The sequence below is a fragment of the Streptomyces sp. NPDC001858 genome (assembly GCF_053594615.1).
Genome location: NZ_JBSFEV010000004.1, coordinates 169,642 through 388,643 on the forward strand (window position 1 = coordinate 169,642; position 219,002 = coordinate 388,643).

194 protein-coding genes and 3 tRNA genes (1 of these 197 running past the window's edge) are annotated in these 219,002 nt (G+C 71.8%); 107 read left to right on the forward strand and 90 right to left on the reverse strand.

The features are described from left to right. The 4 genes from ACWCPF_RS07455 to ACWCPF_RS07470 all read left to right on the forward strand — a co-directional run. Positions 1–378, forward strand: partial view of an MFS transporter gene (locus tag ACWCPF_RS07455; protein ID WP_451044010.1) — the final stretch only. The gene continues 939 nt to the left of window position 1, outside the view; only the last 378 of its 1,317 coding nucleotides appear in the window; the start codon falls outside the window, past its left edge; its stop codon occupies positions 376–378. Between the two features lie 95 nt (positions 379–473). Further along, positions 474–1,070 carry a carboxymuconolactone decarboxylase family protein gene (locus tag ACWCPF_RS07460; protein WP_451044011.1) on the forward strand — a complete coding sequence of 199 codons (597 nt, stop codon included), beginning with the start codon at positions 474–476 and terminating at the stop codon, positions 1,068–1,070. Between the two features lie 8 nt (positions 1,071–1,078). Beyond that, positions 1,079–1,930: an RNA polymerase sigma-70 factor gene (locus tag ACWCPF_RS07465; RefSeq protein ID WP_451044229.1), complete on the forward strand. Its 852-nt coding sequence runs from the start codon at positions 1,079–1,081 to the stop codon at positions 1,928–1,930. Positions 1,931–2,090: 160 nt separating this feature from the next. Continuing rightward, a complete protein-coding gene (locus ACWCPF_RS07470; protein ID WP_451044012.1) occupies positions 2,091–3,635 on the forward strand; it encodes a multicopper oxidase family protein in 1,545 nt (514 codons plus the stop codon). 18 nt (positions 3,636–3,653) lie between these two features. Here the strand turns inward: ACWCPF_RS07470 and ACWCPF_RS07475 are convergent, their stop codons facing one another. Continuing rightward, a complete protein-coding gene (locus ACWCPF_RS07475) occupies positions 3,654–4,268 on the reverse strand; it encodes a flavin reductase family protein (protein WP_451044230.1) in 615 nt (204 codons plus the stop codon). 93 nt (positions 4,269–4,361) lie between these two features. Here ACWCPF_RS07475 and ACWCPF_RS07480 point away from each other — a divergent pair, with 93 nt between their 5' ends. Then, the gene (locus tag ACWCPF_RS07480; protein ID WP_451044013.1) at positions 4,362–5,330 is read left to right on the forward strand and encodes a hypothetical protein; all 969 of its coding nucleotides are present in this window, start codon (positions 4,362–4,364) and stop codon (positions 5,328–5,330) included. Positions 5,331–5,480: 150 nt separating this feature from the next. On the opposite strand, the gene ACWCPF_RS07485 is transcribed toward ACWCPF_RS07480, so the two are convergent. The 5 genes from ACWCPF_RS07485 to ACWCPF_RS07505 all read right to left on the reverse strand — a co-directional run bounded on the left by ACWCPF_RS07485 (position 5,481) and on the right by ACWCPF_RS07505 (position 13,625). Continuing rightward, entirely contained in the window at positions 5,481–6,278 is a 798-nt protein-coding gene (locus ACWCPF_RS07485; RefSeq protein ID WP_451044014.1) for an enoyl-CoA hydratase/isomerase family protein, read from the reverse strand. A 28-nt stretch (positions 6,279–6,306) separates the two neighbouring features. Then, on the reverse strand, positions 6,307–8,532 hold the full coding sequence (locus ACWCPF_RS07490; RefSeq protein WP_451044015.1) for an acetate--CoA ligase family protein: 2,226 nt from the start codon (positions 8,530–8,532) through the stop codon (positions 6,307–6,309). Positions 8,533–8,670: 138 nt separating this feature from the next. Next, on the reverse strand, positions 8,671–10,164 hold the full coding sequence (locus ACWCPF_RS07495) for a flavin monoamine oxidase family protein (RefSeq protein WP_451044016.1): 1,494 nt from the start codon (positions 10,162–10,164) through the stop codon (positions 8,671–8,673). A gap of 169 nt (positions 10,165–10,333) precedes the next feature. Then, a complete protein-coding gene (locus ACWCPF_RS07500) occupies positions 10,334–11,545 on the reverse strand; it encodes a flavin-containing monooxygenase (protein WP_451044017.1) in 1,212 nt (403 codons plus the stop codon). Between the two features lie 298 nt (positions 11,546–11,843). Beyond that, positions 11,844–13,625: a subtype B tannase gene (locus ACWCPF_RS07505; RefSeq protein WP_451044018.1), complete on the reverse strand. Its 1,782-nt coding sequence runs from the start codon at positions 13,623–13,625 to the stop codon at positions 11,844–11,846. A gap of 270 nt (positions 13,626–13,895) precedes the next feature. On the opposite strand from ACWCPF_RS07505, the gene ACWCPF_RS07510 reads away from it, so the two are divergent. From ACWCPF_RS07510 to ACWCPF_RS07520, 3 genes are read left to right on the forward strand one after another with little or no spacing between them, the layout of a single operon-like run. Further along, complete coding sequence (locus tag ACWCPF_RS07510) at positions 13,896–14,300, forward strand: Zn-ribbon domain-containing OB-fold protein (RefSeq protein WP_451044019.1); 405 nt, start codon at positions 13,896–13,898, stop codon at positions 14,298–14,300. 24 nt (positions 14,301–14,324) lie between these two features. Next, positions 14,325–14,942 (forward strand): GNAT family N-acetyltransferase, encoded by a 618-nt coding sequence (locus ACWCPF_RS07515; RefSeq protein WP_451044231.1) that lies wholly within the window; start codon positions 14,325–14,327, stop codon positions 14,940–14,942. A 42-nt stretch (positions 14,943–14,984) separates the two neighbouring features. Next, positions 14,985–15,932 (forward strand): GNAT family N-acetyltransferase, encoded by a 948-nt coding sequence (locus tag ACWCPF_RS07520; protein ID WP_451044020.1) that lies wholly within the window; start codon positions 14,985–14,987, stop codon positions 15,930–15,932. A 24-nt stretch (positions 15,933–15,956) separates the two neighbouring features. Here ACWCPF_RS07520 and ACWCPF_RS07525 read toward each other — a convergent pair whose 3' ends face one another. The 3 genes from ACWCPF_RS07525 to ACWCPF_RS07535 all read right to left on the reverse strand — a co-directional run bounded on the left by ACWCPF_RS07525 (position 15,957) and on the right by ACWCPF_RS07535 (position 18,917). Continuing rightward, entirely contained in the window at positions 15,957–16,637 is a 681-nt protein-coding gene (locus ACWCPF_RS07525; RefSeq protein ID WP_451044021.1) for a pyridoxine/pyridoxamine 5'-phosphate oxidase, read from the reverse strand. A gap of 16 nt (positions 16,638–16,653) precedes the next feature. Then, a complete protein-coding gene (locus ACWCPF_RS07530) occupies positions 16,654–17,643 on the reverse strand; it encodes an expansin EXLX1 family cellulose-binding protein (RefSeq protein ID WP_451044022.1) in 990 nt (329 codons plus the stop codon). Between the two features lie 89 nt (positions 17,644–17,732). After that, the gene (locus tag ACWCPF_RS07535) at positions 17,733–18,917 is read right to left on the reverse strand and encodes a thiolase C-terminal domain-containing protein (protein ID WP_451044023.1); all 1,185 of its coding nucleotides are present in this window, start codon (positions 18,915–18,917) and stop codon (positions 17,733–17,735) included. A gap of 76 nt (positions 18,918–18,993) precedes the next feature. Between ACWCPF_RS07535 and ACWCPF_RS07540 the strand changes: the two genes are divergently transcribed. After that, positions 18,994–20,226 carry an acyl-CoA dehydrogenase family protein gene (locus ACWCPF_RS07540; RefSeq protein ID WP_451044024.1) on the forward strand — a complete coding sequence of 411 codons (1,233 nt, stop codon included), beginning with the start codon at positions 18,994–18,996 and terminating at the stop codon, positions 20,224–20,226. Then, on the forward strand, positions 20,223–20,717 hold the full coding sequence (locus ACWCPF_RS07545; RefSeq protein WP_451044025.1) for a nitroreductase/quinone reductase family protein: 495 nt from the start codon (positions 20,223–20,225) through the stop codon (positions 20,715–20,717). The genes ACWCPF_RS07540 and ACWCPF_RS07545 overlap by 4 nt, the downstream gene beginning before the upstream one ends. Before the next feature lie 116 nt (positions 20,718–20,833). On the opposite strand, the gene ACWCPF_RS07550 is transcribed toward ACWCPF_RS07545, so the two are convergent. Continuing rightward, positions 20,834–21,469, reverse strand: a complete 636-nt coding sequence (locus ACWCPF_RS07550; RefSeq protein WP_307167621.1) for a TetR family transcriptional regulator — start codon at positions 21,467–21,469, stop codon at positions 20,834–20,836. Between the two features lie 134 nt (positions 21,470–21,603). Between ACWCPF_RS07550 and ACWCPF_RS07555 the strand changes: the two genes are divergently transcribed. From ACWCPF_RS07555 to ACWCPF_RS07570, 4 genes are all read left to right on the forward strand, one after another. After that, positions 21,604–22,326: a VOC family protein gene (locus ACWCPF_RS07555; RefSeq protein ID WP_451044026.1), complete on the forward strand. Its 723-nt coding sequence runs from the start codon at positions 21,604–21,606 to the stop codon at positions 22,324–22,326. Positions 22,327–22,515: 189 nt separating this feature from the next. Then, positions 22,516–24,951 (forward strand): outer membrane protein assembly factor BamB family protein, encoded by a 2,436-nt coding sequence (locus ACWCPF_RS07560; protein ID WP_451044027.1) that lies wholly within the window; start codon positions 22,516–22,518, stop codon positions 24,949–24,951. A gap of 202 nt (positions 24,952–25,153) precedes the next feature. Beyond that, entirely contained in the window at positions 25,154–25,597 is a 444-nt protein-coding gene (locus tag ACWCPF_RS07565) for an NUDIX hydrolase (RefSeq protein ID WP_451044028.1), read from the forward strand. Positions 25,598–25,928: 331 nt separating this feature from the next. Further along, the gene (locus tag ACWCPF_RS07570; RefSeq protein ID WP_451044029.1) at positions 25,929–26,822 is read left to right on the forward strand and encodes a hypothetical protein; all 894 of its coding nucleotides are present in this window, start codon (positions 25,929–25,931) and stop codon (positions 26,820–26,822) included. A gap of 29 nt (positions 26,823–26,851) precedes the next feature. Here the strand turns inward: ACWCPF_RS07570 and ACWCPF_RS07575 are convergent, their stop codons facing one another. The 3 genes from ACWCPF_RS07575 to ACWCPF_RS07585 all read right to left on the reverse strand — a co-directional run bounded on the left by ACWCPF_RS07575 (position 26,852) and on the right by ACWCPF_RS07585 (position 29,290). Continuing rightward, the gene (locus ACWCPF_RS07575; protein WP_451044030.1) at positions 26,852–27,625 is read right to left on the reverse strand and encodes an enoyl-CoA hydratase/isomerase family protein; all 774 of its coding nucleotides are present in this window, start codon (positions 27,623–27,625) and stop codon (positions 26,852–26,854) included. Further along, entirely contained in the window at positions 27,622–28,038 is a 417-nt protein-coding gene (locus ACWCPF_RS07580; protein WP_451044031.1) for a Zn-ribbon domain-containing OB-fold protein, read from the reverse strand. The genes ACWCPF_RS07575 and ACWCPF_RS07580 overlap by 4 nt, the downstream gene beginning before the upstream one ends. Positions 28,039–28,144: 106 nt before the next feature. After that, the gene (locus ACWCPF_RS07585; RefSeq protein WP_451044032.1) at positions 28,145–29,290 is read right to left on the reverse strand and encodes a lipid-transfer protein; all 1,146 of its coding nucleotides are present in this window, start codon (positions 29,288–29,290) and stop codon (positions 28,145–28,147) included. A gap of 106 nt (positions 29,291–29,396) precedes the next feature. Between ACWCPF_RS07585 and ACWCPF_RS07590 the strand changes: the two genes are divergently transcribed. Then, positions 29,397–30,992 (forward strand): FadD3 family acyl-CoA ligase, encoded by a 1,596-nt coding sequence (locus ACWCPF_RS07590; protein WP_451044033.1) that lies wholly within the window; start codon positions 29,397–29,399, stop codon positions 30,990–30,992. 244 nt (positions 30,993–31,236) lie between these two features. Here ACWCPF_RS07590 and ACWCPF_RS07595 read toward each other — a convergent pair whose 3' ends face one another. Continuing rightward, positions 31,237–31,434, reverse strand: coding sequence for a hypothetical protein (locus ACWCPF_RS07595; protein ID WP_451044034.1), 198 nt, complete (start codon positions 31,432–31,434; stop codon positions 31,237–31,239). A 207-nt stretch (positions 31,435–31,641) separates the two neighbouring features. Next, positions 31,642–34,632, reverse strand: coding sequence for an AfsR/SARP family transcriptional regulator (locus ACWCPF_RS07600; protein ID WP_451044035.1), 2,991 nt, complete (start codon positions 34,630–34,632; stop codon positions 31,642–31,644). A gap of 300 nt (positions 34,633–34,932) precedes the next feature. Here ACWCPF_RS07600 and ACWCPF_RS07605 point away from each other — a divergent pair, with 300 nt between their 5' ends. From ACWCPF_RS07605 to ACWCPF_RS07615, 3 genes are all read left to right on the forward strand, one after another. After that, positions 34,933–36,210, forward strand: coding sequence for an amidohydrolase family protein (locus tag ACWCPF_RS07605; protein WP_451044036.1), 1,278 nt, complete (start codon positions 34,933–34,935; stop codon positions 36,208–36,210). Next, positions 36,207–37,208, forward strand: a complete 1,002-nt coding sequence (locus tag ACWCPF_RS07610; RefSeq protein ID WP_451044037.1) for an LLM class F420-dependent oxidoreductase — start codon at positions 36,207–36,209, stop codon at positions 37,206–37,208. Before ACWCPF_RS07605 ends, ACWCPF_RS07610 begins: the two co-directional genes overlap by 4 nt. Before the next feature lie 150 nt (positions 37,209–37,358). After that, the gene (locus ACWCPF_RS07615) at positions 37,359–37,664 is read left to right on the forward strand and encodes a Uma2 family endonuclease (protein WP_451044038.1); all 306 of its coding nucleotides are present in this window, start codon (positions 37,359–37,361) and stop codon (positions 37,662–37,664) included. Positions 37,665–37,798: 134 nt separating this feature from the next. On the opposite strand, the gene ACWCPF_RS07620 is transcribed toward ACWCPF_RS07615, so the two are convergent. Then, positions 37,799–38,281, reverse strand: a complete 483-nt coding sequence (locus tag ACWCPF_RS07620) for a hypothetical protein (RefSeq protein ID WP_451044039.1) — start codon at positions 38,279–38,281, stop codon at positions 37,799–37,801. Between the two features lie 320 nt (positions 38,282–38,601). Here ACWCPF_RS07620 and ACWCPF_RS07625 point away from each other — a divergent pair, with 320 nt between their 5' ends. The 5 genes from ACWCPF_RS07625 (at position 38,602) to ACWCPF_RS07645 (ending at position 44,731) form a co-directional block, all read left to right on the forward strand. Beyond that, positions 38,602–39,372: an SDR family NAD(P)-dependent oxidoreductase gene (locus ACWCPF_RS07625; RefSeq protein ID WP_451044040.1), complete on the forward strand. Its 771-nt coding sequence runs from the start codon at positions 38,602–38,604 to the stop codon at positions 39,370–39,372. Between the two features lie 172 nt (positions 39,373–39,544). Next, positions 39,545–40,663, forward strand: a complete 1,119-nt coding sequence (locus ACWCPF_RS07630; protein WP_451044041.1) for an LLM class flavin-dependent oxidoreductase — start codon at positions 39,545–39,547, stop codon at positions 40,661–40,663. A gap of 120 nt (positions 40,664–40,783) precedes the next feature. Beyond that, entirely contained in the window at positions 40,784–42,514 is a 1,731-nt protein-coding gene (locus tag ACWCPF_RS07635) for an N-acyl-D-amino-acid deacylase family protein (RefSeq protein WP_451044042.1), read from the forward strand. After that, positions 42,511–43,989 (forward strand): aldehyde dehydrogenase family protein, encoded by a 1,479-nt coding sequence (locus ACWCPF_RS07640; protein ID WP_451044043.1) that lies wholly within the window; start codon positions 42,511–42,513, stop codon positions 43,987–43,989. The genes ACWCPF_RS07635 and ACWCPF_RS07640 overlap by 4 nt, the downstream gene beginning before the upstream one ends. 193 nt (positions 43,990–44,182) lie before the next feature. Further along, positions 44,183–44,731 carry a DUF3455 domain-containing protein gene (locus ACWCPF_RS07645; RefSeq protein WP_451044044.1) on the forward strand — a complete coding sequence of 183 codons (549 nt, stop codon included), beginning with the start codon at positions 44,183–44,185 and terminating at the stop codon, positions 44,729–44,731. Positions 44,732–44,834: 103 nt separating this feature from the next. Here the strand turns inward: ACWCPF_RS07645 and ACWCPF_RS07650 are convergent, their stop codons facing one another. Continuing rightward, positions 44,835–45,596, reverse strand: a complete 762-nt coding sequence (locus tag ACWCPF_RS07650) for a helix-turn-helix domain-containing protein (protein ID WP_451044045.1) — start codon at positions 45,594–45,596, stop codon at positions 44,835–44,837. Between the two features lie 222 nt (positions 45,597–45,818). Between ACWCPF_RS07650 and ACWCPF_RS07655 the strand changes: the two genes are divergently transcribed. From ACWCPF_RS07655 to ACWCPF_RS07670, 4 genes are all read left to right on the forward strand, one after another. Beyond that, on the forward strand, positions 45,819–46,499 hold the full coding sequence (locus tag ACWCPF_RS07655; RefSeq protein WP_451044046.1) for a DUF4097 family beta strand repeat-containing protein: 681 nt from the start codon (positions 45,819–45,821) through the stop codon (positions 46,497–46,499). A gap of 105 nt (positions 46,500–46,604) precedes the next feature. Beyond that, positions 46,605–47,624 carry an ATP-binding cassette domain-containing protein gene (locus ACWCPF_RS07660; RefSeq protein ID WP_451044047.1) on the forward strand — a complete coding sequence of 340 codons (1,020 nt, stop codon included), beginning with the start codon at positions 46,605–46,607 and terminating at the stop codon, positions 47,622–47,624. After that, positions 47,621–48,406, forward strand: coding sequence for an ABC transporter permease (locus ACWCPF_RS07665; RefSeq protein ID WP_451044048.1), 786 nt, complete (start codon positions 47,621–47,623; stop codon positions 48,404–48,406). The genes ACWCPF_RS07660 and ACWCPF_RS07665 overlap by 4 nt, the downstream gene beginning before the upstream one ends. Before the next feature lie 180 nt (positions 48,407–48,586). Continuing rightward, positions 48,587–49,381: an alpha/beta fold hydrolase gene (locus tag ACWCPF_RS07670; protein ID WP_451044049.1), complete on the forward strand. Its 795-nt coding sequence runs from the start codon at positions 48,587–48,589 to the stop codon at positions 49,379–49,381. 26 nt (positions 49,382–49,407) lie between these two features. Here the strand turns inward: ACWCPF_RS07670 and ACWCPF_RS07675 are convergent, their stop codons facing one another. Then, on the reverse strand, positions 49,408–49,803 hold the full coding sequence (locus tag ACWCPF_RS07675) for a nitroreductase/quinone reductase family protein (protein WP_451044050.1): 396 nt from the start codon (positions 49,801–49,803) through the stop codon (positions 49,408–49,410). A gap of 108 nt (positions 49,804–49,911) precedes the next feature. Here ACWCPF_RS07675 and ACWCPF_RS07680 point away from each other — a divergent pair, with 108 nt between their 5' ends. Further along, positions 49,912–50,799 carry an endonuclease/exonuclease/phosphatase family protein gene (locus tag ACWCPF_RS07680; RefSeq protein ID WP_451044051.1) on the forward strand — a complete coding sequence of 296 codons (888 nt, stop codon included), beginning with the start codon at positions 49,912–49,914 and terminating at the stop codon, positions 50,797–50,799. Here the strand turns inward: ACWCPF_RS07680 and ACWCPF_RS07685 are convergent. The 3 genes from ACWCPF_RS07685 to ACWCPF_RS07695 all read right to left on the reverse strand — a co-directional run bounded on the left by ACWCPF_RS07685 (position 50,748) and on the right by ACWCPF_RS07695 (position 52,359). Continuing rightward, positions 50,748–51,212 (reverse strand): nuclear transport factor 2 family protein, encoded by a 465-nt coding sequence (locus ACWCPF_RS07685; protein ID WP_451044052.1) that lies wholly within the window; start codon positions 51,210–51,212, stop codon positions 50,748–50,750. The genes ACWCPF_RS07680 and ACWCPF_RS07685 overlap by 52 nt on opposite strands. 88 nt (positions 51,213–51,300) lie before the next feature. Next, positions 51,301–51,498 carry a DUF397 domain-containing protein gene (locus ACWCPF_RS07690; protein ID WP_451044053.1) on the reverse strand — a complete coding sequence of 66 codons (198 nt, stop codon included), beginning with the start codon at positions 51,496–51,498 and terminating at the stop codon, positions 51,301–51,303. Between the two features lie 9 nt (positions 51,499–51,507). Continuing rightward, the gene (locus ACWCPF_RS07695; protein WP_451044054.1) at positions 51,508–52,359 is read right to left on the reverse strand and encodes a helix-turn-helix domain-containing protein; all 852 of its coding nucleotides are present in this window, start codon (positions 52,357–52,359) and stop codon (positions 51,508–51,510) included. Between the two features lie 197 nt (positions 52,360–52,556). Between ACWCPF_RS07695 and ACWCPF_RS07700 the strand changes: the two genes are divergently transcribed. The 10 genes from ACWCPF_RS07700 to ACWCPF_RS07745 all read left to right on the forward strand — a co-directional run bounded on the left by ACWCPF_RS07700 (position 52,557) and on the right by ACWCPF_RS07745 (position 60,534). Next, positions 52,557–52,994, forward strand: a complete 438-nt coding sequence (locus tag ACWCPF_RS07700) for an ATP-binding protein (RefSeq protein WP_451044055.1) — start codon at positions 52,557–52,559, stop codon at positions 52,992–52,994. Positions 52,995–53,047: 53 nt separating this feature from the next. Continuing rightward, on the forward strand, positions 53,048–53,347 hold the full coding sequence (locus ACWCPF_RS07705; RefSeq protein WP_451044056.1) for a hypothetical protein: 300 nt from the start codon (positions 53,048–53,050) through the stop codon (positions 53,345–53,347). Beyond that, positions 53,331–53,471 (forward strand): hypothetical protein, encoded by a 141-nt coding sequence (locus ACWCPF_RS07710; protein ID WP_451044057.1) that lies wholly within the window; start codon positions 53,331–53,333, stop codon positions 53,469–53,471. The genes ACWCPF_RS07705 and ACWCPF_RS07710 overlap by 17 nt, the downstream gene beginning before the upstream one ends. 24 nt (positions 53,472–53,495) lie before the next feature. Then, positions 53,496–53,624, forward strand: coding sequence for a hypothetical protein (locus ACWCPF_RS07715; protein WP_451044058.1), 129 nt, complete (start codon positions 53,496–53,498; stop codon positions 53,622–53,624). Positions 53,625–53,672: 48 nt separating this feature from the next. After that, a complete protein-coding gene (locus ACWCPF_RS07720; RefSeq protein ID WP_451044059.1) occupies positions 53,673–54,143 on the forward strand; it encodes a hypothetical protein in 471 nt (156 codons plus the stop codon). A 7-nt stretch (positions 54,144–54,150) separates the two neighbouring features. Beyond that, the gene (locus tag ACWCPF_RS07725) at positions 54,151–54,756 is read left to right on the forward strand and encodes an ankyrin repeat domain-containing protein (RefSeq protein ID WP_451044060.1); all 606 of its coding nucleotides are present in this window, start codon (positions 54,151–54,153) and stop codon (positions 54,754–54,756) included. A 158-nt stretch (positions 54,757–54,914) separates the two neighbouring features. After that, entirely contained in the window at positions 54,915–55,760 is an 846-nt protein-coding gene (locus ACWCPF_RS07730; protein WP_451044061.1) for an LLM class F420-dependent oxidoreductase, read from the forward strand. Positions 55,761–55,837: 77 nt separating this feature from the next. Beyond that, complete coding sequence (locus ACWCPF_RS07735; RefSeq protein ID WP_451044062.1) at positions 55,838–58,459, forward strand: bifunctional FO biosynthesis protein CofGH; 2,622 nt, start codon at positions 55,838–55,840, stop codon at positions 58,457–58,459. A 106-nt stretch (positions 58,460–58,565) separates the two neighbouring features. Then, positions 58,566–59,153, forward strand: coding sequence for a hypothetical protein (locus tag ACWCPF_RS07740; RefSeq protein ID WP_451044063.1), 588 nt, complete (start codon positions 58,566–58,568; stop codon positions 59,151–59,153). A gap of 262 nt (positions 59,154–59,415) precedes the next feature. Then, positions 59,416–60,534, forward strand: coding sequence for an ADP-ribosylglycohydrolase family protein (locus ACWCPF_RS07745; protein ID WP_451044064.1), 1,119 nt, complete (start codon positions 59,416–59,418; stop codon positions 60,532–60,534). Between the two features lie 10 nt (positions 60,535–60,544). Here ACWCPF_RS07745 and ACWCPF_RS07750 read toward each other — a convergent pair whose 3' ends face one another. Then, positions 60,545–62,104, reverse strand: coding sequence for a sodium:solute symporter family protein (locus tag ACWCPF_RS07750; protein ID WP_451044065.1), 1,560 nt, complete (start codon positions 62,102–62,104; stop codon positions 60,545–60,547). A gap of 126 nt (positions 62,105–62,230) precedes the next feature. Further along, positions 62,231–63,019 (reverse strand): SDR family oxidoreductase, encoded by a 789-nt coding sequence (locus ACWCPF_RS07755; RefSeq protein WP_451044066.1) that lies wholly within the window; start codon positions 63,017–63,019, stop codon positions 62,231–62,233. Positions 63,020–63,110: 91 nt separating this feature from the next. Here ACWCPF_RS07755 and ACWCPF_RS07760 point away from each other — a divergent pair, with 91 nt between their 5' ends. After that, positions 63,111–63,989: a hypothetical protein gene (locus ACWCPF_RS07760; RefSeq protein WP_451044067.1), complete on the forward strand. Its 879-nt coding sequence runs from the start codon at positions 63,111–63,113 to the stop codon at positions 63,987–63,989. Positions 63,990–64,063: 74 nt separating this feature from the next. Here ACWCPF_RS07760 and ACWCPF_RS07765 read toward each other — a convergent pair whose 3' ends face one another. Both ACWCPF_RS07765 and ACWCPF_RS07770 read right to left on the reverse strand, forming a co-directional pair. After that, complete coding sequence (locus ACWCPF_RS07765; RefSeq protein ID WP_451044068.1) at positions 64,064–66,004, reverse strand: MFS transporter; 1,941 nt, start codon at positions 66,002–66,004, stop codon at positions 64,064–64,066. 170 nt (positions 66,005–66,174) lie between these two features. Then, complete coding sequence (locus ACWCPF_RS07770) at positions 66,175–68,562, reverse strand: D-alanyl-D-alanine carboxypeptidase (protein ID WP_451044069.1); 2,388 nt, start codon at positions 68,560–68,562, stop codon at positions 66,175–66,177. 239 nt (positions 68,563–68,801) lie between these two features. On the opposite strand from ACWCPF_RS07770, the gene ACWCPF_RS07775 reads away from it, so the two are divergent. From ACWCPF_RS07775 to ACWCPF_RS07785, 3 genes are all read left to right on the forward strand, one after another. Continuing rightward, complete coding sequence (locus tag ACWCPF_RS07775; RefSeq protein ID WP_451044070.1) at positions 68,802–69,563, forward strand: GOLPH3/VPS74 family protein; 762 nt, start codon at positions 68,802–68,804, stop codon at positions 69,561–69,563. Between the two features lie 288 nt (positions 69,564–69,851). Next, positions 69,852–70,709 (forward strand): helix-turn-helix domain-containing protein, encoded by an 858-nt coding sequence (locus ACWCPF_RS07780; RefSeq protein WP_451044071.1) that lies wholly within the window; start codon positions 69,852–69,854, stop codon positions 70,707–70,709. 178 nt (positions 70,710–70,887) lie between these two features. Next, complete coding sequence (locus tag ACWCPF_RS07785) at positions 70,888–71,076, forward strand: DUF397 domain-containing protein (protein WP_351904908.1); 189 nt, start codon at positions 70,888–70,890, stop codon at positions 71,074–71,076. A 130-nt stretch (positions 71,077–71,206) separates the two neighbouring features. On the opposite strand, the gene ACWCPF_RS07790 is transcribed toward ACWCPF_RS07785, so the two are convergent. Together ACWCPF_RS07790 and ACWCPF_RS07795 are read right to left on the reverse strand one after the other, a co-directional pair. Further along, positions 71,207–71,713 carry a glutathione peroxidase gene (locus tag ACWCPF_RS07790; protein WP_451044072.1) on the reverse strand — a complete coding sequence of 169 codons (507 nt, stop codon included), beginning with the start codon at positions 71,711–71,713 and terminating at the stop codon, positions 71,207–71,209. A 10-nt stretch (positions 71,714–71,723) separates the two neighbouring features. Beyond that, positions 71,724–72,773: an ArsR family transcriptional regulator gene (locus tag ACWCPF_RS07795; RefSeq protein WP_451044232.1), complete on the reverse strand. Its 1,050-nt coding sequence runs from the start codon at positions 72,771–72,773 to the stop codon at positions 71,724–71,726. Positions 72,774–72,868: 95 nt separating this feature from the next. On the opposite strand from ACWCPF_RS07795, the gene ACWCPF_RS07800 reads away from it, so the two are divergent. After that, positions 72,869–74,053 carry an MFS transporter gene (locus ACWCPF_RS07800; RefSeq protein ID WP_451044073.1) on the forward strand — a complete coding sequence of 395 codons (1,185 nt, stop codon included), beginning with the start codon at positions 72,869–72,871 and terminating at the stop codon, positions 74,051–74,053. A gap of 156 nt (positions 74,054–74,209) precedes the next feature. Here ACWCPF_RS07800 and ACWCPF_RS07805 read toward each other — a convergent pair whose 3' ends face one another. Beyond that, positions 74,210–74,668: a MarR family winged helix-turn-helix transcriptional regulator gene (locus ACWCPF_RS07805; RefSeq protein WP_451044074.1), complete on the reverse strand. Its 459-nt coding sequence runs from the start codon at positions 74,666–74,668 to the stop codon at positions 74,210–74,212. 196 nt (positions 74,669–74,864) lie between these two features. Here ACWCPF_RS07805 and ACWCPF_RS07810 point away from each other — a divergent pair, with 196 nt between their 5' ends. The 3 genes from ACWCPF_RS07810 to ACWCPF_RS07820 are packed head-to-tail and all read left to right on the forward strand — an operon-like array spanning position 74,865 to position 84,116. Further along, on the forward strand, positions 74,865–75,644 hold the full coding sequence (locus tag ACWCPF_RS07810) for a hypothetical protein (RefSeq protein WP_451044075.1): 780 nt from the start codon (positions 74,865–74,867) through the stop codon (positions 75,642–75,644). Beyond that, complete coding sequence (locus ACWCPF_RS07815) at positions 75,637–78,945, forward strand: hypothetical protein (protein ID WP_451044076.1); 3,309 nt, start codon at positions 75,637–75,639, stop codon at positions 78,943–78,945. Before ACWCPF_RS07810 ends, ACWCPF_RS07815 begins: the two co-directional genes overlap by 8 nt. A gap of 5 nt (positions 78,946–78,950) precedes the next feature. Next, on the forward strand, positions 78,951–84,116 hold the full coding sequence (locus ACWCPF_RS07820) for a hypothetical protein (protein WP_451044077.1): 5,166 nt from the start codon (positions 78,951–78,953) through the stop codon (positions 84,114–84,116). Between the two features lie 15 nt (positions 84,117–84,131). Here ACWCPF_RS07820 and ACWCPF_RS07825 read toward each other — a convergent pair whose 3' ends face one another. The 5 genes from ACWCPF_RS07825 to ACWCPF_RS07845 all read right to left on the reverse strand — a co-directional run bounded on the left by ACWCPF_RS07825 (position 84,132) and on the right by ACWCPF_RS07845 (position 89,442). Further along, positions 84,132–84,602, reverse strand: coding sequence for a DUF4396 domain-containing protein (locus ACWCPF_RS07825; protein WP_451044078.1), 471 nt, complete (start codon positions 84,600–84,602; stop codon positions 84,132–84,134). Between the two features lie 96 nt (positions 84,603–84,698). After that, a complete protein-coding gene (locus tag ACWCPF_RS07830; RefSeq protein ID WP_451044079.1) occupies positions 84,699–85,319 on the reverse strand; it encodes a DUF305 domain-containing protein in 621 nt (206 codons plus the stop codon). 72 nt (positions 85,320–85,391) lie between these two features. After that, positions 85,392–85,805, reverse strand: a complete 414-nt coding sequence (locus tag ACWCPF_RS07835) for a DUF6153 family protein (RefSeq protein ID WP_451044080.1) — start codon at positions 85,803–85,805, stop codon at positions 85,392–85,394. A 485-nt stretch (positions 85,806–86,290) separates the two neighbouring features. Next, positions 86,291–88,735: an FtsX-like permease family protein gene (locus ACWCPF_RS07840; RefSeq protein ID WP_451044081.1), complete on the reverse strand. Its 2,445-nt coding sequence runs from the start codon at positions 88,733–88,735 to the stop codon at positions 86,291–86,293. Beyond that, on the reverse strand, positions 88,732–89,442 hold the full coding sequence (locus tag ACWCPF_RS07845; RefSeq protein ID WP_451044082.1) for an ABC transporter ATP-binding protein: 711 nt from the start codon (positions 89,440–89,442) through the stop codon (positions 88,732–88,734). Before ACWCPF_RS07845 ends, ACWCPF_RS07840 begins: the two co-directional genes overlap by 4 nt. 224 nt (positions 89,443–89,666) lie before the next feature. On the opposite strand from ACWCPF_RS07845, the gene ACWCPF_RS07850 reads away from it, so the two are divergent. From ACWCPF_RS07850 to ACWCPF_RS07860, 3 genes are all read left to right on the forward strand, one after another. Continuing rightward, positions 89,667–91,082 (forward strand): sensor histidine kinase, encoded by a 1,416-nt coding sequence (locus ACWCPF_RS07850; protein ID WP_451044083.1) that lies wholly within the window; start codon positions 89,667–89,669, stop codon positions 91,080–91,082. After that, on the forward strand, positions 91,079–91,762 hold the full coding sequence (locus tag ACWCPF_RS07855) for a response regulator (RefSeq protein ID WP_451044084.1): 684 nt from the start codon (positions 91,079–91,081) through the stop codon (positions 91,760–91,762). The genes ACWCPF_RS07850 and ACWCPF_RS07855 overlap by 4 nt, the downstream gene beginning before the upstream one ends. 160 nt (positions 91,763–91,922) lie before the next feature. Beyond that, positions 91,923–93,263, forward strand: coding sequence for a ferredoxin reductase family protein (locus ACWCPF_RS07860; protein ID WP_451044085.1), 1,341 nt, complete (start codon positions 91,923–91,925; stop codon positions 93,261–93,263). Between the two features lie 47 nt (positions 93,264–93,310). On the opposite strand, the gene ACWCPF_RS07865 is transcribed toward ACWCPF_RS07860, so the two are convergent. The 3 genes from ACWCPF_RS07865 to ACWCPF_RS07875 form a co-directional block, all read right to left on the reverse strand. After that, entirely contained in the window at positions 93,311–93,433 is a 123-nt protein-coding gene (locus ACWCPF_RS07865) for a hypothetical protein (RefSeq protein ID WP_451044086.1), read from the reverse strand. Positions 93,434–93,500: 67 nt separating this feature from the next. Next, positions 93,501–93,815 (reverse strand): hypothetical protein, encoded by a 315-nt coding sequence (locus ACWCPF_RS07870; protein WP_451044087.1) that lies wholly within the window; start codon positions 93,813–93,815, stop codon positions 93,501–93,503. A gap of 20 nt (positions 93,816–93,835) precedes the next feature. After that, the gene (locus ACWCPF_RS07875; protein WP_451044088.1) at positions 93,836–94,402 is read right to left on the reverse strand and encodes a Uma2 family endonuclease; all 567 of its coding nucleotides are present in this window, start codon (positions 94,400–94,402) and stop codon (positions 93,836–93,838) included. A gap of 852 nt (positions 94,403–95,254) precedes the next feature. On the opposite strand from ACWCPF_RS07875, the gene ACWCPF_RS07880 reads away from it, so the two are divergent. Both ACWCPF_RS07880 and ACWCPF_RS07885 read left to right on the forward strand, forming a co-directional pair. Beyond that, positions 95,255–96,016, forward strand: coding sequence for a hypothetical protein (locus tag ACWCPF_RS07880; RefSeq protein WP_451044089.1), 762 nt, complete (start codon positions 95,255–95,257; stop codon positions 96,014–96,016). Continuing rightward, positions 96,013–96,417 (forward strand): hypothetical protein, encoded by a 405-nt coding sequence (locus tag ACWCPF_RS07885; RefSeq protein WP_451044090.1) that lies wholly within the window; start codon positions 96,013–96,015, stop codon positions 96,415–96,417. The genes ACWCPF_RS07880 and ACWCPF_RS07885 overlap by 4 nt, the downstream gene beginning before the upstream one ends. A 457-nt stretch (positions 96,418–96,874) precedes the next feature. Here the strand turns inward: ACWCPF_RS07885 and ACWCPF_RS07890 are convergent, their stop codons facing one another. The 6 genes from ACWCPF_RS07890 to ACWCPF_RS07915 form a co-directional block, all read right to left on the reverse strand. Then, positions 96,875–99,376, reverse strand: coding sequence for a hypothetical protein (locus ACWCPF_RS07890; RefSeq protein WP_451044091.1), 2,502 nt, complete (start codon positions 99,374–99,376; stop codon positions 96,875–96,877). A gap of 223 nt (positions 99,377–99,599) precedes the next feature. Next, positions 99,600–100,046: a hypothetical protein gene (locus tag ACWCPF_RS07895; protein WP_451044092.1), complete on the reverse strand. Its 447-nt coding sequence runs from the start codon at positions 100,044–100,046 to the stop codon at positions 99,600–99,602. After that, positions 100,043–100,309 carry a hypothetical protein gene (locus ACWCPF_RS07900; protein ID WP_451044093.1) on the reverse strand — a complete coding sequence of 89 codons (267 nt, stop codon included), beginning with the start codon at positions 100,307–100,309 and terminating at the stop codon, positions 100,043–100,045. The genes ACWCPF_RS07895 and ACWCPF_RS07900 overlap by 4 nt, the downstream gene beginning before the upstream one ends. Positions 100,310–100,489: 180 nt before the next feature. Then, positions 100,490–100,562 (reverse strand) — tRNA-Arg (locus tag ACWCPF_RS07905). 64 nt (positions 100,563–100,626) lie between these two features. Further along, entirely contained in the window at positions 100,627–102,237 is a 1,611-nt protein-coding gene (locus ACWCPF_RS07910) for an IclR family transcriptional regulator domain-containing protein (RefSeq protein ID WP_451044094.1), read from the reverse strand. 105 nt (positions 102,238–102,342) lie between these two features. Next, positions 102,343–103,668, reverse strand: coding sequence for a M6 family metalloprotease domain-containing protein (locus tag ACWCPF_RS07915; protein ID WP_451044095.1), 1,326 nt, complete (start codon positions 103,666–103,668; stop codon positions 102,343–102,345). Positions 103,669–104,040: 372 nt separating this feature from the next. Between ACWCPF_RS07915 and ACWCPF_RS07920 the strand changes: the two genes are divergently transcribed. Together ACWCPF_RS07920 and ACWCPF_RS07925 are read left to right on the forward strand one after the other, a co-directional pair. After that, positions 104,041–104,685: a TetR/AcrR family transcriptional regulator gene (locus ACWCPF_RS07920; RefSeq protein ID WP_451044096.1), complete on the forward strand. Its 645-nt coding sequence runs from the start codon at positions 104,041–104,043 to the stop codon at positions 104,683–104,685. A 256-nt stretch (positions 104,686–104,941) separates the two neighbouring features. Continuing rightward, entirely contained in the window at positions 104,942–106,471 is a 1,530-nt protein-coding gene (locus tag ACWCPF_RS07925) for an MFS transporter (protein WP_451044097.1), read from the forward strand. A 60-nt stretch (positions 106,472–106,531) separates the two neighbouring features. On the opposite strand, the gene ACWCPF_RS07930 is transcribed toward ACWCPF_RS07925, so the two are convergent. Next, positions 106,532–107,041: a MarR family winged helix-turn-helix transcriptional regulator gene (locus tag ACWCPF_RS07930; protein WP_451044098.1), complete on the reverse strand. Its 510-nt coding sequence runs from the start codon at positions 107,039–107,041 to the stop codon at positions 106,532–106,534. Positions 107,042–107,285: 244 nt separating this feature from the next. Between ACWCPF_RS07930 and ACWCPF_RS07935 the strand changes: the two genes are divergently transcribed. Next, the gene (locus ACWCPF_RS07935) at positions 107,286–108,053 is read left to right on the forward strand and encodes a dioxygenase family protein (protein WP_451044099.1); all 768 of its coding nucleotides are present in this window, start codon (positions 107,286–107,288) and stop codon (positions 108,051–108,053) included. Positions 108,054–108,168: 115 nt separating this feature from the next. Here ACWCPF_RS07935 and ACWCPF_RS07940 read toward each other — a convergent pair whose 3' ends face one another. Beyond that, a complete protein-coding gene (locus ACWCPF_RS07940; protein ID WP_451044100.1) occupies positions 108,169–108,708 on the reverse strand; it encodes an N-acetyltransferase family protein in 540 nt (179 codons plus the stop codon). Positions 108,709–108,914: 206 nt separating this feature from the next. Between ACWCPF_RS07940 and ACWCPF_RS07945 the strand changes: the two genes are divergently transcribed. After that, positions 108,915–109,913: a sigma-70 family RNA polymerase sigma factor gene (locus tag ACWCPF_RS07945; RefSeq protein ID WP_451044101.1), complete on the forward strand. Its 999-nt coding sequence runs from the start codon at positions 108,915–108,917 to the stop codon at positions 109,911–109,913. Positions 109,914–110,679: 766 nt separating this feature from the next. Then, positions 110,680–111,399: a TetR/AcrR family transcriptional regulator gene (locus tag ACWCPF_RS07950; protein ID WP_451044233.1), complete on the forward strand. Its 720-nt coding sequence runs from the start codon at positions 110,680–110,682 to the stop codon at positions 111,397–111,399. Here the strand turns inward: ACWCPF_RS07950 and ACWCPF_RS07955 are convergent. Further along, a complete protein-coding gene (locus tag ACWCPF_RS07955) occupies positions 111,396–112,427 on the reverse strand; it encodes a helix-turn-helix transcriptional regulator (protein WP_451044102.1) in 1,032 nt (343 codons plus the stop codon). The two genes, ACWCPF_RS07950 and ACWCPF_RS07955, sit on opposite strands and share 4 nt — an antisense overlap. Positions 112,428–112,609: 182 nt before the next feature. Here ACWCPF_RS07955 and ACWCPF_RS07960 point away from each other — a divergent pair, with 182 nt between their 5' ends. From ACWCPF_RS07960 to ACWCPF_RS07975, 4 genes are all read left to right on the forward strand, one after another. Beyond that, entirely contained in the window at positions 112,610–114,100 is a 1,491-nt protein-coding gene (locus ACWCPF_RS07960; RefSeq protein WP_451044234.1) for an MFS transporter, read from the forward strand. Positions 114,101–114,300: 200 nt separating this feature from the next. Next, the gene (locus tag ACWCPF_RS07965) at positions 114,301–115,062 is read left to right on the forward strand and encodes a DeoR/GlpR family DNA-binding transcription regulator (protein ID WP_451044103.1); all 762 of its coding nucleotides are present in this window, start codon (positions 114,301–114,303) and stop codon (positions 115,060–115,062) included. A gap of 209 nt (positions 115,063–115,271) precedes the next feature. Further along, positions 115,272–116,219, forward strand: coding sequence for a 1-phosphofructokinase (gene pfkB, locus ACWCPF_RS07970; RefSeq protein WP_451044235.1), 948 nt, complete (start codon positions 115,272–115,274; stop codon positions 116,217–116,219). 154 nt (positions 116,220–116,373) lie between these two features. Next, positions 116,374–118,455, forward strand: coding sequence for a PTS fructose transporter subunit IIABC (locus tag ACWCPF_RS07975; RefSeq protein WP_451044104.1), 2,082 nt, complete (start codon positions 116,374–116,376; stop codon positions 118,453–118,455). A 155-nt stretch (positions 118,456–118,610) separates the two neighbouring features. On the opposite strand, the gene ACWCPF_RS07980 is transcribed toward ACWCPF_RS07975, so the two are convergent. The 4 genes from ACWCPF_RS07980 to ACWCPF_RS07995 all read right to left on the reverse strand — a co-directional run bounded on the left by ACWCPF_RS07980 (position 118,611) and on the right by ACWCPF_RS07995 (position 123,550). Then, a complete protein-coding gene (locus ACWCPF_RS07980; protein ID WP_451044105.1) occupies positions 118,611–119,357 on the reverse strand; it encodes a DUF6227 family protein in 747 nt (248 codons plus the stop codon). Between the two features lie 231 nt (positions 119,358–119,588). Next, complete coding sequence (locus ACWCPF_RS07985) at positions 119,589–120,809, reverse strand: L,D-transpeptidase (RefSeq protein WP_451044106.1); 1,221 nt, start codon at positions 120,807–120,809, stop codon at positions 119,589–119,591. Between the two features lie 219 nt (positions 120,810–121,028). Then, positions 121,029–122,057, reverse strand: a complete 1,029-nt coding sequence (locus ACWCPF_RS07990) for a P1 family peptidase (protein WP_451044107.1) — start codon at positions 122,055–122,057, stop codon at positions 121,029–121,031. A gap of 50 nt (positions 122,058–122,107) precedes the next feature. Further along, positions 122,108–123,550 (reverse strand): low temperature requirement protein A, encoded by a 1,443-nt coding sequence (locus ACWCPF_RS07995; RefSeq protein WP_451044108.1) that lies wholly within the window; start codon positions 123,548–123,550, stop codon positions 122,108–122,110. Between the two features lie 122 nt (positions 123,551–123,672). Between ACWCPF_RS07995 and ACWCPF_RS08000 the strand changes: the two genes are divergently transcribed. Then, on the forward strand, positions 123,673–123,855 hold the full coding sequence (locus ACWCPF_RS08000) for a hypothetical protein (RefSeq protein WP_451044109.1): 183 nt from the start codon (positions 123,673–123,675) through the stop codon (positions 123,853–123,855). Between the two features lie 82 nt (positions 123,856–123,937). Here the strand turns inward: ACWCPF_RS08000 and mscL are convergent, their stop codons facing one another. From mscL to ACWCPF_RS08030, 6 genes are all read right to left on the reverse strand, one after another. Continuing rightward, positions 123,938–124,405 carry a large conductance mechanosensitive channel protein MscL gene (gene mscL / locus ACWCPF_RS08005; protein WP_450950049.1) on the reverse strand — a complete coding sequence of 156 codons (468 nt, stop codon included), beginning with the start codon at positions 124,403–124,405 and terminating at the stop codon, positions 123,938–123,940. A 108-nt stretch (positions 124,406–124,513) separates the two neighbouring features. Further along, complete coding sequence (locus ACWCPF_RS08010) at positions 124,514–125,047, reverse strand: RcpC/CpaB family pilus assembly protein (RefSeq protein ID WP_451044110.1); 534 nt, start codon at positions 125,045–125,047, stop codon at positions 124,514–124,516. Between the two features lie 329 nt (positions 125,048–125,376). Further along, positions 125,377–126,219, reverse strand: coding sequence for an S-methyl-5'-thioadenosine phosphorylase (locus tag ACWCPF_RS08015; protein ID WP_451044111.1), 843 nt, complete (start codon positions 126,217–126,219; stop codon positions 125,377–125,379). Between the two features lie 137 nt (positions 126,220–126,356). Next, on the reverse strand, positions 126,357–126,695 hold the full coding sequence (locus tag ACWCPF_RS08020; protein WP_451044112.1) for an FmdB family zinc ribbon protein: 339 nt from the start codon (positions 126,693–126,695) through the stop codon (positions 126,357–126,359). Between the two features lie 67 nt (positions 126,696–126,762). Then, positions 126,763–128,052, reverse strand: a complete 1,290-nt coding sequence (locus tag ACWCPF_RS08025; protein ID WP_451044113.1) for an MFS transporter — start codon at positions 128,050–128,052, stop codon at positions 126,763–126,765. A 333-nt stretch (positions 128,053–128,385) separates the two neighbouring features. Next, positions 128,386–129,885: a potassium/proton antiporter gene (locus tag ACWCPF_RS08030; protein ID WP_451044236.1), complete on the reverse strand. Its 1,500-nt coding sequence runs from the start codon at positions 129,883–129,885 to the stop codon at positions 128,386–128,388. 267 nt (positions 129,886–130,152) lie between these two features. On the opposite strand from ACWCPF_RS08030, the gene ACWCPF_RS08035 reads away from it, so the two are divergent. Then, the gene (locus ACWCPF_RS08035) at positions 130,153–132,963 is read left to right on the forward strand and encodes a penicillin acylase family protein (protein ID WP_451044114.1); all 2,811 of its coding nucleotides are present in this window, start codon (positions 130,153–130,155) and stop codon (positions 132,961–132,963) included. 68 nt (positions 132,964–133,031) lie between these two features. Here ACWCPF_RS08035 and ACWCPF_RS08040 read toward each other — a convergent pair whose 3' ends face one another. After that, positions 133,032–133,607, reverse strand: coding sequence for a 5-formyltetrahydrofolate cyclo-ligase (locus ACWCPF_RS08040; RefSeq protein WP_451044237.1), 576 nt, complete (start codon positions 133,605–133,607; stop codon positions 133,032–133,034). A gap of 154 nt (positions 133,608–133,761) precedes the next feature. Between ACWCPF_RS08040 and galU the strand changes: the two genes are divergently transcribed. The 7 genes from galU to ACWCPF_RS08075 all read left to right on the forward strand — a co-directional run bounded on the left by galU (position 133,762) and on the right by ACWCPF_RS08075 (position 139,566). Then, positions 133,762–134,664, forward strand: coding sequence for a UTP--glucose-1-phosphate uridylyltransferase GalU (gene galU / locus ACWCPF_RS08045; protein ID WP_451044115.1), 903 nt, complete (start codon positions 133,762–133,764; stop codon positions 134,662–134,664). A gap of 5 nt (positions 134,665–134,669) precedes the next feature. Then, on the forward strand, positions 134,670–135,995 hold the full coding sequence (glp, locus tag ACWCPF_RS08050) for a molybdotransferase-like divisome protein Glp (protein WP_451044116.1): 1,326 nt from the start codon (positions 134,670–134,672) through the stop codon (positions 135,993–135,995). 84 nt (positions 135,996–136,079) lie between these two features. Beyond that, on the forward strand, positions 136,080–136,559 hold the full coding sequence (moaC, locus tag ACWCPF_RS08055; RefSeq protein ID WP_351914347.1) for a cyclic pyranopterin monophosphate synthase MoaC: 480 nt from the start codon (positions 136,080–136,082) through the stop codon (positions 136,557–136,559). After that, positions 136,556–137,092 (forward strand): MogA/MoaB family molybdenum cofactor biosynthesis protein, encoded by a 537-nt coding sequence (locus ACWCPF_RS08060; RefSeq protein WP_451044117.1) that lies wholly within the window; start codon positions 136,556–136,558, stop codon positions 137,090–137,092. The genes moaC and ACWCPF_RS08060 overlap by 4 nt, the downstream gene beginning before the upstream one ends. Next, entirely contained in the window at positions 137,089–137,757 is a 669-nt protein-coding gene (locus ACWCPF_RS08065; RefSeq protein WP_451044238.1) for a GNAT family N-acetyltransferase, read from the forward strand. Before ACWCPF_RS08060 ends, ACWCPF_RS08065 begins: the two co-directional genes overlap by 4 nt. A 171-nt stretch (positions 137,758–137,928) precedes the next feature. Next, entirely contained in the window at positions 137,929–139,398 is a 1,470-nt protein-coding gene (gene sepX, locus ACWCPF_RS08070) for a divisome protein SepX/GlpR (protein WP_451044118.1), read from the forward strand. A gap of 94 nt (positions 139,399–139,492) precedes the next feature. Next, positions 139,493–139,566 (forward strand) — tRNA-Ala (locus ACWCPF_RS08075). A gap of 74 nt (positions 139,567–139,640) precedes the next feature. Here the strand turns inward: ACWCPF_RS08075 and ACWCPF_RS08080 are convergent. Both ACWCPF_RS08080 and ACWCPF_RS08085 read right to left on the reverse strand, forming a co-directional pair. Beyond that, positions 139,641–142,064: an FtsX-like permease family protein gene (locus ACWCPF_RS08080; protein WP_451044119.1), complete on the reverse strand. Its 2,424-nt coding sequence runs from the start codon at positions 142,062–142,064 to the stop codon at positions 139,641–139,643. Further along, positions 142,058–142,879: an ABC transporter ATP-binding protein gene (locus ACWCPF_RS08085; RefSeq protein WP_451044120.1), complete on the reverse strand. Its 822-nt coding sequence runs from the start codon at positions 142,877–142,879 to the stop codon at positions 142,058–142,060. The genes ACWCPF_RS08080 and ACWCPF_RS08085 overlap by 7 nt, the downstream gene beginning before the upstream one ends. 197 nt (positions 142,880–143,076) lie before the next feature. Between ACWCPF_RS08085 and ACWCPF_RS08090 the strand changes: the two genes are divergently transcribed. Together ACWCPF_RS08090 and ACWCPF_RS08095 are read left to right on the forward strand one after the other, a co-directional pair. After that, positions 143,077–144,447 (forward strand): sensor histidine kinase, encoded by a 1,371-nt coding sequence (locus tag ACWCPF_RS08090; protein WP_451044121.1) that lies wholly within the window; start codon positions 143,077–143,079, stop codon positions 144,445–144,447. Next, positions 144,444–145,040, forward strand: coding sequence for a LuxR C-terminal-related transcriptional regulator (locus tag ACWCPF_RS08095; RefSeq protein ID WP_451044239.1), 597 nt, complete (start codon positions 144,444–144,446; stop codon positions 145,038–145,040). Before ACWCPF_RS08090 ends, ACWCPF_RS08095 begins: the two co-directional genes overlap by 4 nt. Here ACWCPF_RS08095 and ACWCPF_RS08100 read toward each other — a convergent pair. After that, positions 145,030–145,512: a GNAT family N-acetyltransferase gene (locus tag ACWCPF_RS08100; RefSeq protein WP_451044240.1), complete on the reverse strand. Its 483-nt coding sequence runs from the start codon at positions 145,510–145,512 to the stop codon at positions 145,030–145,032. The two genes, ACWCPF_RS08095 and ACWCPF_RS08100, sit on opposite strands and share 11 nt — an antisense overlap. 78 nt (positions 145,513–145,590) lie before the next feature. Here ACWCPF_RS08100 and ACWCPF_RS08105 point away from each other — a divergent pair, with 78 nt between their 5' ends. Next, entirely contained in the window at positions 145,591–146,394 is an 804-nt protein-coding gene (locus ACWCPF_RS08105; protein WP_451044122.1) for an exodeoxyribonuclease III, read from the forward strand. Positions 146,395–146,570: 176 nt separating this feature from the next. Here ACWCPF_RS08105 and ACWCPF_RS08110 read toward each other — a convergent pair whose 3' ends face one another. The 4 genes from ACWCPF_RS08110 to ACWCPF_RS08125 form a co-directional block, all read right to left on the reverse strand. Then, positions 146,571–146,837 carry a hypothetical protein gene (locus tag ACWCPF_RS08110; RefSeq protein ID WP_451044123.1) on the reverse strand — a complete coding sequence of 89 codons (267 nt, stop codon included), beginning with the start codon at positions 146,835–146,837 and terminating at the stop codon, positions 146,571–146,573. A gap of 92 nt (positions 146,838–146,929) precedes the next feature. After that, positions 146,930–147,826, reverse strand: coding sequence for an SDR family oxidoreductase (locus ACWCPF_RS08115; RefSeq protein ID WP_451044124.1), 897 nt, complete (start codon positions 147,824–147,826; stop codon positions 146,930–146,932). Beyond that, positions 147,823–148,722 (reverse strand): alpha/beta fold hydrolase, encoded by a 900-nt coding sequence (locus tag ACWCPF_RS08120; protein ID WP_451044125.1) that lies wholly within the window; start codon positions 148,720–148,722, stop codon positions 147,823–147,825. Before ACWCPF_RS08120 ends, ACWCPF_RS08115 begins: the two co-directional genes overlap by 4 nt. Continuing rightward, a complete protein-coding gene (locus ACWCPF_RS08125; protein ID WP_451044126.1) occupies positions 148,719–150,248 on the reverse strand; it encodes a flavin-containing monooxygenase in 1,530 nt (509 codons plus the stop codon). Before ACWCPF_RS08125 ends, ACWCPF_RS08120 begins: the two co-directional genes overlap by 4 nt. 172 nt (positions 150,249–150,420) lie before the next feature. On the opposite strand from ACWCPF_RS08125, the gene ACWCPF_RS08130 reads away from it, so the two are divergent. Next, a complete protein-coding gene (locus ACWCPF_RS08130; RefSeq protein WP_451044127.1) occupies positions 150,421–151,068 on the forward strand; it encodes a MerR family transcriptional regulator in 648 nt (215 codons plus the stop codon). 1 nt (position 151,069) lies between these two features. Here the strand turns inward: ACWCPF_RS08130 and ACWCPF_RS08135 are convergent, their stop codons facing one another. After that, complete coding sequence (locus tag ACWCPF_RS08135; protein ID WP_451044128.1) at positions 151,070–154,363, reverse strand: S41 family peptidase; 3,294 nt, start codon at positions 154,361–154,363, stop codon at positions 151,070–151,072. Between the two features lie 213 nt (positions 154,364–154,576). Between ACWCPF_RS08135 and ACWCPF_RS08140 the strand changes: the two genes are divergently transcribed. From ACWCPF_RS08140 to ACWCPF_RS08170, 7 genes are all read left to right on the forward strand, one after another. Beyond that, on the forward strand, positions 154,577–155,182 hold the full coding sequence (locus ACWCPF_RS08140) for a TetR/AcrR family transcriptional regulator (RefSeq protein WP_451044129.1): 606 nt from the start codon (positions 154,577–154,579) through the stop codon (positions 155,180–155,182). A gap of 146 nt (positions 155,183–155,328) precedes the next feature. Then, positions 155,329–157,626: an MMPL family transporter gene (locus tag ACWCPF_RS08145; protein ID WP_451044130.1), complete on the forward strand. Its 2,298-nt coding sequence runs from the start codon at positions 155,329–155,331 to the stop codon at positions 157,624–157,626. Between the two features lie 346 nt (positions 157,627–157,972). Next, positions 157,973–158,473, forward strand: a complete 501-nt coding sequence (locus ACWCPF_RS08150) for a lamin tail domain-containing protein (RefSeq protein ID WP_451044131.1) — start codon at positions 157,973–157,975, stop codon at positions 158,471–158,473. Between the two features lie 140 nt (positions 158,474–158,613). Beyond that, entirely contained in the window at positions 158,614–159,297 is a 684-nt protein-coding gene (locus ACWCPF_RS08155; protein ID WP_451044132.1) for a hypothetical protein, read from the forward strand. Positions 159,298–159,371: 74 nt separating this feature from the next. Then, positions 159,372–159,857 carry a YbaK/EbsC family protein gene (locus ACWCPF_RS08160; RefSeq protein WP_451044133.1) on the forward strand — a complete coding sequence of 162 codons (486 nt, stop codon included), beginning with the start codon at positions 159,372–159,374 and terminating at the stop codon, positions 159,855–159,857. After that, entirely contained in the window at positions 159,854–160,699 is an 846-nt protein-coding gene (locus ACWCPF_RS08165; protein ID WP_451044134.1) for an EamA family transporter, read from the forward strand. Before ACWCPF_RS08160 ends, ACWCPF_RS08165 begins: the two co-directional genes overlap by 4 nt. A gap of 79 nt (positions 160,700–160,778) precedes the next feature. Further along, positions 160,779–161,063 carry a DUF1876 domain-containing protein gene (locus ACWCPF_RS08170; protein ID WP_451044241.1) on the forward strand — a complete coding sequence of 95 codons (285 nt, stop codon included), beginning with the start codon at positions 160,779–160,781 and terminating at the stop codon, positions 161,061–161,063. Positions 161,064–161,075: 12 nt separating this feature from the next. Here the strand turns inward: ACWCPF_RS08170 and ACWCPF_RS08175 are convergent, their stop codons facing one another. The 6 genes from ACWCPF_RS08175 to ACWCPF_RS08200 form a co-directional block, all read right to left on the reverse strand. Next, positions 161,076–162,251 carry a serine hydrolase domain-containing protein gene (locus ACWCPF_RS08175; RefSeq protein ID WP_451044135.1) on the reverse strand — a complete coding sequence of 392 codons (1,176 nt, stop codon included), beginning with the start codon at positions 162,249–162,251 and terminating at the stop codon, positions 161,076–161,078. 7 nt (positions 162,252–162,258) lie between these two features. Continuing rightward, on the reverse strand, positions 162,259–162,750 hold the full coding sequence (locus tag ACWCPF_RS08180; protein WP_451044136.1) for an organic hydroperoxide resistance protein: 492 nt from the start codon (positions 162,748–162,750) through the stop codon (positions 162,259–162,261). Between the two features lie 158 nt (positions 162,751–162,908). After that, entirely contained in the window at positions 162,909–163,406 is a 498-nt protein-coding gene (locus ACWCPF_RS08185; protein ID WP_451044137.1) for a MarR family winged helix-turn-helix transcriptional regulator, read from the reverse strand. After that, positions 163,403–164,176 carry an energy-coupling factor ABC transporter ATP-binding protein gene (locus ACWCPF_RS08190; RefSeq protein ID WP_451044138.1) on the reverse strand — a complete coding sequence of 258 codons (774 nt, stop codon included), beginning with the start codon at positions 164,174–164,176 and terminating at the stop codon, positions 163,403–163,405. Before ACWCPF_RS08190 ends, ACWCPF_RS08185 begins: the two co-directional genes overlap by 4 nt. After that, a complete protein-coding gene (gene cbiQ / locus ACWCPF_RS08195) occupies positions 164,164–164,925 on the reverse strand; it encodes a cobalt ECF transporter T component CbiQ (RefSeq protein WP_451044139.1) in 762 nt (253 codons plus the stop codon). Before cbiQ ends, ACWCPF_RS08190 begins: the two co-directional genes overlap by 13 nt. A 1-nt stretch (position 164,926) precedes the next feature. Further along, positions 164,927–165,991, reverse strand: a complete 1,065-nt coding sequence (locus tag ACWCPF_RS08200) for an energy-coupling factor ABC transporter permease (protein ID WP_451044140.1) — start codon at positions 165,989–165,991, stop codon at positions 164,927–164,929. Between the two features lie 199 nt (positions 165,992–166,190). Between ACWCPF_RS08200 and ACWCPF_RS08205 the strand changes: the two genes are divergently transcribed. After that, positions 166,191–166,547, forward strand: coding sequence for an SsgA family sporulation/cell division regulator (locus ACWCPF_RS08205; RefSeq protein ID WP_451044141.1), 357 nt, complete (start codon positions 166,191–166,193; stop codon positions 166,545–166,547). Between the two features lie 154 nt (positions 166,548–166,701). Here ACWCPF_RS08205 and ACWCPF_RS08210 read toward each other — a convergent pair whose 3' ends face one another. The 3 genes from ACWCPF_RS08210 to ACWCPF_RS08220 all read right to left on the reverse strand — a co-directional run bounded on the left by ACWCPF_RS08210 (position 166,702) and on the right by ACWCPF_RS08220 (position 172,069). Continuing rightward, positions 166,702–168,384 (reverse strand): penicillin-binding transpeptidase domain-containing protein, encoded by a 1,683-nt coding sequence (locus tag ACWCPF_RS08210; protein WP_451044142.1) that lies wholly within the window; start codon positions 168,382–168,384, stop codon positions 166,702–166,704. 165 nt (positions 168,385–168,549) lie between these two features. After that, the gene (locus ACWCPF_RS08215) at positions 168,550–170,190 is read right to left on the reverse strand and encodes a penicillin-binding transpeptidase domain-containing protein (protein ID WP_451044143.1); all 1,641 of its coding nucleotides are present in this window, start codon (positions 170,188–170,190) and stop codon (positions 168,550–168,552) included. A 133-nt stretch (positions 170,191–170,323) separates the two neighbouring features. Continuing rightward, complete coding sequence (locus tag ACWCPF_RS08220; protein ID WP_451044144.1) at positions 170,324–172,069, reverse strand: dolichyl-phosphate-mannose--protein mannosyltransferase; 1,746 nt, start codon at positions 172,067–172,069, stop codon at positions 170,324–170,326. A 64-nt stretch (positions 172,070–172,133) separates the two neighbouring features. On the opposite strand from ACWCPF_RS08220, the gene rsmI reads away from it, so the two are divergent. The 14 genes from rsmI (at position 172,134) to ACWCPF_RS08290 (ending at position 189,873) form a co-directional block, all read left to right on the forward strand. After that, positions 172,134–173,030, forward strand: coding sequence for a 16S rRNA (cytidine(1402)-2'-O)-methyltransferase (gene rsmI / locus ACWCPF_RS08225; RefSeq protein WP_451044145.1), 897 nt, complete (start codon positions 172,134–172,136; stop codon positions 173,028–173,030). Positions 173,031–173,302: 272 nt separating this feature from the next. Continuing rightward, entirely contained in the window at positions 173,303–173,725 is a 423-nt protein-coding gene (locus tag ACWCPF_RS08230) for a hypothetical protein (RefSeq protein ID WP_451044146.1), read from the forward strand. 135 nt (positions 173,726–173,860) lie between these two features. After that, positions 173,861–174,739, forward strand: a complete 879-nt coding sequence (locus ACWCPF_RS08235; protein WP_451044147.1) for a TatD family hydrolase — start codon at positions 173,861–173,863, stop codon at positions 174,737–174,739. A gap of 116 nt (positions 174,740–174,855) precedes the next feature. Then, a complete protein-coding gene (locus ACWCPF_RS08240) occupies positions 174,856–176,262 on the forward strand; it encodes a ubiquitin-like domain-containing protein (RefSeq protein WP_451044148.1) in 1,407 nt (468 codons plus the stop codon). A 58-nt stretch (positions 176,263–176,320) separates the two neighbouring features. Beyond that, complete coding sequence (gene rsmA, locus ACWCPF_RS08245) at positions 176,321–177,220, forward strand: 16S rRNA (adenine(1518)-N(6)/adenine(1519)-N(6))-dimethyltransferase RsmA (protein WP_451044149.1); 900 nt, start codon at positions 176,321–176,323, stop codon at positions 177,218–177,220. Next, positions 177,217–178,125, forward strand: coding sequence for a 4-(cytidine 5'-diphospho)-2-C-methyl-D-erythritol kinase (locus ACWCPF_RS08250; protein WP_451044150.1), 909 nt, complete (start codon positions 177,217–177,219; stop codon positions 178,123–178,125). Before rsmA ends, ACWCPF_RS08250 begins: the two co-directional genes overlap by 4 nt. A 113-nt stretch (positions 178,126–178,238) precedes the next feature. Further along, a complete protein-coding gene (locus tag ACWCPF_RS08255; protein WP_451044151.1) occupies positions 178,239–179,549 on the forward strand; it encodes a HEAT repeat domain-containing protein in 1,311 nt (436 codons plus the stop codon). Between the two features lie 127 nt (positions 179,550–179,676). Continuing rightward, complete coding sequence (locus ACWCPF_RS08260) at positions 179,677–180,456, forward strand: MHYT domain-containing protein (protein ID WP_451044152.1); 780 nt, start codon at positions 179,677–179,679, stop codon at positions 180,454–180,456. Between the two features lie 306 nt (positions 180,457–180,762). Continuing rightward, positions 180,763–182,724, forward strand: a complete 1,962-nt coding sequence (locus ACWCPF_RS08265; protein WP_451044153.1) for a sensor histidine kinase — start codon at positions 180,763–180,765, stop codon at positions 182,722–182,724. Between the two features lie 148 nt (positions 182,725–182,872). Further along, a complete protein-coding gene (locus ACWCPF_RS08270) occupies positions 182,873–184,681 on the forward strand; it encodes an ABC-F family ATP-binding cassette domain-containing protein (protein ID WP_451044154.1) in 1,809 nt (602 codons plus the stop codon). Positions 184,682–184,871: 190 nt separating this feature from the next. Continuing rightward, positions 184,872–186,695, forward strand: coding sequence for an outer membrane protein assembly factor BamB family protein (locus tag ACWCPF_RS08275; protein ID WP_451044155.1), 1,824 nt, complete (start codon positions 184,872–184,874; stop codon positions 186,693–186,695). 65 nt (positions 186,696–186,760) lie between these two features. Beyond that, complete coding sequence (locus tag ACWCPF_RS08280) at positions 186,761–188,653, forward strand: outer membrane protein assembly factor BamB family protein (protein ID WP_451044156.1); 1,893 nt, start codon at positions 186,761–186,763, stop codon at positions 188,651–188,653. A gap of 242 nt (positions 188,654–188,895) precedes the next feature. Then, complete coding sequence (locus ACWCPF_RS08285) at positions 188,896–189,609, forward strand: helix-turn-helix transcriptional regulator (RefSeq protein ID WP_451044157.1); 714 nt, start codon at positions 188,896–188,898, stop codon at positions 189,607–189,609. Between the two features lie 120 nt (positions 189,610–189,729). After that, positions 189,730–189,873, forward strand: a complete 144-nt coding sequence (locus ACWCPF_RS08290) for a hypothetical protein (protein ID WP_451044158.1) — start codon at positions 189,730–189,732, stop codon at positions 189,871–189,873. 10 nt (positions 189,874–189,883) lie between these two features. Here the strand turns inward: ACWCPF_RS08290 and ACWCPF_RS08295 are convergent, their stop codons facing one another. Both ACWCPF_RS08295 and ACWCPF_RS08300 read right to left on the reverse strand, forming a co-directional pair. Continuing rightward, positions 189,884–190,141: a DUF397 domain-containing protein gene (locus tag ACWCPF_RS08295; protein ID WP_451044159.1), complete on the reverse strand. Its 258-nt coding sequence runs from the start codon at positions 190,139–190,141 to the stop codon at positions 189,884–189,886. Positions 190,142–190,149: 8 nt separating this feature from the next. Continuing rightward, entirely contained in the window at positions 190,150–191,001 is an 852-nt protein-coding gene (locus ACWCPF_RS08300; protein WP_451044160.1) for a helix-turn-helix domain-containing protein, read from the reverse strand. A gap of 195 nt (positions 191,002–191,196) precedes the next feature. Here ACWCPF_RS08300 and ACWCPF_RS08305 point away from each other — a divergent pair, with 195 nt between their 5' ends. Together ACWCPF_RS08305 and ACWCPF_RS08310 are read left to right on the forward strand one after the other, a co-directional pair. Continuing rightward, a complete protein-coding gene (locus ACWCPF_RS08305; protein ID WP_451044161.1) occupies positions 191,197–191,613 on the forward strand; it encodes an ATP-binding protein in 417 nt (138 codons plus the stop codon). Between the two features lie 84 nt (positions 191,614–191,697). Beyond that, positions 191,698–191,967: a hypothetical protein gene (locus tag ACWCPF_RS08310; protein WP_451044162.1), complete on the forward strand. Its 270-nt coding sequence runs from the start codon at positions 191,698–191,700 to the stop codon at positions 191,965–191,967. Between the two features lie 86 nt (positions 191,968–192,053). Here the strand turns inward: ACWCPF_RS08310 and ACWCPF_RS08315 are convergent, their stop codons facing one another. Further along, positions 192,054–192,434 carry a hypothetical protein gene (locus tag ACWCPF_RS08315; protein ID WP_451044163.1) on the reverse strand — a complete coding sequence of 127 codons (381 nt, stop codon included), beginning with the start codon at positions 192,432–192,434 and terminating at the stop codon, positions 192,054–192,056. Between the two features lie 36 nt (positions 192,435–192,470). Further along, entirely contained in the window at positions 192,471–194,150 is a 1,680-nt protein-coding gene (locus ACWCPF_RS08320; RefSeq protein ID WP_451044164.1) for a sodium:solute symporter family protein, read from the reverse strand. A gap of 121 nt (positions 194,151–194,271) precedes the next feature. On the opposite strand from ACWCPF_RS08320, the gene galT reads away from it, so the two are divergent. The 3 genes from galT to galK are packed head-to-tail and all read left to right on the forward strand — an operon-like array spanning position 194,272 to position 197,471. Beyond that, positions 194,272–195,333, forward strand: coding sequence for a galactose-1-phosphate uridylyltransferase (gene galT / locus ACWCPF_RS08325; protein WP_451044165.1), 1,062 nt, complete (start codon positions 194,272–194,274; stop codon positions 195,331–195,333). Further along, a complete protein-coding gene (gene galE, locus ACWCPF_RS08330; protein ID WP_451044166.1) occupies positions 195,330–196,313 on the forward strand; it encodes a UDP-glucose 4-epimerase GalE in 984 nt (327 codons plus the stop codon). Before galT ends, galE begins: the two co-directional genes overlap by 4 nt. Further along, positions 196,314–197,471, forward strand: coding sequence for a galactokinase (gene galK, locus ACWCPF_RS08335; protein WP_451044167.1), 1,158 nt, complete (start codon positions 196,314–196,316; stop codon positions 197,469–197,471). Between the two features lie 33 nt (positions 197,472–197,504). Here the strand turns inward: galK and ACWCPF_RS08340 are convergent, their stop codons facing one another. Then, positions 197,505–197,960 carry a GNAT family N-acetyltransferase gene (locus ACWCPF_RS08340; protein WP_451044242.1) on the reverse strand — a complete coding sequence of 152 codons (456 nt, stop codon included), beginning with the start codon at positions 197,958–197,960 and terminating at the stop codon, positions 197,505–197,507. A 269-nt stretch (positions 197,961–198,229) separates the two neighbouring features. Here ACWCPF_RS08340 and ACWCPF_RS08345 point away from each other — a divergent pair, with 269 nt between their 5' ends. After that, on the forward strand, positions 198,230–198,997 hold the full coding sequence (locus ACWCPF_RS08345) for a LuxR C-terminal-related transcriptional regulator (protein ID WP_451044168.1): 768 nt from the start codon (positions 198,230–198,232) through the stop codon (positions 198,995–198,997). Here ACWCPF_RS08345 and ACWCPF_RS08350 read toward each other — a convergent pair. Then, complete coding sequence (locus ACWCPF_RS08350) at positions 198,956–199,453, reverse strand: MarR family winged helix-turn-helix transcriptional regulator (RefSeq protein ID WP_451044169.1); 498 nt, start codon at positions 199,451–199,453, stop codon at positions 198,956–198,958. The genes ACWCPF_RS08345 and ACWCPF_RS08350 overlap by 42 nt on opposite strands. A gap of 90 nt (positions 199,454–199,543) precedes the next feature. Here ACWCPF_RS08350 and ACWCPF_RS08355 point away from each other — a divergent pair, with 90 nt between their 5' ends. Further along, complete coding sequence (locus ACWCPF_RS08355) at positions 199,544–200,356, forward strand: trans-aconitate 2-methyltransferase (RefSeq protein WP_451044170.1); 813 nt, start codon at positions 199,544–199,546, stop codon at positions 200,354–200,356. Positions 200,357–200,374: 18 nt separating this feature from the next. On the opposite strand, the gene ACWCPF_RS08360 is transcribed toward ACWCPF_RS08355, so the two are convergent. Continuing rightward, positions 200,375–201,061, reverse strand: coding sequence for a TetR family transcriptional regulator (locus ACWCPF_RS08360; protein WP_451044171.1), 687 nt, complete (start codon positions 201,059–201,061; stop codon positions 200,375–200,377). Next, complete coding sequence (locus ACWCPF_RS08365) at positions 201,058–202,068, reverse strand: acyl-CoA desaturase (protein ID WP_451044172.1); 1,011 nt, start codon at positions 202,066–202,068, stop codon at positions 201,058–201,060. Before ACWCPF_RS08365 ends, ACWCPF_RS08360 begins: the two co-directional genes overlap by 4 nt. Before the next feature lie 278 nt (positions 202,069–202,346). Between ACWCPF_RS08365 and ppc the strand changes: the two genes are divergently transcribed. Next, a complete protein-coding gene (ppc, locus tag ACWCPF_RS08370; protein ID WP_451044173.1) occupies positions 202,347–205,100 on the forward strand; it encodes a phosphoenolpyruvate carboxylase in 2,754 nt (917 codons plus the stop codon). A 73-nt stretch (positions 205,101–205,173) separates the two neighbouring features. Here the strand turns inward: ppc and ACWCPF_RS08375 are convergent, their stop codons facing one another. The 7 genes from ACWCPF_RS08375 to ACWCPF_RS08405 all read right to left on the reverse strand — a co-directional run bounded on the left by ACWCPF_RS08375 (position 205,174) and on the right by ACWCPF_RS08405 (position 210,850). Beyond that, on the reverse strand, positions 205,174–205,704 hold the full coding sequence (locus tag ACWCPF_RS08375) for a hypothetical protein (protein ID WP_451044174.1): 531 nt from the start codon (positions 205,702–205,704) through the stop codon (positions 205,174–205,176). Between the two features lie 52 nt (positions 205,705–205,756). Next, a complete protein-coding gene (gene pth, locus ACWCPF_RS08380; protein WP_451044175.1) occupies positions 205,757–206,359 on the reverse strand; it encodes an aminoacyl-tRNA hydrolase in 603 nt (200 codons plus the stop codon). 73 nt (positions 206,360–206,432) lie between these two features. Continuing rightward, positions 206,433–207,017, reverse strand: a complete 585-nt coding sequence (locus ACWCPF_RS08385) for a 50S ribosomal protein L25/general stress protein Ctc (protein WP_451044176.1) — start codon at positions 207,015–207,017, stop codon at positions 206,433–206,435. A gap of 220 nt (positions 207,018–207,237) precedes the next feature. Beyond that, the gene (locus ACWCPF_RS08390; protein ID WP_451044177.1) at positions 207,238–208,212 is read right to left on the reverse strand and encodes a ribose-phosphate diphosphokinase; all 975 of its coding nucleotides are present in this window, start codon (positions 208,210–208,212) and stop codon (positions 207,238–207,240) included. Positions 208,213–208,349: 137 nt separating this feature from the next. Continuing rightward, complete coding sequence (gene glmU, locus ACWCPF_RS08395; RefSeq protein WP_451044178.1) at positions 208,350–209,798, reverse strand: bifunctional UDP-N-acetylglucosamine diphosphorylase/glucosamine-1-phosphate N-acetyltransferase GlmU; 1,449 nt, start codon at positions 209,796–209,798, stop codon at positions 208,350–208,352. 114 nt (positions 209,799–209,912) lie between these two features. Continuing rightward, a tRNA-Gln gene (locus tag ACWCPF_RS08400) sits at positions 209,913–209,983 on the reverse strand. 6 nt (positions 209,984–209,989) lie between these two features. Further along, complete coding sequence (locus tag ACWCPF_RS08405; RefSeq protein ID WP_451044179.1) at positions 209,990–210,850, reverse strand: hypothetical protein; 861 nt, start codon at positions 210,848–210,850, stop codon at positions 209,990–209,992. A gap of 133 nt (positions 210,851–210,983) precedes the next feature. Between ACWCPF_RS08405 and ACWCPF_RS08410 the strand changes: the two genes are divergently transcribed. Beyond that, a complete protein-coding gene (locus tag ACWCPF_RS08410) occupies positions 210,984–212,270 on the forward strand; it encodes a sensor histidine kinase (RefSeq protein ID WP_451044180.1) in 1,287 nt (428 codons plus the stop codon). A gap of 70 nt (positions 212,271–212,340) precedes the next feature. Here ACWCPF_RS08410 and ACWCPF_RS08415 read toward each other — a convergent pair whose 3' ends face one another. Together ACWCPF_RS08415 and ACWCPF_RS08420 are read right to left on the reverse strand one after the other, a co-directional pair. Then, positions 212,341–212,835 carry an SUKH-3 domain-containing protein gene (locus ACWCPF_RS08415; protein WP_451044181.1) on the reverse strand — a complete coding sequence of 165 codons (495 nt, stop codon included), beginning with the start codon at positions 212,833–212,835 and terminating at the stop codon, positions 212,341–212,343. A gap of 74 nt (positions 212,836–212,909) precedes the next feature. Further along, positions 212,910–213,542 carry a YwqJ-related putative deaminase gene (locus ACWCPF_RS08420; protein ID WP_451044182.1) on the reverse strand — a complete coding sequence of 211 codons (633 nt, stop codon included), beginning with the start codon at positions 213,540–213,542 and terminating at the stop codon, positions 212,910–212,912. A 306-nt stretch (positions 213,543–213,848) separates the two neighbouring features. Between ACWCPF_RS08420 and ACWCPF_RS08425 the strand changes: the two genes are divergently transcribed. From ACWCPF_RS08425 to ACWCPF_RS08435, 3 genes are all read left to right on the forward strand, one after another. Next, the gene (locus ACWCPF_RS08425) at positions 213,849–214,853 is read left to right on the forward strand and encodes an SMI1/KNR4 family protein (protein WP_451044243.1); all 1,005 of its coding nucleotides are present in this window, start codon (positions 213,849–213,851) and stop codon (positions 214,851–214,853) included. Positions 214,854–214,861: 8 nt separating this feature from the next. Beyond that, positions 214,862–217,675: an SUKH-4 family immunity protein gene (locus ACWCPF_RS08430; RefSeq protein WP_451044183.1), complete on the forward strand. Its 2,814-nt coding sequence runs from the start codon at positions 214,862–214,864 to the stop codon at positions 217,673–217,675. Positions 217,676–217,952: 277 nt separating this feature from the next. Next, on the forward strand, positions 217,953–218,843 hold the full coding sequence (locus tag ACWCPF_RS08435) for a cellulose-binding protein (protein ID WP_451044184.1): 891 nt from the start codon (positions 217,953–217,955) through the stop codon (positions 218,841–218,843). Positions 218,844–219,002 lie beyond the last annotated feature (159 nt).

A 219,002-nucleotide genomic window follows, 5' to 3' on the forward strand; every position in this document is an offset into this window, starting at 1 on the left:
CGCCGGCTGCTGGCGGTGTACTACGCGCTGCGCGGCATCTCGCTCCTCTTCCTCCCGATGCTGCTCGCCCCGACGGTCCACCCGCCGATGATCTTCTTCATCGTCTTCTACGGCCTCGACTGGGTCGCCACCGTCCCGCCCACGCTCGCCCTGTGCCGCGAGCACTACGGCGAGGACAGCGCCATCGTCTTCGGCTGGGTCCTGGCCTCCCACCAGGTCGGCGCGGCCCTGATCGCCTTCCTGGGCGGGTTCGCCCGCGACACCTTCGGCTCCTACGACATGGTCTGGTACGCCTCGGGCGCGCTGTGCGCGGCGGCGGCGCTGATGGCCCTGGTGATCCGCCGGGCACCGGCGACTCCGGGACTGGCGGCGGCCTGAGGGCAGTGCGCTGACGGACCCGGATGTCACATCCGACGGCTCGGCGGTGTCTTCATGCCCGACCTTCACTCAGGCATACGTACAAGGAGAACGCCGTGACGTTACGTCTCCCCAAAGCCGAGCTTCCCGCCGAGCTCAAGGAGAACATGATCAAGCAGCTCGGGGCCGTGCCGGAGAACGTCGAGGTGCTGTGGCACAGCCCTCAGGTCACCCGGGACAACTCGGAGTTCGGCGCCAAGGTGGCCGCGTGGGATGCGGCCGACACGAGTCTCAAGTCGTTCGCGCACATGGCCGTCGCGGCACAGGTCGGCTGCAGCTGGTGCCTCGACGTCGGCTACTTCCAGGCGCAGAACGAGAACCTGGACCTGGCCAAGGCGAGCCAGGTGCCGCGGTGGCGGGAGTCGGAGGTGTTCAGCCCGCTGGAGCGGGACGTGATGGAGTTCGCCGAGGCCATGACGAACACGCCCCCGACCGTCACCGACGAACAGCACGCGGGTCTCCTCGACCGGCTCGGCCCGCCGGCGATGGTCGAGCTCACCGCGTTCATCGCCTTCGTCAACCTGGCGACCAGGGCCAACGTGGCGAACGGGGTCACCTCGCAGGGCTTCTCCGATCGCTGCGAGATTCCGCTGGCCGAGCGTCCCGGAACATCCGGGACGTCCGGGGCGTCCGGCGCGGTGGCGACGGCGTGATCGAGGACCTGATCGAGGACCCGTACGTGGCCCACCGCAGTCTGCTCTTCACGGTCGCCTACGAGCTGCTCGGGTCGGCGGTCGACGCGGAGGACGTGCTCCAGGAATCCTGGCTGCGGTGGGCCGACGTCGACCGTGCGCAGGTGCACGACCCCCGGGCGTATCTGGTGCGGATCGTCACGCGGCAATCGCTCAACCGGCTGCGGACGTTGGCGCGCAGTCGCGAGGACTACATCGGCGAATGGCTGCCGGAACCCCTGCTGACCAGCCCTGATGTCGCCGAGGACGTCGAACTCGCGGAGAGCGTCTCGATCGCGCTGCTGACCGTGCTGGAAACGCTCGGCCCGACGGAGCGGGCGGTGTTCGTGCTCCGCGAGGTCTTCGACCTGCCGTACGGCGAGATCGCCGAGGCCGTCGGCAAGTCCGCCGCCACGGTGCGGCAGATCGCGCGACGAGCACGCGAGCATGTGGCGGCCCGGCAGCCCCGGATGCGGGTGAGCCGGTCGGAGCAGCAGACGGTGGTGGAGCGGTTCCTGGCCGCCTTGAGCACCGGGCAGGTGCAGGAACTGATGGAGGTTCTGGCGCCGGACGTGGTGCTGATCGCCGACGGTGGCGGGTTCGCGGCCGCGGCCCCGGTCCCCGTCCACGGGGCGCGGGTCGTGGCGGCCCTGCTGGCGCGCCCGGACCGCGTGGTCTCGGCCGTGTGGCTCAACGGGGCGCCCGCGGGCCGGATCGAGGCGGACGGCCGACTGGCCGCGGTGAGCGTCGTGGTGGAGCACGGACGGATCACGCGGATCCACGCGGTGGCGAACCCCGAGAAGTTGACGCGACTGGACGTGCCGGCCCAGCTCGCCAGATAGGAGGACGGCGTCCATGTGTGGCAGATCTCGGACGGAACGCGCTGGTATGTGCCTATGTGAGGCCCACTTCTGACTACCCCACGTATCGTATGGCTACATAACGTGATGGTTCGGTGGGGGTGCCCGGTGCTCTGCCGACCGCTGTCCGAAGAGGTGGTTCATGACGTCGTTGGGTCGCCGTGGTGTGTTGAAGTGTCTGCCCGTTGTCGCCGGGGCGGCCGTCGTCGGGGCTGGGGCGGGGGCGCGTGCCGGGGAGGCGGGTGAGGGCGGGTTTCCGCAGCCTGAGGTGCGCAGGGCGGCGGCGGAGACCGGGCGGCTGGTCACCCGGTTGAGCGTCCGGTTCAGCGAGCTGGTGCTGCCCGGGGTGGGCACTGTCGTCACGCGGGCCTACGAAGGGGCCGTGCCCGGGCCGACCTTGCGGGTCCGGGCCGGCGACTCCCTCGACATCACGCATGTCAACGCGTTGCCGCCGAACACCGCGGGGATGCACGGGGACGTCAACGTGCCGCATCACTTCAACACGTTCAACCTGCACGCGCACGGCATGCACGTCGATCCGAACGGGGACGCGGACAACGTCTACCGCGCCTTCGAGCCCGTTGCCGCGGGCGGCGTGGACGGGGCGGGTGCTGTCTATCGCAGCAGCATCGCCGTGCCCGCCGATCACCCGGCCGGGACCTTCTGGTACCACCCGCACCAGCACGGGTCCACCGCGACCCAACTCCTGAGCGGCATGGCCGGGCTGATCATCGTCGAGGGCGACGTCGACCAGGTGCCCGAGATCGCCGCCGCCAAGGACGTCGTCGTCTGCATCAACGAACTGAAGCTGTCCGCCGGGCGGGTGCCGGATCTGACGTCCGCGGGCACCTATGACCGCATCCCCTCGACGTTCCTGGTCAACGGCGCGAAGAACCCCGTGCTGACCATCGCCCCGGGGGAGGTCCAGCGCTGGCGGGTCGTCAACGCCGGGCCGATCAGCGCGCACTTCCTCAGCCTGGGCGGGCACGAGATGCATCAGATCGCCTGCGACGGCGTCACCTTCATGCGTCCTGTCCCGCTCACCGGACTGACCCTGCCGATGGGCGGGCGGGCCGACCTGCTGGTCCGCGGCGGCGCGCCCGGCACCTACCGGCTGGCCGCCGCGGACGCCGCCCATCCCCTGCTGACGCTGGTCGTCACCGGCCCCGCCCGGTCGAAGCCGATGCCGCTGCCGACCAGCCTGCCCGGTCGGCCCACCAGCCTGCCCAAGCCCACGCGCACCCGCGCGCTGACCTTCCGCAGCTACGAGAACGTGCTGTCAGGCGCCTTCCCGAACGCCTACCGCATCCTCGGCGACGGCGAGACCCCGCCCGCCGACTCCCGGGCCGGCCGAAGCGATCTCGCCTGGGGCCGCTTCGCACCCGACTTCGTCAACCAGCGCATCCGGCTGGGCGAGGTCGAGGAGTGGACGATCGTCAACGACTCCCGCAGTCACAGCCACAGCCATCACCCCTTTCACCTGCACACCAACCACTTCCTGCTCACCGCCGTCGACAACCGCCCGCTGGCCACGCCCGTCTGGCACGACACCGTCGGCATCCCGCCGCACGGCACGATCACCTTCCGGCTGCGCGCCGAGGACTTCACCGGCCGCTCGATGCTCCACTGCCACCAGCTCCAGCACGGCGACGAAGGCATGATGCAGATCGTCGAATATGTGAAGTGACGCGGTGGGCGGGGTCCGTCAGAGGAATCTTCCGTTGTGGAAGACGAGCGGGAGGGCGTCCTCCGCGTCCGGGCTCGTGCCCAGGGCGTCCACCCTGCCCACGACGATGAGGTGGTCGCCGCCCGTGTGGACCGCGTGGATCGTGCAGTCGATCCACGCGAGCGTGCCCGCGAGGCGGGGCGCGCCCGACACCGGGGCCGGGTCGTGGTCGACGCCCGCGAACTTGTCCGAGCCGCTCGCCGCGAAGGCCCGGCACAGCGGGCCCTGGGCCGCGCTCAGGACGTTCACGCAGAACGCCCCCGCGCGGGCGATGCGCGGCCAGGTACTGGACGTGCGGCCGACCATGAAGGCGACCAGGGGAGGGTCGAGGGAGAGGGAGGAGAAGGACTGGCAGGCGAAACCGGCGGGGCCGGCCTGCCCGGCGGGGCCGCGATCGTCGTCGGCCACTGCGGGAGCCGTCACGATCGTCACGCCCGACGCGAAGCTGCCCAGTACGCGCCGGAACTCGCCCTGGTCGACCGGGGCCCGTTCGTCCTCGCGGACGCAACGCAGTTCGGGGCGGGGCAGTGCCTCGACCGGGCGGCCCGTCCTGAGGTAACGCACGGCCGCGGCCGCCATCCCCGCGTGTCCCATCATGTCCTCATTGAAGCTGACGGTATGTCAGAAAGGAAGGGGTGCGAGGGGCTCCGACGGGCACGCGTACGCTGCCGTCGGGGGTGGGGTGGCATGCGCACGAACACGGGCCTGCGCCGGGCCGACACCGACGTGATCGCGGCCGTCGCGGTGGGAGCGGCACAGCTCCCGTCGGCCTGGTTGATCTGGTGGATGGGGAGCTTGTCCGACGACAGGTACGGCAGAGGCTACGAACCCCTGGGACTGCCCTTCGTGGTCCTCGTCGCGCCCGTGTGCCTGCCGGTTCTCGGGCTGCTGCAGGCCTGGGCGCAGACCCTGCCGGCGGCTGCCCTCGCCGAGCTCACGCACGGCCGGATCCCGTGGCCGCGCTGGGTCCGGCAGCTGGCCACCGCCGTGCTGATCGGGGTCGGGTGGGCCGCTGTGGCCGCTGCGGCGTGGGGCCTGCCGTTCGTCGCCACGGCCCTCGTCCTCGCGGCGCTCGGTGTCCTGCCGGTCCTCGCGATGGCGTACACGCGCGGCCGCGAGTGGGGCGCCGGGAGTGTCTGGCTGCGTGCGGGGGCGGGCTCCGTCGTCCTGTTCGTGCTCACTTTCCTCGGCGGGCAGCTGGCCTCGGTCACGGGCCTGCTCGACGAGTACGAGCCGCCCCGGCTGTCCGCCGCCCAGGTCGCCGGCGTCTGGCGCGGCGCGGACGGGGCGGGACTGCGGCTGTCGCCGGGCGGGCGCGCCGAGCTGACGAACATGCCCGCCGACGGCGATGCCGAGTTCGAGTACGGCGCGGGCGAGGCCGAGGCAGTGTGCGAGGGGACCGGGACCTGGGTCTTCGAGGCGAGCCAGGGCTCCGACAGGTGGGACAAGGTCCGGGTGCGGCTCGCCGACGGCAGCGGCACCAGCAGTCGCTGCGGGGACGAGGTGTCCTGGCGGATCGGTGGGACGGACCGTGCGCCCGAGCTGTTCGTGATCTTCGGGGACCCGGACGTCGGGGAGCTGTGGATTCTGACGCCCGGCGAACCCGGCGGCCAAGCGGGTCGGGCGAAGTCGGGTGCGGTTCGGCATTTGCCCTGAAGGGGCGCGGGGCGCTGACATTTGCGGCTCCGCCGCGATGGGGGTCCCCCTGCTCGAGCGCAGTCGAGAGTGGGGGAGCGACCAGCCACGATGGCGCCGCAGCGGAACGACGGCACATGGCGGCACTTCCAGCAGAGCGCTCAGTGAGGGTCAGCGGCCTCGGAAGCGGGCCTCGCGGCGTTCCACGAAGCTCGCGACGCCTTCCCGCGCGTCCGCCGTCGTCATGTTGATCTCCTGCGCGGCGGCCTCGGCGGCGAAGGCGGTGCTCCGGTCGCTGTCGAGGGAGGCGTTGACGAGCTGCTTGGTGAGGGCCAGGGCCCGGGTGGGGCCCGCGGCGAGGCGGGCCGCCCACTCGCGGGCCACCTTCGGCAACTCCCCGTCCGGAACCACCCGGTTGACCAGGCCCAGCCGTTCGGCGTCCGGCGCGGTGAGCGCGTCGCCGAAGAACATCAGCTCCTTGGCGCGGTGCGGGCCGATCAGCCGGGGGAGGAGATAGGCGCCGCCGCCGTCCGGGACCAGGCCGCGCCGGACGAACACCTCGATGAAGCGCGCCGATTCGGCGGCCAGGACGAGGTCGCAGGCGAGGGCGAGCTGCGCGCCGAGGCCGGCCGCCGTGCCGTTCACGGCGGCGATGACCGGCTTCTCGCAGTCGAGAACGGCGGCGATCAGGCGCTGGGCGCCGACGCGGAGGGTGCGGGACACGTCTCCGGCGATGCGTTCGCCCGCCGCGCCGCCGCCCGAGCCCCGCAGGTCCGCGCCCGCGCAGAAGCCGCGGCCGGTGCCGGTCAGGATCACCGCGCGTACGTCCGGGTCGGCGGAGGCCGCGGCGAGGAGGCCGATCAGGTGGTCGCGGGCCTCGGGCGTGAGGGCGTTGAGGGTCTCGGGACGGTTGAGGGCGAGGTGCGTGACGTGGTGGTCGGTCGTGATCTCCACAGACGTCGAGGTCATGGCGGCGGGCTTCCTTCCGAAGGGGTCGTCACCTGCACACCGCCAGCGCGTCCAACGCCACCGCGCCCTGTCCCCAGGGCAGGACCACCAGCGGGTTGATGTCGAGCTCGGCGAGGTCGTCGCCCAGTTCCAGGGCCATGCGCTGGACCCGCAGGACGACCTCGACGAGGGCGTCCACATCGGCCGGGGGCCGGCCGCGGACGCCGTCCAGCAGGGCGTGCCCGCGGAGTTCGGCGAGCATGTCGCGGGCCTGGTCCTCGCCGAACGGCGGCACCCGCACGGCCGCGTCCCGGAGGACCTCCACCAGGACGCCGCCGAGGCCCACCGTGACCGTCGGCCCGAACAGGTCGTCGTGCGTGACGCCGACGACCATCTCCACGCCCGGCTCCACCATCTGGCACACCAGGACGCCGTCCAGGGCGACGCCCTCGTAGCGGGCGATGTCGGTCAGTTCGCGGTAGGCGTCGCGGACCTGGCTGGCCGAGGTCAGGCCGATCTTCACCAGGCCGAGTTCGGTCTTGTGGGCGATCTGCGCGCCGGACGCCTTCATCACCACCGGATAGCCGACCAGCCCCGCCGCCCGGACGGCCGCCGCCGCACTGGTCACCAGCTGCTCGCGCGGCACCCGGATGCCGTACGCGCGCAGCAGCTGCTTCGCCGCGTGCTCGCTCAGCTGCTGTCCGGGCCGCATCAGCAGCTGCGCCTTGCGGAAGGACGGGGAGAGGGTGCGCGGGGCCTCGTCGAAGGGGGAGCGGTAGTCGCTGACGAAGCGGTGGTGGTCGAGGTGGGCGCGGACGGCCGTGAGGCAGTTGGCGAGGGTGCGGAAGGTCGCCACCCGCGAGGAGCCCAACAGCACGTCCCGGTAGGCCGGTTCGGTGCCGACGGGGGAGCCCCAGATCACGCACACCAGCTTGTCCGTGTGCTCTGCCGCGTCCACCAGGTCCTGGACCAGGCGGTCGCTCAACGGGGGGAACGGGCCGGTGATCGGGCAGATCAGGACGCCGACGGCCGGGTCGTCGAGGATCGCGTCGATGATTTTCCGGCCGCGCTCGTCGCCGACCGGGTGGCCGCCGTTGTCGACCGGGTTGGCCACGTTCAGGTACTCGGGGATCCACTGGTGCAGTTCGGCCTGTTTGGCCGTGGACAGCACCGGCAGCCGCAGGCCCGCCGTCGTCGCCAGGTCGGCCGCGTGGGCGCCGGTGCCGCCGGAGATGGAGTAGACGACGACGCCGTCCGCCTGCGGGGGCCGGGCCCGCGCCAACAGGGTTGCCGTGTCCTGGAGTTCGTCCAGACCGTCGACGCGGATCACGCCGTACTGGCGCATCGCGGCGTCGACGACCTCGTCCGCGCCGGTCAGCTTGCCGGTGTGGGAGGCGGCGGTGCGGGCGCCGGTCTCGGTGCGGCCCACCTTGACCGCGACGACCGGCACCCCGCGGCGGGCGGCCCGGTCGGCGGCGAGGAGGAAGGAGCGGCCGTCCTTGAGGCCCTCCACGTAAGCGGCGATCGCGCCGACCTCGGGGCGTTCGGCGAAGTAGGAGAGGAAGTCGGCGGTCTCCAGGTCGGCCTCGTTGCCGGTCGGGGCCCAGTGGGAGAGGCGGATGCCGAGCTCCTGGAGGGCGAAGACCGGACGGCCCTGGTGGCCGGACTGGGTGATCAGCGCGATCGCCGGACCGGTGAGGTCCTCGCGGAACCGCTCGAAGGCGTTGAGGTTGGTGTTGGGTCCGAGCAGCCGGATGCCGGAGCGGGCCACGGCGGCCGCGAGCCGGGCCTGCGCGGCCGCGCCCTCCTCGCCGGTCTCCGCGAACCCGGAGGCGAAGGCGACCGCGAACTTCACCTTCGTCTCGGCGAGTTGCTCGATCACCGGGAGCGGGTCGGCCACCAACAGGACGGCCAGATCGACCTGTTCGGGCAGCTCGCCGACGGACGGGAAGCAAGGAAGGCCGAAAACGGTCTCGCGGGTGGGGTGCACGGGGTGCAGCCGTGCCCCCACCCGCTCGGCCCAGCCCACCAGTTGCCGGGTGACGCCGGTGTTGGGTCGTCCGTCGGCGTCCGAGGCGCCGACGACCGCGACCGACTCGGGCCGGAAGAACCGGTCCAGGTCGGGGACGTCCGCGTAGAGCGGACGCCCGCTGACGTCGAGGTCGTCCGCCTCGGCCGGCCGGCCGTGGACGGCGGGCCCGGGCTGCTCGCCGCACGCGATGACGCGGGCCCGGCGGGAGTCGGTGGTGAGAGTGCCGTGGGTTGATCCAAGCATCGGTCCGCCCGCTCCTGTGTGACGGCCGTGTCCGACCGTCGGGTGTGACTGCCAAGTAACTGACGCTCTGTCAGATTACATAGCTGACGGGATGTCAGGAATGGGCGTGCAGCGAGAAATGCGTGGCTCGGTGAACGGCTACAGGACCGCGAGGACCTCCTTCGCCACCCGCTCGCCCGAGCGCACCGCTCCGTCCATGAAGCCCATCCAGTAGACGGACGTCTCCGTCCCGGCCCAGTGGATGCCGCCGACGGGCGTGCGCAGGGCCGGGCCGTACTGGGTCAGGACGCCCGGCGCGGCGATGGAGACCGGGCCGCCGCGCGTGTAGGCCTCGTTGTTCCAGCGTTGCAGGACGAAGGACGTGGGGGAGGCGGCTTTCTCGCCGAAATACGTCACGTAGTCCTTCAGGACCGCCGCCTTGACCTCGGCCTCGCTCGCCGCGTCGTGCGCGCGTGCCTCGTCGGCCTCGATGAAGCCCATCAGCGCGCCGTAGGAGGCGTCCGGCGGGGAGTTGTCGAACGTGGAGCTGACCACGCCGGTGTCGCTGACGACCTGCCCGTTGAGGCCGTCGGCCCGCCAGAACGGGGTGTCGTAGATCGCGATCGCCTTGCCGACCGAGGCCATCGGCAGCCGCTGGGTGAGCTGGTCGCGGGCGGCGGGCAGCAGCGGGTCGTACGTGATGCGGGCGGCGAGCGGCGGCGGGACGGCGACGACGACCCGCTTGGCGGTGACGGTGATGCCGTCGGCCGTGACGACGTACTTGCTGCCGGACTTGGCGATCGTGCGCACCGGCGCGTTGAGCACCACGCGGTCGCCGAGGGTGGCGGCGAGCTTGATCGGCACGAGCTGCGAGCCGCCGACGAAGCGCAGTTCCTGGGCGCCGTTCGCGGTCTCGGTGAGGCGTTCCAGGGTGCCGGGCGTCGTCGCGTTGCCGGCGGCGGCGATGTAGAACAGCACGAAGAGCAGCGAGAGTTCGCGCGGTTCGGCGGAGAAGATCGAGGTGCAGGCCACGTCGAGGAGGAACTTCGCCGACGGGACCACCGCGTTGGCGTTCAGCCAGGTCTCGAAGGTCTGCTTGTCCCATTCGGCCGCCTTGGGGGCGGTCCAGGGCGCGTCGACCGGCACGGTCTTGGCCATGTCGTCCAGCGAGGCCTGCACGATCGCGGCGTTGGCCAGCCCGGCCAGGTCGATGGGCGGGACGGAGCCGAGCAGGCCGTCGGTGGCGTACGGGGTCTTCTTGCCGTCCTTGTAGAGCAGGTTCTTGCCGGTGTTGTAGGTGGCGAAGGTGGCCACCCCGAGGGAGTCGGCGAGCGCCTTCATCCGGTCCTGGGTGGGGCCGATGAACTCGCCGCCGCCCTCCGTGACCCCGCCGTTGGCCAGGGACAGGTTCACCACCCGGCCGCCCACGCGGTCGCGGGCCTCCAGGACGGCGACCGTCCGGCCGGCGGCGACCAGGTCGCGGGCCGCGGTGAGACCGGCGAGTCCGGCGCCCACGATGGCGACGTCCACGTCCCGGGCGGCGGCCGCGGCGGCCGGGCCGGCGACGGTCGCGGTGAGGGCGGTCGCACCGGCGGCCACGGCCGCGCCGCGGCCGAGCAGGGAGCGGCGGGAGAGCTGACTTTCACTTGCCACGTACGTCCTCCGTAGAGAGGGGGCGGAGCGGGAAAGGTGAACAGGGCTCACATTCTGGCTCCGTGCGGGGGCGCACGACAACGCTCTCGCTACATCTCGCACCACATCTCTCGGACTTCTCTCGCGACGCCTGTCGTCACAGCCGTCACACGTGTAACAGGCAGCGGAATTACCGCAGTTGACGATCCGAGGCTTTGCGGACGGCCTTCGCGATCTTCTCCGCGTCGATCGCCAGCTCGCGGAGCGTGCCGCTGATGGGGGTGGTGAAGCCGGTGAAGTACAGGCCGGGGGCGCCCTTCGGAGTGCGCGCGCCGTGCGCGACGGGTCTGCCCCGGTCGTCGAGCACGCCGAGGTGGCCGACCAGGCCCTCCAGAGCGCGGACGTAGCCGGTGGCCGCGACGACGACGTCCGGCGTGATCCGGGAGCCGTCGGCGAGCACGACCTTCCCGCCGTCCTCGAAGCCCTCCACGGCGGCCACGATCTCCACCTTGCCCTTGCGCACGGCGTCGATGAGGCCGACGTCCTGCACCGGGATCGCGCCTTCCTTCACCCGGGAGTAGAGGCCGCTGTCGGGGCGCGGCAGGCCGTGCGCCGACAGATCGGGCACGCTCACCCTGGCCATCGGCCGCGCGAGCCGGTCGACCAGCCGCACCGGCAGCCGCCGTACGAGGACGGCCGTGTACTGCGCGGCCCACCCGGCCGTCGAACGGCGCACGATGTGCGGGGCCGTCCGCACGGACAGCCGCACCCGGGCCGCACCGCCCTCCACCAGGTCGACGGCGATCTCGGCGCCGGTGTTGCCGACGCCGACGACGAGGACGTCCCGGCCGGCGTGGTCCGTGCCGGTGCGGTAGTCGCGGGCGTGCGTGAGCGTCCCCGTGAACGCCTCGCGGCCGGGCCAGTCCGGCAGATACGGGGTGTGGTTGTAGCCGGTGGCGACGACCACCGCCGAGCCGGTCAGCTCACGGCCGCCGCTGGCGTGCAGCAGCCAGCCGACGCCGCCCTGGCCGCGCTCGATCCGGGAGACCTCGACGCCGGTGACGATCTCCAGCTCGTGCACCTCGGCGTACTTCTCCAGGTACCGCACCATGTCGTCGCGGGCCGCCCAACGCCCGAACCGGCGCGGCATCTTGAGCCCCGGGAGGGCGGAGAGCCGACGGGTGGTGTGCAGATGCAGCCGGTCGTAGTGGCCCCGCCAGGACGCGCCGACTCCGTCGGCCTTCTCCACGACGACCGCGCGGATGCCCTGGGCCCGCAGCGCGTACGCGGTGGCGAGTCCGCCGGGGCCGCCGCCGACGACGTAGACGGGGCGGTCGGCGGGGTTCGCGGTGGTGATCGCCTGCGAGGTCTGAGGGGTGGGGCGCGGTGCGGAGTCTTCCATGAGCGCGAGCGTAATCACGCGGGGGGTTGATGGGTCTCGGTCAAGAGGGGAATTGGTTGCGGATCGATCACGCGTGGGGGAGGAGTGGGTGGGACCGGTGACGTACCCCGCCCGGTTGTGCGGAAAGGGTGCGACGCCTGGCCCAGGTGCGCTCGGGCCAGGCGTCGCGTGCGAACGGCGTCGGTGACTATGACGGGAAACAGGCGCCGTCGCGGGCGGTGACGTCAGTGACTATGACGGGAAACGGACGCCGCCGCGTTCAGGATGCCTCCTGCCGGGCGGGGAGGCGGGCGGACTACTACTTCTTGACCTTGGTCTTGGCGTCGGTCTTGGACTCGGACTTGGACTTGGCCTGGTGGCCCGTGACCTCGGCGATCCAGGCGATGAAGTCACCCGGGTCGGTGTTGGCGCCGTGGCCCTCGTCCCAGTAGTAGAGGTGGTCGACGTCGTCGCCGAGGCCGTGCGCGGCGGCGGCGATGTTCGCGGAGACCGTGTGCGCGGTGTCGGAGTCCTTCGTGCCGAGGCGGATCCACCAGTGCTTGCTGCGGCCCGCGTTGGGCTTCTCGGCCAGGAAGTACATCGGGTTCATCAGCCGCAGCAGCTCGGGGATGTCGCTGTCGAGCCGGGTGGCGGTGAGCCCGGTGGTGTCGTTCTTCAGGCTGTACGCCGTGAAGTGACGGGCCGCGGTCGTGCCCGTGCCGAACTCGTTGTTCTCGCCCGTCGACAGGTCGAAGGCGTCGAAGGCCGGGGTGTCCTTCTTGCGGGCCCCGACGTGGGTGAGGAAGTCGGCCCAGGAGAAGGACGCTTTGCCGTTCTTCCAGGTGATGAAGGTGTTGGCGGCGAGGTAGGTCGCGCGGTCGGCGTCCGAGAGGGCCGCGAGGTAGGTGGTCGCGGACGGCTCCAGGTACTGCTCGACCAGGTACTCGTCGTAGTTGCGGGCGTTCAGCGTGCCGAAGCCGTTCAGGCCCTTCAGCTTCAGGCCGGCCTGGTACTCGGCGAACTGGGCCTGGAGCGCCTTCGACACCGTCTGGTCGACCTGGCTGCCGGTCTTGAGGGCGTTGGCGCCCCAGTTCCACTCGTAGGAGCCGTCGGCGTGCTCCAGGTCGGTGATCGGGCACCAGGCGCCGGTCGCGAAGATCGCGTCGGAGGCGTCGGCCGCGCCGAGCTCCTTGAGGTGCTTGGCGTAGAGCGGGCTGTCGCCGGACGCGCCGAGCAGCGCGGAGACGGCGCCGCCCGCGCTGGTGCCGGCGGAGACGATCCGGTCGGTGTCGCCGGGGATGCGGCCCTTGTTGGCCCGGATGTACCGCACGGCGGCCTTGAGGTCGACGATCACGGTGGGCGCCACGCCGTAGTACTCGCCGGCGGAGTTCACCAGCGTGCGGCCGCGCGCGCCGGGCTCGATGACGACATAGCCGGCGCCCAACGCCAGGTACTGGTTGGTGTTCAGGGCGCCGCCGTTGGCGTTGGTGTTGCCATTGGCACCGGGGGCCGCAGCGGAGGCGGAGGCGCTCGGCGCGGCGCTGGCGGAGGCGGAGGCGGAGGCGCTCGGCGCGGCGCTGGCGGAGGCGGAGGCGGAGGCGCTCGGCGCGGCGCTGGCGGAGGCGGAGGCGCTGGCGCTGGCGGAGGCGGTGCCGCCCGCACCGCCGCCCATGCCGCCGACCGGAGCGCCGGACGCGCCGACCCCGGTGGCCTCGGTGATCGTGGACGGCATGTAGCCGCCGACGGTGTTCGCGAGCAGGATCGGCGCGTCGCTCGCGTCGACCGCCACGCCGTCGATCTCGACCGGCACGCTGACGTTCAGGCTCTGGTATTTCTCGTCGACCGGCTCGGCGACATAGGTGATCGCCTTCCAGAAGTGGTACTTGACTTCGTGCTCGGTGCCGGCCGTGTCCGTGACGGTCGTGGTCAGCTCCGTGTAGCCGTCCGGGTCGAAGACCAGGGAGCCCGTGGCGGAGCCCGCGGCCGAGGACGTGTCGCTGGACGCCTGTGCGCCGAGGGCGATGCCGCCCACTGCCGCGACGCCGGCGGTGGCGCCGAGTCCCAGGACGACGGACCTGCGCTTGACTGCCCTGTGCTTCACGATGCTGCCTCTCGGACGTACGGCGTGGTGTCTGGCGTGCTGTCTGGCGTGGTGTCTGGCCTTACGGATGGCGAACGTAATTCGGGCCCGACAAAATCGTCAACAATATGCGGGACATTCACGGGCGACGCACAGCTTCATGGCGAACGCAAAGGAATCCCTCATGCGAAATACATGGGGTTCCCGGAAGGGTCCGTATGCACGGGGTTCCCGGAAGGGTTCGCATGCACGGGGTTCCCGGCAAGGTCCGTCTGACGTACCGTCAGATCTATGGACCTGCCCGAGGTGGACGCCTTCACCCGCACGTACTGGGACGCGGCCGCCGAGGGCCGCCTGCTGATCCGCCGCTGCAGCGCCTGCGCCCGGCCCCACCACTACCCCCGGGAGTTCTGCCCGCACTGCTGGAGCGAGGACGTCGCCTGGGAGGACGCGAGCGGCCGGGCCACCCTCTACACCTGGTCCGTCGTCCACCGCAACGACCTCCCGCCCTTCCGTGAGCGGACCCCGTACATCGCGGCGGTGGTGGACCTGGCGGAGGGCCCGCGGATGTCCACGGAGCTGATCGGCGTGCTCGGCGCGGCGGAGACCGACCTGCGGGCGGGAATGCGGCTGACGGTCGCCTTCCGGGAGGGCGTGCCGGTGTTCCGGGCGGCGGGGTACGGGTTGTCCGCGTGACGCGAGTGGTCCAATACTCGGATGATGGGCATCCACGAGTCCTCTCCCACACGGCCCGGCAAGGGCTTCGACGGCTTCGACGCTCTCGACGGGCACGGCCTTCGCCTTCGTTTCTGGGATCCGGAGTCCGCCGAGGACGTCGACGCATGGCTGCGGGCGCACGTCGAGCCGGAGTTCCAGCGCTGGAACACACCGCTGCGGACCATCACGGACACCGACAGCGCGCGGGAGTCGCTGCGGGCGAAGGCGACGGACGTGGCCGCGGGCGGCAGCGCGACCTTCTGTGTGACGGACGCGGCGGACGGCACGATCCTCGGCTCGGTCGCGGTGAACGCCATCGACCGGATCCAGAGCTCCGGCGTCGTCGGCTACTGGGTTCTGCCCGAGGCCCGCGGCGCGCGGGTGGCCACCCGGTCCCTGCTGCTCGCGGCGCGCTGGGCGTTCGACGAAGTCGGGCTGTACCGGCTGGAGTTGGGTCACGCCCTCGGGCACGAGGCCTCGTGCCGGGTCGCCGAGCGGTGCGGGTTCGCGTACGAGGGCACGCTGCGGGGCGCGATGTGGGAGGCGGGCCGCAGGGACGCCTACCGGGACGTCCACGGCCATGGCCGGCTGGCGGCGGACCCGGAGCCGCAGGCGCCGTAATTCGGCGGCGGCCGGGGCGGGCCCTGCGTGAGCATGAGGGGCATGAGCCCTGAAGACCCCCAAGCCCCCCACGACCCTCAAGCCCCCCACGACCCTGACGGCCCCCACGACCCCGATGACGCCGGCGGCTGGCAGCTCACTCGGGATCTCGACGGCTTCCTCGACCGGGCGGGCGGCTTCCTGGCCTCCCGCCCGGATCTGCACACGGTCGCGCTGACGGTGACGGCGGGCCTGCGGCGACGGGGGCTGCGGCTGTACGGGGACGAGGCCCCGTTCTTCGGCACGCTGACGGGGGCGGACGGCTCCGTGCGGGCCGCGTTCTTCCGGACGCCGCCCTACCCGATCAGCGTCACGCCCCTCGCCGGGGAGGACGCCGAGGCGCTTGCCGCGCGGCTGGCGTCCGCGGGCCACCGGCTGTCGGGAGTCGCGGCGGTGAGCGACACCGCGAGCGCCTTCGCGGCCGCCTGGCGGCGGCGGACGGGCGCCGAGACGGTCGACGACCCCGAGCACCAACGCCTCTACCGACTCGGCGAGTTGGTGTTCCCGGCCCCGCGTCCCCCGGGCGGCCCGCGCATCGCGACCACCGCCGACCGCGCCCTACTGGCGCGCTGGTACCGGGAGTTCTGCGTGAGCGTCGGCGAGGGCGGGCTCCAGGACGCCGACGCCTGGGCCGACGACCGTATCGCCTACGGCGGGATCACCCTCTGGGAGACCCCGGACGGCACCCCCGTCTCCATGGCCGGCGTCTCCCCGGAGGCGGCCGGTCAGGTGCGGGTGTTCCCCGTCTACACCCCGGCCGAGCTGCGCGGCCATGGCTATGCGGGCGCGGCGACGGCCGAGGTGAGCCGTGCCGCGCGGGCCGCCGGGGCGACGGAGGTCCTCCTCTTCACCGATCTGGCGAACCCGACGAGCAACGCCCTCTACCAGCGGATCGGCTACCGCCCGGTGGCGGACTTCGCGGTCCACGAGTTCGTCACGCGGGACGTGTGACTCACGCCCCGCGAGATCTGTGACTCACGGCCACAGCAGCTCCGTCGACCATCCGCCGTCGCCCTCCGCCGACGGCCTGCGGTAGGCCAGCCGTACGTGCCGACGCTGCGCGTCCCCCTGGAAGAACTCCACCTCCGTGGGGCGCAGGCGGTACAGGGTCCAGGTCGGGGACTCGGCCGCCGGGTCGCGCCGGGCTTCGTCCCAGGCCGCCTGCGACACCTGGGCCAGCTCCGCGAGTGAGCCGAGCGGCTCGCTCTGGCGGCCGGTCAGGGCCGCGGCCAGGGCGCCTGTCGAGCGGGCGTGCAGATCGGCCCGGGCGTACCTGGCAGGGGCGATCGTGACGGGGCCGCGGACGCGGACCTGGCGGGCCAGGACGGGCCAGTAGAAGGTGAGGGCCGCGTACGGGCGGGCGGCGAGCTGACGGCCCTTGCGGCTGGTGACATGGGTCGCGAAGGACCAGCCGTCGGCGATGTCCGCGCCGTGCAGCATGACGATCCGGGCGTCCGGGAGCCCGCTCTCGTCGGCGGTCGCGAGGGTCATCGTGTGGGGCTCCGGCTGGCCTGCCGCCACCGCCTGCGCGAACCACTGCGTGAACAGCCCCAGCGGCTCGGCGGGGGCCGTCGTCGGGTCGAAGGGCGGCAGCGTGGTCACCTCGGGGGCCCACACCCGCAGTGACGTCAGCAGCTCATGGAGGTCCGTTGCCATGCACCGAGTATCGCCGTCACCGCCGCGCGAACTGGACGCCCGTCGCCTGCACGGCCTCCGCGCGCACCGCGATCCCGTTCACCGTCAGCTGCTCCCCGTAGACGTCCGTCAGCCTGATCGGGCCGCCGCAGCCCGCGCCCGACTCGGACAGGAAGTAGTTGTACTCGGTGCGGGCGAGGCGGATCCATGCGCCGCCGCTGCGGACCTCCAGCCGGGCCAGCGGATTGCGGTGGCCGATGGCCTGGATGCCGCACCAGTACTGGGTGGAGCCGGTCTTGTAACGGATCGAGATCTTGTCGGACGTCGCCGGGCTCAGCAGGCTCCAGGTGATCGGGATCCGGCCGGCCGAGAGGGGCGCAAGCTTCGCGAAGGCCTGTCGGCTGAGGTCGATCTGGCCGGCCTCGCAGGGCGCCGGGCACTCGTTGGTGATCCGGACCGTGACCGACGCCCCGCCCGCCGCCCGGACCGACACATACGCGCCGCACGCCTTGGACGTCTCGTAGTCGGCGGTGTTCATCGCAGCGGTCATGACGTCGGAGGTCGGCCCGTACGAGCAGGCGCCGTCGCCGTCGCCGACGTCGTAGGAGGTGGCGACGCCCTGGTAGGCGGTCCCGGGCCGGATCCGCCCGGCCAGTGACGCCGTTCCGGACGCCGCCCGGGCGGCGGGCTCGCTAGAGGCAGCGGCCGGGTTCGAGGGCGAGGACGCGGCCGAGGGCCGCGCGGAGGTGGCCGCGGGAGCGGCCGTCGAGGTCCGGGACGCGGAGGGGGACGCGGACGCCGTGGCGGGCGTCGGCGACGCGGACGTCGGCGTCGCCGAGGTCGTCGGAGACCCGCTCGCCTGCCCGCCCGCGACGGACTCCGCCGAGTCCTCGCCCCCGCCTCCCGGCCGGAAGGCCACGACCAGGGACACGACGAGCGCGACGGCGGCCACGGCCGCGACGACCGCCGCGGGGACGGGAATCGCCCGGCGGTCGGGGCGGGAACGGCGGTGCGAGGAGGATGCCACGGTGAATCCTTACGCGGTTCGGCGGAGCCTGTCCGGGAAAGCTGCTGACTCCTGGTGGCCGCCGCGCCCGGAAAGGTTGCCGGGAGGCATCAAGCGCCCCGCCCCAGCACCACCGTCCCCGCGGAGCAGAACCAGCCGCCGGTTCCGGAGGCCACTCCCAGCCGGGGCAGTTCGCCGTCGCGTGCCCGCACCTGCCGGGCTCCCGCCTCCCCCCGCAGCTGCCGTACCGCTTCCACCAGGAGGAACAGGCCGCGCATGCCGGGGTGTTGGGCGGAGAGGCCGCCGCCGTCCGTGTTGACGGGGAGTTCGCCGCCCTCGACCCGCAGGCGGCCCTTCTCCACGAAGGCGCCGCCCTCGCCCTTCTCGCAGAAGCCGAGGTCTTCGAGGGTCACCAGAGTCATGTAGGTGAACGCGTCGTAGATCTCGGCGAAGTCCATCTCCTCGGGGCGCAGCCCCGCGCGCTCGAAGGCCAGGCGGCCGCTCACCGCCGCCGGGGAGACCGTGAAGTCCTCCCACTCCGTCAGGCTCGCGTGCGAGACGTGCTCGCCGGTGCCGAGGATCCACACGGGCGCGCTGCGGCAGTCCCGGACGTACTCCTCGGCCGCCAGGAGGATCGCCGCGCCGCCGTCGGAGCGCAGGCAGCAGTGCAGTTTCGTGAAGGGGTCGGCGATCATCGGGCCGGACAGGACGTCGTCCACGGTCACCGGGTCGCGGAACATCGCCTCGGGGTTCAGGGCGGCGTTCGCCCGCGCCTGGACCGCCACCTCCGCCAGCTGCGCGATCGTGGTGCCGTACTGGATCATGTGGCGGCGGGCGGCCATCGCGTACTTGGCGACCAGGGTGTGCCCGTAGGGGACCTCGAACTGGAGCGGACCGCGCCCGCCGAAGGCGAAGGTGCCGGTGCGGCGGCCGGCCCGGACGTCCGCGCGGGCCGTCGAGCCGTACGCCAGCAGGACGACGTCGGCGTGCCCGGCGGCGATCGCGTCGGCCGCGTGGGCCGCCATGACTTCCCAGGTCGCGCCGCCCACCGAGGTGGAGTCCACCCAGGTGGGGCGCAGGCCCAGGTACTCGGCGATCTCGGCGGGGGCGAGGGTGCCCGTGCCGGTGGAGGCGACGCCGTCCACGACGGACCGGTCCAGGCCCGCGTCCGCGAGGGCGCGGCGGGCCGCCTGGGCGTGCAGCGCGTACGGGGTCGCGTCGTCCAGCCGCCCGCAGTCGGAGAGCGCCACCCCGACCACGGCCACTTTTCTGCCCGCTGCGGTCCTGGCCGTCATGAAAGGCCACCTCCCTCTGTGCATCTCGTTCCCGGACTCCTAATATGACGGACCGTCAGATCCGGAGGGAAGTGCCATGAACCCCGACTTCACCGCCGAGCAGGACGGGATCCGCCGCGCCCTGCGCGAACTGCTCCACAAACGCTGCGGCCCCGAAGAGCTCCGCGCCGCCCTCGACACCGCCGGCGGCCACGACCCCGCCCTGTGGACCGCCCTCGCCGAGCAGCTGGGGCTGCCCGGACTCGCGCTCCCGGAGCAGTACGGCGGTGTCGGCTGCTCGCTCACCGAGCTCGCCCTGGCCGCCGAGGAGACCGGCCGGGCCCTCGCCCCCTCCCCGCTGCTCGCGACCGCCGTCCTCGCCGCGCCCCTGATCCTCGCGCTCGGCACCGACGCCCAGCGCGCCGACCTGCTGCCCCGGATCGCGGACGGCACGCTGACCGCCGCCCTCGCCGTGCCCGCCCCCGCCCTCGGCGCCGCCCTCGCCCTGACCGGCGAGAACGGCGGCGACTGGGCCGGCGGCGGCCGGGCGGGCGGTGTGCAGGCGCGGCGGGCGGGGGACGGCTGGCGGCTGTACGGGGAGGCCGTGCAGGTGCTCGACGGGCACAGCGCCGGGGCGCTGGTCGTCCCCGCGCACACCGGGGGGTTCGTACGGTCGCGCATCCTGCTGTACGTCGTCGCAGGGGACGCCGCCGGGGTCGTCCGCACAAGGCAGACCGCCCTGGATGCGACGCGGCCCCAGGGGCGGGTCCAACTGCGCGATGTGGAGGCCGGGTTGCTGGGCGGTCCGGCCGGTGAGGGAGTCGACGTCGGTGAAGTCCTGGCCCGGGTCGGGGACTTCGCCGCGGCCTTCCTCGCCGGTGAGACCGTCGGGGCCGCCGGCCGGATACTGGAGCGGACCGTCGAGTACCTCGGGCAGCGGCAGCAGTTCGGGCGGGTGATCGGGTCCTTCCAGGCGGTGCAGCACCGGCTGGCCGATGTGTATGTGCAGCTCCAGGCCGCCCGGTCCGCCGCCTACTACGCCGCCTGGGCGACCGGCGGGCAGGGCGGGCAGAGCGGGCAGAGCGGGCAGGATGCGCAGGGGGAGCGGGTCGGCGGGCTCGCCCTCGCGCAGGCGCTGGACGCCCTGCGGCGGGCCGCCGCCGAGGGCATCCAGCTGCACGGCGGCATCGGGTTCACCTGGGAGCACGAGGCCCAGCTCTACTTCAAGCGAGCCGCCGGAGACGAACTATTGTTCGGACCCGTGCATCGGCTGCGCGCCCACGCGGCCGACGCGGCCAGGCTCTTCGAACGGACGGAGGTGTCGGTGTGATCGGCGGCCGAGCGGCGCGCGCAGCCGTGCAGAAAGTGTCCTCGACGCGGGTCTTCGCGAAGGTCGCCCCGCATGTCATCCCCGCCCTCGACCGGGCCGTCCACCGTCTCACCCGGGGAAAGGTGCTGCTCAGCGCCCAGATGCTGCCCGGGGTCATTCTCACGGTCACCGGGGCGCGCAGCGGACAGCCGCGGCGGACGCCGCTGGCGTGCATGCCCGAGGAGGGCGGCGCGGAGGGTGGGACGAGCTGGATCCTCATCGGCTCCAACTTCGGCCGCACCGGGCACCCCGCCTGGACCGCCAACCTGCTCGCCCACCCCGACGCCGAGATCAGCTGGAAGGGCACGGACATCCCGGTGCGGGCCGTACTGCTGGCGGGGGAGGAGCGGGCCGCCGTCTGGAAGGCGCTGCTGGTGTTCTGGCCGCCGTACGCGACCTATCAGGCGCGGGTGGATCGGGAGATCCGGGTGTTCCGGATCAGTCCCGGCTGACGGTCGCCCCCACCGCGCGCGGCGGGCGGCGGTCCACCGGAGTGGACCGCCGCCCGGCAGACAGGACGTGGCCGTGGGACAACCGTGAAAGTGGGGCGCGTGCGGTGCGCGCGGGGCTACTTCGTCGGCTTCTTGCCGGTGATGCCCAGGTGCACCAACAGCGCCAGATTCGGCTTGAGTTCAGCCTGCTTGACGCCCCACGTCTGGAAACCCTTCTGGTGCGAGGCGACCGCCGCGAGCATCGCGACGAGCGCACCGGCCACCGCGGCCGGGTTCACGTCCTTGTCGACCTTGCCCTTGGACTGCAGCTCGGCGACCGCGTCCGAAAGGGAGTTGTTCACCGAATTGAGGATCTTCATGCGGAGTTTGTAGAAGCGTTTGTCGCCTTCCGCCGCGCCCAGGTCGACCACCCGCAGGATCGCGTCGTTCTTCCGCCAGAACTCCAGGAAGCCGTCCACGAGTTCCTGCGCCGTCTGCCAGCCCGCCTTGCCGACCCAGGACCGTCCGGCGACCAGACCGGTCAACTCCGCGCCCTCGGCGGCCATTTGCTCGGCGATCTCCAGGACGGCGCCTTCGACGTCCGGGAAGTACTGGTAGAAGGTCGCGGGTGAAGTGCCCGCCTTCCGGGCGACGTCGATGACCTTGACGTCCCGGTACGGAGAGGAGCTGAGCATCTCGCTGAGGCAGTCGAGCAGCTTCTGCCGCGTCGCCTGCCCGCGCCGACCGGCCACGCGGCCGTCGACGGTACGCACTTGTCCTGTCATGCCGTCAGCTTACCGAGGGGTGATCGGAGCGCGATTCGGCCGACTGCAAATGGGGTGCGAGGGGGTGCGGAGGCGGGTGTGCCTGGTCTGCGGCTTGCGTGCGGCACCGTTACTTTTGCAGCATGGCCGAAAACAGGGCATCGGTGTACGCAGAGGGCGTCCCCTGCTGGGTGGACGCGCAGCTCCCCGACGTGGACGCGGGCAAGCGGTTCTACGGGGAGCTCTTCGGGTGGGGTTTCGAGGAGGCGTACGGCTCCTCGGTGTGGGCCCGGCTCCAGGACGCTCCGGTGGCCGCGCTCGCCCACAAGACGGACGGCCGGATGCCCACCGTCTGGACGGTGTACTTCGCGACGCCGGACGCGCGCAAGACCGTCGGCCGCATCCGCAACGCCGGCGGGCAGGTCGTCATGGGGCCGCTGCCGGTCGGCGGGGCGGGCACCGCCGTGCTCGCCGCCGACCCCGAGGGCGCGGTCTTCGGCCTGTGGCAGCCGGCCGACCACCCCGGCTTCGGCGTGCGGCACCGCCCCGGCGCGTTCGCCTGGGCGCAGCTCTACGCCCGCGACACCGCGGCCGCCAACGCCTTCTACGGCCATCTCTTCCACGAGGCTCTGTTCGGGCCGGGCGCCGAACCCGACTTCGGGCGGGCGCCGGTGGGCGACGTCTTCCCGGACGTCATGCCGTCGCATTTCCTCGTGCACTTCGGCGTGGCGGACTGCGAGGCGGCCCTCGGCGCGGTGAGCCGGCTCGGCGGGCGGGTGCAGGCGGGTCCGTTCACCGCCTCGTACGGGACCGTGGCGGTCGTCACGGACAATCAGGGGGCGTCGTTCGCGCTTCTCCAGCGCTGACAGACGCCATATGCGTGCTGTATGCCCGCATATGAAGTGAGACACCCCGAATGCCCCCGGGTTCGCAACCAGCCGTCCGGCCAGGAAGAATCAGGGTGCGTGCCGTTATGGCGGTGCGGTGGGTGAGACGCTGCACGGGGCCGTGTACACAAGTGGGTGACGCGGCTCGTACGGGGAGGTGGCAGGCAAGTGGTGGATCAGCTGACGCAGCACGATCCTCGGCGGATCGGGCCGTTCGAGGTGCTGGGACGGCTGGGTGCCGGCGGCATGGGGCTGGTCTATCTCGCCCGCTCGGCCTCGGGCCGGCGCGTGGCGATCAAGACGGTCCGTACGGAGCTCGCCGAGGACCAGCTCTTCCGCGTGCGCTTCACGCGCGAGGTGGAGGCGGCGCGGGCGGTGTCCGGCTTCTACACGGCCGCCGTCGTCGACGCCGATCCGCGCGCCGCCGTGCCGTGGCTCGCCACCGCCTATGTCCCCGCGCCCTCCCTCGAGGAGATAGTGAACGACTGCGGGCCGCTCCCGGCCCAGGCGGTGCGCTGGCTGGCGGCGGGCGTGGCGGAGGCCCTCCAGTCCATCCACGGGGCGGGGCTGGTCCACCGTGACCTCAAACCGTCCAACGTGCTCGTCGTCGAGGACGGGCCGCGGGTGATCGACTTCGGTATCGCGTCCGGCGTTTCGAACACGCGTTTGACGATGACGAACGTCGCCGTCGGCACCCCCGCCTACATGTCCCCCGAGCAGGCGAAGGACTCGCGCAGTGTGACCGGCGCGAGCGACGTCTTCTCGCTGGGCTCGATGCTGGTCTTCGCCGCCACCGGCCACCCGCCCTTCCACGGCGCCAACCCGGTCGAGACGGTCTTCATGCTGCTGCGCGAGGGCCCGGACCTGGAAGGCCTCCCGGACGAACTCCGGCCGCTCATCGAGTCCTGTATGCAGATGGAGGCCACGGGCCGCCCCAACCCGGCCGACCTCCAGGCCCAGCTCGCGCCCCACCTCTTCGGCTCCGGCTCCGACGACAGCGGCACGGCGTCGGCGTGGCTGCCCGAGAAGGCCGTCACCCTCATCGAGACCCGCCGCGGCGGCCGCCCGGCGCTGCCGGCGCCGCCCAGCCCGCGCAGCCCAGGCGGCCACGCAGGCCATGGCGGCCACGGCGGCGGTGGTGCGGGCGGTGGCGGCGGTGTGGGCATGGCCCGGCCGGCCCTGCCGCCCGCCCTGCCGCCCGTGCCGCCCCCGCCGCCGCACGCCCCCGTGGTCCTCACCCGTCCGCCGTCGTCCGTCGCCGTCGGCGCGCCCGACGTCGGTCCCGTCCGGCTGGCGGGCGCGGCCGTCCCGATCGGTCCCGGTCCGCGCGTCGCCGACGTCCGCGCCACGGCCGCGGTGAAGGTGCCGGTGGCCGAGCCCGGCCTGGTCGCCAGCTGGGCCCGCCCGCAACCCGGCGTCAACGGCGCCGACACCGCCCTCCCGTCCCCGCAGACCGTGCCCTCGGAGACCCCGGCGGGCTGGCGGCCGTGGCGGTTCCGCATGTCGAACGATGTGTGGGGCACCCCCTCGGTCGCCGGGGACCTCGTCTACGTCACCTCCTTCGAGGTGCACGCCCTGGACGTGGCCACCGGTCGCCGTCGCTTCAAGACGCGTGACGTGGCCTGGTCGATGGCGGTCGCGGACGGCCGTGTGCACGCCTCCGACGGCCCCACCCTGTTCGCCCTGGACGCCCGCGAGGGCGGCGACCTGTGGCGGCTGTCCACGGACGCCTGGGTGTACTCGCTCAAGGCCGAGCGCGGCACGGTCGTCACCGGCACGCGCGGCGGCGGCGTCCAGGCCTGGGAGGCCTCGGGCGGCCAGAAGCTCTGGGAGATCACCGGCTGCCAGACCGACTTCGAGTCCCCGGAGGCCGGCCCGGTGCTCCACGAGGGCACGGTCTACGTCTGGCAGGACGCCCGGCTGAGAGCCCTGGACGCCCGCACCGGCGAGGAACGCTGGTCCTACCCGATCGGCGACATGGCCTCCTGCGGCGGCGTCCCGGTCCGCGTCACCCCCGCCCCCGACGGCTACGTCTACCTCTCGGCCGGCACCCGCGTCCTCGCCGTGGACATCGCGAGCGGCATGGTCCGCTGGCACTTCGAGGCCCCGGCCGTCTTCCTCTCCCCGCCGGCCTTCGTCCACGGCCCGGCCGTGACCGGCGGTGGCGTCTACCTCGCCGACTACCTCGGCACGGTGTACGCCATCGACGCCACCGACGGCCGCGACCGCTGGCGCATCGCCACGGAGGCGCGGTCCTCCGTCGACCCGGTGCTGGTGGCCGCCGGCCATGTCCACGTGGGCAGCGGCAAGGGCCTGTACACCCTGGACGCGGTCACCGGCACCCCGAAGTGGCGCTTCCAGGCGGGCGGCGACATCGTGGGCGCCCCGGCCGTCGCCGAGGGCCGCATCCACTTCGGCTCCACCGACCACCTGCTCTACACCCTGAAGGCCGACGACGGCCGCCTGCGCTGGAAACTGGCGACCGGCGGCGAGATCACCGGCTCCCCGGTGGTCCGCGACGGCGTCGTGTACGCCTGCAGCAAGGACCGCTGCGTATACGCACTGGACGCGGAAAAAGGCACAGGCACAGCAAGAACGACGTAACACTCACCCATTCGGCCCCGGGACGACCTCCGTTCCGGGGCCGCGGAAAAGCCGGGGCGAACGACTCTCTCAGCGGCCGGCGCGGATTATCAGGTCGGTCGGACGCCGATGTCCTTCAGGGCCACGGCTGCGCTGCAGTCCGGCGAATTGATCTGCCGATAGCGTCGGTTGCCTCACCCGCCCGTCCGACCCCCCAAGGAACATGAGCGGACAACCGGCACAGCCCGTCATCGACACTCACGTCATCCTCCGCGATGGCGACAGGATTCTTCTCTCGCAGCGGGGCGGCCCTTACGGTCACGGTCGATGGCACATGCCGTCGGGGAAGCTCGACCAGGGCGAGTCCCTTCCCGACGGCGCCGCTCGGGAGTTGTACGAGGAGACCGGAGTCACCGTCGCCCCGGCTCACCTGCGCCTGGTCCACACCGTGCACCATCGGCAGGACGCGAGGGTGGAGCGGATCGGGTTCTTCTTCGAGGCCACCGAATGGGAGGGGCAGCCGGTCAACAAGGAGCCCGAGAAATGCCTCGCCCTCGAGTGGTTCACCGTGCACGACCTGCCCGACGACATCATCGAGTATCCGGCGGTCGGCCTGCGCGGCTACCTCGGCGGCGACAGCCCTCTCACGGAACACGGCTGGCAGTAGACCGACGCCGCATTCTGGCCGGCCCCTGTTCCCTTTGCCCTACCGCACGAGAGATGGTCAAGGGAGCAGCACGTCTGGCCATCGCCTTGCCGGACTCTTGTCCGCGAGGGTCCGGCGGGTCGCTGACCTCCTGAAAGAACCGGGGGAAAGAACTCCCCGCCCACCCACCCTCCCCGGCCGCGAAGCCCGCGTCACCCGTACGAGTGACCGGCTTGCAGGCGCGGGATGCGGACGGTTACGTTCGCCGCGACAACCGCAAACAGATACGGCCCCCGGCCGGGACTGGCATCCCGAACGAGGGCCTGACCTATCAGGAAGCTAGACCTTCCCAATGGCTGAATCGCAGTCTAACGCGCCCCTGCGCGCCGCCGCCGGAACTCCGACCACCGGCGTGATCCACGTCCGCACTCGCCTGACGTCCGAGTTCACCGTGATCTCCAACGCCCTCGTCCAGCGGCGCGGCAGCGCGGTCACGGTCGGCGTCGCGGCGTACATCTCCTCCCTGCCCGACGGCACCCCCGTGACCATCACCGCCCTGTGCGAGCACTTCAGCGAGGGCGAGATCCTGATCTCGCGTGCGCTCAGGGAGTTGGAGGCGGCCGGGTACCTGGAGCGCCGCCGCGAGCGAACGCCCATCGGGCAGGTCCGTACCCGAACGTACTTTTACGACGTCCCCGGCGGCGGCTCGGATCCGGAGGGGCCGCCGAGCCCGCCGAGCCCGCCGAAGTCGCCCAAGCCGCCCAAGCCGCCCCGGCCCCGTGAGCAGCCTGCCGACGCAACGCCGGAAACGACGCGCACGCAGGTCGCCGAGCCCGCGACGCCGACCCCGCTTGCCGACGCCGATCCGCAGGCCGTCGCCGTACTCGCCGCCCTGCGCCGGGTCGATCCGCGTCTGCTGCTGTCCGAGCGGGAGGCTGCCCGGCTGGCTCCCGCCGTGGCACGGTGGCTCGCGGCGGGTGTGGGAGCACACCGGATCACCGAAGTGCTCACCGCGAACCTCCCCGACCGCCTCCTCGGCCGCCCGGCGGGCATTCTCGCCTTCAGGCTGCGGGAAACGCCCCTGCCCGCGCCGCCCCTGCCTCCAGCGCCGCAGATCAGCGAGCGAGCGGCCGGGCTGCCTTTCCAGAACTGCGACGGCTGTGAGCGCGCCATCCGCGCACCCCAGCCCGGACTCTGCCGGGAATGTCGGTCGAGGGCGTCCAGAGGTCTTCGCGCGGCCTGCTGAGCCGCGCGCCTGGCCGTGACGGGGCGGAGTCAGCGGGTTCGGGGCTTCGTTGGCGAGCGGGCCGTGAACAGGTCCGTCTGCTCCTCCGTGGGCAGGTTGCCCAGGGAGATCAGGTGGGGGGCCTGGGCCCAGCCTGCCGCCCGGGTTGCTTCCTTTGCCGTCCACAGGGCCCGGACCGTGCCCTGGACGCCGGTGGGCGGGTAGCCGGCGATGACGGTCGCGCAGGCTGTCGCGGCCGCCAACGCGCCGCCCGGCTCGGTGACTTCGCTGACCAGGCCGATCTCGTACGCGCGCCGGGCGGAGATCCGTTCCGCCGTGCCCATGAGCATCATGCGGGCGACCTCGCCGTACGGCATCCGCTGGGCCAGCAGCACCGACTCGTACGCGCTGACCATGCCGTACGTGGTGTGGGGGTCGAAGAACTCGGCGTCGGCCCCGGCGACGACGAACTCGGACTCCCCGAGCAGGTAGAAGGCCCCGCCGCAGGCCATCCCCTCCACGGCGGCGACGACCGGCTTCCACAGGTCGTTCGCCTTGGGGCCGACGGTGAGCAGCGGATCGTCCTGCATGTAGGGCGAGTCGGGCTGGGGGACCACGGCGTCGCGGTCCAGGCCGGTGGAGAACGCCCGGCCGCCGGCCCCGGTGAGGACCACCGCGCGGACGGTGTCGTCGAAGCGCAACTCCCGCCAGAGTGACGTGAGTTCGGCGACCGTCGGCAGGTCGATCGCGTTGAGTCGCGCCGGGCGGTCGAGGGTGACCACTGCGACCCCGGTGTCCTTGTCGGCGGCGAGGCGCACGGTCATGGGCGCTCCAGGATCCACTGGGGGAGACCGGCGTCGGTGAAGACCGCCTGCACCCGGGCGCCGATGCGGACGCGGTCGGGGGAGACCGAGTCGAGGGGGGCGCCGGGTTCCGTCACCAGGTTGCCCACCAGGCGGATCCGGGGCGTCTCGGCCAGCTCGACGAGGATCACGTTGTAGGGGGCCTGCGCCGCGTACTCCGGCAGGAGGGGCGGGTGCGGGACCACGTAGGACCAGATGCGGCCGCGGCCGGAGGTCGGACGCCACTCGCTCGCGAAGGACCGGCAGTGCGGGCAGCAGGGGCGGGGCGGGAAGCGGGGTTCGCCGCAGTCGGCGCAGGCCTGGACGCGGAGCTCGCCCTGGGCCGCGTACCGCCAGAAGGAGGCGCCGTCGGCGTCGGGCACGGGGGTCAGCATCGCGGATTCAACTCCCTCGGATTCTGCGTCGGTTCGGTACCTCGGTCGGTTCGTCGGTCGGTACCTCGGTCGATACCTCGGTCGGCTCTTCCGGTCGGTTCCTCGGTCAGTTGCGCAGCAGCAGGGCCGATGTCGGGACGCCCTCGCCCGCCGTGACCAGGCAGGTCGCGGCGTCCGGGACCTGGGCGGTGCTCGTCCCGCGCAGTTGCTTGACCCCCTCGTTGATCAGGTTGAACCCGTGGACGTAGGCCTCGCTGAGGCCGCCCCCGCCGGTGTTGAGGGGCAGCCGTCCGCCGGTCTCCAGGGCGCCGCCCTCGGTGAACGCGCCGCCCTCGCCCCGGCCGCAGAAGCCGTAGCCCTCCAGGGAGAGCGGGACAAGGGGGGTGAAGGCGTCGTAGATCTGGGCGACGTCGACGTCGTGCGGGGTGAAGTCGGCGTGTTTCCACAGGTGTCGGGCCGCCGCCCAGGCGGGGCCGGTGAGCGGGTCCTCGTTCCAGTAGTTGACCATGCCGTGGTGCTGGGCGGGCAGGCCCTGGGCGGCGGAGTGGACGTAGACGGGACGGCGGCGGCAGTCGCGCGCCCGCTCCGCCGACACGATCACGCAGGCCAGCGCCCCGTCCGTCTCCAGGCAGTTGTCGTAGAGGCAGAGCGGCTCGCTGATCCAGCGCGCGGTCATGTACATCTCGCGGGTCAGCGGACGGTCGTACATGATCGCCGCCGGGTTCTGGTTGGCCCGGTTGCGGCAGGCGAGGGCGACGTTGAAGAGGTGGTCGCGGGTCGTGCCGTACTCGTGCATGTGGCGGCGGGCGAGCATCGCTATCTCGTCGGCCGGCCGGAGGAGTCCGAAGGGGCGGGTCCACTGGGCCGGGGTGGGCAGCTGGACGGCCGTGTTGGTCCACGGGCGGGGCCCGCTGCCGCGCTTGCGGGACCGCCAGGCGACCCCGACCGTGGCCTGACCCGCGGCGATGGCGGCGGCCAGGTGTGCGACGGTGGCGCAGGACCCGCCGCCGCCGAAGCCGACCTTGCTGAAGAAGGTCAGGTCGCCGAAGCCGACGGCCTTGGCCAGCTCGACCTCGTCGGTCTCCTCCATGGTGTAGGAGGCGAGGGCGTCGACCTCGCCCGGGGCGATCCCGGCGTCGTCGAGAGCGGCCAGGACGGCCCGGCAGGCGAGGGTCTTCTCGTCGTCGGGGAGGTGCTTGGCGAACGGCGTCTGGCCGATGCCGACGACGGCCGTGGCGTCCTTCAGGGTCACGCTGCACGCACCTCCGTATGGGGAAATGGCGGCTGACAACAGGCGGCTGACAGTCCGTCAGGTTACAGCTAATCTGACGGGTAGTCAGCTAGTGGGGAGGCCGGTCGTGCGCGGTGACGTGGAGTGGGGAACGATCCCCGGCCTGGTGAGCCGGGCGGCCGAGCGGTACGCCGACACCGAGGCGGTGGTGGAGGGCCGCACGAGGATCTCGTACGCGGAACTCGGCGCCCGGGTGGAGCGGGCGGCGGCGGCCTGTCTGGCCAACGGGGTCGGGCCGGGGGACCGGGTCGGCATCTGGGCCCCGAACTCGCTCGACTGGATGGTCGCGGCGCTGGGCGCCGTCTCGGCGGGGGCGGTGCTGGTGCCGGTCAACACGCGCTTCAAGGGCGTCGAGGCGGCGGACGTGCTGCGCAGGAGCGGCGCACGGCTGCTGTTCGTGACGGGCACGTTCCTGGGGACGTCGTACGTGGCGTCGCTGCGGCGCGCGGCCGGCGTGGACGGGGGCGGGAACGGCGGCGGCGCGGGGCCGCTGCCGGGGCTGCCGGACCTGGCGGACGTGGTCGTCCTGTCGGACGACGCGCCCGCCGACTTCCGCACCTGGAAGGACTTCCTGGCGAGCGGGGAGGGCGTGGGGCGGGCGGAGGTCCGCGAGCGGGCGGACGCGGTGCGCGGCGAGTGGCCGTCGGACATCGTCTTCACCTCGGGCACCACGGGCCGCCCCAAGGGCGCGGTGATCACGCACGCGCAGACGCTGCGGGCCTACGAGGCGTGGTGCGATCTGGCCGGGCTGCGCCAGGGCGACCGCTACCTCATCGTCAACCCCTTCTTCCACACCTTCGGCTACAAGGCCGGCGTGATCGCCTCGCTGATGCGGGGCGCGACGATGATCCCGCAGCCGGTGTTCAACGTGGACACGGTCCTGGCGAACGTGGCGGCGGAGCGGGTGTCGGTGCTGCCCGGCCCGCCGACGCTCCACCAGTCCCTCCTGGACCACGCCTCCCGCGACAAGCACGACCTGTCGGCGCTGCGGCTGGTGGTCACGGGCGCGGCGGTCGTGCCGCTGCGGCTCGTCGAGCGCCTGCGGGGCGAACTGGGCGTGGAGACGGTCCTCACGGCGTACGGCCTCTCCGAGGCGAGCGGCGTCGTGACGATGTGCCGCCGCGGCGACGACCCGACGCTCATCGCCGCCACCTCGGGCCGCGCGATCCCCGGCACCGAGGTACGGGTGGACGCGGCTCCCGGCGAGCCCGGGGAGGTCCTCGTCCGGGGCTTCAACGTCATGGGCGGCTACTACGAGGACGCGGCGGCCACGGCGGAGGTGCTGACCGCCGACGGCTGGCTGCGCACCGGCGACGTGGGCGTCCTCGACGCGGCCGGCAACCTGCGCATCACCGACCGGCTGAAGGACATGTTCATCGTCGGCGGCTTCAACGCCTACCCGGCGGAGATAGAGCAACTCCTCGGCCTGCACCCGGACGTGGCCGACGTCGCCGTCATCGGCGTCCCGGACGCCCGCCTCGGCGAGGTCGGCAAGGCGTACGTGGTCCGGCGCCGGGGCGCCCACTCGACGGCCGACGACCTGATCGCCTGGGCCCGCCGGGAGATGGCGAACTACAAGGTGCCGCGCGCGGTCGAGTTCGTCCCGGAACTGCCCCGCAACGCGAGCGGGAAGGTCGTGAAAGGGGAGCTGCGGGCGCGCTGAGCCGCGGATCGCGGCCCCGGACGCACCTCGGCCGCGGCGGCTCCCCTCTGTGCCGCCGCGGCCGATCCCCGTCGAAGTGCTGCTCGGTTCCGCTCAGTTCCGCTCAAGCGCTCCGCTGGGGGTGCCGCGATCTGCCGTCGTTCCGCTGCGGCGCCGTCGTGGCTGGTCGCGCCCGCGCGGCGGAGCCGCATATGTCAGCGCCCCGCGCCCCTTCAGGGCGCTGCCGAACCGCAGCCGATTTTGCTCAGTTGCCGCCCAGGTCCAGGGCGGGCGGGGCCGGCATCGCGTTGTTCAGGGCGATGATCTGGTCGTCCTGGGTGGCGGGCTCGCTCGGCATCGCGTTGTTGAGCGCGATGATCTGGTCGTCCTGGGTGGCCGGCTCCTTGGGCATCGCGTTGTTCTTCGGAGAGACAGTCGCGTTCGTCGTCTGGTCGTCGCTCATGATCCTTCAGTTCCTCTGCTGTGGTGACGAGTCAGGAACGCCCGTCCGGAAGCTCCCCCGAGGGCTTCCGGACGAGCGTTCGGAGCCGCACATTAGCCGTAGGGCTCCTGGCCGGACCGTCTGCCCCCCGACGCGACGGTCTGACTCCGGAAACAGTGCCCGGCGGCGATAAACAAACGCTGAACGCCCGCCCCGCGCCTGGGGCGTTCAGCCCGCGGACGCCGGCGCCAGGAGCGAGCGTACGACGTGGGCCTCCGGGGCGGCGCTCTGTTCGAAGAGGTTGAGCGCCTCGCGCCAGCAGGCCTTGGCCCGGTCCGCCTGGCCCAGCCCGGCGAGGGTGCGGCCCAGCAGCGTCAGGACGTTGCCCCGCATGCGGTCGCCGCCGATGACCCCCAGGGTGAGCGCCACCTCGGCGTGCTGGGCCGCCTGCGCGGGCCGTCGCGCGGCCAGGTGCACCTGTGCGATGCGGAAGTTGGTCACGCCCTCCCACAGCCGCTGCCGGTGCTCCTTGAAGATGCGCAGGGCGTCGGCGAACTCGTCGAGCGCCTCGCCGTACCGGTCGGCCTGGGTCAGCGCGACCCCCAGCGCGAAGTGGCTGTTGGCGAGGCGCACCGACCCGCCGATCTCACTGTGCGCCGCGAGGCCGCGGCGGGCGATCTCGACGGCCTTGGCGGTGTCGCCCATCCCCAGGTACGCGCGGGACAGATTGCCCAGGGCGGTGGCCTCGAAGGGCCGGTTCTGCGCCGCCCGGAGGCCTTCGAGGGCCTGGTCGAAGAACACCTTGCCGTCGGCGAACCGCTCCTGGTGCAGGCAGATCAGTCCCCGGTTGTTGGCCACCCAGCTGACGGCGGTGGCGTCCCGCGCGTTCCCGGCGAGCTCCATGGCGACCCGGGCCTCGTCCTCCGCCTCCTCGATGCGGCCGGAGACCAGCAGGACGTCGCTGAGGACGGTCCGGGCCCTGCCCTCCGCCCGTTCGTCGACCATGGCCCGGGTGGCGTCACAGGTGGCCCGCGCGGTCATCTCGTACTGGTACGAGCTGGCTCCCGACTCGGTCAGGTCCTTGGCCGCCCAGAGCAGATCGACGGCCCTGCGCAGCCGCTCCGTGCCGGCGGCCTGCCGGACGCAGGCCAGCAGCGGCCCCGCCTCGGTGTACAGCCAGTCGAGGGCGGTCGCCCCCTCGGTGAGGCACAGCCCCGGGTACCGGGTGGGCTCCAGGTGGTCGACGAGCCGGTCCATGGGGTGCTCGATCTCGTACACCTGTGCGGTCGTCGCCAGGTAGAAGTCCAGCAGCCGCGACAGCGCCGCCTCCCGCTCGCCGGGCGGCGACTCGTCTCGCTCCGCGCACGCACGCGCGTAGAGGCGGACGAGATCGTGGAACCGGTAGCGGCCGGGGGCCGCCGACTCCAGCAGGGAGGTGTCCACGAGGGACTCCAGCAGGTCCTCGGTGTCCTCGGCCGACAGGTCCAGGACGGCCGCGGCCGCCGCCAGCGAGATGTCCGGGCCGTCCGCCAGGCCCAGCAGCCGGAACGCCCGCGCCTGGGCCCGCTCCAGCTGGCCGTAGCCCAGCTCGAAGGTGGCCTTCACGGCCAGGTCGCCGGCCTGGAGTTCGTCCAGGCGGCGGCGCTCGTCGGCGAGCTTCGTGGCCAGGACGGACACGGTCCAGGTGCGGCGGGCCGCGAGCCGGGACGCGGCGATGCGGATCGCCAGCGGCAGGAAGCCGCAGGCCGCCACCACGTCCAGGGCCGCCTCCCGCTCCGCGGCCACCCGCTCCTCGCCCACGATCCTGGTGAACAGGGCCAGCGCCTCGTCCGGGGACATGACGTCCAGGTCGACGAGGTGCGCGCCCGCCAGGTCCACCATCCGCCCCCGCGCGGTGACCAGCGCCGCGCAGCCCTCGGTGCCCGGCAGCAGCGGGCGCACCTGGGCCGCGTCCTTGGCGTTGTCCAGCAGTACGAGGACTCGGCGGCCGTCCAGGAGCGAGCGGTACAGCGCGGCGCGCTCCGCCAGGGAGTCGGGGATCGCCGAGTCGGCCGTGCCCAGGGCCCGCAGGAACGACCCGAGGACCGTCTCCGGCTCCGCGGCCCGCGGGCCCGCGCCCTGGAGGTCCACGTACAACTGCCCGTCGGGGAAAGCCGAACGGGCCTGGTGGGCCACGTGCACGGCGAGGGTCGTCTTGCCCACGCCGCCGATGCCGGCCACCGCCGACACCGCCATCACCCGCCCGCCCCGGCCGCTACGGCTTCCGTCGGCCCCGGTGCCCGCGAGCACCTCGCCGAGCTCGGTCACCAAGGATGCGCGGCCGGTGAAGTCGGGCACGGTCGCCGGGAGTTGCGCCGGACGGACCCGCACCACCGCGGGCCCCGCGACCGGCTCCGTCGGCTCCGCGAGCTCCGGGTCGGCCTGAAGAATGCGGCGCTGCAACTCGCGCAGCCCGGCGCGCGGATCCACCCCCAGCTCCTCCGCCAGCAGCCGCCGGGTGTCCGCGTACACCGCGAGCGCCTCCGCCTGCCGGCCGCCCCGGTACAGCGCCAGCATCAGCAGCTCGCGCAGCCGTTCGCGCAGCGGGTGCGCCGCGGTGAGCGCCGTGAGCTCGGAGACCGCCTCGGCGTGGCAGCCCTGCTCCAGGTCCAGGTCCAGGCGGGATTCGAGGAGGCCGAGCCGCCACTCCTCCAGGCGGACGCGCTGCGCCTCCGCGTACGGCCCGGGCACGCCGGCGAGCACCTCGCCGTCCCACAGGCCCAGGGCGCGGTTCAGCACCTCCCGGGCCCGGGCCGGATCCCCGGCCGCCTTGGCCTTCTCGGCCTCCGCCGCCCACTCCTGCGCCACCGTCAGGTCCAGCGCTTCCGGGCCCAGCCCGCGCACCGCGTACCCGCCGGACTCGCTCACCAGGACGCCCGGGTCCAGCACCTTGCGCAGCCGCGAGGCATAGGTGCGCACCGCCGCCAGCGCCTGCAGCGGCGGATCCTGGCCCCACAGCGCGTCGATCAGCTCGGCGGCCGTCGCCGTACGGCCCTCCCGCAGCAACAGGGCTGCGAGCAGGGCGCGTTGCTGGGGGGAGCCGACGGCCAACTGGTCGTCGCCGCGGTGTGCGCGCACCGGGCCGAGCACGGCGAAGCGCAGCGCCGCCGGCTCCGCGGGGGAGCCGGGACGCCTCTGCTCCGGCACTCGCGGTCCGCCGTGTCTTCCACGGTCGTCCATCAAGGCTCCCCCTAGGCATCCGAACTACTAGGTCAGTTTGCCCTGTCCATGCCGGAGTCGTCAGCCTCCCCGGGAGGTGCGCGGGAGTCCGCACGGCCCCGCACAGCCGGCGCGCAGCGCGTGCGCGGCGCGTGGGCGGCGGCCGGGCCTCGGCCGGGCGCACATCGTCACAGAGTTGATCAAGTGGTTCGAGTCGATCAACTGTCGTATGAAGTCGCCCCGTTCCCGGCGGTCGACGGACTGCTGACGAGCGGTCGACAGACAGCTGACGATCCGTCAGATCGGCGCTACCGTGCCCCCATGGAGACCACACCGACGAGTACGACGCCTGCCACGCCCGCCACGCCTGCCACGCCCGCCACACCCCTCCCGCTCATCATCTCCGTCGACGACCACACCGTAGAGCCCAGCACCGTCTGGCAGGACCGCCTCCCGAAGAAGTACCTCGACACCGGGCCCCGCGTGGTCCGCGCCCCGCTGAAGGAGATGACCTTCCTCGGCGGCCGCTTCAAGCCCGTCATGGGCGAGCCCGGCGACGACGGCCCCATCGGCGACTGGTGGATCTACGAGGACCTGCACCGCCCCCTCACCCGCCTGGACACCGCCGTCGGCTTCAGCCGGGACGAGATCAAGCTGGAGGTCATCACCTACGAGCAGATGCGGCCGGGCTCCTACGACGTCCCGTCCCGGCTCGCCGACATGGACGTCAACCACGTCCAGTCCGCCGTCTGCTTCCCCACCTTCCCGCGCTTCTGCGGCCAGACCTTCACCGAGGCCGCCGACCGTGAACTGGGCCTGCTCTGCGTGCGCGCCTACAACGACTGGATGGTGGAGGAGTGGTGCGGGCCGCAGGCCCAGGGCCGTCTCATCCCGCTCACCCTCATCCCCCTGTGGGACGCCGAGCTCGCCGCGGCGGAGGTCCGGCGCAACGCCGCCCGCGGGGTGCGGGCGGTCGCCTTCTCCGAGATCCCCCCGCACCTCGGCCTGCCCTCCGTCCACACCGACTACTGGGACCCCTTCCTCGCCGCCTGCGACGAGACCGGCACGGTCGTCGCGATGCACATCGGCTCCAGCAGCCGGATGCCGTCCACGTCCGAGGACGCCCCGCCGGCCGTCGGCTCCACGATCACCTTCGCCAACTGCTGCTTCTCGATGGTCGACTGGCTGATGAGCGGCAAGTTCGAACGCTTCCCCGACCTGAAGGTGATGTACGCCGAGGGACAGATCGGGTGGATCCCCTACATCCTGGAGCGCGCCGACGTGGTGTGGGAGGAGAACCGGGGCTGGGGCGGGGTCGCGGACAAGGTCCACCGTCCCCCGTCCGAGCTCTTCGCCGACCACGTCTACGGCTGCTTCTTCGACGACGCCTTCGGCCTGCGCAACCTCGACTCCATCGGCCTCGGCAACGTCCTGTACGAGACCGACTACCCGCACTCCGACTCCACCTGGCCGAAGTCGCGCGAGGTCGGCGAGGCGCAGATGGGGCACCTGGCCCCGGACGTGGTCGAGCGGATCGTCCGGGGCAACGCGATCGACCTGCTGGGGCTGACCCCAGCAGGCCTGTGGAGCCCGCGGTGAGCCCGGCGGACGGCGCGGCGAGCCCGGCGGACGGCCCGGTGAGCCCGGCGGGCCTCGCCTACGGCATCCAGCTCCCGGTCCAGTCCCAGTCCACGATCTACGCCGAGCCGTGGGAGGCGGACGCCGGACCCGCCGACCTGGTGGCGATCGCCCAGGCCGCCGACCGGGCCGGCTTCGCGTACATCGCCGGCTGCGACCACGTGGCGATCCCGCGCCGACTGGCGGAGGCGATGAGCACGGTCTGGTACGACCCCGTCGCCACCCTCGCCCACCTCGCCGCGGTGACCGAACGCGTCCGGCTCCTCGCGCACGTCGCCGTCGTCGGCCTGCGCCACCCCCTCCTCACCGCCAAGCAGTACACGACCCTCGACCACCTCAGCGGCGGCCGGCTGATCCTCGGGGTCGGGGCCGGTCACGTACGGGAGGAGTTCGAGGCGCTCGGGGTGGACTTCGAGCGGCGCGGGGCCGTGCTCGACGAGACGCTCGACGCGCTGCGGGCCGCCCTGGGGGAGGAGGAGTTCCCGGTCCACCACGGCAAGCTGTACGACTTCGAGGGGCTCGGCCAGCGGCCCCGGCCCGCCCAGCCCCGCGTCCCCCTCTGGGTCGGCGGCTCCTCCCCGGCGGCCGTCCGCCGGGCCGCCCTCAAGGGCGACGGCTGGCTGCCCCAGGGCGACCCCAGGGACCGGCTGCCCGACCAGATCGAGCGGATCAGACGCATCCGCGACGCGGGCACGACCTGCTTCGGCGTCCCCTTCCCCGACCCCTTCACCATCGGCGCCATCACCGAGCCCCTCTACGTCGGCGCCCCCTCCTGGGACGTGGGCCGCCGCACCCTGAGCGGCCCCCCGCAGGCGCTCGCCGAGTCCCTCACCGCCTACCGGTCGATGGGCGTGAACCAGATCCAGATCCGCTTCCGCTGCCGCAGCCGCACGGAACTCACCGACCAGATGGAGGCCTTCGGCACAGAGGTGGGACCACTCCTGACCGGCTCTTCCTGAACGATCCGGTTGCGAGGCGGCCTCGGCGCCCCGGATGCCGTCGAGGGCACGGCGTTGCCATAGACGCACTCGTGACGGGGGACGGTGAGGCAGAGGAACATACCGCCGGGTACGTACGCGGTCTGCACTCCCTCACCTGCGCCCTGGCAGGTGGGCCCGTCGAGGTGCCGTGCCTCCGCTGCCCGAACGATCTCATCGGCCCGCTTCTCCACCTCGACGACGAAGGCCGGTGGCGCCCCGGATCTGACCATCGGTCCTCGTGCGTTCAAGGATGACGACGGCTGGCTCCTGGATGCCGACGCGGTCGAACTGGCCGTGGAGGTCAGCTCTCCGTCCGAGCGGCTCAAAGGCATCAACGAGAAGACGGCGTGGTACGCGGCCGCAGGCGTCGCTCGTCTTCTGCAGGTCGACCCACGGACGGGCACGTGGTCGCTGTTCGGCCGGCATACGTCGTGATGACGTCCGCGACCGTGGAGGTGTCCAGGGTGCGAGCGAGGTCGGCCTCGAAGCTCTCGGCGTCGCCCGGGAAGCCCCGCCCGTTCCACAGCGCGGCACGGATGTCGGCCACCGTCCCGAGGTGCGGCAGCGGGTTACGGGGCGCCTGTTCCCTGGTCCTCGTAGGAGGCGACCCTGGTGGCTACCAGAGTGCTGTTGGCGCCCGGGTCCTGCGGTGCGGGAAGCACCTTTTCGCTGTTGCACATCAACTGAACCTTGCCCGCCGTCGCCAGGGTCACAACTCCGGTGCCGCTCAGTGACATCTCGTTGTAGCCGCTGCTTCGAGGCGTTGCCATCTGAGGGCCACCAGGCGTGAGGTAGCAGTTCGCCTTGTCCGCGTATATCAGGTGGGCGGTACCAGTCACGGTGTAGGTCCCTGCCGGAAGTGACAGAGCGACGACCTGCGTGTAGGTCGTGCCGAACAACTTGTTCGATCTGGCCTTGTAGACATCGCCCGGGGCTGCGGATGCGGCGACCGACTGGGAAGCGTTCGCGGTGGATCCCGCGTAGGCGACTCCCAGCGCAGCGATGGCGACGGCGGACATCCCAATGGCTCCGGACTTGGCGACCTTGCGCATGACTCATTGCCTCCGCGACAGGTTTTGGATCAAGAAACGCCAAAGTACAGGCAGCACAGTCCCGTTGGCGGACTCAGGGAACAAGAGCTCGAATCGTTACGCGGGCGTAGATCTTGTTGCGGCACTGTTCACGCCTTTGCGGTGGAGCGGCCCGATCGGCCGCCGCGGGAGCGTGTGCGCATCGCAACGGCCTTCGGTATCAGCACCCGCAGTCGGAGGGACCGGCCCGCCACCCGTGTGCTGACACAGTATCTGACGGTGTGTCAGCTCAAGCGCTACGATGCGGACTCCAGCGACGCGAAAACGCCAGGGAGGTCGGCATGGGCAAGCTCGACGGAAGGGTCGTTCTCGTCACCGGGGCCGCGCGGGGCCAGGGCGAGCAGGAGGCGCGGCTGTTCCGGGAGGAGGGTGCGCAGGTCGTCGTCGCCGATGTGCTCGACGAGCAGGGGCAGGAGCTCGCGGACGAGATAGACGCGCGGTACGTCCACCTCGACGTCGGGCGGGAGGACTCCTGGCAGGCCGCCGTGCGCACCGTGCAGGAGGCCTACGGCCGGCTCGACGGCCTCGTCAACAACGCCGGCATTCTGCGCTTCAACGCCCTCGTCGACACGCCCCTCGACGAGTTCATGCAGGTCGTGCAGGTCAACCAGGTCGGCTGCTTCCTCGGTGTGAAGACGGTCGCGCCGGTGCTGACGGACGGCGGCACGATCGTCAACACGGCCTCGTACACGGCCCTGACCGGGATGGCGGCGGTGGGCGCGTACGCGGCGACCAAGCACGCGATCCTCGGGCTCACCCGGGTCGCCGCCCTGGAGCTCGCGCCGCGCGGGATCCGGGTCAACGCGATGTGCCCCGGGGCCGTCGACACCGCGATGTCCAACCCGTCGCTGCTGGACCCGGACGCGGACCCCGAGGAGACCTCGAAGGCCCTGGACGGGCTCTACCGCAAGCTCGTGCCGCTCGGCCGGATCGGCCGGCCCGAGGAGGTGGCGAGGCTCGCCCTCTTCCTCACCTCGGACGACTCCTCGTACATCACCGGCCAGCCGTTCGTGATCGACGGGGGCTGGCTGGCCGGGGTGTCCTTGTTCTGAGTCAAGGGTTCCGAGTTCAGGGTTCAGGGTTCCGGTTTTCGAGACCGGCACTTCTGACTAGTCGTCAGGTATTGACGGTGCATGCCGCCGGTGCCACAGTCGGCGACAGCCGTTGGAGCTGACGGTTCGTCAGAAACGATGCTCATTGACTGACTGGGGACGGTGAACCTCCTTGGAATTCGGGCTCTTTGTACAGGGATACGTGGGCAAGCGTGCCGAGACCGATCCACTCGCCGAGCACAAGGCGCTGATGGAGGAGACCGAGTACGTCATCCAGGCGGACAAGTCCGGGTTCAAGTACGCCTGGGCCTCCGAGCACCACTTCCTGGAGGAGTACTCGCACCTCTCCGCCAACGACGTCTTCCTCGGCTACCTCGCCCACGCGACGGAGCGGATCCATCTGGGGTCGGGGATCTTCAACCCGCTCGCCCAGGTCAACCACCCGGTGAAGGTCGCCGAGAAGGTCGCCATGCTCGACCATCTCTCCGAGAACCGCTTCGAGTTCGGCAGCGGCCGCGGTGCCGGCTCGCACGAGATCCTCGGCTTCCTCCCCGGGATCACCGACATGAACTACACGAAGGAGATCTGGGAGGAGACCATCGCCGAGTTCCCGAAGATGTGGCTCCAGGACGAGTACGTCGGCTTCCAGGGCAAGCACTGGCAGCTGCCGCCGCGCAAGGTCCTGCCGAAGCCGTACGGGAAGTCCCACCCGGCGATGTGGTACGCGGCCGGGTCGCCGCCGTCGTACGCGATGGCCGCGCGCAAGGGGCTCGGCGTCCTCGGCTTCAGCATCCAGAAGGTCTCCGACATGGAGTGGGTGCTGGAGCAGTACAAGACGGCGGTCGTCAACGCCGAGCCGATCGGTGACTTCGTCAACGACAACGTGATGGTGACGACGACGGCGATCTGTGCGCCCACGCACGACGAGGCGATCCGGATCGCCGTGGACGGCGGGCTGCACTATCTGCCGTCGTTGGTGTTCCGCTACCACGACACGTTCCCCAAGCCCGAGGGCTTCCCCGTCTGGCCGGAGACGCTGCCCGAGTACAACGCCGAGTTCGTCGAACTCCTCATCGAGGAGGAGCTGTTGATCTGCGGCGATCCGGACGAGGTGACGCGGCAGTGCAAGCGGTGGGAGCAGGCCGGGGCCGATCAGCTGTCGTTCGGGCTGCCGGTGGGGGTGCCGAAGGCGGAGACGTTGCAGACGATCCGGTTGATCGGGGAGCACGTGATTCCGAAGATCGACACGGATCCCGTGCATCGGACTACGCGGTTCCGGCAAGGGGCTTGAGCGTTCGTCGGCGGGTGCGGGTCCGTCGTGGCTGGTCGCGCCCACGCGGCGGTAGCCGCACATCGAAACAGCCCCGCGCCCCTGGGTGGGCATCCCGCACGCATCTTGAGGAGGCATCCCATGCTCGATCACGTCATCAAAGGCGCGACCGTCGTCGACGGGACCGGTGTGCCCGCCTTTGTTGCTGATGTCGGGATCCGGGACGGGCGGATCGCCGTCGTCGGGTCGGTCACCGAGGAGTCGCGTACGGTCGAGGACGCCGCCGGGCTCGTCCTCGCGCCCGGGTTCGTCGATCCGCATACGCACTACGACGCCCAGTTGTTCTGGGATCCGTACGCGACCCCGTCCCTGAACCACGGGGTGACCACCGTCGCCGCCGGGAACTGCGGGTTCACGCTCGCGCCGCTGAATCCCGCCCGCCCCGAGGACGCCGACTACACGCGGCGGATGATGTCCAAGGTGGAGGGGATGTCCCTGGTCGCGTTGGAGGAGGGGGCGCCCTGGTCCTGGAGCGGCTTTGGGGAGTACCTGGACGCGCTGGAGGGGCGGATCGCCGTCAACGCGGGCTTCATGGTGGGGCATTGCGCGCTGCGGCGGCATGTGATGGGGCCGGAGGCGGTGGGCGGGCAGCCCACCGAAGAGCAACTGGCCGCCATCGTCCGGCTGTTGCACGAGGCCATGGAGGCGGGGGCCTGGGGCTTCTCCACCACCCAGTCCTCCACCCACTCCGACGGGGACGGGCAGCCCGTCGCGTCCCGCCACGCGCTCCCGGCGGAGCTGCTGGCGATGTCGCGGGCCGTCGGCGACCACGAGGGCACGCAGATCGAGGCGATCGTCGCGGGCTGTCTGGACCAGTTCAGCGACGCCGAGATCGAGCTGTTCGCGGAGATGAGCGCGGCGGCCGGACGTCCGCTGAACTGGAACGTTCTCACCATCGACGCGGCCGTCCCGGAGCGGGTGCCCCGGCAGCTGTTCGCGAGCGAGCGGGCGCGCAAGGCCGGCGGCCGGGTCGTGGCGCTGACCATGCCGATCCTCACGCCGATGAACATGTCCCTGGGCACGTTCTGCGCGCTGAACCTGATCCCGGGGTGGGGTCCGATCCTCGCCCTGCCGGTCCCGGAGCGCATCGAGCGGCTGCGCGACCCGGACGTCCGGGCGGAGATGGTGCGGCGGGGGGAGTCGAAGGAGGCGGGCGTCTTCCGGCGGCTGACGAACTTCGGGCGGTATGTCATCGGCGACACCTACAGCGCGGCGAACGAGGGGCTCACCGGCCGGGTGGTGCGCGACATCGCCGCCGAACGCGGGCTGGACGCCTTCGCCTGTCTGGTCGAGATCTGCGCGGCCGACGACCTGCGGACGGTCCTGTGGCCGATGCCCACGGACAACGACCCCGACTCCTGGGCGCTGCGGGCTCAGACCTGGCAGCACGAGGACGTCCTGCTCGGCGGCTCCGACGCCGGCGCGCATCTGGACCGGATGTGCGGGGCGCCGTACACCACGCGCTTCCTCGGCGACTGTCTGCGCGGGCGGAAGCTGGCCGGTCTGGAGCAGGCGGTGAAGATGCTCACGGACGATCCGGCGCAGCTGTTCGGACTGCGGGAGCGGGGGCGGATCCAGGAGGGCTTCCACGCGGATCTCGTCCTGTTCGACCCGGAGCGGATCGACGCGGGCAAGGCCACCCTGGTGCACGACCTGCCGGGTGACAGTCCGCGGCTCGACTCCAAGGCGATCGGGGTGCGGGCGGTCTGGGTCAACGGCGTGGCGGCCATCCGGGACGACGTCGTGACGGGCGCCGTGCCGGGACGGGTGCTGCGCTCGGGGCGGGACACCAGGACGGTGAGCACCAGGTGAGCGACGAGGCGGCGGAGGGGGAAGCCCTCGACGGGCAGCGGCTGTTCGTGGGCGGGGTCTGGGCCGAACCCGACGGCGGTCACTACGAGATCGTCGACCCGGCGACCGAGGGGACCGTCGGGTGGGCCCCGGAGGCCTCGCGGGATCAGGTGCGGGCGGCCTGCGCCGCTGCCCGCGAGGCCTTCGGCTCGTGGTCGCGCACCTCGCCCGAGGAGCGGGCGGCGGTGCTCGGCCGGGCCGCGGACATCATCCGCGGCCGGCTGGCGCCCTACGCCGAGCTCGCCCAGGCGGAGACGGGCGCCACGACCGGGACCGCGCGCGCGATGCAGGTCGGGGTCGGCGCGGCCCGCTTTCGCCGCTACGCGCGCGTGGAGCCCGCCGAGTGGCCGGTCCCGCCGCAGATCAACGAGGCCGGCCCGATGGGGAAGGCCGGGGTGATGGGCGCGGTGGCGGTCCGGCAGCCGGTCGGGGTCGTCACCTGCATCACCTCCTACAACAACCCCTGGGCGAACCCGGCCGGGAAGATCGCCCCCGCCCTCGCCATGGGCAACACGGTGGTGGTGAAGCCCGCCCCGCAGGATCCGCTGTCCGTCTACCGGATGGCGGAGGCGCTGGAGGCGGCGGGCGCGCCGCGCGGGGTGGTCAACGTCGTCTCCGGGCGCGCGGTCGAGATCGGTGAGACGGCCGTGTCGTCGCCGGACGTCGACATGGTCAGCTTCACCGGCTCGACGGCCGTCGGACAGCGCATCGCCGAGGTGTGCGGCCGGGACATGAAACGCCAGTTGATGGAGCTGGGCGGCAAGGGTGCGGCGGTCGTCCTGGACGACGCGGACGTCGGCTCGGCGGTGGCGGGCATCGGGACGACCTTCTCCTTCTACAGCGGCCAGATCTGCACGGCCCCCACGCGCGTGCTGGCCCAGCGCGGGGTGTACGACCGGCTGGTGGAGCAACTGGCGGCGTATGCGGGTCGGTTGACGGTGGGGGATCCGAGGGCGGCGGGCACGGTCGTCGGCCCGGTGATCTCGGCCGCGCACCGGGACCGGGTCGAGTCCTATGTCGAACTGGGCCGGAAGGAGGGCGCGGTGGTCGTCGCGGGCGGCGAACGTCCGCCGTTGGACCGGGGGTTCTACGTCGCCCCGACCCTCCTCGCCGACTGCACGAACGACATGCGGGTGGCCAGGGAGGAGATCTTCGGCCCGGTGGTGACGGTCATCCCGTTCGACGAGGAGGACGAGGGCATCGCCCTGGCCAACGACAGCGACTACGGCCTCATCGACTACGTCTGGTCGGCCGACGTGGCCCGCGCCTTCCGCGTGGCCCGGCGGCTACGGGCCGGGGGCGTCGGGATCAACACCGTGGGCCGCAACATGGAGGCCCCGTTCGGCGGGTTCAAGCGCAGCGGCGTCGGCCGGGACGTCGGCTCGTACGCGCTGCACGCGTACAGCGAGGTGCAGTCGATCGTCTGGCCGGGATGATGTGCCCTTTTGAGCCACGGCGGTGTCCCGGGCGTGCAGACAGCGTGGTGCCGGAGGCCCATAACCGGCCAGTAGCCTCCGAATCGTGCGGGCGGGCACGTAACGTCCCGACGCGGGAGACAGGGACAGCACATCTGTCCATTCGACATGTCTTCCCCTGAAGGACATTCAGAAAACGTTCTGGAGACCCCACTTGAAGCTCGCCAAGCGTCTCGCCCTCACCACCACGGCCGCTGCCGTCGCGCTCGCCGGTACCGTGCTCGCCACGACGGCCGATGCCGCGCCCGCGCAGTCGTCCGTCACCTCGGTCAAGGCTCCCGCCGCCCTCAAGGTGCCGGACGGCAACCGTCTCACCGGCGTCTTCGACGCCCGCGGCGTCCAGACCTACACCTGCACCGACGGCGTCTGGAAGCTCCTGGAGCCCGCCGCCACCCTGTCGGCCAAGAGAGACCGCGCCCACCGCCCGCTCGCGCTGCACTCCCGCGGCCCGGTCTGGGTGTCCACGGTGGACGGCAGCGCCGTCAACGCCGCGGCCGTCGCCACGTCCCCCAAGGCCGGCACCATCCCCGAGCTGCTCCTGAAGTCCACCGCCACGCGCGGCGCGGGCACCTTCGCGGACGTCAGCTACATCCAGCGCCTCGACACGTCCGGCGGGGTGGCCCCGACCACGGCCTGCACGGGCGCCGAGCAGGTCAGCGTGCCGTACGCGGCCACGTACACGTTCTACAAGCCGGCGAAGTGACCCGAGCCGAGCCGAGCCGCGCCGCGCGGTAGGCGCCGGCAACGACAGAGCCCCCTACGGATCCGAGGACAAGGATCCGTAGGGGGCTCTGTCGTGCCCGGTGCTATGGGTGATCCGGCTTCGGTTGCGACTCGGCAGTGCCGTCCGAGGCCGTCTCGGGCTTCGTGTGGAGGATGGCGCGGGCCTGTTCCGCGGCGCGGGCGGTGTTCTCCGAGACGAAGTCGAGGAAGCGGGCCATGTTCTCGAGGCGGACGGCGGCCGGGGTCCGCAGGCCGAGGACGCCGATGCCCTGCCGTGCGGTCTCGGCGACCTGGGCGGTGCCACGGGCGCTGGCCATCATCGAGTCGTACATGATGTCGTCGTCGACGACATAGCGCTCGCGCCGGCGCTCGTCGCGTTCCCGGCGGACCATGCCCTGGCCTTCCAGGAACGCGATCGCCTTGGAGACGGACGCCGGGCTGACCTGGAGGCGCTGGGCGAGTTCGGACGCGTTGAGGCTCCCCGAGTCCGTGAGCAGGAGGCTTGCCAGCACCCGGGCCATCATCGTGGGCATGCCCGACGAGATGAACACGGTGGTGAGCACCTCCTCGTACGCGCGCACCGCCTCCGCGTCGCGCCCGTGGGGCTGCGCGGGCGCCTTCGGGTCCCGGGTCGCGCTCTGCCTGCGCCGGTGGGCGCGCTGCTCGGTGGCGCGGTGGGCGAGTTCGGCGCGGTAGGCGGTGGGGCCGCCGTTGCGCAGCACCTCACGCGTGACCGTCGACGTCGGACGGTCGATGCCTCTGGCGATCTCCGCGTAGGCGTGGCCGTCGGCCAGCCCCACTGCGATCTGCTGGCGTTCCTGCTGGGTGAGCCTGCCTCCCGGCATCGCGGTCTCCTTCGTGCTCCGTGGTGCCTCCCAATATAGCGTTCACTCCCATTTCATTGCAACGTGCAGAGTGTGGTTATTGCATTAGCCTCCAGGTCGTTGCAACGATTTCTCTGCTCTTACCTGCGTGAATGTCATTTCTATGCAACGACGGCGTTGCCAAGTTCGTGAACGCAACGTAGCTTTTTCCTCATCGGAAACAACGACTCCAAGGAGAGAACGATGCAGAAGTTCGACACCCCCGCCGCCGTCTCCACCGTCCTCGACATCCCCGCGGGACGCATCCAGTTCATCGCCGCCGACCGCGCCGACACCACCGTCGAGGTCCGGCCGGCGAACGCCTCCAAGAGCCGCGACGTGAAGGCGGCGGAGCAGATCTCGGTCGGCTACGCGGACGGCGTCCTGCGGATCGAGGCCCCGGCCGCGAAGAACCGGATCCTCGGCTCCTCCGGATCCGTCGAGGTGACCGTCCAGCTGCCCACCGGCTCCCGCGTCGAGGCGAAGGCGGGCAGCGCCGAGTTCCGGGGCGTCGGCCGGCTCGGCGACGTCGTCTTCGAGGGCGCGTACGGCCCGCAGGACGCGGTCAAGCTCGACGAGGCCGCGAGCGTCCGCCTCATCGCCCTCGCCGGCGACATCTCGGTCGGCCGACTGAACGGCCCGGCGGAGATCAGCACCCAGAAGGGCGACCTCCGCGTCGCCGAGGCCCTGGGCGGCACGCTCACCCTGAGCACCCAGCACGGCGACATCTCGGTCGGCGCGGCCCACGGGGTCTCCGCCTCCCTGGACGCCGGCACCGGCTTCGGCCGGATCCAGAACACCCTCAAGAACGCCGACGGCGCCGACGCCGGCCTGACCGTCCACGCCACCACCGGCTACGGCGACATCACCGCCCACAGCCTCTGACCGTCGCCCGCAACCGCTGAAGCAAACCGCCGAGGCACCCGCCGAAGCAACGGCCGAAGCAACCGCTGAACAGCCTCTGAAGCAGCCTCTGAAGGAGCACCCATCATGACCAGCTTGGCCATCGCGGCGAACGGGCTGCGCAAGTCCTACGGGGACAAGGTCGTGCTCGACGGCATCGACCTGGCCGTCCCCGAAGGGACGATCTTCTCCCTGCTCGGCCCGAACGGCGCCGGCAAGACCACCGCCGTGAAGATCCTCTCCACGCTCATCTCGGCCGACGGCGGGCAGGTGCAGGTCGCGGGCCGCGACGTGGCCGCTCAACCGCAGGCGGTGCGTGCGGCGATCGGCGTCACCGGGCAGTTCTCCGCCGTCGACGGTCTGATCACCGGCGAGGAGAACATGCTGCTCATGGCGGACCTGCACCACCTCTCCCGCAGTGAGGGACGGCGGGCCGCCGCCGAACTGCTGGAGCGCTTCGACCTCACCGAGGCCGCGAAGAAGCCGGCCGCCGGCTACTCCGGCGGTATGAAGCGACGCCTGGACCTCGCGATGACGCTGGTCGGCGGCCCGCGGATCATCTTCCTCGACGAGCCGACCACCGGCCTCGACCCGCGCAGCCGCCACAACATGTGGCAGATCATCCGCGAGCTGGTCTCCGACGGCGTCACCGTCTTCCTCACCACCCAGTACCTGGAGGAGGCCGACCAGCTCGCCGACCGCATCGCCGTGCTCAACGACGGCCGGATCGCGGCCGAGGGCACCGCCGAGGAGCTGAAGCGGATCGTCCCGGGCGGACACGTCCGGCTCCGCTTCACCGACCCGGCCGCCTACCGCTCCGCCGCCTCCGCGGTGGGCGAGGCCGCCCGGGACGACGAGGCGCTGTCCCTGCAGATCCCCAGCGACGGCAGCCAGCGCGTCCTGCGCACCCTCCTCGACCGGCTGGACTCCGTCGGCGTCGAGGCGGACGAACTGACCGTGCACACCCCCGACCTCGACGACGTCTTCTTCGCCCTCACCGACGGCGCCGACGTCCCCAGCCAGTCCCGTCAGTCCGACGAGCCGAGCCAGTCCAACCAGCCGAGCCAGTCCGGTCAGTCCGGTCAGTCCAAGGAGAACGTCCGATGAGCTCCCTCTCCCTCGCCGTGCGCGACTCCTCCACCATGCTGCGCCGCAACCTCCTGCACGCCCGGCGCTACCCGTCCCTCACGCTGAACCTGCTGCTCACGCCGGTCATGCTGCTCCTGCTCTTCGTCTACATCTTCGGCGACGTGATGAGCGTGGGCATCGGCGGCACGGACCGCTCCGACTACATCGCCTACATCGTCCCGGGCATCCTGATGCTGACCATCGGCGGCACCGTCGTCGGGAGCGCGGTGTCCGTCTCCACGGACATGAACGAGGGCATCATCGCCCGCTTCCGCACGATGGCGATCCACCGCGGCTCCGTGCTCATCGGGCACGTCGTCGGCAGTGTGCTGCAGTGCGTCGCCAGCGTCGTCCTCGTCGGCGCCGTCGGGGTGGCCATCGGCTTCCGGTCCACCGACGCCACGGCCCTGGAATGGCTGGCCGCGTTCGGACTGCTCGTGCTCTTCTCCCTGGCGCTCACCTGGATCGCCGTCGGCATGGGCCTGGCCAGCCCGAACGCCGAGGCCGCCGCCAACAGCGCCCAGCCGCTGGTCCTGCTGCCGCTCATCTCCAGCGCCTTCATCCCGGCCGACACCATGCCGGGCTGGTTCCGGCCCATCGCCGAGTACCAGCCCTTCACCCCCGCCATCGAGACCCTGCGCGGACTGCTCCTCGGCACCGAGATCGGCCACAACGGCTGGCTCGCGGTCGCCTGGAGCCTGGGGCTCGCGGTGCTCGGCTACTTCTGGTCGGCCTCGACGTACAACCGCGACCCGAAGTAGCGGCCATGACGGCGCGGGCCACACCCCGCAACTCGCTTCGCAACTCGCTTCGCAACTCGCTTCGCAACTCGCTTCGCCCCAGGGCGGCGTACCCCGACATCACGTCGGAGCACGCCGCCCGTCGGCGTTCCGGCCGCCGCACCATGGCCACCGTCGCCATGGCAACGTACGGTGACCGGTATGGAACGTATGGTGACGGTCGAGAACGGCGAAATCTGGGCGGCGGAGACGGGGGCCGGGGGCCAGGGCCTACCGGTGGTCCTGCTCCATCCCGGAGTCGGGGACTCCCGGCTCTGGGATCCGGTCCTGCCCCACCTGACCCACCTCCCCCGTCTGATCCGCTACGACGCGCGCGGCTACGGCAACTCGCCCAAGCCCGCGACGGGTTACAGCCAGCGCGCGGACCTGCGCGCGATCCTCGACCACTTCGGCGTGGAGCGGGCCGTGCTCGTCGGCTCCAGCATGGGCGGCCGTACGGCGATCGGCATGGCGCTGGACGAGCCCGGCCGAGTCGCCGGACTCGGACTGCTGGTGCCGGGCGTCTCGGGCTACCCCGACGTGGAGGTGCGGGAGGTGACCGAACAGATCGAGACCCTGGCCAAGGCCGGCGACATGGACGGCCTCGTCGCGCTTGCGCTGCGGCTGTGGGGAGCGGCGGGCACGCCCCCCGACCCGGAGGCCACGGCGGCCCTGCGCGCGGCGATCCCCGCCTGGTTCACGACCTACGGCCACGAGGCCGAGGAACCCCCGCTCTTCGACCGCCTCGGCGAGCTGGACCTGCCCTGCGCGCTGCTGCTCGGCGAACGGGACCAGCCCGAAGTGGTCCGCTGCAACGAGGAGATGGCCGCCCGCATCCCCGGCTGCGAGCTGCTCCGCCACCCGGACAGCGACCACTTCCCGACGCTGCGCGCACCGCGGGCGGTGGCGGAACTGGTGACGAGCCTGTACGCGCGGGCGGCCAAAGCCCCGGCCTGAGCCGAGGCGCTTCGCCCGATCGGACGTCAGTCGGTGAGGTCGACCCGCACGGTGAGCAGCCCGGTCCCCAGCGCCCGGACGGCCGTGCTGTTGGCCTTGGGCAGGGTGCGCAGGCGGGCGACCGGGTCGTCGTCGGGCAGCAGGTGGGCGGTGCCGTGGTGCCACCGCCCGCCGATCCGCACCCGTACCCGCGGATCGGCCTGGATGTTGCGGACGTACTGCGACCGCTCCCCGAACTCCGAGACCAGCCAGAACGTGTCGCCCTCGCGCCGCCCGCCCAGCGGGGTGCGGCGGGGCAGGCCGGAGACCCGGCCGGTGGTCTCCAGGAGCGTGTGGAACGGCAGGCGGCGCATGAGCGGGTTGGCGAGGTACCGCTGCACGGCGGTGGTCGCGCGGAAGCGGAGGTCGGTGGGCCGGGCCATGATCCGTGGCACTCCTTCGCGGACAGTACTGCTGCTGTCGCTGCTGTCGCATCTGTTGCTTCAATGGTCCCCCGACCCCTTCTGCGTGACGAGAGCGGGTGGCTGCACATGCGCGTGGTGAGCTGGAACCTGTGGTGGCGGTTCGGCCCCTGGCGGGAACGGCAGAAGGCGATCCTGTCGGTGTTGCGGGAGCTGCGCCCCGACGTGATCGGCCTCCAGGAGGTGTGGGCGGCCGGCGACGAGAACCTCGCCGAGTGGCTGGCCGGCGAGCTGGGCCTGCACTGCGCGTGGGCGCCGTCGCCGTCCCCGGAACGCTGGCGCAAGCGCATAGGCGACGAGGGCGACGGGAGCGGGGCCGCCGGGATCGACATCGGCAACGCGGTGCTGAGCCGCTGGCCGGTGGTGGAGCAGGAGACGCTGCCGCTCCCCACGCCCCCCGACCTGGCCGACGGCCGCCTGGCCCTCTACGCGCGCGTGGCCGCACCCGCCTTCGACGTCCCCTTCTTCACCGCGCACCTCACGTCGGTCACGCACGCGTCGGCGGTGCGCTGCGCCCAGGTGACCGCGCTGGCGGAGTTCGTCGCCCGGCACCGCGCCGACACCCCGTTCCCGCCCGTCGTCACCGGCGACTTCAACGCCTGGCCGGACTCCGACGAGGTACGCCTCTTCGGCGGGACGAGGACCGCGCCGGCCGTCCCCGGCCAGGTCCTCTACGACGCCTGGGACTACGCCGACCCGACCGCCCCCGCGGCCACCTGGACCCCCGAGAACCCCTACGCGGCCCGCGTGCTGGAGCCTCCGGCCCGCATCGACTACATCCACGTCGGCCTGCCCGGCCCGGCGGGCGAGGGCCATGTGCGGAAGGTGTGGCGGGCGGGCCACGGCCCCGTCGACGGCGTCTGGCCCTCGGACCACGCGGCGGTGGCAGCGGACCTGGCGGAGGGTCAGCCCGCTTCCGGGTCGAACGCCCGTGCGACGGCAAGGCTGTCCTCATAGACGTGATGCCGCACGACGAGGCCGTCCTCGATCGTCAGATGCAGCGCGAACCGGGCGCGGTAGGCCCGCCCGGTCGAGCGGGCGGTCTGCCGGATCTCACCGAGCACGACGGCGTCGTCCCCGTCGACGAGGATCCGCTCGATCTCGGTCGCCGCCTGTCCCGGCACGTGGTGCTCGGCGAGCTCGCGGAAGTGGGCGGCGGCGTCGGCCCGGGTGGCCCGATGCCGGATCCAGGGCGTGGCGCTCCGAGGACGACCGTGCTCCCCCTCGGGCCAGTCCAACTTCCAGTCCCCGCGCTCGGCGTACAACTCCGCGATACGCCCGGGATCCCCCTCCCCGATCCGCCGCAGCAGTTCCTCGACAGCGGCGCGGGTGGTGGTGTGCGTGACCGAAGACTGCGTGTCCGACGACAAGGTCGTTCCCTCCCCAGCTGGATCCGCGCCCTCCGACGCGAACCGACCGCCAGTCTGACCGGCCCGGCCGGGGCGACGCGATTACCTCTCAGGTAATGCGGTCCTGAGACACCGCGCCCAGCAGCGCGGCAAAGGCGGCGGGCGTGGCGGTCAGGACGGAGCGGGAGGCGTCGCCGGATTCGATGAGGCGAATGGCAGCGGGGCCGGTGCCGAGATCGGCGGATATGTGGACGCACGATTCGCCTTGCCCGCAGTAGGACGACTTCTGCCAGGTGTGGGTGGGCATCGGATCTCCTTACAGGTCGTTGATGAGGCCGCGGAGGAAGTCGCGGGACTTCGACGGCTCCAGTGCCACGCGCTCCATGCGGTCCAGCAGCATGCGGTACATCTCCAACTGTGCCTCGGCGTCCAGGAGTACGGGACCATGGGACTGGTCGAGTGAGACCGTGTCGAGCTGGGGCAGGGGGCCGGACGCGTAGTGGATGTTCTGTCCGGACCCGGGGTACGCGCCGATGGCGAACGGGATCACCTGGACGGTGATGTGCTCGCGTTCGCTGTGCTCCAGGAGGTGCTCAAGCTGACGCTTGGCGGCAGCGGGGCCGCCGACGGGCACGCGCAGAGCGGCTTCGTGAATGACGGCGCTGAACGGGATCGGGTCGCTCCGCTCCAGGAGCGCCTGGCGCTGGAGCCGATGGCTCACGCGGAGTTCGACGTCCGATCGTGAGAACTCGGGTACGACCTGCCGGAAGATCTCGCGAGCGTGGTCGGCGGTCTGGAGCAGCCCCGGGATGTGCGCGGTGTTGGCGGACCGCAACGCGGTGGCGTGATGCTCCAGTTCCGCGATGTTCAGAAGCGCCGGCGGCAGCACCTCCCGGAACGTCTCCCACCATCCGCGGGTCTTGTCGGCTGCCATGGCGGCCAAGGCCTCGACGAACGCGGGGTCCGAGCATGTGTACGCGCGCGCCAGCGCGTTCACGCGCTCGGGACTCACGCCGAACCGGCCTGACTCCACATTGCTCAGCTGCCCCTGGCTGGTGCCGAGCGTGCGTGCGGCTTCGGTCGCCGTCATGCCCGCGCGCTCGCGCAACTTGCGCAACTCCACCGCGAGTCGGAGACGACGGGCCGTCAGCCGGGGCCTTGCAGGCACGTGAATCCTCCTGGACGCGCGTTCTGTCGGTCACTCACACGAGCGAGATATGAACTGAAGTATCTCGAAAGCCCGCAAATGACATTTGCCGAGCCCTATCTTCATGTCCAGGCGCCCCGCCGGGAAGCGCACCGTGGGACGCCACGGCATTGACACCAGGCACCCGTCCAACTCCCCTCAGTGACCGGAGACTTCCGATGGCCACCGTATCGCCGTCCTGGAACTACACCCTGCACCTTCCCCGCGATCCACGCGCACCGGGTATCGCGAGGGGCGTCCTCAGACTCGTCCTCGCCGCCCACGAGGTACCCGACCTCACCCCCACCGCGGAGCTCCTCGCGGCCGAGCTGCTGGCGAACTCGCACCTGCACACCGAGGGGGCGTACGCGCTGCGCCTCATGTCGACGCGGCCGGGCGGCGTCCGCGTCGCCGTCTGGGACACGGACCCGCGCGTCCCTCCCGGCTTCAAGGGCGACCCCCTCGGCACCGTACCCGAGGCGGACGCCGAAACCGGCCGAGGCCTGCACCTCGTACGGGCGTGCGCGGACGACGTCGGCGTCTCGGTACTCCGCTACCTGGGCGCATCCAAGGGCGGCAAACTGCTGTGGGCGGACTGCGGGGGCGGGACGAAGTGACGATCACGCGATGCCCGGCCCGGCAGGGCAGCGCCATACTGGGAAGCGGAGCCATGACCGTCCACCAGGAGCAGACCATGAGCGCACAGCCCGAGCACGGCTGGGGAGCGATGCCCCTTCCGGAGATCCGGACCGTGGACGACCTGCGCAGCGCCCTCAGTCGCTACGGCTTTCCGGGAGACCGGGAGCGGTTCGAGGAGGAGCTGGCGGCGGCCGTAGGAGCTTCGCTCACGAACGATTTCGAGGGTGCCGCGGCGGTGGTGCGGGCCTACCGGCACCGGATCCTCATCAGGAACTCGCCCGACGTCATGGCAGCCCTGGAGGACGCGCGCGCCGGTGGGGGCAAGGCGTGAGCGAAGTCGGCTGGAAGAGGCCGAGCCCGCGAGGAAGGCGTTCGGCGATCTGACGGAGGGGGAGCGGGACGTCGTCCGGGACGCGCTCGCGTCGATCGCCCGCGACCCGGCGGCCGGTCGCTAGATCCCAGGCTGGCGGCCCCCTTCGGTGGAGTACACGTACACGACGCCCCTCGCCCGTGACTCGGCCGAGGCGATCACGGTCGTGTACACGCACACCCCCGGCATAGGAGTGACGGTCGTCTACTACTTCCGTGATCCCCAAGTGGTGGACTGATCACCGCTCCGTCAGAACCACTCGTCCCCCGACGATGTCTCGTCAGGCGTGGCGACCTTACTCTTCCTCGTTCTGACGCTCGCGCCGTTCCTGACGCCGTTCGTCGTCGTCGGCGCCGCCCTCGCGCTTGCCGTGCGGGCGTGGCGGCGGGAGTCGGGGGAAGGGTGGCGGGTGCCGAGTGGGCGGTCCTGTGGGTTGGTGGCGGTCATGGCCGGGGCCGCCGCGCTCGGGGCGTACGCGTGGGGCGTGATGTCCGGCTTCTACATCCTGGACCCGGATCAGCTGTGCGCGGCCCGGGGCGTGGCCGGCGAGTACATCGTGACGCGGATGACGTTGCCGGTCAGCGTGCAGTGCGTGACGGAGGAGGGCGCGGGCACCGAGATCGTGCCGGGCTGGGTGAACCCGGTCGTCTTCGGGGGGCTGGCGGTCTGCGTGGTCGCCGTCGGGGCGGGGGTCTCGTCGGGGATTCGCCGGTACGCCGCCGCCGGTCGTTCCGGTCGGGCCACTATTTCGGGATGATCAACGCGTGGACCTTGCTGAACAGTTGACGCAGGCTGCCTGGGAAGGCGACGCCGGTCTCGTCGTCCGGCTGCTCGGTGCGGGCGCCGATCCGAACGCCACGAACCGGGAGCATCGGACCGCGGTGGACCTCGCCGTGCAGGCGGGGCATGCCGAAGTGGTCCGGGTGCTGGTCGCGGCCGGGGCCGCCTTGGACGGGCCGGCGGGGCCGTACCACGAGCTCAACCTGATGTGCCTGGCAGCGATGTTCGGGTGTACGGAGGTCGTCGACGTGCTGCTCGACGTCGGGGTCCCGGTCGGCGAACGCAACCGGAGCGGGCTCGTGCCGGTGGTCGTGGCCGCCGGCTGCGGGCATCGGGAGACCGTGGCGCTGCTCTTGGACCGGGGCGCGGACGTCGACGACCGGCGTATGCGGAACGGCACGACACCCCTGGGCGTCGCGGCCTGGTCCGGGCATCTGGAGGTCGTGCGGCTGCTGCTCGACCGCGGCGCTCAGCCCACGGCAAGCGCACTCGCTTCGGCGCGCAGGGCTCTCGGGCATCGCCCGGCGGACCGGGAGCGGTACGAGCTCGTCATCGACCTGCTCACTCTCACTCCAGGAACATCGGATTAGAGCAGGCTTGTACGCAGGCTCACGCCAGCAATGCCGACCAGTCGGTATGGACACTCGCCCCGTCTCCCGGTACAGATGACAACGTCACCCCTCCCGGACCTTCCGACCCGCCGACCCGCTCACCCGCCGCCCGCAGCGAAAGGCCCCCCATGCCCCCCATGCGCATCGCCGTCACGATCTTCCTCACCGACGAGACGATCACCCCCATCCGCCTCGCCCGTGAGCTGGAGCAGCGCGGGTTCGCCGGGCTCTACCTGCCCGAGCACACGCACATCCCCGTCGAGCGCACCACCCCCTACCCCGCCGGCGGCGACCTGCCCCGCGAGTACGGCCGCACCCTCGACCCCTTCGTCGCGCTCGGCCAGGCCGCGGCGGTGACGGAGACACTGGGCCTCGGCACCGGCATCACGCTCGTCGCCCAGCACGACCCGATCGACCTGGCCAAACAGATCGCGACCGTGGACCACCTCTCCGGCGGCCGGCTCACCCTCGGCGTCGGCTACGGGTGGAACGTGGAGGAAGCCGCCGACCACGGCGTCAAGTGGCGTACCCGCCGGGAGTTGGTCCGGGACCGGATGCGGCTGATGCAGGCCCTGTGGGCGGAGGAGCCGACGGCGTACGACGGCGCGTACGGGAGCGTGCGGGCCAGCAGCGCCCACCCCAAGCCCGCGCAGAAGCCGCGGGGCCCGGTCACCGGCCCCCGCACCCTCGTCGGCGGCGCCGCGGGCCCGAAGCTGTTCGCGCACATCTGCGAGTACGCCGACGGCTGGCTGCCGATCGGCGGCCGTGGGCTGTCCGAGTCGCTGCCGGTGCTGCGCGCCGCATGGGCCGACGCCGGGCGGGAGCCGGATGCGCTCCAGGTCGTGCCGTACGCCGTCCAGCCGTCCCCCGGCAAGCTCGCCCACTACGCCGAACTGGGCATCGAGGAGACGGTCGTGCAGCTGCCGCCGGCCGGGGAGGCCGAGGTGCTGCGGGTACTCGACGACCTCGCCCGATTCCAGTGACACCGTGTAACGCCGACGGGGAGGGACGAATCGGACGTCCCCATCGGCCCTGATCAGCCCGAACGTATGCTCAAAGGATGACGACCTCCGCGACCTCCGGAACCGGCCCCACCGGCCCCACCGAGCGCCCGGGCGCCACCGCTCCGACCGAGAACTCCATGCGTCGCGCCCTCAAACGCGCCCGGGACGGCGTCGCCCTCGACGTCGGCGAGGCGGCCGTCCTGCTGCAGGCGCGCGGCGAGGACCTGCGGGACCTCGCCGCGTCCGCCGCCCGGGTGCGGGACGCCGGACTGGCGGCGGCCGGCCGGCCCGGGGTCATCACCTACTCGAAGAGCGTCTTCATCCCCCTCACCCGGCTGTGCCGGGACAAGTGCCACTACTGCACGTTCGTCACCGTCCCCGGCAAGCTGCGCCGCGCGGGCCACGGGATGTTCATGTCGCCCGACGAGGTGCTCGACATCGCCCGGCGCGGCGCCGCCCTCGGCTGCAAGGAAGCCCTCATCACCCTCGGCGACAAGCCCGAGGGCCGCTGGCCGGAGGCCCGCGAGTGGCTCGACGCGCACGGGTACGACGACACCATCGCCTACGTCCGCGCCATCTCCATCCGCATCCTGGAGGAGACGGGACTGCTCCCGCACCTCAACCCGGGGGTGATGAGCTGGACCGACTTCCAGCGGCTGAAGCCCGTCGCGCCCAGCATGGGCATGATGCTGGAGACCACCGCCACCCGCCTGTGGTCGGAGCCCGGCGGCCCCCACCACGGCTCCCCGGACAAGGAGCCCGCCGTCCGGCTGCGCGTCCTGGAGGACGCCGGCCGCTCCTCCGTCCCCTTCACCTCCGGCATCCTCATCGGCATCGGCGAGACGTTCGAGGAGCGGGCGGACTCCCTCTTCGCGCTGCGCAAGATCTCCCGCGCCTACCACGGCGTCCAGGAGCTGATCATCCAGAACTTCCGCGCCAAGCCGGACACCGCGATGCGCGGCATGCCGGACGCGGAACTCGACGAGCTCGTCGCCACGGTGGCCGTCGCCCGCCACATCATGGGCCCGTCCGCCAACCTCCAGGCCCCGCCCAACCTGGTGGACAGCGAGTACGAGCGCCTGATCGGCGCCGGCATCGACGACTGGGGCGGGGTCTCCCCGCTCACCATCGACCACGTCAACCCCGAGCGTCCCTGGCCGCAGATCGAGGAACTCGCCGAACGCTCCCGGGCCGTCGGCTTCGAACTGCGCGAACGGCTCTGCGCCTACCCGGAGTTCGTCCGGCGCGGCGAGCCCTGGCTGGACCCGCGGCTGCTGCCGCACGTCCGCGCGCTGGCCGACCCGGAGACCGGCCTCGCCCTGCCGGACGCCGTCGTCGAGGGCCGTCCCTGGCAGGAGCCGGAGGAGGTCTTCGTCGCGTCCGGCCGCACCGAGCTGCACCGCACCATCGACACCGACGGCCGCACCTCCGACCGCCGCGACGACTTCGACGAGGTCTACGGCGACTGGGGCGCGCTGCGCGAGGCCGCCGCCCCCGGCATGGCGCCCGAGCGCATCGACACCGACGTCCGCCAGGCACTGGCGACCGCCGCCGACGATCCGACGAAGCTCACCGACGCCGAGGCCCTCGCCCTCCTGCACGCCGACGGCCCGGCCCTCGACGCCCTCACCCGCATCGCCGACGACGTCCGCCGCGCCGCGGTCGGCGACGACGTCACCTACATCGTCACGCGGAACATCAACTTCACCAACGTCTGCTACACGGGCTGCCGGTTCTGCGCCTTCGCGCAGCGCCGCACCGACGCCGACGCCTACACGCTCTCCCTCGACCAGGTCGCCGACCGCGCCCAGCAGGCCTGGGAACTGGGCGCGGTGGAGGTCTGCATGCAGGGCGGCATCCACCCCGACCTGCCCGGCACGGCCTACTTCGACATCGCCCGCGCCGTGAAGGCCCGCGTCCCCGGCATGCATGTGCACGCCTTCTCGCCGATGGAGGTCGTCAACGGCGCGACCCGCACCGGCCTGTCGATCCGCGAGTGGCTGACGGCGGCGAAGGAGGCCGGGCTCGACTCCATCCCCGGCACCGCGGCCGAGATCCTCGACGACGAGGTCCGCTGGATCCTGACCAAGGGCAAGCTGCCGACGGCGACCTGGATCGAGGTCGTCACGACGGCCCACGAGGTCGGCATCCGGTCCTCGTCGACGATGATGTACGGCCATGTCGACCAGCCGAGACACTGGCTGGGCCACCTGCGCACCCTGGCCCGCATCCAGCAGCGGACCGGCGGCTTCACCGAGTTCGTCACGCTCCCCTTCATCCACACGAACGCGCCGGTGTACCTGGCGGGCATCTCCCGGCCCGGCCCGACGATGCGCGACAACCGCGCCGTCACGGCGATGGCCCGTCTCCTGCTCCACCCGCACATCCCCAACATCCAGACAAGCTGGGTGAAACTGGGCGCGGAGGGTGCGGCGGAGATGCTCCGCTCGGGGGCGAACGACGTCGGCGGCACGCTGATGGAGGAGACGATCTCGCGGATGGCGGGCTCCTCCTACGGCTCCTACAAGTCCGTCAAGGACCTGATCGCCGTCGCGGAGGCGGCCGGCCGTCCGGCGAAGCCCCGGACCACGCTGTACGGCGAAGTGCCGGAGGAACGGCAGCGCGCGGCGACGGCCTCGGACGGCCACCTGCCGGACCTGCTCCCGGTACTGGACTGAGGAACCGGGAGAGCCCGCGAGAGCCCGGGGGAACCGGGGGACAGCGGCCTCACAGTACGATGATCGGACCCCTCCCGGCCGAGGGGTCCCGTAGCTGAGGAGATGCGTGCCCGTGCCTGCCCGACGGCTTCCCTCCTGGGCCTGGGTCACCGGCCTGACGGCCGGCGCGATCGCCGTGGTCGTCGCGCTGACGGCACAGGCCGAGCAGGGCCCGCACCCCACGGCGTCCGCGGCCGGCCGCCCGAAAGCCTCGGCGTCGGCCGACGCGAAGCCCTCGGCCACGCCGAAGGCGTCGGCGACCCCCGAGGCGGCCCGGGTGCCCGACAGCTCGGGCGCCGGCCGCCGGATCGTCTACTCCCTGGGACAGCACCGGCTCTGGCTGGTCGACGCCGACGACACGGCCCGCCGCACCTTCACGGTCTGGCCCGGCACGGTCGACCCGGTCGTCGGCAGCTACACGGTGTCGCTCCGCAAGGACGCCATCACGGGCTCCGACGGCGTGGCCATCGAGCACGTCGTCTACTTCTCCGCCGTGTCCGGCGTCAACATCGCGTTCTCCAACGCCGTCGACGGCTCCTCCCCGCCCCCGGCCGCCGCCGGCGCGCAGACCGGCGGCATCCGCATGGCCAAGGCGGACGGCACCGCCCTGTGGGCCTTCGGCGAGACGGGCACGAAGGTCAGGGTCGTCGAGTAGGCGCTCCGCGAGGCGCTCCGCGAGGCGCTCCGCTGGAAGTGCAGAGATGCGCCGTCGTTCGCTGCGGCGCCGTCGTGGCTGGTCGCGCCCGCGCGGCGGAGCCGCATATGTCAGCGCCCCGCGCCCCTTAGGCGCAGCCGGCTTTGCGTCACGAGGTCTCCTCCACCCCTCCACACCACGGCCCAGGTACCGGGCGGTGCCAGAGTGGTGTTCGATTACAGTGACGAACGTCGTACGTACGGACGGTGCCCGGGAGGACTTGGTGGGTGCGACTGCCGGGCCCGTCTGGGGCCGTACCGAACAGCAGGACTTCCGCAGCCGGGTGCGCGGCACGCTGCTGGGCGCGGCCGTCGGGGACGCGCTCGGAGCGCCCGTCGACGGGCTCGGCATCGAGGAGATCCGGCAGGCGCACGGCCCCGAGGGCGTCGTGGACCTGGCCCCCGCCTACGGCCGGCGCGGCGCGATCAGCCACCTCACCCAGCTCACCCTCTTCACCGTGGACGGCCTGATCCGCGCCCAGGTCCGCCGGGACACCGGCGCCTGGCATCCGCCGACGGATCTGCACCGGGCGTATCTGCGCTGGGCGTCGACCCAGCGCGACTGGGGACCCGACCTGCGCCGCAAGGACGACGGCTGGCTCGCTCACGAGGAGTGGCTGTACGCCCGCCGCGATCCCACCCGGACCCTGCTCCTGGGCCTGGGCGACGACCGCATGGGCACCCTGGACGCCCCCAAGAGCCCCGGTGCGGCCGGGCCGGAGGTCGTCCCGCGCTCGGTGCCGTTCGGGCTGCTCGTCGGCTGGGAGCCGCAGCTCGTCGCGCAGTTGGCGGTGGAGTGCGCGGCGCAGACCCACGGCCACCCCACGGCGTACTTCTCCGCGGGCGCGTACGCGGTCGTCGTGCACGCGCTGGCCTGCGGCGAGAGCCTGGACGGCGCGGTGCAACGGGCCCTCGCCCATCTGGCCGCCCGGCCGGGCCACGAGCCGGTGTCGGAGGCCCTCCAGCGCGCGCTGGGCGCGGTGCGCCAGGGGCTGCCGGGCCCCGCGAGAGTGGAGGAGCTGGCGGGCCCCGGCACCGCGGAGACGGTCCTGTCCGCCGCCGTCTACTGCGCCCTGGTGGCGGAGGACGTCCGGCACGGCCTGCGCCTCGCCGTGAACCACGGCGCCCCCTCCGCCCCGACGGCCGCCCTGGCCGGCGGCCTCCTCGGCGCCCTCCACGGCGAAACGGCCCTCCCGCCGGCCTGGCTGGCCGAACTGGAGGGCCGTCCCACGATCCTGGAGCTGGCGGACGACTTCGCCATGGAGATGACCCAGGGCCCGGCCCTGCACAACCCGGCGTCCGCCTCCCCGGGCTGGCTGGCCAGGTATCCCCGGGGAAGCTAGTGCCGGACGCTCAGTCCTTGACCGGTACGGCGTCCCGCTGTTCGGGGATCCGTGCCGCCGCGCCCGACGAGTCGTCGTCCGTGTTGATCGTCTCGATGATCGCGAGGCGCTCCGGGGTGTCCTCCGGCTTCAGGAAGCCGACGAGGATGTAGAGGACCAGGGAGACGGCCAGCGGGATCGAGACCTGGTACTGGAGCGGGACCCCGCCGTCGATGTTCCAGTTGATCGGGTAGTTGACCAGCCAGAAGGCGAACAGGCCCATCGACCAGCTGACCAGCGCGGCCGTCGGCCCCGAGCGGCGGAACGGGCGCAGCAGACCGAGCATCATCGGGATCGCCATCGGGCCCATCAGGCCGGCCACCCACTTGATGACGACCGTGATGATGTCCTTGAAGGCGGGGGAGTTGACCTGCGTGGCCGCCGCCATGGACAGGCCGAGGAAGACGACGGTCGTGATCCGGGCCGCGATCAGTCCCGAACGCGCGTCCCACGCTCGCGCCTTGGCCGAGAGCACGGGTGCGCAGTCCCGGGTGAAGACGGCCGCGATGGCGTTGGCGTCGGAGGAGCACATGGCCATGGTGTGCGAGAAGAACCCGACGATGACCAGGCCCAACAGTCCGTGCGGCAGCAGCTGTTCGGTCATCAGGCCGTACGAGTCGGAGCCGTCCGGCTTCTGCGCGGTGACCAGCAGCGGGGACATCCACATGGGGAAGAAGAGGACGACCGGCCAGATCAGCCACAGCGCCGCGGACAGCCGGGCCGACCGCTCGGCCTCCTTCGGGGTGGCGGTGGCCATGTACCGCTGGGCCTGGTTGAGCATGCCGCCGTTGTACTCGAAGAGCTTGATGAAGAGGAACGCGAGCAGGAACACCGTGCCGTACGGGCCGACCAGCGGCTCGCCGTGGCCCTGCAGCGCCGGTTCGTCCCAGGCGCCGAAGAACCCGATGCCCTTGTCGTTGAGCTTCATGACGACGGCGACGAACATCGCGACACCGGCCAGCAACTGGATGACGAACTGGCCGAGTTCGGTCAGCGCGTCCGCCCACAGGCCGCCGATCGTGCAGTAGACGGCCGTGATCGCGCCGGTGATGAGGATGCCCTGGTTGAGGGAGATGCCGGTGAAGACGGACAACAGGGTGGCGATCGCCGCCCACTTGGCGCCGACGTCCACGATCTTCAGCAGCATCCCGGACCAGGCGAGCGCCTGCTGGGTCTTGAGGTCGTAGCGGTTCTTCAGGTACTCCAGCGGGGAAGCCACATGGAGTCGGGACCGCAGGCGGTTGATGCGTGGCGCGAACAGCCTCGAGCCGATGGCGATGCCGAGGGCGATGGGGAAGGACCAGGTGACGAACGAGGTGACGCCATAGGTGTAGGCGATGCCCGCGTAGCCGGTGAACATGACCGCGCTGTAGCCCGACATGTGGTGTGAGATGCCGGACAGCCACCAGGGCATCTTGCCGCCGGCGGTGAAGAAGTCGCTGACGTTGTCGACACGTTTGTGCGACCAGACGCCGATGGCGACCATGACGCCGAAATAGCCGATGAGCACGGCCCAGTCGAGACCGTTCATGTGCGCCCTCCCAGGGTTCAGCCCGGCGCTCATCGTGGGCGCTACCGCGTGGACACGACAAGTAACCGTCGGGTCAAAGGGAGGTAAAGGAATTCGATATGGTGGTTCGTGTTCAGGTACGTGAACTCATCGCATCAGCTCCCCGGCGTTGACCAGCAACGACTGTCCGGTGATCGCCCGCGCCCGGTCCGACGCCAGGAACACCGCCGCGTCCGCCACATCCCCGTCCGTGGCCAGCTCGGGCAGTGCCATCCGCCCGGTGAGCCGCCCCAGCACCTCCTCCTCCGGCACCCCCTCCGTGTGCGCGGTGAACTGGACGAACGCCTGCACCGGCGGCCCCCACATCCACCCCGGCAGCACCGTGTTGACCCGGATCCGGTCCGGCCCCAGCTCCCGCGCCAGCGAGTACATCGCGCTGGTCAGCGCCCCCTTCGACGCCGCGTACGCCGCCTGCCGCACCTGCGAGGGCGCGGCCACCGCCGACTGCGTCCCGATGAACACGACCGCCCCGCCCCCGCCCGCCCGCAGCCCCGCCAGACATGCCCGGGTCATCCGCAGACTGCCCAGCAGGTTGACGTCGATCACCGACTGCCAGGTCGTGAAGTCGGCGTCCGCGAGCCCGCCGAAGTAGGAGTCCCAGGCGGCGACCTGGACCAGCGCGTCGATCCCCCCGAACCGCTCCAGCGCCAGCGCGGCCAGCGCCTCGCACTGCCCCTCGTCGGTGATGTCGGTGGCCCGGTACGCCGTGCGCGCCCCCGCCGGGTCGATCTCGGCCGCGCTCTTGGCGAGATGCGCCTCGGTGCGCGCCCCCAGCACGGCGTTCCCGCCGTCCCGCACGACCGCGGCCGCGATTCTGTGGCCGAGCCCGGCCCCGACCCCCGACACGACGACCGTCTTGCCCGCGAGCAGTGACATCGATGACCTCCCGGCTCTGGCGTCTTATCTGACGGGGCGTCAGAGTAGGGGCCGGTGCAGGAGGACGGAAGAGGACGGAAGGGGACGACCCGTGAGCGACGAGACCCGCAGCGAGACATACGCCGAACTGGCCGCCGTAGGCCCCTACGGGGTCAGCCCAGGACACGCCCTGATCACCATGGTCGAACCGCATCCCGGCCACGAGTACGCCTACAACCGCTGGTACGAGGACGACCACTACTACGCCGGCGCGATGGCGATGCCCTGGATGTTCGCGGGCCGGCGGTGGGTGGCGACCCGCGATCTCCAGCTGCTGCGCCAGCCGGAGAAGTCGGCGATCGCCCAGCCCGTCACCGCGGGCTGCTACGTCTCCACCTACTGGATCACCGACGGCCGCTACGACGACCACATGCGCTGGACCGTCGGCATCAACAAGCGCCTCAACCGGGATGCGCGGGTCTACCAGGACCGCACCCACGTCTTCACGGCCTTCCAGGATCACGAGGCGACCGTCTACCGGGACGGCGCGGCCGGACCGCGGGACTTCCACGCCCTGGACCACCCCTACGCCGGCCTGGTCGTCGAGGTGATCGACGCCGAGAGCCCCGAGCAGCGCGCCGAACTCCTGGAGTGGCTGCGCGCCCGCCACCTCCCCAAGCGGCTGGCCGGCTCCCCGACGGCCATGGTCACCGTCTTCCGCCCCACCCCGCTCCCCGGCGACCGGATGACCTACGTCAAGCAGGTCGAGGGCGTCGACACCCGCCTGACCCTGCTCTGGTTCCTGGAATCCGACCCGAGGGACTGCTGGGACCCGCACTTCACCGGGCTGGCGGAGACGGTCACGGAGTCGGGCCTGGGCAGGGTGGAACTGCTCGCACCGTTCATTCCGACGGTGCCGGGCACGGACGCCTATGTGGCGAACCTGCGCACTACCAGCCTGTCTGGGGGTACCCCCTCTGGGGGAGATTGAGGACGAGGCCCGTTCAGGGCCGAAGCGGGGGCCCGGGGGCGGCAGCCCCCAGAGACGCCGACGTCAAGCCACGCTCACTTCAGCTCGTCCGGGCACGGAGTGCCCCGCGGCAGCTGATAGGGCGCGGCCAGCCGGTAGACCCCCGCCTGCGGAGCGACCAGCATCGTCCACTGGTCGCCCTCCGCGTCCTCCTCCGTCTCGAACAGGCAGCCGTTGACGTTGTCGTACGTCTTCGGCTCCCCCTCCGCCCGGTCCTTGGACGCGTCCGTCTCCTGCGGCGGCTTCAGGCTCTTGCCCTGTGCGTCGACGACGCTCAGCCACGGCGAGTACGGGATCCGGATCAGGATCCGCCCCGCCTTGCGCACGGTGATCGTCATCTCGCCCTGCTCGGCCCGCTGCACGACCGCGTTCGGCTCCGCGAGCGGGGCCGGGTCGGTGACCCGGAACAGCTGCCAGTTGGCGTCGCCCCAGATCTGCTCCAGATACGGCAGCCCCCGCTGCACCAGCTGCCGCTCCCGCTCGCCGCCGTCCCCGTCCAGCGCCTCCTTCGGGACGACGACGAAGTGCACGGCCCACCGCTGCAGCCAGTCGTGGTAGTTCGCGGAGTTGAGGGTGTCGTCGTAGAAGAGCGGGTTGCGCTCCATGTCGGCCTGGCGGTTCCAGCCGCGGGCGAGGTTGACGTACGGCGCGAGCGCGGACGCCTCCCGGTGCGAGCGGGCCGGCACGACCTCCACCCGCCCCTTCTCCGCGCCGACCCCCTGCAGCTCGTTGACCAGCGGCGCCAGCTCACGCGCCCAGGAGGCCGCCGGGGTCGTCCGCACGACGTCGTCGACCGACTTGAAGCCGATCCAGCCCACGAACCCGGCGAACGCGAGGACGATCGTGTACCACTTGCGGCTGCGCGGCACGGCGAACGGCAGCGCGGCCATCAGCACCACACCCGTGTACAGCATCGCCAGCCGGGTGATGTTGGAGCCGATCTGCGAGCTGATCAGCCACACCAGCAGCACCCCGAGCCCGTACACGGCCGCGGTGATCCGCACGGTCTTCCAGTCGCGCGGGGCCACGTAGTAGACGACCACCGCCGACATCAGCGGCAGCGACGCCGAGCCGAAGGCCATCGGCTGGGTGCCGGAGAACGGGAACAGCCAGGCCGAGACGGCGACGACGGCCGTCGGGGCCAGCCCCAGCGCCCACGCGCCGGGCCGCCGCTTCTGCAGGAACAGCGCGACGGCGACTATGCCCACGAAGAGCCCGGCCACCGGCGAGCCCATCGTGGCGAGCGCGGCGAGCGGCGCGGCGCAGGCGGCCTTCCAGTACCGGTGATAGCGCCAGCTGTGCGGCCAGCAGAAGACGATGGCGACCGCGCCCAGCGCGAACAGATTGCCGAGCCCGTACGTGACCCGCCCGGACGCGGCGTTGCACAGCAGCGCGAACACCCCGGCCAGCGCCGGCCACACCGGGTCCTTCACCGGCCGGCAGCGCAGCAGGACGAGGGTGAGGAGCCCCGCCGAGAGCGTCCCGGCGATCATCATCGTCGTCCGGACGCCGAGCACCGACATCAGATACGGCGACACCATGCTGTACGACACCGGGTGCATGCCGCCGTACCAGGCGAGGTTGTACGCGGAGTCGGGGTGCCGGCCGACGAACTCGGCCCACGCGTCCTGCGCGGCGAGGTCGCCGCCACTGTTCGCGAAAGTGAAGAACCAGACGAGGTGCAGGACTCCGGACAGTGCCGTCATGGACAGCACCAGGTGCCGGCGGAGCCGCTCGCGGAGAGGGTCGAGGGCGGCGCGCAGCCGCGACGGCTCACGCGCGGCGTCGGCGGCCTCGGCGGCCTCCGGGACGTGGCCCTGCTCGACGTCTACCACCGGGTCACGACTGTCTCGGTCGTCGCGGTCGGGGTCGTCGCGGTCGTGCTCGCCGGACTGGGGTGCGGGCACCCTCGCCCGCCGGCCGGCGTCCGGGCCCGGACCGGTGTCGTCGGCGCGTGTCGGCTCCGCAGTGGCCACCTGAAGGCACTCCCCGTGTCCCGTCTTCTGCTCTCGGTCGCTACCCGTTCGCGTCCGCTTCACGGCTGCGCCCTTGCGACCGGCGACCTGTCCCGTTTCGCGACGCTAGCACGCACCCCGCCGGGCGGCTGCCCGACGGGGTGACGGAGGCTGCGGGCGAGGGCCGAGGGTCAGCCGATGCGTGTCAGCTTGTCCGTGAAGCCCGGCTCGACCAGGTCCGCCTGGAGGGCGACCGGCACCTTGACCGCACTGCTGGAGCCGTCCCCGACGGTGAGCGTGCCCACCTGCGTGCCGGCCTTCGCGGTGTGCGGAACCTCACCGGCGGTGAAGGACAGCTTCACCGTCAGCCCGGCCCAGCCGACCACCGGGACGTCCTTGGTGACGACGACCGGCGTGTGGTGGCCCATCTTGTCGTCCACATACCCGACGACGTCGCCCTTCTTCACGATCTTCGCCGAGGTGAGCGCTTCCTGGGCGGCGAGCAGCGCGGTCTTGCTGACCGTGTTGACCGTCTCCAGGATCTTCTGCTTGTGCTGGCCCAGGATCGCGCCGACGATCGTCACCGACCGCCCGTCGACCTCCTTGCGGGAGGCGAAGAGCAGGTTGCCGCCGGCCGCGGTGGTGCTGCCGGTCTTGATGCCGATCGCGCCGATCCGGTACGGCAGCTCGTTGTAGTTGTTCCAGTACTTGCCGGACGGGTCGGTCCAGCTGGCCGCGCTGGAGATCGAGACCAGGGCCGGGACCTGCACGAACGCCCGGCCCAGCTTCACCTGGTCCTCGGCCGTGGAGACGGTGGTCTCCTTCAGGCCCGAGGGGTCGGTGTACGTGGTGTTCGTCATCCCCAGTTCCTTGGCGGTGGCGTTCATCTTCTTCACGAACGCCGCCTCCGAGCCCGCGTCCCAGCGCGCGAGCAGCCGCGCGATGTTGTTGGCGGAGGGGATCAGGACGGCCGACAGGGCCTGCTTCTCGGTGAGCTTGTCGCCGGCCTTGACGGTGTTGAGCGTCGACTCGTCGCCGGTGACGTCGTAGCCGCCCTCCTTCTCCGCCGTCGCGTCGACCTCGATCTCCGGACCTTCCTCCCCGGCCTTCATCGGGTGGTCCTTGAGGATGATGTACGCGGTCATCGTCTTGGCGACCGAACCGATGGCCACGGGCGTCTGCTCGCCGAAGCTGCCCATCGTGCCGACGCCGTCGATGTCCATCCAGCCCTGCCCCTCACCGGGCCAGGGCAGCTGCGTCTTGCCGCCGTCGAAGGTGTACGCGTCCTTCGCGGTGAGCGTCAGCGCGGTCGCCGGCAGCGGTCGGACGGCCTGCGCGATCGCAAACACGACCAGCAGCAGGATGAGCAGCGGGGTCCAGATCTTGATCCGCCGGCCGAGCGTGCGCATCGGGGTCGGCGGGGGCGGCGGGGTGTTCGTCAGCTCGGCCAGCAGGTCCAGCGGCGGCTTCGGCGGCAGCGGCTGCTGCGTGGTCCGCTCGGGGCCGATCTGCGGGACGAGCGCGGTGACGTCCTGCTTCAGCGGGCGGGGCTCGTCGAGCGGCTTGAGCGCGACGAACCGACTGGCCCGCTCGGCGGGAGCCGCCTCGGCCTTGGGTTCGGCCTTGGGGACGGCCTTGGGCTCGGTTTTGGGCGCAGCTTCGGCTTCGGCCTTGGCCTTGGCTTCGGCCTTGGGTTCGGCCTTGGGTTCGTCCTTGGTCGGCTCGGGCTTGGGCTTGGCCGCGTCGCCCAGCTTCAGCATGGTGGTCGGCTGGTCGACGGCGGGCTTGGGCCGGGGGGCCTTGAAGACGGCGGTGGGCTGGTCGACGGGGGAGTCGTCCGGGGCCTCGGTCTCGGCCTCGGTCTCGTCGGCGTCGGAGGCCCACTTCGGCGCGGGCTTGGAGACCGGCTTGGCCTCGGCCTCGGGAGCCGTGTCGTCGGCCGAGTCGTCGGCCGGATCGTCCTCGTCGGCTTCCTCGGCGACGCTCTCGGAACGTTCCTCCACGTCGGTCTCGGCCTCGGCGTCGACATCGGTGTCGGCATCGCCGTCCGTGTCCTCGGCCTCGTCGTCGGCGGAGTCGTCCTCGTCGGCGGAGCTCTTCTCGTCCGCCGAGACGACCCACTGGGCCACGACCGCCCGCAGACGCTCGTCACCGTCCCCGGCGTCCCCGGAGGCGCCCTCGGCGCTCTCAGGGCCGTCCTCGGGCTCCGCAGCGGCCTCTGTGGGCTCCTCGGCGCCCTCCCCGTCCTTGTCGTCCTCGTCGGCCTCGGCTGCCGGAGCGCTCGCCTCGGTCTCGGCGTCCTCGGCTTCCGCTTCCGCCCCCGTGGGCTCCTCGGCGCGCTCGCCGTCCTCGTCGTCCTCCGTCTTCAGGTCCCGTACCGAGAACACTCGCGTCGCCGTGTCCACGCCGCCGCGCGACGCGGACGACTCGGCCTCCCGCGCCACCGCGATCCGCGGGTCGCGGACCGCGCCGCCGGAATCGCGAGACCCGCGTGCTTCGGGAACCGTGCCCGCGCTCCCCGACGTCGGTTCTGTCGACGACTCGCGCTGCTTCGACCTGTCGGGGGACTCGCCCGCCACCGATGCCTCCTCCTTGTGCCGCGCGCCCACCGCGCGCGCCTGCCGAACCGTGAACCCGCCCCGCTCCGGACCGCCTTGCAGGTGTCCGAACCATGTACCAGTGTCCTGTGTAGTGAGCTTGGCTCCTGCGGTAGACGAGAACGACATACCTACTGGTTCCACTACAAACAGGTCACGCACCCTCGACAGACCAATGTGAGAGGGGTCACCCTGTCATTCATCCACGCGGGGAGGCATGGATGGGCAGGAGCCGCAGAACACTTCCGGAAGAGCTTTTGCTGCTGGCGTTGGACCCGACCACGGGTACCACCGCACAGCCGCAATCGCTCGACCTCGGTCTGGCCGGAGCGCAGCTAGTGGAGCTCGCGCTGGCCGGACGGATAGCCCCTGACGGGGATCGTATCGCCGTGGTGGCACCACGGCCGACTGGAGATCCGACACTGGACTGCGCGTTGGAGTTGCTGCGAAGGCGTGGCGCTCCGGTACGGGCCGTCCACTGGATCGGCGGGCCGCGCCTTGGGCTGCGCCAGACCTACCTCTCGCATCTGGAGCGGTGCGGCATGGTGCATGCCGTGGCGGGCCAGATGTGCGGAGTCTTGCCGACGACGCGCTATCAGGCGACGGACAACGAGATCAGCCGGGAGATCAGGGCCCGGCTGGACTCCGCGATCCGCACCGGCGTACCGCCGGACCCGCGGACCGCCGCGCTCGCCGCACTGGCGCACGCGGTCGGCCTCGGCAAGCACCTGTATCCGGGGAACGAGGGACGCTCGTCCCGCTCCCGGCTGCGGGACCTGATCAGGCACGACCCGATGGGCGGCCTCGTGGCGCACGCCGTGATGGACGTCCAGAACGGTGCGGCCGCACAGCCGCGCCGCAACCAGGCGGCACCCCCCGGCCGGCAGGCCGGACCGGGAGTCGCCAGGCCCGCACCGGAGCCGGCCCGTGGCGTTCCGGCGCAGCCGCGCCGCGGTCCCATGGCGCGTGTCGTGGCTCACTGAGCCGCAGTCCCACGACACCGCGCACACAGGACCGCGACAACCAGAGGGACAACGCACCACCGTACGACCGCAAGACCCGTTCGGGAGCCGCCGCGGCCCGCGCGGGGTGAGGGGACGTCACCGACCCCTCACCCCGCGCGGACGCATGTCGGGGGAGCGACCCGAACTGGCGTGTACCAGCCGCATATCCACCGTTTTCCAGCGGTAGAAAGCACCTTGGTGGCAGTCTGCTGAACAGCAGATACGCAAAGTGTCAGTTACAGGCACGCAGCCGGAGGTGCACGTCCCGTGGCGTCCAATGTCAATCCCACTGTCAGGCGACGCCGGCTGGGCCAGGAGCTGCGTCGGCTCCGCGAGCTCAAGGGCATGACGGCCGAAGAGGTCGCCGAGCGCCTGCTGGTGTCGCAGTCGAAGATCAGCCGGCTGGAGAACGGCCGGCGCAGCATCAGTCAGCGGGACGTCCGCGACCTGTGCGGGGTGTACGAGGTCGAGGACCAGCGGATGGTCGACTCGCTGATGGAGATGGCCAAGGACTCCCGCCAGCAGGGCTGGTGGCATGCCTTCGGCGATGTCCCGTACAGCGTCTACATCGGTCTGGAGACGGACGCGGCGAGCCTGCGCGTGTACGACCCGCAGGTCGTGCCCGGGCTGCTGCAGACCCGGCAGTACGCGGAGGCGCTGATCTCGGGCGCGCTGCCGGAGACCGCGCACACGGAGATCGAGAAGCGCGTGCAGGTGCGCATGCGTCGGCAGGAACGTGTCTCCTCCGGTGAGAACCCGCTCAGGTTGTGGAGCGTCATGGACGAATCCGCGCTCCGGAGAGTGGTCGGCAGCCCTGAGTTGATGCGGGAGCAGCTGGAACACCTCGTCGAACAGTCCCAGTTGCCGCATGTCACCGTGCAGGTGATCCCGTTCCACATGGGCGCGCATCCCGGTCTGAACGGCCAGTACGCGATCCTCGAGTTCCCGGACACGGCCGACTCCAGCGTCGTCTACATCGAGGGCGTCACCAGCGACCTCTACCTGGAGAAACCGAACGACGTGCAGAAGTACAGCGTGATGTACGAGCATCTGCGCGCGCAGGCGCTGAACGTGGATCAGTCGCGCCAGTTCATCGCCGACATCGCCAAGGGGTATGTCCCATGAGCGGGAAGTGCCGCATGATAACGCTCACGCCGCCAGGATGGAAGTTTCCAATGGAATATGTCATCCGGTCGAGTGAATAGTCGCTTCGTCAGTCGATGTTGGCGAGTAGCGTCGATCACGCCATCGAGCAACAAGGTTGGCGCGAACCGCAACTCAACAACTGCACTCCGGAGCAAAAATGGCAATTCGTCAGGGCAGCGCGCACACGTGGACCAAGTCCTCGTACTCCACGGGCAACGGTGCGTGCGTCGAGGTCAAGTCGCCGGTACAGGCGCTGGTCGTCCGGGACTCCAAGGTTCTGGACGGTCCGACGCTCGTCTTCCCCGCCGACGCGTGGAGCGACTTCGTGGCATCGGTCAAGTCGTAAGGGTCGGTCACCGCGACAACTGCATAAGAACCAACCACGGGCCCTCTCGTCCAGATCGCCGTCCTAGCCGAGAGGGCCCGGTGCTGTCTCCGCCGCCTCGAAAGGCGGCGATGGTCCAAGGCGGCGCTGATCAGCCCGCGAGCTGCGCCTCGATCGCGGCGACGAGCTCGGCGGCCTCGGGCTCGGTCTGCGGGGAGAAGCGGGCGACGACGGAGCCGTCCCGGCCGATCAGGAACTTCTCGAAGTTCCAGCGGATGTCGCCCTCGTGGCCCTCGCTGTCCGCGAACCCGACGAGCCGCTCGTACAGCGGGTGCCGCTCGTCGCCGTTGACCTCGATCTTCTCGGTCAGCGGGAAGGACACCCCGTAGGTGGCCGAGCAGAACTCGGCGATCTCCTCGGCGGTGCCGGGCTCCTGCCCGAGGAACTGGTTGCAGGGCACGCCGAGCACGGTGAAGCCCTGGGCGGCGTACTGCGCCTGGAGCTTCTCCAGGCCGGTGTACTGCGGGGTCAGGCCGCACTTGGAGGCCACGTTCACCACCAGCACGGCCCGGCCCGCGTACTGCGAGAGCTGCGCGGAGCCGCCCGTGAGAGCGCCGATCTGAACATCGAGGGGAGAGGAACCGGCATCAGTAGTCATAGCTCGGATGCTAGCCCCGCAAGGTGACCACGGCCCTTTCGGGGGCATTCTCCGGTTCCGGCTCCGGCGGTGCGGCGGCCGCTGTCAGGACCTCGCCCGCGGGTGTGCGGGAGTACAGCACCGAGCGGCCCGCGCGGTGGCGCTGTACGAGGCCCGCGTCGCGCAGGACCCGCAGGTGGCGGCCGATCGAACCGAGCGGCTGGTGGGTCAGTGCCACCAGCTGGGTGGTGCTCAGCGGGGTGGCCAGGAGCACCAGGACGGTCGCCCGGGACCGGCCCAGCAGGGCGGCCAGGGCCGCCAGCGCGGTCGCCGGTGCGGCGTGCGCGCGGTCGGGCTCGGCCAGCGCTCCCGTGCAGGGGTAGACGACCGCGTAGCGGCCCGGTCCCTCGCCCGGCTTCGGGTCCTCCCAGGACACCCAGCCCGTACTCGGGGTCACCGGGACGAACACCAGCTCCGCGCCGGAGATCTCGCGGGGCGGATACTCGTGCAGATTGACCTGGAAGCGGCTCTCGCCGAGCCAGCGCGTCCCCGGCCGCAGCGAGTCCAGGACGGCGGCCCAGCCGCCCTGGCTGACCTGCGCGGTCCGCGCGACGACATCGGCCTCCAGGACGCGCCGCCGCCGCTCCCAGTACGGCCGTACGCCCGCCTCCCACACGAACTCCAGCAGCTCGGCCGCCCGCTCGGGCAGGTCGTCGCGGTCCAGGGCGGCGGGGAGCGGGCCGGCCAGCGACATCCGCAGATGCGCGCGGGCGTCCGCCGGACGGGCCGCCCGCACCCGGGCCACGCCCTCCTCGATGCTCTCGCCGTCCCGTGGCGTCGGCGTGAGGAAGTCGGCGAGCCAGCTCCGCCCCAGCCCCGCCCGCACCAGCAGCGCGGTCACCGGGTCGGCGGCGAGCCGGGCGCGGTAGGCGGGCAGGTGGGCGTGCAGCCACTCCTGCTCGCCGGGGTGCGCGCCCACGCGCGCGTGCAGCAGCTTCAGGCTCGCGAAGGTCTCGGCGAGCGGCGACAGCACGAACCGGCTGCGGGCCAGCGTGTCCGCGTTCAGCTGCCACCAGCCCACGACGACGCCCCCTCCCCGCACCTGCGACACCCACGACGTTTCGCGTGACCGCGAAACAATAACCACCGCTCCCCGGCCCGTCCCAGACTCCCCGCATGACCGGCCACACCTACCGTCAGCTCTTCCGCGTCCCGGAATTCACGCCCCTCTTCCTCTCCGCCGCCGCCCACACCGCCGCCCAGACGGTCAGCGGACTCGCCCTCGGCACGCTCGTCTTCCGGGCCACCGACTCCCCGCTGCTGTCGGCGGTGAGCATGTTCGGCCCGTCGCTCGCGCAGGTGCTGGGCGCGACCGTCTTCCTCTCGGGCGCGGACCGGCTGCCGCCGAGGTCGGCGCTGACCGGCCTCTCCCTCGCCTTCGCCGCCGCGACGGCCGTCATGGCGCTGCCCGGACTGCCGGTGTGGGGCGTCTTCGCCGTCGTGCTCGTCCAGGGGCTCGTCGCCTCGCTCGGCGGCGGCGTCCGCTGGGGCCTGCTGAACGAGATCCTCACCAAGGACGGCTATCTTCCGGGGCGTTCGCTCTTCAACATGATGAGCGGGCTCATGCAGATCACCGGATACGCCGTCGGCGGGGCCCTGGTGACCGTCCTGTCCCCGCGGCCCGTCCTCCTGCTCGCCGCGCTGCTCTACGCCATCGCCGCCGTCGTCGCCCGCCTCGGACTGACCGTCCGCCCGCCGCGCGTCCTCGGCCGGCCCTCGGCCGCGCTGACCCGGCGCACCAACGCCGTCCTGTGGGCCTCCCGGCCCCGCCGCCTCACCTACCTGGGCCTGTGGCTCCCCAACGGCCTCGTCGTCGGCTGCGAGGCGCTCTTCGTGTCGTACGAGCCCGAGGCGGCGGGCACGCTGTTCGCGTGCGCGGCGCTCGGCATGCTGGCCGGGGACGTGCTCGTGGGCCGCCTCCTGCCGCCCGGCCTGCGCGCCCGCCTGGCCACCCCGCTCCTGCTGCTCCTGGCCGCCCCCTACACCCTGTTCGCCCTGCACCCCGCACTGCCGCTCGCCGCGGTCTGCGCCGCCCTCGCCTCCGTCGGCTTCGGCGCGAGCCTGGTCCAGCAGGAGCGGCTGATGGCCCTCACGCCCGCCGAACTCAGCGGCCACGCCCTGGGGTTGCACTCGGCCGGGATGCTGACCCTGCAGGGCGTGAGCGCGGCCGTCGCGGGCGCGGTGGCCCAACTCACCTCACCCGCCACGGCGATGACGGCCATGGCACTGACGTCGATCGCGGTCACCCTGGCATTGAAACTTGCCGCACGAACCACGGTGGTCAGCGCTGCCAACACCTGAACCGCCCTAAACGGGGCGGGCGAAGTCGGCTGCGGTGCGGCAGCGCCCTGAAGGGGCGCGGGGCGCTGACATTTGCGGCTCCGCCGCGCGGGCGCGACCAGCCACGATGGCGCCGCAGCGGAACGGCGACACAGCGCGGCACCTCCAGCGGAGCGCCTAGTCCTCGGGGTCGGTGAAGACCTCCGGCACCTTGTTGTCGACGACCACGCGCGCGAGGAGCGCGGCCAGGCGGTCGCGCTCGTTCGTGTGCAGCGCCGACGGCAGCTTCTCCAGGCGACGGCACGTCTCGTCGCAGAACCGGTGCGCGAGCCGGTCGCCGTCCTCGGTGAGCCCGACGCGCACGGCCCGTCCGTCCCGCGGATCGGGCTCGCGGCGGACCAGCCCGCGCTGGACCGTGCGGTCCACGAGCCCGGTCAGGCTGGACTTGGCGAGTCCGAGCATCTCGCCGAGCTCGCTCATGCCGTACGGCTGCGGCATCAGCGCGCACAGCAGCTGCCCCTGCTGCGGAGTGATGCCGTAGGCGCGGCTCGACTCGGCGTAGACGGCGTTCACAAGGAACGTCGACCGCACCAACGCGGTGGCGACGCCCATCTGTTCACCTGCGGATTTCCCCATGAGGGTGAAGGGTATCGGGGCCGTTCGAACGGCTTCAGGAGACCCCTTCCCATGAATTGGCCGACCGTGCGCGAGGGCAGCGCCGACGCGGCCTTTCTTGCCATAATCGAGGCCGGGACGAACCGGGGGTGGTGGTTTCATGGCGGACGTTGTCGTCGTACATGGCATTTTCGCCGAGAGGTCGAGTCGTGAGGAGATGCACGACACCTGGCTGGCGGCACTGCGCGAGGGATTGCGGAATGTGCGATTCCGCGACGTCGACGGTCTCACGGTCGAATGCGTTTTCTACGGGTACCTCTACAACGACGGAAAAGCGGGACCCGCCTGGCAGTACGAGATCGGCGACCTCGCGCCGGGACTCGAACAGGAGCTGTTGATCTCCTTCGCCGAAAGCGTGGAAAGCGCCGAGGACCCGGCGCAGGACGAGGCGGGCAAGGCCGCTTACGCCCCGCGCAGTGTCCAGTGGGCCATCGACAAGCTGCAGAAACGCAAGATTCTCGGCGGCGCGAACGCGACGATTCTCGGGTTCGTCAAGCAGGTGGCCCGTTATCTGCGCGACCCGGATTTCAAGAAGAAGGTGCACGCCGAGTTCAGCGCCGCGATGGAGACCGGGCCGCGGCTCGTCATCGCCCACTCGCTGGGCAGCGTCGTGGCCTACGACTGGCTGCGCGCCAACTCGCCGACCTCCGCGACGACCCTCATCACCCTCGGCTCACCGCTGGGGCTGCGGCCGGTCCTGCGTGAGCTGCACCCGTATCTCGACTCCTGCCAGGCCCCCTGGCCGGTCGGCATCGACACCTGGGTGAACGTCGCCGCGAAGGAGGACGCTGTCGCCACCGTGAAGCAGCTGGACGGACTGTTCGCCGGGAAGATCCACGACCTTTCCGCCGCCAACTCCCGCCGCACCGCGCACGACGCCCTCGTGTACCTGAAGAACGTCCGGACGTCCGAGTCGGTGAAGGTGGCTCTTGGCTGAGGGCTCCGGGCGGACGGGCCGGACCGGGCGGACGGGCCGGACGGGGTACTTCTGCATATCGGGCCGGCCCGAGTACGGCGGGGCCTTCCTGGATCTGAAGCTGTTGCCGAAGGAGGTACAGGCCGTCCGCAAGAGGCTCGCCGCCCTCGGGCTGACCGAGCTGTTCGCCGACGAGAGCGACAGGGGCGGCGGGGGCGGCGAAGGCGGCGCGCTCTCCCACGCGGGGCTCTGCGACGCCCTGTTCGACTGGAGCAAGCCCACGGCCGAGGACCTCGACGAGGACCCGGGCGAGCGCGAGCGGACGGCGACGCTCGTCGTCTACGCCACCGGCCACGGCGACCAGCGGGAGAACGAGTGGGTGCTCGTGCCGCCCGCGCCCGACGACCCCCTGAACCCGCGCGCCGCCGTCCGGCCCGCCGACCTGATCGCCGCCTTGAAGGAGCGGACCGACCTCGCCCAGGTCCTGCTGATCCTGGACGCCTGCGGGGCCGGACCCGGCGGCGAGCAGGCCCTGCTGGACACCCTGGAGAAGGCCCGGTACCGGCCCCTCGACGGCCAGTTCGACCTGTGGGTCGTGGCCGCCGCCCGACGGGCCGAGACGGCCGGCCAGACCGTGTTCTCCGACGCGTTCACCGCCGCGCTGCGCGACACCGCCGTCCCGTCCTTCGACCAGCCGCACCTGGATCTGGCGAAGGTCATGGAATCCGTCCAGAAAGCCCTGAAACCCACCTCGCAGAAGGCGCGGACCGTCGCCGGCCACGAGGACCCGCACTGCCGGGCCCTGCCCAACCCGCTGTTCATGCCCGCCGAACCGCCGGACGGGCTCCCGGCCAGGTGGAGCGGGAGCTCCCGTGGGGTGCACAACCAGGAGGCCCCCGGCTGGTACTTCACCGGCCGTGAGGCCGCGCTGCGCACCGTCCTCGACCATCTGTCCGGCGCCGGAACCGCTCCGCCGCTGTGGCTGACCGGCTCGCACGGCAGCGGCAAGACCGCGGTCCTCGGCCGGATCGCCACCACCGCGACCGCGGACCTGCGGGCCGGGCTCCCGGTGGTGGCCCGGCAGGGCGTCCTGCCGGTCGGCGACCTCGCCCTGGCGCCGGTCGACGCGCACGGCCGCACCGCCGACCGGCTGGCCGCCGAGATCGCCCGCCACCTGAAGCTCACCGCCGCCGAGAACGTCGCCGACCTGCTGGCCGAACTCGGCAGGGGAAGCGAGGGGAGCGGTGGAAGCAGGGGGAACGGCGGTACCGTCCGGGGCGTCATCGTCGATCACGTCGACGAGGCGGACGCGCCCGACGCCGTACTGGCCGAGCTGGTCGGGCCGTTGGCCGCGCTGCCGGACGTCCGGGTGGTGCTCGGCGCGGCGCGTCCGCTGCCCGGGCACCCCGTCGGGCTCACCGTCGACCTCGACGAACCGGCGCATCACGGCCCCGCCGCCGTCGGCGCGTACCTGCGGACCCGGCTCGCCTACGGCGCTCCGGGCGCTCCCGGCGGCCCCGGCGGACCCGGCTCGCCGGAGGCCGTCACGGCCCTGGAGCGGAGCTGCGGCGGCTGCTTCGCGGCGGCGGTCGCGGCGGCGGACGTCCTGGCCGTGGACCGCGTGGACCCCCTCGACCGGGCCTGCGAGGCCGCCGCCGAGCGGCTGGACCGCCTGCTGCGCCGGACGCTGGGCGAGTTCCTCCCCCAGCAGGTCGCGGACGCGGCGGTCGACGTCCTCACCGCGCTCTGCTCCTTCCACGACGACCTCTTCCTCGACCTGCCGACCTGGGCCGCCGTCACCGCGCGCCGCGCCCGGACCCCGGTGGCCGTCGTGGAGCTGGAGGCCTGCCTCGTCGCCTGCCGGACCTTCCTGGAGCGGCAAGGCGCCACCGTCCGCGCACCCGGGAAGCCCCCGCGGGCCGTGCGGGCCGTGCTGCGGCAACTGCTCGACGAGATCGGCCCCGACGCCGTCGGCTTCGCCGGCTGGGAGCGCGTCGCGCCCCACCTGCTCGACATCCTCGCGGCGGCCGCGGCCGCGGCCGATTCCGTGGGCGAGGTCGGCCGCCTCCTGGACGACCCCGGCTTCCTGCTCGCGTTGCCGCGGCCCACCATGACCCGGACGGTCAAGGCCCTGCGCGGCCCGGACCAGGCCGCGCGGGCCGCCGTGTGGAACGCCCAGCCGCGGCAGGCCGAGCCGCACCAGCGCCGCTTCGCCCTCGCGCTCGCCGCCACCCGGCGCGGACTCACCGACCTCGCCCAGGCCGTGGGGCCCATCGCCGCGCCCTGCGGCTCGCTGGAGGTGCGCTGGGCGCGGCCGGGCGTGCGCGAACGGCACACCGCCACGCGCGTGTGCGTCGCCGGGAGCCCCGGACCCGGCTCCGTCGTGACCGCGCACGACGACGGCACGCTGGTGTGGTGGGACGGCGGCAGCGGCGAGCCGGGGCCCTCACGGCAGGTCGCCGACAGCCGCATTGTCGGACTGCACGCCCTGGAGACCGCTGCCGGGGCCGACGCCCTCGTGGTCCTCGCCGACGGCTCGGTACTGCGCTGCGCCCCGGACGCCGACCGGGTGCCGGACCAGGTCCTGCGCACCGGGAAGGGCGAGCTGCCCGGCCCCTCCGCGGGCCATCCGGCAGGTCTCCTCGCCCTCGGCGACGGCCCGATCGTCGAGGTCCTGGCCGTCAGCGCCGTGAGCGCCGTAAGTGCCGTGGGCGGCGGCTTGGAGCAGGCGGGCCGGGCGGCGTTCCGGCAGAGGGTCGTCGCGATGGCCCTGGCGGGCCCGCCGGACGATCCGGTGCTGTGGGCGGCGACCCTCGACGGCGTGGTCCACCGCTGGTCCCCGGCCGCACCCGGCGCACCGCGCAGGGTCGCGCTGTGCCCGAACCCCGTGCGCCTCGCCGCCGCCGCGGACGGCGAGACGGCCGTGATCGTCGACGCGGACGGCAACTGCACGTTCGTCGGCGGCGCGGCCGCCCTCGCGGGCGCGGTCCCGGCCCTGCGCCGCAACCTGCGGGCCGTCGAGCTGACCGCCGACCGGTTCGTCGTCGCGGGCGGCGACGGGGCCGGGTACGGGTACGGCCAGGGGCGGGGGCCCGGCGGCGGCGGGAACTGGCTGGACACATACAGCGTCACCGACGGCAGCAGCGCCCGCTGGCCGCTCGACGGACTGCCCACGGCGATCCGCTCCCACGGCCCGGACGGCCTGGTCGTGGTGACGTCCCGCGCGCCCGCCCTGCTGCGCGCCCGCACCGACCCGAAGCCCCGCGTCCCGCACCACCGCGTCCCGCAACACCGCAGCTCGCCGTACGGCAGCAGGAGGTAACCCGGATGACAGCAACGCCGTTCTCTCCAGCCGCCGCTGTCCCCGACACCGCGTTCGTGCGCGACCGGCTGGTCGGTCTGCTGCTGTTGCTGCACCAGGCGGCCGCGCGGGACGTCCCCGAGGAGGAACTCGCCGCCGCCGTCGCCGGGTCGGACCTCGCGGACGGCTGGCTCGGCGAGTTGGTCGCCCGGCCGGACCGCGACGCCGTCCTGGCCACCCTCCCCGCCTGGCTGACGCAGTCCGACGCGGGCGGCCTCACCGCCCTGGCCGAGGTGTGCTCCGGCGCGGGGACCGAGCCCACGGACTCCGCGGCCCGCCTGCGGATGCGGCGGCTGCTGCCCGCGCTCGGCACGGAAGTCCCGGACCAGCTGGCGGAGTTGTGGGCCGAGTGCCCCGTCGGGACCGAGGCCTCGGGGCACCGTCCGGCCGGGCCGGCGCACGCGGCCGTGATCGACACGACGGGCGGGCGGGTCGCGATCACCCTGGCCGACACGTCGGCGGCGGTCGGCGGACCCGGCTGGATCCGGCCGGTGGAGTGGGCCGACCGGTATCTAGGCGATGCGCGGGACGCCGTCGCCGCTCTGCTGTCAGGGTTCGGCGGAGGCGGACGCGGAGGCGGAGGCGGAGGCGGGGCGGCCGGTGTCGGTCGGCCGGCGCTCCCGGTCGCCGTCGCCGTCGCCGTCGCCTGCTCGTGGCCCGAGGACCCGGCCATCGGGCTCGGCTACGCCCTCGACCTCCTCGCCGAGGCCGCCGGACTGCCCCGGCCGGACCTCTTCGCCGTCGGCGTCCGCGCGGACGGGCAGACCTTCGCGCCGATGACGGACGCCGAGCTGACCGGACGCGTCGAGGCGCTCGCGCTGATCGGCGTCACCGAGGTCCTCGCCCCCACCGCGCGGGGCTGGGTCAAGGCCGGACCCGGCGGCAGCCGCCTACCGGTGCCCGGCGCGCTCGCCCTGGACGACGCCGCCGCCGCGGTCTGGGGCGAGCGGTGGACCGACTGGAAGCACGCCCGGCACCGCGAGGAACTGCTCCGCCTCGGCTGGGCGCCCCTGCCGCTGGAGCCCGCCCGCCCCGGCGAGGCCGTGCTGAAGCAGGTCGCCGGCCTCCGGGAGATCTTCCACGGCAAGGACAAGGAGAAGGAAAAGGAGAGGGACAAGGCGCAGGCGGGCGAGAAAGAGGGCGGGACGGGCGGGCGCAAGCAGACCGGGAGAGCGAGACGCGTGGCCGTCGTCGGCGGCACCCTGCGCAGCGGGAAGACCACGATCGCCCGCCTCCTCGCCGACGAACTGCGCCGACGCGGCTGGCAGGTGCAGGCGATCACCTCCACCCGGGGCGAACTGCCCGACCGCGACCCGCTGATCGAGGCCGCCCGCCGCGCGACCGACCTGATGGAACGCGACGAGAGCAAACCCTGTCTGCTGATCCTGGACGGGCTGCTCCCCCTCCAGGGCGGCAACAAGGCGGTGGACGAACTGCTGCCGCTGGTTTCGGAGGCCGTCCGCAGCAGCGTCCTCGCACTGCTGGAGTACAACGTCTCCGCGAACTTCGAGTGGAGCACGGAGAGCGTGGACGTCGTCCCGGCCGTCGTCGGCGGGCCGCACCTGGAGGACTTCGTCAAGGCCGTCGCCCTCGCGCGGCCGGGACGGCTCGACGCCGAGGCCGGGCTGGCGGAGGTCCGGCGCGGCGACGGCAGCCGCGACCTCGCACGCATCATCAGGGTCATGGGCGCCGACGGCGACGAGGACCCCGTGCTCGCCTGCTTCGGCGGTCTCGGACTCGCCCAGCAGGACGCGGTGGCCGACCTGGCGGCGGCCTCGCTGATCCACTCGGGCGTCCCCGAGGAGACCCTCGTCGACCTCACCGCGGAGCAGCGCGCGGCCCTCGGCGTGGCGGCCGCGGACGACCGGGGTCCGGCGCGGATCCCGAGCGCCGAGGACTGCACACGGATCCTGCAACGGGTCCTGCAGATCCGCGAGGAGATCGACGAGGGAGACGACCGCGACGAGCCCGCACGGGTGCCCCGCCCCGGCGAGGACCGGCTGCGCGACGAGGTCGTCGCCCGGCTGCGGCCCCGGTTCGAGGAGCTGATGCGGCACGACTCCCGCGAGGTCCTGCCGCGGCTGCTCGGAGCCCGGCTCTACCGCCCCCAGGTGGCCGCCGAACTCCTGCGCCGCACCCGCGACGGCGCGTTCGCCGACTGGATCGCCGGGGCGCGCGCCGCCGAACTGGCGCGCTGCCTCACCGCGCTCAGCAACTCGCTCAGCGAGGAGATCGCCGACGACGTCGTCCTGGAGTTCGTCAAGCGCCTGCGGGACGACCCGTCGGCCCTGCCGCTGCACGACCTGGTGACCGTGATCCGCGGCATCCGGCACGCCATGTCCACCGGCGGCCGCGCCCTGGACGGCGACAAGGGCGCGCGCGCCCTGGAGGACGTCAAGACCTGGCTGCGGGCCCAGGTGAACGCCGTCCTGACGGCCCGCGAGGGCACCGCGCAGCAGCGGCTGCACCTGCTGGAGCAGATCGAGTGGTTCCAGAACGCCGACCTCGACGAGATCGCCGTCAAGCGGGTCGCGGAGGTCGTCACCGGTCTGGACCCCACCCGCCCCGCCGACTACTTCCTCGTCCTGCGCGCCCTGCGTCTGCAACGGCGGCTGTGGCGGCGGGTGGCCGAGGACGCGGCCGTCCACTACGAGGACGCTCCCGGCTACCACCCCGTGGACCAGGAGCCCGGCCCGGAACAGCTGATCGCCTACACGCCGCGCGCCGAGGACGGCTTCGCGGTGATCCTCGCCGGGATGATGCTGCGCCGGCACGTCGACCGGACCGACCAGACCCAGTGGGTCACGATGATCGACGAGTACCAGGACCTCCTCCAGCCCGCCCTGGACCACAGCAGCCCCCGGGACGTCATCACCGCGCTGCACGAACTGCGCCGGACCTCCGGCATGCACCGCAACGAGATCTTCAAGAAGGCCGTCAACACCCACCGCGACAGGGGCCGTTACCTCGGCGCGCTGCGCGCTCTGCTGCGCCGCGCCACCCCGATGGAGACCGTCGAGTTCCTGCGGGTTGTCCAGGGCCTGCACGCCTGGTGCGCCTGTCTGCTGCTGGCGGCCCCGACCCCCGGCCTGGTGTGGACCGAGGACAACGACCCCGACGACGAGCTCGCCGCCCGCCTCGCCGACGCGACGAAGAACGACCCCAAGGCGGCGGGCATGCTGCTGTCCGTGACGCACGCGGTGGAGAACCCCTACCACCAGAGCGGCGAGAGCTTCGCCCAGCGCTTCGGCCGACGGCTCGGCGAGGCCGCCGTCGCCGACTGGCTGGCCAAGGACCCCCGACCGTCGGTGAAGTACTACCTGGTCAAGGGGTTGTGGGAGGCGCAGGTCCCGTACCGGGAGCAGTGCCTCGGCCTGATGGTCGAGATCGTCGCGCAGTCGCTCACCACCTCGCGCCGCGTCTGGGGCCCCCGGCTCGCCCTGTGGCTCGGCGCCGACCCGGAGTTCGGCCCCGCCTTCCTCGCGGACCTGCGCGGGCGGGTCGGCGTCGACGATCTGCTGGTCGGCATGAGCGTGTGGTCGCCGCCGGACGCCCAGGCCGAGTTCCACCGGCTGGCCCGCGCCCTCTACCCGGACGCCGCGCGCCGCTACGCCGAGACGTTCGACGTCGCCCGGCTGGCGCACAAGCTGGCCAGGAACCCGTCCGCCGTCGCCGTCGCCGAGACCTGCCGCGAGGTCGCCCGCACGATGCGCCAGGGCACCCGGGACGAGAACGCGCTCTCCGGGGCGGGCCTGCTGCAGAAGACCGGCAAGTTCATCGGGCGCCGGGACGTATGGACGGACCGGCTCGACTCCGTCCGCACGGGCGAGGAGTTCGCCCAGTTCCTGAGCATCCTCAGCGACATCGACCGCGGGTTCGTGCGCCGGCTCCTCGTCGAGTACGGCGAGCGCACGATGCGCACCGCCGTCCACGCGACGGAGGAACTGCGGCTGGTGTGGAAGGCCCGCTCCGCGATGTACCAGAACCCGCTCGCGGCCACCGGGATGCTCTCCCAGCTGGAGCAGGTCGCCGAGCTCGGTCGGGCCGTCCACACGGGCCTCTCGCACGACACCCACCTGATGAAGATCTTCACCGACGAGCTGCAGCTGCTGCAGAACCCGACCGAGCAGTACACCGCCGCCCTGCACCTCAGCCGGATCGGGATCGGACCCACCCACCCCCGCAACGCGGAGTGGATGCAGATGACCTACGAGCTGAAGCAGAGCATCGTGTCCACGCTCTCCAGCCCGCGCGCCATCCGGGACATCCTGCGCACCATGGCGCTCTGGAAACGCCATTGGGCGATCGAACTCGTCCCGAAGATAGAGCTCGACAAGCCCGCGCGCCGGCTGCGGCTGGGCCTGATCACCGACCTGGAACCGACCGTCGGCCTCGCCGCCCTCCTGACCAGCCTCGACTACCCGAACGAGGCGTCGCGCACCCTCGACATGCTGGCGGAGGTCGGCTGGGAGCGGGTGGTCGATCACGTGGACCTGCCGTCCGCGGTGCTGCTGCTGCGCCTGGTGGGCCGACTGCAGCCGCACCACGGGGGTGCGGTCGCCGCGGCCGTCAACGCCCGGATCGTCGCACTGCTGGCCCGCGCCATCGTCCTCGACGACCGGGCCATGTGGCGTGAGGTCGGCCATGCCTGCCAGGCCCTCGACGCGGCCGGCCACCCGCTGCGGGGCGCCGGTGAGCGGCCGGCCCGCGAACCCCTCGTCGCCGACTCCCCGGCCGTCGCCCGCGCCCTGCACTGGTTCCCGGCCACGCACTGGCGCGCTGCCTTCCAGAACACGGCCGTCGACCGCCTGGTCTCGCACCCGCCGCGCTCCTCGCCCGGCGACCTGGCCCTCGCCCTCGCGGGCGCCACCGCCGCCGGCCGTCTCGCCGACCTGCTCTCCGGCCTCGCCGGCCTCGACCCTCTCGCCGCCGCCGGCACCAGGGACCTCGCCGACCTGACCGAGTTCGCCGTCGGCCACCGCGACCTCGCCGCCGCCCTGCGCCCTTACCAGGCCGACTTCGAAGCCCACCTCCAGTCCCCGACGTCCGTGGGCTCCCTGGACGCCCGCCGCCTGCGCCGCAGCATCACCAGGCTCGCGGCGGGCACGTCGACGTTCGACGACGCGGGCTGACGGGCCGGCCGGGCTTCAGTGGTGGGCGTGGACGACGGCGTGGCCCTTGCCGCGGCCGATCATCCACTTGTTGACGGGCGTGGTGATCAGGAAGGCGATCGCGAAGCCGCCCAGGAGGGCCGACCAGAACAGACCGTCCGTCAATTCGGCCTCCATCGCGCCCGGGGTGAGGGCGATGATCGAGTTGTCGACCAGTTCCATCACGGCGATCGAGACGGTGTCGGCGGCCAGTGCCACCTTGACCGCGGCCCTGAGGTCCAGCCCGGCCCGGCGCACCGCGAACAGGGTGAAGGAGTAGCCGAACAAGAACGCGAGCGCGATCGCGACGACCATGGTCGGCACATTGCCCCAGCCGAGGGCGGTGCCGATGACCATGCCGAGGATCTCGCCGACGGCACACCCGGTCAGGCAGTGCAGTGTCGCCTTCACGGCCGTGGCCCACGAGGCGCCGACGCGCTGATGATCTTGATGATGGGCGTTGTCCATGGGTTCTGTATACCCCTAGGGGGTATCTAGGGCAAGTGTCGGGGCGGACGCGGAGTGCCCGGGCGGGCGGCTGCCTGGCCGCCCGCCCGGGAAGGGTCAGCTCGTGCCGCTCTCGCCGCTCTTGCCGAGCAGCTTGTTCATCTCGGCGATCTCGGCGGACTGGGCGGTGACGATGTCGTCGGCCAGGGAAGTGGCGGGACCGTACTCGCCCTTGTCCTTCTCGGCCTCGGCCATGTCCACGGCGCCTTCGTGGTGCTCGACCATCAGGGTCAGGAACAGGGAGTCGAAGTCCGTGCCGGACGCCTTCGCCAACTCGGCCATGTCCGAGCCGTCCATCATGCCGGGCATCCCATGAGCTCCGGACGAGCCCGAGTCGCCCGAGTGGTTCATGCCGGACGTCGCCGGGACGTCCTCGCCCCACGACGTGAGCCAGCCGCTCATGGTCGTGATCTCCGGGTCCTGCGCCTTCTCGACGCGCGCGGCGAGGTCCTCGACCTCGGCCGACGAGGCCCGGCCCGCGGCGAGCCTCGCCATCCCCAGGGCCTGCCGGTGGTGCGGGATCATGCCCTGCGCGAAGGACACGTCCTGCTCGTTGTGCCCGCCGGCGGCCTTACTGTCGCTGCCGTCGTCGTTGCCGCAGGCGGCGAGGGTGAACGCGGCGGTGACGGCCGCGGCCGCGAGAACGGCGCGACGGGTCAGGGTACGGGTGGTGCGCATGCTGAAACTCCTGCTGTGCTCTGAGCGTGCTGCGAAGAGGAATCCGGACGTGGACGCGGTGACGCGCGGTGTCTAGATCCGCAGGAGTTGGAGTTCCGCCAGGGAGGGCGGCGCGCGTGCGCCGTCCGGTGCCTCGGCGCAGTACGAGCGCAGAGCGTCGGCCCGCCCGGGGACGGCGACCGGGTCGGGCACGGGGGCGGGCAGGGCGGGAGCCGCGCCGACCTTGGCCGCCACGCAGGTCGGATCGGCGTGATGGAGGCGCCCGCCGCCGCAGTCCCCGCCCTCCCCGGCGCAGTCGTCGGAGGCGCTGACCGAGGCGGCTTCCGTGTGCTGCGCCGACGGCGTGTGCGACCCGGCGTGCTCGTGCACGGTGCCGACGGGAGACAGCGCGTGCATCGCCAACAGCCCGGCCAGCACCCCGAGCACGAGCAGCACCCGCCACCGCCGCACGGGCGTCGACGCGAGGTGCCGCTCGAAGGCCTTCATCGGCCCCATCGTAGGCGGCGCCGGAGGACGCAGGGCGAGGTTGGTGGTTTGTCCGCGCCGAGGCCGGTCAGCGGCGCCCGGAAAGCTCGCACAGCTCTCATCAGCTCTCATCAGCTCTCGCAGAAGGAGGTGTTCCGGTCTGTCCGGGTCGCGTCAGACAGTCGTCGAGCCGAGACGGTCGACACAGGGGACAGCGGCGGTCGAGGTCGCGGGGGCCGCTGACCTCGCCGGACCTCCCCTGACCTCGCCGGGCCCCGCTACGGCTCACTCCGTGCGCAGGGCCGTGGCCGTGCCCCTGTTGTGCACGGTGCCCGTCCGACGGGTCTTCCGGTGTGTGGTGGAGCCGCGGGCGGACTGGGCGTTCCGGGGCAACGGCCGGGGGAGTGCTGCCGATGCGGCGGTTCGCGGCCGGACGGACCGGGAACGCCCGCGCGAGAGCCGGCCCGCGCCGGACCTCCCCTGACCTCGCCGGGTCCCGCTACGGCTCACTCCGTGCGCAGGGCCGTGGTCGTGGCCGTCCGGGCCGCCCAACCCGCTGGGAGGGCTGCGCCTGCCACCGCGAGGACCAGTCCGCCCAGGGCGAGCAGGGCGAGCAACGGCGGATCGTAGACGGCGATGATCGACTCGGGCAGGTTCATGCCGACGGCCTCGCCCATGAACGGCGTGACGTACCGGTGCAGGGCGACCCCGGCCGGGACCGCCGCCACGCCCGCGAGCAGGCCGATCCCGGCGACCGAGGTGACGACCATGGCCACGGTCTGGCGGGGAGCCATGCCCAGCGCCTTCAGGACGCCGAGGTCGTGGACGCGGTCGCGCGTGTCGAGGACGACCGTGTTGAGCACGCCCAGCCCCGCGACCACGACCAGCATCAGCGTGAGCATCCCGATCAGCGCGTCCATGGCCGCGATCACACTGGACGAGTCGCCGGAATCGGCCATGGCGACGGCGTCGATCGGGTCCAGCGCGCGGTTGAGCGCGGCCAGGTAGCCGGTCAGGTCCGTGCCGGGTTTCGTCCGCACGTCGTAGCGGCCCGGAGTCGCGTCGAGTCCGAGCGCGGTGAGGGTCGAGGTCCCGGTCAGGAGCTCCATGCCCTCGCCCTCCGTGAAGAACGCCTCGCCGACGACCCGTACCGAGGTCTGCCGCCCCCGCTCCGTCAGGGTCACCGTGTCCCCGACCCGGATTCCGGCCGCCTTCAGGAAGCGGGCGGTGACCACGGCCCGGCCCGGCGTGCCGTCGAGCCACTCGCCGGAGACCATCGGGGGGCCGGCCCACGAGGCGTCGCCCTCGTACGCCACCACGGCGGTGGCGCCGGTGATCCCGGACGCGCTCACCTCCGCCTGGGCCGTGCCGTAGAAGCGGCTCGTCCCCGGCTGCGCACGGAGTGCGGCGGCGACCGCGGCCGGGTCGGCCTTTCGCGCCTCGGGCCCGCCGTCCGCGCGGACCGCCTGTGCGCCGGGCGGCGCGTGCATCCCGCCGGTCCCCACCACGACCGACCCGGCCGAGTTGAGCATGCGGCCCGACTGCACGGCCCCGAGCGTGAGCGCGAGCCCGACCCCGAAGGTGACGGCGGCGGCCCCGAAGACGACCGCGGCGGCCGTCGTCGCCGAACGCGCCGGACGGGCGAAGGGGTTGGCCAGCCCGAGACTCACCGCGCGCGGCAACGGCAGCCGTCCCGTCAGCCGCCGCACCAGCCGCACCAGCCGTGCGAGCCGCCCCTGACCCGCGTCGGACGTACGCCCGACGGCGATCGCCGCCACCGTGCGCAGCCGCCCGGCGCGCAGCGCGGGCGCCAGCGCGGCGACGGCGACCAGGGCGAGGGCGGCGGCGGGCACGGCCACGTCGAGCCATACGGGAATCGACGCCGTCGGCCCCGCGAAGGCGTCGCCGACCTCGTCGAGCACGGGCACGGCCGCCAGGTTGCCCAGCCCCACCCCCAGGACGCAGCCCACCGACGCCGGCGCCAGCGCCTGCGCGACGTAGGCCCGCACGACTTGCGCCGGCGTGAAGCCGAGCGCCTTGAGAATGCCGATGCGCCGGGTCGCGGCGCCCACCGCCCCGCTGACGACGATGCCGATGACCAGCACCGACAGCAGCAGTCCGAGGACCCCGAACGCGGCCAGGAACGGCACGAACGCCATCGCGTTGGCCGTCGCCTCCTCTTTGACCACCAGATAGGACTGCGATCCGGTCAGCGCGCCCTTCGGCACACCCGCGGCGACCGCGGCGCGACCGGCGGCCACCTGGGCGTCCGTGCCCGCCTGCCGGAAGCGGTAGAGCATCTCGTACGCGGGCGCGGAGCCCGCCGGGGCCAGCGCCTCGGCCTGCGCGGGAGTCACCCAGGCGTCCGCGGTGCCGGTCACCGACCGGGCGACGCCGACCACGGTCAGCGTGTCGCCGCCCGGCGCGCCGGGGATCGTCAGCCGCACGCCCAGCGGCGCGGGCACCTCGCCGACGGCGACGACGATCTGCCCGGGGCCGGTCGCCCACACGCCCTCGACGAGATCGACGTCGTCGACACCGCCGCCGGTCGCGCCGGTCACGCCGGTCGCGTCGGCGCGGCCGACGACCGTCATCGGCGGCAGATCGACCCCGGCCGGGACGATGTCCGAGCCGGAGGCCGTGCGGGGGCGCACGGAGAGGGTCCGGAAGGGTCCGGCGACCGCGCTCACCTCCGACGCCCGGCCGGTCGCCGTCGTCGCCGTCGTCGCCGCGAGCTGCGCGGCCGTGACCTTCGTCCCGTCGAAGTGCGCGGTCAGGTGGGCGCCGTGCTGCCGGGCGAACGCGTGGTCGAAGGGCGCCCGGGAGGCGAGGAGCAGCCCGGCGGCGAGGACCGACGCGGTGACGGCCACCAGCGTGGTGAGAATCATGACGGTGGTCTGCACGCGCCGCCGCCCGACCCCGGCGCGCACCACCCGCCCCAGAGCGCTCATCGGGTCACCGCCGCCACATGCCTGCTGTCCCGGACGATCCGGCCGTCGACCAGCTCGACGGTCCGCGTCGCGCAGGACTCGGCCAGCCCGAGATCATGGGTGACCAGGACGATCGTCTGCCCTTCGGCGTTGAGCTCGGTCAGCAGCTCCCGGACGTCCTCGCCGGCGGCGGAGTCCAGCGCGCCGGTCGGCTCGTCGGCCAGCAGCAGCGCCGGACGGTTCATCAGGGCCCGGGCGACCGCGACCCGCTGCCGCTCCCCGCCGGACAGCCGGCCCGGGTAGGCGGCGGCGTGCCGGTCGATGCCGAGCCGCTCCAGCAGACCGGCGGCCCGACCGCGCGCCTCGGCCCGGGGCGTTCCGGCCAACTGGGCGGGCAGCAGCACATTGTCGGTGACGGTCAGGTCGTCCAGCAGATGGAAGAACTGGAAGACCATGCCGACCTTCGACCGCCGGTACTGCGCCGACGCGGCCTCGCTCAGCCCGTCCACGCGCAGCCCGTCGACGGTGACGCTGCCCGTGCTCGGCCGGTCGAGTCCGGCGATCAGGTTGAGCAGCGTCGACTTCCCGCTCCCCGACGGCCCGAGCACGGCGACCGCCTCTCCGGCCCGCACGTCGAGCGTCACGTCGGCGAGAGCGGGCGGCCCTTCCCCGTAACGCCGGCTCACCTCGCGGATGTCGATGACGGGCGGGGTCGCGGTCGCGGCCACGGTGCCTCCAAGAGCGGCTGGTGGGGTGGACGGTTCGTTCGCCCCGAAGCTAGGGGCGCGGCCGTGCCGGGGGCGTCGCCCGTGACGGCGAGAACGGCTACCGTCCCGGGATGACCGGCCGGGCGCGTCATCCCTGCGATGTACGCGGACGATGTAGACGCCCCGTCGGGCCCGTCCGCACGAGGTCGGATGTGACGGGGTGCGGGAGTTGCGAGACTGAGCCCATGGGCGCAACCCTCGGAGCGGAGTTCGTCGGGCGATGGCGCGGCGCCGTCGCGTCGCTGCGGCAGCGCAGCCCGCTGCCGCGCCCGTCGCGCTGGATGTGGACGGCCGACGTGATCGTCGCCGTCGTCCTGGCCGCCTGCACGGTGGCCGCGGCCCACCGCCGCAGCGGCGACGTCCCGCTGCCGCCGACGGTGGTGCCGCTGCCGCTGCCGCTGCCGCTGCCGCCGCCGGTGCCGGGCGCCGAGGCGACCGCGCCCTTCGTCCGGGCGGACGTGGTGCGGCACCTCGCGGCGGTCCAGCCCTGGCAGTTGACGCTCGCGGCCCTCACCGCGTTGCCCCTGATGGCCCGCCGGAGGTATCCGCTGTCGGCGTTCTGGGCGGTGATCTGCGCGAGCCTGCTGTTCAACCAGCGCCTGGGCGGCGGCGACGCGACCGTGTACACGTTCCTGTCGTGCGTGATCGCCGCCTACAGCGCGGCGGTGTACAGCCCGTACCGGGCCAGAGCGCTGGTCAGCCTCCCGGCGGGAGCGGCCGCCCTGGCGCTGCTCCACGACGAGAACTTCCCGTCCCTCAGCCCCGGCCTCGCGCCGTTCCTCGCCCTGCTCGGGGTGGGGCTCGCGGCCAACGCCGTCCACACATGGAAACAGCGCGTCCGGGTGCTCCAGGAGGAGCACCGGGCCGCGACCCGGCTCGCGGTCCACCGCGAACGCGCGCGGATCGCCCGTGAGTTGCACGACGTCGTCACCCACAATGTGAGCGTGATGGTGATCCAGGCGGGAGCGGCCCGCAAGGTGATGGACGCAAGCCCCGACCGGGCCCGCGACGCCCTGCTGGCCGTCGAGGCCGGCGGACGCACCGCGATGGCCGAACTGCGCCATGCGATGGGCCTGTTGACCATGACACCCGAGGACGAGCCGCCGACCCTGACGCACGAGCCTGCCCTGACGCACGAACAGGCTCTGGCGGGTCAGTCGGCTCTCGCCGATGAGCCGCCTCTGGCGCCGCAACCGGGCCTGGGCCGGCTGACGGCCCTCGTCGACCGCGTCCGCGAGACCGGCGTCCCCGTCGAACTGACCGTCACCGGCGCCCCGGCGCCGCTGTCGGCGGGCGCCGACCTGGCGGCCTACCGCGTGGTGCAGGAGGCCCTGACCAACACGGTCAGACACGCGGCCGGCGCGCGGGTCCGGATCGCCGTCGACCACCTCCCCGACGCCGTCCGCATCGAGGTGTCCGACACCGGCGGCACTCCCGCGGCCCGGGTCGCCCCCGCCCCCGTCCCCGGCGGCGGCCGCGGCCTGACCGGCCTGCGCGAACGCCTCGCCGTCTACGGCGGCACCCTGCGCACGACGGCACGGGCCGACGGCGGCTTCCAGGTCAGCGCCGTCATACCGGTCGGCGTCGAGGAGCCGGCATGACCGACGGACCCCGTGTGGTCATCGCCGACGACCAGGCACTCGTCCGCACCGGCTTCGGCATGATCCTGGCGGCGGACGGAATCGAGGTCGTCGCCGAGGCGCGAGACGGCGAAGAGGCGGTGGAGGCGGTCGCCCGCACCGCTCCCGACCTGGTCCTCATGGACATCCGCATGCCCGGGACCGACGGCCTGGAGGCGACGCGACGCATTCTCTCCGCCGCCGCGCCGCCGGCCCCACCCCGAGTGATCATGCTGACCACGTTCGACCTGGACGGCTACGTCTACGCCGCGCTCACCGCGGGCGCGAGCGGTTTCCTCCTCAAGGACGTCACCCCGGAACACCTCGTGGCCGCCGTCCGCACGGCCCGCACCGGCGACGCGCTGCTGGCCCCGGCCATCACCCGCCGTCTGATCGAACGCTTCGTCTCCCACCAGACGCCGACCGCCACGGCACTGCACCGCGACCTGACGGTCCTCACCCCCCGCGAACTGGAAGTCCTCCGCTCCCTGGCCACCGGCCTGAGCAACGCCGAACTGGCGACCCGCTTCACCCTGAGCGAGGCCACGATAAAAACCCACGTGGCCAGAATCCTCGCCAAACTCCGCCTACGGGACCGAGCCCAGGCAGTGGTGGTGGCCTACGAAACAGGCCTGATCACCCCGGGCCCGCACGGTGTGTGAGGGTGGCGACCGGATTCGACGGTTCTGGGCGTGAACGGGTCGGGCACAGGCTCCGTATGGGCTCCATATGCATATCCGAATGCATATCCGATCGAGACGTATATCCGGATGAACCGCTCGCTCTTCATGGGGTCGGCGGCACGGGGGAATGTGAGGAGACATGGCGGCGGCGAGTAACGCGGTGCGCAGAGGCACCGTGCTTCCGGTGGACGCGGCGCGGTGGGCGATGGGGGCTTTCGTCATCGTCAACGCGGTGATCGTGGAGGCGCTGTTCCTCAGCGCCGGTTCGGGCAAGAACGGGGTGCTCACGGTCGCCAAGTTCTTCGGACTCCACGCGGCCCTGGTGATGTTCTTCCAACTGCTGCTGGTGGCCCGGCTGCCCTGGCTGGACCGCCGCATCGGCATGGACCGGCTCACGGTGTGGCACCGCTGGGTCGGCTTCCTGCTGCTGTGGACCGTCCTCACCCACGCCACGCTGGTCGTGCTCGGCTACGCGACCCTCGAAGACGTGTCCATGGGCGATACGTTCGTCGCCCTGAGCGGGGTGCCGGCCTCCCTGCTGGGCATGCTCGCCGCGGCCGTCATCGTCGTGATCGCGGCGATCTCCACCCGGCCTCTGCGGCGACGGCTGCCGTACGAGGTCTGGCACGGTCTGCACCTGCTGCTGTACGTGGCCCTGGGCCTGTCGTTCGTCCACCAGCTGCAGGAGACGACGACGTTCACGTCCTCCGCGTTCGCCGAGGCCTACTGGTGGATCCTCTGGCTGTTCGCGTTCGGCGCCCTGCTGACCGGGCGCGTCGCGCTGCCGCTGTGGCGCAACGCCTACCACCGGTTCCGCGTCGCGGCCGTGGTACCGGAGTCGGACGACGTGGTCTCCGTGCACGTCACCGGCCGACACCTCGACAAACTGCCCGCCCGCGCGGGCCAGTTCTGCATCTGGCGGTTCCCCGGTCACCACCACTGGTGGCTGGCCAACCCCTTCTCCCTGTCGGCGGCGCCCGACGGACGCGGACTGCGCCTCACCGCGAAGGCGGTCGGCACCACCAGCGCCGGCCTGCGCGACATCCCGGTCGGCAGCCGCGCCTTCGTCGAGGGCCCGTACGGCGCGTTCACCTCACTGCACCGCACGAAGCCCGGCGCCCTGCTGATCGCCGGCGGGGTGGGAATCACGCCCGTGCGGGCCGTGCTGGAGGAGGAGACGACCGGCGACGTCGTCGTCCTCTACCGGGCACGCAGCGAGGCCGACGCCGTACTGCTGACCGAGGTACGCGACCTGGTGGCTCTACGAGGCGGACGACTGCACCTCCTCACCGGCAGAACCACCGACAACGACACCCCGCCCTTCAGCCCGGACAACCTGCACCGACTGGTCCCCGACCTCACCGAACGCGACGTCTACGTCTGCGGCCCACCCGCCATGACCAGCACGGTACTGACCGCCCTACGAGCCCTCGGGCTCCCGCCCCGCCAAACCCACACCGAAAAATTCGGCCTGGCCTGAACAACAAAGCCCCCTGCCACCCAGCCCGGCTCCGCCGGGCCTGGTGCTCAACCGCCGTACTCCGTGATCTCCCCTTCACCCAGCAGGGCCCGCGCCTGCGGCACTTTTCGCTCCCAGGCTTCAAGAAGACGCGTGGGAACCGGCTTGCTCTCCTCGGCCGCTTCCTCCATCGCCTCCAGGACCTCGTCCCGGTGCGCTGGTGATGCGTTCGCTGACGCCCGGAGTTGCTCGGTAGGCCTACAGATCCACACGTGTTTCCACGTCGTCCCGCCTGAGAAGGACGTGCGCCGGCCGGAACGGCAGACTGCGCAGAGTCGGCTCCAGGACTTTGAAGAGAGCATCGGCATCGGGTCCATAGGCGTACACGACGGCTTCGCCCCCTCCGAACTCGTTACCGTCGACCTCCCCCACGCCGGTTTCCTCGGTCGCTGCCTCCATCACCTGCTGAGCCTTGTAGATCCGCTCGCGCTGGTCGGTATGGCCGAAGCCGTCCTCGGCAAGCCGAAAGTGTGCGATGACGGCGTGCTCCTCATCCCCGCTGTCAGGGGCCATGGGTGTTTCCATTCCCCTGGTCAGACCTGCCCGAGATCGATCTCGACCGGGAACGGGGCCACTGCCTTGAGGACGCCGGGGAACACGTCTCCGTCCCGGTAGGTCTTCGTCGCGGGGTCCAGAACGTAGGTGTACACGAGGGGAACGCCTGTCGCGGCCTGCTCGATCCGCCAGTAGAAGCCGATGCCGGCCTTGGCGTACTGGTCGACCTTCACGATCCGGTCGGTGGTCTCCGAACCTGGGGACACCACCTCCGCGACCAGCAGCACATGCTCGGGGCGGGTGGGGGTGATGTCGATGGTGTCTGCCCGGTACACGACGACGTCGGGGCGGCGATTGGTGAGCGGGACGTCCTGGAGCCGGACGTCGAAGTCGGTGTCGGCGTTCCACTCCGGGCCCGCGGCGGCATCCAGGGCGTTCGCCAGAATCCGGGCCAGACGGTTGTGCCGCTTGGACGCACTCGGACTCACGACGACCATCCCGTCCACGATCTCGATACCGGCGCACTGCTCCTCGGACCACGACTCGTACTCCTCCGCCGTGATCTGCTCATGCATCCACGCCGGGGCCATCATCTCGGCCGTCATGAAGCACCTCCCGGACACTGTGCCGCGGGCCCGATCCCGCTGGATCGAGCGTACTGTCTGCCGTCCGCCCGGCACGCTCATCCGGCTCATGCACTCTCCCAGTCGGCCGCCATCCGACCAGCGCGCCCACGGCAAGAGTGAGGAACAGGCACGGTGGCCTCGTCACCAGGGGACCGGAACAGGCCAGCGGCACCACTGACCCAGTGCGGCAGCCGCCGCGGTACCGCCGGCGAGGATACGGCGCGGCGTGGCGGGGACCTTGTCCCGTGCGGTACGCGTCTGCTGCCCGAAGCGGATCGGGCGATCGCAGAGGCCGCCGCCCGGCTTGTACCGCACGCCGACGCCGCCTCTGCGAACGCCGCGGCCCAGTCGGAGCCGAAGCACGACGGTGACGAGGTGCCTGCCCGGCCCGGAGTCCGTGCCGGATGGCGCTGATCCGTTGGGCGCCATTGGGGAGATCAACTCCCCGCCCGCGCACGCAAACGGCCCCGGAGGAGGGGGCGAAGGCCGAATAGAGCGCGGCCCCTGGGGGAGAAGCCCCAGGTCAGCGGCGCAACACGTTGTGCCCCCGGCAGGATTCGAACCTGCGACACCCGCTTTAGGAGTTTTCCCCAGGCAGGGCTGTGACCTGCGGAGACGTCGGGTGTGGTGCGCCTGGCCCGGGGAAATACCCGTCCGTAGTTCTCACGTGTTCACGGGGCTTCTCGTCCCCATGTGTGCTGGATCCGTTCCGCGTGGGCACCGATCTGACGGCACGGGGTCAGCCTGCATCGGGTCGGGCATGGTGGGGCCGCTCGGGAGGCGGATGCGGTAGACCTCGGCGCGCGCTCGACGTCTGCGATGGGCACCGCCTTGAGAGACCTCGGACGTGGAGCGCGTGAGATCACCGAGCCGCTGCCCGGCCTGACCGCAACGAAGGTGCAGGGACTTCCGGCCACTCTATGGCTGCGGCGCACCCGCGCGTCGAAGTTGGCGCTGCCGGATCTGCGCGGCCGGGGCCGTCGATCACCGTCGGGCATTCCTGATCGGTTGTACCTGCGTGCTCAGTGCGTCAGTTGGGACGGGCAGGTCGTGGTGAGCGTCTTCGTGCATGCCGCGCTGGAAGCGGGAGAAGTGCGCCTGACAGTACGACCGCACGTGATGACGCCCCTGTACGACGAATTGCACGTGACCGCCGCTCCTGTCGCCAAGCGCGGAGTCCGTCTGCTCGGTTGGATCGCTGTACAGGCACTGCTGGATGCTCTGTCGGGGCCGCTCGCGCTCTGGAGGACCGTGTCCCGGCTCGCCCTCGGAGAGCCGGGCGAGGACGGTCGGGCGGAGGAGAAGGACCCGGTCAGCCTGCGCGACCGGTACTCCACCGAGGAGGTCACCGACATGCACCAGAGCGACGACGCCAAACGGCACGTCGTGCTGATGCAGACCTGCATCTTTCGCATCGTGTCCGAGTACCTCGACGAACTGGGCGTCGACACGGCGCCGTACGAGCGTCAGGTGGCCGCGGTCATCACCAACATCCAGGTGTACGGCGACAACAACGCTCCCATCCAGAACATCGCGGGCAGCGACATCCACGGCGTGGGCCAGAGCAACGGAACTCCAGGAGGCAAACGATGATCGTGGGACGTGGCCGTCGTGGGGAGGAACTGCCGGGACACGGCTCGGGCGTTCATGTGGGCGGCAACAACAATGCCCCCATTCAGAACGTCGAGGGTCAGAACATCTCCCACGTGTACCAGCACGCGTCCGTCCAGGGCGCCGTCGACATCGAGACCGTACGCGGGCTCCTCACGTCCTTCCGGGCCGACATCGACCGTAACGAAGGAACCCTGAACCACGCGGCAGCGCTGCGGGCGATGACCGACACTGTCGATGCGTCCCTGTCGGCTCCCGATCCCCAGGCCCGGGCCGGGGCGCTCCGGGGAGTCGTCCAGGCCCTGCCCGCTCTGGTGGCGGGAACGGTGGTTGAGCAAGGGGGTGACGCACTCGTCCACGCCATTGCCGGCTGGTTGACTTGAGGCGCAGCGGCCCGTGCCGTCCTGATGGCCGCGAATCGCCCTGCCGGCGCAGGTTGCTGGCGCGGCAGGGCAAACGGAATGCCTCTCCTGACCTGGTGCGACGTGGTTTCGACGCCGTCGCACCGGACGTGCCGTGGTGGGGCGACACGACCGAGATCGACACCGGCGAGGGCAGATTCTGCCTCACTTCCGGCCACGACGGGTTTTGCCCGCCGGGCACTCGGTTACGCCATGGGCGCCCGGTATGACACCGCCCTGGTCAGCCCTGCACTGCAGATGGCGATCGCCAGCCGGGGCGGCGAGGTGGACGGGGCGTGATCTTCCACTCTGACCGCGGATCGGAATGCAGCAGGTGCCACAGCGCCGTCGGCGGGCAGCCGCCCGGCATGTTCGAGATCACCATCCGAGGGACACGCGACCACCCCACCACCAGGGGCAGGTTGCATGGCCAAGGTCTCTACGAAGTCGAGGGGTTGACAGTCAGTGTCCGTAGGGCCGTCCGGGCCTCGGTGCGGAAGTGTTCGTCGTCGAGGATGATTTGGTCTTGGAGGCCGGCGCCCACGATGCGCCGGTCGCCGTTTGCAAGGGTGCGGATCAGGTCGAGCTGAGCGTCGGTGAAGGCTGTCGGGCCGAGCGCGACGCAGGCTTGCAGCACGGCTGAGGCGGAGCGCGCATACGAGCCCGGTCGGGCTGCTGCCAGGACGCGGTCGGCCAGGGTGGTCCGGGGATGCCCGGCGAGTGTGTCGGCCTCGGGACAAACGCTGGTCAGGACGAGTACGAGGGCAGGGGAGAGTTCCGGGTCGTCCAGCAGCGGCAGGAGGTCGGGGACGAGCGGTTCGGCTGAGGTACCGAGCAGGCGAGCGACTTCCGCGGCGCGTTTCACCGTCTCCTGGCCCCATGCCTGGGAGGCCCAGGCGAGGCCCTCCCGGATCATCGGGAGCACCGCCTGCTCGTCCCCGGTCAGTTCCCAGATCAGCGCTGCGGCCCCGAGCGCTGCCCTGATCGCCGGCACGGTCTCGCGCACCTGCGGCGGTTCCGCCAGAAGCGTGTGCAGCAGCGGCAGCAAGGGACGAGCTGCCTCCCTGAGCGAGGCGGCCGCAGTGACGGTGTGGTCCAGGCTGTTGCCTCGCTTGGCCAGCAGCTCGGAGAGTACGGAGATCAGGGGGCCGGCGTCACCGGTCAGGGAGTGGAGTGCGCTTGCCGCCGCCTGACGCGTGGCCGGTGGTCCCTGTCGGGCTTGGGCTCGCAGCGCCTCGATCACGTGGGCGTCGGCCTGGGGATCGGTCACCGTGGCCAGGGCGCGGCTGACCGGGAGCGGATGACGCGGCAGCGCGGTGAGCAGCTCCGGCAGGGCGGCTCTGGCCGACCTGCCCCAGGCGGCCAGCAGCCCGCTCAGGTAAACCGGCTCGTTGACCGAGGCCGGCCCGCCGTCCAAGACCGATCTGCGCTCGCGCGGCGGTTCGGCGGCGAGCCGGACGCGTATCGCGTCGAGCAGTTCAGGATCGTAGGGCAGGGGCGTTCGGTCCTCGCCGGGCGTGTGGGTCTGGCTCGGCGTCCGGGTCTCACCGGTCGCGAGGCGGTACGCGGCCTTCAGCGCCCGGGGCCGCTCGGGCAGGTGGCGGGCGAGCAGCCCGGTCGCCTCTGATGCTCCCAGGCACACCAGCGCGGCGAGGGCCTCGTCGGCCGATGCGTCATTACCCTGCGCGAGGGCAAGCAAGGCCGGGACCGCCTCCGGGGCCGGCTGACACCAGGTTCGCAGCAGCGGGATCACGTCGGCCGCGGTGGCCGGATCGTCGAGCAGCGGGAGCAATGCGGGCAGCAGCCGTGCCGGGGCGGTCCGTGAGCGGCGGGCGAGGCACTCGGCGGCCCATCGCGCCTCGGCGGTGGCGGCCTGCGCGTGCTCGCTCTTCTGAAGCCGCAGTGCCACGGCCCGCCCGAGCGCGGAGCCGACCACGTCGATGGCGGTGTCGGTCTCGCCGCGGGTGTGCAGAGCTTCGGCGAGCGCCTGCAGCGGCTCCCGCTCCCACAGGGCGCCGAAACCGTGCCGCTCCAATGGGATCAATGCCGTGACGCGCGCGGTCGCCTCAGTGTTCCACGGCAGGCCGCAGTCGGCAGTGACCAGTAGCGCCGCAACCTGAACCGGCGCCGGCTCGTTTCCGGCGAGCAGTACGGAGCACAGCTCGTCGGCCGCATCGGGATCCAGAAGCGCACAGGCCGACAGCACGTCCGCGCGCACCGCCGGATCGCTCTCAGTCGCCCAGCGGGCCCGCAGCGCCGCACGCGCGTCGGGGCCGGCCGCCGACCGGCACTGGGCCACCGTCCACGCCGTGGTCCGCCGCACCTCGCGATCGTTGTCCGCGAGCAGCGGCAGGAGCAGCCCCAGCTGTGCCGCAACGGCGCCGCGGGCCGCGCCGGGCGCTGGCAGATCGTGCTCGTCGACGCTCTCGGCGATCACACCGAGCATGCCCACCAAGGCGCTTTGGCGCACGCCTTCGGCAACGAGTCGCGCCAGGAACGGCACCGCGGCCGCTGTCGCCGTGTAGACCGTGCCCTGGTGGACGATGCTGCTCCACAACTCCTGCTCCGCCTCCGCGGCAGTCTCCTCCACCGGGGACGTGAGATCCCGCAGCAGCGCCGGGATGACCTCCGCGGAGCCGTAGGCATGGCGAAGCCGTGACCAGTCCATCTGGTCGAGGTCGGCGAAGACGAGGCGGAGATCCATGTCGCGGATCATGCCACCTGGCACTGACAACGATCGGCTGTGCCCACCTCGGGCAGCGAGACCGCGGCCGGGCTCTGGGTGGTAGGCGCTCACCCAGAGCCACTGGGCCAGAGGCCGGATGGTCCGAAGGAAGAGGCGCCGCCAATGATCCAGGACAACGGCAGCTCGGTTGGGACCGCGCACCAAGCCCACCACACCTTCCGCGCCACCTTCGACGAGGTCGAGCGTCGCCGTCACCTCACCGAGAACCCGGGCGACTGTCGCCAAGCCTCCGACTGCAAGAGGAGAAGGGCGTGCCGTACACGGTCGAGGAGGTACACCGTCTCCTCGAAGCGGCCACCCGGTAGCGGAACTCGGCAGCCGGCATGACCACCCGTAACGGAGCGCGCCCGTCGGTGTACGGCCGACGGGCGGTCGGGGAGCCGACGAGTGGCCGGAGTCAGGCGCGGGCGGTGTTTCGTCAGACCTTCTCGACTCGCACGGAGTGTCCCGCGAGGAGTTGATTCATGTCGTCGGTGTCGGAGGTGAAGACGGTTGCCTGAGCTCCCTGCGCGGCTTCCCGCCCGGCCACAGCCGCCAGAACCGCGTCGATGGCGTACTCGTGCCCATGCAGGCCCGCTGTCTTCAGCATGTCGCGTGCCAGGGCGATCACCTGGTCGTCCGTGTGCACGACGCGGATCCGGGACAACGTCCAGTTCCACAGCGCCTGCCTCGACGTTTCGCGAGGGTCCCATGCCTCCAAGGTTGTGAGCGCTGAGGTGACGATCGGGATGTCGAGCCGCGGAGTTGTCTTGATCAGCGCAGTCACCTCCCGATCGCCCTGAACTGCCTTGGAGAGAGCCTCGGAGTCGAACACGAAGACGCGCTGTCGCGGGCGGTGCAGCTTCGCCTGGGTGGTGCGGCTCACGCGGCCTCGTCCGAATGTGAACGCTGCTCGTCATGCCAGCCGTCAATGGCGGCCATGCGGTCCAGCGCTGCCTGCTGCTCGTCGTCCGTCACGGCGCCGTACTCTTCCTCGAGTCGCCCGGCCAGCTCGCGCAGTCGGTCCATGGCGTCCTGATGAGCGGCAGCGGCCGCGATGTAGCCGGACACCCCGCGTGCGTCGACACGCTCCTTGATCGATTCCACTAGCTCTTCCGGCACGGTGATGGTGATCTTCCGGGTTGCCATACTTCAAGTATGCCATGCTGGACCGGCTCGGAGCCCGTGCCGGACAATGCAGATCCTTTGGGCGATATTCGGGAGATCAACTCTCCGCCCGCTCACGCAAAACGGCCTCGGACGGAGAGTCCGAGGCCGAATAGAGCGCCTCCCTGGGGGAGAAGCCCCAGTCAGAGGCGTAACGCGTTGTGCCCCCGGCAGGATTCGAACCTGCGACACCCGCTTTAGGAGAGCGGTGCTCTATCCCCTGAGCTACGAAGGCGGGGTCGTGGCCCATTGGGTCACAGGCGTCAGCGTACCGGATCTGGGGTGTGGGGGTGCGGGGGTCAGGTCAGGGGGACGTGGGTGAAGCGGGCCGCTGTGTGGAGGTCTGTCTCGATGTGCGAGGCCGTTGTTCTCAGGGCGGGGAGGATTTCGTCGACGCACTGTTCGGGCGTGCGGCGGGCTGCGTGGGTCGCCGCGTTCAGGGCGGCGATCACGCGGCCGGCGCGGTCGTGGATCGGGACCGCGATGGTGCGTACCCCTTGCTCCAACTCCTCGTCCATCAGGGTGTAGGGCGATCGTGAAAGCAACGTCCTGCCCATTGATGTCGAAGCCGCCGGGTGTCGTGTGCCCAGTGTCATGGTCACGCTCATCACGTGGCTCGCCGTGGCCTGGGCCGTGTACTGGATCTCGTCGCCCGAGTCGGTGAGGGTCGCCAGGGACGTCGTCTCCCCGATTTCGGCGGTCAGGGTTTTCATGTGCGGGGTGGCGATGCGGGGGAGGGTCGTGCGGGAGAGGGGTGGGAAGCCGAGGGAGAGGACCTGGGGGGTGAGGGCGAAGGTGCGGTGAGGGGCGGGTGTCACCAGGCCCAGGTGTTCGTAGGTGATCAGGGCTCGGCGGGTGGTTGCCCGCGACAGGCCCGTTGCCTTTGCCGCGTCCGTCAGGGTCAGTTCCGCCCTGCCTTGGCCGAAGGCCGTCAGGACGGTCAGGCCTCGGGCCAGCGACTCGATGAACTCGCGGCCCAGTTCCTGCTTCGACGCGCCCGTCCAGGTCGCCAGGCCCGCAGGCGGCGGGCCGGGGTGCGGGGGCGGTGCCTGGCGCAGGGTCTCCTCCATCGCCGCCACGGCCGTTCGTAGGCGGGGGAGCAGCGTCGTGCGCAGGTGTGCCGCCGTGTGGCGGCTGGTGTGGCTGACGACGTTCGCCACGCAGACGATCCGGGCGGTTCGCGGATCCCGTACGGGGACGGAGACCGCCACCAGGCCCGGTTCGATCAGTTGGTCGTCCAGGGCGCAGTTCTCGTTCGCCGCGCGCTCGGTGCTTCGTATGAAGTTCTCGTCCGATGCGTGTGGCGGGTTTGGGGGTGGTGGGATTGTTGGGTACGTCGTGTTTCGGGGGTCCCTGGCGCGGCGGTTGCGCCAGGTCTGCCACTGCTCTTCCGTCCACTCCGTCGCGAACAGCGGGCCCGGCGCGGTGCGTTCGGCCGGGAGCAGGTCGCCGATGCGGAAGCTCAGGGACATCGCCCGGCGGCGGGTCGCCTGGTGGATGAAGCGGATGCCGTCGCCGTCGGCCACCGCGAGGGAGACGGATTCGTCGAGTTCGTCGGCCAGGCGGTCCGCGTGGGCGGAGAGCAGGTCGGGCAGGCGCAGGGCGGCCAGGTAGGCGTTGCCCAGCTCCATGACGCGGGGGGTCAGGATCGCGTCCCGGCCGTCGAGGTGGACGTATCCCATGCGGGCGAGGGTGGCGACGATCCGGTCCACGGTCGAGCGGGCCAGGCCCGTGGCGCGTTCGAGTCCGCTCAGGCTCAGCACGCCGTTCGCCTCGGTGAGCCGGCGCAGGACGGTCACGCCGCGCATCAGCGGGGCCACCGCCTCGGCGGGGGGTGCGGCGGCGGGTGCGGTCGTGGCAGACGTGGTGGCCGTGGTGGCTGGTGCGTCGGCGGGCCTATGGTGCGGCATGTGTGGTGTGTGCTCCCGTGGAGGATCTCCGGGACACCGTAGTAGGCGGACGGCGCACCCCACCCACTTCTGCGTCGCCCAACGCGTCAGCTACCTCCGCGTCGCCTACTTCCGCGTCACCCGTACCCGGTAGTCCCCCTTCAGGTCCGCGGCCGTCACCGCGATGCGGATGTCCCGCTTCGGGTCCTTGAAGGTCTCGCCCGGGGCGAAGGGGGCGTCGGAGAGTTCCGCGTGGACGTTGGGGCTGCGGGTGCAGCCGCCGCTGTCGGAGCGGGAGTCGTAGACGGTCACCGGTCCCATGCCGGTGTCGACGTCGGCGTCGACCTTGTAGATGAGGACGCCCGGGCGGCACACCGTCTCGTCGTTGCCGCCGCGGGCGCGCAGTTCGACGGCGTATCCGGTGCGGTTGCTGATCGGGACGAAGACCAGTTTCGGGCCGCCCGGGCGGGAGAGGGGGGTCAGGGGGTACTCCGTCGTGCCCGGGGTCGCGGCGCAGGAGATCTGGGAGGCGTCCAGCCAGCCCAGCTTCCATTTGTGCCAGCCGAGCAGGTCGTTGTTGGCGCCCCAGTCCTCGCTCATGATGTCCCAGTGGCCGACGGCGCCCCCGCCCTCCTGGGTGTAGAGGTCGGGCAGGCCGAAGACATGGCCGTTCTCGTGCGGGAGGACCCGGTAGCCGGTGCGGTCGTAGGAGCCGGAGCCGTCGTCCTGGCGGGAGTAGACGAAGGACGCGTTCGACACCGTCACCCCGTCGGCGACCGGCGCCTCCGTGTTGCCGGCGAACGTCACGGACAGGACCGTGTCCAGCGCGGAGGGGCCCGCGTTCGGGGTGACCAGCACGTTCAGCAGGTCGTACGCGCGGAAGTCCACCGTCGGGTCGGCGGCGGCGACGATGTCCTGGACGAGTTCCCGGTAGCCGGGGTCGAAGGGCGCGCCGCGCTCTATGCCGTACTCGCGGAACGGCTTCGGCATGCGCAGCCAGCGTCGGATCGGGGTCTCGCCGCGGTAGTCGAGGCGGCCGTAGGACGCCGTGCGGAACCATTCCTCGGTCTGCGGGAAGAACTCGCGGTAGCGGCTCAGCGCGCTGCCCCGGCCGACCGCGTCCGAGAAGTCGATCATCAGGGTGAGGGCGCGGACGGCGCCCGTGGAGCGGGAGTAGCCGCCGGGTGTGGGCAGGCCCTCGGACATCTGGACGGACGTCCCTCCGCTGATCATGCAGGGCGCCAGGGCGGAGGAGCGGGCCAGGGTGAGGGGGCCGGCGCCGGCCGTCGTGGAGCCGGGGGCCGGTGCGAGCCGGGTCGTGCCGGCCGAGGTGCTGACCGCGAGGGTCAGCGCGGTGACGGAGGCGAGGGCGGCGATGCGGCGCGGGCGTATGCGACGGCTGAGCGGCTCGCCTGCGCGGGCCGGGGCGGTGCGCACGGGCTGCGGCTGCATGCGGTGCCTTTCGCTCCAGGCAGCCACCGGTCACCGGCTGCACCCTTTCGATCACCCTCTGTCGGGGTGCACGCGGGCGCGCGTTGGAGGAGACCGATCGTGGATTACCGGCCGGTACCGGCCAGTACGGGTCGCTACCGGCCGCTACCGGTCGATGTCGGACCGGGCGGCACGGGTGATCGTGGCCGTGACCCAGGTCACATCAAGAAACTTCCGGGATCGGGAAATAACCGGGGACGCCCTCCCCGTTTAGTCAGGTGTCCGAGCGAAACGGGGAGACGATCCCCGGATCGCCCGGGAGGGAAGACCGCAGAGAAGATCGCCAAGAAGACTGCAGAGAAGACCGCAGAGAAGACTCAGACAGGAGTAGCCGTGCAGACCGCTGTCCCCACCGCGCGCAAGGCGACCCGGCCCCGCGCCGACGCCCTGCGCAACCGGGAGCGGATCGTCGCCGCCGCCCGCGAGATGTTCACCGAGTTCGGCCCCGGTGTGCCGCTCGATGAGATCGCCCGCCGGGCCGGTGTCGGCAATGCCACGGTCTACCGCAACTTCCCCGACCGGGACGCGCTGATCCGTGAGGTCGTCTGCTCGGTGCTGGACCGTACGGTCCAGGCCGCGCAGGCCGCCCTCGCCGAGGCCGGCGACGCGTTCGGGGCGCTGGAGCGCTTCGTGCACGCCTCCGCCGACGAGCGGATCAGTGCGCTCTGCCCGATGATCTCCAGCACGTTCGACGAGCACCACCGCGACCTCGAGGCCGCCCGCGAGCGCGCCGAGCGGATCATCGAGGAAGTCATGGACCGTGCCAAGGAGGCCGGACAGCTCCGGACCGACGTCGGCTTCGGAGACGTGATGATCGTGGTGGCCCAGCTCTGCCGGCCCCCCGCCGGCACCGACTGCCTGAGTGCCGACCGCTACGTCCATCGCCACCTACAGCTGTTCCTGGACGGACTGCGCGCCCCGGCGCCGTCCGTACTGCCGGGGACGCCCGTGACCATGGAGGACCTGCGCCGGTCCTGAGGGACCGGCCCCTGAGCGATCAGTCCGCTGCGGCGCAGCAGCAATCACACACATCACTCATCACATACGTCACCCATCACCCATTAGGCACACCGCCACGCATTAGGCACACCACCACACACCACACGTGTTGAGGGTCGGCCTCGTGTGCTGCTTTGTCGCGCCTCGCGTTGCGCTTTGCGTCGTGCCTCGCGTCGCGCCTCACGTTTTCCGTCACTGATTTTTTCCGTCACGAAGTCCCGAAGCGGGTATCCCCATGTCTGAAACAGCCCAGAAGGCCCTCGGCAAGCCGAGCGCCCCGGACTCCAACCGCTGGAAGGCGCTCACTTTCATCGCGCTCGCCCAGCTGATGGTCGTGCTCGACGCGACCATCGTGAACATCGCGCTGCCCTCCGCCCAGCAGGATCTGGGGATCTCGGACGGCAACCGGCAGTGGGTCATCACGGCCTACGCCCTGGCCTTCGGCGGACTGCTGCTCTTCGGCGGCCGGATCGCCGACATCTGGGGCCGCAAGAACACCTTCGTCACCGGTCTGATCGGCTTCGCCGGGGCCTCCGCCCTGGGCGGCGCCGCGACGAACGAGGCGATGCTGCTCGGCTCCCGCGCGCTGCAGGGCGCCTTCGGCGCGCTGCTCGCGCCCGCCGCGCTCTCCCTGCTCGCGGTGATGTTCACCGACGCCAAGGAGCGCGCCAAGGCGTTCGGCATCTACGGTGCGATCGCCGGTGGCGGTGGCGCCGTCGGCCTGATCCTCGGCGGCTTCCTCACCGAGTACCTGAACTGGCGCTGGACGTTCTTCGTGAACATCCCGTTCGCGGTCGTCGCCGCCGCCGGTGCGTACTTCGTCATCCGTGAGCCGGCCGAGGGCCGCAACCGCTCGCCGCTCGACATCCCGGGCGTCGTCCTGTCCACCCTGGGTCTGGTCTCCCTCGTCTACGGGTTCACCCGCGCCGAGTCCGAGGGCTGGGGCGACTCCATGACGATCGGCCTGTTCGTGGTGTCGGTGGTGCTGCTCGCCGCCTTCGTGCTCGTCGAGTCGAAGGTCAAGGCCCCGCTGCTGCCGCTGCGCGTGATCACCGACCGCAACCGCGGTGGCGTGTATCTCTCGCTCGGACTCGCGATCATCTCGATGTTCGGTCTGTTCCTGTTCCTCACCTACTACCTGCAGATCGTGAAGGGCTACACGCCGGTCAAGACCGGCTTCGCCTTCCTGCCGATGATCGTGGGCATGATCACGGGCTCGACGCAGATCGGCGCCCGGCTGATGACCCGCGTCCCGGCGCGGCTGCTGATGGGCCCGGGCTTCCTGGTCGCCGCGCTGGGCATGCTGCTGCTGACCCAGCTGGAGATCGGCTCCTCCTACGCGGCCCTGCTGCTGCCGGCGATGCTCCTGCTCGGCCTCGGCATGGGTACGGCGTTCATGCCGGCCATGTCCCTGGCCACGCTGGGCGTCGAGCCGCGTGACTCCGGTGTCGCCTCCGCGATGGTCAACACCTCGCAGCAGGTGGGCGGCGCCATCGGCACCGCCCTGCTGAACACGATCGCCGCGTCCGCGACGACGTCGTACATCAAGGACCACATGGCGGGCGCCGCCTCCAAGCCCCAGCAGCAGCTCGTGCAGCTGGAGGCCATGGTGAACGGCTACACCAGCGCCATCTGGTTCGCGGTCGGCATCCTGGTCGCCGCCGCCGCGATCGCCTTCACCTTCATCAACGCCGGCAAGCCGGACCTGGACGCGATCGCGGGGTCGAGCGACGCCGAGGACGTGGTGCCGGTGATGGCCCACTGAGGACGGTGGCCCTCGCCCCCTAGGGGTTGCCTCCAGGGACGAGTCCCTCCGGGCAGACCCCTAGCGGAGCCAGGGCAGATCGGCACCCGCTTCGTTCGGCTGAAGTCCCTCGGCGATGATCTGCATGATCTCGCCGAGGGACTTCTGCTGTTCCGCGCTGAGCCGGTCGAACACCGCGTTGCGGACGACGGTGACATGGCCCGGCGCGGCGCGCTTGAGCACGTCCAGGCCGTCGTCGGTGAGCACCGCGAACTGGCCGCGCTTGTCGGAGGCGCAGTCCTCGCGGCGCACCCAGCCGTTCTTCTCCAGCCGGGCGACGGCGTGCGAGAGACGGGAGCGGGTGATCTTGGCGTGCATGGCCAGTTCGGTCATCCGCAGCCTCCGCTGGGCGGACTCCGCGAGCTTGACCAGCAGGCCGTAGTAGATGTGCGGCATGCCCGCATCGCGCTGGAGCTGGCGGTCCATGTGGTCCTCCAGCAGGGTCGTCGCGTGTACGTAGGAGCGCCAGGTGAGCTGCTCCTCGGCGGTGAGCCAGCGGGGCTCTTCACCGGATGTGGATGCCGTCGTCATGTGCTCCACTGTAAACGTCTGCTCCTTGAAATTTAAACCACTTGGGAATATGCTCATGGATGTTGACGTTTTACATTTCAAGCAACCGCAGGGGAATACCCAGGAGTGCACAGGGGCCGAGGTCCCGGAAGGAGTCGCCGCCATGTCCGCCACAGCTCAGGAGCGCGCCCTTTCTCAGGGAGTTCCCCGGGAGCTTCCTGAGGAACTCCCTCAGGAACTTCCTCAGGAACTTCCTCAGGGACGCATGCCCGCGCTCTACCTCAGTCATGGCGCTCCGCCGCTCGCGGACGACGCCGTCTGGCCGGGCGAACTCGCCGCCTGGTCCGCGGACCTGCCCCGCCCCAAGGCCATCCTCATGGTCTCCGCACACTGGGAGGAGGCCCCCCTCGCGCTCGGCGCCGTCGACCCGGTCCCCCTGGTCTACGACTTCTGGGGCTTCCCCGAGCACTACTACCAGGTGAAGTACGGCGCTCCGGGCGCACCGCAGCTCGCCGAGAGCGTGCGCAAGCTGCTGCGCGCCCCGGGCATTCCCGTACAGGACATCCCCGACCGCGGACTCGACCACGGGGCCTACGTACCGCTCGTCGAGATGTTCCCGGCCGCCGACATCCCCGTCCTGCAGATCTCCATGCCGACCCTCGACCCCGTGAAGCTGATGGAGATCGGCCGCAAGCTCGCGCCGCTGCGCGACGAGGGCGTCCTGATCGTCGGCTCCGGCTTCTTCACCCACAACCTGGCCGCGCTGCGCCACACCGGCCCGGGGGTGCCGACCTGGTCCTCGGAGTTCGACGACTGGGGCCGCCGCGCGCTGGAGGCCCGCGACTGGGACGGCCTGCTGGACTTCCTCCACAAGGCCCCGGCCGGCCGGTACGCCCACCCGCGCACCGAGCACTTCGCCCCGCTCTTCGTGACCATGGGCGCGGCGGAGGTGTCCGGCGAGCTGGACTCGCAGAAGTCCGTCATCGACGGGTTCTGGATGGGGATGGCCAAGCGGTCGGTGCAGTTCGGCTGATCCGTGCGGTTCGAGTGATGAGTGCGGTGCGGTGCGGTGCGGCTGGCCGGGTGACGGTGGGGCCGGCCGGTGAAGGTGGGGCCGGCCGGTGACAGCGGGGGCCGACGGGGGCCTGCTACAGCTCCTTTTCGTACCAGGCCACGTCCCAGTAGCGGTCGAACTTGCGGCCCACCTCGCGGTACGTGCCGACGTGCCGGAAACCGAAGCGTTCGTGCAGCCGCGCGGACGCTTCGTTCGGTTGCGCGATGCCCGCGTACGCGCGGTGCACGTCCTCGTCCGCCAGCGCTGCGAAGAGCGCCCGGTAGAGGAGCGTGCCGATGCCGCGCCGGCCGGCGTTCGGGGCGACGTAGACCGTCACCTCCACGGAGGTGGAGTACGCGGCCTTGGGCCGGAACGGGCTGGATGTGGCGTAACCCAGGATTTCCTGTGAGGTCCCCAGGATGTCCTGTGAGTCCGGTTCTGTGGCAACCATCAGGCGGTACGGGCCGTCTTCAGGGTGGGAGAGCAACCAAGGACGTCGCTCTTCCGGACTGAACGCCACGGTGTCGAATGTGATGGGCGTCTCACGTACGTAGTGGTTGTAGAGGCTCGTGAGGGCTTCGAGGTCACCCTCGATTCCCGGCCTGACCTGCACCTCTGTACGTTCCGACAACATCACGCCTCCTCACGGGGTCGGACAGGGTACTGCATGATCACAAAAATCGGGGTGCGGGTTGGGAATTCTGTCCTGATTCCAGTCGTTGTTTCCATCGGATGCAGGGCACACGAGAAGAGTTCAGAAGTTCCGAGAGGTTCGAGAACTCCACGAGTGCCGGGCGTCCGAAGGGCCACCCGCTGAACCTCCATCGCAAGGGAGCACGCATGGCAACCCGTGCCGTCGCCCGTCGCAAGTCCGCCACCGGCGAGACGAGCGGCGCGGCCCGCAGTGTTCGCGCCCATGGCGGCGAGATCGCCGACCGCGACCTGGTCGGCATGTACCTCGACGAGATCGCGCGTACACCGCTGCTCGACGCCGCCAAGGAAGTCGAGTTGTCCCAGATCATCGAGGCGGGTGTGTTCGCACAGCAGGTCCTCGACGGCGAGGAGGAGTCCAGGGCGGACGCCTCCCGTGCGGAGCTCGAGGCCCTGGTCGCCGACAGCGAGCGGGCCAAGGACGTCTTCATCCGGTCCAACCTCCGCCTGGTCGTCGCGGTCGCCCGCCGCTACCCCCGCAGTGGACTCCCCCTCCTCGACCTCATCCAGGAGGGCAACGCCGGCCTGGTGCGCGCGGTCGAGAAGTTCGACTACCGCAAGGGCTTCAAGTTCTCCACGTACGCGACCTGGTGGATCCGTCAGGCCATCACGCGCTCGATAGCGGACCAGTCGCGCACGATCCGCCTGCCCGTCCACCTCGTGGAGGAGCTCGGCCGGATCCGGCGCGTGCAGCGCGAGTTCAACCGGGAGAACGGCCGCGACCCGGAGCCCGCCGAGATCGCGACCGAACTCGGCTCCACGCCGGAGCGCGTCACGGACGTCCTGGACTGGGCCCGTGACCCGGTCTCGCTGAACATGGCGGTGGACGACCAGGGTGAGACCCAGTTCGGCGACCTGCTGGAGGACACCTCCGCGGTCTCGCCGGAACAGTCGGTCATGACCCTGCTGCGCAGCGAGGAGCTGGACGGTCTGATCGACCGCCTCGACCCGCGCACGGCCTCCATCATCAAGATGCGGTACGGCATCGACGACGGCCGTGAGCGCACCCTCACCGAGGTCGGCAAGGAGCACGGTCTGACGCGGGAGCGCATCCGCCAGATCGAGAAGCACGCGCTGCTGGAACTGAAGAAGCTGGCCCGCGACACGGGCTTCGAGGCGGCGGCGTAGCCCCACAGGGCCGGTCGGCCCGGGTGGCTGCGCCGGTCAGGTCGGCCCGGCTGGACCGGCAAGTGTTGGCCACCCGGGCCGCGCGCCGCGTGAGCGGGGGCGGGCGGACGAGCTTCGTGGTTGCGCCTCGTGGTTGCGCTTCGCGGCTCGGCTTCGTGGCCTGGCTCGCGGGTGGGCTCCGGCTGCGGGTGGTGCGGGTTTCCGCCCGCGTGCGCGGGGTGGTGGTGGGCCGCGCAAACATGGCGCGGGAACGCCGCTTCAATCGGGAGAAGCACGGGAACAAGACTTCTGGGTACGGGAGTTCGGGGGGCCGGGCGCCGGAGTTCGGGGGGCGAGCGGACCCTGCAGCCCTCCCCGGGATCTCTGCCCCGCACGAGCCAGGTCGCCCCACGTGAGCCAGCGTCCGACGGTACCGACACAACATGAGCCACGTCCCGACGCACATCCCCCCGGCGCCGGGACTCTCCCGAGCCGGGCTTCGGCGCCTCTCCCCCCAGGTGCCGGGGCCCGGCTCTCTCCGCACCCGCTGGTCCGCCGGTCGCCCCGCGTGGCGATTGCGGGCGCACACGACCCGTCCGGCGCACGGCAGGGCGCGCGGGCGCGCTCGGTGGGCGGGCCACCCCGTACCTGAACCACGGGGTGGCCCGCCCGAATGGCAGATTGTGCCACATGGGCATAGCCTGCCGACGTGATCAGCTCCACCCCCACCCCCGTCCCCACCCCCGCCTCGGCTTCGCTCACCGAGCGGCGCAAAGCGGCGACCCGTATGGAGATCGCCAGGGCGGCGGCCGGCCTCTTCGTCAGCCGGGGCCTGCGGGCCACCCGCGCCGAGGACATCGCCCAGGCCGCGGGCATCGCCCCGCGCACGTTCTACCGGTACTTCGCGACCAAGGAGGAGGCCGTCGCGCCTCTTTACGCGGCGGGCGCCGAGCGCTGGGCGGAAGCGGTACGCGAGGCACCGGCCGAACTGCCCGTGCCGCAGGCCCTGGAACACGCCGTGCGGCACACGCTCGTCCCCGGCCGCGGGGTGTCGGCGGCGTCCTGGGAATGGGTCCGCACCCTGATCCGACTGGCCGGAACCAGCCCGGCCCTCGGCAAGGTCTGGGCGGAGGTCTGCCACGCCTCGGAAGCGACCCTCGCGGAGATCCTGACGCAACGGGCCGCCGCCAACGGGACGGAGGTGGCGCCGAGCGCGGAGGTGGCGCCGAGCACGGACGCGGTGCGGAACGCGGACGCGGCGCCGGGCGCGGATACGGTGCCGGGCGCGGACGCGGTGCCGAGCGGCGAGGTCGTCTCCCCGCACCAGCGCTTCACCGCAGCGGTGGCCGGCGCCGCCGTCCGGGTCGCGGTCGAGAGCTGGGCGGCGACGGACACCGCCCCCACCGGTCCGCAGGGCCCGGCAGAGCTGGCGATGCAGAACCTGCGGACCCTGCGGGGGTTCGCGTGGGACGCGAGGCCGGCAGAGGCGGCGGGGGAGGAGTCTTAAGGGGTCCCCTCTCCGCTGCCCGCCCGTCCCAGCCTCCCGCCCAACTCCCTTGCGTACTCGGCCAGTTCCCTCGACCCTCGGATCGAGAACTCGCACCCGAGCATCGCGAACCGCACCGCCACCCACTCCACCGGATCGCTGGTCGACCCCCGCAGCCGGCACCGGCTCCCGCCACTTCCGCCGCTCCCACCGTTCTCGCCACGGCCACCCGGGAGCTCCGGATCCGCGACCGGCGTCCCCAGCCACGCCGGCAGCCGCGCCGCCACGAACTCGGCCGGCGCCTCGAACGTCACGTCGTACTCGTACTCGCGTGCGTCCGGGCGTCGTTGGATGGACCGCCGGAGGTATTCCGCCGCGCTCCCCGTCGGCAGCTCGCGCGGAGTGAAGCGCGCCCCGGTGGCGAAGGGGTCGCGGACCCGGTCGACCCGGAACGTCCGCCAGTCCTCGCGATCGAGGTCGTACGCGACGAGATACCACCGTCGGCCCGTCGAGACGAGCCGGTACGGCTCGGTCAGACGGCGCGACTCCGTGCCGTCCTTCGCGCGGTAGGCGAACCGCAGCCGCTCCTGCCCGGCGACCGTCGACGCCATGACGGTCAGCGTCTCGGGGGCGATGCTCGCGCCGTCCCCGCTGGTCAGCGGGGTGGTCGCGGCCTGGAGGGTGGAGACGCGGTGGCGCAGCCGGGCCGGCAGCACCTGCTCCAGCTTGGCGAGGGCCCGTACGGACGCCTCGTCGACGCCCTCCAGCGCGTGCCCGGCCCCCGCCCGCAGGCCGACGGCGATCGCCACCGCCTCCTCGTCGTCGAGCACGAGCGGCGGCATCGCCTTGCCGGCGACCAGCCGGTAACCGCCGTCCGAGCCCATGGTCGCCTGCACGGGATAGCCGAGTTCGCGCAGCCGGTCGATGTCCCGTCGGACCGTGCGGCGCGAGACGCCCAGCCGGTCGGCGAGCTCGCCGCCGGGCCATTCGCGGGGCGTCTGGAGGAGGGAGAGAAGGTGCAGCAGCCGAGCCGGAGTGTCCGTCGTCATGCATCCGAGGATGCCGCACGACTAGGACATGAACTGACCTACTACGGTCCTACTGTCAGACCATGACCTCCACGGAGACCCTCCCCGAGCCCTCGCCCGCGCCCGAGCCCTCGCCAGAGACTTCGCGCGAGTCCCCGCCGAAGACTTCGCCCGAGCCCTCGCCCGACTCTCGAACAACGCCGATGACGCTGCCGGGCGATCGCCGTCGCTGGTTCGCGCTCGCCATCGTGATGACGGCGGCCTTCATGGACCTCGTCGACGTCACGATCGTCAACATCGCCATCCCCTCCATACAGGAGGACGCGGGCGCCTCCTGGAGCCAGATCCAGTGGATCACCGCCGGTTACGCGCTCGCGTTCGCCGCCGGGCTGATCACCGGCGGGCGGCTCGGCGACATCCACGGCCGTAAGCGGCTGTTCCTCGTCGGCATCGGCGGGTTCACCGTCGCCTCCGCGCTGTGCGGCTTCGCCGCGAACCCGGAGATGCTGGTCGCCTCGCGGATCCTCCAGGGCGGCATGGCGGCGCTGATGGTCCCGCAGGTGCTGTCGATCGTGCACGCCACCTTCCCGGCGCACGAGCGGGGCAAGGTGTTCGGGCTCTTCGGCGCGATCGTGGGACTGGGGGCCGTCTCCGGTCCGCTGCTCGGCGCGCTGCTGACGGAGTGGAACCTGTTCGGGCTGGAGTGGCGGCCGATCTTCCTCATCAACCTGCCGGTCGGCATCGCGGGCTTGATCCTCGGCAGCCGCTTCATCACCGAGTCCAGGGCCCCGAAGGCCCTGAAGCTGGACCTCGTCGGCGTCGTCCTGGTCACGCTCGGGCTGCTCATGCTGCTCTACCCGCTCACCCGCGGCCGCGAGCTGGGCTGGCCGCTGTGGGGGTACGCGTCGATGGTCGGCGCGCTCGGCGTGTTCGGGGCGCTGGTCGCCTACGAGCGGCGCAAGGGCGCGCGGGACGGCTCGCCGCTGATCGAGCTCTCCCTCTTCCGGGTGCGCAGCTTCGCTGCGGGCGTCGCCGTGCAGACCGTCTTCGGGGTCGGCCTCGGGGTGTTCTTCCTGGTCTGGACGCTGTACATGCAGACCGGTCTGGGCTGGAGCCCGCTGAAGGCCGGCCTGACCGGGGTCCCGTTCTCGATCGCGGTCTCGGTGGCCGCGGGGCTGTCCGTGCAGCAGCTGGTTCCGCGTTTCGGCCGCAAGGTGCTGCAGGCGGGCGCCCTGACCATGACCGTCGGCGTGCTGCTCTACATCTGGGAGTCCGAGCGCTACGGCCTCGGCATCGCGCCCTGGCAGATGGCGCTCCCGCTGGTCGTGATGGGCGTCGGCATGGGTCTGATCGTCGCTCCGCTGACGGACGCGGTGCTGTCGGAGGTGCCGCGTGAGCACGCCGGCTCGGCGTCCGGGCTCATCAACACCGTCCAGCAGATGGGCAACGCGCTCGGCCTCGGCCTGGTCGCGGTGGTCTTCTTCGGGCAGATCGGCGACCGGCTGACGCGGACGGAGGTGGGCCCCGCCTTCGTGGACGCCTTCCAGCACGCCCTGGGCTGGGTGGCCCTGGTGATGTTCGCCATCTTCCTGCTGATGTTCGCGCTGCCGAGGCGGCCGGCCCAGCACGTGGAGGGCGGCGCCATGGACACCTCGGAGGCGGCCGATGGGCGGGAGCGCGAGCTCGTCGGCTGAGTCGTGCTTCCCGGTCGAGGGCCGTCACCGCATCGGTGACGGCCCTCGAACATGTCCGGCGATCTTCACATGACCGCCTGAAGTCCGTTCATGCCCGAATCACGTCCGAACCTGTTTACTTTCCGGAAATCCAGGCGTAGCCTCCCTGTCGAAACCACAAGTTCGGGCATGAAACTCGGACAGGCCGGAGGAGAACGGACATGTACGCACCGGAGCGGCAGCAGGAGATCCTGCGGCTCGCCCGTGAGGGCGGCCGGGTGGACGTCCTGTCGCTGGCCGAGGAGTTCCAGGTCACCGCGGAGACCATCCGCCGCGACCTGAAGGCCCTCGACCGTGCCGGCCTGGTGCGCAGAGTCCACGGCGGGGCCATACCGGCCGGACGCCTCGACTTCGAACCGGACCTCGCCGAACGCGAGGAGACCTCCACCGACGAGAAGGACCGCATCGCCAAGGCGGCCCTCACGGAACTGCCGTCCGAGGGCACGATGATCCTCGACGCCGGTACGACGGTCGCCCGACTGGCCGCCGCCCTCCCGCTGGAGGCCGAGCTCGTCGTCGTCACCCACAGCCTGCCCATCGCGGCCCGCCTCGCGGACCACCCGGGGATGCAGCTCCACCTCGTCGGGGGGCGCGTGCGGCACCGTACGCGCGCCGCCGTGGACGCCTGGGCGCTCCGCGCCTACGGCGAGATCCGCGCCGACGTCCTGTTCGTCGCGGCCAACGGCTTCTCGGCCGAGCACGGGCTGACCACCCCCGACCTCGCCGAGGCCGCGGTGAAGCGGGCGGCCATCGGCGCGGCGCGCCGCGTGGTGCTGCTCGCCGACTCCGCCAAGCACGGCCAGGAGCACTTCGCCCGCTTCGGTGACCTGAGCGATGTGGACCTGCTGATCACCGACAGCGGACTGAGCCCCGACGACGCGGCCGCCATCGAGCGCGGCGGCACGGAAGTAGTACGAGCATGAGCGGCACGGACATGAGCGGTACGGACATGAGCGGGACGAGCATGAGCGACATCGACATGAGCGACATCGACATGAACGGCACGAGCGTCAACAGCGCGGACACGAGCACGAACAGCGCCGATATGAGCGTGAACAGTGTGGACACGAGCGCGAACAGCGCAGATACGAGCATGAGTGGCGCGGATGCGAGCACGAACGGCGCGGGCGGTGTGATTCTCACCGTCACCCCCAACCCGTCCCTGGACCGCACCTACGAGGTCCCGTCCCTCGACCGCGGCGACGTCATCCGGGCCACCGGCGAGCGGATGGACCCGGGCGGCAAGGGCGTCAACGTCTCGCGCGCCGTCGCCGCCGCCGGACGGCGCACGGTCGCCGTCCTGCCCCTGGGCGGTGCGCCCGGCGCGCTCGTCGCCGATCTGCTCGACGCCCAGGGCATCGAGGTCGCGCCGGTCCCGGTCGCCGGAGCCACCCGCTCGAACATCGCGCTGGCCGAATCGGACGGCGTCCTGACGAAGATCAACGCGCCCGGACCCGAACTCTCCCCGGAAGAGCAGGAACTGCTCCTGGAGACGGTGCGCGAGCAGTCGCGCGACGCCGACTGGATCGCCTGCTGCGGAAGCCTGCCCCGCGGGCTCGCGCCCTCCTGGTACGCCGAGGTCGTCGCGCGGGCGCACGCCGGAGGCGCGCGCATCGCGCTCGACACCTCGGGGCCCGCGCTCCTCGAGGCGCTGCGCGAGCGGCCCGACGTGGTGAAGCCGAACGCCGAGGAGCTCGCGGAGGCCGTCGGACGCCCCCTGGCGACCGTGGGCGACGCGGTGAAGGCGGCCGAGGAACTGCGCGAGATGGGCGCCTGCGCCGTCCTCGCGAGCCTGGGCGCCGACGGGCAACTGCTCGTCTCGGACACGGGCACCTGGTTCGCGAGCGCGCGCGTCGACGTCGTACGCAGCAATGTGGGAGCGGGCGACTCCTCGCTCGCCGGCTTCCTCATCGCCGGCGGCAGCGGCCCGCAGGCGCTCGCCTCGGCGGTCGCCCATGGCGCGGCCGCCGTCCAGCTGCCCGGCAGCGTGATGCCGACCCCGGACGATCTGGAGCCGGCGGCGGTGACGGTCACGGCGGAGGTGCCGGTGGACCGCGAACTCAAGGAGCCCGTGTCATGACGTCCCTCTCGTTACTCGGCGCCCCCGCGTCCCCCCGCTGCGCCTCCGTCTCCACCCCCCTCCCTGTCCCCACCTTCATCTCCACCCCCGTCCCCGTCACCACCCTCGCCCACCACCCCACGCCCCGGGCGATACGCGTGCGAAGGAGCCCGCGATGAGCGACATGATCACCGCGGACCTGGTCGATCTCGACCTGTCCGCCGAAACCAAGGAAGCGGCGGCGCGATCCCTCGCCGAGCGCATGGTGGCCCTGGGTCGGGTGACCGACCTGGACGGCTTCCTCGCCGACGTGGCCGCCCGCGAGGCCCAGATGCCCACCGGCCTCGACGGCGGCATCGGCATCCCGCACTGCCGTAGCGAGCACGTCACCGAGCCGACGCTCGCCTTCGGACGCAGCTCCGCCGGCATCGACTTCGGCGCCGCGGACGGCCCCGCCGACCTGGTCTTCCTGATCGCCGCCCCGGCCGGCGCGGACGACGCCCACCTGACGATCCTGTCGTCGCTGGCCCGGCAGCTGATGAACGCCGAGTTCACCGACGCGCTGCGCTCGGTCGGCGACGCGGCGTCGGCGGCGGCCCTGATCCGCGGCGACGAGGCCCCGGCCGCCGAGGCCGCCGCCGCGGACTCCGCCTCCCAGAACTCCGTGTCGGCGCCGGCGGCGGCCTCCGCCGGCGCCGACACGGCCACCACGACCCCGGACACTCCCGGCGGCAGTGCCGGCAACGGCGACCGCCCGTTCCGGATCGTCGCCGTCACCTCCTGCCCCACCGGCATCGCCCACACCTACATGGCGGCCGAGTCCCTGGAGAACGCGGGCCGTGACGCGGGCGTCGAACTGGTCGTCGAGACGCAGGGCTCGGCCGGCTTCACCCGGCTCGACCCGGCCGTCATCGCCGCCGCCGACGGCGTGATCTTCGCCCACGACGTCCCCGTACGCGACAAGGACCGCTTCGCCGGCAAGCCCACCGTGGACGTCGGCGTCAAGGCGGGCATCAACCGGCCCGCCGAGCTGATCACCGACGTGCGCGCCAAGGCCGAGCGCGGCGAGACGAGCGCGGCGGCCAAGGGCGGGACGCCCGTCGAGCAGGCCGGCGAGTCCGGCGACAGCTACGGCACCAAGCTGCGCAAGTGGCTGATGACCGGCGTCAGCTACATGGTCCCGTTCGTCGCCGCGGGCGGTCTGCTGATCGCCCTCGGGTTCGCGATCGGCGGCTGGGAGATCAACAAGGCGCCCTCGGTCATGGAGCACTTCTCCTGGACCCAGGTCGACAGCTGGGGCGCGCTGATGTTCCAGATCGGCGGGGTCGCCTTCGGCTTCCTCATCCCGGTCCTCGCCGGCTACATCGCCTACGGCATGGCGGACCGGCCGGGTCTCGTGCCCGGATTCGTCGGCGGCATGATCGCCTCCAACATCGCCGCCGGCTTCCTCGGCGGTCTGGCCGCCGGTCTGCTGGCAGGTGGCGTCGTCCTGGCGATCCAGCGGATCAAGATCCCACCGGTGCTGCGCGGCATCATGCCGGTGGTGGTGATCCCGCTGATCTCCTCGCTGATCGTCGGCTTCCTGATGTTCGTCGTGATCGGCAAGCCCATCGCCGAGGCCCAGAAGGGCATGACCGACTGGCTGGCCGGCCTCTCCGGCGCCAACGCCGTCCTGCTCGGCGTGCTGCTCGGCCTGATGATGTGCTTCGACCTCGGCGGCCCGGTCAACAAGGTCGCGTACGCCTTCGCCACGGCCGGCATCGCCGTTGCGGACCCCAGCGACTCCGCGATGAAGGTCATGGCCGCGGTGATGGCCGCGGGCATGGTCCCGCCGCTGGGCATGGCGCTCGCGACCACCGTCCGCAAGAAGCTCTTCACCGCGACCGAGCGCGAGAACGGCAAGGCCGCCTGGGTGCTGGGCGCCTCCTTCATCTCGGAGGGCGCGATCCCGTTCGCCGCGGCCGACCCGCTGCGCGTCATCCCGGCCTCGATGGCGGGCGGCGCGGTCACCGGCGCCCTGTCGATGGCCTTCGGCGCGACGCTCCGCGCTCCGCACGGCGGCATCTTCGTGGTCCCGCTGATCGGCAACCCGTTCCTGTACCTGCTCGCCATCGCGGCGGGCGTGTGCGTGACGACTGCTGTGGTCGTCGTCCTCAAGGGCATGCGCAAGCCGGTCCCCGGCGCCGCGGAACCCGGCACCGCGGATGCGGCCGAGACCACCGCGGCGACGGAGAAGAAGCAGCCGGTGGCCGCGTAAGGCCGGTGGCCTGCGGGTCACTGGAACAGCCACACGCAGCAGCACGGTCCGGGACTTTCGTCCCGGACCGTGCTGCGTGTCGGTGCCTCAGGCGTTCCTCGTGGTCTCAGGCGACTCGGGCGACCAGGGGGCTCCGCAGACGGGGCTCCGCAGACTCAGGAGACCTGTGCCGCCCGGCGTTCCATCGCGTCGCGGGCCGCGCTCTCGGAGAGGTACACCTCGCACATGTGCCGCCCGTCGGGCGTCGCCGTGTGCTCGACCTCCCACAGGGAGATCTCCCGGCCGTCGAGCAGCAGGAACGCGTGCTCGTAGAGCGAGTAGCCGAGGCCGATCCGGCCCGCCCGGCAGGGGCGGCCGAAGGCCTGGGTGATCTGGTGCGCGAACGCCGACTTCAACAGCGTCGCCGTGTCCGCGTCGGGTGGGTCGGGGTTCTCCGCGCGGCGCAGCAGCCGGCGCGCGTGATCCGCCGAGTCGTCCGGAACGTACACATGGCGGGGTGCGAGGACCGGCGACAACTGCACCAGCACCGGCAGCTCGAAGTCCGGCGCGTCCGACGGCAGCGGCAGCCGGGCGGTCGCGGCGCGCAGCTCCTCCTCGTCGACGTACACCTCGTGCTGCGGCTCGCTGCCCGGCGCGGTGTTGTGCACGAGCTCCCACAGCGTGAGCGCGCAGCCGTCGGCGAGCAGCCAGGTGTGCCGGTACGTCTCCCGGTGCAGGCCCGCGCTGTGGTGCGCGGAGTGCAGGGAGCTGTCGTGGGCCAGTGCGCAGTCGAGCCGCCGCAGTGCTTCGTCGGGCAGCTCGAACGAGTTCAGGGCGCGACCGAGCAGTCGCGCGAGGTGCTCCTCCGGAGACTCGGGCGACTCGGCTGGTTCGTACGCTGTTGTCTCGTACGGAACGCTCAAGGTTTCTCCCGGCGTTGCTGCATGTCACCTTGTGGGTGCATACCGTAGCCCCTCGGTCGGACATCATGTCCGGGAACCGAGAAAACGTACGTCGGAGAAAACGCAGGAACCGCGCGAAAAGTTCCCGCGCGGCCCCCACGTGCCGGGACGAACTGTCGGTCAGAGCCGGTCGAAGCCGGTCAGGGCGGGTTCGAGCCGGCCGGGGGAGGTTCCCTGCCGGCCCGGGCTAAATCAGACGGCGCTCCCGGCGGTCCATTCCGCCCACGCCATGTTCCAGCCGTTCAGCCCGTTGTCCGGAGCCACCGCCTTGTCCGGGGAGTTCTTGACGATCACCACGTCGCCGATCAGCGAGTTGTCGTAGAACCACTTGGCGGGCGTGTCGCCCTGCGCGCCCCGCACGTCCGCGAGTCCGACGCAGCCATGGCTGGTGCCCTCCCGGCCGAACGGCGGATTGCCCTTGTTGTACCAGTAGTTGCCGTGGATGAAGGTCCCGGACGTCGTCAGACGCATCGCATGCGGCACATCCGGGATGTCGTACTCCCCGCCCAGGTCGACCGTCCGGCTGTTCATCCGCGTCTGCGTGAACTTCTCGGAGATCACCATCTGCCCGTTGTACGTCGTGTGCTCCGCGCTGCCCGACGAGATCGGTTCCGTCTTCAGCGTCTGCCCGTCCCGCACCACGGTCATGGTCTGCGTGTTCACGTCCACCGTGGACACCTGTGAGCGCCCGACGGTGAAGCTGACCGTCTTCTTCTGCACCCCGACGACGCCGTTCGCGCCCTCGACGCCGTCCAGGTCGATCTTCATCGTGACCTTGGAACCGGCCTTCCAGTACTCCTCGGGCCGGAAGTCGAGCCGCTGCTCCCCGAACCAGTGCCCCACCACCTGCTGGCCGCTGCTGGAGGTGACCGTGATGTGCGACTGCACGGCCTTCTTGTCGCCGATGGCCTTGTCGAAGGTGAACGACACCGGCATCCCCACGCCGACCGTCGTGCCGTTGTCCGGCGTGTACGTCCCTATGAAGCTGTTGGCCGGAGTGACCGTCGTGAAGATCGAGTCGGCCGCGGCGGTCTTGCCGCTCGAATCCTTTGCGGTCGCCGATATCTGGTACTTCGTCCCGCGCTCCAGCTGCTCCTTCGGCTTCCAGGTGCTGCCGTCGGCCGACAGGGAGCCCTCGACGATCTGCCCCGACCCGGCCACCGTCATCTTCACCTCGGTGAGCCGGCCGTCGCTCACCTTCACACCGGTCGTGTTGATCGACGCGCCCGTCGAGCCGTCCTTCGCCGAGATGACGATCTTCGCGGTGGACGTCTTGGCCGTGGCCTTACCGCCCTTGGCGTCGTCGTCCTTGGCGTTGGCGCTGCCCCCGCAGGCGGTCAGGGTCAGGGCGCCGACCACCAGGACGGCACAGGCTCCCACGGCTCGTCGCACTGCTTTGTCCGCCGTTGTCACGGGCTGCTCCAGATTCGTGTGAGGTGAGTGATCCGCTCCAGTACGTGGAGAAAGAGGGATCCGGCGGTCGGTCGGGTTCCCCCCGGCCGCCCTTGGCACCATCACGTGACAGAACCGCGACAAACCCTCGGCCGAGGGCTCCCACCCCACCGAGCCCGCCTCACGGAGCCCACGCCAACGGGCCCGTCTCGCGGGACCCGGCCTCACTCGGGTCCCGCCTCACGGAGTCCCGTACAACTCCTCGTAGGACGGCCACTCCCCGCCCGGCGCCTTCACCGACTCGGCGGCGCGCACGGCCCGTACGATCGCGCGGGTCACCATGTCCGCGCCCGCGGCGAGGATGTCGTTCAGGGCGAGCGGGCGGTCGGGATCGAGCGGGCGCGCGCCCGTCGCCAGCGCGAAGACCGTGTCGCCGTCGTGCAGCAGATGCACCGGCCGCACGGCGCGTGCGATCCCGTCGTGCGCCGTGCCCGCCAGCTTCTGCGCCTGCGCCTTCGACAGATCCGCGTCGGTGGCCACCACGGCGAGCGTCGTGTTGAGCGGGGCGGGCGCGCTCCTCGCCGCGCTCTCGGCGAGCCGCCGGCGCGCGGCCTCGTGCACCCGCGCCTCCGGGTACGTCACGCGCCCCTGGAACAGCTCCCCGTACAGCACCCCCGTCTCCGGCTCCAGCACCGAACCCACGGCGTTCGCCACCACCAGCGCGGCCACCGTGATCCCCGAGTCGAGGACGACGCTCGCGGTGCCCACTCCGCCCTTCATCAGCCCGACCGCCGCGCCCGTCCCGGCGCCTACGCACCCCTCCCGCACGCGCGTGCCGGGCTCGCTCGCCGCGGCCGCCTCCACGGCGGCGCGGCCGGTGGCGGCGTCCGGGCGGGCCCGGAAGTCGCCACCGCGCCCCAGGTCGAAGACGCAGGCGGCCGGCACCACCGGCACCACGTGCGTCGGGTCCGGGCCGACGGGGACGCCCCGCCCCTGCTCCTCCAGCCAGGCCATCACGCCAGAGGCCGCGTCGAGCCCGTAGGCGCTGCCGCCCGTCAGCACGATCGCCTCGACCCGCTGCACCAGGTTGCGCGGATCCAGCGCGTCGGTCTCCTTGGTGCCGGGACCGCCGCCGCGTACGTCCACCGCGGCCACCGCGCCGCCCTCGGGCGCGAGGACGACCGTGGTGCCGGTGAGCCAACCGTCGCCGGTGCGCGTGGCGTGTCCGACCCGCACGCCGGGGACGTCCGTCAGAGCGTCAACTGTCATGGGAGCCAGTCTCGCCCGGCTCGCGCGAGGTGCGCTGCCGTCCCGCCGTGTCACACGGCCGTGCTCGAAGCCCCCGCCTCGTTGTCCGGAGAGTCCGGGGAGCCCGGAGCATCCGGGGAGTCCTGGGGCTCGCGGGGCTCCTGGGACTCGGGCGGTTCGGGTGACTTCGGCGACTCCTGCGCCGTGGGCGACTCCTGCGTCGTGGGCGACTCCCGCGCCTCGAGCGCGGCCATGCGCGCCGTCAGGGTCGTCCCGGTGGCCACCGCCAGCGCCGACACCAGGCCCGCCGCGAGGACGGCCCAGTCGCCCAGGAAGGTGCAGCAGATCACCAGCAGCGCGGTGACGGGCAGCACCAGCTGCTGGGCCAGGCCGACCTTGAAGTGGCGGGCGTGCAGCACCCACACCGTCAGCAGGAACAGCGCCGTGGGCAGCGTCACGGCCGCCGACGCGGCCAGCGTGGAGATGTGGGCCCTGCCGATCACCTGCTCGACCGCCACCTCCAGCCCCGCCCCGATCGCGGCAGCCGACGCGAAGGCGACGTAGTGCCCGTAGCCCCACACGAACGCCTGCTTGTTGGCGCGCAGATGCCCATGGATGGGCACCACGAAGTAGATCCACCAGGCGGCGAAGACGATCAGCAGCCCGCCCACCGCGATCGGCAGCAGATCGCCCAGCGCGTCGCTCTCGTCCAGGGCGGACTTCACGGCGATCGTTGCCGCCGCGATCGTCTCGCCCAGCACGATGATCGTGAACAGTCCGTAGCGCTCCGCGATGTGGTGCGGATGCCAGGACGTCGGGTGGTCCTTCTCCGCGTAGGGCGGCACGCACATCTCCAGCACCGCCATCACCAGGAACAGCCAGGCCTTGGCGCCCTCGGGCGCGATCAGCAGACCCAGCCAGCCGAGCTGGCAGAGCAGCACGCCGCCCGCGTACCGCAGCGCCATCGTCCGCTCGGGGCCTTCGGTCGACAGCGCGACGCGTAGCCATTGTGAGGACAGCGCCACTCGCATGATGACGTAGCCCAGTACTACGGCGACGTACTGCTGTTCCTCGAACGCCCGGGACACCCCGGCCGCGAGCACCAGGACCCCGCCGATCTGTATCAGCGTGACGACCCGGTAGAGGCTGTCGTCGTTGTCGTACGCCGAGGCGAACCAGGTGAAGTTCATCCAGGCCCACCAGATCGCGAAGAAGACCATCGCGTAGTTGAGGAGTCCCTCGCCCGCGTGGGACTCCGCCACCGCGTGCACCAGTTGGATGCCCGCCTGGGCGATGGCCACCACGAAGCACAGGTCGAAGAAGAGCTCCAGCGGCGTCGAGACCCGGTGCACCTCGTCGCGCCCGCGCGCGGTGAGCCTGCGCAGCGGTCGTCTCTGCGAGAGATCGGGGGCTGGGTCCGAGCCGGGCGTGGGGGTGCTGGGCGTGGGGGTGCCGGGCGGAGGGGACGGCAGAGGGGACGGCGGAGGGGACGGCGGAGGCGTGCGGGACGTCATGAGTCCCAGCACAGCAGATATCCGCCGGAAAAGCTTGCGCGGGGTGCGCGGGCGGCCCGACGGCCGGGCGTCGCGGCCCGCGCCCCTGATCCGGGCGGCTCCCGGGACCGTACCCTGGAGGCATGAGCACCCCCTCCGCCCCCGAGCCGCGCGACCCGAAGGCCGCGTTGATCTTCGACGACCCGCTGGACCGGCCGTCCTCGGACGACACCGACCGCGGGTGGGGCGAGCGGCCGGCCGCCGGCGGTGACAGCGCCGCCGACCTCAAGCGCTTCCTCGACGAGAAGCCGCCCCACCACATCTGAACCCGGGCGGCGGCCCTCCGGCAGGTCCGGCCGGCCTCGCGGGCCCCGCGGAACACCGTCCGCAAGGCCCCGAACAGCCTCGCTACCGCTCGCTGTGGCCCGAGCCCCGCTGTGCGACCAGCGCGTCGCGGATCTCCTTGAGCACCTCCAGCTCGGTCACCTCCAGGACCTCCTGAGCGCCCTCCTTGGCCTTCCTGCGGGCCTCCACCTTCGCCAGGTACTTCGACATGGGCAGCACCATCAGGAAGTAGACGACCGCCGCGGTGATCACGAAGGTGAGCGTCGCGCCCAGCACCGAGCCCCACAGGATCCGGACGCCCGTCGCACTGTCGCCCGTCCCCGTGCAGGGGCCCTTGAGGCAGGAGCTGTAGCTGTCCAGGTTCTTCGTGCCGACCGCTCCGATGAGCGGGTTGATGATCCCCTTCACGACCGCGTTGACGATGTTCGTGAAGGCCGCGCCGATCACGACCGCGACTGCCAGATCGACGACGTTCCCGCGCATCAGGAAGGCCTTGAAGCCCTGCCATACGCTCGCCTTCTTTTCGCTCACCTGGGGGACACTCCTCGCATGTACAGGTTGTGGAACAAACAGTTCCGCAACCTACGTCACCCCGAGGCGGGCGTGTCCAATTCGGTAGCTCCAACGAGGGACTTGACTTCACCACAGGGTCACCGCCAGCCGAGCCGTCGCGCTCGCTCCCGCCAGGCGTGCGGCGGTGGGGCGGGGCACCGACAGGACGACCAACGCGCCGCCGTCCGCCGTGTCGAGGGAGACGCCCGAGTCGTCCAGCGGCTCCGGCACCTCGGTCACGAGCGCCCCACGTGCGACGACGCGGGCCGCACCGCCGACGCCGCCCGACGGACTCTCCTCGACGGCGATGACGTCGACCCGGTCGCCGGGGCGCAGCAGCCGCACGGTGGCCGCGTCGGCGATCCGTACCGGCGCCGTCACCTTCTGTACGGCGGTGGGACCCGGCGCAGGGGCGCGAACCGGCCCGTGCGCGTGGGCGTGCGAGCCCGCACCGGGCTGCTCGCGCGCCGGATCGGTGTCCTGGGGTCCGGCCGCGACGAGTGCCGCGGCGGTGACGGCGAGACCGAGCGCGAGGGCCCGCCGCCGGCTCCGCACCAGCCGGCCCAGCGGCCCCGTGCGGTACCACCCGCGGCGGACGCGCACGGGGTCGAAAGGTGGCACCTCGCAGGTGGCAGGCGCCTCCGCCCCCGGCGGACGCGACCCGGACGGGAAGGCGAACGGAGGGGAGGGAGGGCGAGGCGAGGGGGGACGCGGCGACGGTGGCCGGGGAGAGGGAGGGTGGGGAGCGGAAGCGGGGGACGGAGGGAGAGTGGGAGGAAGAGACACGGGATCACCACCTGTGACGAGGGACGGACTTGCGAAGCCACGATGAGGCTTCGCGCCGACGCTCGCCGGAGCCCGTGGACTACCCACGGGTTGTGGACAACTCCCTCACCCGAACGATGAGTTCCGCCCCGTTCTCCCTCTCCCCGGAGAAACGTCAACTCCCGTTACGGCAGCTCGAACCCCGGGTCCATCCCGCCCAGCGCGCTCGTGCACAGGCAGTCCCGCACCCCGTTCGCGGGCAGCGCGGCGACCGCGTCGAACAGCACGCCCCGCAGCCGCTCCACGTTGTCCGCGAACACCCGCAGGACCTCCTCGTGCGACACGCCCTCACCGCTCTCGGCGCCCGCATCCAGATCGGTGACCAGCGTCAACGACGTGTAACAGAGCTCGAGTTCCCGGGCGAGCGCGGCCTCCGGATGGCCCGTCATGCCCACCACCGACCAGCCCTGAGCCTGGTGCCACAACGATTCTGCCCGGGTGGAGAACCTCGGCCCCTCGATCACGACCAGCGTCCCGCCGTCCACCGGCTCCCACTCCCGGCCGCGCGCCGCCTTCAGGGCCGCCGAGCGTCCGGTGGGGCAGTAGGGGTCGGCCAGCGACACGTGCACCACGTTGGGCACCGTGCCGTCGGGCAGGGGCAGCCCGTCGAAGTACGTCCCGGTCCGCGACTTCGTGCGGTCGACCAGCTGATCGGGCACGAGCAGCGTGCCGGGCCCGTACTCGGGCCGCAGACCGCCCACGGCACACGGACCGAGCACCTGACGCACCCCCAGCGAGCGCAGCGCCCACAGGTTGGCCCGGTAGTTGATCCGGTGGGGCGGCAGATGATGGCCGCGGCCGTGCCGGGGCAGGAAGGCGACCCGCCGGCCGGCGATCTCGCCCAGGAAGAGGGAGTCGCTGGGCGGCCCGTAGGGGGTGTCGACCTGGAGCTCGGTCACGTTGTCGAGGAACGAGTAGAAACCGGAGCCGCCGATCACACCGATCTCTGCGTTCGCCATGTTCGCCATGCGTCGCACCCTAGCCGCACGCATGTCATACCCGAGGCGTACCCCGGACGCTCTCGGGGAACGCCGAAGGACCCCGTCGCCGGATGACGACAGGGTCCCGTGAGGCCGTACGAGAGAGGCCCCTTGAGCAGGGGGTTCTACGCGGCGGAGCTGTTGCCGGCCGATGTGCCGGTGCTCGACGACTTCGACTTCGAGTCCGAGGACGACGACGTCGACGAGGTCGAACTCGACGACTTCGCGTCGGAGCCGGACGTCGACGACTTCGCGGGCGACGACGAAGGCGAGCTGCTCGAGGACGAGCCGCGGCTGTCGTTGCGGTAGAAGCCGGAGCCCTTGAAGACGATGCCGACCGCGGAGAACACCTTCTTGAGGCGTCCGGAGCAGTTGGGGCACTCGGTCAGAGCGTCGTCGGTGAACTTCTGCACCGCCTCGAGGCCCTCGCCGCACTCGGTGCACTGGTACTGGTAGGTCGGCACTGTCTTCCTCCTGGCACTCTCACTCAGTGAGTGCTAACGACGGTCTATCTTGACGCATTCCCGAGGATCAGTCCACTGTGACCGGCGCGCGGTGACCGACGCCACGTGCGACGGTGCGGCCACGCGGGCGTGGAGCGAGCCGGGAACGCAGGGCCAGCAGCACTGCCAGGGCCAGCACGGTGCCGCCCATCGGCACCAGGAAACCGGCCCCGCCCCAGAAGCGGTCCTCCAGCTGTCCGGCGACCGTGACGGCCGCCGCCTGCCCGAGCGCCACGGCGCCGGTCAGCCAGGTGAACGCCTCGGTACGCGCCCCGGCCGGGACCAGGCCCTCGACCAGCGTGTAGCCGGTGATCAGTGCGGGTGCGATGCACATGCCGACCAGCAGGCCGAGGCCCGCGAGGACGAGCACCGAGTGCGCGGCCCAGAGCCCGGAGGCGACGAGCGCCAGCGCGGCGTAGGCGACGACCAGGCGCCGCTGCGGGGCCGTCTTCCAGGCGATGGCGCCGCAGACCAGGCCGGAGAGCATGTTGCCGGCGGCGAACGTCCCGTACAGGACGCCGTTCAGGCCGGGCTCGCCGATCGCCTCGGTGAAGGCGGCCAGCGAGACCTGCATGCCGCCGAAGACGGCGCCGATGCCGAGGAACGCTGCGATCAGCACGCGCACACCGGGGATGCGCAGCGCCGAGGTGTGCGCCACGCGCGCGTGGCCGGCGGCGATCTGCGGCTGGGTGCCCTTCTGCGCGGCGAACAGCAGGCCGCCGAGGAGGGTCAGCGAGGCTTCGGTGATGAGTCCGGCGGCCGGGTTCACGGCGGTGCACAGGGCTGTCGCCAGCAGCGGGCCGAAGACGAATGTCAGCTCGTCGGTGACGGACTCGAAGGCCGCCGCGGTCGTCATGAGGGGCGAGCCCTTCAGCGTGACGCCCCAGCGGGCCCGCACCATGGGCCCTATCTGCGGCACCGAGGCGCCCGTGGGCACGGCGGCCGCGAACAGCGCCCACAGGGGCGCGTGGGACAGGGCGAGCACGGTCAGGGCGAGGCCCGACAGCGTGTGCACGAGAACGCCGGGGACCAGCACCGCGCGCTGCCCGTAGCGGTCGGCGAGGCGTCCGCTGCAGGGCGCGCACAGCGCCATGGAGACGCCGGTGACGGCCGCGGCGGCGCCGGCCGCACCGTACGAACCGGTGGTGTGCTGGACGAGCAGCACGATGGAGATGGTGAGCATTGCGAACGGCTGGCGTGCCGCGAAGCCGGGCAACAGGAACGTCCATGCGCCGCGGGTGCGCAGCAGCTGTCCGTATCCCGGGCGGGCGGAGGCCGACGAGTCCTTCGACGGCTCGGTGGTGACCGTGGATGCCACGGCCCGTGCCTTTCTGCCGCCTGGTGGCGCGCCCGTGCGGGGGCGCCGAGAGCTGTCCTCTTGCGCGTGCTGCGGTAGATGCCGGATTCCGCGTGAGGAGGTGTCCCGGCCGCCATACGGTCGCGCCAGCTCTGCATCAGGCAGAGTTGGTTCGATCAAGGTCTGCCTTAATCGTACAGGGGTCGAGGTCGGCGACGCCTGTGAAGATGAGCACCGCAGCGCCGGGGAACCCCTGAAACCATGGGGTGTGAACAGTGCGAAACACGCACTTAACGGGTCTCGCACGCGCCGGGTCTCGCGCGCACCGGGTCCCGCATGCGACGGGTCTCGCCCTCAGCGGGTCTCGCCGCCCGTGCCCAGCCATCCGGCGAGCTTGCCGCCGCGTCCCACCGCGTGCAGGCGCTGTTCGGCCGCGTCGCGGACCGGGTCGGTGGCGACGACGAGGAGTTCGTCGCCCTGCCGCAGGACGGTCGTCGGCAGCGGCACGAACGACGTCTCGTCGCGCACGACGAGGGTCACGGCGGCCCCGGCCGGCAGTCGCAGTTCGTTGACCTCGACGCCGTGCATCTTGGAGCCCGGGGGGATCGCGACGGACAGCAGATGGCCGCGCAGTCGCTCCAGGGGCGCCGATTCCACGCCGAGGTCGGCGGCCTCGGCGTCCTTCCCCAGGCGGAGCTTGCGGGCCACCCAGGGCAGGGTCGGCCCCTGGACCAGGGTGTAGACGACGACCAGGACGAAGACGATGTTGAAGATGCGGCGGCTGGACTCGACGCCCTGCACCATCGGGATGGTCGCCAGGATGATGGGCACCGCGCCGCGCAGCCCGGCCCAGGACATCAGCGTCTGCTCCTGCCAGGGCACCCGGAACGGCGTCAGGCACAGCACGACGCTCAGCGGGCGGGCCACCATGGTGAGCACCAGGCCGATGACGAGCGCGGGCAGCACGTCGTCGCCCAGCTCGTGCGGGGTGACCAGGAGGCCGAGCAGCACGAACATGCCGATCTGGGCGATCCAGCCGAGGCCGTCGGCGAACCCGCGCGTGGCGGGCCAGTGCGGCAGCTTCGCGTTGCCCATGACCATCGAGGCGAGGTAGACGCCCAGGAAGCCGCTGCCGTGCGCCAGGGAGCCCGCCGCGTACGCGGTGACCGCGATCGCCATGACGGCGATCGGGTAGAGGCCGGAGGCGGGCAGGGCGACGTGTCGGAGGCCCCAGGAGCCCAGCCAGCCGACCGCGAGGCCGATGGCGGCGCCGATGGCCAGCTCCAGCGCTATCTCGCCCACCAGCACGTACCAGTGCTCCACGGGGCCCGCGGTGGAGAAGGCGACCACCAGGATGACGACCGGGGCGTCATTGAAGCCGGACTCGGCCTCCAGCGTGCCCGTCACGCGCGCGGGCAGGGGGATCTTGCGCAGGACGGAGAAGACCGCCGCCGCGTCCGTCGAGGACACCACCGCACCGATGATCAGCGCCTGCCGCCATTCCAGCCCCGTCACGAAGTGCGCGGCCGTGGCCGTGACGCCCACGCTCACCGCGACTCCGACCAGCGCCAGCGCGGAGGCGGAGGCCAGGGCCGGTTCGATCTCCTTCCACTTCGTGCCGAGACCGCCCTCGGCGAGGATCACGACCAGGGCGGCGTACCCGATGACCTGCGTCATCTCGGCGTTGTCGAAGTGGATGTTGCCGATGCCGTCCTGGCCCATGAGGACGCCGATGCCCAGGTACACGAGCAGGCTGGGGAGCCCGCTGCGCGAGGAGATCCGGACCGCGGCGACGGCGACGAGCAGGACGAGCGAGCAGACGAGCAGGAGCTGGTTGAGGTGGTGGACAGTCAGCGGCGCTTCCCTTCACCGGCGCGCGCACCTGGCGCGCGGACGCACATGTGCATGGGATACATCGGACACGAAGGTGCGCGCCCCGTGCCCAACTACTTCGTTACCTTACCTAACTCTTGACGATTTCTTGACGTTGGACGAGGCAAGATCGAACATCCTTCCGTGCTGGTACCCGACTCCGCGTCAAGTGGCGCGAGGCCCTGCGCCTATGGTTGCTCCAGCACTCCAGGACCGCCTGCCGCTCGCGTTAGGACAGCAAGGACAGCGATGCCCCCCAACACCACCGCCACATCGGGTGACAAGCCCGGCAAGTCCGGCAGGAAGAAGGGGCGCAAAGCCCGTTTGATCGTGCTTGTGCTGGTGCTGGCCATCATCGGAGGCATCGCCTACGGCGCCTACTGGTCCATCAGCACGGTCCGCGCGTCCTTCCCGCAGACCAAGGGATCGATCACACTCGAGGGCCTGTCCGGGCCCGTCGACGTGAAGCGGGACGGCTACGGCATCCCGCAGATCTACGCGGACTCCGACGAAGATCTCTTCATGGCGCAGGGCTACGTCCAGGCGCAGGACCGGTTCTACGAGATGGACGTACGCCGGCACATGACCTCCGGGCGGCTCTCGGAGATGTTCGGCAAGAGCCAGGTCGACAACGACGAGTTCCTGCGCACCCTGGGCTGGGACCGCGTCGCCAAGGAGGAGTACGACAGCAAGCTGTCGGACGACACCAAGAAGTACCTCCTGGCGTACGCCAAGGGAGTCAACGCCTACCTCAAGGGCAAGGACGGCGCGGACATCTCCCTGGAGTACGCGGCCCTCGGGTTCACCAACGACTACAAGCCCGCCGAGTGGACCCCGGTCGACTCGATCTCCTGGCTGAAGGCGATGGCCTGGGACCTGCGCGGCAACATGCAGGACGAGATCGACCGCGCCCTGATGACCAGCCGCCTCGGCCCGCAGCAGATCGCCGACCTGTACCCGCAGTACCCGTACGACCTCAACCGCGCGATCGTCCGGGAGGGCCAGTACGACGAGCTGACCAAGACGTTCGAACAGAGCGACGGTGACGGGGACAACGACAGCGACTCCGGCGACGCGTCCACGAACGGCGGGACGGGCGACGAGACGGGCGACGGCACCGATACCTCGAACGACACGGGATCGGCCCTCACGAGCCAGCTCTCGGGCCTGTACGACGTCCTGGACGACCTGCCCACGGCCGTCGGCGTGAACGGCAACGGCATCGGCTCGAACTCCTGGGCCGTCGCCGGGAAGTACACGATCACCGGCAAGCCGCTGCTGGCCAACGACCCGCACCTGTCGGCCTCGCTGCCGTCCGTCTGGTACCAGATGGGCCTGCACTGCCGAGCCGTCTCCGCCAAGTGCGCGTACGACGTCTCCGGCTACACGTTCGCCGGCATGCCCGGCGTCATAATCGGCCACAACGCGACGATCTCCTGGGGCATGACCAACTCCGGCGTCGACGTGACCGACCTCTACCTGGAGAAGCTCTCCGGCGACGACGGTTACCAGTACGACAACAAGGTCGAGCCGTTCGTCACGCGCGAGGAGACCATCAAGGTCGCCGGCGGCACGTCCAAGAAGATCGTCGTCCGGCAGACCCAGGACGGCATGCCCTTGCTCTCCGACCGTGACGACGAACTCGTCGACGTCGGCAAGAAGGCCACCGTCGACACCGTCGACAAGGCCGCGCCCGACCGCGGCGACGGTTACGCCGTCGCCCTGAAGTGGACCGCGCTCGAGCCGGGCACCTCCATGGACGCCGTCTTCGCCATCAACAAGGCGGCCGACTGGGACGCCTTCCGGGCCGCGGCCGAGCTCTTCGACGTGCCCTCGCAGAACCTCGTCTACGCCGACACCTCGAACCACATCGGCTACCAGCTGCCCGGAAACATTCCCAAGCGCGCCAAGGGCGTGGACGGCTCGATCCCGGCGCCCGGCTGGAACTCCAAGTACGAGTGGAACGGCTACATCGACTTCGACGAGCTGCCCTACGAGTACGACCCCCCGCGCGGGTACATCGTCACCGCCAACCAGGCCGTGATCGACAAGGACAAGTACCCCTACACGCTCACAACGGACTGGGGCTACGGCACGCGCAGCCAGCGGATCACCAACCTGATCAAGAACAAGATCGAGGGCGGCGGCAAGATCTCCACCGACGACATGCGGCAGATGCAGCTGGACAACGACAGCCAGATCGCCCGTGTGCTCGTGCCCATCCTGCTGAAGATCAACCTGGACGACCCCGACGTCCGCGAGGCGCAGAAGCTGCTGCAGGGCTGGGACTACACCCAGGACGCCGACTCGGCGGCCGCCGCCTACTTCAACGCGGTGTGGCGCAACATCCTCAAGCTGGCCTTCGGCAACAAGCTGCCCAAGGAACTGCGGGTCGAGGACCAGTGCCTGTGGGTCGACCCGGTCGACAGCACGGGTCCCGTCGACGACACCGACAAGGTCGTCGAGTGCGGCGAGCGCGAGGCCGACCAGGCGCAGCCGGACGGCGGCGACCGCTGGTTCGAGGTCGTGCGCAACCTCCTGGAGAAGACCGACAGCGCGTGGTGGACGACTCCCGAGTCGGGCACCCGCCCCGGCGCGGAGAAGAACCGCGACAAGCTCTTCGAGCGCGCCATGATCGACGCCCGCTGGGAGCTGACCGCCAAGCTCGGCAAGGACATCGACACCTGGAGCTGGGGCCGGCTGCACCGCCTGTTCCTGAAGAACCAGACCCTGGGCACCAGCGGCCCCGGCTTCCTGCAGTACATCCTGAACCGCGGCCCGTGGAAGCTCGGCGGCGGCGAGGGGACGGTCAACGCGACCGGCTGGAACGCGGCAGGCGGCTACGGCGTGGTCTGGGTGCCGTCGATGCGCATGGTGGTCAACCTCGACGACCTCGACAAGTCGAAGTGGATCAACCTCACCGGCGCCTCGGGACACGCCTTCAGCGCCCACTACACCGACCAGACGGGCAAGTGGGCCAACGGTGAGCTCCTCGACTGGTCCTTCACCAAGAAGGCGGTCGACGACAGCACCAGCGACACCCTGGTCCTCAAGCCCTGAGCGACCCAGCGACGAGAAGGGGCCCTCCACGCGCGCGTGGAGGGCCCCTTCTCGCGCACACGCGTGTGTCAGGTGAAGCGGTGCACCCCCGACGGCGTCACCACGGCGTGCACCGGCCGGTCGTGCGCCTCCTCGGGAACGCGCTCGACGACCTCGGCGTCGTACAGCAGCACCACCAGGGAGGGACTGGCCGCGGACTCCGCCAGCCGGGCCAGCACCCGGTCGTACGATCCGCCGCCGCGGCCCAGCCGCATACCGCGCGCGTCGACCGCGAGCCCCGGCAGCAGCACGACGTCGGCCGAGGTCACGGCGTCGGGGCCGAGGCGCTCCCCGGCCGGCTCCAAGAGGGCCATCTTCCCGCCGTGTTGGACCCGCGCGAGCGAGCCCTCGCCCGCGTAGGCGCCCCAGTCCAGGTCGTTGTCGGGCAGCAGCGCGGGGAGCAGGACCCGCACCCCCCGCGCGCGCAGCGCGTCCAGCAGCGCCAGGGTGCCGGGCTCGCAGCCCACGGAGACGTACGCGGCGACCGTGCGCGCGTGCGCCAACTCGGGCAGCTCCAGCGCGTGCTCGGCCAGCGCCGCGGCCGCCGTTCGCACGTCATCCGTCGTCAACGTGTTTCTCACGGTGAGGAACCCTCGCCGCAACATTCGTTTGTCAGGCTTTGGTCCGCCTTCGAGGTGGTTCATGTGTCGCTCCCGCGCGGGTCTCACAGTGCTCGCACACAGCTTTACTGCGCTCATATGATCATGAATTAACCGAACGCACAGATTCGTCTCAAAGTCACCGGATAAGGTTGCGGACATGACTCAGCCCCACCCCAGGATCAGCAAGGCTGTCATCCCCGCAGCCGGCCTCGGCACCCGGTTCCTGCCGGCCACCAAGGCCACTCCCAAGGAGATGCTGCCGGTCGTGGACAAGCCGGCCATCCAGTACGTGGTCGAGGAGGCCGTCTCCGCCGGTCTCGACGACGTCCTCATGATCACGGGCCGCAACAAGCGCCCCCTGGAGGACCACTTCGACCGCAACTACGAACTCGAGTCGGCCCTGCAGAAGAAGGGCGACGCCGCCCGGCTCGCCAAGGTTCAGCAGTCCAGCGACCTCGCCACCATGCACTACGTGCGACAGGGCGACCCCAGGGGCCTCGGACACGCCGTCCTGTGCGCGGCGCCGCACGTCGGGCAGGAGCCGTTCGCCGTCCTCCTGGGCGACGACCTGATCGACCCCCGCGACCCGCTGCTCCAGCGGATGATCGAGGTGCAGGAGCGGCACGGCGGCAGCGTCGTGGCGCTCATGGAGGTCGCCCCCGAGCAGATCCACCTCTACGGCTGCGCGGCCGTGGAGGCCACCGAGGACGGCGACGTGGTCAAGGTGACCGGCCTCGTGGAGAAGCCGGACCCGGCGGACGCCCCGTCGAACTACGCGATCATCGGACGCTACGTCCTCGACCCGAGCGTGTTCGGCGTGCTGCGCCAGACCGAGCCCGGCCGCGGCGGCGAGATCCAGCTGACCGACGCCCTGCAGCAGCTCGCGCAGGACGAGAAGGCCGGCGGTCCCGTCCACGGCGTCGTCTTCAAGGGCCGCCGCTATGACACCGGCGATCGCGGCGACTATCTGCGTGCCATTGTCAGACTCGCGTGCGAACGTGAAGATCTGGGTCCGGACTTCCGGTCCTGGCTTCGCAGTTACGTCACCGAGGAGATGTAGCCACTTTGAGCACCGCCGCGCCCCGCCCCACCGCCCAGGACCGCCTCTGGTCGGTGGACGAACACCTGGAGGACATCCTCGCCACCGTCCGCCCCCTGGAACCCATCGAGCTGCAACTCGCCGACGCCCAGGGCTGCGTCCTGGTCGACGACGTCACGGTGCCGGTCTCGCTGCCGCCCTTCGACAACAGCTCCATGGACGGGTACGCGGTGCGGGTCGCGGATGTCGCGGGCGCGAGCGAGGAGTTCCCGGCGGCGCTGGACGTCGTCGGGGACGTCGCTGCGGGACAGGCGGCCGACCTGCTGCACGTCGGGCCGGGCCAGGCCGCCCGGATCATGACCGGCGCCCCGCTGCCGCCCGGCGCCGAGGCCGTCGTCCCCGTGGAGTGGACCGACGGCGGGCTGGGCGAGGGCCCGGTCAGCGCGATGCAGGCCCGCAGCCTCGCCCCCGAGCAGGCCTCGGGGCACGTACGCGTGTACCGGCCCGCCGAGGCACGCGCGCACGTACGCGCGCAGGGCAGCGACGTGAAGGCGGGCGACCGCGCCCTCGAAGCCGGAACCGTGCTCGGACCGCCCCAGATCGCCCTGCTCGCCGCGATCGGCCGCGCCTCTGCGCGCGTGCACCCGCGCCCGCGCGTGGTCGTGATGTCCACCGGCAGCGAACTCGTCCAGCCCGGCGAGGAACTGGGCAGCGGCCAGATCTACGACTCCAACAGCTTCGCCCTCACCGCCGCCGCCCGCGACGCCGGCGCCATCGCCTACCGGGTCGGCGCGGTCGCCGACGACGCGGAGACCCTGCGCTCCACCATCGAGGACCAGCTGGTGCGCGCCGACCTCGTCGTCACCACCGGAGGGGTGAGCGTCGGCGCGTACGACGTCGTCAAGGAGGCGCTGGAGCACGTCGGCGACGAGGACGAGGAGGGCGGCGGCATCGAGTTCCGCAAGCTCGCCATGCAGCCCGGCAAGCCCCAGGGCTTCGGCACCATCGGCCCCGACCACATCCCCCTGCTGGCGCTGCCCGGCAATCCGGTGTCGTCCTACGTCTCCTTCGAACTGTTCGTCCGCCCCGCCATCCGCACCCTCATGGGGCTGGCAGACGTCCACCGGCCCACCACGCGCGCGAAGCTCACCGCTGACAAGGCGCTGACCTCGCCGAAGGGCCGCAGACAGTTCCTGCGCGCCACCTATGCCGACGGCGCCGTCCGCCCGGTCGGCGGCGCCGGCTCCCACCTGGTCGCGGCCCTCGCGCACGCCGACGCGCTGGTCGTCGTCCCCGAGGACGTGGAGTCCCTCGAGCCCGGCGCGGACGTCGAGGTCGTCCTGCTCGGCTGAGTCCTCCTGGTTGGGGGTACCGTGTCGCGCACAGCAGGCCCGTGCGCGGCACCGCGCCGGACCCGGACCGGGAGCGCCACGAGCATGACTACGCAGGACCGACTGACGCACATCGACGACGCGGGCGCGGCCCGCATGGTCGACGTCTCCGGCAAGGACGTCACCGCCCGCACCGCGCGTGCCAGCGGGCGCGTCCTCGTCTCGCCCCGCGTGATCGAGCTGCTGCGCGGCGAGGGCGTCCCCAAGGGCGACGCACTGGCCACCGCGCGGATCGCGGGCATCATGGGCGCCAAACGCACCCCGGACCTGATCCCGCTGTGCCACCCGCTGGCCGTCTCCGGTGTGAAACTGGACCTGTCGGTCGCGGACGACGCCGTGGAGATCACCGCCACGGTGAAGACGACGGACCGCACAGGCGTCGAGATGGAGGCCCTCACCGCGGTCTCCGTCGCCGCGCTCACCGTGATCGACATGGTCAAGGCGGTCGACAAGGGAGCGGTGATCACGGACGTGCGCGTGGAGGAGAAGACGGGCGGCAAGTCGGGCGACTGGAGCCGGACATGACACTCGACGACTCGGTCGGCGGTGCCCTGTTCGCTCCGTACCGCGCCTTCGTCGTGACCGCCTCCAACCGGGCGGCCGCCGGCGTCTACGAGGACAAGGGCGGACCGCTGATCGCCGAGGGGCTGCGCGGCTTCGGCTTCGCGGTCGACGGGCCGCAGGTCGTGCCCGACGGCGACCCCGTGGAGAGCGTCCTGCGCGCCGCCGTCCAGGCCGGGTACGACGTCGTCGTCACCACCGGCGGCACCGGGATCTCGCCCACCGACCGCACCCCCGAGGCCACCCGCGCGGTGATCGATCACGAGGTGCCGGGCATCGCCGAGGCCATCAGGGCGTACGGCCGGGAGAAGGTGCCCACCTCGGCGCTCTCGCGCGGGCTGGCCGGCGTGGCGGGCGGCACGTTGATCGTCAACCTGCCGGGTTCCACCGGCGGCGTGAAGGACGGCCTGGCCGTCCTGGAGCCGCTGCTGAAGCACGCCGTGGACCAGCTCCGCGGCGGCGACCACCGCAGACCCGGTCATGGGGGTGCGAGCTGAACAGCGCATCCTGGCCCGTCGAACTGACGGAGGGCGACGTCGTCCTGCGGCCCATAAAGCTGCGCGACCAGCGGGCCTGGCGCGAGGTCAACCGGCGCAACCGGGACTGGCTGCGCCCCTGGGAGGCGACGATCCCGCCGCCCGCGCCCAGCGGGCCGATCGCGCACCGGCCGACCTACCGCCAGATGGTCCGGCATCTGCGGGCCGAGGCGAACGCCGGGCGGATGCTGCCGTTCGTCATCGAGTACCAGGGGCGGCTCGTCGGGCAGTTGACGGTCGCCGGGATCACCTGGGGGTCGATGTGCTCCGGGCACGTCGGCTACTGGGTGGACGAATCGGTGGCCGGCCGGGGAGTGATGCCGACGGCCGTGGCGCTCGTCGTGGACCACTGTTTCCGCAGTGTCGGACTGCATCGCATCGAGGTCTGCATTCGGCCGGAGAACGGCCCCAGCCGCCGGGTCGTGGAGAAACTCGGATTCCGTGAGGAAGGGCTGCGGCCGCGCTATCTCCACATCGACGGCGCCTGGCGCGACCACCTCGTGTTCGCGCTCACGGCGGAGGAGGTCCCGGAGGGCCTGCTGAGCCGCTGGCGGCGCACCCGCTCCCGGAGCGCGCGGAATGCCGGGGGGAATCTCGGCGGGAATCTCGGCAGCTCCGGAAATTGAATAAGTGTTCGATAATGATCAGGTGGTGACCGTCTGGGGCGTGGAATTCGCGCCCCCGGCGGCCTGCTGATCGCATCGGTCACAAAAAAAGTTCGAAATATCAGCCAGATCGTGCGACACACCGGCCCAATTGGCGGATGGCCTCACGCAAACCCCTCTACCGTGTGAGGCGTGAGCAGCAGCGGCCTCATCTACGCAGTCATTGTCGGGGCCTGGGCCGCCTACTTGGTGCCCATGTGGCTCCGTAGGCAGGACGAGCTGAACGAAGCCCGTCCGACGGAACGCTTCAGCACCGCCATCCGGCTGCTGTCCGGACGGGCGGGCATGGAGCGCCGTTACGCCAAGGACCTGCGGGCGCGCTCCACCGAGGAGGGGGAGTCCGACGCCGACGTTCCGGACGTCGTCACCGCATCGGTGGACGTCCGGGCCTTCGCCATGCCCCCGGCCCGCCAGCAGGTGAAGGCCCCGGTGCAGGAACGGAGCCCGGAGCGCAGCCAGGAACGGGGCCAGGAGCGAGGTCCGGAGCGAGGTTCGGAACGCGCTCAGGAGCGTGGCCAGGAGCGAGCGCAGGGGCGTCCGGAGACGGCGCGTGAACCGGAGCGCAATCCGGCGCGCGAGTCGGTGCGGGAGTCCGGGCGGGAGCCTGCTCGGGACTCGGTGGCCAAGCCCGCGCGGGAACAGCGTGACCGTGACGGAAGCGCCGCCCCCGCAGGCCGGCGTGCGCCGGGCGCGCGACGCGCACCCAGCATCCAGGCATCCGCCGCGCAGGCCGCTGCACAAGCCGCAGCTCAGGCGTCCGCCGCGCGCGCCCAGCGCTCGAAGGCGCTCGCACGCCGTCGGCGCACCACCGTGATGCTCTTCCTCGCCTTCACGCTCGGCGCGATCGTCGCCGCGGTCGGCGGGCTCGCGTTCCTCTGGGCGCCCGGCGTGCCCGCCGTCCTGCTCAGCGCGTACATCGCCTACCTGCGCTCGCAGGAGCGCCGCCGCTTCGCGTTCCAGATGGACCGCAGACGCGCGGAGGTCGCCGCGCAGCGGCTGCGGGAACGCCAGCCGCGCCGGCGTGCGCCCGCTTCGGCAGCCGCGTCGTCAGTCGACCCCGGCCTCGACGCCGGCGCAGAGGAGCCGCACATGGGCCCCGAACCGGAGACCGACCCGGGCCTGCTGGCCCTCGCTGCGGACCGCAGGGCGCTCGTCGAGCAGACCGACCACGCGGAGTGGGTCGACCAGCAGCGCGAGCGCCAGCGCCGGCCCGGACACGGCGACAGCTGGGACCCGGTACCGGTGCCCCTGCCGACGTACGTGACCGCACCGGTCGCACCGCGGGCCACCTCCGACGTGGACCTCGGCGCCCCGGACGCCTGGAGCTCGGCCCGGTCGAGCTCCGTCGCGCCGGACCAGGACGCGGCCGAGCACCACGAGGCCGGGGCGCGCCCCGACGACGGCGACTCCGACTCCGCCCCCTATTCCGACTCCGACTCCGACTGCGACGAGGGGGACCCGGCGGACGGCCGGACGGAGGGCGGCGACGAGCGCAGCGACGCGCGCCGCGCAGCCTCCGCCCGACGCTCCCGCGAGCGCGGCCGCACGCCCCTCTTCGACCAGTACGAGGAAAGCGGCCGCCCCCGGGCGGCCAACGAGTGACCTGCGTCGCAGCACGGAATCTCCGCTCCGATCGCCCTCCGGGAACGGATTTCCAAGCACCCCGATGGGGGTGCTAGAGTTTCACTCGTTGCAAGGGCCTGTGGCGCAGTCCGGTAGCGCACCTCGTTCGCATCGAGGGGGTCTGGGGTTCAAATCCCCACAGGTCCACGCAGCATAGAGCCCCCGTCGGGTTACCGACGGGGGCTCTATCGTGTTTGGGGGCCCGGTTCCCGGGCCGGGGGTCATGTTCTTTTGGGGCGCAGGGACAGTGTTGTTGATGTGAGTGTCGTGGCCGTCGCGAGCAGGGTGCAGGCTGTCGTTGTCCAGGCGAGGGTCGGCCAGGGCAGGACCGGTGGGGTCGGGGCCGCGAGCAGGTGCAGTGCGGTGGTCAGGCCGGCGAGGTTGACGGCTGTGACCAGGAGGCCGAGCAGGGCGCCCAGGGTGACGACCGTCAGGGTCTCCGCGGTGGCCTGGCGCAGGATCTGGGCGGTGGTGGCGCCGGCCAGGCGCAGGGCCGTCAGGTCGGGGCGGCGGTCGGCGGTCGCCATCATCAGGGTGTTGGCGAGCGAGATGCCGGTGTAGAGGAGCGCGACGCCCAGGACGAGGAGCACGCCCAGGCGGGTGGTCCGGTTGGTCTCGGGGTAAGTGGCGCGAACCCACTGGGCCTTGTCCATCACCCTCACCCCGTCCACGGCCCGGAGCCGCGCCGACACCGTGGCCTTGTCGGCGCCCGCACGCACGCGTACGTCGACCCGGCTCACGTCCGCTCCGCCCGCGTTGGCCGGGGTGACGTACGCGCCGTTGTCCCCGGTGCCGGTGGCCAGTACGGCGGCGATGCGGAGGGTCTTCGGGGTGCCGTCGCCGAGCCATACCCGCACCCGCTCTCCCACGCGGTGGTGTGCCCACTCCTCCGTCACGACGATCGAGTCGTCGTCGAGGTCCGTGAGACGGCCGGCCGTCACGGGCAGGTCCGTGGTGGCGATGAGCCGTGCAGGATCCGCCGCCCTTGCCTCCGACTTCACCAGGGCCACGCCGTCCTCGACGGTGTAGACCGTGGCGGAGGACACCGTGCAGACGATCGCGTCGGGAAGCTGCCGTAGGCGGTCGACTTCCGCCGTCCCCAGCGCCGTTGCGGTCTCGGTGTTCGGAGTCAGTACGAAGTCGGCGGTCGTCTGGCGGGCCACCTCCGCCGCCCTCGCCTCGTTCAGGGTGGCCGTCGCGCCCAGCAGCGATCCTGCGAGTGCGACCGTGATCAGGACCGGTGCGGCCACGGCGGCGGTGCGGCGGACCCCGGTGACGGCGTTCGCACGGACCAACAGGCCCGTCGTGCCCGGCAGTCGCGGCACCAGGGGGCGCACCAGCGCGGGGGAGAGCAGTGCCACCGCCGTGATGAGCAGCATGGGGCGGCTGATGTACGTCTTGCGGTGCAGCAGTTCGCCCGGGTCGGTCAGCAGCGCGTACGCCAGGGTCGCCACCGCCGTCAGCAGCAGCGCCGTACCGCACAGAAACCGGCCGCGGGTCAGGGCGCGGCCGTCGGCCGAGGCCTCGCGCAGCGCCTGGGCCGGGGCGGTCCGGCCGGCTCGCCGGGACGCGGCGACCGCGCCGCCGAGGGCGACCAGCAGGCCTGTCCAGAAGGCCAGGTGGTACGGCCAGGTCCCGGCGTCGCCGCCGCCGATCGCGTACCAGTCCGGGGCCAGTCCGCCGTCGACGACCAGTTCGGCCAGGAGCGGGGCGGCGTACGCGCCGAGCGCGCAGCCCGTCGCCGCCGCGAGGGCGCCGATGAGCAGGGCCTCCGTCAGGACCGTCCGCCGGATCTGGCCCGGGGTGGCGCCGGCGGTGCGCAGCAGTCCGAACTCGCGGCGTCGGCGGTCCACCGCGAAGGCGAAGGTGGAGGCCACGACGAACACGGAGACGAAGGCGGTCACGCCGCCGGCCGTGCCGAACAGGGCGTTCAGCGCGGTCAGGGCCTCGGCGTCCCGGCCGGGGTCGGCGTCGGCCAGCCGACGGTCGTCCCCGGTGAGGACGCGGACGTCGTCGCCCACGGCCGCCCGGACGGCCGCCTCGTCGGTCGTCTCCACCACCGACTGGTGGGAGACGGGGGCCAGTCGGGCGGCCTGTGCGTCCGTGTAGAACAGGGCGTTCTCGAAGCGGGCGGGGGCGGCTGCCGTTCCCACCACCGTCAACTCCCCTGTGGTGGTGCGGAGTCGGGTGCCGATGGTCGTCGTCCAGTCTCCGGATGCCACCACCTCGTCCGCCGCCTCGGGCGGTCGGCCCGTGGTCAGGCGGTACGGGGCGAAGCGGGCCGTCGACCAGGGGTGGCCGACCAGGTCGTCGGGGGCGCCCTCCGCCGTGACGGGGAAGGAGCGGTCCTCGGTGACCGGACCCAGGGCGCGCAGGGCGGCGACGGTCGTGGCGGGCACCGGGCGGGGGCGCGGCAGCGGGGCCGTCCGCTCGCCGGTCCGCGTCGCTACCCGCAGCGTGTCCTGACCCTTGACCACCACCGGCGCCGCCGCGAAACGCTCCGGGGCGCGCGTGGGCGCGTTCTGCGACGCGGCCAGCGCCTGCCCCATGACGGTGAGCAGCGCGACGCCGAGCGCGAGGGCGACGAAACTGCCGACGAAGGCGGCCCACCGGGCCCGCAGGGAGCGCAGCGTGACGCTCAGCATGCGGCACTCTCCAGTCCCGCCATGCGCGCTGCGATCGTCTCGGCGAAGGCGTTCCCGCCTACACGCGCGCGTGCGCCCGCGTCGGTGAGTTCGGCGTGGACGCGGCCGTCCACCAGGAAGACCACCCGGTCCGCGTAGGAGGCGGCGAGCGGGTCGTGGGTGACCATGACGACCGTCTGGCCGGTCTCGTCGACCATGGAGCGCAGCAGGGTGAGCACCTCGCGGCCGGTCGTGGAGTCCAGCGCGCCGGTCGGCTCGTCGCCGAACAGGACCTCCGGGCGGGTGATCAGGGCGCGGGCCAGGGCGACGCGCTGTTGCTGGCCGCCGGAGAGCTGGGCGGGGCGGTGGCCGGCCCGGTCGGCGAGTCCGACCTGGCGCAGGGCCTCGCGGACCCGCGCCTTCGACGGGCGGCGGCCCGCCAGCCGCAGCGGGAGGGCGACGTTCTGCTCGGCGGTGAGGGCGGGCAGCAGGTTGAACGCCTGGAAGACGAAGCCGATCCGCTCGCGGCGCAGCAGCGTCAGCCGTCGCTCGCTCAGCCCGGTCAGCTCGGTCCCACCGATCCGCACCGAGCCCGAGGTCGGCCGGTCGAGTCCGGCGGCGCACTGGAGCAGCGTCGACTTGCCCGAGCCGGACGGCCCCATGACAGCGGTGAAGGAGCCGCGGGGGAGGGCGAGGGTGACGTCGTCCAGTGCGGTCACGCCGGTGCCGGTGCCGGTGCCGGTGCCGGTGCCGGTGCCGGTGGCGTTGCCGGCGGTGCCGTATCGCCTGCTGACGGACGTTAGTTGGACGGTGGGTGCGGTCGTGGCTGCGGTCATGGCTCAACGAAACCGTGTGCCGCCCCGTCCGGTCTGTCGGGCAGGGACGAGACCTGGGGTAGGGCTGGGCATACCCCTAAGGCTCGGGCCAGAGGGATGGCCGGGCCGTCGGCCGCGCTCGTACGGTGATCCGTATGCATCCTTTGCATTGCCTGCCTTCCTCGCCTCCTCCGCCTCCCCGGAACGTGTGGCAGGCGTTGTCCCGGCCGGGTTATCTGCTGTCGCCGTGGCCCTGGCGGGCCGTCGCGTATCTGTTGACGGGGGCCGTCGGCGGGGCGGTCGTGCTGGTGGGGCTCGTGCTGTGGGTGGCCGTCGGCGGGATCCTCGCGATCGTGCTCGTGGGACTGCCGCTGCTTGCGGTCACCGTGCTCGCCGGGCTGCCCGTGGGCGCGCTGGAGCGGCGCAGGCTCCGGTGGATCGACGGGGAGCCCGCGCCCGGCGCACATGTCGAGCTCCGTACGCCCGGCGTGCGCGCCTGGCTCACCACCCGGCTGCGCGACCGCGCGACCTGGCGCGAGCTGGGCCACACACTCCTCGCCGCCTGCCTCCTCTGGCCGGCCGAGGCGGTCCTGCTCACCGTCGCCCTGGTCCTGCCGCTGGCGATGGCCGCGACCCCGCTGTTGCTGGCGACGGTCGGCGGCGGGCGGGAGGTGCGGGTGGTGAAGCTGTGGACGGTCACCGGTCAGCCCGCCGCGTTCGGCTCCGCCGTGCTGGGCGTGCTGCTGCTGGCGGGCGGCGCCTACGTCCTCGGCGCCGCCGCCGGGGCGCGGGCCGCGCTGACCCGTCGGCTGGTCGCCCCGCGCGACGGCGGCCAGGAGGCCAGGGTCGTCGAACTGACGCGGTCCCGGGCGCGGTTGGTCGACGCCTTCGAGGCGGAGCGGCGCCGCATCGAACGCGATCTGCACGACGGCGCCCAGCAGCGTCTCGTCGCCCTCAGCATGGCCCTGGGCCTGGCCCGGCTCGACGCCCCGCCCGGCGGACCGCTCGCCGAGCAGCTCGCGCGCGCCCAGGACGAGGCGGGCGCGGTCCTCGCCGAGCTGCGCGAGCTGATCCACGGCATCCACCCCAAGGTGCTCGCCGACCACGGCCTGGCGGCGGCCGTCGCCGACGCGGCCGACCGGTCGCCGGTCCCGGTGGACGTGGCGTGCGAATTGCCCGGGGCGGCCCGGTTGCCGCAGGCGGTGGAGGCCGCCGCCCACTTCGTGGTCCGCGAGGCGCTGGCCAACGTGGCCCGGCACAGCGGGGCGGCACGCGCACGCGTGCGCGTAGAGCACCGCGACGGCCGGCTGCTCGTGCTGGAGGTGTCCGACGACGGCGAGGGCGGCGCCGACCAGGCGCGCGGGACCGGGCTCACCGGTCTCGCGGACCGAGTGTCAGTGCTGGATGGAACACTGTCCGTGACCAGCCCGCCCGGCGGACCGACCTTGCTGCGTGTGGAGATCCCTTGCGAGCCGACCCCGACGCCCTCACCGACGTCTCGACCGACGCCCCCACCGACGTCCCCACCGACGAACGAGGACTTCGCGTCGTCCTCGCCGAGGACAGCGTCCTCCTCCGCGACGGCCTGACGGCCCTGCTCACCCGCTTCGGCCATGAGGTCGTCGCGGCGGTCGGCGACGCGTCGGCGCTGCTCACGGCGGTCGCGGCGCATGCGCCCGACGTCGTCGTCACCGACGTCCGGATGCCGCCCGGCTTTCAGGACGAGGGGCTGCACGCGGCGGTGCGGCTGCGCGCCGAGCGGCCCGGGCTGCCGGTGCTCGTCCTCAGCCAGTACGTCCAGCGCGCGTACGCCGCCGAACTGCTCGACTCCGGGGACGGCAGCGGCGTCGGCTATCTGCTCAAGGACCGCGTCGGCCAGGTCGAGGAGTTCGTGGACGCCCTGCGCGCGGTCGCGGCCGGCGGCACGGTCGTCGACCCCGAGGTCGTACGACAACTGCTGCGTCGGCGCCGCGATCCGCTGGCCCGGCTGACCCCGCGTGAGCGGGAGGTGCTGGCGCTGGTCGCGGAGGGGAAGTCCAACGGGGCGATAGCCAGGGCGCTGGTGGTGTCGGAGGCGGCCGTCGGCAAGCACATCGGCGGCATCCTCACGAAGCTGGATCTGCCCCCGGCCGACGACACCCACCGCCGGGTGCTCGCCGTACTGGCCTACCTCAGAAGCTGAGGGGCTTCGCGAAGCAGCGGCTGGAGTCGTACTCGCGGTAGTAGCCGAACTTCGTGCACGGCTCGTACCCGGTGGCCGTGTACAGGCTGATGGCCTCGGGCTGCTCCGAGCCGGTCTCCAGCACCATCCGGATCCGGCCGGCCGCCCGCGCGTCCGCCTCCAACTCGGTCAGCATCCGCCGCGCCAGACCCCGGCCGCGCATGTCCCGCACGACGAACATCCGCTTCAGCTCGGCGTCGCCGTCCTGGTTGCCCTCGCCGTTCTCGTCCTGGCTGCGCCAGCCGCCGGTGGCCACGGGGCGGTCGGTCGCGTCGTAGGCGATGAGGTACACCCCGCGCGGCGGGAGGAAGTCGGACGGTTCCAGGACGGTGGCGTCGCCGCCGTCGCCGTAGCGCTCGTGATACTCGGCCTGGACCTCGTCGTTGAGCTTGACCGCGTCGGGGTGGTCGAAGGGAACCCGGCGTATATTCATGTCACTCACGGTATATTTGTACACCCATTCTGAACGTCGGCAACCGGACCTCGTCCAGTGTGCCGGTATCGTGCCCGGGTGCTGACCGTGACCTCCGTGAACGTGAATGGACTGCGTGCCGCCGCGAAGAAGGGCTTCGCCGAGTGGCTCGCGGACACCTCCGCCGATGTGCTGTGCCTCCAGGAGGTGCGTGCCGAGCCCGAGCAGCTGCCGGAGGCGGTCCGGGCGCCCGAGGGCTGGCATGTCACCCACGCCCCGGCCGCCGCGAAGGGCCGGGCCGGCGTCTCCCTCTACACCCGCCGCGAACCGGACGCCGTCCGGATCGGCTTCGGCTCGGCCGAGTTCGACGGCAGCGGCCGCTATGTCGAGGCCGACCTGCCCGGTGTGACGGTCGCCTCCCTCTACCTGCCCTCGGGCGAGGTCGGCACGGACCGGCAGGACGAGAAGGTCCGCTTCATGACCGAGTTCCTGGCCTACCTCAAGGAGTTGCGCGTCCGCGCCGCCGCCGACGGCCGCGAGGTCCTGGTCTGCGGCGACTGGAACATCGCCCACCAGCAGGCCGATCTGAAGAACTGGCGCGCCAACCAGAAGAACTCCGGCTTCCTGCCGGAGGAGCGGGACTGGCTGGGCCGGGTCCTGGCGGCGACGGACGGCGGTTACGTCGACGTCGTGCGCGCGCTGCATCCGGACGTGGAGGGGCCGTACACCTGGTGGTCGTACCGGGGGCGGGCATTTGACAACGACTCAGGTTGGCGGATCGACCTGGCCGTCGCGTCGCCCGGACTGGCGGCGCGCGCCCTCAAGGCGGTCGTGGAGCGGGCGGCCACGCATGCTGAGCGCTGGTCCGACCACGCCCCGGTCACCGTGACCTTCGGCAACTGACGGAAACCCGAAGCCGCACGAACCCGAAGCCGCACGAACCCGCAGCCGCACGAACCCGAGCCACGCGCACCCGAAGCCGCACGAACCGGAACGAACTCAGGGCGCCCTCCAAGAAGAAGGGCGCCCTGAATCATGGCGTCATCGGCAGAAGCCGACGAGTGGGGCTGTGACGACGACTACATGTCGTAGTCGTGGTTCAGCCGGTCCTCCTGCTCGCGCCGCATCCGCTCCGCGTCGCCCTCGCCGGGTCGCGCACCGGGTCGTGCCGCGCCCGGTCGCACACCCTGACGCTCGCCGGGGCGCGCTCCCGGACGCTCTCCCGGACGCTCGCCGGGGCGCTGCTTGCCGTGCTGCTGAGCGTGCTCCTTGGCCTGCTCGGCCTTCTGCTTGGCCTGCTGCTTCCACTGCTCGGACTGGTCCTGGAACTTGTCCTTCATACCCATGTGGGTTCACTCCTGTGGGAGATGAGGGGGGTTGGGGCCCCGTGGTGGGGCCTCGACCAGATTCACATGGGCGGTCACGCCGCGCATGTCGATCAACTACGCTGCGTAGTCCCCGTGCTCCGGGCCTGTTCGTCGGCGGAGCCGCCCGCGCCCATCAGCCCCGTCCGAATGCCCTGCAGCCTGGGCGCGAACCGTTTCATCTCCCGCGCGCCGACCGTCCCGACGATCCCGGGCAGGTAGCCGCGCACGCCCTGCATGCCCCGCAGCCACCACTGTCCGTACACATGCGAGGAGCGCCGTTCGATGCCGGCCACGATGCGGTCGACGGCCGGGCCGAGCGGGTACGTCTTGTTCGACGGCCAGGGCAGCCGCTGCCTCAACTCCCGCATCACCGCGTCCTGATCGGCCCCGCGCACCATGTCCGTGTCGGTCCAGGACAGGTAGCCGACGCCGACCCGGACGCCCTGGTACGCGACTTCGGCGCGCAGACTGTGCGCGTACGCCTCCACGCCCGACTTGGACGCGCAGTACGCGGTCATCATCGGCGCCGGGGTGATCGCGGCGAGCGAGGCGATCTGGAGCAGGTAGCCGCGGCTCTCCTTCAGCAGCGGCAGGAACGCGCGGGCGGTGACCGCCGAGCCGATCAGGTTGACCTCGATGACCCGCCGCCACGACTCGGGGTCGGAGTCGGCGAAGGGCCCGCCGGACGCGACACCCGCGTTGGCGACCACGATGTCCACCTTGCCGAAGCGCTCCTTCACCTCCGCCGCGACCCGCGCCATCGCCTCGTGGTCGGTGACGTCGGCGTACCAGTGGGCGCTGTCGCCGTGCAGGCGCTCGGAGACCTGCTTGAGCGCGTCCGGCTCCAGGCCGACCAGGGCGACCTTCGCCCCGCGCGCGGAGAGCTTGCGGGCGAGCAGTTCGCCCACGCCCCGCGCGGCCCCGGTGACGACGGCCACCTGCCCTTCCAGACCGGCCCTGCCGCTCATGCGCCCTCCTTCAACTGTGCGTACTGGGTGACGAGTTCCCGGATCCTGCGGTTGACCAGGTCGGGCGCCTCGACCGGCGTCATATGGCCGAGACCGGGCAGTTCGGTGACCCCGAGCGAGAGGGGCAGGGCCGCGGCGATGCGGTGGGCGTGGACCGGCGGGGTCAGCCGGTCGCCGGTGCCGACCAGCACCGCCGTCGGCACCCGCAACTCCCGTACCGAGTGGTCGAGATCGAGCAGGCTCAGCACCTGCGACCAGGCGTGGCGCACCTTGCGCGGACAGGCGTGCACGATCCGGGCGCAGGCGTCCACCAGGTGCGGGGCCGAACCGGCGCCCATGGTCGCGTACTTCAGGATCCGCCTGGCGAGCGGCGTGACCGGCCCGAGCGGCGCCCGCGACCCGAGGACGCGCCGGGTCAGCCAGGTCCGCAGCCGACCCGGCCGCAGCGGGACGACGGTGGACTCGGCGACCAGCCGCGAGGCGCCGGTGCTGCACAGCAGGACGGCCACCGCGTGCTCCCGGAACCCGCCCCTGGCGGCCGCCGCCAGCACCGTCATGCCGCCCATGGAGTGACCGGCGATCACGGCCTTCTCCCCGGGCGCGAGCGTCGCGTCGAGGACGGCTTCCAGGTCGTCGGCGAGCGCGTCCGTGCTGCACACCGGGCTCGCCGGGGTGCGGCCGTGGCCGCGCTGGTCGTAGGCGATGACGCGGTGGTCGACGGCGAGATCGCGGATCTGCGCCGCCCAGAAGGCCGTCGAGCAGGTCCAGCCGTGCGCGAGGACGACGGCCGGCGCGGCCTCGGGAGCGTGTTCGGGGCCGCGTTCGGGGCCGTGGATCTCGACGTGCAGCGGGGTGCCGTCGGCGGAGACGGCGGTGAGCTCGCGGTAGCCCGTCACGACGCCGTCACCTCGTCCCGATCGCCGTCCGTCCCGGCATCCGTCACGGCCGGGACCGCGGGGGCCCGCAGGACCTCGTACTCCGCGAGGTTCACGCGTCGCGTGGCCCTGCGGAACTCGGCGGTGGTGCCCGGCCAGACGGTGGTGTTGCGGCCGCTCGCGTCCAGGTACCAGCTGGTGCAGCCGCCCGTGTTCCACACCGTGCGCTTCATCCGCTCCTGCACCCGGCGGTTCCAGGCGTGCACGGCGCTCGGCCGGGCGTCCAGCGCCGCGCGCCCGCCCAGGACGTCCAACTGCCGCAGGAAGTCGGCCATGTAGTTCAGCTGGGACTCGATCATCAGGATCATGGAGGAGTTCCCGAGGCCGGTGTTGGGGCCGATGATCGTCATCCAGTTGGGGAAGCCGGCGGCGGAGGCGCCGCGCAGGGCCTCCATGCCGTCCTTCCAGCTCTCGGCGAGGGTCCGCCCGTCGGCGTCCACCACCCGGTCGGTGATCGGCATGTCGGTGACATGGAACCCGGTGCCGAAGACGATCGTGTCGACCTCGGCCTCGCTGCCGTCCGCCGCGACCAGCGTGGACCCCCGGATCTCGCTCAGCCCGCTCGCCACGAGGTCGACGTTGGGCTGCGCGAGGGCCGGATAGTAGGCGCTGGAGAGCAGGATCCGCTTGCAGCCGATGCGGTAGTCGGGGGTGAGCTTGGCGCGCAGCGCCGGATCCTTGATGGCGCGGGCCATGTTCTGCTTCGCGATCTGCTCGACCAGGCCGAGTTCGTTCGGATGCTTGGTGAACGCCTGGACCTGGAGTTCCCGCAGCCCCCACAGGAGCCCGCGGCGCAGCTGGGCGGTGACGGGCAGGGCGCGGTGCAGGGCGCGTTCGGCGCCGCTGATGGCCCGGTCGACGCGGGGCATCACCCAGGGCGGGGTGCGCTGGAAGAGCGTCAGCCGGGAGACGTCGGGCTGGATGGCCGGCACGATCTGGATCGCGGACGCGCCCGTGCCGACCATGGCGACCCGCTCGCCGCGCAGATCGTGATCGTGGTCCCACCGGGCGGAGTGGAAGACCTTGCCGGGGAACGAGTCGAGCCCGGGGATCTCCGGGACCTTGGGATCGGACAGCGGCCCCGTGGCCGACACGACCACATCGGCGAGGTACCGGCGCCCGCCGCTCGTCTCGATGTCCCAGCGCAGCTCCCGCGGGTCCCAGGTCATCCGCAGCACCTCGGAGTCGAGACGCAGATGCGGCCGGAGCCGGAAGACGTCCGCGACGTGCTCCAGATAGGCGCGGATGTGCTCCTGCCCGGAGAACGTGCGCGGCCAGTCCGGGTTGGGCGCGAAGGAGAAGGAGTACAGGTGGGAGGGCACGTCGCAGGCGCACCCCGGGTAGCTGTTGTCGCGCCAGGCCCCGCCGACGCTGCTCGCCCGTTCCAGGACGACGAAGTCGGTGATCCCCTCGCGGCGCAGCCGCACGGCGGCTCCCAGCCCACCGAAGCCGGATCCGATCACCGCCACCCGTACGTGTTCGGTCATCCCGACGCCTCCTAGCCGTGCATGCGACTCTACGGACCTTGCGACCTTGCGACCTTGCTGCCTTGCGACTGCGCCAGTGAACACTGGCGCAATGGGAGCGTAGAGCAGCTCCGTACCGATGGGTAGGGCCGGGAGAGGGAGAGTTACCGGCGGTAGAACATAGGCTTCGCCCGTGACGGAGAAGCGGGAGTACCGGACGGAGGAGCTGGCCGGGGAGGCCGGCATCACGGTGCGCACCCTGCGCTTCTACCGCGAACGCAAACTGCTCGCGCCGCCCCGCCGCGAGGGCCGCATCGCCTGGTACGACGACCATCATCTGGCCCGGCTGCGCACGATCGCGGCGCTGCTGGAGCGCGGTCACACCCTCAACGGCATCGCGGAGCTGGCCGACGCCCTCGACCACGGCCGGGACGTCGCCGACCTCCTCGGCGTCGGCGGACCCACCGAGGAGGAACCGGTCCGGCTCACCCCCGAGGAGCTCGCCGCCCGCTTCGAGGGCCAGGTCACCCCGGAGAACCTCGCCGCCGCCCTCGACCTCGGCTATCTGGGCACGGACGGCGACGAGATCGTCCACATCAGCCGACGGCTGCTGGACGTCTCCGCCGCCCTGGTCCGCGAGGGCATCCCGCTCGCCGAGGTTCTGGCGGCCGGCGTGCGCGTGCGCGAACACGCCGACGCCCTCGCCGACCTCTTCACCGCCCTGATCCTGCGCCATGCGAGCGAGGACGACCTGCCTCGCCTGCGCCCTCTGGCCACCAGCGTGATGGACGCGGAACTGTCGCTGGCGCTGGACCGACGCTTGCGCGAGCAACGCCAGTAGCTCAAGGAGCAGTCCGCGGCGGCAGCTTCGGGCGGCTGCGGTCCGGGACGTCGGTGTGGTCGGGCGGGGTCGCCGGGGGACTGGTGGCAAGGAGGTCCAGGGCCAGTTGGATCGCGTCGTCGAGCTGGACGTGCCGGCCCTCGGCCCAGTCGAGGGGGGTGCGCAGGACCTCCAGGTCGGGCGTGACGCCCCGGTTCTCCACCGACCAGCCGTACGCGTCGAACCAGGCCGCGTTCATCGGGACGGTGATGACCGTGCCGTCGCCGAGCCGGTGGCGGCCGGTCATGCCGACCACGCCGCCCCAGGTGCGCTGGCCGACCACCGGGCCCAGCTTGAGGAGCTTGAACGCGGCGGTGATCATGTCGCCGTCGGAGGAGGTCGCCTCGTCGGCCAGGGCCACGACCGGGCCGCGCGGCGCGTTCGACGCGTACGACACCGGCTGGGCGTTCCTCGTCAGGTCCCAGCCCAGGATCGTGCGGGTCAGTTTCTCCACCACCAGTTCGCTGATGTGGCCGCCCGCGTTGCCGCGCACGTCCACGATCAGCGCGGGCCGGGACACCTCCATGCGCAGATCGCGGTTGAACTGGGCCCAGCCCGAGCCGCCCATGTCGGGGATGTGCAGATAGCCGCACCGGCCGCCGCTCAACTCCCGTACCACGGCCCGCCGTTTGGCCACCCAGTCCTGGTAGCGCAGGGGCCGTTCGTCGGTCAGGGGGACCACGGCGACGCGGCGGGAGCGGCCCGCCTCGCCCTCCGCGGAAAGAGAGGGGCCCGCAGGGCCTTCCTTGGAAGGGTGGTGGTGGGCGACGGGTCGGGCGAAGGTCAGCTCGACCGTCGTGCCGCCCGATCCGGCGAGGAGGGGGTACGGGCCGGTCACCGGGTCGACCTCGCGGCCGTCGACGTGGGTGAGCACCGCGCCCTCCCGGATCCCGGTCCCGGCCAGCGGCGAACGCGCCTTGGAGTCCGAGGAGTCGCCGGGCAGGATCCGCCGGACGGTCCAACCGCCGTCCCGGTGCACGAAGTTGGCGCCCAGCAGACCCTGGAGGCGCTGATAGTGCGGCGGCCCCTCGCCGCGCCGGGCGGCGGTCACGTACGCGTGGGAGGTGCCCAGCTCGCCCAGCACCTCGCGCAGCAGGTCCGCGAACTCGTCCGGCGAGGCTACCTGTTCGACCAGCGGCCGGTACTGCTCGAGCACCGCGTCCCAGTCGATCCCGCACATCCCCGGGTCCCAGAAGTAGGCGCGGATCAGCCGTCCGGCCTCCTCGTAGGACTGCCGCCACTCGGCGCCCGGGTCCACCTCGTGCAGGATGCGCCGCAGGTCGATCCAGACCGTGGAGTCGAGGTCCCCGGACTCGCCGGCCGGCACCGCGCGCAGCTCGCCCTCGTCGACCAGGACCAGCCGGCTGCCGTCCCCGCTGAGCGCGAAGAAGTCGAGATGGTCGACGAGTTCGGACTTCTTCGCCTTGCTGATGTTGAAGTGTTCGAGGGTGGGCCGCCCACTGGTGTCGTCCGGGTTGGCGAACGTCTCGCCCAGCGCGCCGGAGATCGGCCAGCGCAGCCAGACCAGTCCGCCGCCCGCGACCGGGTACATCGCCGAGTACTTGGACGCCGTCACCGGGAAGGGCGTGACCCGGCTCTCCAGGCCCTCGATCTCGACGGTCACGGTCCCGTCGCCGCCGCCCTCGTCGTCCTCCACCGGGTCCAGGCCCCCGGCCGCCGGCCGGCCCTCCGGGGTGAGGGCGAAGGGGGAGGGGGTCGCCGAGGAGAGCGGCACCAGGTAGGGCCGGCAGCCCAGCGGGAAGGACAGGTCGCCGGTGTGGACGTCGTAGACGGGGTCGAAGCCGCGCCAGGAGAGGAAGGCGAGATAGCGGCCGTCCCGGGTGAACACGGGGTTCTCGTCCTCGAACCGGCCGTTGGTCACGTCCACGATGAGGCGGTCCTTGATGCGGGCCAGCTTGATCTGCCGCAGGGAGCGCCCGATGCCCGGATGCGACCAGGTCAGCCAGCTGCCGTCCGGGGAGAAGGCCAGATCGCGCACGGGTCCGTTGGTCGACGAGATGACCTCGGTGACCGCGCCGTTGGAGTCCTCCGTCGCGTCGATGAGCAGGAGCCGGCCGTCGTGCGCGGCGAGCGCGAGGCGTTCGCCCTGCGGGTCGCAGACCATCTCCAGGACCCGGCCGAGCTCCCCGGAGGCGAGCCTGCGCGGCTCGCGGTCGCCGGTGGCCCGCGGCAGATAGGCGATCTCGACGGCGTCCTCGCCCTCCGCGTCCGTCACATAGGCGACCTGGCCGCCGGAGCCGAGCATCTCCGGCAGCCGCACCCGGACCCCGGGGGTGTCGGTGATCGTCCGGGCGGGGCCGTCGCGGTGGGTCAGCCAGTAGAGGCTGCCGCGGACGACGACGGCGCTCGCCCGTCCGGTCTCGTCGACGGAGATGCCGTCCACGTGCTGGGCGGCCGGGATCTGGTACGGCCGCCGCCCGGCCCGGGGACCGTTCAGCCGGACGTCGAGGCGGCGCGGCTCGGAGCCGGCGGCGAGGTCGTCGACGATCCACAGCTCCCCGGCGCACTGGTACACCACCCGCGTCCCGTCGCTCGACGCGTGCCGGGCGTAGAAGGCGTCGTGGTCGGTGTGCCGGCGCAGGCCGGAGCCGTCGTGGGCGCAGGAGTAGAGGTTGCCGACGCCTTCGTGGTCGGAGAGGAACGCGATCCGCCCGCCGGCGAAGAGGGGGGAGTCCAGGTGGCCGTCGAGGCCTTCGAGGAGCCGCTGCCCGTGCAGCCACAGCCGGCCGGTGGCGCCGCCGCGGTACCGCTTCCAGGCGGCCGGCTCATGCGGTGGGGTGCCGGTGAGCAGGAGGCTCTTGCGCTCGCCGTCGAGGTCGGCGACCTGGAGGTCGGAGACCGGGCCCCAGGGGAGTTTGCGGCCGGGGCAGCCGTCGGTGGCGACCTTGTAGGCCCAGGTGAAGTAAGAGAAGGGCTCGCCGTGGGAGGCGACGGCGAGGATGTCGCCCTCCGGCGTCCAGCCGCAGACCCGGGTGTCGGAGCTGCCCCAGTAGGTCAGCCGCCGGCCCGGCCCGCCGTCGACCGGCACCAGGTGGATCTCGGGGACGAGACTGCGCCAGCTCGTGTACGCGATCCGGCGGCCGTCGGGGGAGAAGCGGGGGTGTCCGGCCTTCGTCCGGTCGACGGTGAGCCGCCAGGCGCGGCCCGGTTCGTCGAGAGGGGCCAGCCAGAGGTCGTCCTCGGCCACGAAGCACAACAGGTCACCGCTGAGGTGGGGCAGACGCAGATAGCTCACCTCCCCATGCTTTTCCGGGGGATGGACCAGGGCAACTTATGACAGACGCGCGACCTGTGCGCGAGACGGCGGCCGACGTGAGCCAGAGCACCCTCCCCAGGCACGTACGAAACAGTTTCGTTTCGCACGGGAGTACGCTACATTCATGGTGTACGGATTGCGGACACGGAACCGTGTCGGTTCAGCTGGGTCCAGAGCGGGAAGGGGAGCGGAATGACTGAGGTCGCAACGGCGCGTCGCAGCCGCATCACCCCCGAGCGCGAGGCCGAGCTCTACGAGGCCGTGCTCGAACTGCTCCGCGAAGTCGGCTACGACGCCCTCACCATGGACGCCATCGCCGCTCGCACCCGATCCAGCAAGGCGACCCTCTACCGCCAGTGGGGCGGCAAGGCCGAGCTGGTGGCGAGGGCGGTCCGGTACGACAAGCCGGGCGCTTCCGCCTACGCGGTCGACACCGGGACGATCCGAGGCGACCTGCACGCCCTCACGATGCTGTCGGACGACTGCAAGATGGAGCAGAACTCCGCGCTCATGCGGGGCCTGGCCATGGCGATCCACGGCAACCCCGACCTCCTGAAGGCGTTCAAGGAACACCTGATCGAGCCGGAGATGGCCGAGTTCCGCCGCGTCATGCAGCGGGCCGTCGACCGGGGCGAGATCCCCGCGGACAGCCCCGCGCTCGCGTTCGTCCCGCACATGATGATCGGCGCGTTCGCCGCCCGCACCATGCTGGACGAACAGCCGCCGACGCAGGCCTTCCTCCTTTCGTACATCGACGCAGTGGTGCTCCCCGCCCTCTGCGCACCCTCCACCACCTGACCGTCCCCACGGTCCGCCCCTCCTGACGTCACCGCTCCGGTCGTCGGGCCGATCACCCCTGCCTCCCCGCCGGGTTGGTCAACCCTGCCCTTTGGGCCTGTGTCGACAGGCCCTCACACAAACGACCTGACCGGGAGTACGCCTCCGTGGCCACGTTCCTCTACAAACTCGGGCGACTCGCCTTTCGCCGACGACACTTCGCCGCCCTGATATGGGTGGCGCTGCTGACTCTCGCCGGCGTGGGCGCCGCCTCCGCGCCCGCCGCCGGCACCTCCTCCTTCTCCATTCCGGGCGTCGAGGCCCAGAAGGCCTTCGACCTGCTGGAACAGCGGTTCCCGGGCGGCAGCGCCGACGGCGCCACCGCGCGTGTCGTCTTCAAGGCGCCCGACGGCCAGAAGGTGACCGACACCGCCAACAAGGCGATCGTCGACCGGACCGTCAAGGAGCTGGGCGAAGGCTCCGAGGTCGTCTCCGCCACCGACCCGTTCACGTCCGGCGCCGTGAGCAAGGACGGCAAGGTCGCCTACACGTCGGTGAAGTACGACGTCTCCGCGGTCGAGATCCAGGACTCCACCCGGGAGGCACTGGAAGCCACCGGCGACAAGGCCAAGGACGCCGGGCTGACCGTCGAGATGGGCGGTGACGCGCTCCAGGCCCAGCCCGGGCAGGAGGTCATCGGCGAGATCATCGGCCTCGTCATCGCCGCGATCGTCCTCGTCCTCACCCTGGGCTCGCTCGTCGCGGCCGGACTGCCGCTGCTGACGGCGATCATCGGCGTCGGCATCGGCGGCGCCACCATCACCTCCCTCGCCAGCGCGTTCGACCTCGGCGACTCCACCGCCACGCTGGCCCTGATGATCGGCCTCGCGGTCGGCATCGACTACGCGCTGTTCATCGTCTCCCGCTACCGCGGCGAGCTGGCCGAGGGCCGCGACCGCGAGGAAGCGGTCGGCCGGGCCGTCGGCACCGCCGGCTCCGCGGTGGTCTTCGCGGGCCTCACGGTCGTGATCGCGCTGGGCGGACTCGCGGTCGTCAACGTCCCGATGCTGACCAAGATGGGCCTCGCCGCGGCGGGCACGGTCGTCATCGCCGTCCTCATCGCCCTCACCATGGTTCCGGCGCTGCTCGGCTACGCGGGCCGCAAGGTCAAGCCGGCCGGCGCGAAGGGCAAGCTGCTCGGCGGCCGCAAGGCGAAGCAGGCCGGATCCGCCGAGGCCGCCACGGCGGCCGGGTCCGCCAACGCCGCCGTGGCCGCCACTGCCGCCACCGACGACTCCGCCGCCAAGCCCAACATGGGCAGCCGCTGGGCGAGCTTCGTGGTCCGTCGCCCGGTCGCCGTGCTGCTGCTCGGCGTGGTCGGCCTCGGCGCGATGGCCCTGCCGGCCACCCAGCTGGAGCTCGGCCTGCCCGACGAGGGCTCGCAGCCGACGTCCACCACCCAGCGCAGGGCCTACGACCTGCTGTCGGAGGGCTTCGGGCCCGGCTTCAACGGCCCCCTGCTGCTCGTCGTCGACGCCAAGGAAGCCGCCGACCCGCAGGCCGCCGCCACCGCGGTGACCGACGAGGTCAAGGGCCTGAAGGACGTCGTCACGGTGACCCCGGCGACGTTCAACAAGGCCGGCGACACCGCGATGATCACCGTCATCCCGAAGTCGAAGCCGTCCTCGACGCAGACCGAGGACGTCGTGCACGCCATCCGGGCCGCGGGCGTCGACGTGACGGTCGACACCGACGCGAAGGTGCTGGTCACCGGCACCACGGCGATGAACATCGACTTCTCGCAGAAGCTCAACGACGCGCTGATCCCGTACCTGGGCCTGGTCGTGGGCCTCGCCTTCCTCCTCCTCATCGTGGTCTTCCGCTCGATCCTGGTCCCGCTGAAGGCGGCCCTCGGCTTCCTGCTCAGCGTGCTCGCCGCGCTCGGCGCCGTCGTCGCGGTCTTCCAGTGGGGCTGGCTGGGCGGTCTCATCGGCGTCGAGGAGACCGGCCCGATCATGTCGATGATGCCGATCTTCATGGTCGGCGTGGTCTTCGGCCTGGCGATGGACTACGAGGTGTTCCTCGTGACCCGGATGCGCGAGGCGTACGTCCACGGCGAGAGCGCGAGCCAGGCCGTGGTGACCGGCTTCCGGCACAGCGCCCGGGTGGTCGCCGCCGCCGCGGTCATCATGATGGCCGTCTTCTCCGGCTTCATCGGCTCCACCGAGTCGATCGTCAAGATGATCGGCTTCGGCCTCGCGATCGCCGTCTTCTTCGACGCGTTCGTCGTGCGCATGGCGATCGTGCCGGCCGTCCTCGCCCTGCTGGGCAAGAAGGCCTGGTGGATCCCGAAGTGGCTGGACCGCATCCTGCCCAACGTGGACGTCGAGGGCGAGGGCCTGAACAAGCCCGCCGAGGCCCAGCACTCGGATCCGGACGAGGACCGGGAACTGGTGCGCGTCTGACGCGCGCCCGCGCGTGCCTGACGCCCCGACCGGGCTGAAGGCCGAAGGACCGCCGGTGAGGGCTCCGTGGGGACGGGGCGCCCTCACCGGCTTCTTTTTCGGCTTGTTCGTTGTGACCCACTTTCGGGTGAAGCGCGGTCCCCGCCCGGGCCGTGCTGGCCGGTCAGGCCGGGGTTCGGAGCGTTCGTTACATATATGGACATTGAAGGTTACTGTCACCGAAATGTGGGCGGTTTGTAACGGGCGGTGCCAATGGGGCGCATGGTGCGCGCTCGGTGGTCAAGTGTTGGCCGTGCGGCCGGTTGGGCCGCAGAACCCGCACCGAACCAACCGACTAGGAGACCTCGTGTCTGCTTCTGTTTCCGCTCGCTGTCTCGCCGCCGCGGCCCTCGCCGCCGCCGTGGTCGGGACGGTGGCGCTGCCGGCCTCCGCTGCCGACCACCCGCGTCAGCCCCGGCCCAAGGTGGAGATCAGCGCCGTGCAGTACGACGCACCGGGCCGGGACGACCGCTCCGCCCGCTCCCTCAACAAGGAGTGGGTCGAGCTGACCAACACCACCCGCCACGAGGTCAATCTGCACGGGTGGACCCTCTCGGACGAGAGCGGCGAGACCTACACCTTCCACCGCTACCGCCTGGCCCCGCGCGCCACCGTCCGCATCCACACGGGCGAGGGCCGCGACACCCGCAGCGACCTGTTCCAGGACCGCCGACGTGAGGTGTGGGGCAACCGCGCCGACACCGCCACCCTGCGCAACGACCGCGACCGCTTCGTCGACGACAAGTCCTGGGGCCGGGACCGTCACCACGGCGGCGACCGTCAGCACCACGGCGGGAACCGCCACTGACCGACCCGCACGGCCGACGGCGCGCCCGACCCTTCCTCAGGGTCGGGCGCGTCGGTCTGCGCGGGGCCGGGGCGTCCCCGAACGCACCTCCGAGGGATCTTCGACTTCGATTCGACTTCGACTTCGTATCCTTGGGCCGGATGAGTACTCGGGTGCGAATACACCATGTACGGCTGGGCGGCGACGAGTTCCGGGTGATCCGGGCGGACCCGGCCCCCGGACGGCTGGCGCTGCGCGACGAAGGCCGCTGGCTGTCGATGTACGCCGACCGGGACGGCGCGGCCCGGCTCGTCGCCCTGTGGGCGCTGGCCGCCCGGTCCGCCCGGTCGCTGGTCCATCTGCCGATCCGGGCCACCCCGGCCCCCGAGGGCATCGTCGGCGAGAGCGTCGTCGGCGAGGGCGAACCGGTCTCGCTGGACCTGGTCCTGGTCCACCACAGCCTGCAGTTCCCGCCCGCGTCGTGGAAGCAGATCAGGGCACGCCTCGGCGCGGGCAAGCCCCATACCGCGACCACCCCGGACGAGGACTTCCCCGACGAGACGGCCATCGACCACGCCAGGCGTCGCCACCGCGAGTACCGCGACCACCTCGACTTCGACATCGCCGCGCACACCCTCTTCGTCGTGGGCAGCTCCACCGCGTTCCGGGAACACGGCACCGCGCTGCGCGGCCTGGTCGACGAGGCCCCGTCCCACGCGCACCGCCACCCGGACGCCGGGCACTTCTGCGTCGAACTCGGCACCGGCCCCTGGCCGCACGCCGACACCCGCCGCCACGTACCGGCCCGGCTGCACATCCAGTACTCCGCCACCTGGCGCGTCTGACCCGGCACGTCGTCGAGGGGCGGACCCACGGAATCCACTCGCCCGCGCCCGACACCCACCGCTAGCGTGCCCGCATGACGACGTCTGCCGCGCACCCCCGTTTCGCCGAAGCCCTCCGCATCCTCGGCCTCGACGACCTTCCGACGCGCAGTTTCCCCGAGGCGACCCGGACCGCTGCCGAGGCGGCGGCCGCGATCGGGTGCGAGCTGAGCCAGATCTGCAAGTCGCTGATCTTCGCGGCGGACGGTGTGCCGGTGCTGGTGCTGATGGACGGGGCCTCGCGGGTCGACGTGGAGCTGGTGCGCCGCGCACTCGGCGCGGGGAAGGTCACCAGGGCCGCCGCCGACGTCGTCCGCGAGACCACCGGCTACGCGATCGGAGGCGTCCCGCCCTTCGGCCACCGCACCCGGACGACGGTGCTGGCCGACCGCGCTCTCCTCGCCCACGACGTCGTCTGGGCCGCCGCGGGCACCCCGCACACCGTGTTCCCCATGGCCCCGGCGGACCTCGTCGAGCACGCCGACGCCACCCTCGTGGACGTCCGCGAGCGCACCGCGTGACACCGCTGGTCACCGCGGCCGTCCTGGTCGCCGCGGTCACCCACGCCGGCTGGAACGCCATCGCCCACCGGATCACCGACAAACTCGTCGGGTTCACGCTGATCGCCGGCGGCGGCATGCTCATCGGGCTGGCGCTCACGCCGTTCACCGCGTTCCCGGCGGCGGCCGCCTGGCCGTACCTGCTCGGCTCCTCGGTCATTCACATCGCCTACTACGCGCTGCTCATGCGGTCGTTCCGGCTCGGTGACTTCGGGCAGGCGTACCCGATCGCGCGCGGCTCCGCGCCCCTCGTCGTCACCGTCCTGGCCGCCGTCTTCGCGCACGAGGCGCCCGACGGCTGGGCGGCGGCCGGCATCGCCCTGTCCTGCGCGGGGCTGACCGGCGTCGCCCTGTGGGGGCTGCGCGGCCGGCGGCCCGACCGGGCGGCGATCGGGGCCGCGCTGGCGACCGGGCTGACCATCGCCGCGTACACCGTCGTGGACGGCCTGGGGGTGCGCGCCTCCGGCTCCTCGCTGGGGTACATCGCCTGGCTGATGGCCGTCCAGGGCAGCTTCCTGCCGGCGTACGCCGCCTACCGCTGGCGGGGCCGGACCCTCACCGTGCTACGCCCCTTCGCCGCCGTCGGCCTTCTCGGCGCCGCGCTGTCCGTCCTTGCGTACGCCCTCGTCCTGTGGGCCCAGACCCGCGCCGAACTGGCGCCGATCGCCGCGTTGCGCGAGTCGTCGATCATCGTCGGAGCGGCCGTCGGCGCCCTGTTCTTCAAGGAGCGGTTCGGGGTGCCGCGGCTGGTCGCCGCGGGCCTTCTCGTCGTCGGGATCGGGCTGATGCTGCACGCGGGTTGACCGGCCCCCGTCCTGAACTGCGGGCGACCGCGTGGAGGAGCACCCTGGAGACACAGGAGTTCCGGAGGCGATCGTCATGATGCAGACCACCATGCACACCACTGTCGGATGGCATGTCGAGCTGGAGTTCGAGGAGGACGAGCGGCACACGCGCGCGGTGGCGCTGGTGCGGCTGCCCGACGGGACCGAGGTGCGGTCCCAGGGGCACGCCAGCCGGCACACCGTGGACGACAACCAGCCCCGGGTCGGCGAGGAGATCGCCGGCGCCCGCGCCCTCAACGAGATCGCCATGCAGCTGCTCACCAAGGCCCACATGGAGATCGACGGCGCGTCGGGACGGACGTCCCACTCGATCAACGTGTGAGGCGGGGGAGCGTCAGCGGGCCGCTGCCGTCGCCGTTCGTACGGCTCTCAGCAGGGCCTGCGCCCTCGGGTCCGCCGTCACGCTCGTCCTGAAGGCGTTCGTCACGTAGCCGAACGCGATGCCGGACTCCGGGTCGGCCAGGCCGAGGGCGCCGCCGCGGCCCGGGTGGCCGAAGGCGGTGGGCGCGAGCAGCGGGGACGCGGGCCCGTGCAGCATGTAACCGAGGCCGAACCGGGTGTTCACCACGAGCACCCGGTCGGGGCCCAAGGACTGTTCCCCGCGCGCGAGTCGCACCGTCTCCGGGTGCAGCAGCCGGCGTCCGCCCGCGACCTCGCCGATCAGCGACGCATAGAAGCGGGCCAGGCCGTCGGCGGTGGCGATGCCGTTGGACGCGGGCAGGGCGGCGGCGCGGTAGGCCGGGTCGTTCTCGTCGGGCAGCGGGGTGATCGCGGCGAAGGCGCGGCGGGTGAGGGAGGCGGGATCGGCGTAGGCGTCGGTGACGGCCTGCTTGGGCCGGGTCCTCAGGCCCCCGGCCCGGACGGGCGCGTCCACGTGTCCCACCCGTCCCACGCGCGGGGCGACCGCGGCGGGCAGCCCGAGCCAGAGGTCCGCGCCCACCGGGCCGGCGATCTCCTCGGCGATCCACTGTCCGATGGGCCGCCCGGTGATCCGGTGCACCAGCTCGCCGGTCAGCCAGCTGTAGGTCTGCGCGTGGTACCCGTGGTCCGTCCCGGGCTCCCAGACGGGCGGCTGGGCCGCGACCGCCGCCGCGCCGAGTTCGGGGTCGGCGGCCTCGGCGGGCGTCAGCGGGCGGTCCAGCACGGGCACGCCCGCGCGGTGTGCGAGCACGTGCCGCACGAGCGTGCGCGCCTTGCCCGCGGCCTTGTACTGCGGCCAGTACGCCGCGACCGGCGCGTCCAGATCCAGCTCGCCGCGCTGGTGCAGCAGCAGGAGGACGGCGGCGGCGACGCCCTTGGTCGCCGAGCGCACGATCTGCGCGGTGCCGCGCTCCCAGGGGGCCGTGCCGTCGACGTCCTTCGTGCCCGCCCACAGGTCGACGACCTGGTGTCCGTCCCGGTAGACGGCCACCGCCGCGCCCCGGTCGCCGAGCGTCGCGAAGTTCGCCGCGAACGCCTCCCGGACCGGTTCGAAACCGTCGGCCACCGCGCCGTTCACGATCGGATCCACGTCGGCGTCAGCCCAGCAGAATCGTTACGTCGATGTTGCCGCGGGTGGCGTTCGAGTACGGGCAGACCTGGTGGGCCGCGTCCACGAGCTTCGCGGCGACCTCGGGGTCCAGGACGGGGAGCGAGACGCTGAGGGCGACGGCCAGTCCGTATCCCTTGGTCTTGTTCGGGCCGATCCCGACCTTCGCCGCCACCGTCGACCCGGTCAGGTCGAAGCCGGCCCGGTTGCCGACGAGGATCAGCGCGTTGTGGAAGCAGGAGCTGTAGCCGGCCGCGAAGAGCTGCTCCGGGTTGGTGCCGTTGCCGTCGCCGCCCAGTTCCGGCGGCATCGCGACCTTCAGCCCGATCTGGCCGTCCTGGCTGGTCACATAGCCGTCGCGACCTCCGTGCGCGGTCGCCTCGGCCACGTAGATGATCTTCGTCGGACGGCTGTCGACGGCCTCGGAGACGGCCTCGGCGGCAGCGTCGGCGGTGGCGTCGACGGCGGAGCCTTCGGTCACGGCGGTACCTCCCCCATTTCTTCCTGAGTTTCTTCCCGATTACATCGTGCACAAGGTACCGGCCGGTACGGAGGCACTTGTTTACCAGGGGGTAGTAACCGCGGGTAACTTCGGTTGAGGGTGCTGCGAACGCCAGGGGCGCCCAGGGGGGCTGAGGCTCAGCGGGCGCGTTCCGCCGCGCCCTGCGCCCGCTCCGCGAGCCCCCACAGCTCCGCGCGCAACCGCGCGACCTCTGCCGTCTCCAGCCCCGTCGACGCGAGCACGCCGGCGGGCACCCGCTCCGCGCGCCCCTTGAGTTCCTCGCCGCGCCCGGTGCACGTCACCAGCACCGTGCGCTCGTCTCGCGCCGAGCGCTCCCGGCGCACCAGACCCGCCGCCTCCAGCCGCTTCAGCAGCGGCGACATCGTGCCGTAGTCCAGCCGCAGGGCCGACGCCAGCTCCTTGACGGTCGTCTCGCCGCGCTCCCACAGCACCAGCAGCACGAGGTACTGCGGGTAGGTGAGGCCCAGCTCGTCCAGGAGCGGCCGGTACGCGGCCGTCACCGCGCGCTGGGCCGCGTACAGCGCGAAGCACAGCTGCTCGTCGAGGAGCAGCGAGCGGTCGGCCGCGGGTGCGTCGGCGGTGGGGGCCTCGACGGTGGGTGCCTGGTTCGTCACGCGCCCATTGTCGCGGAGCGCGGGTCGAACCCGAAGGGCAGCTCCAGGCGATGCGCGCGCATGACGGCGTCGTCGGCGAGCAGCTCGCCGGTCGGGCCGTCCGCCGCGATCACGCCCTCGCTCAGGATCAGGGCGCGCGGGCACAGCTCCAGGGCGTACGGCAGGTCGTGCGTGACCATGAGCACGGTGACGTCCAGCGACCGCAGGATGTCGGCCAGTTCGCGGCGCGAGGCGGGGTCGAGGTTGGAGGACGGCTCGTCCAGGACGAGGATCTCCGGCTCCATCGCGAGCACCGTGGCGACGGCCACGCGCCGCCGCTGGCCGAAGGAGAGGTGGTGCGGCGGACGGTCCTTGAACTCGCCCATGCCGACCTGCGCGAGCGCCTGGTCGACCCGCGCCTGGAGCTCCGCGCCCTTCAGCCCGGCCGCGGCCGGTCCGAAGGCGACGTCCTCGCGGACGGTCGGCATGAACAGCTGGTCGTCCGGGTCCTGGAAGACGATGCCGACCTTGCGCCGGATCTCCGCCATGTGCTGCCTGCCGACCGGCAGCCCGGCCACCGTCACCGTGCCGGCGCCGCCGGTCAGGATGCCGTTGAGGTGCAGCACGAGGGTGGTCTTGCCCGCGCCGTTCGGCCCGAGCAGCGCGACGCGTTCCCCGCGCGCGACGGAGAAGTCCACGCCGAACAGGGCCTGGTGGCCGTCGGGGTAGGCGAAGGCGAGGCCCGAGACCTCGAGGGAAGCCGGGGCGGAAGCAGTACTCACAGGGCCCATCCCAACACGCAGACGACGAGGGCGGCCAACGGGAGGGTCAGCGCGTACGACCACTGCGCCCGGGACGCGGTCACCTCGTCGATCACCGGCATCGAACCGGTGTAGCCGCGGCTGACCATGGCCAGGTGCACGCGCTCGCCGCGTTCGTAGGAGCGGATGAACAGCGCGCCCGCCGACTTCGCGAGCACCCCCCAGTGCCGGACGCCCCGCGCCTCGAAGCCGCGCGACTCCCGCGCGATGCGCATGCGGCGCATCTCGTCCGCGATGACGTCGCCGTAGCGGATCATGAAGGAGGCGATCTGCACGAGCAGCGGGGGCAGCTTCAGGCGCTGCAGGCCGAGGAGGAGTTCCCGCAGCTCCGTGGTGGACGCCAGGAGGACGGAGGCGGCGACGCCCAGCGTGCCCTTGGCGAGGACGTTCCACGCGCCCCACAGCCCGTTGACGCTGAGGGACATGCCGAGGACGTCCACCCGCTCGCCCTCCGCCACGAACGGCATCAGCACCGCGAACGCGACGAAGGGCACCTCGATCAGCAGCCGTTTGAGAAGGAAACCTGCGGGCACGCGCGCGCGATGCGCGACGAACGCCAGCAGCACGGCGTACAGGCCGAACGCCCACATCGCCTCGCGCGGCGTCGACACGACGACGACCACGAAGGCGAAGCAGGCGGCCAGCTTGGTGTGCGGCGGCAGGGCGTGCACCGGCGAGTGCCCCTGCCGGTAGAGCCGGTGTGCGTGTCCCGCGCCCACCTCAGACGCTCGTGCTCGCCGGGGACACGTCGTCCGCCCTGCGCCTGCGGACCGCCCAGAACACGCCGGTGCCCGCGACGACGGTCACGCCGACGCCGATGATCCCCGCGAGGCCGCCGGAGAGGCGGGCGTTGTCGACGTCCTTCACGCCGTAGTCGGCGAGCGGCGAGTCGGCGGCCGCGTGCTCCTCGACCTTCTCGTCGATGCCCTTGTCGGCGGCGACCTTCTCCAGGCCGTCGGGGTTCGCGGAGGCGTAGAAGCTGACGAAGCCGGCCAGCACGAGGGAGGTGACCAGGCCGGTCACCCACAGCGTGCGCCGGGAGGTGCGCGCCGCCACGGGCGCCGGGCGCGGCTCCTCGGCGGCGGGCGCGGCGGGCGCGTCCACGAGGTCGCCGTTCACCCGCAGCCGCAGCTTCTGCGTGAGGTCGCGCGCGCCATGGACGAGATCCGGCCGGACGGCGATGACGGCGCCCACGGTGAGCGCGGTGATCGTGGCCTCGCCGATGCCGATCAGCACATGCACGCCGACCATCGCGGTGGCGACCTTGCCGATCGGGATGTCGGTGGTCCCGCCGATCCAGTAGATGAGGGTGAAGGCGAGCGCCGCGGACGGGACCGACAGCAGCGCGGCGGCGAAGGAGGCCCCGGTCACCGAGCGGCGGGTGCGCGGCAGCACCTTCACCAGACCGCGGAAGACGGCGTACGCGACGACCGTCGTCACACAGGCCATCACGGTGATGTTCACGCCGAGCGCGGTCAGGCCGCCGTCGGCGAAGAGGATGCCCTGCATCAGCAGCACCACGGAGACGCAGAGGACCGCTGTATAGGGGCCGACGAGTATCGCGGCCAGCGCTCCGCCCAGTAGATGGCCGCTGGTGCCCGCGGCGACGGGGAAGTTGAGCATCTGCACGGCGAAGATGAACGCCGCGACGAGGCCTGCCAGCGGCGCCGTGCGCTCGTCGAGCTCGCGGCGCGCGCCGCGCAGGGCTACGGCGATGGCGCCTGCGGCGACGACTCCGGCGGCGGCGGAGGTCGGGGCGTCGATGAATCCGTCGGGTACATGCACCCGACGATGATAATGGCTTAATGCGAACCATTCGCAAGAGCGAGGAGCTTGTTGCTCGCATCTGTTTTCTGCGGCGCGTCCGTATCGCACAGGTGAGATACGTCTGTGCGAGCAAGCGTATTCCGCAAAATATGGGACATTGGGAGGGGAGCGGACGCATAGCTTCCGCACAGGTAACGCTGCGTGAGAGGGTCGGCCGATGTCTGTAGTCGAACAGTACGCGCGAGCCCATATCGTCACGGACGCCGATCAGGCCGAGGACGAACGCGAGTCCGTCCCCGTCTTCCTGCGCTATGACCCGGAGGACGATCCCCGCGCGGTGCGCGTCGCACTGCCCGACCGCCGCGAGTGGACGGTCTCCCGCACTCTCCTCGAACAGGGCCTGCGCGCCCCGACCGGCACCGGCGAGGTCCGGGTGTGGCCGCTGGGGCGCGTACAGGCCGTCGTCGAGTTCCACTCCGCACAGGGCGTCTCGGTCGTGCAGTTCGAGTCCAAGACGCTGCTGCGGTTCCTGCGCCGCACCTATCTGGCCACGGCGCAGCCGGTGACCCACTGAGCGCGCCGCTGGGAATGCCGCGATGCGCCGTCGTTTTGCTGCGGCACCGTCGTGGCTGGTCGCGCCCGCGCGGCGGAGCCGCATATGTCAGCGCCCCGCGCCCCTTCAGGGCGCTGCCGAACCGCGGCTGACTTCGCCTGACCCGCCTAGCGGATCAGCCGCCCAGCTTCAGCAGGGCCGCCACGATCGGGCCTGCCGTGTCGCCGCCGTGGCCGCCCGCCTGGACGACGCCCGCGGCCGCGAGGTCGCCGCGGTAGGCGGTGAACCAGCCGTTGGGCTTCTCCTGGTTGTCGACCTCCGCCGAGCCCGTCTTGGCGCCGTAGTCGGGGCCCAGACCGGACATCGCCTCGGCGGCGGTGCCGGCCGCGGCCGTGTAGTTCATCAGCTCCCGCAGCTGCGACAGCGTCGACGCCGACATGGTGCGCGAGGCCGTCGCCAGCTTGCGGCCGTCCACCGACGGGGCGACCAGGTACGGCTGGTGGAAGGTGCCCGACTTGACCGTGGCGGCGACCGACGCCATGTTCAGCGGGTTCATCCGGACCCCGCCCTGACCGATCAGCGAGGCCGCCATCTGGGCCGCCGACTGCACCGGCACCGAACCGTCGAAGGACGGCACCCCGATGGCCCAGTCGTCCCTCGACAGGCCGAACACCTGCTGCGCCTGCTTGGTCAGGCTGTCGTTGCCCAGCTCGGGGGCCTGGCTGATGAAGGCGGTGTTGCAGGAGCGCGCGAAGCTCGCCTTGAACGTGCCGCCGTCGATCTGGAAGTCGTCGTCGTTGTGGAACTTCCAGCCGCCGTAGGTGAACGTCTTCGGGCAGGGGTGCACCTTGTCCGCTCCGGCCAGCCCCTTCTCGATGAGCAGCGACGACGTGATGACCTTCATCGTGGAACCGGGCGCGAGCGAGCCGTTGAACGCGGTGTTGAAGCCGTTGCCGGCGTTGGCCACCGCGAGGATCTCGCCCGTGGAGGGCCGCAGCACGACGACCGAGGAGCGCGCGGCGGCCGCCACCTGCCGCTCGGCCGCCGCCTGGAGGGTCGGGCTCAGCGTGGTCTTCACCGTGCCCGGTGTGCCCTCGCTGAGCTCCAGCAGCGTCTTGTCGGAGGCCTTCTTCGCCTTGGCCGCCTTGCCGCGGACGACCTGGAGCTCCACGCCCGCCTTGCCGCCGGCCTTCTTGCCGTACTTCTCCCGCAGCCCGTCCAGGACCGTGCCCAGGGAGGGGTACTTCGCGGCCGTCAGCTCGCCGCCGTCCCGATCCACGGCCTTGACCGGCGGGGTGCCGGCCTCGCCGGTGACGAGCGTGTCGCCGTCCTGGAGGTCCGGGTGGACGACGGACGCGTGCCAGTCGACCTGCGCCTTGCCGTTCTTGGGGTTGCGCACGACGGTGAGGGCGCTGGAGTACGTCAGCGGCTTGCTGACGTCCTTGTACTTCACCGTGCCCTTCACCGAGAACGGGATCTTGGCGCCGGTGGCCCGGCCCGCGGTGAGGGTGACGCCGGTGATGTGGGCGTCCTTGGTGTAGCCGGTCAGCAGGGCGGTGGCGGCCGCCGAGTCGTCCGTGGCGGCGGCCGCCCGGGCCGTCTTTCCCTGCTGCCACGCCGTCAGGAACTGCGTGGCGGCGGTCTTCGCCTCGGTCGCCGACGGCGCGTCGGCCCTGACTCTCGGCACCTGGCCGGCGTTGGCCGCCGCGGCCGAGCCTTCGTCGGCCGCCGCCCCGCCCGCGTACAGCGCGTAGACGCCGAAGCCGACCCCGCCGACCACGACGGCGATCATGCCGCCGGCCACGGCGGGACGCCGCCGCTTATTGCGCTGTTCTTCGACACGCCTTCTCTTGCCCACTGCCAGATCCTCCGGATCCCCAGGGGCTCTCCCCCCAGCCCCGCTGCCCTCGTTGCCCTCACTGACCCCAACGACGGCAACCACCCTAGAGTCCCGTCCTGTGCGGGTGACGTCACGTGTGACGTCAGCCACCCTTGTGCCGGATCAGGCCACCCCCGTTCCGGGTCACCCCGCCCGCAGCACCTGCGCCACGATCGGGCCGGACGCGTCGACGCCGTGGCCGCCGCCCTGGGTCATCGCGGCCGCGGCGATGTCGTTGCGGTACCCGGTGAACCAACTGTCGGACGTGGCCTTCCCGTCGACCTCGGCGGAGCCGGTCTTCGCGCCGATCCGGCCGCTCAGCCCGGCCATCACCTCGGCGGCGGTGCCGCTGGTCGCGGTCCGGTTCATCATCGAGCGCAGCTGCTGCACGGTGCCCGCCGACAGTCCGTTCGCCTTGGCGGGCGTGCGGTCGTCGAGGCTCAGTGGCACGATCACCGGCTGCCGGAAGGCGCCCGTCATCGCGGTCGCTGTGACCGACGCCATGTTCAGCGGGTTCATCTGGACCTTGCCCTGACCGATCAGACCGGCCGCGGTGTCCGGGCCGCCGGCGGCCGGGACGGAGCCGTCGAAGGACGGGATGCCGGTCTGCCAGTCCAGGCCGATCCCGAAGCGGTCGCGGGCCTCGTTCGTCAGCGAGTCGACCTTCACCTCGTCCGCGAACTTCACGAACGCCGTGTTGCAGGAGCGCGCGAAGCTCTCGGCGAGCGTCGCGCCCTCGTTCGGCTTCATGCCCTTGATGTTCTGGAAGGTCTGGCTCTGCCAGACGGCCGACGACGGACACGGCGCCGGCCCGCTCGCGGTGGTGAGCCCGTTGTCGATGAGCGTGGCCGAGCTGACGATCTTCATGGTGGAGCCGGGCGCGACCTCGCCCAGGAACGCGGCGTTGAAGCCGTCGTTGCGGTTGTTGGCGACCGCGAGCACCTCGCCGGTGCTCGGCTTGACGGCCACCACCGACGACTGGGCGTACCGCTTCACGGCCTTCTCCGCGGCCGCCTGCACGCCCGCGCTGAGGGTGGTGGGCAGCTTGCCCGCCTTGCCCTCGGCGAGGGTCAGCAGGGGAGTGTCCGCGGTGTCCGCGGTGGCGTGTCTGATCGCCAGCTCGACGCCGGCCGTGCCGCCCGCCTTTTCGCCGTACTTGGCGCGCAGCTGGTCCAGGATCGGCCCCAGGGAGGGGTACTTCTCCTTCGTCAGCACGCTGCCGTCCCGGTCCACGGCCTCGATCGGCGGCGCCGACGCCGCGCCCGTGACCAGCATGTCGTCCATGCCCTTCAGCTCGGGATGGACCACCGACGGCGCCCAGTCCACCAGCGCCTTCCCGGTGGTGACGCCCCGCACGACCGTCAGTTCGCTCTTGTAGACGAGCGGCTTGGACTTCCCCTCGTACGACACCGTCGCCCGGACGCTGAACGGCACGCTGTCGCCGACGGCCGCGCCCGGTGTGATCTTCACCGCGGTGATGTGCGCGGTGGTGCCGTACGCGGTCAGCAGCGGCTCGGCCTTCACCGCGTTGTTGGTCAGCCGGGCGGCCACCGCGGCCTCCCCCTGCTCCCAGGCCGCGAAGAATTTCGTGCTGGTGTCCTTGACCTCGGAACCGCTCGGCGGCCCGGTCTTCACGACCGCGGGCTCGCCCGATCCCCCCGCACCGCCGCCCCCGCCGCCGCCCCCGTCCAGCGCGTTCACGATGTTGAAGGCGCCGTACCCGGCTCCGCCCACCATCACGGCGAAGACCGAGCCGACTATGACTGCCTTGGCCCCCTTGCGCATGCTGTGCATCCTCCCCGTTGTCGCCCTCCCCGCCCTGAGCGGGTACCGGCGTTTCTGAACACGTTCAGAAATCTCTGCTCGGGCTCACAGTAAGCGGAAAGAGTGGCGACAGGGGCGGCAGTTTCCTGAATCGTTAGACCCATGTGTCCAGCCACATACGTGACCGCCAGTCGTCGATCGGGATCGCCTGGCCCGTGTACAGGGGCCAGAAATAGATGAAGTTCCAGGCGATGAGCAGGACGAGGACGCCCGCGCCCGTCGCGCCCGCGACCCGGCGGGTGTCCGTCGAACCCGGTCGGCCGACCAGCGCGCCGATCATCATCGCCACCGCCAGACAGAGGAAGGGCAGGAAGACGACGGCGTAGAAGAGGAAGATCGTGCGTTCCTGGTACATGAACCAGGGCAGGTAGCCGGCCGCGATGCCGCAGACGATCGCGCCCGCGCGCCAGTCGCGGCGGAACAGCCAGCGCCACAGCACGAACAGGACCGCGAAGCAGGCCGCCCACCACAGCAGCGGGGTGCCGATGGCCAGGACCTCGCGGGCGCACTTCTCGCCCGCGTCGGTCGGACAGCCGTCGGCGCCCGGCGCGGGGGACTCGTAGAAGTACGACACCGGGCGGCCCAGGACGAGCCAGCTCCACGGGTTCGACTGATACGTGTGCGGCGAGGTGAGGTGGGTGTGGAACTCGTACACCTCGTGCTCGTAGTGCCACAGGCTGCGCAGCCAGTCCGGGAGCCAGGTCCAGTTGCCGCCCTTGCCGTCGGTGGCCGCCCAGTTGCGGTAGTAGCCGCCCGAGCCGTCGGCCGAGGAGCGGATCCAGCCCGTCCACGACACCAGGTAGACGGCCAGCGCGACCGGCACGGTCGACAGGAACGCCAGCGGCGTGTCCCGCTTCAGCACCGCCAGATACGGATGCTTGGCGCCCGCCACCTTGCGCGAGCCGACGTCCCACAACACCGCCAGCAGACAGAACGCGACCAGGATGTACAGGCCGTTCCACTTCGTGCCGATGGCCAGGCCCAGCATCACGCCCGCGCCCCAGCGCCAGGGCCGCCAGCCGATGCGGGTGGTCTCGGCGATATGCGCGTCGGGGCGGTAGCGGCCGTCCACGTCCGGCGGCAGCGCGGCGGCGAGTTTGCGGCGCGCCCAGTCCCGGTCGGCCACCAGACAGCCGAACGCGCCCAGCACGAAGAACATCAGCACCCCGTCGAGCAGCGCGGTGCGGCTCATCACGAAGTGCAGCCCGTCGACGGCCATCAGCGCGCCCGCGAGGCAGCCGAGGAACGTGGAGCGGAAGATCCGGCGGCCGATCCGGCACAGCAGCAGCACGGAGAGGGTGCCCAGGACGGCCGTCATGAAGCGCCAGCCGAACGGATCGAATCCGAACATCAGCTCGCCGAGCCCGATGACGTACTTGCCGACCGGCGGATGCACCACATAGGCCGCGTCCGTCGGGATCGACACGTCGCCGCCCTTGGCGAGGAGCGCGTCGGTGGTCTTGGGCCAGTTGACCTCGAATCCGCGGTGGACGACCGCCCACGCGTCCTTGGCGTAGTACGTCTCGTCGAATATCACCTTCTTCGGGCTGCCCAGATGCCAGAACCGGATCACGCCCGCCAGCAGCGTGATCAGCAGCGGGCCGCCCCAGGAGGACCAGCGCGCGATCCGGTCCGCCCACGTGTGCGGGATGCCGAGCGCCTGCCACAACCGCGGGCTGGGCTGCGCGAACGGTGGCACCAGCCGCTCCCGGACGTCGGCGGTGGGCTCCGCCGGGTATCCGAAACGCCGCAGCCGCTGCTGCCATGACGGCCGCTGATCGTGCGGCGGCCGGCCCGGCCGGTAGTCCGTGGAGTCCGTGGAGGACGCGGTACTGGTCACCGCGCCATCGTAGGGAACACGGCTGTGTGAGTCCCGTGTCCGTCCCCCTGGGAGGATGGGAATCGTGACAGCGACGCCCCGAACCACGCCCCGAACCACGCCGGGAACCCCGCCCGGAGTCCTCGTCCTCGCCGGGACGCCCATCGGCGACGTCTCCGACGCCCCGCCCCGCCTCGCCGAGGAGCTGACCGGCGCCGACGTGATCGCCGCCGAGGACACCCGCCGGCTGCGCCGCCTGACCCAGGCGCTCGGCGTGACGCCCAAGGGGCGGGTGGTGTCCTACTTCGAGGGCAACGAGTCCGCCCGCACGCCCGAGCTGGTCGAGGAACTCGTCGGCGGCAAGCGGGTGTTGCTCGTCACCGACGCCGGGATGCCGTCCGTCTCCGACCCCGGGTACCGGCTGGTCGCGGCCGCCGTGGAGCAGGACATCAAGGTCACGGCCGTGCCCGGCCCGTCCGCGGTGCTCACCGCGCTGGCGCTGTCCGGGCTGCCCGTCGACCGGTTCTGCTTCGAGGGGTTCCTGCCCAGGAAGGCGGGCGAGCGGCTGTCGCGGCTGCGCGAGGTCGCCGAGGAGCGCCGCACGCTCGTCTACTTCGAGGCCCCCCACCGGCTGGACGACACCCTCGCCGCGATGGCCGAGGTGTTCGGCGCGGACCGGAGGGCCGCCGTGTGCCGGGAGCTGACCAAGACCTACGAGGAGGTCAAGCGCGGTCCCCTCGGCGAGCTCGCGGAGTGGGCCGCGCAGGGCGTGCGCGGCGAGATCACCGTCGTCGTCACCGGGGCGCCCGAGCGCGGGCCCGAGGAGCTCGACGCGGCGGAGCTGGTGCGGCGGGTGCGGGTGCGCGAGGAGGCGGGCGAGCGCCGCAAGGAGGCCATCGTGGCGGTCGCGGCGGAGGCCGGACTGCCCAAGCGCGAGGTGTTCGACGCGGTGGTCGCGGCGAAGAACGCCGGGGCGCTGTGACGGCTGTCACCGGCGGGGAGTAAGGGGGCTCACACCCGGCGCACACCCCCTCTGAGCAGGGCGCATGCCGTCTGAGCGTGCGCCCCATGTGCGGGCAAAGGGCTGCCGCCGAAGGCAAAGCCCACCCCTGGAAACCGCCCTGCGCGAGGCCCCTTCGGCAAGGAAAGCCCAAATCGCCTCCAACACTGCACAGGCCTGCTGCGCTCGCCCCGGCCGAGGAGTCCACTGGGTGGCAGGGACGGCACCCGTCCCTCGCTTCCACAGGAGCTGGCATGAGTGAGATCACAGGGCAGACCGGCCTCCGCAGCGGCGCGAGCGCCGTCGTCAACGAGTCGTACTCCTTCGCGTGCATGCGCTGCGGACACGGCTGGGAGCAGTCGTACGAGATAGAGCACCACACCGACGCCGACGGCCACGCGTTCGTTCTCTACGTGGCGAACGGCCGCGTGGTGCCGTCGCCGCTGAGCCGGCCGGCGTGCCAGAACTGCGAGGGGCACGTCGTGCGGATCATGCGGGCGGGGCAGGTGTCTTCGGTGCAGAGCGCTGCGCGGCATCGCGCGGCCCCCTCGGCCCGCTCCGTCGCCGAGCCGGCCACGGCGGCGACGGAGGAGGAGCGGTCCGGGGACCAGCCCGAGGGGCAGCAGCATCACTGGCATCTGGCGGATCTGTTGCATCCGTTCCGCAAGGCCGGTTGACGGCTGCGGCCGGAGGCCGGTGCGTCACGCGCGGCTTCGTGGGGGCTGGTCGCGCCCCGCGGCGGAGCCGCATATCGATGCAGCCCCGCGCCCCTTCGGGCGCTCTGGTGCTGGGGCCTTTCGTAGGATCGGGGTATGCCTTCTCACTCCGACAAGAATGCCGCGCCGCCGCTTCCCGCCCCCCTCGGGGTGGCCGTCGCCGACTCCCACACGCATCTCGACATGCAGTCGGGGACGGTGGAGGAGGCCCTGGCGAAGGCCGCTTCGGTCGGGGTGACGACCGTCGTCCAGGTCGGCTGTGACGTGAAGGGCTCCCGGTGGGCGGCCGAGACGGCGGCGGCGCACGACACCGTGCACGCCGCCGTCGCCCTGCATCCGAACGAAGCCCCGCGCATCGTGCACGGCGACCCCGACGGCTGGTCCCGGCAGGGCGCGCGCGAGCCGGGCGGCTCCGGGGCGCTCGAACAGGCGCTCGCCGAGATCGACCGCCTGGCCGCGCTTCCGCACGTCAAGGGCGTCGGCGAGACCGGACTCGACTACTTCCGCACCGGCCCCGAGGGCAAGGACGCGCAGGAGGACTCCTTCCGCGCCCACATCGAGATCGCCAAGCGGCACGGCAAGGCCCTGGTCATCCACGACCGGGACGCCCACGCCGACGTCCTGCGCGTCCTGAAGGAGGAGGGCGCCCCCGAGCGCACCGTCTTCCACTGCTACTCCGGCGACGCCGAGATGGCCGAGGTCTGCGCCCGCGCCGGGTACTTCATGTCCTTCGCCGGCAACGTCACCTTCAAGAACGCCCAGCACCTGCGGGACGCCGTCGCCGTGGCCCCGCTGGAACTGCTCCTGGTGGAGACCGACGCCCCGTTCCTGACCCCGGCGCCCTACCGCGGACGGCCGAACGCCCCGTATCTCATTCCGGTCACGGTGCGTGCCATGGCCGCCGTCCGGGGTCTCGACGAGGATGCCCTGGCCACCGCGCTCGCCGCCAACACGGCACGCGCGTTCGCCTACTGACCCCGACGCGACCAGCTCGAACACAACTCTCGGTAGCCGCGCCACTTTGGAGAGTGACCGCCACTCCGCTAGGTTCTGGGGGCCCGATCCGGACCCCACTCCTGGAGCGTGTCGGCGTGAGCAATTCGCAGCACCTCGAGTACGAGCCGTACGGCGCCGGCGGGCCGTACGCGGACCTGCACAACGCCGAGACGATCGCCTACGGCGTGTACGCGGCCCCCGGGACGTACGACGACACCTACCGGCCCGCGTACGAGGAGCAGCTCGGGGCCTACCCGGCGCCGACAGCGCAGCCGCCCCGGCCGCCGGAGGCGTTCCCGCTGCCCGCGACGCTCCAGCTGTCCGAGCCGCTGTTCCCGCAGCAGAGCGCGGGTGCCGGCGGGGGAGGCCGGGCCGCGCGCCGGCGCAGGACGCGCTCCGCCGAGCGCCCGGAGTCCACGATGCGCCGACTGCTCCCGCAGGCGCTCGTCGTCGCCTTCCTGGCGGGCGGCACCACCGCGTTCGTCGCGGAGGACAAGGCGGTCGAGCTGACCGTCGACGGCAAGCCGCGCGCCCTGCACACCTTCGCCGACGACGTGAGCGAACTCCTCGCCGAGGAGGGCGTGCGGGTGGGCGCGCACGACGTGGTGGCGCCCGCCCCCGGCACGGAGCTCACCAGCGGCGACGAGATCGCGGTGCGTTACGGGCGTCCCGTCCGGCTCACCCTCGACGGTCAGCGGCACGAGCTGTGGACGACCGCGGGCACGGTGGAGGAGGCGCTCCAGCAGCTGGGGGTGCGGGCACAGGGCGCGTACATGTCCGTCTCGCGCTCCCAGACCATCGGGCGCGCGGGGCTCGCGCTGGACGTGCGCACCGAGCGCTCCGTCACGGTGATGGCCGACGGCCGGGCCCGTACCGTCCGCACCAACGCGGCGACCGTGCAGGAGGCCGTGCAGGCGGCCGGGATCACCCTGCGCGGGCAGGACACCACGTCCGTGGCGCCCGGCAGCTTCCCGCGCGACGGGCAGACGGTCACCGTGCTGCGCATCACCGGCGCCGAGGAGGTGCGGGAGGAGCAGATCCCGTTCGCGGTGCGCCGCACCGACGACGCCTCGCTGTTCAAGGGCACGGAGGTGGTCGAGCGGGCCGGGCAGCCCGGGCTGCGGCGGATCACGTACGCCCTGCGCACGGTCAACGGCGTGCGGCAGAAGCCGCGCCGGATCGGGGACGAGGTGGTGCGCGAGCCGCGTGCGCAGGTGGTGAAGGTCGGCACGAAGCCGCTGCCGACGTCCGTGCAGGGGGCCGAGGGCCTGGACTGGCAGGGGCTCGCGGTCTGCGAGTCGGGCGGCCGGCCGAACGCCGTCGACCCCTCGGGCACCTACGGCGGGCTGTACCAGTTCGACACCCGCACCTGGCAGAGCCTCGGCGGCAGCGGCCGCCCCCAGGACGCACCGGCCGCGGAGCAGACGCTGCGGGCGAAGAAGCTGTACGTGCGCCGCGGGGCGAGCCCCTGGCCGCACTGCGGGAAGCGGCTGCACGGGTGAGGGACAGGAGGCGAGGTGCGGGACGGGAGGCGACGGCGCGGGCCCGTACCCTTGTCCCGTGAGTACCAGCCCCGCCCCCGACGCCCTTCTGGGCCCCGCCGACATCCGTGAGCTGGCGGCCGTCCTCGGCGTGCGGCCCACCAAGCAGCGCGGCCAGAACTTCGTGATCGACGCGAACACCGTCCGCCGGATCGTCCGCACCGCGGGGGTCCGGCCCGACGACGTGGTCGTCGAGGTCGGCCCGGGGCTCGGCTCGCTCACCCTCGCGCTGCTGGAGGCCGCCGACCGGGTCACGGCCGTCGAGATCGACGACGTCCTGGCGAGCGCGCTCCCCGCCACGATCACCGCCCGCATGCCGCAGCGCGCGGAGCGGTTCGCGCTGGTGCACTCCGACGCGATGCAGGTGACCGAGCTGCCGGGGCCCGCGCCGACCGCGCTGGTAGCGAACCTGCCGTACAACGTGGCCGTGCCCGTGCTGCTGCACATGCTGGAGACGTTCCCCAGCATCGAGCGGACCCTCGTCATGGTCCAGTCGGAGGTCGCCGACCGGCTCGCCGCCGGGCCCGGCTCGAAGGTGTACGGGGTGCCGTCGGTCAAGGCGAACTGGTACGCCGAGGTCAAGCGGGCCGGTGCGATCGGCCGCAACGTCTTCTGGCCCGCGCCGAACGTGGACAGCGGGCTGGTGTCGCTGGTGCGGCGGGCCGAGCCGATCAAGACCTCGGCGTCGCGGCGCGAGGTCTTCGCCGTCGTCGACGCGGCGTTCGCCCAGCGCCGCAAGACCCTGCGGGCCGCGCTCGCCGGGTGGGCGGGCTCCGCCGCGCTGGCGGAGGCGGCCCTCGTGGCGGCCGGCGTCTCCCCGCAGGCCCGCGGCGAGGCCCTCTCGGTCGAGGAGTTCGCCGCCATCGCCGAGCACAAGCAGAGCGCCGAGGACAAGCAGAGCGACAAGGAATCTGAGTGAGCGTCACGGTTCGGGTGCCCGCCAAGGTCAATGTGCAGCTTGCGGTGGGCGCGGCCCGCGCGGACGGCTTCCACGACCTGGCGAACGTGTTCCTCGCGGTCGGTCTGTACGACGAGGTCACGGTGACCCCGGCCGACGAACTGCGCGTCACCTGCGAGGGCCCGGACGCCGCCCAGGTCCCCCTGGACGTCACGAATCTGGCGGCGCGGGCCGCGCTCGCGCTGGCCGAGCGCCACGGCCGCGCGGCCGACGTGCACCTCCACATCGCCAAGGACATCCCGGTGGCCGGGGGCATGGCGGGCGGCAGCGCCGACGGCGCGGGCGCGCTGCTGGCCTGCGACGCGCTGTGGGGCACGGGCGCGTCCCGTGACGAACTCCTGGAGATCTGCGCGGAGTTGGGCAGCGATGTGCCGTTCAGTCTGGTCGGTGGCGCGGCCCTCGGCACCGGGCGCGGCGAGCGGCTGACGGCGGTGGAGGTCGGCGGCGCGTTCCACTGGGTGTTCGCGATGGCCGAGCGGGGGCTGTCGACGCCGGCGGTGTTCCGGGAGTTCGACCGGTTGGCCGAGGGCCGGGAGATCCCCGAGCCGATCGCCTCGCGCGACCTCCTCGACGCCCTCGCCAAGGGCGACCCCGACGCCCTCGCGGCCACCCTCTCCAACGAGCTGCAGCCCGCGGCCCTCTCCCTGTTCCCCGAACTCGCCGACACGCTCGCCGCGGGCCGTGCGGCCGGCGCGCTCGCCACGCTCGTCTCCGGCTCGGGCCCGACCACCGCGCACCTCGCCCGCGATGCCGCCTCCGCGGCGAAGATCGCGGAATCGCTGACCGCCTCGGGCACGTGCAGGAGCGTGCGCGTGGCGTCGGGCCCGGCGCCGGGCGCGACGGTGATCGAGGGCGCCGGCCGCTAACCCGACGGCCGTTCTCCGCCGGCCGGTAATTCGGCTGCTGCCGAGCGCGGGCGCGCCCTAGGATCCCCCGGCTGCCGGTTCCGTCGGGAGCCGGTGTGGGGGAGGTGGGCGTCATGGGGTCGGTCGAACTCGTCGCGGCTGTTCGGCGGGGGGACGCGGACGCGGTGCGGGAGCTGCTGGACGACGGGGGCGACCCGGAGCTCCGCGACCCCGCGGACGGCGTTCCGCTGCTCTGCCTGGCCGTGGCCGCGTACGACGAACCGGTCGCCGAGGCGCTGTTGGACGCGGGCGCCGATCCGCTGCGCCCGCTGGACGGGGTGCCGGGCGGGGATCCGGGACTGCCCGGCGGCGACTCCGCGCTGACCCGGGCGGTGGACGGCGGCTCGTCCACGATGAGCGCCCGGCTGCTGCCGGAGGTCGTGCGCCTCGACGCCGACGCCCGCGCGGCACTGCTGGCCCGCGCCCGGTACTGGGCCGAGGCCGACATCGAGGCCGAACTGCGGCGCGGGACGGGCGCGGACGGGCCGGTCGAACGGCGGCGGGTGTGGGAGGAGCCCCTGCGCACCTCCTGGTACGAGAGCTTCTCGCTCGGCGGCCGGACCGTGTGGGACGGCCACCTCGGCGTCCTGACCGTGCTGGAGGACCGCCTCCGGGTGCCGACTTCCTTCGACGAGCTGCTCGCGCGGGCGCTCACCCGACCGGACCGGGACCACGGGGTCTGGACCGATGCGGTGATCCGCCTCGCCGGCTGCCTGGCCGCCGAGGACTGGGCGGCCGCCGAGGCGCTGCGCGATCATCCCGACCGGCTGTGCCGGCTCTTCGCCGCGGATGTGCTGCGGTGCCTCGTCATCGGGTTCGGCGGGATGTTCCCGCGGTCCTCGACGGTGGTCGAGAAGGAGGCGTCCGAGGTGTTCCTGCCCTGGGCCCGCAAGGAGCGGGACCCCGAGGTGCTGGCCCAGGTGCTGAACGGGCTGAGCGAGGAGTCGGGGGACTCGGACCGGCTCGACGAGATCGACGCCGTCGGGCTGTCGTACGTCGGGCATCCGGATCCGCGGGTGCGGCGCGAGGCGATCGAGACCCTGCGCTACGAGCTCACGGCCATGCCCCGGCACAAGCTGGACGCCGTGTACGCGCTGGCGCGGGACCCCGATCCCGCCGTGCGCGAGCGCGCGGCCTACTGGCTGACGCACTGTCGCGGCGAGGCGCCCGGTCTCACCGACGTGCTCGCCGGACTCGGCGACGACGAACTGCGCGAGACCCGGGTGCACGCCGCCCGCGGGCTCGCGCTGCGCGGCGATCCGCGCTGCGAGGAGGCCGAGCGCCGACTGCGGCCGCTCGACGTCGACGGGTGGCCGGATTCCGACCTCGTGTATGCGATGTGCAGGTACCGGACGGGCGAGGTGAGGGACTCGGGGAGTGTCTGAGGAGCGCCTCTGACCTGCATAGTTGTGCGCCCGAAGCGGATGGCATGATCAGCCGACCCCCGTCTGCTGTCACCGGCGGTACCGCGTGCGCGCGCCCTGGGCGCGCCACGGCCGAGAGGAAGTCCCCATGGGGCACATGGATCACTTCAGCGCCGGATGGGTCACCCCCGTCCTCTCCTATGCGATGGCCTGCGTCGGCTCGGCGCTCGGACTGCGCTGCACCGTCCGGGCACTCGAGGCGGACGGCGCCTCCAAACGCAACTGGCTGCTGCTGGCCTCCCTCGCCATCGGCTCCGGCATCTGGACGATGCACTTCATCGCCATGCTGGGCTTCAGCGTCGACGGCACCCCGATCCGCTTCGACGTCCCGCTCACCGTCCTGAGCCTGCTGATGGCCGTCGGCGTGGTCGCGGCCGGCGTCTTCACCGCCGGCTACGGCCGCTCGCGCGTGACGTCGGTCGTCCTCGGCGGCCTCGGCACCGGGCTCGGCGTCGCCGCCATGCACTACACCGGCATGGCCGCCCTCAATCTGCACGGCCGGGTCGACTACGACCCGACCCTGGTCATCGCCTCGGTCGCGATCGCCGTCGTCGCCGCGACCGCCGCGCTCACCCTCACCCTGATCGTGCGCGGCCCCGTGCTGGCCGCCGTCGCCGCCCTCGTCATGGGGCTCGCGGTCAGCAGCATGCACTACACCGCGATGTGGGCCGTCAGCATCAACCTCGCCCCCAGCAGCGCCGCCGTGCCCGGCGCCACCGCCACGGAGTTCATCTTCCCGCTGGCCGTCGTGCTCGGCTCCTTCCTCTTCCTCACCTCCGCGTACGTCGCCCTCTCCCCGACCGGCAAGCGCCACGAGGCGGCGGTCGCCGCGGAACTCCTGCGCCAGGTCGAACTCACCACGGCCTGACCGGCGTCGAAGGCCCGCGCGGTCACGCCGACCGGCGGGGGCGTGCACGCGGGCGTGGACGAGGGCGCAGGCGCGGGCGTGCGCGCGGAGCCGTCCGCCCGGTACGCGCAACCGACCGCCGCCCGCCCCCGGGCCGGCGGCCGCACGCCGAGCCGGGGAGGCGTGAACGGCATGCGCACGCGCCGGTCCCGAGCGGTGCCCACGCCCGCCACACGCCTCCCCGGGACACCGCGCCCGCCCCCCGCATCGCCATCGCCACCCCACTTCACCTGACCTCACCTCACCTCACCCACCCAGCGAGGCACCATGCGCATCCTCCGCACCTCCGCCCGTCTGCGCCCGAGATCGGTGCGGGCGAAGATCGTCGCCCTGCTCATGCTTCCCGTCGTGTCCCTGATGGCCCTGTGGGGCTTCGCCGCGGTGACGACCGCCTCCAGCATCGGGGACACCGAACGGGCCAAGGACGTCAACGCCGAACTGCTTCAGCCGGTCGGCGAGTTCATCAACGCGCTGCAGGCCGAGCGGACCGCCGCCCTGCGGCACACGGACGCGCCCGACGCCTTCCGGAAGGCCGGCACGGCCACCGACAAGGCCGCCGCCGACCTGGTGGACGGCATCAACTCCGCCAGCTCCGACGCCGCACTCCTAGACACCGCGCTCCCGGGGCGGCTGGAAGCGCTGGAGGCCGACTCCGGCGGGCTCACCGCACTGCGCGACGAGACGACCGCCGACGGCGCCTCGGCCTCCGTCGCCTACACCCGGTACTCGGCGATCGTCCAGCACGGCTTCGCCGTGATCGGCGCGCTCACCGGCGACGACACCACCGACTCGGCGTCCGAGGCGCGCGTGCTGCTCGAACTGGGCCGCGCGCGCGAGGCGGTGGCCCGGGAACAGGCGCTGCTGGGGGCCGCGCAGGCCCGCGGAAAGCTCACCAAGGACGAGTACGCGCTGTTCGTCGGCGCCGTCGCCACCCAGCGCGAACTGCTCGCCCCCGGCGTCGCCGACCTCCGGGCCGCACACCGGTCGGCGTACCAGGAGGTACTGGACGCGAACGCCTACGCGCGCGTGCGTGGCGTCGAGGACGCGGTGCAGGCCGCCGGCCCCGGCGCGAAGGCCGTGTCGGCGTCCGCGCTGACCGGCTGGGACCCGGCCGTCTCCGCCGTCCTCAAGGCGCTCACCGCCGCCGAGGACGGCGCCGGCACGGGCGAGACGGCGAACGCCGACCCGTTCGGCTGGGACACGCTCGGCGCGTCCGGGATCGCCGTCGTGCTCGGCCTGGTCGGGGTGCTGCTGTCGCTGCTGGTCTCCGTGATCGTCGGCCGCGGCCTGATCGTCGAACTGCTGGACCTGCGCAACTCCGCGCTGGAGGTGGCCGGCCACCGGCTGCCCCAGGCCATGCGCAAGCTGCACGCCGGACAGGGCGTCGACATCGACGCCGAAGCTCCCATGCGCCGTCTCGCCGGCGATGAACTCGCCCAGGTCGGCACCGCCCTCACCGCCGTCCAGCGGGCCGCGCTGAAGGCCGCGTCCGAGCGCGCCGAGCTGCTCAGCGGGATCTCCGGGGTGTACGTCAGCCTGGCCCGCCGCAGCCAGGTGCTGCTGCACCGCCAGCTCGACCTGCTCGACGCCATGGAGCGCCGCCAGCACGACCAGGCCGAACTGCACGACCTCTACCGCGTCGACTACCTCGCCACCCGGATGCGCCGCCACTCCGAGAGCCTGCTGATCCTCTCCGGCATCGCCCCCGGCCGCGGCTGGCGCGACCCGATCCCGCTGGCGGACGTGTTGCGGGCCGCCGTCGCGGAGATCGAGGGCTCCACGCGCGTGCAGACCTGGACGACCCCGCGCGTGTCGCTGGTCGGCGGCTCGGTCGCCGACGTGATCCATCTGCTCGCCGAGCTCGTCGAGAACGCGACCTCGTTCTCGCCGCCCAGCACCAAGGTCCAGCTGCGGGCCGCGCGGATGCGGGAGGGCGTGCTCGTCGAGATCGAGGACAGCGGCTTCGGCATGAACGAGGAGGCTCTCGCCGACGCCAACGGCAAGATCCGGTCCGAGAAGGTCGACCTGCTGGACGCCAAGCAGATCGGGTTGTTCGTGGTGAACCGGCTGCGCGAGCGGCAGGGGCTGCGGGTGGAGCTGCGCTCCTCGCCGAACGGGGGTGTCACCGCGGCGGTGCTTATCCCGGCGGGGCTGTTGCGGGACGACATGCCGTATGCGGCCGAGGGGCGGGGGCTGGCTCCCGCGGCGGGGTTGCTTCCCGGCCGCTAGCCGGGTGGGCGTCCCTGGGGGCTGCCGCCCCCAGGCCCCCGCTTCGGCCCTGAACGGGCCTCGTCCTCAAACGCCGGACGGGCTGATGGGCACCGTGGCTCTCCGGACTACCCTGGAGGGTCGATCGATCCCCCCGGGCAGGAGAGAAATGGCCGTCAATCTGGTCAATGTCGAGAACGTCAGCAAGGTGTACGGGACCCGTGCACTGCTCGACGGCATCTCGCTCGGCGTGTCCGAAGGGGACCGGATCGGTGTCGTCGGCCGCAACGGCGACGGGAAGACCACGCTGATCCGCATGCTCGCCAAGCTGGAGGACGCCGACACCGGACGGGTCACGCACTCCGGCGGGCTGCGCATGGGCGTGCTCACCCAGCACGACTCCCTCGACCCCGCCGCGACCGTCCGGCACGAGGTCATCCGGGACATGGCCGACCACGAGTGGGCGGGCAACGCCAAGGTCCGCGACGTGCTGACGGGGCTGTTCGGCGGGCTCGACCTGCCCGGGTTCCCGCAGGGGCTCGACACCGTCATCGGGCCGCTGTCCGGCGGTGAGCGCCGCCGCATCGCGCTCGCCAAGCTGCTCATCGAGGAGCAGGACCTCATCGTCCTCGACGAGCCGACCAACCATCTCGACGTCGAGGGCATCTCCTGGCTCGCCCGGCATCTGCGCGAGCGCCGGTCCGCGCTCGTGTGCGTCACCCACGACCGCTGGTTCCTGGACCAGGTCTGCACGCGCATGTGGGACGTCCAGCGCGGCGCCGTCCACGAGTACGAGGGCGGCTACTCCGACTACGTCTTCGCCCGCGCGGAGCGCGAGCGCATCGCCGCGACGGAGGAGGTCAAGCGGCAGAACCTGGTCCGCAAGGAGCTGGCCTGGCTGCGCCGCGGCGCCCCCGCGCGGACGTCCAAGCCGCGCTTCCGCGTCGAGGCCGCCAACGAGCTGATCAAGGACGTGCCGCCGCCCCGCGACAGCAGCGAGCTGATGAAGTTCGCCTCCTCGCGCCTGGGCAGGACGGTCTTCGACCTGGAGGACGTCACCGTCCAGGCCGGTCCCAAGGTGCTGCTCCAGCACGTCACCTGGCATCTCGGCCCCGGCGACCGCATCGGCCTGGTCGGCGTCAACGGCGCGGGCAAGACCTCGCTGCTGCGCGCGCTCGCCGACGCCGCCCGCACCGAGGGCGAGACGCAGCCGGCCGCCGGCAAGGTCGTCGTCGGCAAGACCGTCAAGCTCGCCTACCTCTCCCAGGAGGTCGGCGAGCTCGACCCGAACCTGCGGGTCCTGGAGGCCGTCCAGCAGGTGCGCGAGCGCGTCGACCTCGGCAAGGGGCGCGAGCTGACCGCCGGGCAGCTGTGCGAGACGTTCGGCTTCAACAAGGACAAGCAGTGGACGCCGGTCGGCGACCTGTCCGGCGGTGAGCGCCGCCGCCTGCAGATCCTGCGGCTGCTGATGGCCGAGCCCAACGTCCTCTTCCTCGACGAGCCCACCAACGACCTCGACATCGAGACCCTCACCCAGCTGGAGGACCTCCTCGACGGCTGGCCCGGCTCGATGATCGTCATCTCCCACGACCGGTTCTTCGTCGAGCGGACGACCGACCGGGTCTTCGCCCTGCTCGGCGACTCCAGCCTGCGGATGCTCCCGCGCGGCATCGACGAGTACATCGAGCGCCGGCAGCGCATGGAGGAGGCCGCGGCCGCCACCGTCCTGCCCGCGGCCGTACAGAAGCCCGCGGCCGAGAAGAGCGCCGCCGACCAACGTGCCGCCAAGAAGGAACTCCAGAAGGTCGAACGGCAGCTGGACAAGGTCTCGGAGAAGGAGGCCAAGCTGCACGCCCAGATCGCCGACAACGCCACCGACTTCGAGAAGGTCGCCAAACTCGACGCCGAGCTGCGGGCGTTGGTCGGCGAGCGCGATGAACTGGAGCTGCGGTGGCTGGAACTCGCCGAGGACGCGTGAAGGGTGCGTGAAGGCGCATAACGACGGCATCACAGGCCGGTCCTCCCTTGGGAACAGGGGCGGATCGACCCCGGGAGCCGTCAGTTGCGGGTGATAGAAAGGGCCGTCTGAGAACTTCTGAAGACGGCTTCGGGTGGGTCACTGACCTGGGGGCGTGGCTAAAAAACAGTGACATAGGGGGAACACGCTGATGGCTCAGCCGCCCAATCAGCCGCCGCCGCAGGGTGGTTTCGGAGCAGCACCACAGGATCAGCCGCAAGGCGGCTTCGGCGCACCGCAACCGCCGCCGCAGCCGCCCCAGCCACCCCAGCCGCCTCAGGGTTCGCCCGCGCAGCCGCCGCCGCAGCCGCAGCCGGGGTACGGCTATCCGCAGCAGCCCGGTCCCTACGGGCAGCCCCCGCAATCGGGCCCCTACGCTCCTCAGCCCGGCCCCTACGGCGCGCAGCCCGGCCCCTACGGCGCGCAGCCGGGCCCGTACGGTGCGCCCGCCGGCCCCTACGGCGCGCAGCCGGGCTACGGCTACCCGCAGCCGCCCCAGTTCCCCGGCGCGCCCGGTGCGACACCGGCGTCCGGCGGGCGCAATCCGTTCAAGGGGCGGCCCGTGCTGGTCGTCGGGGCGGCGGCAGCAGCGCTGCTGGTGATCGGCGGGCTGGTGTTCGGGGTCACGAGCGGCGACGACGAGGGCGGCAAGAAGCCGGTCGCCGGGCCCAGCGACGACGACAAGGCCACGGCCACGTCGAGCGGCGGCCCGGTCAACCCCGGTGACGGCAGCGGCGACGGCGGCGCGGACGACGAGGACTTCAACGCGGGCCGCCAGGCCGGCGAAGCGAAGGTGCTCTGGTACAAGGTGGCGCCCGACGCGCCCGCCTCCGGCGCCGACGCCCCCGGCATGTGGATCACGTCCGAGGCGGCCGTGAAGGCGGCCTACAAGGACGTCGTCGCGTACAACGTCGGTGACGGCAGGCCGACCTGGGACACCGTCAGTTTCCCGCAGGAGATCTGCGCGGTCACCTCGCAGAAGACGGCGGACGACAAGGTCGTCGTGGCGTACATGAGCGGCACCAGCGACCGCGCCAAGTGCAACCAGCTCCAGCAGCTCGACCTGAAGACCGGCGCCAAGGGCTGGAAGGGCGTCGTCGCGGACGGCGCGCTGTTCGACAGCGCGATCACCGTCGAGCTGTCGCTGACCGGCAACACGCTGATGGTGGGCCGCTCGCAGTCCGGGACGGCGTACGACGTGCGCACCGGCAAGAAGTTGTACGACAAGCAGAAGTACGGCGACGCGTGCTTCCCGACCGCGTTCGCGGGCGGCGCCCGGCTGATCGCGGTGGCGTCCTGCGATGCGACCGAGGCCACCGAGCACGACGAGATCCAGGAGCTGGACCCGGCGACCGGCAAGGTCAAGTGGACCCAGAAGTTCGACACCGGCTGGACGGTCGCCAAGACGTACTCGGTGGACCCGCTGGTCGTCTACAGCACCAACGAGGACAAGAACACCTGGAACATCTCGACGTTCAAGCCGGACGGCTCGTACCGCTCGCAGGTCGGCTTCGACGAGGACTTCGCCCCCGACTGCGACTCCAGCTTCCTGCAGCGCGACCTCACCGGCTGCCTGGGCACGGCCTCCGACGCCAATACCTTGTACCTGCCGACCGAGGCGAGCGGCGGGCCCAACGAGATCGTGGCGATCGACCTGTCCACCGGCAAGGAGAAGTGGCGGGCGACCTCGCCGACGGACGAGTCGATGCTGCCGGTGAAGGTCGAGGGCGGCAACCTCGTCGCGTACGTCGAGCCGTCGTACGACGCGGCCGGGCAGGTGGTGTCGATCCCGACGGCCGGGTCCGCGCACAAGCCGACGAAGCTGCTGCAGCTGCCCGAGAGCACGGCCGACATCGAGGACGGCTTCTACTCGCGTGACGTCGACTGGGTCGACGGGCGTTTCTACCTCTCCTCCACCCGGCTGACGGGCAACGACGACACGAAGGAGAAGTTGATGCTCGCCTACGGCAAGTGAGGCGAACAGCCGTCGTCCAGCCTCCGTCTCCCGAGCTTTCGAGCGTCTCCCGAGGTAGCCACACCATGACCCAGCCGCCGCCCCCGCCCCCGAACCAGCCCCCGCAGCAGCCCCCGAACCAGCCCCCGCAGCCTCCGGCGCAGGGCGGGTTCGGCCCGCCGCCGTCCCCGCAGGACGCGGTCCCCGCGGACGCGCCGCCCCAGCCCCCCGCCCCGGGCTACGGCTACCCCCAGGCCCCGCAGGCCCCGGGCCAGCCGCCTCAGGCCCCGCAGGCCCCGGGCCAGCCGCCGCAGCCTCAGCCGCAGCCGGGTTACGGCTATCCGCAGGCCGCGGCTCCCGCGCCCGGGTACGGGTACCCGGCTCAGCCGCCCGGTCCGTACGGGCAGCCGCAGCAGCCCGGTTACGGGTATCCGGGGTATCCCGGGCAGCCGGGTCCCGGCTACCCGGGGCAGCCCACCGTGCCCATGTACGGCCAGCCCGGCGGGCAGGGGCCGGGGCAGGGCGCCGGCGGCAGGAAGCTCAACGCGCAGGTGCTGATCATCGTCGCGGCGGTCGTCGCGATCGCGCTGATCGTCGGCGGCGGCATCTGGTACGCGTCCGGTGACAACGGCAAGAAGGAAGAGACCAGTTCGGCCGGTCCGACCGGCGGCGGAGGCGACAAGGGCGACTCGGGCGGCACCGGCGGCACGGCTTCCGGCGGCAGCGAGAAGGTGCCGGCCGACCCCGCCTCCGAGCTGCTCTTCAAGATCCCGATGCCCGTGGTCAAGAAGGACGACAGCGTCGGCGTCAAGGGCTCCTGGGTGACCGACAAGGCCTATGTGAAGACCGGCGTCAGCGAGATCGTCGGCTACGACCTGGACAAGGGCACGAAGCTCTGGACGGTCAAGCTGCCCGGCCCGGTCTGCGAGACCAGCAAGTTCGCCACCGACGACCACCGCACCGCGATCGTCTTCCAGGCCAGCGCGGCGGAAACGGCCCGCTGCGATCAGATCGGGGCGATCGACATGGCTGCGGGCAAGCAGCTGTGGACGAAGACGGTCACTTCCGGCGACTATCCGATCGACTTCGACAACGTCACGGTCAGCGCGAACACGGTCGCCCTGGGCAGCACGGACGGCGGCGCGGCCTTCGACATCGCCTCCGGCAAGGTGCTGTGGTCGCCGAAGCCGGCCGACACCTGCTACGACGCCGGCTACGGCGGCGGCCCGAAGCTGGTGGCGGTGCGCAAGTGCGGCGACTACGACAACCCGGAGCTGCAGATCCAGACCATCGACCCGGTCTCCGGGAAGGTGATCTCCGAGTACAAGCTGGCCACGGGCATCGACTACGCGTCGGTCGTGTCCACCGAGCCCCTGGTGGTGGCCGCCGACGTCGGCGACAGCGCCGGCGACGGCAGCGGCATCTCGGACTTCTTCTCCATCGACAACAAGACCGGCAAGCTGCGCACCCGCATCTCGGTGCCGGGCGACGACTACGCGGCCGACTGCGACGGCATCACCAAGGTCGAGGACTGCAAGGGACTCGCCGTCGGCAACGACCGGATCTACGTGCCGACCGAGGAGCACGACGGCACCGGCGAGTACAGCCGCACCAACGAGGTCATCGCCTTCGACCTGGCCACCGGCAAGCAGACCGGCCAGCGCGCGGACGCCGGCGACGGCTACACGATCTTCCCGCTGCGCATGGACGGCAGCAATCTGATCGCCTACAAGCGGCCGCCGTACGACAAGGGCGGCCAGGTCGTGAGCGTCGACGGCGGCACCTTCAAGGAGACCGTGCTGCTGCAGAACCCGGCCACGGACTCCGTGCGGGATCTGGAGACCACCCTGTCCCCGGAGTACTCCGAGGTCCTCTTCGTCCAGGGCCGCTTGTTCATGTCGGAGGTGCACGCCGACGACGGCGCGACCTCGGGCGGCGACCCGCAGTACCTGGCGATCGGCTTCGGCACGGGCGGCTGATCGCGCGCCGCTGATCGTCCGCTGATCGTCTTAATCGAGGCCACGGCCCCGTCCCTGTTCAGGGGCGGGGCCGTGCACTTACCGCCCATGACCCTCGAATGCGAGGAATTTCGACGATCCGGGGCACTTCTCACGAGTAGGGGGAGCGCAACGTCGAACAAGCGTGTAGCTTCCGGGGGCATGAAGAACGGGGTGCCGGGGGGCACCCTTTGTTTGTCGTGGGGGGACTGGGGGGTTGCTCGATGGGAGTGCGGCTGATGGTGGTCGACGACCACCGCCTGCTCGCGGAGGCACTGGCCTCGGCACTCAAGCTGCGCGGGCACCGGGTGCTGGCCGCGGCGGCGCCGACCGCGGGAGCGGCGGAACTGGTGATCACCCGCGCCCCGGAGGTGTGCCTGCTGGGCACGGCGACCCCGGCCGAGCCGGGCATCTTCGACCCGGTGGTCCGCATCAAGCGGGAGCGTCCGCAGGTCGCGGTCCTGGTGCTCGGCCCGGTGCCGAGCCCGCGCGGCATCGCCTCGGCCTTCGCGGCCGGCGCCTCCGGCTACGTACGCCATGACGAGCGCATCGAGGGCGTGGAACGCGCCATCATGAAAGCGCGGGCGGGCGAGGCGGCCGTGGCCCCGCAACTGCTCCAGGGCGCGTTCAGTGAACTCCTCAACCCCGCGGCCCAGCCGGACGACGAGGGCCAGCGCCTGCTGCTGCTGCTCACCCCGCGCGAGGTGGAGGTCCTGGTCCGCGTCGCCGACGGCGAGGACACCCGGCTGATCGCCGCGGGCATGGGCATCGCCCCGTCCACGGCCCGCACCCACGTCCAGCGGGTCCTGATGAAGCTCGGCGTGGGCTCCCGCCTGGAAGCAGCAGCCCTCGCAGCCCGAACCGGCCTCCTGGACCGAGCGGGGGCGCTGCCCCACACCCCACGAGACCCGGAAACGGGCACGGGACCGGAGTTCTGACGAACCCCGCCCCGTGTCGGGACACCCGAGCAGCACCCCATCGATCCCGACGGCGGTCCTGGACGCCCAGTCCGTGAAACTGCATGGCGCGCCGAAGGAGTACAAAGGAGCACATCGGTCATGACCGCCCATGCCGCAGAACCCGCACCGGTCGTTCCGCCCATGCCCGAGCGGACCCCGAAGGCGCTGCGTCGCCGATGCGTGGACTGGACACTCAAGGCCCAGGCCGCCCGTGACGGGTTGCCCGAGCACGTGCGGCAGTGACTCCGGGCCGCTACCGGGTAACGCCGGTACGTATCCCTGCCAGGAGGTGGGCGAGGGCGGCGGGGTTGGCCATGAGGGCGGTGGCCGGGCTGTCGCTCTCCCGGAGGTGGACGGCGACGGGGGTGGGGGAGGCGAGTTCGACGCAGGTATTGCCGTTTCCGCCGTCTGAGAAGGTGGACTTCTGCCAGGACGCGGCGAGTTCGACGCAGGTGTCTCCCTCGCCGCCATCGGAGAACGTCGACTTCTGCCAGCGCAAGGTGCGGTTCATGGGATGGCTCACAGCTCCTTCGTCAGGCTGTGGATGAAGTTCCGCGACGCCAGCGGATCCAGCGATGCATCCTCCACTCTACGAAGGAGTTTTCGGAGACGCTCCAACTGCTGTTCCGCATCGATGAACACGACTCCGGTGGGCGCATCCCGGAGGACTGTGTCCAGCCGGGGCACAGGGCCGCCCGCGTACACCATCGAGGTTCCGGCACCGCCGAAGCCGTCCTGATCGATGGGGATGACACGCAAGGTGACGTGGCCCTGTTCGATCTGCTCCAGAATCCACCGGAGTTGAGCGAGGCAGGCCTGACGATCGGCCACGCGGATGCGCAGGGCGAACTCGTGGACGGTTGTGACGTACGGGGTCGGAGCCTCGCCCTCGATGGCGACGCGCCTTCTCGATCGGTACTCGACCCGGGTCGCAAGTTCGCTCTCCGGTAGCTCCGGACGCATGTACCTGAAGACCGCCCGGGCGTAGTCGGGAGTCTGGAGGAGGCCGGGGACGCGGTTGACGACGATCTCGCGCAGGAACGTCGCATGGTGCTCCGCCTCAGCCACGTCGAGGTTCACCTGTGGCAGCACTCCCCGGTATTCGTCCCACCAGCCCCGCGACCGGTCGCCCGACATCGCCGCGAGCGCATCGATCAACTCCTCGTCCGTGCAGGCGCAGTGAGCTGCCAGTCGGCGCAGCCGCTCCTCGCTGATTCCCGAACTGCCGGCTTCGATCTGGCTCATGTGCGCCGAGCTCGATCCGAGGATCCCGGCGACCTCCTTGGCGGGCTTGCCCGCGGCCTCCCGTAGTTTGCGCAGCTCGGAGCCCAGGCGCATCTGTCGTGCCGTGGGTTGGTTCCGCATGGTCATCCGAGTAACTGCCTCTCTGGGACTCCTCGTTCGGGGGACAGATTACGGGAGGCGGTTGCAGCGGTACGAATTTCTACCCTACCGTCGGTGATGCAACGTACACGCTGCGGAAGCGCACCGCTCCCTCCTGCCATGACGGCTGCGGCACTGCCACCGCCCGTGATCCCGACTTCCTCGCCGAACCGGAGCTCATCCATGCCTGAAGCCGACTCCTGGGAGTACTCCCTCTACATCCCCGCCGACCCCCGCGCCGTCACGGTCTGCCGTCGCACCCTGCGCCTGATCCTCACCCTGCACGGCCTCGCCGGCCTCGTCGACACCGCGGAGCTGCTCGCCTCCGAGCTGATGTCCAACGCCGTCCTGCACACCAAGGGCCCCGCGTGCCTGCGGCTCCGTTTCCGGGACGGCGTCCTGCAGATCGGGGCGTGGGACGCGGACCCCGAGCCGCCCGACCCGCCGCGCAGGCTGGAGGGGCTCGGGGATGCCGAGAGTGGCCGGGGTATGGCGCTGGTGCGGGCCTGTTCCGACCTCTGGCACTGGCAGCCGCTGTCGCGGATGGGCCATCGGGGCAAACTCGTGTGGTGCGAGTTGGCGGAGGTGCGGGGTGGCTGATCGGAACATACGGTGTGTAATCGTACCGTTTCGTACTGTTCCGTTCAGTGACGAAACATACCGCTCAGACGAAAAGGGAACGTAATGCGCAAGCTTCGCAACGCCACTCTCGTCGCCGCCATGGTCGCCAGCCTCGGCATGGCCGGTGCCGGATTCGCCTCCGCCGCCCCCGGCGGGGACGGGGACTCCCGGGAGTGTGCCAACCACGTGCAGAACATTTCGTTCGGTCTCATCAACATCCCGAACCTGAACCTCCCGCTGCTCGGCGTCTCGTCGAACCAGGACGCGACCCAGCAGATCTGCAACAACGGGGACGACGCCATCAACGCGAACGTCGCCAGCCGGGACGAGTAGCAGACCGAGCCGGCTCCGGGATCCGAGGCCACCTCGGATCCCGGAGCCGGCTCACCTCGCGCCCGCGCGGCCCGCGGCTGCCGCCGCTACTCGCCGCGCGGGCGCTTCGCGTCCAGTGCCTCCGGCGGCAGCGTCGGGGTGACCGGCGCGGTGGGCCGCAGCTTCAGCCAGGCCAGGAAGAACAGGCCCAGGGCCAGCATGCCCAGGCCGGTCCACAGGTTGATGTTGATCCCCTGGGCCTTGTCGATCTCCGCGTCGCTGTCCGTGATCCCGGCGATCGTGACGATCACGCCGTAGACGACGAACAGGCCGCCGATGATCCGGCGCAGGTCGAAGATGCGGGCCGCGGTCGCGGACTTCTCCTCGAGTGCCGTGACCTCCCGCTGGACGTCGGCCTCGGAGTACCCCGCCCGCCGCAGCCGCTCGGCAGCCTCGGCGCGCTCGGACGGATCGAATTGCTCGGACATGGTCTCTCCAGTCTCCCTCGGTGTGCGCGACCGGGCTCAGAACGAGAACGGGATGTAGCAGACCGCCGCCAGGATCACCGCGCCCCAGCCCAGCAGTGCCGGACGCCGGTACCAGGCGTCGTCGCCCGCGGCCGGCGGCTCGGCCATGCCGGGGGAGACGGTGCCGTAGACCAGGCCCGCGAGTTCCTCGTCCGACTTCGGGGCGGTGAACAGGGACACCGCGACCATCACCACCGCGCCCGCCACGAAGCCCGCGATCGCGGAGACGAAGTTCGCGCCCTGGTCGGTGGGGATGCCGATGACGTCCTGCTTGTAGAGGACGAAGTAATTGATCATCGCCGCCGTCGTGCCGGCCAGCAGGCCCCAGAACCCCGATTTCTTCGACGCCCGCTTCCAGAACATCCCCACGATGAAGACCACGAACATCGGGACGTTGAAGAAGCTGAACAGGGTCTGCAGGTAGCTCATGATGTTCGAGAAGGAGGAGGCCAGGAACGCCGTTCCCACCGAGGCCGCCACCCCGATGGCCGTGATCAGGCGGCCGAAGCGGACGTAGTAGGTGTCCTCGCGCCCCAGCACCACGTACCTTGCCCAGATGTCCGTCGTGAACACCGTGTTGAACGACGAGATGTTCGCCGCCATGCCCGCCATGAACGCCGCCAGCAGGCCCGTCACCGCGATGCCCAGCACCCCGTTCGGCAGCAGCTGTTCCATCAGATAGGGGATCGCGTCGTTGTACTGGAGGTCGGACTCCGCCGTGCCGATGTTCGGGACCAGCACCGCCGCCACCAGACCCGGGATCATCACCAGGAACACCATGAAGACCTTCGGGTAGGCGGCGATGAGCGGGGTGCGCTGGGCCGCCGACAGGTTCTTCGCCGAGAGCGCCCGCTGCACCTCCGCGAAGTTCGTCGTCCAGTAGCCGAAGGACAGCACGAAGCCCAGGCCCAGCACGATCGTCAGCCAGTTCGCGCCCAGCGGGTTGTCGCTGCCGATGCCCGTGCCGCCCCAGGCGGAGACGAAGTCGTCCCCGTGGGACTCGGTCAGGGAGTCGGTCAGACCGTCCCAGCCGCCGACGGCCTTCAGGCCCAGCACCGACAGCGGGATGAGGGCGGCGAGGATCACAAAGAACTGGAGCACCTCGTTGTAGATCGCCGAGGAGAGGCCGCCGAGGGTGATGTAGGCGAGCACGAAGGCGCCGGCCACGACGATCGCCACCCACTGCGGCCAGCCGAGCAGCGCCTCGACCACGATCGCCAGCGCGTACAGGTTCACGCCCGCGATCAGGATCGCCGCGAAGGCGAACAGGGCCGAGCTCAGCACGTGCGCTCCCTTGTCGAAGCGCAGGAGGAGGAACTCCGGGACGGACCGGACCTTGCTGCCGTAGTAGAACGGCATCATCACCAGGCCCAGGAACACCATCGCGGGGATCGCGCCGATCCAGTACCAGTGGACGGTGTACGCGCCGTACTGCGCGCTGTTCGCGGCCATGCCGAGGATCTCGGTGGCGGCCAGGTTGGCCGAGATGAACGCGAGGCCCGTGATCCAGGCGGGCAGGGAGCGGCCGGAGAGGAAGAAGTCGAGAGTGGTCTTCACCGAGCGGCGGGCGGCGAAGCCGATGCCGAGGACCACGACGAAGTAGATGCCGAGGATCGTGTAGTCGAGCCAGTTCGTCGGCAGCCGTAGCTCAGCCGCCAGGTATGTGGGGGTTCGCATGCACTGCTCACTTCGTTTGGTGTTCTTTGTTCGGTTGTGGTGGTGACGAGCGTGGGGGTTTATGGTTTTATGTGTTTGGTTCTGTTTGACGCTTCGCTTGGTGTACGGATGGAGTTCCGCGGTGAAGAAGACCTCGACCCGACTCGCCGACGGTCGTGAGCTGATCTACTACGACCTGCGGGACGACACCGTGCGCGACGCGGTGGACAAGCGCCCGCTGGACCGCACCGTCACCACTTCGGAGGTACGGCGCGACCCGCTGCTCGGCGATTCCGTCGCCATCGCCTCGCACCGGCAGGGGCGGACCTACCACCCGCCGGCCGACGAGTGCCCGCTGTGCCCCTCGCAGGGCGACCGGCTCAGCGAGATCCCGGACTCGTCCTACGACGCCGTCGTGTTCGAGAATCGTTTCCCCTCCCTGGCCGGCGACTCCGGGCGCTGCGAGGTGGTCTGCTTCACCTCCGACCACAACGCGTCCTTCGCAGACCTCACCGAGGAGCAGGCGCGACTCGTCCTGGAGGCGTGGACGGACCGGACGTCCGAGCTGTCGCATCTGCCCTCCGTGGAACAGGTGTTCTGCTTCGAGAACCGCGGCGCCGAGATCGGTGTGACGCTGGGTCACCCGCACGGGCAGATCTACGCCTACCCGTTCACCACGCCCCGCACCGCGCTGATGCTGCGTTCGGCGGCGGCGCACAAAGAGGCGACCGGCGGGGAGAACCTCTTCGACGCCGTCCTGGAACGGGAACTCGCCGACGAACGCGTCGTCCTGGAGGGTGAGCACTGGGTCGCGTTCGTGCCGTACGCGGCGCACTGGCCCTACGAGGTGCACCTCTACCCGAAGAAGCGGGTCCCCGACCTGCTCGGGCTCGACGAGGACGCGCGCACAGAGTTCCCCCAGGTGTATCTGGAACTCTTGAGGCGCTTCGACCGGATCTTCGGGGAAGGTGAGCCCCCCACGCCGTACATCGCCGCCTGGCACCAGGCGCCGTTCGGCGCGCTGGAGGAGTTCGAGGGCGTCAACCGCGACGACTTCGCGCTGCACCTCGAGCTTTTCACCATCCGCCGTACTTCCGGCAAGCTGAAGTTCCTCGCGGGCTCCGAATCGGGCATGAACGTCTTCATCAACGACGTGCCGCCGGAGCGCGCGGCCGAGCGACTGCGAGAGGTAGCGAGTTCATGAGCAGCGGCAGCAGCAGCGGGAAGTACCTGGTCACCGGCGGCGCCGGATACGTCGGCAGCGTCGTCGCCCAGCATCTGCTGGAGGCGGGGCACGAGGTCGTCGTCCTGGACAACCTCTCCACCGGCTTCCGCGAGGGCGTGCCCGCGGACGCCGCCTTCATCGAGGGCGACATCCGCGACGCCGCCAAGCACCTCGACGCCTCCTTCGACGCCGTGCTCCACTTCGCCGCGTTCTCGCAGGTCGGCGAGTCCGTCGTCAAGCCGGAGAAGTACTGGGACAACAACGTCGGCGGCACCATGGCGCTGCTCGGCGCCATGCGCGAGGCGGGCGTGCGCAAGCTGGTCTTCTCGTCCACGGCGGCGACCTACGGCGAGCCCGAGCAGGTCCCGATCGTCGAGAGCGCGCCGACCCGGCCCACGAACCCCTACGGCGCATCCAAGCTCGCCGTCGACCACATGATCTCCGGCGAGGCCGCCGCCCACGGGCTCGGCGCCGTCTCGCTGCGCTACTTCAACGTGGCCGGCGCGTACGGCGCGCAGGGCGAGCGGCACGACCCCGAGTCGCACCTCATCCCGCTCGTCCTCCAGGTCGCGCAGGGCCGCCGCGAGGCCGTCTCCGTCTTCGGCGACGACTACCCGACCCCGGACGGCACCTGCATCCGCGACTACATCCACGTCGCCGACCTCGCCGAGGCGCACCTGCTCGCCGTCGCCGCCGCACAGCCCGGCGAGCACCTCATCTGCAACCTCGGCAACGGCAACGGCTTCTCCGTGCGCGAGGTCGTCGAGACCGTCCGCCAGGTCACCGGGCACCCGATCCCCGAGGTGGCCGCGCCGCGCCGGGCCGGCGACCCCGCCACCCTGGTGGCCTCCGCCGTCACCGCCCGTGAGCGGCTCGGCTGGAACCCGTCCCGCGCGGATCTCGCGGGTATCGTCGCGGACGCGTGGGAGTTCGCGCAGCACATCGCAAGGGAGCGGTAAATGGGGGCACACGACGTGCGCGACGGCTTCGTCGCGCTCTACGGCACGCAGCCCGAGGGCGTCTGGGCGGCCCCCGGCCGCGTCAACCTCATCGGCGAGCACACCGACTACAACGACGGCTTCGTGATGCCCTTCGCGCTGCCGCACACCAACGTCGCGGCCGTCTCCCGGCGCACGGACGGCGTGCTGCGGCTGCACTCGGCCGACCTCGACGCCGGCGTCGTCGAACTGCGGCTCGACGAGCTGACGCCCGGCTCCGACAAGAGCTGGACGGCGTACCCGGCCGGTGTGGTGTGGGCGCTGCGCGAGGCCGGCCACGAGATCACCGGGGCCGACGTCCACCTCGCCTCGACGGTCCCGTCGGGCGCGGGCCTGTCGTCCTCGGCGGCCCTGGAGGTCGTCGTGGCGCTCGCGCTCAACGACCTGTACGAGCTCGGGCTCCAGCGCTGGCAGCTCGCCCGGCTGTGCCAGCGCGCCGAGAACGTGTATGTCGGCGCGCCCACCGGGATCATGGACCAGACGGCGTCCGCGTGCTGCGAGGCCGGCCACGCGCTGTTCCTCGACACCCGCGACCTGTCCCAGAAGCAGATCCCCCTGGACCTGGCCGCCGAGGGCCTGCGCCTGCTGGTCGTCGACACCCAGGTCACGCACGCGCACAGCGGCGGCGAGTACGGCAAGCGCCGCGCGGGCTGCGAGAAGGGCGCCGCGCTGCTCGGCGTGGACGCCCTGCGGGACATCCCCTACGGCGACCTGGACGCGGCCCTGGCCCGGCTCGGCGACGAGGAGGAGGTCCGCCGTCTGGTGCGGCACGTGGTGACCGAGGACCAGCGCGTCGAGCGCGTCGTCTCCCTGCTGGAGGCGGGTGGCGACACCCGCGCCGTCGGCCCGATCCTGACCGAGGGCCATGCCTCCCTGCGGGACGACTTCCGGGTCTCCTGCGCCGAGCTGGACCTGGTCGTCGACACCGCTCTTAGCGGCGGCGCCCTCGGCGCGCGGATGACCGGCGGCGGCTTCGGCGGCTCGGCGATCGTGCTGGTCGAGGAGTCCGACGTGGAGACCGTCACCAAGGCGGTCGAGGACGCGTTCGCCGCGGCCGGCCTCAAGGCCCCGCGGGTGTTCGAGGCGGTGCCCGCGGCGGGCGCACGCCGGGTGAGCTGAGCGTTCCCGAGTACGTGCAGCTGACGGAGCGGCTCAGCCCAGCCGCTTCGTCAGCGTGTACTCCGTGAGGCCCGGCGGATAGTCCTCGATGACGCACACGACGTCGTAGCCCTGCCGCCGGTAGAACTCCGGCGCCTGGAAGTCCCAGGTCTCCAGGCGGACGCGGTCGCAGCCCCGTTCCTCGCGGGCGACGCGCTCGGCCCGCGCGAGCAGGCGGGCGCCGAGGCCCGCGCCCCGGTGGCGGGCGTCGACCCACAGATAGGTGACGTGCAGCCAGGTCGTCCAGGTGTGCCCCACCAGGCCCCCGGCCAGCTCGCCCGCCCGGTCCGAGGCCCAGACGTGCAGCGGGTGTTCGCGTTCGGCGGGGGTGCCGCGCAGGGCCCGCAGGACCGGCGACGCCTCCGTGTTGGTGGCCAGGAGCCGCGAACGAAGAAGATCGCGTCGAGTCCTGTCGACTTCTGTCTCAAGACGAAACATGCGGCACACCATAAACGCGCTGGCCAACCAGTTCTGCAATTTTCCTTCCGCTGTCAGCCGGCGGCCCTACGCTGATGAGCAGCATCGGTGGGGGCCGGTGCTGATCAGGGGGCGAGACAGTCGGGTACGACGCCCGCGGTGGGGGTAGCAGTCTCTGCACGGCGGCGGCCGTGCGGTCATGGCGCCCCCTCCGGGCGTCGTACCCGCGCCGGTCGCCGTTCTCCATCTCCGGACCTTGGGGTATCCCCTGCTCTGTCAAGGAGCTTGGGGGAGGGGGTTTCGTGGTTCGCATCCGAGTTCTGGTCGTCGACGACCACCGTATCTTCGCCGAGTCGCTCGCCGCGGCGCTGGCGGCCGAGCCCGACGTCGACGTGTCCGCGGCCGGCAGCGGCCCCGCGGCACTGCGCAGCCTGGAGCGCGCGGTCGCCGAGGGCCGCCGCTACGACGTGCTGCTGGTCGACGCCGACCTGGGCGGCAGCCTGCCCGACATACGACCGGCCGTGCCCGTGCAGGAGGTGAGGGAGAACGGCCTCGTCGACGGGATCTCGCTGGTCGCCGGCGTCCGCGGCAGCCAGCCCCATGTCCGCACGGTCGTCCTCGCCGAGAAGGACGACCCGCGCCGCGCGGCCCTCGCCCTGCAGGCCGGGGCGTCCGGCTGGGTGGCCAAGGACTGCTCGCTGTCCCGGCTGCTGACCGTCATCCGCGGGGTGTTGCGCGAGGAGACCCATCTGCCTCCGGCCCTGCTCACGGGCGTCCTGCGGGAGCTGACGGCCGCGCGCAAGCACCGCACCGAGAGCGAGCGGCTGGTGGAGTCCCTCACGCCGCGCGAGCGCGAGGTGCTGCGCTGCATGGTCGCCGGGCTCGGCCGCAAGGCCGTCGCCGACCGGCTGTTCCTCTCACCGCACACCGTCCGCACCCATATGCAGAACGTCCTCGGCAAACTGGGCGTCCACTCCACCCTCGCCGCAGTCGCCCTCGCCCGCCGCGCAGGCGTGGGGCCGGTGGATCTAGCCGGGGATGTTGTCGAACGGGGCGGTCAGTTGGCGTAGGAGGCCGGCCAGGTCGCCGCGCTGGACGCTGGAGAGCTCGGCCAGGATCGCCCGCTCCTGGTCGAGCAGTCCGGCGAGCGCCTGATCGGCGCGGTCCTTGCCGTCGTCCGTGAGCCGCACCAGCACACCGCGCCGGTCGTTGGGGTCCGGCAGCCGCTCCACCAGGCCCTTCTTCGTGAGCCGGTCGATCCGGTTCGTCATCGTGCCCGACGTCACCAGCGTCTGCGTCAGCAACTGCCCCGGCGACAGCTGGTAGGGGCCGCCCGCGCGCCGAAGCGCCGTCAGGACGTCGAACTCCCAGGGCTCCAGCTGATGCTCCGCGAACGCCAGCCGACGTGCCCGGTCCAGATGCCGGGCCAGTCTGCTCACCCGGCTCAGCACTTCCAGCGGCTCCACGTCGAGGTCCGGGCGCTCCCGGCGCCACGCTGCGACCAGCCGATCGACCTCGTCCTCCATGACGATCAGTGTAGTGGTTGTGTCGATGTGAAGTCTCTTGATATCAAGTCTCTTGACGTCGAGAGATGTGGAGGGGGAAAGTGGGGACACATGACGACCAACCCCTCCTGGGACCCCGCCCAGTACCTGCGGCACGCCGACCACCGCGCCCGCCCCTTCGCCGACCTCCTCGCCCGCGTCCCCGCCCTGCCCGGCGACCCGCCCCGCATCGCCGACCTCGGCTGCGGCCCCGGCAACGTCACCGCCCGCCTCGCCGACCGCTGGCCCACCGCCCGCATCACCGGCTACGACAACTCGCCCCGGATGCTCGCCGACGCCGCCGCGCACGCCCGCGCACACCTCGACTTCGCCTACGCCGACCTGACCACCTGGACGCCCGCGCAGACGGCGCAGACCTACGACCTGATCGTCTCCAACGCCGCCCTCCAGTGGGTCCCCGGCCACCTCGACGCCTTCCCCGACTGGCTGGACGGCCTCGCCCCCGGCGGCGTCCTCGCCTTCCAGGTCCCCCACAACATCGACGCGCCCCTGCACGCCCTGATGCGAGAACTCGGCGACGCGCCCCGCTGGAAGAGCCGGCTCGGCGACGTGCTGCGCCGCCGGACCTCCGTCCACGCGCCCGCCGTCTACCTCGACCGCCTGGCCCGCCTCGGCTGCACCCCCGACGTCTGGACCACCACGTACTTCCACGTCCTGACCGGCGAGGACCCCGTCCTCGACTGGGTCAAGGGCACCGGACTGCGCCCCGTCCTCGACGCCCTCGCGGACGACCCCGAAGCCCGCGACGCCTTCCTCACCGCCTACCGCGACCTGCTCCGCGAGGCCTACCCGAGCACCGAGCACGGCACGGTCCTGCCGTTCCGCCGCCTCTTCGCGGTGGCCAGGAAGCGCGTGATCGGGTGACAGGGAAGGGCGCGTGAGTCAGCTCTTCCTGCGCCCTATCAGATGCGGCTTCGCCTCCAGGCCGTCCAGACCGTGCCAGGAGAGGTTCACCAGATGGGCGGCGACCTCCGCCTTCCGCGGACGGCGCACGTCCAGCCACCACTGACCCGTCAGCGCCACCATCCCGACCAGAGCCTGGGCGTACAGCGGGGCCAGCTTCGGGTCGAAACCGCGGTTCTTGAACTCACGGCCCAGGATGTCCTCCACCTGGGTGGCGATGTCCGAGATCAGCGAGGCGAAGGAACCCGTCGACTGCGGGATGGGGGAGTCGCGGACCAGGATGCGGAAGCCGTCCGTGTACTCCTCGATGTAGTCCAGGAGTGCGAAGGCCGCCTGTTCGAGCAGCTCGCGGGGATGGCCCGCCGTCAACGACGACGTGACCATGTCCAGCAGACGGCGCATCTCCCGGTCCACCACCACCGCGTACAGCCCCTCCTTGCCGCCGAAGTGCTCGTACACCACCGGCTTGGACACCCCGGCCTTCGCCGCGATCTCCTCCACCGACGTGCCCTCGAAACCCTTCGCCGCGAACAGGGTGCGCCCGATCTCCAGCAGCTGCTGCCGGCGCTCCGCCCCCGTCATCCGGGTACGTCGCGCGCGCCGCGGCTTCGCTTCACCGCTGGGACTGGAGGTACTGCTGGGATCGGTCGCCACGCCGTCAATCATGCCGTCTCGGCGGTCGCCTTCCCCTGCCGGGAGCCGTCCTCACCCGTGTTACGACGCGAATCGATACGCGAGCGTGACGGCCAGCGCACGTCGTACGCCCACCCGAGCATCTCGAACCAGCGGATGAACCGCGCCGACGAGTCCAGCTGACCGCGCTCCACACCGTGCCGCGCCGACGTCGGATCCGCGTGGTGCAGGTTGTGCCAGGACTCCCCGCACGACAGGACCGCCAGCCACCAGACGTTCCCGGACCGGTCCCGCGATTTGAACGGACGCTTGCCCACCGCATGACAGATGGAGTTGATCGACCACGTCACGTGATGCAGCAACGCCACCCGTACCAGCGAACCCCAGAAGAACGCCGTGAACGCACCCCACCACGACATCGTCACCAGCCCGCCCACCAGCGGCGGAATGGCCAGCGACACCACCGTGAACAGGATGAACTGCCGCGAGATCACCCGGATCGCGCCGTCCTTGATCAGATCCGGCGCGTACTTCTCCTGCGGAGTCCGCTCCTCGTCGAACATCCAGCCGATATGCGCCCACCACAGGCCCTTCATCAGCGCCGGAACCGTCTCCCCGTACCGCCACGGCGAGTGCGGGTCGCCCTCCGCGTCCGAGAACTTGTGGTGCTTGCGATGGTCCGCCACCCAGCGCACCAGCGGACCCTCCACCGCCAGCGACCCCATGACCGCCAGCGCGATCCGCAACGGACGCTTCGCCTTGAACGAGCCATGGGTGAAATACCGGTGGTAACCGATCGTGACACCGTGACAGCCCACGTAGTACATGAGCACCAGCAGGCCGATGTCCAGCCAGCTCACACCCCATCCCCAGGCCAGCGGCACCGCCGCCAGCAGGGCCAGGAACGGGACGACGATGAACAACAGAAGGGCGAGCTGCTCCAGCGAACCTTTGCGTTCGCCGCCGAGCGTCGCGGGGGGAAGTGCAGAGCCGTCGGCTCGCTGCGGGACATCGTCGATCACGTCGGAGCTCGAGGTCATGGGGCGTCCCCTGTGGGGTTCGAGGGTTTTGTGTCAGTTTGCCGGGTCGCGGCGAACACGAGGAGAAGTCGGCTCGTACGACCTCGTACGGCTTCCCGCAGGTTCCTACGGTTCCGTAACCTACGGCATCGTAAGTATGGCAGTGCACTGCCCGGCGGCAAGAGCCCGCCAACCTGCGCGTCTCCCCGGACACCTATCCTTGGAGACGGTCGGACAGCGCGGTCCGCTCTGTTTAGTTCCCTCCCGGACGAGCTTCAACACTGCAAGGAGCCGCACCTGTGAGCAGTGCCGACGACCATGGCCAGGCCACCACGACGACCAGCCCCGAGCTGCGCGCCGACATCCGCCGACTGGGTGACCTTCTGGGCGAGACCCTGGTCCGGCAGGAAGGCCCCGAACTCCTCGACCTCGTCGAGAAGGTCCGCCGCCTGACCCGAGAGGACGGCGAAGCCGCCGCCGAACTGCTGCGCGGCATCGAACCGGAGACCGCGGCCAAGCTGGTCCGCGCCTTCTCCACCTACTTCCACCTGGCCAACGTCACCGAACAGGTGCACCGCGGCCGCGAACTGCGCGAGCGCCGCGCCGCCGAAGGCGGGCTCCTCGCCCGCACCGCCGACCGCCTCAAGGACGCCGACCCCGAACACGTCCAGCAGACGGTCCGCCACCTCAACGTCCGCCCCGTGTTCACGGCCCACCCCACCGAAGCCGCACGCCGGTCGGTACTCAACAAGCTCCGGCGCATCGCCGCGCTCCTGGAGACCCCGGTCATCGCCTCCGACCGCCGCCGCTACGACACCCGTCTGGCGGAGAACATCGACCTCGTATGGCAGACGGACGAACTCCGCGTCGTGCGTCCCGAACCCGCCGACGAGGCCCGCAACGCCATCTACTACCTCGACGAACTCCACGCGGGCGCCGTCGGAGACGTCCTGGAGGACCTCACCGCCGAACTGGAGCGCGTCGGCGTACAGCTCCCCGAGGACACCCGCCCCCTCACCTTCGGCACCTGGATCGGCGGCGACCGCGACGGCAACCCCAACGTCACCCCCCAGGTGACCTGGGACGTCCTCATCCTCCAGCACGAACACGGCATCAACGACGCCCTCGAGACCATCGACGAGCTGCGCGGCTTCCTCTCCAACTCCATCCGCTACTCCGGCGCGACCGACGAACTCCTGGCCTCCCTCGACGGCGACCTCGAACGACTCCCCGAGATCAGCCCCCGCTACAAGCGCCTCAACGCCGAAGAGCCCTACCGCCTCAAGGCCACCTGCATCCGGCAGAAGCTCGAGAACACCAAGCAGCGCCTCGCCAAGGGCACCCCGCACGAACCCGGCCGCGACTACCTCGGCACCAGCCAGCTGCTGGCCGACCTCACGCTCATCCAGACCTCCCTGCGCGAACACCGCGGCGGCCTCTTCGCCGACGGCCGGATGAACCGCACCATCCGCACCCTCGCCGCCTTCGGCCTCCAGCTCGCCACCATGGACGTCCGCGAACACGCCGACGCCCACCACCACGCCCTCGGTCAACTGTTCGACCGCCTCGGTGAAGAGTCCTGGCGCTACGCCGACATGCCCCGCGACTACCGCACCAAGCTCCTCGCCAAGGAACTCCGCTCCCGCAGGCCGCTCGCCCCCACCCCCGCACCCGTCGACGCCGCCGGCGAGAAGACCCTCGGCGTCTTCGGCACCATCAAGCGAGCCCTCGCCGTCTTCGGACCCGAAGTCATCGAGTCCTACATCATCTCCATGTGCCAGGGCGCCGACGACGTCTTCGCCGCAGCCGTCCTCGCCCGCGAAGCCGGACTCATCGACCTCCACGCCGGCTGGGCCAAGATCGGCATCGTCCCGCTCCTGGAGACCACCGACGAGCTCAAGGCCGCCGACACCATCCTCGAAGACATGCTCTCCGACCCGTCCTACCGGCGCCTCGTCGCGCTGCGCGGCGACGTCCAGGAAGTCATGCTCGGCTACTCCGACTCCTCCAAGTTCGGCGGCATCACCACCAGCCAATGGGAGATCCACCGCGCCCAGCGCCGCCTGCGCGACGTCGCCCACCGCTACGGCGTACGCCTGCGCCTCTTCCACGGCCGCGGCGGCACCGTCGGCCGCGGCGGCGGCCCCTCCCACGACGCCATCCTCGCCCAGCCCTGGGGCACCCTCGAAGGCGAGATCAAGGTCACCGAACAGGGCGAGGTCATCTCCGACAAGTACCTCATCCCCTCCCTCGCCAGGGAAAACCTGGAACTCACCGTCGCCGCCACCCTCCAGGCCTCCGCCCTGCACACCGCACCCCGCCAGTCCGACGACGCCCTCGCCCGCTGGGACGCCGCCATGGACGTCGTATCGGACGCGGCACACGCCGCCTACCGCGAACTGGTCGAGGACCCCGACCTGCCGACGTACTTCCTCGCCTCCACACCGGTCGACCAGCTCGCCGACCTGCACCTGGGCTCGCGACCCTCCCGCCGCCCCGGCTCGGGCGTCTCACTCGACGGACTGCGCGCCATCCCCTGGGTCTTCGGCTGGACCCAGTCCCGCCAGATCGTCCCCGGCTGGTACGGCGTCGGCTCCGGCCTCAAGGCACTGCGCGAAGCCGGCCTGCGCCAGGAAGGCGCCACCGTCCTCGACGAGATGCACAGCCAGTGGCACTTCTTCCGCAACTTCATCTCCAACGTCGAGATGACCCTCGCCAAGACCGACCTGCGGATCGCCCAGCACTACGTCGACACCCTCGTCCCCGACCACCTCAAGCACGTCTTCGACGCGATCAAGGCCGAACACGCCCTCACCGTCGCCGAAGTCCTCAAGATCACCCGCGAGAAGGACCTGCTCGACGCCACCCCCGTCCTCAAGCAGACCTTCACCATCCGCGACGCCTACCTCGACCCCATCTCCTACCTCCAGGTCACCCTCCTCAAGCGCCAACGCGACGCAGCCGCCGCCGGCGCCGAACCCGACCCCCTCCTCGCCCGCGCCCTCCTCCTCACCGTCAACGGCGTCGCGGCAGGCCTGCGCAACACCGGCTGACCCGCACACACCCACCACGAAGGGCGCCCCCGAGCTCGAAAGAACCCGGAGGCGCCCTTCGCCGTCCCCGCCCTCAGATCGCCACGAACGCCGCCGTCAACAACGCCACCCCCGACCCCGCCAACACCCACCCCCACCGCACCCGGCCCAGACCACCCGCCACCACCACCGACGCCAACAACAACGCACCACCGAACGGCACCCACGCGTACAGCACCCCCGCCGGCCCCGACCGCACCGCCTCCACGCCGCCCGGCTTCAGCACCACCGTGTACGTCCGCCCCTTCCGCACCGCCACCGACTTCTCGATCTCCACACGCGCGCGTGCCGTGGACCCCGCCGACAACGGCGCATACGGCCCCGTACACACCCGCGCACCGCACCGCGTCACCTCGACCGTGCCCCGCTCCCGCCCCTTCGTCAGCATCACGTGCTGCGCCGCACCCCACGAACCCCACACCCCGGCGACCAGAATCAGCACCGCCAACGCACCCATCGCCGCAAGCCGCCCATAACGCAACACGACGACCGACGCCGAGCCCTTCCGGGAAGTCACCCGACGGCGATGGGAACGGACAGCAGTCGCAGGCATGGCCGGGATCATTGGCCATGCCCGAACGACCCGTCAACCTCAGCCGGGCCCCGAGCCGGACAAATCAGGAGTTGTACGTGCTTTGCGCCCGCTCCAACCCCTCCAGCACCAACGCCTCCGCCGCATCCGCCGCCCGGTCCACGAAGTAGTCCAACTCCTTGCGCTCCGCCGCAGCGAAGTCCTTCAGCACGAAATCCGCCACCTGCATCCGACCCGGCGGCCGCCCGATCCCGAACCGCACCCGGTGATACTCCGCACCCATCGCCTTCGTCATCGACTTCAGACCGTTGTGCCCGTTGTCCCCACCGCCCAGCTTCAACCGCAGCACCCCGTAATCGATGTCCAGCTCGTCATGCACCGCCACGATGTTCGCCACCGGCACCTTGTAGAACTCCCGCAACGCGTTCACCGGACCACCCGACAGGTTCATGAACGACATCGGCTTCGCCAGCACCACCCGCCGACTCCCCGCCCCCGGCGGACCGATCCGCCCCTCGACGACCTGCGCCTGCGCCTTCCCCGCCCGCTTGAACCTGCCGCCCATCCGCTCCGCCAGCAGATCGGCCACCATGAAACCCACGTTGTGCCGGTTCATCGCGTACTCCGGGCCGGGATTGCCCAGGCCCACGATCAGCCAGGGCTCGTTGGCATCGGTCGTCACGTCCATCTCTCCTTGACTGCACGCAAGCCGCCGCCTCCCGGAGGAAGCGGCGGCCGACGGAACTTGAGGTGCCGGAAAATCAGGCCTCGGTGGTCTCGGCCTCGGACTCGGCCGGAGCCTCCTCCGCCTGAGCGGCCAGAACCTGAAGGACGACCGCGTCCTCGTCGATCGCCAGCGTGGTGCCCTTGGGCAGCGGGATGTCCTTGGCCAGGATGGAGGCGCCGGCCTCCAGACCCGCGATGGAGACCGTGACCGACTCGGGGATGTGCGTGGCCTCGGCCTCGACCGTCAGCGTGCTGAGCACGTGCTCCAGCAGGTACGCACCCGGGGCCAGCTCACCCTCGGTGTGGACGTAGACCTCGACGTTGACCTTCTCGCCGCGCTTCACCAGAAGCAGGTCGACGTGGTCCAGGAAGCCCTTGATCGCGTCGCGCTGCACGGCCTTCGGGATCGCCAGCTGGGACTTGCCCTCGATCTCCAGGCTGATCAGCACGTTCGGCGTGCGCAGGGCGAGCTGCAGCTCGTGACCCGGCAGCGTGATGTGCAGCGGGTCGACACCGTGGCCGTACACCACCGCGGGAACCTTGCTGTCACGACGGATACGACGGGCAGCGCCCTTGCCGAACTCGGTACGGGTCTCGGCGGCGAGCTTGACCTCAGCCATTGTTCACTCCTCGTAGAACGGGGGAAAGGTGGTCACCCGGCCAAACCATCGGCCTGCTACGAAGAGCGCGTCGATAACGGACCGCCGTACACACACGTGTACGGCCTCCCTCGCCGAGCAACTGTGGCAGTTTACGCAGCGGGAAGGCCGTACCGGAAATCGATCTAGACGAGAACCATGACGACGACCGTCACCGGACGGCCGTCATGGGACGATCCCGTCACTGCTCGTCGAACAGGCTCGTCACCGAACCGTCCTCGAACACCTCACGCACCGCGTTCGCGATCGTCGGCGCGATCGACAACACCGTGATCTTGTCCACCTCCAGCTCACCCGGGGTGGGCAACGTGTTCGTGAACACGAACTCGCTCACCCGCGACGCCTTCAGCCGATCCGCCGCCGGACCCGACAGCACACCGTGCGTCGCCGTCACGATCACGTCCTCCGCACCATGCGCGAACAACGCATCCGCAGCGGCACAGATCGTGCCACCCGTGTCGATCATGTCGTCCACCAGGACACAGACCCGACCCTTGACCTCGCCCACCACCTCGTGGACCGTCACCTGGTTCGCCACGTCCTTGTCACGCCGCTTGTGCACGATCGCCAGCGGCGCGCCCAACCGGTCGCACCAACGGTCGGCGACCCGCACCCGGCCCGCGTCCGGCGACACGACCGTCAGCTTCTCCCGGTCCACCTTCGCACCCACGTAGTCCGCCAGCAGCGGCAACGCGAACAGATGATCCACCGGACCGTCGAAGAAACCCTGGATCTGATCCGTGTGCAGATCCACGGTCAGGATCCGGTGCGCACCCGCCGTCTTCATCAGGTCCGCGATCAGCCGCGCCGAGATCGGCTCACGACCACGGTGCTTCTTGTCCTGCCGCGCATAACCGTAGAACGGCACGATCACCGTGATCGAACGCGCCGAAGCCCGCTTCAGCGCATCGATCATGATCAACTGCTCCATGATCCACTGATTGATCGGAGCCGTGTGGCTCTGGATCACGAAACAGTCGGCACCACGCGCCGACTCCTGATAACGAACGTAGATCTCACCATTGGCGAAGTCGAAGGCCTTCGTCGGGACGACCCCGACACCCAGCTGGTGGGCGACCTCCTCGGCAAGCTCGGGGTGGGCGCGGCCGGAGAAGAACATCATCTTCTTCTCGCCGGTCGTCTTGATCCCGGTCACAGCACTGTCTCCTCAGAGGGTGTCTCAGCTGGGTGTCGAGCGACCGCTCGCCGCTGGGCGCGACAGAACCGTCTCAGCTGGTGGGGTGCGGGTGTGCACTTATCACGGTACGCCGTCTCTGCCGCACCTGTTTTCGGTCAGCCTTCGCTTTGCGCCTGGCCGGAGGCCGTTTCGGCAGCCTTCGCCGCCGCACTGCCCGGACGCTTACGAGCCACCCAACCCTCGATATTCCGCTGCTGACCACGGGCCACGGCCAGCGAACCGGGCGGCACATCCTTGGTGATCACGGACCCGGCAGCGGTGTAAGCGCCGTCCCCGACCGTGACAGGAGCCACAAACATATTGTCCGAACCCGTCCGGCAATGCGACCCGACGGTCGTGTGGTGCTTGTCCTGACCGTCGTAGTTCACGAACACGCTCGCCGCACCGATGTTGGTGTACTCACCGATCGTCGCGTCACCGACATACGAGAGATGCGGCACCTTCGTGCCCTCCCCGATCGCGGCGTTCTTCGTCTCCACGTACGTGCCGATCTTGCCCTTCGCGCCGAGCCGCGTCCCCGGACGCAGATACGCGTACGGCCCGACCGTCGCCTGCGCACCGATCTGCGCACCGTCCGACACCGTGTTGTCGACCCGGGCCCCCGCACCGACCTTCGTGTCCTTCAGCCGGCTGTTGGGACCCACCTCCGCGCCCTCCCCGAGGTGCGTGGCGCCGTGCAGCTGCGTGCCCGGGTGGACGACGGCGTCCTGCTCGAACGTGACCGTGACATCCACCCACGTCGTCGCCGGGTCGATCACCGTCACCCCCGACAGCATCGCGGCGGTCAGCAGCCGGTCGTTCAGAATCCGACGGGCCTCGCTCAGCTGCACCCGGTTGTTGATGCCGGCGATCTCACGGTGATCGCCCGCCACCGAGGCGCCGACGCGGTGACCGGCCTCACGCAGGATGCCGAGCACATCCGTGAGGTACTCCTCACCCTGGCTGTTGTCCGTCCGCACCTTCTTCAACGCGTCCGCCAGCAGCTGCCCGTCGAACGCGAACACCCCGGAGTTGATCTCCCGGATCGCCCGCTCGGCGTCGGTCGCGTCCTTGTGCTCGACGATCGCCGTCACGGCGCCCGTCGCCCCGTCCCGCACGATCCGGCCGTACCCGGTCGCGTCCGGCACCTCGGCGGTCAGCACGGTGACGGCGTTCCCGTCGCCGTGGTGCGTGGCGGCGAGCTGCGCGAGGGTCGCACCGGTGAGCAGGGGGGTGTCGCCGCAGACGACGACCACGGTCCCGTCCACGCTCCCGCCGAGCGCCTCCAGCCCCATCCGGACGGCGTGCCCGGTGCCGTTCTGCTCCGCCTGCACGGCGGTGGTGACGTGCGGGTCGATCTCGTTCAGATGCGCGGTGACCTTCTCCCGCGCGTGCCCGACGACGACGACCAGGTTCTCGGGGTCCAACTCGCCGGCTGCGGCCAGCACATGACCCACGAGGGAGCGGCCGGAGATCTCGTGCAGGACCTTCGGTATGGCCGACTTCATACGGGTTCCCTCACCCGCTGCGAGTACGACGACGGCTGCCGGGCGATTGGCGCTCACGGAAGTTGCCCTTCGGCTGTGGAGAGGTGGGGACATCCGAAGGATACCGGGGCGTTTCTCGGGGGACATGAGAGTGGGCCCTGACAGTGCTGTCAGGGCCCACCTTCACTTGGGCTCCCGGGGAAGGATTCGAACCTCCATAAGTGACACCAAAAGACACTGTCCTGCCCTTAGACGACCCGGGATCGCCCTTATGTCCGGTTCGATAGATCGTCCGGACGGACAGCCCCTACTATGCCGTACCAGGCCCCCTCAATGCGACGGTGTAGGTCGGCGCTTTGGAGTACGGCCACTCGAAGGCAACCGTGGTAGTCCTCGCCGACATTGGTGCGGTTCGTCTTGGGGTTGTGCTTCTTGAGGCTCGTTTTCAGGAGCTCGTCGACCTTGATGCCGACCTGGTCCGCCCAGTAGGCCTCGGCTCCTGGGACGTCGGCCGATTCGTGAATGCTGACGGAGAAGCGTCGGCGCTCCGGTTCCACGCCGAGCAGGTCGAGCCAGGCCAGGAACACCGTGATCATGTTGGCGTCGCTGTTCACGAAGATGACCCGCCGGTTGGACCCTGGCTTGGCTTTCGATCCCTCGGACCAGTAGAGCCCGATGCCGACCAGGAACAGTTCGCGCGGGGTGATTGCCCCGATCTCGGCGGACGCCTTGCTCTGCAGCTCCGCTCGCGCCGCAGCGCGGTTTTCGGCAGCGCGTTGCGCGCCGCGTCGGGCTGGTCCCGTATCGGGGTGCGGTCGCGCGGGTGAGGGCAGATCTCGCACCCAGAGCGACACCGAACTCTTCGAGCACCCCAGTTCCGCCTGGATCCGGTTGTACGTCCAGCCCTGCCGGCGTAGCTCCCGCGCCCTCTCCCGGAGGTCGTCCTTCGCTCGCGGGCGCTTTGTCCATTCCGGGGGCGGCTCGCCCTCGACGAGGCGCTGCAGCGTCTCCTTGTTGTGGACCTGAAGCTCGTCGCGGATCTGCCGAAGGCTGTAGCCCTGGCGTCGCAGTGCGACCGCCTGGTCGCGGAGTGTTTCGAAGTCTGCGTACTTGCCACGGGGATGTGTCATACGCATACCGTCCGGGCGGAATGCTTGGTTCCGCGGTCGAACGGTCCTTGTTCACCAGTTCGAGTGATATCGGCGGTATTCGGTCGGTGAAAGTCGCCGGAAAAGGCGGGCCCCGCGCCCGTAGGCTGGAGGCATGACCACGACGGGGGAAGAGCACACGACGGCCCGGGGAGGGCCGCTGTGGTGGGCCAGATGGCGTAGCGCGGCGTTCGACTGGACTCTGGGGTTCGTGTCCGCCGTGGAGTGCGCGGTGGAGGGGGTTCAGTTCGCGCGGGACGCCGGGGTGCCGGTGGCGGCGGGGGTCGTGTTCGGTTTGGTCGCCGGTTCCGTGTTGGTGGTGCGGCGGCAGTGGCCCATCGCTGTGGTACTGGTGGCGATCGCGATCACGCCGGCCCAGATGGGGTTCCTGATGGGCATCGTCGGGCTGTACACGCTGGCGGCGTCGGAGCTGCCGCGGCGGATCATCGCGTCGTTGGCGGCGATGCAGCTGGTGGGGACGTTGATCGTGACGTTCGTGCAGGTGCGGCAGAGCATGAACCGGGGGACTTTGACGCTGGGGGACTGGTTCGTCCCGTTTGCCGCGATCACGACGTCGTTGGGGCTGACCGCGCCTCCGCTGCTGCTCGGGATGTATGTCGGCGCCCGGCGGCGGCTCATGGAGAGCTTGCGGGAGCGGGCGGACAGTCTGGAGCGGGAGCTGCAGTTGCTCGCGGAGCGGGCGGAGGAGCGTGCGGAGTGGGCGCGCAGCGAGGAGCGGACGCGGATCGCGCGGGAGATGCATGACGTGGTCGCGCATCGGGTGAGTCTGATGGTGGTGCATGCGGCGGCGTTGCAGGCGGTTGCGCGGAAGGATCCTGAGAAGGCTGTGCGGAATGCGGTGTTGGTGGGGGACATGGGGCGGCAGGCGTTGACGGAGTTGCGGGAGATGCTCGGGGTGTTGCGCAGTGGTGGTGCGCGGGAGCGGGCGGCGATGGCTACGGTGCCGCTCGCGGCGGTGGCTGCGGTGGTGGTGGAGGAGGGTGAGGGGCCTTGTCTGGCGGATCTGGACGAGTTGGTGGGGCAGTCGGCGGCTGCGGGGATGGTGGTGGAGTTGTCGGTGGACGGTGAGGTGCGGGCGTATGTGGCGGAGATCGAGCAGACGGCGTATCGGGTGGTGCAGGAGGCGTTGACGAACGTCCACAAGCATGCGGCGGGGGCGAAGGCGCAGGTGCGGTTGGCGCATCGGGTGGGGGAGATCGCGATGCAGGTGGAGAACGGGCCGCCGGCGGAGATGGGGTCGGCGTCGTCGGCGGGGTTGCCGTCGGGGGGGAATGGTTTGGTGGGGATGCGGGAGCGGGTGCTGGCGCTGGGTGGGGTTTTTGTGTCGGGGCCGACGGAGGCGGGGGGTTTTCGGGTGTCGGCGGTGATTCCGGCGTCGTAGCCGGCGCGTGTGGGGGTCCTGGTCCCGGTCCCGTGGGGGAGGAGGCCTGTACGCGGGCGGTGGGGGTGGCTCAGCTTGCGGTGAGGCGTATGGGTTCGATGCCGGAGGTGAGGGCGCCGAGGGCTTGGTCGATGTCGGGGCCGAGGTACCAGTCGCCGGTGTGGTCGAGGGCGTAGACGCGGCCTTCGGCGTCGACGGCGAGGAGGGAGTGGGTGTCGGTCTCGGTGCCGAGGGGGGCGACGTCGGTGTCGAGGGCGCGGCCGAGGTCGGCGAGGGTGCGGGCCATGTGGAGGCCGTGGAGGGGGTCGAGGTGGACGGTGGTGGGGGCGACCTGGCGGCCGGGGCCGGTGGGGGTGATGGTGAGTCCGCCGAATTCGGCCCATGCCTCGACGGCGGCGGGGAAGACGGCGTGGCGGTGGCCGGCGGGTGAGGTGTGTTCGCGGAGGGTGTCGGCCCAGATCTCGGCTTGTTTGATGTCCCAGCGTCCGGGTTGCCAGCCGGCGGCGCGCAGGGCGGCGTCGACGGGTGCGGGGAAGCGCGTGGAGGAGGTGCGGTCGGTGTGCATCTGCCCTTCGTTCGTCGTGCTGCGTGCGTGTGGCGCTGTGTGGCTGGGGTGCTGTGTGCCTGGGGTGGTGCGGGTCAGTCGGTGTTGGTGGTCGGGTCGACGATGCGGACGCCGAAGTGGTCGCTGAGGGCGGTGCAGGCGCGGCAGGGGGTGGCGAAGCTGCCGTGGAGGGGGTCGCCGTCCTCTCGGATGCGGCGGGTGGTGAGTTTGGCTTGTTTGAGGGTTTTGCGGGCTTCGCCGTTGGTCATGGGGCGGCGGGCGGCGCGTCTGCTGCGGTCGGCGTCGGCGGCGGCGATGTGGCGGGAGATGAGGAGTGCTTCGGCGCAGCGGCCGGTGAAGCGGTCGCGTTGGGCGCTGCCGAGGGTGTCGAGGAAGTCCTGGACGAGGGGGTGCAGCGGCGGGGGTTGGTCGCCTCGGGCGGCGGTGCCGGTGAGGGTGGCGCCGCGGACGGAGAGGGCGGCGGCGACGGTGGGCAGTATGCCGTCGCGGCGGTGGCGGAGGGTGGGGGTGTGGGGGGCTTCGGCGGTGGACCAGCCGATGCGGGGGTCGCCGGATCGGCCGGTGCCGTGTTCTGCGGTGCTGTGGGCTGTGGTGCCGTGTTCTGCGGTGGCGTGGGCGTGGTGGTCGCCTGTGTGGTGGGCGCCCGGGTGGGCGTTGTACAGGCCGTCGGACCTGCCGGTGTGTGGCCCCGTCTGCGTCGCGTTCATGATCGTTTTCCCCTCCCGTGCATCCCCCGGAGGTCACAGGGTGCCAAACGGCGTGGCGGGTGCGGAAGCTGGGGCGGTGCGACACGCCCGGGTTTGGGCGGGCTGTCACGGCGGGGTGACGGCTGGTCACGGAACCGGAGGCCCGGTGACCGTCGTCGTCGTACCGCATAGGCTGTCGGCACCGTGGGCGCGCGGTTGACGCGCGTTGGAGATTGTTGGAGACAGTCGATACGGGCGTGGTGGGTCGGGACCGGAAGCGGAACCGGCCGCTGCGGGCCGTACAGAGTGCCGCAGGGGGCAACCGCCATGACGACGAGTCGGCTCGGGCACCAGGCCGCGCCGCCGAACGCGGCCTACGCCGGGCAGGTCGTGCATTTCCCGGATCCGGTCCGGGCGGCACGGCACCCGAGAGGCGTGCGGGTGGACGAGCGGGGCTACCCGGTTTTCTCGCCGTACGCGCGTGCGGTCGCGGAGATCGCGGATCCGCCGGAGGGTTTCGGCGTGGACGAGTTGCGGTTGACGGACTACGTGTCGGCGAACGCGGCGCTCGCGGCTACGGGTCACGAGTTGTGGGACACGGTGCCGGCGGTGGCGACTCCGCATGGCTGGACGTGGCATCACGTGGTGGGTTCGCGGCGGCTGGAGCTGGTTCCGGTCGAGGTGAAGGCGTTGTTGCGGCATCACGGTGGGGTGTCGACGGCTGTGGTGGATCAGTCGAAGCGCGGGACGCGGCCGTTGCAGGAGACGCGTCCGGCGCATTTCGGGCTGCCGAAGTCGGGTGTGGCGGTGACGGAGCAGCAGGTGCAGGGGGTCGAGGAGGACCTCGGGTACCGGTTGCCGGGCGCGTATCGGTCGTTCGTGAAGGCGGCGGGCGGTTGTGCGCCGGTGGGTGCGGCGTTGGTCGCGGAGCGGGGGCTGCTGGTGGACCAGCCGTTCTTCACGGTGCGGGACGAGGCCGCTGTGAACGATCTGGTGTATGTGAACAAATGCCTGCGTGATCATCTGACGAAGGACTATCTGGGCGTCGCGTTCGTGCAGGGCGGGCTGCTGGCGGTGAAGGTGCGTGGTGAGCGCACCGGTTCGGTGTGGTTCTGCTCGTACGACGATGTACGGGACGTGGACCCGGGCTGGTCGCCGGCCGAGCGCATGGAGCGGCTGTTGCTGCCGTGCGGTGAGGATTTCGACGTCTTCCTGTCGCGGTTGGCCGGTAATCCGCCGGAGTTGGAGACGGTGGCGAATCTGATGGTGGACGGCGGTTTCGCGCGGTCGGTTCCGGTGTCGTCCGGGTCGTCCGCGGGCGCGGGGGAGTGAGCTGACCGATGGTGACGTTCGCGCAGGCGCAGGAGCGCGCCGAAGAGTGGATCAACGGGGATGTGCCGGCGTACCAGCATCGTGAGGTGCGGGTGCGGGAGTTCGGCCTCGGGTTCGTGGTGTGGGCCGAGGATCGTGCGGAGGGGCCGCGGTCGGACGGCGGTGCGCAGCGGCTGGTGATCGCGCGGGACAGCGGGGAGGCCACGCTGTGGCCTTCGGTGCCGGTGGGCGAGGTGATCCGCCGGTACGAGGAGGAGTACGGCCGTCCGGACGTCCCGGCCGACGCGGTGCCGGCGCCTGCGGCGCGGGTGGACCTGAATCAGACGTCGTTCCTGTTGTCGCCGCCGGAGTGGTTGCAGGAGGCGGCGGACCGGTTGGGCATCGAGGGCCGGCCGGGGGCTGCTTCGGGGAACGGGGCGGCCGCGGCCGGTACGGGTGCGGGTGCGGGTGCAGGTTCGCGTACGGGTGCCGGTTCGGGCGTGGGTGCGGGTTCGGGTTCGGGCGTGGGTTCCGCTGCCGGTGGGGGCGTGCCCGGTGGTGATCCTTCGCTGCCTCGGACGCAGGCCGGGGTGCCGGGGAGCGGGTTGCCCGAGACGCGGGGCGGGGTGCCGGCCGCGCCCGCGGTGCCGCTGGGGGCGACCCCGTGGGCGGGGACGGACACCAACGGCGACTCCGGTGACGACCGTTCCGTGCCGCTGCCCGCGACGGTGTTCGCGCCGCCGCTGAGCGGCTCCGACGACGAGTCGGGACCGCCGACGTCGCCGCCGGACGCCAAGACGGCGCTGATGTCCGGCGGCAGCCGGCTTCCGCCGACCGCGGTCGCGCCCGTGCTCGACGAGACGGGTGCGCCCGCTGTGCAGGGGGCGCGGCCTCAGCCGACTCCGCCGCCCGCGCCGTCGCCCGCGCAGGCGCCGACGCCCACGCCTGCTCCGACTTCGCCGCCGTCCGGTCCGGTCGGTCCGCCCGGGGCTGTCGGGGCGTCGTACGGCTATCCGCAGGGTGCCGCTGTTTCCGCGCCTGCGGCCGGTCCGGGGGCGCCGGCGCGGCCGCTCGCGGCGAACGCCGGGGACATCGCCGATGCCGCGACCAGCAAGGCCGCGCCGCCTCCGCGGCGTAACCGAGGGGGCGGGGCCGTGCCGCCGCCTCCGCCGGGTGCGCCGGGAACTCCGGGCGCGCGGCCGGGCGGTACGCCTCCGCCGCCGCCTTCCGGGCCGGGGGCGCCGGGCACTCCGGCGGGCGGTTACGTGCCTACGCAGCTTGTGTCGGCCCTGGGGCCCGACGGGTCGGGTGCTCCGGCCGGTCCGGCCGGTCCGGGGGGTTCGGCGGGTCCGGGTGCGCCTGGCGGGCCGAATCCGCCCGGGGGCATGCCTCCCGGGGGCGTTCACCACGCCGCGACGATGTTCGCCGAGCCCGGTCCGGGTGCGGGCGGCGGGCCGCAGCCTCCGGGTGTTCCGGGAACTCCGGGAGCTCCGGGTGCTCCGAGCGCTCCTGGTGTGCCTCACGCGCCGGGCGCTCCGGGGATGCCGGGCGCTCCTGGTGCACCCCAAGCGCCGGGTGTCCCTGGCGTTCCGGGAGCCCCGGGCGGGCCTGGCGCGCCCGGCGTGCACGGCGTGCACGGCTCGGCGGGGGGCGCGCAGGGCGCCGTCCACCATGCGCAGACGATGCTGGCCGGGTCCCCGACGGGCGGCCCGGGCGCACCTCCGCCGCCGCAGGCTCCCGGTGTGCCCGGCGCTCCCGGTTTCCCGGGTGCGCCCGGGATGGCTCCGGGCGCTCCCCGGCCGCCGATGCCGCCGGGTGGGCCCGTGCCGGGGCAGCCGCCGGCGTACGGGTATCCGCAGCAGCAGGGGTTGCCGACGGTCGGCCCGGGCTATCAGGCCGTGTTGCGCTATCGGGCGCAGGACGGCTCGGAGCAGCAGCTGATCCGGCGTTCGGCGCCGGGGACGCCGCATCCGGAGTGGCAGATCTTCCATGAGCTGCGGGCGATGAACGTGCCGCCGGACCAGGTGCTGGAGCTGCACACGGAGCTGGAGTCGTGTGAGCTGCCGGGTGCGTACTGTGCGCGGATGATCCGGGAGCAGTGGCCGCAGGCGCGGATCACGAGCATCGCGCCGTACGGCACGGATCACGCGAGCCGGCAGCAGGGCATGCAGCAGTTGCTGGCGCACCAGGGCGAGTTGCATCAGGTGGCGGACGGGCCGGCGCGTCCGGCTCCGGTTCGGGCGCCGTTGCCGCAGGTGCAGTCGGCGCCGCCGGTTCCGCCGGAGGCGATCGCGCAGGAGCTGGCCGCGGTGTTCGGGCCGTCGGTGTTCCGGTTCGAGCAGGCGGCGGTGTCGCGGCAGGGTGTGCCGCCGGTGGTGGCGCACACGCTGGTGGTGGCGGGTCTGCCTGCGGACATGGGGCCGTTCTTCTGGGCGCAGGCCCAGCCGGGGCGGCCGGTGCCGACGTTGGCCGAGCTGGCGGCGGAGCGGGGTGTGCAGCCGGCTTCGGACGCGGGGTCGTACCTCGTCATGGGCAGCGATTTCGGCAAGGCGATCTGTGTGCAGTACGGGACGGCGAACATCGTCGCCGTGCCGGTGGAGGCGGGGCCGGGCGGTGCGCCCGTTCCGCCGCAGTTCGTGAACACGGGGCTGCCGGAGTTCGCGCGCTGTCTGGCGCTGCTGGGGCGGATGTGGCGGCTGCGGTTCGGTCTGAACCAGGAGCAGGCGGGGCGCTGGACCGTCGACTTCCAGGCGCAGTTGGTCTCGCTCGACCCGGCGGCGCTCGGTTCGCCGGAGAGCTGGTGGTCGGTGCTGCTGGAGCAGATGTGGGACGGGCTGCTGTGACGGGCGGTCGCTGAGATAGCTGTCGCTCAGGCGTGAGGGGCGGGCCGGGCCGGGTCGGAAGACCGGGCCCGGCCCTTTTCTGTGTTCGCCCCTGTGTTCGCCCCTGTGTTCGTCTCTGTGTTTGTTTCTGTGTTCGTTCAGGGTGCGATCAGGTCTTGTTCTGAGCTGACCGTGTCCTGCGCGCGGAGTGTCGCGTTATGAACACTTACACCCGATCCATCAAGATATGCGCGAAATCATCATGTCGTGTCCGTCGGGTGGCGAGGGGTTTTCAAGGATGAGCAGCGCAAGCGCATCGGTGTCACCGCCGGGGTTCGTGACCGTTCGCCGCCGCGGCTACCGGCCTGAACAGGTCGAGGCGTACACCGCCGCGCTCTGCGCCGACCGGGACGCCGCGTGGGAGCGGGCCGCCCGGCTCACCGTCCTCGCCAAGCGGATGGAGGCGGAGGCCGAGCGGTTGCGCGAGGTCGTGACGCGGCTCGCGCCGCAGACGTACGAGTGTCTGGGGGAGCGCGCACGGCGCGTTCTCCAGCTCGCGCTGGAGGAGGCGGCGGACGTGTGCGAGAACGCGCGGGGTGATGCGCGAGAGCAGGTCGCGCAGGCGGAGACATGTGCTCTCGGCGTGCGCCGGGAGGCGCAGGAGGAGGCGGACGCGCTCCGCGCGGAGGCCGAGGAACGCGCCCGTCAGCGGCTGCTCGCGGCGCGCGCCGAGGCCGACGAGGTCCGGGTCGGGGCCCGCCGCGAGGTGAAGGAGTATCGCGGCGAGGCGCTGGCCGCCCTGCGCGAGGTGCGCCAGCGCACCACCGGCATGCTCGCCGAGCAGGACAAGGAGCACGCCGAGCGGTGGACGTCGGCGGAGCGCGAGGCGGCCGAACGGGCCGCGGCCCTCGACGCGCAGCACGCCCGCTCGGTGACCCGGGCCGAGGCGGCGCTGTCCGAGGCGAAGCAGGCCTTCGCCGAGGCCGAGGAGTCGGCCCGCCGCGGCCAGGAGGCCGCACACGCGCGTGCCGCCGAGATCCTGGCCGAGGCCCGCACCCACGAGGAGCAGGCCGCCCGGGAGACGGAACAGATGCTGCGGGAACACGGCGAGCGCTGGGACGACGTCCAGGCCCACATGGACCACGTCCGCAACAGCCTGACCACACTGACGGGCCGAACGGTGGAGTAACCGTGCGGGCGGCGGAGCAACCGGCACGGCCGGGTGCTCCCGGCGCCCTGGCGGGCCCTCCGGCCCTGGCGGGCCCTCCGGCCCTGGCGGGCCCTCCGGCCCTGGCGGGCCCTCCGGCCCTGGCGGGCCCTCCGGCCCTGGCGGGCCCTCCGGCCCTCG

Coding starts and splice junctions, on each gene's coding strand:
- ACWCPF_RS07470 (WP_451044012.1), top strand. CDS start 2,091: ATGACGTCGTTGGGTCGCCGTGGTGTGTTGAAGTGTCTGCCCGTTGTC.
- ACWCPF_RS07475 (WP_451044230.1), bottom strand. CDS start 4,268: ATGGGACACGCGGGGATGGCGGCCGCGGCCGTGCGTTACCTCAGGACG.
- ACWCPF_RS07480 (WP_451044013.1), top strand. CDS start 4,362: ATGCGCACGAACACGGGCCTGCGCCGGGCCGACACCGACGTGATCGCG.
- ACWCPF_RS07485 (WP_451044014.1), bottom strand. CDS start 6,278: ATGACCTCGACGTCTGTGGAGATCACGACCGACCACCACGTCACGCAC.
- ACWCPF_RS07490 (WP_451044015.1), bottom strand. CDS start 8,532: ATGCTTGGATCAACCCACGGCACTCTCACCACCGACTCCCGCCGGGCC.
- ACWCPF_RS07500 (WP_451044017.1), bottom strand. CDS start 11,545: ATGGAAGACTCCGCACCGCGCCCCACCCCTCAGACCTCGCAGGCGATC.
- ACWCPF_RS07510 (WP_451044019.1), top strand. CDS start 13,896: ATGGACCTGCCCGAGGTGGACGCCTTCACCCGCACGTACTGGGACGCG.
- ACWCPF_RS07515 (WP_451044231.1), top strand. CDS start 14,325: ATGGGCATCCACGAGTCCTCTCCCACACGGCCCGGCAAGGGCTTCGAC.
- ACWCPF_RS07520 (WP_451044020.1), top strand. CDS start 14,985: ATGAGCCCTGAAGACCCCCAAGCCCCCCACGACCCTCAAGCCCCCCAC.
- ACWCPF_RS07525 (WP_451044021.1), bottom strand. CDS start 16,637: ATGGCAACGGACCTCCATGAGCTGCTGACGTCACTGCGGGTGTGGGCC.
- ACWCPF_RS07535 (WP_451044023.1), bottom strand. CDS start 18,917: ATGACGGCCAGGACCGCAGCGGGCAGAAAAGTGGCCGTGGTCGGGGTG.
- ACWCPF_RS07540 (WP_451044024.1), top strand. CDS start 18,994: ATGAACCCCGACTTCACCGCCGAGCAGGACGGGATCCGCCGCGCCCTG.
- ACWCPF_RS07555 (WP_451044026.1), top strand. CDS start 21,604: ATGGCCGAAAACAGGGCATCGGTGTACGCAGAGGGCGTCCCCTGCTGG.
- ACWCPF_RS07565 (WP_451044028.1), top strand. CDS start 25,154: ATGAGCGGACAACCGGCACAGCCCGTCATCGACACTCACGTCATCCTC.
- ACWCPF_RS07570 (WP_451044029.1), top strand. CDS start 25,929: ATGGCTGAATCGCAGTCTAACGCGCCCCTGCGCGCCGCCGCCGGAACT.
- ACWCPF_RS07575 (WP_451044030.1), bottom strand. CDS start 27,625: ATGACCGTGCGCCTCGCCGCCGACAAGGACACCGGGGTCGCAGTGGTC.
- ACWCPF_RS07580 (WP_451044031.1), bottom strand. CDS start 28,038: ATGCTGACCCCCGTGCCCGACGCCGACGGCGCCTCCTTCTGGCGGTAC.
- ACWCPF_RS07595 (WP_451044034.1), bottom strand. CDS start 31,434: ATGAGCGACGACCAGACGACGAACGCGACTGTCTCTCCGAAGAACAAC.
- ACWCPF_RS07600 (WP_451044035.1), bottom strand. CDS start 34,632: ATGGACGACCGTGGAAGACACGGCGGACCGCGAGTGCCGGAGCAGAGG.
- ACWCPF_RS07605 (WP_451044036.1), top strand. CDS start 34,933: ATGGAGACCACACCGACGAGTACGACGCCTGCCACGCCCGCCACGCCT.
- ACWCPF_RS07620 (WP_451044039.1), bottom strand. CDS start 38,281: ATGCGCAAGGTCGCCAAGTCCGGAGCCATTGGGATGTCCGCCGTCGCC.
- ACWCPF_RS07625 (WP_451044040.1), top strand. CDS start 38,602: ATGGGCAAGCTCGACGGAAGGGTCGTTCTCGTCACCGGGGCCGCGCGG.
- ACWCPF_RS07635 (WP_451044042.1), top strand. CDS start 40,784: ATGCTCGATCACGTCATCAAAGGCGCGACCGTCGTCGACGGGACCGGT.
- ACWCPF_RS07650 (WP_451044045.1), bottom strand. CDS start 45,596: ATGCCGGGAGGCAGGCTCACCCAGCAGGAACGCCAGCAGATCGCAGTG.
- ACWCPF_RS07655 (WP_451044046.1), top strand. CDS start 45,819: ATGCAGAAGTTCGACACCCCCGCCGCCGTCTCCACCGTCCTCGACATC.
- ACWCPF_RS07660 (WP_451044047.1), top strand. CDS start 46,605: ATGACCAGCTTGGCCATCGCGGCGAACGGGCTGCGCAAGTCCTACGGG.
- ACWCPF_RS07665 (WP_451044048.1), top strand. CDS start 47,621: ATGAGCTCCCTCTCCCTCGCCGTGCGCGACTCCTCCACCATGCTGCGC.
- ACWCPF_RS07670 (WP_451044049.1), top strand. CDS start 48,587: ATGGAACGTATGGTGACGGTCGAGAACGGCGAAATCTGGGCGGCGGAG.
- ACWCPF_RS07675 (WP_451044050.1), bottom strand. CDS start 49,803: ATGGCCCGGCCCACCGACCTCCGCTTCCGCGCGACCACCGCCGTGCAG.
- ACWCPF_RS07680 (WP_451044051.1), top strand. CDS start 49,912: ATGCGCGTGGTGAGCTGGAACCTGTGGTGGCGGTTCGGCCCCTGGCGG.
- ACWCPF_RS07690 (WP_451044053.1), bottom strand. CDS start 51,498: ATGCCCACCCACACCTGGCAGAAGTCGTCCTACTGCGGGCAAGGCGAA.
- ACWCPF_RS07700 (WP_451044055.1), top strand. CDS start 52,557: ATGGCCACCGTATCGCCGTCCTGGAACTACACCCTGCACCTTCCCCGC.
- ACWCPF_RS07705 (WP_451044056.1), top strand. CDS start 53,048: ATGACCGTCCACCAGGAGCAGACCATGAGCGCACAGCCCGAGCACGGC.
- ACWCPF_RS07730 (WP_451044061.1), top strand. CDS start 54,915: ATGCGCATCGCCGTCACGATCTTCCTCACCGACGAGACGATCACCCCC.
- ACWCPF_RS07735 (WP_451044062.1), top strand. CDS start 55,838: ATGACGACCTCCGCGACCTCCGGAACCGGCCCCACCGGCCCCACCGAG.
- ACWCPF_RS07750 (WP_451044065.1), bottom strand. CDS start 62,104: ATGAACGGTCTCGACTGGGCCGTGCTCATCGGCTATTTCGGCGTCATG.
- ACWCPF_RS07755 (WP_451044066.1), bottom strand. CDS start 63,019: ATGTCACTGCTCGCGGGCAAGACGGTCGTCGTGTCGGGGGTCGGGGCC.
- ACWCPF_RS07775 (WP_451044070.1), top strand. CDS start 68,802: ATGGGCAGGAGCCGCAGAACACTTCCGGAAGAGCTTTTGCTGCTGGCG.
- ACWCPF_RS07785 (WP_351904908.1), top strand. CDS start 70,888: ATGGCAATTCGTCAGGGCAGCGCGCACACGTGGACCAAGTCCTCGTAC.
- ACWCPF_RS07790 (WP_451044072.1), bottom strand. CDS start 71,713: ATGACTACTGATGCCGGTTCCTCTCCCCTCGATGTTCAGATCGGCGCT.
- ACWCPF_RS07800 (WP_451044073.1), top strand. CDS start 72,869: ATGACCGGCCACACCTACCGTCAGCTCTTCCGCGTCCCGGAATTCACG.
- ACWCPF_RS07805 (WP_451044074.1), bottom strand. CDS start 74,668: ATGGGGAAATCCGCAGGTGAACAGATGGGCGTCGCCACCGCGTTGGTG.
- ACWCPF_RS07810 (WP_451044075.1), top strand. CDS start 74,865: ATGCACGACACCTGGCTGGCGGCACTGCGCGAGGGATTGCGGAATGTG.
- ACWCPF_RS07820 (WP_451044077.1), top strand. CDS start 78,951: ATGACAGCAACGCCGTTCTCTCCAGCCGCCGCTGTCCCCGACACCGCG.
- ACWCPF_RS07825 (WP_451044078.1), bottom strand. CDS start 84,602: ATGGACAACGCCCATCATCAAGATCATCAGCGCGTCGGCGCCTCGTGG.
- ACWCPF_RS07830 (WP_451044079.1), bottom strand. CDS start 85,319: ATGCGCACCACCCGTACCCTGACCCGTCGCGCCGTTCTCGCGGCCGCG.
- ACWCPF_RS07835 (WP_451044080.1), bottom strand. CDS start 85,805: ATGAAGGCCTTCGAGCGGCACCTCGCGTCGACGCCCGTGCGGCGGTGG.
- ACWCPF_RS07840 (WP_451044081.1), bottom strand. CDS start 88,735: ATGAGCGCTCTGGGGCGGGTGGTGCGCGCCGGGGTCGGGCGGCGGCGC.
- ACWCPF_RS07850 (WP_451044083.1), top strand. CDS start 89,667: ATGGGCGCAACCCTCGGAGCGGAGTTCGTCGGGCGATGGCGCGGCGCC.
- ACWCPF_RS07855 (WP_451044084.1), top strand. CDS start 91,079: ATGACCGACGGACCCCGTGTGGTCATCGCCGACGACCAGGCACTCGTC.
- ACWCPF_RS07860 (WP_451044085.1), top strand. CDS start 91,923: ATGGCGGCGGCGAGTAACGCGGTGCGCAGAGGCACCGTGCTTCCGGTG.
- ACWCPF_RS07865 (WP_451044086.1), bottom strand. CDS start 93,433: ATGGAGGAAGCGGCCGAGGAGAGCAAGCCGGTTCCCACGCGTCTTCTT.
- ACWCPF_RS07870 (WP_451044087.1), bottom strand. CDS start 93,815: ATGGCCCCTGACAGCGGGGATGAGGAGCACGCCGTCATCGCACACTTT.
- ACWCPF_RS07875 (WP_451044088.1), bottom strand. CDS start 94,402: ATGACGGCCGAGATGATGGCCCCGGCGTGGATGCATGAGCAGATCACG.
- ACWCPF_RS07885 (WP_451044090.1), top strand. CDS start 96,013: ATGATCGTGGGACGTGGCCGTCGTGGGGAGGAACTGCCGGGACACGGC.
- ACWCPF_RS07900 (WP_451044093.1), bottom strand. CDS start 100,309: ATGGCAACCCGGAAGATCACCATCACCGTGCCGGAAGAGCTAGTGGAA.
- ACWCPF_RS07910 (WP_451044094.1), bottom strand. CDS start 102,237: ATGCCGCACCATAGGCCCGCCGACGCACCAGCCACCACGGCCACCACG.
- ACWCPF_RS07915 (WP_451044095.1), bottom strand. CDS start 103,668: ATGCAGCCGCAGCCCGTGCGCACCGCCCCGGCCCGCGCAGGCGAGCCG.
- ACWCPF_RS07925 (WP_451044097.1), top strand. CDS start 104,942: ATGTCTGAAACAGCCCAGAAGGCCCTCGGCAAGCCGAGCGCCCCGGAC.
- ACWCPF_RS07930 (WP_451044098.1), bottom strand. CDS start 107,041: ATGACGACGGCATCCACATCCGGTGAAGAGCCCCGCTGGCTCACCGCC.
- ACWCPF_RS07935 (WP_451044099.1), top strand. CDS start 107,286: ATGCCCGCGCTCTACCTCAGTCATGGCGCTCCGCCGCTCGCGGACGAC.
- ACWCPF_RS07940 (WP_451044100.1), bottom strand. CDS start 108,708: ATGTTGTCGGAACGTACAGAGGTGCAGGTCAGGCCGGGAATCGAGGGT.
- ACWCPF_RS07945 (WP_451044101.1), top strand. CDS start 108,915: ATGGCAACCCGTGCCGTCGCCCGTCGCAAGTCCGCCACCGGCGAGACG.
- ACWCPF_RS07950 (WP_451044233.1), top strand. CDS start 110,680: ATGGAGATCGCCAGGGCGGCGGCCGGCCTCTTCGTCAGCCGGGGCCTG.
- ACWCPF_RS07955 (WP_451044102.1), bottom strand. CDS start 112,427: ATGACGACGGACACTCCGGCTCGGCTGCTGCACCTTCTCTCCCTCCTC.
- ACWCPF_RS07960 (WP_451044234.1), top strand. CDS start 112,610: ATGACGCTGCCGGGCGATCGCCGTCGCTGGTTCGCGCTCGCCATCGTG.
- ACWCPF_RS07965 (WP_451044103.1), top strand. CDS start 114,301: ATGTACGCACCGGAGCGGCAGCAGGAGATCCTGCGGCTCGCCCGTGAG.
- ACWCPF_RS07975 (WP_451044104.1), top strand. CDS start 116,374: ATGAGCGACATGATCACCGCGGACCTGGTCGATCTCGACCTGTCCGCC.
- ACWCPF_RS07990 (WP_451044107.1), bottom strand. CDS start 122,057: ATGACAGTTGACGCTCTGACGGACGTCCCCGGCGTGCGGGTCGGACAC.
- ACWCPF_RS07995 (WP_451044108.1), bottom strand. CDS start 123,550: ATGACGTCCCGCACGCCTCCGCCGTCCCCTCCGCCGTCCCCTCTGCCG.
- ACWCPF_RS08000 (WP_451044109.1), top strand. CDS start 123,673: ATGAGCACCCCCTCCGCCCCCGAGCCGCGCGACCCGAAGGCCGCGTTG.
- ACWCPF_RS08015 (WP_451044111.1), bottom strand. CDS start 126,219: ATGGCGAACATGGCGAACGCAGAGATCGGTGTGATCGGCGGCTCCGGT.
- ACWCPF_RS08035 (WP_451044114.1), top strand. CDS start 130,153: ATGCCCCCCAACACCACCGCCACATCGGGTGACAAGCCCGGCAAGTCC.
- ACWCPF_RS08040 (WP_451044237.1), bottom strand. CDS start 133,607: ATGTTGCGGCGAGGGTTCCTCACCGTGAGAAACACGTTGACGACGGAT.
- galU (WP_451044115.1), top strand. CDS start 133,762: ATGACTCAGCCCCACCCCAGGATCAGCAAGGCTGTCATCCCCGCAGCC.
- moaC (WP_351914347.1), top strand. CDS start 136,080: ATGACTACGCAGGACCGACTGACGCACATCGACGACGCGGGCGCGGCC.
- ACWCPF_RS08060 (WP_451044117.1), top strand. CDS start 136,556: ATGACACTCGACGACTCGGTCGGCGGTGCCCTGTTCGCTCCGTACCGC.
- ACWCPF_RS08080 (WP_451044119.1), bottom strand. CDS start 142,064: ATGCTGAGCGTCACGCTGCGCTCCCTGCGGGCCCGGTGGGCCGCCTTC.
- ACWCPF_RS08085 (WP_451044120.1), bottom strand. CDS start 142,879: ATGACCGCAGCCACGACCGCACCCACCGTCCAACTAACGTCCGTCAGC.
- ACWCPF_RS08100 (WP_451044240.1), bottom strand. CDS start 145,512: ATGAATATACGCCGGGTTCCCTTCGACCACCCCGACGCGGTCAAGCTC.
- ACWCPF_RS08110 (WP_451044123.1), bottom strand. CDS start 146,837: ATGGGTATGAAGGACAAGTTCCAGGACCAGTCCGAGCAGTGGAAGCAG.
- ACWCPF_RS08115 (WP_451044124.1), bottom strand. CDS start 147,826: ATGAGCGGCAGGGCCGGTCTGGAAGGGCAGGTGGCCGTCGTCACCGGG.
- ACWCPF_RS08125 (WP_451044126.1), bottom strand. CDS start 150,248: ATGACCGAACACGTACGGGTGGCGGTGATCGGATCCGGCTTCGGTGGG.
- ACWCPF_RS08140 (WP_451044129.1), top strand. CDS start 154,577: ATGACTGAGGTCGCAACGGCGCGTCGCAGCCGCATCACCCCCGAGCGC.
- ACWCPF_RS08155 (WP_451044132.1), top strand. CDS start 158,614: ATGAGTACTCGGGTGCGAATACACCATGTACGGCTGGGCGGCGACGAG.
- ACWCPF_RS08160 (WP_451044133.1), top strand. CDS start 159,372: ATGACGACGTCTGCCGCGCACCCCCGTTTCGCCGAAGCCCTCCGCATC.
- ACWCPF_RS08170 (WP_451044241.1), top strand. CDS start 160,779: ATGCAGACCACCATGCACACCACTGTCGGATGGCATGTCGAGCTGGAG.
- ACWCPF_RS08190 (WP_451044138.1), bottom strand. CDS start 164,176: ATGGGCCCTGTGAGTACTGCTTCCGCCCCGGCTTCCCTCGAGGTCTCG.
- ACWCPF_RS08205 (WP_451044141.1), top strand. CDS start 166,191: ATGTCTGTAGTCGAACAGTACGCGCGAGCCCATATCGTCACGGACGCC.
- ACWCPF_RS08215 (WP_451044143.1), bottom strand. CDS start 170,190: ATGCGCAAGGGGGCCAAGGCAGTCATAGTCGGCTCGGTCTTCGCCGTG.
- ACWCPF_RS08230 (WP_451044146.1), top strand. CDS start 173,303: ATGAGTGAGATCACAGGGCAGACCGGCCTCCGCAGCGGCGCGAGCGCC.
- ACWCPF_RS08235 (WP_451044147.1), top strand. CDS start 173,861: ATGCCTTCTCACTCCGACAAGAATGCCGCGCCGCCGCTTCCCGCCCCC.
- ACWCPF_RS08255 (WP_451044151.1), top strand. CDS start 178,239: ATGGGGTCGGTCGAACTCGTCGCGGCTGTTCGGCGGGGGGACGCGGAC.
- ACWCPF_RS08260 (WP_451044152.1), top strand. CDS start 179,677: ATGGGGCACATGGATCACTTCAGCGCCGGATGGGTCACCCCCGTCCTC.
- ACWCPF_RS08265 (WP_451044153.1), top strand. CDS start 180,763: ATGCGCATCCTCCGCACCTCCGCCCGTCTGCGCCCGAGATCGGTGCGG.
- ACWCPF_RS08270 (WP_451044154.1), top strand. CDS start 182,873: ATGGCCGTCAATCTGGTCAATGTCGAGAACGTCAGCAAGGTGTACGGG.
- ACWCPF_RS08275 (WP_451044155.1), top strand. CDS start 184,872: ATGGCTCAGCCGCCCAATCAGCCGCCGCCGCAGGGTGGTTTCGGAGCA.
- ACWCPF_RS08280 (WP_451044156.1), top strand. CDS start 186,761: ATGACCCAGCCGCCGCCCCCGCCCCCGAACCAGCCCCCGCAGCAGCCC.
- ACWCPF_RS08285 (WP_451044157.1), top strand. CDS start 188,896: ATGGGAGTGCGGCTGATGGTGGTCGACGACCACCGCCTGCTCGCGGAG.
- ACWCPF_RS08290 (WP_451044158.1), top strand. CDS start 189,730: ATGACCGCCCATGCCGCAGAACCCGCACCGGTCGTTCCGCCCATGCCC.
- ACWCPF_RS08295 (WP_451044159.1), bottom strand. CDS start 190,141: ATGAACCGCACCTTGCGCTGGCAGAAGTCGACGTTCTCCGATGGCGGC.
- ACWCPF_RS08300 (WP_451044160.1), bottom strand. CDS start 191,001: ATGACCATGCGGAACCAACCCACGGCACGACAGATGCGCCTGGGCTCC.
- ACWCPF_RS08305 (WP_451044161.1), top strand. CDS start 191,197: ATGCCTGAAGCCGACTCCTGGGAGTACTCCCTCTACATCCCCGCCGAC.
- ACWCPF_RS08310 (WP_451044162.1), top strand. CDS start 191,698: ATGCGCAAGCTTCGCAACGCCACTCTCGTCGCCGCCATGGTCGCCAGC.
- ACWCPF_RS08315 (WP_451044163.1), bottom strand. CDS start 192,434: ATGTCCGAGCAATTCGATCCGTCCGAGCGCGCCGAGGCTGCCGAGCGG.
- ACWCPF_RS08320 (WP_451044164.1), bottom strand. CDS start 194,150: ATGCGAACCCCCACATACCTGGCGGCTGAGCTACGGCTGCCGACGAAC.
- galE (WP_451044166.1), top strand. CDS start 195,330: ATGAGCAGCGGCAGCAGCAGCGGGAAGTACCTGGTCACCGGCGGCGCC.
- galK (WP_451044167.1), top strand. CDS start 196,314: ATGGGGGCACACGACGTGCGCGACGGCTTCGTCGCGCTCTACGGCACG.
- ACWCPF_RS08340 (WP_451044242.1), bottom strand. CDS start 197,960: ATGGTGTGCCGCATGTTTCGTCTTGAGACAGAAGTCGACAGGACTCGA.
- ACWCPF_RS08350 (WP_451044169.1), bottom strand. CDS start 199,453: ATGGAGGACGAGGTCGATCGGCTGGTCGCAGCGTGGCGCCGGGAGCGC.
- ACWCPF_RS08355 (WP_451044170.1), top strand. CDS start 199,544: ATGACGACCAACCCCTCCTGGGACCCCGCCCAGTACCTGCGGCACGCC.
- ACWCPF_RS08360 (WP_451044171.1), bottom strand. CDS start 201,061: ATGATTGACGGCGTGGCGACCGATCCCAGCAGTACCTCCAGTCCCAGC.
- ACWCPF_RS08365 (WP_451044172.1), bottom strand. CDS start 202,068: ATGACCTCGAGCTCCGACGTGATCGACGATGTCCCGCAGCGAGCCGAC.
- ACWCPF_RS08375 (WP_451044174.1), bottom strand. CDS start 205,704: ATGATCCCGGCCATGCCTGCGACTGCTGTCCGTTCCCATCGCCGTCGG.
- pth (WP_451044175.1), bottom strand. CDS start 206,359: ATGGACGTGACGACCGATGCCAACGAGCCCTGGCTGATCGTGGGCCTG.
- ACWCPF_RS08385 (WP_451044176.1), bottom strand. CDS start 207,017: ATGGCTGAGGTCAAGCTCGCCGCCGAGACCCGTACCGAGTTCGGCAAG.
- ACWCPF_RS08405 (WP_451044179.1), bottom strand. CDS start 210,850: ATGACACATCCCCGTGGCAAGTACGCAGACTTCGAAACACTCCGCGAC.
- ACWCPF_RS08410 (WP_451044180.1), top strand. CDS start 210,984: ATGACCACGACGGGGGAAGAGCACACGACGGCCCGGGGAGGGCCGCTG.
- ACWCPF_RS08415 (WP_451044181.1), bottom strand. CDS start 212,835: ATGCACACCGACCGCACCTCCTCCACGCGCTTCCCCGCACCCGTCGAC.
- ACWCPF_RS08420 (WP_451044182.1), bottom strand. CDS start 213,542: ATGAACGCGACGCAGACGGGGCCACACACCGGCAGGTCCGACGGCCTG.
- ACWCPF_RS08425 (WP_451044243.1), top strand. CDS start 213,849: ATGACGACGAGTCGGCTCGGGCACCAGGCCGCGCCGCCGAACGCGGCC.
- ACWCPF_RS08430 (WP_451044183.1), top strand. CDS start 214,862: ATGGTGACGTTCGCGCAGGCGCAGGAGCGCGCCGAAGAGTGGATCAAC.
- ACWCPF_RS08435 (WP_451044184.1), top strand. CDS start 217,953: ATGAGCAGCGCAAGCGCATCGGTGTCACCGCCGGGGTTCGTGACCGTT.